The 199264-nt window shown below is 55.0% G+C and carries 167 protein-coding genes and 2 pseudogenes; 121 read left to right on the top strand and 48 right to left on the bottom strand.

All coding sequences use genetic code 11. The annotated features are described in order from the left end of the window. The first annotated feature begins 346 nt into the window (after positions 1-346). Both ACW17M_RS17085 and ACW17M_RS17080 read left to right on the top strand, forming a co-directional pair. Entirely contained in the window at positions 347-1354 is a 1008-nt protein-coding gene (locus ACW17M_RS17085; RefSeq protein ID WP_457547838.1) for a GlxA family transcriptional regulator, read from the top strand. Beyond that, a complete protein-coding gene (locus ACW17M_RS17080; RefSeq protein ID WP_457547837.1) occupies positions 1345-2508 on the top strand; it encodes an MFS transporter in 1164 nt (387 codons plus the stop codon). Before ACW17M_RS17085 ends, ACW17M_RS17080 begins: the two co-directional genes overlap by 10 nt. Here the strand turns inward: ACW17M_RS17080 and ACW17M_RS17075 are convergent. Genes ACW17M_RS17075 through ACW17M_RS17055 form a run of 5 tightly spaced genes read right to left on the bottom strand, consistent with a single transcriptional unit; the run spans position 2505 to position 7825 of the window. After that, a complete protein-coding gene (locus ACW17M_RS17075; protein ID WP_400670301.1) occupies positions 2505-2951 on the bottom strand; it encodes a phosphatase domain-containing protein in 447 nt (148 codons plus the stop codon). The two genes, ACW17M_RS17080 and ACW17M_RS17075, sit on opposite strands and share 4 nt — an antisense overlap. Further along, entirely contained in the window at positions 2939-4030 is a 1092-nt protein-coding gene (locus tag ACW17M_RS17070; RefSeq protein WP_457547836.1) for an MBL fold metallo-hydrolase, read from the bottom strand. Before ACW17M_RS17070 ends, ACW17M_RS17075 begins: the two co-directional genes overlap by 13 nt. Continuing rightward, positions 4027-5118, bottom strand: coding sequence for an ABC transporter ATP-binding protein (locus tag ACW17M_RS17065; RefSeq protein ID WP_457547835.1), 1092 nt, complete (start codon positions 5116-5118; stop codon positions 4027-4029). Before ACW17M_RS17065 ends, ACW17M_RS17070 begins: the two co-directional genes overlap by 4 nt. Next, a complete protein-coding gene (locus tag ACW17M_RS17060; protein WP_457547834.1) occupies positions 5106-6818 on the bottom strand; it encodes an ABC transporter permease in 1713 nt (570 codons plus the stop codon). Before ACW17M_RS17060 ends, ACW17M_RS17065 begins: the two co-directional genes overlap by 13 nt. Positions 6819-6820: 2 nt before the next feature. After that, complete coding sequence (locus ACW17M_RS17055; protein ID WP_180089979.1) at positions 6821-7825, bottom strand: ABC transporter substrate-binding protein; 1005 nt, start codon at positions 7823-7825, stop codon at positions 6821-6823. 134 nt (positions 7826-7959) lie between these two features. On the opposite strand from ACW17M_RS17055, the gene ACW17M_RS17050 reads away from it, so the two are divergent. Both ACW17M_RS17050 and ACW17M_RS17045 read left to right on the top strand, forming a co-directional pair. After that, positions 7960-8712, top strand: coding sequence for a DeoR/GlpR family DNA-binding transcription regulator (locus ACW17M_RS17050; protein ID WP_457547833.1), 753 nt, complete (start codon positions 7960-7962; stop codon positions 8710-8712). Positions 8713-8776: 64 nt separating this feature from the next. Next, complete coding sequence (locus ACW17M_RS17045; protein WP_457547832.1) at positions 8777-9043, top strand: DksA/TraR family C4-type zinc finger protein; 267 nt, start codon at positions 8777-8779, stop codon at positions 9041-9043. A 10-nt stretch (positions 9044-9053) separates the two neighbouring features. On the opposite strand, the gene ACW17M_RS17040 is transcribed toward ACW17M_RS17045, so the two are convergent. Beyond that, complete coding sequence (locus tag ACW17M_RS17040) at positions 9054-9338, bottom strand: YrhK family protein (protein WP_457547831.1); 285 nt, start codon at positions 9336-9338, stop codon at positions 9054-9056. Positions 9339-9532: 194 nt separating this feature from the next. Between ACW17M_RS17040 and ACW17M_RS17035 the strand changes: the two genes are divergently transcribed. Continuing rightward, positions 9533-10777, top strand: coding sequence for a diguanylate cyclase domain-containing protein (locus ACW17M_RS17035; RefSeq protein ID WP_457547830.1), 1245 nt, complete (start codon positions 9533-9535; stop codon positions 10775-10777). 55 nt (positions 10778-10832) lie between these two features. Then, entirely contained in the window at positions 10833-12095 is a 1263-nt protein-coding gene (gene mtnK / locus ACW17M_RS17030) for an S-methyl-5-thioribose kinase (RefSeq protein WP_457547829.1), read from the top strand. 155 nt (positions 12096-12250) lie between these two features. Here mtnK and ACW17M_RS17025 read toward each other — a convergent pair whose 3' ends face one another. From ACW17M_RS17025 to mtnB, 3 genes are read right to left on the bottom strand one after another with little or no spacing between them, the layout of a single operon-like run. Then, positions 12251-12799, bottom strand: coding sequence for a 1,2-dihydroxy-3-keto-5-methylthiopentene dioxygenase (locus ACW17M_RS17025; protein ID WP_027956993.1), 549 nt, complete (start codon positions 12797-12799; stop codon positions 12251-12253). 11 nt (positions 12800-12810) lie between these two features. Then, on the bottom strand, positions 12811-13497 hold the full coding sequence (gene mtnC / locus ACW17M_RS17020) for an acireductone synthase (RefSeq protein WP_009287474.1): 687 nt from the start codon (positions 13495-13497) through the stop codon (positions 12811-12813). Then, positions 13498-14085: a methylthioribulose 1-phosphate dehydratase gene (mtnB, locus tag ACW17M_RS17015; protein WP_022521880.1), complete on the bottom strand. Its 588-nt coding sequence runs from the start codon at positions 14083-14085 to the stop codon at positions 13498-13500. 102 nt (positions 14086-14187) lie between these two features. Here mtnB and mtnA point away from each other — a divergent pair, with 102 nt between their 5' ends. Then, positions 14188-15222, top strand: a complete 1035-nt coding sequence (mtnA, locus tag ACW17M_RS17010) for an S-methyl-5-thioribose-1-phosphate isomerase (protein WP_457547828.1) — start codon at positions 14188-14190, stop codon at positions 15220-15222. A gap of 16 nt (positions 15223-15238) precedes the next feature. On the opposite strand, the gene ACW17M_RS17005 is transcribed toward mtnA, so the two are convergent. The 10 genes and pseudogenes from ACW17M_RS17005 to ACW17M_RS16960 form a co-directional block, all read right to left on the bottom strand. Then, the gene (locus tag ACW17M_RS17005; RefSeq protein ID WP_041159320.1) at positions 15239-15919 is read right to left on the bottom strand and encodes an RES family NAD+ phosphorylase; all 681 of its coding nucleotides are present in this window, start codon (positions 15917-15919) and stop codon (positions 15239-15241) included. Next, positions 15916-16317 (bottom strand): MbcA/ParS/Xre antitoxin family protein, encoded by a 402-nt coding sequence (locus ACW17M_RS17000; RefSeq protein ID WP_141440620.1) that lies wholly within the window; start codon positions 16315-16317, stop codon positions 15916-15918. The genes ACW17M_RS17005 and ACW17M_RS17000 overlap by 4 nt, the downstream gene beginning before the upstream one ends. A gap of 95 nt (positions 16318-16412) precedes the next feature. Beyond that, positions 16413-18251, bottom strand: a complete 1839-nt coding sequence (recQ, locus tag ACW17M_RS16995) for a DNA helicase RecQ (RefSeq protein WP_457547827.1) — start codon at positions 18249-18251, stop codon at positions 16413-16415. Between the two features lie 62 nt (positions 18252-18313). Next, positions 18314-18500 (bottom strand): annotated as a pseudogene (locus ACW17M_RS16990) (carbohydrate ABC transporter permease); the annotation flags it as partial. Between the two features lie 52 nt (positions 18501-18552). After that, positions 18553-20445, bottom strand: a complete 1893-nt coding sequence (locus tag ACW17M_RS16985) for a calcium-binding protein (protein ID WP_457547826.1) — start codon at positions 20443-20445, stop codon at positions 18553-18555. A 303-nt stretch (positions 20446-20748) separates the two neighbouring features. Next, a complete protein-coding gene (locus tag ACW17M_RS16980; protein ID WP_457547825.1) occupies positions 20749-21591 on the bottom strand; it encodes a carbohydrate ABC transporter permease in 843 nt (280 codons plus the stop codon). Next, positions 21588-22472, bottom strand: coding sequence for a carbohydrate ABC transporter permease (locus tag ACW17M_RS16975; RefSeq protein ID WP_138799370.1), 885 nt, complete (start codon positions 22470-22472; stop codon positions 21588-21590). Before ACW17M_RS16975 ends, ACW17M_RS16980 begins: the two co-directional genes overlap by 4 nt. Positions 22473-22534: 62 nt before the next feature. Further along, on the bottom strand, positions 22535-23815 hold the full coding sequence (locus ACW17M_RS16970) for an ABC transporter substrate-binding protein (RefSeq protein WP_457547824.1): 1281 nt from the start codon (positions 23813-23815) through the stop codon (positions 22535-22537). Between the two features lie 29 nt (positions 23816-23844). After that, the gene (locus ACW17M_RS16965) at positions 23845-24975 is read right to left on the bottom strand and encodes an ABC transporter ATP-binding protein (RefSeq protein WP_457547823.1); all 1131 of its coding nucleotides are present in this window, start codon (positions 24973-24975) and stop codon (positions 23845-23847) included. Positions 24976-25088: 113 nt separating this feature from the next. Further along, positions 25089-26507, bottom strand: coding sequence for a sigma-54 interaction domain-containing protein (locus ACW17M_RS16960; protein ID WP_027956980.1), 1419 nt, complete (start codon positions 26505-26507; stop codon positions 25089-25091). A 222-nt stretch (positions 26508-26729) separates the two neighbouring features. On the opposite strand from ACW17M_RS16960, the gene speB reads away from it, so the two are divergent. The 4 genes from speB to ACW17M_RS16940 all read left to right on the top strand — a co-directional run bounded on the left by speB (position 26730) and on the right by ACW17M_RS16940 (position 32305). Continuing rightward, positions 26730-27680: an agmatinase gene (speB, locus tag ACW17M_RS16955; RefSeq protein WP_457547822.1), complete on the top strand. Its 951-nt coding sequence runs from the start codon at positions 26730-26732 to the stop codon at positions 27678-27680. A gap of 103 nt (positions 27681-27783) precedes the next feature. Next, positions 27784-29166, top strand: a complete 1383-nt coding sequence (locus tag ACW17M_RS16950) for a YjiH family protein (protein WP_457547821.1) — start codon at positions 27784-27786, stop codon at positions 29164-29166. A gap of 10 nt (positions 29167-29176) precedes the next feature. After that, positions 29177-30835 carry a 5-guanidino-2-oxopentanoate decarboxylase gene (locus tag ACW17M_RS16945; RefSeq protein WP_457547820.1) on the top strand — a complete coding sequence of 553 codons (1659 nt, stop codon included), beginning with the start codon at positions 29177-29179 and terminating at the stop codon, positions 30833-30835. 9 nt (positions 30836-30844) lie between these two features. Then, positions 30845-32305 carry an aldehyde dehydrogenase family protein gene (locus tag ACW17M_RS16940; RefSeq protein ID WP_457547819.1) on the top strand — a complete coding sequence of 487 codons (1461 nt, stop codon included), beginning with the start codon at positions 30845-30847 and terminating at the stop codon, positions 32303-32305. Positions 32306-32308: 3 nt separating this feature from the next. Here ACW17M_RS16940 and ACW17M_RS16935 read toward each other — a convergent pair whose 3' ends face one another. Further along, the gene (locus ACW17M_RS16935) at positions 32309-33250 is read right to left on the bottom strand and encodes a hydroxymethylglutaryl-CoA lyase (protein ID WP_457547842.1); all 942 of its coding nucleotides are present in this window, start codon (positions 33248-33250) and stop codon (positions 32309-32311) included. Between the two features lie 35 nt (positions 33251-33285). Then, entirely contained in the window at positions 33286-34491 is a 1206-nt protein-coding gene (locus tag ACW17M_RS16930; RefSeq protein WP_457547818.1) for a CaiB/BaiF CoA transferase family protein, read from the bottom strand. A 148-nt stretch (positions 34492-34639) separates the two neighbouring features. Between ACW17M_RS16930 and ACW17M_RS16925 the strand changes: the two genes are divergently transcribed. From ACW17M_RS16925 to hpaI, 5 genes are all read left to right on the top strand, one after another. Continuing rightward, positions 34640-35539, top strand: coding sequence for a LysR family transcriptional regulator (locus ACW17M_RS16925; protein WP_457547817.1), 900 nt, complete (start codon positions 34640-34642; stop codon positions 35537-35539). A 309-nt stretch (positions 35540-35848) separates the two neighbouring features. Further along, on the top strand, positions 35849-36829 hold the full coding sequence (locus ACW17M_RS16920) for a TRAP transporter substrate-binding protein (protein WP_457547816.1): 981 nt from the start codon (positions 35849-35851) through the stop codon (positions 36827-36829). 123 nt (positions 36830-36952) lie between these two features. Further along, positions 36953-37495 (top strand): TRAP transporter small permease, encoded by a 543-nt coding sequence (locus tag ACW17M_RS16915; RefSeq protein WP_141440630.1) that lies wholly within the window; start codon positions 36953-36955, stop codon positions 37493-37495. Next, a complete protein-coding gene (locus ACW17M_RS16910; protein WP_009287487.1) occupies positions 37492-38787 on the top strand; it encodes a TRAP transporter large permease in 1296 nt (431 codons plus the stop codon). Before ACW17M_RS16915 ends, ACW17M_RS16910 begins: the two co-directional genes overlap by 4 nt. A gap of 15 nt (positions 38788-38802) precedes the next feature. Further along, entirely contained in the window at positions 38803-39573 is a 771-nt protein-coding gene (gene hpaI / locus ACW17M_RS16905) for a 4-hydroxy-2-oxoheptanedioate aldolase (RefSeq protein WP_027956972.1), read from the top strand. A gap of 14 nt (positions 39574-39587) precedes the next feature. Here hpaI and ACW17M_RS16900 read toward each other — a convergent pair whose 3' ends face one another. From ACW17M_RS16900 to ACW17M_RS16890, 3 genes are read right to left on the bottom strand one after another with little or no spacing between them, the layout of a single operon-like run. After that, positions 39588-41012 (bottom strand): FAD-binding oxidoreductase, encoded by a 1425-nt coding sequence (locus tag ACW17M_RS16900; RefSeq protein ID WP_457547815.1) that lies wholly within the window; start codon positions 41010-41012, stop codon positions 39588-39590. Beyond that, complete coding sequence (locus ACW17M_RS16895) at positions 41012-42313, bottom strand: L-fuconate dehydratase (protein ID WP_457547814.1); 1302 nt, start codon at positions 42311-42313, stop codon at positions 41012-41014. The genes ACW17M_RS16900 and ACW17M_RS16895 overlap by 1 nt, the downstream gene beginning before the upstream one ends. 46 nt (positions 42314-42359) lie before the next feature. Next, positions 42360-43523 carry a fumarylacetoacetate hydrolase family protein gene (locus tag ACW17M_RS16890; protein ID WP_457547813.1) on the bottom strand — a complete coding sequence of 388 codons (1164 nt, stop codon included), beginning with the start codon at positions 43521-43523 and terminating at the stop codon, positions 42360-42362. A 237-nt stretch (positions 43524-43760) separates the two neighbouring features. On the opposite strand from ACW17M_RS16890, the gene ACW17M_RS16885 reads away from it, so the two are divergent. From ACW17M_RS16885 to nanR, 8 genes are all read left to right on the top strand, one after another. Next, complete coding sequence (locus ACW17M_RS16885; protein WP_141440635.1) at positions 43761-44525, top strand: SDR family NAD(P)-dependent oxidoreductase; 765 nt, start codon at positions 43761-43763, stop codon at positions 44523-44525. Next, the gene (gene pdxA, locus ACW17M_RS16880) at positions 44522-45523 is read left to right on the top strand and encodes a 4-hydroxythreonine-4-phosphate dehydrogenase PdxA (RefSeq protein ID WP_457547812.1); all 1002 of its coding nucleotides are present in this window, start codon (positions 44522-44524) and stop codon (positions 45521-45523) included. Before ACW17M_RS16885 ends, pdxA begins: the two co-directional genes overlap by 4 nt. Then, positions 45520-46713: a four-carbon acid sugar kinase family protein gene (locus tag ACW17M_RS16875; protein ID WP_457547811.1), complete on the top strand. Its 1194-nt coding sequence runs from the start codon at positions 45520-45522 to the stop codon at positions 46711-46713. Before pdxA ends, ACW17M_RS16875 begins: the two co-directional genes overlap by 4 nt. 199 nt (positions 46714-46912) lie before the next feature. Continuing rightward, positions 46913-47914, top strand: a complete 1002-nt coding sequence (locus ACW17M_RS16870; RefSeq protein WP_009287493.1) for a sialic acid TRAP transporter substrate-binding protein SiaP — start codon at positions 46913-46915, stop codon at positions 47912-47914. 128 nt (positions 47915-48042) lie between these two features. Then, on the top strand, positions 48043-48576 hold the full coding sequence (locus ACW17M_RS16865) for a TRAP transporter small permease (protein WP_009287494.1): 534 nt from the start codon (positions 48043-48045) through the stop codon (positions 48574-48576). 38 nt (positions 48577-48614) lie between these two features. Then, positions 48615-49994 carry a TRAP transporter large permease gene (locus tag ACW17M_RS16860; RefSeq protein ID WP_027956967.1) on the top strand — a complete coding sequence of 460 codons (1380 nt, stop codon included), beginning with the start codon at positions 48615-48617 and terminating at the stop codon, positions 49992-49994. 62 nt (positions 49995-50056) lie between these two features. Further along, positions 50057-51133: an Ldh family oxidoreductase gene (locus ACW17M_RS16855; RefSeq protein ID WP_457547810.1), complete on the top strand. Its 1077-nt coding sequence runs from the start codon at positions 50057-50059 to the stop codon at positions 51131-51133. A gap of 64 nt (positions 51134-51197) precedes the next feature. Then, a complete protein-coding gene (gene nanR / locus ACW17M_RS16850; RefSeq protein ID WP_022521913.1) occupies positions 51198-51920 on the top strand; it encodes a transcriptional regulator NanR in 723 nt (240 codons plus the stop codon). Between the two features lie 56 nt (positions 51921-51976). Here nanR and ACW17M_RS16845 read toward each other — a convergent pair whose 3' ends face one another. Further along, entirely contained in the window at positions 51977-53053 is a 1077-nt protein-coding gene (locus tag ACW17M_RS16845; RefSeq protein ID WP_022521914.1) for a TRAP transporter substrate-binding protein, read from the bottom strand. 327 nt (positions 53054-53380) lie between these two features. On the opposite strand from ACW17M_RS16845, the gene ACW17M_RS16840 reads away from it, so the two are divergent. From ACW17M_RS16840 to ACW17M_RS16825, 4 genes are read left to right on the top strand one after another with little or no spacing between them, the layout of a single operon-like run. Further along, complete coding sequence (locus ACW17M_RS16840; protein WP_009287496.1) at positions 53381-55183, top strand: IlvD/Edd family dehydratase; 1803 nt, start codon at positions 53381-53383, stop codon at positions 55181-55183. A gap of 17 nt (positions 55184-55200) precedes the next feature. Further along, the gene (locus ACW17M_RS16835) at positions 55201-56145 is read left to right on the top strand and encodes a DMT family transporter (RefSeq protein ID WP_009287497.1); all 945 of its coding nucleotides are present in this window, start codon (positions 55201-55203) and stop codon (positions 56143-56145) included. A 31-nt stretch (positions 56146-56176) separates the two neighbouring features. After that, on the top strand, positions 56177-56947 hold the full coding sequence (locus ACW17M_RS16830) for a FadR/GntR family transcriptional regulator (protein WP_027956964.1): 771 nt from the start codon (positions 56177-56179) through the stop codon (positions 56945-56947). Positions 56948-56982: 35 nt separating this feature from the next. Next, complete coding sequence (locus tag ACW17M_RS16825) at positions 56983-57933, top strand: Gfo/Idh/MocA family protein (RefSeq protein ID WP_457547809.1); 951 nt, start codon at positions 56983-56985, stop codon at positions 57931-57933. 48 nt (positions 57934-57981) lie between these two features. Here ACW17M_RS16825 and ACW17M_RS16820 read toward each other — a convergent pair whose 3' ends face one another. From ACW17M_RS16820 to ACW17M_RS16800, 5 genes are all read right to left on the bottom strand, one after another. After that, complete coding sequence (locus ACW17M_RS16820; protein WP_457547808.1) at positions 57982-58878, bottom strand: NAD(P)-dependent oxidoreductase; 897 nt, start codon at positions 58876-58878, stop codon at positions 57982-57984. Positions 58879-58946: 68 nt separating this feature from the next. Continuing rightward, a complete protein-coding gene (locus ACW17M_RS16815; protein WP_138799386.1) occupies positions 58947-60002 on the bottom strand; it encodes an Ldh family oxidoreductase in 1056 nt (351 codons plus the stop codon). Between the two features lie 38 nt (positions 60003-60040). Next, positions 60041-60919, bottom strand: coding sequence for an NAD(P)-dependent oxidoreductase (locus tag ACW17M_RS16810; protein ID WP_161462848.1), 879 nt, complete (start codon positions 60917-60919; stop codon positions 60041-60043). A 112-nt stretch (positions 60920-61031) separates the two neighbouring features. Beyond that, on the bottom strand, positions 61032-61997 hold the full coding sequence (locus tag ACW17M_RS16805) for a GntR family transcriptional regulator (protein WP_041159281.1): 966 nt from the start codon (positions 61995-61997) through the stop codon (positions 61032-61034). A 28-nt stretch (positions 61998-62025) separates the two neighbouring features. Further along, positions 62026-63555: a UxaA family hydrolase gene (locus ACW17M_RS16800; protein WP_457547807.1), complete on the bottom strand. Its 1530-nt coding sequence runs from the start codon at positions 63553-63555 to the stop codon at positions 62026-62028. 551 nt (positions 63556-64106) lie between these two features. On the opposite strand from ACW17M_RS16800, the gene ACW17M_RS16795 reads away from it, so the two are divergent. From ACW17M_RS16795 to ACW17M_RS16780, 4 genes are all read left to right on the top strand, one after another. Then, positions 64107-65240 carry an iron-containing alcohol dehydrogenase gene (locus tag ACW17M_RS16795; RefSeq protein WP_039859518.1) on the top strand — a complete coding sequence of 378 codons (1134 nt, stop codon included), beginning with the start codon at positions 64107-64109 and terminating at the stop codon, positions 65238-65240. A gap of 189 nt (positions 65241-65429) precedes the next feature. Beyond that, positions 65430-66356 carry a tripartite tricarboxylate transporter substrate binding protein gene (locus tag ACW17M_RS16790; protein WP_457547806.1) on the top strand — a complete coding sequence of 309 codons (927 nt, stop codon included), beginning with the start codon at positions 65430-65432 and terminating at the stop codon, positions 66354-66356. A gap of 9 nt (positions 66357-66365) precedes the next feature. Beyond that, positions 66366-66860, top strand: a complete 495-nt coding sequence (locus ACW17M_RS16785; protein WP_457547805.1) for a tripartite tricarboxylate transporter TctB family protein — start codon at positions 66366-66368, stop codon at positions 66858-66860. Beyond that, positions 66848-68350 carry a tripartite tricarboxylate transporter permease gene (locus ACW17M_RS16780; RefSeq protein WP_009287504.1) on the top strand — a complete coding sequence of 501 codons (1503 nt, stop codon included), beginning with the start codon at positions 66848-66850 and terminating at the stop codon, positions 68348-68350. Before ACW17M_RS16785 ends, ACW17M_RS16780 begins: the two co-directional genes overlap by 13 nt. A gap of 375 nt (positions 68351-68725) precedes the next feature. Here ACW17M_RS16780 and ACW17M_RS16775 read toward each other — a convergent pair whose 3' ends face one another. From ACW17M_RS16775 to ACW17M_RS16755, 5 genes are all read right to left on the bottom strand, one after another. After that, positions 68726-70300, bottom strand: a complete 1575-nt coding sequence (locus ACW17M_RS16775) for an aldehyde dehydrogenase (NADP(+)) (RefSeq protein WP_427770130.1) — start codon at positions 70298-70300, stop codon at positions 68726-68728. A gap of 30 nt (positions 70301-70330) precedes the next feature. Beyond that, positions 70331-71317 carry an AraD1 family protein gene (gene araD1 / locus ACW17M_RS16770; RefSeq protein WP_457547804.1) on the bottom strand — a complete coding sequence of 329 codons (987 nt, stop codon included), beginning with the start codon at positions 71315-71317 and terminating at the stop codon, positions 70331-70333. 42 nt (positions 71318-71359) lie between these two features. Beyond that, a complete protein-coding gene (locus ACW17M_RS16765; RefSeq protein WP_009287507.1) occupies positions 71360-72661 on the bottom strand; it encodes a TRAP transporter large permease in 1302 nt (433 codons plus the stop codon). Further along, positions 72661-73272: a TRAP transporter small permease subunit gene (locus ACW17M_RS16760; RefSeq protein ID WP_009287508.1), complete on the bottom strand. Its 612-nt coding sequence runs from the start codon at positions 73270-73272 to the stop codon at positions 72661-72663. The genes ACW17M_RS16765 and ACW17M_RS16760 overlap by 1 nt, the downstream gene beginning before the upstream one ends. A 97-nt stretch (positions 73273-73369) precedes the next feature. After that, complete coding sequence (locus ACW17M_RS16755) at positions 73370-74389, bottom strand: TRAP transporter substrate-binding protein (protein ID WP_022521929.1); 1020 nt, start codon at positions 74387-74389, stop codon at positions 73370-73372. Between the two features lie 238 nt (positions 74390-74627). Here ACW17M_RS16755 and ACW17M_RS16750 point away from each other — a divergent pair, with 238 nt between their 5' ends. Further along, a complete protein-coding gene (locus tag ACW17M_RS16750) occupies positions 74628-76373 on the top strand; it encodes an IlvD/Edd family dehydratase (protein ID WP_427770126.1) in 1746 nt (581 codons plus the stop codon). Here ACW17M_RS16750 and ACW17M_RS16745 read toward each other — a convergent pair. After that, complete coding sequence (locus ACW17M_RS16745; RefSeq protein ID WP_022521930.1) at positions 76370-77311, bottom strand: LysR substrate-binding domain-containing protein; 942 nt, start codon at positions 77309-77311, stop codon at positions 76370-76372. The genes ACW17M_RS16750 and ACW17M_RS16745 overlap by 4 nt on opposite strands. 194 nt (positions 77312-77505) lie before the next feature. On the opposite strand from ACW17M_RS16745, the gene ACW17M_RS16740 reads away from it, so the two are divergent. From ACW17M_RS16740 to ACW17M_RS16720, 5 genes are all read left to right on the top strand, one after another. Continuing rightward, positions 77506-78735: an aldose epimerase family protein gene (locus ACW17M_RS16740; protein WP_041159275.1), complete on the top strand. Its 1230-nt coding sequence runs from the start codon at positions 77506-77508 to the stop codon at positions 78733-78735. A gap of 90 nt (positions 78736-78825) precedes the next feature. Further along, positions 78826-79821: an arabinose ABC transporter substrate-binding protein gene (locus ACW17M_RS16735; RefSeq protein ID WP_022521932.1), complete on the top strand. Its 996-nt coding sequence runs from the start codon at positions 78826-78828 to the stop codon at positions 79819-79821. 28 nt (positions 79822-79849) lie between these two features. Then, positions 79850-81343 carry an L-arabinose ABC transporter ATP-binding protein AraG gene (gene araG, locus ACW17M_RS16730; protein WP_457547803.1) on the top strand — a complete coding sequence of 498 codons (1494 nt, stop codon included), beginning with the start codon at positions 79850-79852 and terminating at the stop codon, positions 81341-81343. 65 nt (positions 81344-81408) lie between these two features. Then, positions 81409-82419, top strand: a complete 1011-nt coding sequence (araH, locus tag ACW17M_RS16725; protein WP_009287512.1) for an L-arabinose ABC transporter permease AraH — start codon at positions 81409-81411, stop codon at positions 82417-82419. 64 nt (positions 82420-82483) lie between these two features. Next, positions 82484-84229 (top strand): IlvD/Edd family dehydratase, encoded by a 1746-nt coding sequence (locus ACW17M_RS16720; RefSeq protein WP_141440647.1) that lies wholly within the window; start codon positions 82484-82486, stop codon positions 84227-84229. A 43-nt stretch (positions 84230-84272) separates the two neighbouring features. Here the strand turns inward: ACW17M_RS16720 and ACW17M_RS16715 are convergent, their stop codons facing one another. Then, positions 84273-85499 carry an ROK family transcriptional regulator gene (locus ACW17M_RS16715; protein ID WP_233974359.1) on the bottom strand — a complete coding sequence of 409 codons (1227 nt, stop codon included), beginning with the start codon at positions 85497-85499 and terminating at the stop codon, positions 84273-84275. 212 nt (positions 85500-85711) lie between these two features. Here ACW17M_RS16715 and ACW17M_RS16710 point away from each other — a divergent pair, with 212 nt between their 5' ends. The 22 genes from ACW17M_RS16710 to ACW17M_RS16605 all read left to right on the top strand — a co-directional run bounded on the left by ACW17M_RS16710 (position 85712) and on the right by ACW17M_RS16605 (position 107735). Then, entirely contained in the window at positions 85712-87223 is a 1512-nt protein-coding gene (locus tag ACW17M_RS16710; RefSeq protein WP_190374614.1) for a sugar ABC transporter ATP-binding protein, read from the top strand. Further along, positions 87216-88241, top strand: a complete 1026-nt coding sequence (locus tag ACW17M_RS16705; protein WP_223828102.1) for an ABC transporter permease — start codon at positions 87216-87218, stop codon at positions 88239-88241. The genes ACW17M_RS16710 and ACW17M_RS16705 overlap by 8 nt, the downstream gene beginning before the upstream one ends. 114 nt (positions 88242-88355) lie before the next feature. Further along, a complete protein-coding gene (locus ACW17M_RS16700; RefSeq protein ID WP_041159273.1) occupies positions 88356-89321 on the top strand; it encodes an ABC transporter substrate-binding protein in 966 nt (321 codons plus the stop codon). A 100-nt stretch (positions 89322-89421) separates the two neighbouring features. Beyond that, a complete protein-coding gene (locus ACW17M_RS16695) occupies positions 89422-90477 on the top strand; it encodes a sugar phosphate isomerase/epimerase family protein (protein WP_027956952.1) in 1056 nt (351 codons plus the stop codon). Positions 90478-90499: 22 nt separating this feature from the next. Continuing rightward, a complete protein-coding gene (locus ACW17M_RS16690) occupies positions 90500-91663 on the top strand; it encodes a Gfo/Idh/MocA family protein (protein ID WP_457547802.1) in 1164 nt (387 codons plus the stop codon). 43 nt (positions 91664-91706) lie between these two features. Then, on the top strand, positions 91707-92477 hold the full coding sequence (locus tag ACW17M_RS16685) for an SDR family NAD(P)-dependent oxidoreductase (RefSeq protein ID WP_022521945.1): 771 nt from the start codon (positions 91707-91709) through the stop codon (positions 92475-92477). Between the two features lie 45 nt (positions 92478-92522). Beyond that, positions 92523-93812: an ABC transporter substrate-binding protein gene (locus ACW17M_RS16680; protein WP_457547801.1), complete on the top strand. Its 1290-nt coding sequence runs from the start codon at positions 92523-92525 to the stop codon at positions 93810-93812. A gap of 66 nt (positions 93813-93878) precedes the next feature. Beyond that, a complete protein-coding gene (locus ACW17M_RS16675) occupies positions 93879-94811 on the top strand; it encodes a carbohydrate ABC transporter permease (RefSeq protein WP_009287517.1) in 933 nt (310 codons plus the stop codon). Further along, complete coding sequence (locus ACW17M_RS16670) at positions 94808-95635, top strand: carbohydrate ABC transporter permease (protein ID WP_008959441.1); 828 nt, start codon at positions 94808-94810, stop codon at positions 95633-95635. The genes ACW17M_RS16675 and ACW17M_RS16670 overlap by 4 nt, the downstream gene beginning before the upstream one ends. 13 nt (positions 95636-95648) lie before the next feature. Then, positions 95649-97280: a glycoside hydrolase family 43 protein gene (locus ACW17M_RS16665; protein WP_141440656.1), complete on the top strand. Its 1632-nt coding sequence runs from the start codon at positions 95649-95651 to the stop codon at positions 97278-97280. A gap of 4 nt (positions 97281-97284) precedes the next feature. Next, positions 97285-98340, top strand: a complete 1056-nt coding sequence (locus tag ACW17M_RS16660; protein ID WP_457547800.1) for an ABC transporter ATP-binding protein — start codon at positions 97285-97287, stop codon at positions 98338-98340. 67 nt (positions 98341-98407) lie between these two features. Beyond that, a complete protein-coding gene (locus tag ACW17M_RS16655; RefSeq protein WP_141440658.1) occupies positions 98408-99814 on the top strand; it encodes a sugar porter family MFS transporter in 1407 nt (468 codons plus the stop codon). 285 nt (positions 99815-100099) lie between these two features. After that, the gene (locus tag ACW17M_RS16650; RefSeq protein WP_414727629.1) at positions 100100-100399 is read left to right on the top strand and encodes a hypothetical protein; all 300 of its coding nucleotides are present in this window, start codon (positions 100100-100102) and stop codon (positions 100397-100399) included. Between the two features lie 187 nt (positions 100400-100586). Continuing rightward, positions 100587-101711, top strand: a complete 1125-nt coding sequence (locus ACW17M_RS16645; RefSeq protein ID WP_457547799.1) for a heparan-alpha-glucosaminide N-acetyltransferase domain-containing protein — start codon at positions 100587-100589, stop codon at positions 101709-101711. Between the two features lie 29 nt (positions 101712-101740). Beyond that, a complete protein-coding gene (locus tag ACW17M_RS16640; protein ID WP_457547798.1) occupies positions 101741-102886 on the top strand; it encodes a serine hydrolase in 1146 nt (381 codons plus the stop codon). Between the two features lie 48 nt (positions 102887-102934). Further along, positions 102935-103213 carry a peptidylprolyl isomerase gene (locus ACW17M_RS16635; RefSeq protein ID WP_007112840.1) on the top strand — a complete coding sequence of 93 codons (279 nt, stop codon included), beginning with the start codon at positions 102935-102937 and terminating at the stop codon, positions 103211-103213. 85 nt (positions 103214-103298) lie between these two features. Beyond that, the gene (locus ACW17M_RS16630) at positions 103299-104234 is read left to right on the top strand and encodes an ABC transporter ATP-binding protein (protein WP_457547797.1); all 936 of its coding nucleotides are present in this window, start codon (positions 103299-103301) and stop codon (positions 104232-104234) included. Then, entirely contained in the window at positions 104231-104992 is a 762-nt protein-coding gene (locus ACW17M_RS16625) for an ABC transporter permease (protein ID WP_035580544.1), read from the top strand. The genes ACW17M_RS16630 and ACW17M_RS16625 overlap by 4 nt, the downstream gene beginning before the upstream one ends. A 52-nt stretch (positions 104993-105044) precedes the next feature. After that, positions 105045-106058, top strand: coding sequence for a nucleoid-associated protein (locus ACW17M_RS16620; protein WP_027956940.1), 1014 nt, complete (start codon positions 105045-105047; stop codon positions 106056-106058). Positions 106059-106094: 36 nt separating this feature from the next. Beyond that, entirely contained in the window at positions 106095-106559 is a 465-nt protein-coding gene (locus tag ACW17M_RS16615; protein WP_138799404.1) for a tellurite resistance TerB family protein, read from the top strand. Further along, positions 106552-107145, top strand: coding sequence for an exopolysaccharide biosynthesis protein (locus tag ACW17M_RS16610; protein WP_009287523.1), 594 nt, complete (start codon positions 106552-106554; stop codon positions 107143-107145). The genes ACW17M_RS16615 and ACW17M_RS16610 overlap by 8 nt, the downstream gene beginning before the upstream one ends. Before the next feature lie 29 nt (positions 107146-107174). Next, positions 107175-107735, top strand: a complete 561-nt coding sequence (locus ACW17M_RS16605) for a YqhA family protein (protein ID WP_009287524.1) — start codon at positions 107175-107177, stop codon at positions 107733-107735. Between the two features lie 22 nt (positions 107736-107757). Here ACW17M_RS16605 and ACW17M_RS16600 read toward each other — a convergent pair whose 3' ends face one another. Together ACW17M_RS16600 and ACW17M_RS16595 are read right to left on the bottom strand one after the other, a co-directional pair. After that, positions 107758-108780, bottom strand: a complete 1023-nt coding sequence (locus ACW17M_RS16600; protein WP_457547796.1) for a serine hydrolase domain-containing protein — start codon at positions 108778-108780, stop codon at positions 107758-107760. A gap of 419 nt (positions 108781-109199) precedes the next feature. Continuing rightward, on the bottom strand, positions 109200-109571 hold the full coding sequence (locus ACW17M_RS16595; protein ID WP_233974350.1) for a hypothetical protein: 372 nt from the start codon (positions 109569-109571) through the stop codon (positions 109200-109202). Between the two features lie 172 nt (positions 109572-109743). Here ACW17M_RS16595 and ACW17M_RS16590 point away from each other — a divergent pair, with 172 nt between their 5' ends. The 18 genes from ACW17M_RS16590 (at position 109744) to ACW17M_RS16505 (ending at position 132095) form a co-directional block, all read left to right on the top strand. Beyond that, entirely contained in the window at positions 109744-111069 is a 1326-nt protein-coding gene (locus ACW17M_RS16590; RefSeq protein ID WP_457547795.1) for a UDP-glucose dehydrogenase family protein, read from the top strand. A gap of 221 nt (positions 111070-111290) precedes the next feature. Further along, a complete protein-coding gene (gene fliD, locus ACW17M_RS16585; protein ID WP_457547794.1) occupies positions 111291-112646 on the top strand; it encodes a flagellar filament capping protein FliD in 1356 nt (451 codons plus the stop codon). A gap of 175 nt (positions 112647-112821) precedes the next feature. Beyond that, positions 112822-114174, top strand: a complete 1353-nt coding sequence (fliD, locus tag ACW17M_RS16580) for a flagellar filament capping protein FliD (RefSeq protein WP_457547793.1) — start codon at positions 112822-112824, stop codon at positions 114172-114174. 159 nt (positions 114175-114333) lie between these two features. Next, on the top strand, positions 114334-115206 hold the full coding sequence (locus tag ACW17M_RS16575; RefSeq protein WP_457547792.1) for a flagellin N-terminal helical domain-containing protein: 873 nt from the start codon (positions 114334-114336) through the stop codon (positions 115204-115206). Positions 115207-115654: 448 nt separating this feature from the next. Continuing rightward, positions 115655-116527 (top strand): flagellin N-terminal helical domain-containing protein, encoded by an 873-nt coding sequence (locus ACW17M_RS16570; protein ID WP_457547792.1) that lies wholly within the window; start codon positions 115655-115657, stop codon positions 116525-116527. 290 nt (positions 116528-116817) lie between these two features. Then, on the top strand, positions 116818-121260 hold the full coding sequence (locus tag ACW17M_RS16565) for a glycosyltransferase (protein WP_457547791.1): 4443 nt from the start codon (positions 116818-116820) through the stop codon (positions 121258-121260). Further along, positions 121260-122261: a UDP-N-acetylglucosamine 4,6-dehydratase (inverting) gene (pseB, locus tag ACW17M_RS16560; protein WP_457547790.1), complete on the top strand. Its 1002-nt coding sequence runs from the start codon at positions 121260-121262 to the stop codon at positions 122259-122261. Before ACW17M_RS16565 ends, pseB begins: the two co-directional genes overlap by 1 nt. After that, on the top strand, positions 122261-123421 hold the full coding sequence (gene pseC / locus ACW17M_RS16555; protein WP_457547789.1) for a UDP-4-amino-4,6-dideoxy-N-acetyl-beta-L-altrosamine transaminase: 1161 nt from the start codon (positions 122261-122263) through the stop codon (positions 123419-123421). Before pseB ends, pseC begins: the two co-directional genes overlap by 1 nt. Further along, entirely contained in the window at positions 123414-124484 is a 1071-nt protein-coding gene (locus tag ACW17M_RS16550; RefSeq protein WP_457547788.1) for an N-acetylneuraminate synthase family protein, read from the top strand. The genes pseC and ACW17M_RS16550 overlap by 8 nt, the downstream gene beginning before the upstream one ends. Continuing rightward, positions 124481-125152, top strand: coding sequence for an acylneuraminate cytidylyltransferase family protein (locus tag ACW17M_RS16545; protein ID WP_457547787.1), 672 nt, complete (start codon positions 124481-124483; stop codon positions 125150-125152). The genes ACW17M_RS16550 and ACW17M_RS16545 overlap by 4 nt, the downstream gene beginning before the upstream one ends. A 91-nt stretch (positions 125153-125243) precedes the next feature. Beyond that, complete coding sequence (locus ACW17M_RS16540) at positions 125244-125864, top strand: pseudaminic acid biosynthesis-associated methylase (protein WP_457547786.1); 621 nt, start codon at positions 125244-125246, stop codon at positions 125862-125864. Continuing rightward, complete coding sequence (gene pseG, locus ACW17M_RS16535; protein WP_190374632.1) at positions 125840-126976, top strand: UDP-2,4-diacetamido-2,4,6-trideoxy-beta-L-altropyranose hydrolase; 1137 nt, start codon at positions 125840-125842, stop codon at positions 126974-126976. The genes ACW17M_RS16540 and pseG overlap by 25 nt, the downstream gene beginning before the upstream one ends. Next, on the top strand, positions 126973-127482 hold the full coding sequence (gene pseH / locus ACW17M_RS16530; RefSeq protein ID WP_457547785.1) for a UDP-4-amino-4,6-dideoxy-N-acetyl-beta-L-altrosamine N-acetyltransferase: 510 nt from the start codon (positions 126973-126975) through the stop codon (positions 127480-127482). The genes pseG and pseH overlap by 4 nt, the downstream gene beginning before the upstream one ends. A 15-nt stretch (positions 127483-127497) precedes the next feature. Continuing rightward, positions 127498-128547, top strand: coding sequence for a pseudaminic acid synthase (gene pseI / locus ACW17M_RS16525; protein ID WP_190374634.1), 1050 nt, complete (start codon positions 127498-127500; stop codon positions 128545-128547). Between the two features lie 430 nt (positions 128548-128977). Then, positions 128978-129655 carry a hypothetical protein gene (locus ACW17M_RS16520; protein ID WP_159177332.1) on the top strand — a complete coding sequence of 226 codons (678 nt, stop codon included), beginning with the start codon at positions 128978-128980 and terminating at the stop codon, positions 129653-129655. 166 nt (positions 129656-129821) lie between these two features. Then, the gene (locus tag ACW17M_RS16515; RefSeq protein WP_041159255.1) at positions 129822-130592 is read left to right on the top strand and encodes an amino acid ABC transporter substrate-binding protein; all 771 of its coding nucleotides are present in this window, start codon (positions 129822-129824) and stop codon (positions 130590-130592) included. 82 nt (positions 130593-130674) lie between these two features. Continuing rightward, the gene (locus tag ACW17M_RS16510) at positions 130675-131343 is read left to right on the top strand and encodes an amino acid ABC transporter permease (protein WP_035538134.1); all 669 of its coding nucleotides are present in this window, start codon (positions 130675-130677) and stop codon (positions 131341-131343) included. Continuing rightward, complete coding sequence (locus ACW17M_RS16505; protein ID WP_027956927.1) at positions 131340-132095, top strand: amino acid ABC transporter ATP-binding protein; 756 nt, start codon at positions 131340-131342, stop codon at positions 132093-132095. The genes ACW17M_RS16510 and ACW17M_RS16505 overlap by 4 nt, the downstream gene beginning before the upstream one ends. Positions 132096-132112: 17 nt before the next feature. Here the strand turns inward: ACW17M_RS16505 and ACW17M_RS16500 are convergent, their stop codons facing one another. Beyond that, positions 132113-134089, bottom strand: a complete 1977-nt coding sequence (locus ACW17M_RS16500) for a sensor domain-containing diguanylate cyclase (protein WP_457547784.1) — start codon at positions 134087-134089, stop codon at positions 132113-132115. A gap of 295 nt (positions 134090-134384) precedes the next feature. Between ACW17M_RS16500 and rpsT the strand changes: the two genes are divergently transcribed. The 12 genes from rpsT to ACW17M_RS16440 all read left to right on the top strand — a co-directional run bounded on the left by rpsT (position 134385) and on the right by ACW17M_RS16440 (position 146158). Next, positions 134385-134651, top strand: a complete 267-nt coding sequence (gene rpsT, locus ACW17M_RS16495) for a 30S ribosomal protein S20 (RefSeq protein WP_022521977.1) — start codon at positions 134385-134387, stop codon at positions 134649-134651. An 84-nt stretch (positions 134652-134735) separates the two neighbouring features. Then, positions 134736-136319 carry a murein biosynthesis integral membrane protein MurJ gene (gene murJ, locus ACW17M_RS16490; protein ID WP_457547783.1) on the top strand — a complete coding sequence of 528 codons (1584 nt, stop codon included), beginning with the start codon at positions 134736-134738 and terminating at the stop codon, positions 136317-136319. A gap of 66 nt (positions 136320-136385) precedes the next feature. Next, a complete protein-coding gene (gene ribF, locus ACW17M_RS16485) occupies positions 136386-137483 on the top strand; it encodes a bifunctional riboflavin kinase/FAD synthetase (RefSeq protein WP_457547782.1) in 1098 nt (365 codons plus the stop codon). Continuing rightward, positions 137467-140337 carry an isoleucine--tRNA ligase gene (ileS, locus tag ACW17M_RS16480; RefSeq protein ID WP_035538132.1) on the top strand — a complete coding sequence of 957 codons (2871 nt, stop codon included), beginning with the start codon at positions 137467-137469 and terminating at the stop codon, positions 140335-140337. The genes ribF and ileS overlap by 17 nt, the downstream gene beginning before the upstream one ends. Before the next feature lie 10 nt (positions 140338-140347). Then, positions 140348-140893, top strand: coding sequence for a signal peptidase II (gene lspA / locus ACW17M_RS16475; RefSeq protein ID WP_027956922.1), 546 nt, complete (start codon positions 140348-140350; stop codon positions 140891-140893). A gap of 19 nt (positions 140894-140912) precedes the next feature. After that, a complete protein-coding gene (gene fkpB, locus ACW17M_RS16470) occupies positions 140913-141359 on the top strand; it encodes an FKBP-type peptidyl-prolyl cis-trans isomerase (RefSeq protein WP_022521982.1) in 447 nt (148 codons plus the stop codon). Between the two features lie 11 nt (positions 141360-141370). Further along, positions 141371-142375, top strand: coding sequence for a 4-hydroxy-3-methylbut-2-enyl diphosphate reductase (gene ispH, locus ACW17M_RS16465; RefSeq protein WP_009287532.1), 1005 nt, complete (start codon positions 141371-141373; stop codon positions 142373-142375). An 81-nt stretch (positions 142376-142456) separates the two neighbouring features. Then, positions 142457-142852, top strand: coding sequence for a type IV pilin protein (locus ACW17M_RS16460; protein WP_317890281.1), 396 nt, complete (start codon positions 142457-142459; stop codon positions 142850-142852). Between the two features lie 165 nt (positions 142853-143017). Next, positions 143018-143449: a type IV pilus modification protein PilV gene (pilV, locus tag ACW17M_RS16455; protein ID WP_457547781.1), complete on the top strand. Its 432-nt coding sequence runs from the start codon at positions 143018-143020 to the stop codon at positions 143447-143449. Beyond that, the gene (locus ACW17M_RS16450; RefSeq protein ID WP_457547780.1) at positions 143446-144555 is read left to right on the top strand and encodes a PilW family protein; all 1110 of its coding nucleotides are present in this window, start codon (positions 143446-143448) and stop codon (positions 144553-144555) included. Before pilV ends, ACW17M_RS16450 begins: the two co-directional genes overlap by 4 nt. Beyond that, positions 144555-144986 (top strand): hypothetical protein, encoded by a 432-nt coding sequence (locus ACW17M_RS16445; protein WP_138799426.1) that lies wholly within the window; start codon positions 144555-144557, stop codon positions 144984-144986. Before ACW17M_RS16450 ends, ACW17M_RS16445 begins: the two co-directional genes overlap by 1 nt. Positions 144987-145135: 149 nt before the next feature. Beyond that, positions 145136-146158, top strand: coding sequence for a tryptophan--tRNA ligase (locus ACW17M_RS16440; protein ID WP_022521989.1), 1023 nt, complete (start codon positions 145136-145138; stop codon positions 146156-146158). A 153-nt stretch (positions 146159-146311) separates the two neighbouring features. Here ACW17M_RS16440 and ACW17M_RS16435 read toward each other — a convergent pair whose 3' ends face one another. Then, on the bottom strand, positions 146312-146830 hold the full coding sequence (locus tag ACW17M_RS16435; protein WP_009287534.1) for an Hcp family type VI secretion system effector: 519 nt from the start codon (positions 146828-146830) through the stop codon (positions 146312-146314). A 642-nt stretch (positions 146831-147472) separates the two neighbouring features. Between ACW17M_RS16435 and tssB the strand changes: the two genes are divergently transcribed. The 22 genes and pseudogenes from tssB (at position 147473) to ACW17M_RS16325 (ending at position 175896) form a co-directional block, all read left to right on the top strand. Further along, positions 147473-147982 carry a type VI secretion system contractile sheath small subunit gene (tssB, locus tag ACW17M_RS16430; RefSeq protein WP_009287535.1) on the top strand — a complete coding sequence of 170 codons (510 nt, stop codon included), beginning with the start codon at positions 147473-147475 and terminating at the stop codon, positions 147980-147982. Between the two features lie 53 nt (positions 147983-148035). After that, entirely contained in the window at positions 148036-149517 is a 1482-nt protein-coding gene (gene tssC, locus ACW17M_RS16425) for a type VI secretion system contractile sheath large subunit (protein ID WP_009287536.1), read from the top strand. 15 nt (positions 149518-149532) lie between these two features. Next, the gene (gene tssE / locus ACW17M_RS16420; RefSeq protein ID WP_022521991.1) at positions 149533-149964 is read left to right on the top strand and encodes a type VI secretion system baseplate subunit TssE; all 432 of its coding nucleotides are present in this window, start codon (positions 149533-149535) and stop codon (positions 149962-149964) included. An 18-nt stretch (positions 149965-149982) separates the two neighbouring features. Continuing rightward, positions 149983-151746: a type VI secretion system baseplate subunit TssF gene (gene tssF, locus ACW17M_RS16415; protein ID WP_022521992.1), complete on the top strand. Its 1764-nt coding sequence runs from the start codon at positions 149983-149985 to the stop codon at positions 151744-151746. Then, positions 151710-152729, top strand: coding sequence for a type VI secretion system baseplate subunit TssG (gene tssG / locus ACW17M_RS16410; RefSeq protein ID WP_027956916.1), 1020 nt, complete (start codon positions 151710-151712; stop codon positions 152727-152729). Before tssF ends, tssG begins: the two co-directional genes overlap by 37 nt. Before the next feature lie 3 nt (positions 152730-152732). Continuing rightward, positions 152733-154199 carry a type VI secretion system-associated FHA domain protein TagH gene (gene tagH, locus ACW17M_RS16405; protein ID WP_161463693.1) on the top strand — a complete coding sequence of 489 codons (1467 nt, stop codon included), beginning with the start codon at positions 152733-152735 and terminating at the stop codon, positions 154197-154199. Next, positions 154196-154735 carry a type VI secretion system lipoprotein TssJ gene (tssJ, locus tag ACW17M_RS16400; RefSeq protein ID WP_009287538.1) on the top strand — a complete coding sequence of 180 codons (540 nt, stop codon included), beginning with the start codon at positions 154196-154198 and terminating at the stop codon, positions 154733-154735. The genes tagH and tssJ overlap by 4 nt, the downstream gene beginning before the upstream one ends. Further along, a complete protein-coding gene (gene tssK, locus ACW17M_RS16395) occupies positions 154735-156069 on the top strand; it encodes a type VI secretion system baseplate subunit TssK (protein WP_041159246.1) in 1335 nt (444 codons plus the stop codon). Before tssJ ends, tssK begins: the two co-directional genes overlap by 1 nt. Positions 156070-156072: 3 nt before the next feature. Beyond that, a complete protein-coding gene (icmH, locus tag ACW17M_RS16390) occupies positions 156073-156918 on the top strand; it encodes a type IVB secretion system protein IcmH/DotU (RefSeq protein ID WP_009287540.1) in 846 nt (281 codons plus the stop codon). Positions 156919-156926: 8 nt separating this feature from the next. After that, on the top strand, positions 156927-159548 hold the full coding sequence (gene tssH / locus ACW17M_RS16385; RefSeq protein WP_400670110.1) for a type VI secretion system ATPase TssH: 2622 nt from the start codon (positions 156927-156929) through the stop codon (positions 159546-159548). 4 nt (positions 159549-159552) lie between these two features. Continuing rightward, positions 159553-161136 (top strand): sigma-54 interaction domain-containing protein, encoded by a 1584-nt coding sequence (locus ACW17M_RS16380; protein WP_051052062.1) that lies wholly within the window; start codon positions 159553-159555, stop codon positions 161134-161136. A gap of 62 nt (positions 161137-161198) precedes the next feature. Continuing rightward, positions 161199-161792, top strand: a complete 594-nt coding sequence (vasI, locus tag ACW17M_RS16375; protein ID WP_223828105.1) for a type VI secretion system-associated protein VasI — start codon at positions 161199-161201, stop codon at positions 161790-161792. An 18-nt stretch (positions 161793-161810) separates the two neighbouring features. Then, entirely contained in the window at positions 161811-163274 is a 1464-nt protein-coding gene (tssA, locus tag ACW17M_RS16370) for a type VI secretion system protein TssA (RefSeq protein ID WP_051052064.1), read from the top strand. A gap of 57 nt (positions 163275-163331) precedes the next feature. After that, positions 163332-166982: a type VI secretion system membrane subunit TssM gene (gene tssM, locus ACW17M_RS16365; protein WP_457547779.1), complete on the top strand. Its 3651-nt coding sequence runs from the start codon at positions 163332-163334 to the stop codon at positions 166980-166982. Continuing rightward, positions 166966-167604, top strand: coding sequence for a GNAT family N-acetyltransferase (locus tag ACW17M_RS16360; protein ID WP_457547778.1), 639 nt, complete (start codon positions 166966-166968; stop codon positions 167602-167604). Before tssM ends, ACW17M_RS16360 begins: the two co-directional genes overlap by 17 nt. Then, positions 167604-169592 (top strand): annotated as a pseudogene (locus tag ACW17M_RS16355) (type VI secretion system Vgr family protein); the annotation flags it as partial. The gene ACW17M_RS16360 and the pseudogene ACW17M_RS16355, both read left to right, overlap by 1 nt. Beyond that, on the top strand, positions 169593-170615 hold the full coding sequence (locus ACW17M_RS16350) for a DNA/RNA non-specific endonuclease (protein WP_457547841.1): 1023 nt from the start codon (positions 169593-169595) through the stop codon (positions 170613-170615). It begins immediately after the preceding pseudogene. A gap of 16 nt (positions 170616-170631) precedes the next feature. Further along, positions 170632-170967, top strand: coding sequence for an immunity protein YezG family protein (locus ACW17M_RS16345; RefSeq protein ID WP_027956904.1), 336 nt, complete (start codon positions 170632-170634; stop codon positions 170965-170967). A gap of 96 nt (positions 170968-171063) precedes the next feature. Next, entirely contained in the window at positions 171064-171588 is a 525-nt protein-coding gene (locus ACW17M_RS16340; protein ID WP_457547840.1) for a DUF2169 domain-containing protein, read from the top strand. A 102-nt stretch (positions 171589-171690) separates the two neighbouring features. After that, positions 171691-172344, top strand: a complete 654-nt coding sequence (locus tag ACW17M_RS16335; RefSeq protein ID WP_161463708.1) for a GAD-like domain-containing protein — start codon at positions 171691-171693, stop codon at positions 172342-172344. A gap of 469 nt (positions 172345-172813) precedes the next feature. Further along, the gene (locus ACW17M_RS16330; protein WP_457547777.1) at positions 172814-174025 is read left to right on the top strand and encodes a YeeE/YedE family protein; all 1212 of its coding nucleotides are present in this window, start codon (positions 172814-172816) and stop codon (positions 174023-174025) included. Between the two features lie 191 nt (positions 174026-174216). Further along, positions 174217-175896, top strand: a complete 1680-nt coding sequence (locus ACW17M_RS16325; RefSeq protein WP_039859571.1) for an NAD-dependent malic enzyme — start codon at positions 174217-174219, stop codon at positions 175894-175896. 64 nt (positions 175897-175960) lie between these two features. Here ACW17M_RS16325 and acnA read toward each other — a convergent pair whose 3' ends face one another. Further along, on the bottom strand, positions 175961-178693 hold the full coding sequence (gene acnA, locus ACW17M_RS16320; RefSeq protein WP_457547776.1) for an aconitate hydratase AcnA: 2733 nt from the start codon (positions 178691-178693) through the stop codon (positions 175961-175963). Between the two features lie 272 nt (positions 178694-178965). On the opposite strand from acnA, the gene trxB reads away from it, so the two are divergent. Further along, positions 178966-179916 carry a thioredoxin-disulfide reductase gene (gene trxB, locus ACW17M_RS16315; protein WP_009287549.1) on the top strand — a complete coding sequence of 317 codons (951 nt, stop codon included), beginning with the start codon at positions 178966-178968 and terminating at the stop codon, positions 179914-179916. Between the two features lie 43 nt (positions 179917-179959). Here the strand turns inward: trxB and ACW17M_RS16310 are convergent, their stop codons facing one another. Continuing rightward, entirely contained in the window at positions 179960-180496 is a 537-nt protein-coding gene (locus ACW17M_RS16310) for a GspH/FimT family pseudopilin (RefSeq protein ID WP_443604394.1), read from the bottom strand. Positions 180497-180630: 134 nt separating this feature from the next. On the opposite strand from ACW17M_RS16310, the gene thiO reads away from it, so the two are divergent. Next, on the top strand, positions 180631-181746 hold the full coding sequence (gene thiO / locus ACW17M_RS16305) for a glycine oxidase ThiO (RefSeq protein WP_457547775.1): 1116 nt from the start codon (positions 180631-180633) through the stop codon (positions 181744-181746). On the opposite strand, the gene ACW17M_RS16300 is transcribed toward thiO, so the two are convergent. Next, a complete protein-coding gene (locus ACW17M_RS16300) occupies positions 181743-182015 on the bottom strand; it encodes a PP0621 family protein (protein WP_039859573.1) in 273 nt (90 codons plus the stop codon). The genes thiO and ACW17M_RS16300 overlap by 4 nt on opposite strands. 143 nt (positions 182016-182158) lie before the next feature. Between ACW17M_RS16300 and ACW17M_RS16295 the strand changes: the two genes are divergently transcribed. Further along, positions 182159-183793 (top strand): NAD+ synthase, encoded by a 1635-nt coding sequence (locus tag ACW17M_RS16295; RefSeq protein ID WP_180095969.1) that lies wholly within the window; start codon positions 182159-182161, stop codon positions 183791-183793. A gap of 27 nt (positions 183794-183820) precedes the next feature. On the opposite strand, the gene ACW17M_RS16290 is transcribed toward ACW17M_RS16295, so the two are convergent. The 3 genes from ACW17M_RS16290 to ACW17M_RS16280 all read right to left on the bottom strand — a co-directional run bounded on the left by ACW17M_RS16290 (position 183821) and on the right by ACW17M_RS16280 (position 188828). Continuing rightward, positions 183821-185977 (bottom strand): putative bifunctional diguanylate cyclase/phosphodiesterase, encoded by a 2157-nt coding sequence (locus ACW17M_RS16290; RefSeq protein ID WP_457547774.1) that lies wholly within the window; start codon positions 185975-185977, stop codon positions 183821-183823. Positions 185978-186066: 89 nt separating this feature from the next. Next, positions 186067-187776 (bottom strand): methyl-accepting chemotaxis protein, encoded by a 1710-nt coding sequence (locus ACW17M_RS16285; protein WP_457547773.1) that lies wholly within the window; start codon positions 187774-187776, stop codon positions 186067-186069. Positions 187777-188012: 236 nt separating this feature from the next. Further along, a complete protein-coding gene (locus ACW17M_RS16280; protein WP_022522020.1) occupies positions 188013-188828 on the bottom strand; it encodes an outer membrane protein assembly factor BamD in 816 nt (271 codons plus the stop codon). Between the two features lie 199 nt (positions 188829-189027). On the opposite strand from ACW17M_RS16280, the gene rluD reads away from it, so the two are divergent. The 3 genes from rluD to clpB all read left to right on the top strand — a co-directional run bounded on the left by rluD (position 189028) and on the right by clpB (position 193503). Next, positions 189028-189987, top strand: a complete 960-nt coding sequence (gene rluD, locus ACW17M_RS16275; RefSeq protein WP_009287556.1) for a 23S rRNA pseudouridine(1911/1915/1917) synthase RluD — start codon at positions 189028-189030, stop codon at positions 189985-189987. Next, entirely contained in the window at positions 189984-190739 is a 756-nt protein-coding gene (gene pgeF / locus ACW17M_RS16270) for a peptidoglycan editing factor PgeF (protein WP_041159232.1), read from the top strand. Before rluD ends, pgeF begins: the two co-directional genes overlap by 4 nt. Before the next feature lie 166 nt (positions 190740-190905). Continuing rightward, positions 190906-193503, top strand: a complete 2598-nt coding sequence (gene clpB / locus ACW17M_RS16265; protein WP_039859576.1) for an ATP-dependent chaperone ClpB — start codon at positions 190906-190908, stop codon at positions 193501-193503. 87 nt (positions 193504-193590) lie between these two features. Here clpB and ACW17M_RS16260 read toward each other — a convergent pair whose 3' ends face one another. Then, complete coding sequence (locus tag ACW17M_RS16260) at positions 193591-194970, bottom strand: sugar porter family MFS transporter (protein WP_190374654.1); 1380 nt, start codon at positions 194968-194970, stop codon at positions 193591-193593. 719 nt (positions 194971-195689) lie between these two features. Here ACW17M_RS16260 and ACW17M_RS16255 point away from each other — a divergent pair. From ACW17M_RS16255 to pssA, 3 genes are all read left to right on the top strand, one after another. Beyond that, complete coding sequence (locus ACW17M_RS16255; protein ID WP_457547839.1) at positions 195690-197414, top strand: acetolactate synthase 3 large subunit; 1725 nt, start codon at positions 195690-195692, stop codon at positions 197412-197414. Continuing rightward, on the top strand, positions 197414-197905 hold the full coding sequence (gene ilvN / locus ACW17M_RS16250) for an acetolactate synthase small subunit (protein ID WP_009287561.1): 492 nt from the start codon (positions 197414-197416) through the stop codon (positions 197903-197905). The genes ACW17M_RS16255 and ilvN overlap by 1 nt, the downstream gene beginning before the upstream one ends. A gap of 216 nt (positions 197906-198121) precedes the next feature. Then, positions 198122-199027, top strand: a complete 906-nt coding sequence (gene pssA / locus ACW17M_RS16245) for a CDP-diacylglycerol--serine O-phosphatidyltransferase (RefSeq protein ID WP_035538112.1) — start codon at positions 198122-198124, stop codon at positions 199025-199027. The last annotated feature ends 237 nt before the right edge of the window (positions 199028-199264 follow it).

The raw sequence follows: 199264 nt of genomic DNA, 5'->3' as shown, positions 1-199264 counted from the left end.
TGGTGCTGGCGTTTACGGACTCCGACGAACACCAACAACTCAGCCGTCCAGACGTGGATAATTATCTGGATCCAGCCAACCTGATAGGCGTTGAAACGGACCTTGAGTCCTACCTGTTCGGCTAGGGTCATGGACTAACCCCACGGCACCGCCACTAAGTGGCGGTGCCGTGGGTTGATTATGGCTAACGACGAGTAAAACAACTTTTGCTTAGGGAATGCCTTGAGCGAAAGCTTTGTAACTTTTTAGATGTGTCTATATTGGTGGGGTAATCGTCCTTGCCGACATAAGCCGCAGCGCTGACACTCTCTCTAATGCTTCGATTCCCCCTTAGCGGAGAGAGACTGTGACTCGCCATGTTGCTCTATTTGCCTACCCCGACTGCCAACTGCTGGATGTCAGCGGCCCCTGGCAGGTGTTCGCCAGCGCCAATGCGCTAAGCCCCCAGCCGTTGTATCAGTTGACCCTGGTCGCCGATGCCGTCGGCCCGGTTGTCACCAACGGCGGCCTAGCCGTACATGCTACGCACACCTACCATCAACTTACTCATTTACTGCCCCTGGATACGCTGTTGGTGGCGGGCGGCAGTGGCGTGATGCAGCAGCGTGAAATAGCCGCAGTAACGCGGGTGCTTTGTGAGGTCGCCCCAGAGGTGAGGAGGCTCGGCTCTATCTGCTCCGGGGCATTTTTGTTAGCCGCTGCAGGGTTGCTGGATGGCTGCCGCGTTACCACTCACTGGCGCCATGCACCTCAACTGGCGGATGAGTACCCCGCGCTTAGTGTCGAGCCCGATGCGCTCTATATCGAAAGCAACGGTCGCTACACCAGCGCCGGTGTAACGGCGGGGATTGATTTGGCGCTTTCGCTGGTAGAGGCAGATCACGGTGCTGATCTAGCCGGTCGAGTGGCCCGTGAGCTAGTGGTATTTTTGCAGCGCCCTGGTGGGCAGTCGCAGTTCAGCGAGATACTGCGACACCAACAAGAGGCAGGGCCGCTGCGCCGCTTGCTGGATCAGCTCCACGCCGACCCTAGCGTAGATCACGGGCTTGAGAGCATGGCCGACCTGATGGCGGTCTCCCCGCGCCATTTAACCCGGCTATTTAGGCGCTACTTAAATACCACCCCCGGTGCTTATCTGACCCAACTACGCCTTGAGCAAGCGCGCCTGGCGCTGCTCAACGGTCGCGAAAACGTATCCCTCGAGCGCCTGGCACAACGCTGGCGGCTGGGCGGCGCGGAGCAACTGCGCCGCCAGTTTCAGCGCTACTACGGCGTATCGCCCTCGGTATATCGCCAGCGCTTTGCGTCTTCCCATACAGATGATTCTATTCAGGAGAGCGTTTCATGCCTTTAACCGTCACCCTATTGTCGCTCTGCCAGGCGCTACTGGTTACCGGTAATGTTTTGCTGATTGCCGTCTCGCCGCTGATTGGGGCGTCTTTGGCACCAAGTGCGTCATGGTCGACCGCGCCGGTCGCCACCCAGTGGCTGGGGCTGATGTGTGCCACCATTCCCGCCTCGTTAATTATGGCCAGGCTGGGCCGAAAGCGCGGCTTTATACTGGGCAATCTTTTGGGATTGGTGGGTGCACTGGTCGCCGTGCAGGCGTTGATTGGCGAGCGCTTTGGGCTGTTCTTGCTGTCGACCTGGCTAATCGGAATCGGCATTGGCTTTGGCCAGCTCTATCGCTTTGCCGCGGTGGAAGCCGCCCCCGCGCCGATGCGTGACCGGGCGATTGGTTTGGTGATGGGTGGTGGTGTGCTGGCCGCGTTTGCCGGGCCATGGCTAGCCAGGGTGAGCCGTGAGCTGGGTGAAGTGCCGTTTCTGGGCAGCTTTGTAGGCTTGGCAGCGCTCTACGCACTGGCGTTAGTGGTGCTGATGCTGACGCAACTACCGCCTGCTTCCCGCACCCACGGCGAAGGCAATGCACTGCCGCTGGGTAAGATACTCCGCCAGTCTGGATTTATTGTGGCGGTGAGCGCGGCGATGGTCGGATACGGCGTGATGAATCTGGCCATGACCGCCACGCCGCTCGCCATGGCGGGGGCGGGGCACCACTTTAACCACGTTTCAATGACCATTCAGTGGCACGTGGTGGCGATGTTTTTACCCTCGTTCTTTACTGGCCATTTGGCCACCCGCTTCGGCGCCAAGCAAGTCATTGTGGCAGGCTGCCTGCTGCTGGTGGCAAGTGCCTTGGTCGCTCAGTTGGGGATCAGTTTAGCCGGTTTCAACGTGGCGCTGATTTTGCTGGGCTTGGGCTGGAACTTTACCTTTTTGCCCGCCACCGGGCTGCTCACTGAGAGCTACCGCCCGGTGGATAAAGCGCGCACCCAGGCCGCCAACGAGTTTTTAGTCTTTGGCACCGCCGCTATCACTGCGTTGCTCGCTGGGCCCTTGGTCAGTGGATTGGGCTGGGCGACACTTAACCTAGTGTTGATCCCTATCTCGCTGGTGCCCTTGGCGGTGCTGGTGTGGCAGCACCGAACCAAGCTGGCAAACGCTTAAAAATCCCCCGGCGCGCACTGTAGGCAAGTAAGCCCGAGCGCGCGCCACTGGGCGACCACGGCATCACGGTCATCCAGCACCAGCCAAGGCGCAAAGCCGTCGCTGCGCATTTGATTGAGTAGCGCGGCTTTCACCTCTTCATCATCTATATGGTCATCACCCTCAGGGCGCAGGTACATGGCATCAAAAGGGATAGTGTGGCGCTCTAACCAGCGCTGGGTATGCTCACGATGGCTATCCGGGCGGCCGCTGCAAATCACGATCTGCTGGCCTTGGGCCTTCAGTATCTTGACCAGCTTGGCCACCGCTTCGATCACCGGGGCTTCGGCCATATGGGCAAAGAAGGGCTCCCACTGTTTTTGGCTGCCCAGCACCCAGTCACTGACCTGGTGGGGGTGAAACTCGGCTAAGGTGCCGTCGACATCAACAATTACTGCGGACATGCAAAACTCCCTAAACTGGAACGGGTGACTAGACGTGAAGGAGCATATAAACGCTGGGCAGTGCAGAGACGCTCGCCTAGCAGTCCATGCCACGCGCTTAATGCGTTATCGCTAAAAGGGGTAAATAGCGGCACCACTTGAGTGGCGCCCAACTGATCGGCAAGCGCCACCAGATGTGACGCGCGCAGGTGAACATTCCAGCGCTGCCAGCTGATTTGGCCTGCCGCTAGCTCGGCGCGGCGATCAGGGGTCAGATAACCGGTGTGGAGCAGGTGGTGGTCGGGCCACTGTTCCGGCGTATCGCTGCGATCGCACATCAACATAAGGGTTGGCGAGTAAGCGTTTTGCCGCGCTAACAGCGAGCGAATCGAGGGGTCGAGCCCAGGCCGACGCAGTGTGGCAGGCAGTGCCAAGAGCGCGGCCAGGTTGTCGCGAATCACCGGGTCGATGGCGAGCGTTAACTGCCGCCGGTCAGCCTCTTTCGCCAGCCAGAGTGCCATCTCCAGGGCGCGGCCGGTTTCCGGCACCGGAAATGCCAGCGGCTGATCAAGGCGCTCACTAATAGCCTGAACACAGTACGCTTGGGGCTGGTCGTAACTGCCGTAGGAGGCATCCAGTAGTGCAATAGCCGCTTCCGGCGGGGTATCAAAAGGAAACACAGACGACTCAAAGCAGGCGTCGCCGCTATAGAGTACGCCGTTGCCAACGGCTAAATGTAACCATACACCACCTAGCGAGTGCCCCGCCTGGCCGGTGGTAACGGTGATGCCTTCCACCTCTAGCGTGCCGCGTTCGGGCAGTGGGTGCCAGGGGCGGTTGTGAGGCAAGGCCTTGGCTACCAGCGGTGTGCAATAAAGTGGCACGTTCTCCGCTAGCTCGGCCACGCCGCCGATATGGTCGATATGGTCATGGCTGATCAGTACGGCATCCACATCCAGGTTGTTCGCCCAAGTAATGGTGTCATCCGAGTGGAGTGCACCGCCTGCATCTAGCAGTAGGCGTTTTCCCTGGGCTTCTACCACTATCGCGGCAGGCCCTTTGGCGCCTAAACCACTGAGAATCTCGATAGTGACACTCATTGGTCGGGCTCCAGGCACCAGCCCTGCTGAAGGTCGACGGCAACCTGGCTACCCAGGTCAGGCGCGGTGTGGTGGTAGGCCAGCAGTGTTTCCCCACTGGGCAGGCGCAGTGTGAGCTCATAGCGCTCGCCGCGGAAAATCACGTTTTCCACCTGTGCGGCAAGCTGGTTATGAGTGGGAGTTGCGGAGGAAGCGGTTGCTGCGCTGATCTGAATATGTTCCGGGCGCACCAGCACGCTTTGGGTTCGTTCGGACTCGATGGCGTTCAGCCCGCGCATCAGGGCAGCGCCCTCAAGGAGCTTCCCTGGGTGACCGGCGGCGACCTTTAATTGGCTGCCCTGGCCGATAAAGCCCGCTACCCAGGCGGTTCTCGGCTGCCTGTAAAGGGTTTCAGGGGCGCCCCACTGAACCAGCTTGCCCGCTTTCATCACGGCGATTTTGTCCGCCAGCGCCATGGCTTCGGTTTGGTCGTGGGTGACATAGACCAGCGTGGCGCCAGTGCGCTGGTGAAAATCGCGGAAGCTGTGCTCCATGGTGGCGCGCAGGTGCCGATCAAGGTTGGCCAATGGCTCATCCAGCAGTACCACTGAAGGGTCGCTGACCAGGCAGCGCGCGAGAGCGACGCGCTGGCGCTGTCCGCCGCTAAGGGCCTGGGGCATGCGATCGGCGTAGGCATCGAGCTCCACCAGGGCCAGGGCCTGCTGCACCTTTTGGTGATACGCCGCCCCGCGCAGGCCACGCAGTTTGACCGGGTAGCCGACGTTGTCCGCCACGCTCATATGCGGCCAAAGCGCATAGGACTGGAACACCATGGCCATATTGCGCTGCTCGGGAGGCACATGGGTATCGGCGCTGGCCAGGGTGCGATTGGCTAATTGAATCGTGCCGTCGTTGACGGTTTCAAAGCCTGCCAGCATGCGTAGCATGGTGGTTTTGCCACAGCCACTGGGGCCGAGCAGAGCGACAAACTCGCCTGGATTGATCGTCAGCGACAGCGCATCAACGGCCGTCTGTTCGCCAAAGCGCTTGGTAACACGATCGATCGATAGCCCTGCACTAGATGGCACTGCCATGCCTAACTCTGCCATGGAATGACTCCTTTAGGTAAACGCGGCGCCAGTAAACTGAGTGTCAGCATCAGCGAGGCGACCATGATCACCACCAGCACTGACACCGCAGAGGCCAGCACGCTTTCGCCGCCTTCGTCGAGGTTGAAAATCAGCACGCCGAGGGTTTCGTTACCGGCGCTCCAGAGCAGGGCTGACACGGTCAGTTCGTTGACCGCCAGCAGAAACACCAGCAGGCCGCCTGCGAACAGCGCGGGCGCCACCAGGGGTAAAATAATGCTGCCCAGGCGTCGCCAGGGGCCTGCCCCCGCGAGCTGTGCCGCCTCTTCAAGGGAAGGATCCAGCTGCGCCAGGCTGGCGGCGACAGGCTTAACGCAGACCACTAGAAAGCGCGCCAGGTAAGCGATAAAAATCAGCCCCAGGGTGCCGTAGAGCGCCACATTGATAATCGGCAGCGGGCGAACAAAGAGCAGAATGCAGGCAATGGCCAATACCACACCGGGAAGCGCATAGGGAATCTCAATGGCACTGAGTACCACACCCCGCCAACGCTCCGGCAGGCGCTGTAGCCGGTAAGCCAATGGCAGACTGAGCAGCATCAGCACCACCGCCGCGCTGCCCGCTAGCCACAGACTGTTGTTCACCGCTCGCCATGTGGCGCCTTGGCGACCCACCACTTCGGCGTAAGCGTTCAGGGTGGCGGTCTCGGCGTTTAATGGCACGCCCATGGCGGGTACCAGCGAGCTGATGATCAGGGCAAGCAGCGGCGCGACCAGAATAATCAGTAAGATCCCGACGAGCGTGGCGGTCACCAGCGAGCGCCAGCTTCCCAGGGTGAAATCATGGGAGCGCCCACTATGGCCGCCCAGCCCGAAGCGGCTGCGATTCATCAATTGCTGCTGCAACGCCACCCCGGCCAATGCCAGTAAACCAATCAGCAAGGAGAGCGCAGCCATCTCTGCCAACACCCCTGTGCCAAAGTTGGCCATACGCTGGTAGATCAGTGTGGGCAGCACGTAATAGCCTGCGGGAATACCCAGCATGGCGGGGATGCCGAAGTTGCCGAGACTAGAGATAAACGCCATCGCGCCCCCGGCGATCAAGCCGCTACGGGTCACGGGTAGAATAATATGACCCCACACTTGGGTTTGTTTGGCGCCGCTAATGCGAGCGGCTTCAATAAGCTCTCGGGGTAGCGAAAGCAGGCTGGTGCGCAGGGCTAAAAACACCAGCGGTGCGCTCTGGATGCCCAGCAGTAAGGCGATACCTTTAGCGGAGTAGAGTGGTTGCGGGCTGCCCAGTGGTGGCGCCAAGCCAATGCTTTTCAGTAGCGGGCTGGCCGGGCCAAAGAGCTGCAGCCAGCTCAAGGCGGTAACCTGGGGCGGAATCATCATCGGCAGCATAAAGCAGAACACCAGCCACGCTTTGCCACGCACATTGGTGAGCGTGATGGCAAAGGCGAATAGACTGCCCAGCACCAGAGCGATCAGCATGCCGAGCCCCGAGGTATACAGGCTATGCCAGAGTGCTCGCCAAGTGCTGGCACTACTGAGCACCTGCCACAGCGGTGACTGGCGGCCCTGAGCAAGATCGCTCAACGCCTCCATCAGCAGACGCAGGCTGGGTGCCAGGCTCAGCAGTACAATGGCGATCAGCAGGCTTGAAAGCAGCCAGCGGTGCTGGCTGCCGTACTTATTGTCATAGTTGAGAGCGGGCGTCATGATTACCCGCCGAAGAGGTCGCTAAAACGCTGTTTGAGTTCTTCTTCCTGCGCCAATGCCTGCTCGGTATCAACCGGCATCAGGGTAATGCTATTGCGCTCGGGGAAGCCTTCCGGCGGGGTAACGTCGTTGTGAGCAGGCAAGTAGCCCTGCTGGCTGACCAGCTCCTGGCCCTGCTGGGAGAGCACAAAATCAACAAACTTTTGCGCGGCCTCGACATTCTCTGCACCTTGCATAATGGCGACCGGCTCGGTCACCGCGCTCACGCCCTCTTCCGGGAACACGAATTCGACCGGCGAGCCTTTGGCAGCTTCACGAATTGGCAGGAAATCCACCACGATGCCGTAGGGCTTGGTGCCCGCGGCCACGGCGTTAAATACGCCCCCATTGCCGCCCTGGGCTTCGGTGCGGTTTTCATGAAGCGCTTCGTAATACGCCATGCCAAGGTCAGGGTTGGCAGTGATCGCCGCCATATGGATCAGTGCCGCGCCGGAGTAAAGCGGACTAGGCATGGTGACCAACCCTTCGTAGTCAGGCCCCAGCAGGTCTTGCCAGCTCTGCGGCTGATGCTCGGCGCCGGTGTTATAGACAATCCCGGTGGTGATCAGCTTGGTGCCGTAGTAGTAGCCTTCTGGGTCATACAGGTCGGCGTCATAGGCCTGGCGCTCATCGCTTAGGTAAGGCTGTAAATGGCCCTCTTGCTTAAGTGATTCCATGGTCATGCTGTCGGCAATCAGCAGCACGTCAGGGTTGCTCACCCCGGCTGAAAGCTCCGAGCGCAGCCGGGTCATCAAGCGCGTGGTACCGTCGCGTACCCACTCCACTTCAATGTCGGGATAGGCTGCTTCAAAGGCGTCAACGGTTTGCTGTGCATCGCTATTGGGCTGGCTGGTGTAGAGCGTTAGCGTTTCGTTCGCCGCTACCTGAGCCGAAAGGGAAAAGCTGGCTACCGCAACGGCAGCAGTAAGGGCAGATGTCGGAATAGATAACAGGGGGCGCTTCAACATGGGTAAACCTCCAGTGAGTGAACCCCACCTAAGCTACTGTCATCTGCTTACAACAAAGTGACACTATGCTTTCGTTCAACATTTTGTGGCTTTCGTTTGCCGCACTTTTTGCTTTCGTTGTGCCAAGAGGGGCTATGCGCCAGTTCGAACGTCGACAACAGCTGTTACAGCGAATCCACTCACAAGGGCGCCAATCGGTAGACAGCCTGGCAGGCGAGTTTGGGGTTTCTGTGCAAACCCTGCGTGGGGATATTCGCCACCTGGCTGATAAAGGCCTGGTGCTGCGCCGCCAAGGGGAGGTGCTGCCGTTTCCCGAGCAGGAAAATATCGGCTACGACCAGCGTCAGATCGTTAACGTGGCGGGTAAACGGCAGATCGCGGCGCGGGCAGCGAGCTTGGTACAGGATCATCAAGCACTGTTCTTAGGCACGGGCACCACGGTTGAGCAGTTGGCCGATGCGCTGAGTGATAAGCAAGGCCTGCATATCATGACCAATAACCTGCATGCGCTGATTAAGCTGTGCCAGTTGAAGTGTGAGTTAGTGGTGGCGGGCGGACGAGTGCGTCGTCGTGACCAGGATGTGATTGGCGGCGATGCCTGGCGCTTTTTTCAACGCTACCGTGCCGATGTGGGGATTGTGTCGGTGGGGGGAATGGATAGCCATGGCCAGCTTTATGACTACAACGACGACGAAGTGATGGCCCGTGAGGCGCTGTTGGCCCATGCCGGTTATCGCGTGTTAGTGCTGGATAAAACCAAGTTCGACCTGCCACTACGCTGCGCCGCGGGTCAACTGGGTGATTATGATGCCGTAGTGACCGATGTACCGCTGCCAGACAGACTACGCAGCCCTTTGGCTGCCCAAGGCGTTCGGTTTTTGGGCTAACGGTGCACGCTTCTCGTTACTGCTATGCTGATAGATTGCTAATGCCGAAGCGAGGAGTGCGATTATGGCAGGTGGATGGGCAAAAGATGGCGCCGAACAAGAGCAGATGGAGAGCACGTTAGAAGATGCGGTGCAGCGAGCTCGTAGTCAGTTGCCCCGTGGTGAGAGTCTTGACGTTTGTGAAGAGTGTGGCGACCTGATTCCCGAAGCGCGCCGCAAGGCCATTCCGGGGGTGCGGCTCTGTGTGGCCTGTCAAAGTGAACGGGACAAGCAGCAGTCGGGCTTTAGTGGCTATAACCGCCGCGGTAGCAAAGACAGCCAGCTGCGTTGAACGCAGCTTTCTAAGCGTCGTGGTCGGTGTCCGGTAACTGCTTAAAATAGACGTAGCGGTGAAGACGAATCGCTGGGCGAATCAGCAGTTGGATGCTACCTATCACAAACAGCCACACGCCGACAGTTTGAACCGCACCCTGGTAAAAAAAGCAGACACTGCCGATCGTAAACCAAATGCCCAGCATAAAGTCGTTGATCATGCTAAGCACCTCATAGCGTTGGTGCACAACGAGTTCGCGATGCCCAATGATGAAAGTCCAGTCGTTAGTCACCGGATCCTGTTGGCGCTGCATCATTAGTCTCCTGGTTGAATGTTCAATTAATGAAAATTGGGATGAGTTTCGTTTAACATGTGTACCAATATTCATTTTAACTAAACGCTATTGTGGCACACTATCGTCGTACTCAAAGGTAGTATTAGGCTTCTGATGTTCATTGATGATACATGAAAGCCACAAGTAACCGGGTGAGGCATTGAGGGCGAGTAATGATCAATGACACGCTGCTGACAGCGGTGGAAGATGAGTTGCGTAGAGGGCCTTGGCGGTTACGTTTTGCTGATGAAGTGGAAGCAAGGTTTGAAGAAGATACTCAGCGCCAACGTAGCCGTAGCATGGTCATGGCAGGGTTGATATCGGCGATCATCTACTGCTTGTTTTTGATCAACGACCACAGCTTTCGACCGGATACTTTCACCACCGCGCTGGCGTTAAGGGTGGGTGTAATGCTGCCTTTTGGTATGCCAATTCTGTGGTGGGTTTACCGTGGCGTGTCTCCAGCCCAACGTGAAACGTTAATGGCGAGTACGGTGATCGTTGCTACGGTGATTTCATGTTTGATTTTGGTGGAATCCACCGTTCCTTACTCTTACCTGGATGTTTTCTCTTTCGGCCTTATTTTGCTGGTGGGTAATATTGTTTACTCACTGCGGTTTAACTATGCCTGCGTCTCATCTGCCATTTGTATATTTATAATACTGCTTTTTGTTCTATCTTATGACCCCATGCCGCCAGAGGCGAAGCGGCTAGCAATATTTACTATTATCGCTCAGACGCTGTTTACGTTAGTGGCCAACTATCGTTTCGAGCAGAGCGAGCGAACCTCCTACTTGCATGTATTGAAAGAAAAGCTCCGCGCTGGCTATTACTTAAAAGATAACCAGGAACTGTCGCGCATGTCGGTGACTGATCCTTTAACCAATCTTGCCAACCGGCGCCAGTTCGATACGGTTTTTCCTGTGCGCTGGCAGGAGGCTACCGATAAAGGCCTTTGTTTAGGGCTGATGGTGATCGATATCGATCATTTCAAAGCTTACAACGACTACTATGGGCATCCTCAGGGTGACGAGTGCTTGCGCCAAGTCGCTACTGCCATGCAGGCCAATAGCCGTGATGCCGATTTAGTGGTGCGTTTTGGCGGTGAAGAGTTTGTAGTGCTAATAGCCAATGCATCGCCTGAGGCGGCAAAACCGGCGGCCGAGCGCATTCGGTGCAACGTGGAGGCCTTGGAAATTCCTAATCACGGTGTCTCGGCGCAAAGCGTTGTTACCGTTAGCGTTGGCGTTGCAGTACTCTACCCGAAAGTTAGCCTTGCCCCAGCCGAACTATTATCCCAGGCAGATGAAGCGCTTTATGAAGCCAAGCGGCAAGGCCGCAACCGTGTATGGGTGGCTAGTGCGATTGATTCATCATCTGGCGATAATGCTATTGATGGCTTAAGCGCATCAGCCTAATCGCGGAGATTAACGGGCCCTAGCCAAACACGTAAACGTTTGTGAGGAGAGAACTGTGGAGATTGATCAACATTACCGCGCGCTAAGCGTTGACACTCTATCCCAGCGGCTTGGTGATGTTGAGGCGGTGGTTAGACGTGTGGGCGAAGAACCCGCGAGCTGGGACATTCGCGAGGTGGGTGACGGCAACCTCAACCTAGTGTTTATCGTCTCCGGTGACGCGGGCAGTGTAGTGGTTAAGCAGGCGCTTCCCTATGTACGTATGGTCGGCGAGAGTTGGCCGTTGCCGGTCTATCGTGCCCACTTTGAGTACTACGCCTTGGTGCGTCAGGCCAAGCGTGCACCGGGCATTGCCCCTGAAGTCTACTACTTCGACAAGCCCCAGGCGCTGTTTGTGATGGAGTATCTGCACCCCCACACTATCTTGCGCCGTAAGTTGATCAACGGTGAGCGAGTCGCTCGACTTGGCGAAACCATCGGCAAGTTTTGCGCCCGCACGGCGTTTCGTGGCTCAGAGCTTTCGCTGAGTAGCCCAGAGAAAAAGGCGGATGTGGGGCTGTTTTCCGGCAATGTGGCGATTCCTGCCATTACCGAATCACTGGTATTTACCGACCCTTATTACGGCGCTGAAATGAATCACCACACCCCGGAGCTTTCACCGGTGGTGGACGAATTGCGTCGTAACGCGCGTTTAAAGGCCAAAGTACAGCGGCTGTTGATGAAGTTCACTGCGAACACCGAAACCATGCTTCACGGTGATTTGCACTCCGGCTCGATTATGGCCACTGATACCGACGTGCGGGTCATTGATCCCGAGTTTTCCCAGTACGGGCCGATGGCTTTTGACCTGGGTATGGCGGTGGCCAACTTCCTGATGGCCTACTTCAGCCAGCCCGCTCACCGTCAAGAAGGTGAGCTTGATGAGTATCAGGCGTGGATCCTTGATGTGATCGAGGCGTGCTTTAGCCACTTTGATGCCGAGTTCCGCCACCTGTGGCAAACCGAGCGGACTGGCATTCTATTTCCCAAATCGCTGTTTGAAGAGCAGGGCAATAGCGCCGACGATGCTTGTGACGCGCTACTGGAAGAGATTCGCCTGGATGCGCTGGCCTACTGCGGCATCGAAATGCACCGCCGGGTTTTATCGCTGGCCCACAACGCCGATTTCGAAGAGATTGAAGACACCGCGCTGCGCGCCAAGCTTGAAGCGCGCAATGTGCTGATGGGCCAAACGCTGATTATGGAGCCGGAAGCCTATAGTGACCTTACCGCGCTGGTGGATTTAGCCAGGGCGTATAACCAGCAAGAGGTGCTGTAAGCGGTTTACAGGGGAGTTAGAACGAGCAGGCAGGGCCGGAACAAACCGTAGCGGGGGTCTTTCGCCATGGATGGCGAAAGTAGCGCCCAGGGATGGGTTTACAGCGCCCCCGCGTAGGTTTGTTCCGGCCCTGCCTAGGCTTACAGCAGAACTATTTAAAGCTGATCCAGGCGATCGAACTTCCCGGCGATATCGCTTTCGGTCCAGTGGGGTACCCAGCCTTCCACATTATCGAAGAAGCGCAGCGCAGTGAATTCTGGCGCAGGGCCCATATCGAACCAATGGGGCGTGTTGGTGGGTACGCTGATCAGGTCATTGCGGGTGCACAGCACCTGATACACCTTGTCATCGATGTGCAGACAAAATAGCCCTTGTCCTTTGACGAAGAAACGCACTTCATCTTCATGATGGCGGTGCTCGTTTAGGAACTTCTGCCGCATGGCGTCTTTGTCTGGGTGCGTGGGTACCATATGCAACACATCGACGGTTTGATAGCCGCCTATGGCTTTGACGCGGTCGATGTCGTCTTGATAAAGCGCCAAAATATCTTCCTGGGTGGCGTCGTCGGAAATTTCGCCCGGCGCTGCCCACCGCTCAAACAGCACGCCCACCTTGTTTAGCTCAGCGGTAATCTGCTCGCCGTCGGTGGTGTCGATCAGGGCATCGTTAGGGTTCTGATCAGCAAAAACTTTCAGTTGCGACATCGTCGGTTCTCCTAAAGCGCAATTTCATCAAAGCGAGTAACGCAAGCATGGGTGTTGCCCGCCTGTGTGCCTTCGCGCACCAACTGCAGGGTTTGCATGCCTGCCTGTTTGGCGGCGTCCAGTTCTTCGACCACGTCCGACAAGAACAGCACCGCTGCTGGCGGCAGGTCAAGCTCGGTGACAATGCGATGGTAAGCGGCAGCCTCACGTTTATGACCAATATGGGTATCAAAGTAGCCGCTAAAGAGCGGGGTTAGGTCGCCCGCATCGCTATAGCCAAACAGCAGCTTCTGCGCCTGCACCGAGCCGGACGAGTAGACGTACAGCGCCTTGCCCAAGTCTTTCCACTGGCGCAGTGCCGGTGCTACATCGCTATATAGATGGCCTTTAAAGTCGCCGCGCTGGTAGCCATCGGCCCACACCATACCTTGCAGTGCTTTCAGCGGAGTAACTTTTTGGTCAGTCTCGATCCAGTGCAGCAACTGCGCAATAACTGATTCCAGCGTGGCATCAGGGGCGCCCATTTCACTGCGCACGGCATCAATCTGCTCGGCAACTGCAGGTGTGTCTGCATTCGCAAGTAGAAAGTCGGGCAACTTGGCGTGGGCGTAGGGAAAAAGCACCTTATGGACGAAGTTAATGTCCGTGGTGGTGCCTTCAATATCGGTCACAATGGCGCGAACAGTTGAATTACTCATTTAAGACCACCGACTCTCTTCAAGAACACAGGCAAGTAAAAACTCAATCGCTTCCAGGTGGCGGCGGCAACTGGCAATGCTATCGCCCACGGCATAAATGCCATGCCCTGCGACCAAAAAGCCCCAGGGCATCGGCCAGCCGAGGCGCACATGCCTGGCCAGCTCCACCATATCCTGTTCGTTAGGTATGACCGGTAATCGAATAGTAGCTTCGTGGGTCACATTGCCTGTCAGCGCTTTTTGCATTTCAAAGCCGCTCAATTCGATCCCTTCCGGAAAGCGCCGCGACAGTACGGTGCTGGCTACCGTATGCACGTGCAGTACACAAGCAATCTTCGGTTCATAGCGATAAAGAGCTGCATGCAAGTCGCTTTCTGCGCTCGGCTTACCATCACCTGATAGCACCTTGCCATCCAGGTTGCAGAGCAAGAGGTCATCGGCCTGAATGCGGGTTTTATCGCGGCCAGAAGCGGTGACAAGATAGCCCGCCTCGGTACGGGCGGAAAAGTTACCGCCAGTGGCTGGCGTCCAGCCTTGCTGCGCCGCCCATGAAATGGCGGCCAGCAGTTCAGTTTGTAGCGTCATCATAGGATCTGCGTCGCCTCTTCTAGTGGCAGCCATTCTATATGATAAGCTTCGCGGCTGATAAGCCGTGTAGCTGTTCCGATCAAGTGCTCAAGGAGTCCATCGATGCCTCATCTTCAATATCTTCAATCACGCAGTTTGCGGATCTATGCCGACCACCTTGAGTATTTGGATCAAACCCAACTGCCCCAGGCGGAGCAGTGGGTGCGCTGTGACTCGCCAGAAGAGTGGCAGCATGCGGTGAAAAGCCTGGCGATTCGCGGGGCGCCGCTGATTGGTTTGAGCGCCGCCTTTGTACTGGCCCAATACGCCGCTCGCCATCCACAAAGTGATTGGCAGTTGGTAAGTGATCGCTTACGCGCCACGCGCCCCACTGCAGTCAACTTAATGTACTGCCTGGATGCCATGGAAGCCTGCTTTGAGCAAGGCGCCAACGCCCTGGCCGAACGTGCCGCTGGACTGTTTGCAGAAGACCGCGCGCTATGCCAACGCATGGCTGAACGGGGCGCTGACTTGCTGAAAACGGGTGACCGTGTGCTGACCCACTGCAATACTGGCGCGCTGGCGACCGCCGGGGTGGGCACGGCGATTGGTGCGCTGGCAGTGGCCAAGCAGCGCGGTGTAGAGCTGCATGTGTTTGTGGATGAAACCCGCCCGCTGCTGCAAGGTGGCCGCTTAACCGCCTGGGAGATGGCCGACCTGGGCATTCCCTACCAGTTAATTACCGATAGCATGGCTGCCAGCCTGATGTCAGCGGGCAAGGTAGATAAAGTGATGGTGGGCGCCGATCGTATCTGCGCCAACGGCGACTTCGCCAATAAAGTGGGTACTTACATGCTGGCGGTGATCGCTCACTACCACCAGGTGCCGTTCTATGTGGTGGCTCCCTACACCACGGTTGATCCCGCTTGTGCCACTGGTGCGGACATTCCTATTGAACAGCGCGACCCCGCCGAGATCCGCGGCGTCGCTGGCGCCTTTGGTGAGGTTACCTGGGCACCCGATAATGCACCGGTATGGAACCCCGCCTTTGACGTCACTCCCGCCAAGCTCGTGACGGCTTGGGTGTTGGATACCGGCGTATTTGATGCCGCCGCGATAGCACGCGGCGAACACTGCCTGGGGCGCGGCGAAAATTAGGAGCGAAAGTTAATCGCTAGCCCAATAGCGTTAGCTCATAGACATGGCGGATATGCTGACCATCCCAGTCATAGCCAAGATGCCGTCCTTGCCTTGTGGCGGAGAGCACGGGCGGCCGTAGCACAGCGGCACACTCGCCTTCAGGGTCTCGAACGCTAGGGTAAACGATGCCGTCCGTGTGTTCCTCCCAGGCTTTTCTCCCCAAGGTTTGCCCAGCTGCCCAGCTATCCGGTCTGAGAAGCGTTTGGGCCGCATCCTGTCGGCGTAAATCAATTAGTTGGCCCGTTAAATCTGACAGATAAACACGCTGCTGAAGCATCATGGGCGGTTCGTTTGACTCCCCCATAAAGCGCTCTGCGTGGTAAACGGTTTCGGCAATGGCGGTGGCTTCGGTGAGTGCGCAGTAGTAGGCGCCAAAGGTGCCATCGCTAAAACGCGAACCGGTCGCGGGGAAGTGGCAGAAGGCCGCCATGACGGGCGTCCAGCCGGGGCCGTAGCGACGGTCGTCATCACGAACCAAGTGAATAGCTCCCGTTTCCTCACGTAGCCTTGCGGAGGTTTCACCCTCCAGCTCATTGAGTAAGTCCCAGTCATCAGCGTTGCTGTTGACGCCTTCGAATAAATCAATGGGAGGGAAACGCGAGGGAATAACGCGGTAACTGGGCCGCCACGTAACGTTGCTCAACGGGAATGTCACGTATGCCCCCCACCACGCGCGGCATCCAAATGCTGGCGAACAACGTAGAGGTCGGAGACTTGTCCGTTTAACAGGCGCTCCATTGGTGTGTGACCGGCAAAAAGAGGGTTACGGTTGGCTCGCTGCAACCAACTGTTAGCCGCTTCTTTGTTGGGCAACAGTATATGCAGCGCTTTGTAGATGCCGAGGATCAACGACATTCGCTCCAGATGATTGGCATCCAGGCGGGCATTCTCTGGTGCCTGCTTCCAACGCCGATAGGTGGAATCAGGCACCCCGAGCAGAAGAGCAGCTTCACTCTCTTTCAAACCCCATGCGTGTGAAATGTTGGGGTAGGTGCGCATCGCAGCGACCCCCATTTCGCGGCGCTTGTCGGCGGTTTTGTGTTGAATAGCCATCTATCTTCCTCCTCACTTATGTATAGAATACGCCAAGTGAGCGATTTTTGAAAATATTGACCATTTGAGCTTTTTTTAATGCCCGGCGCGCTGGTTCAACTGCTTTGCTCGGCTTCCTGATGCGACAGAATGACATCCAAAAAGCCCTCGCCGTAATCCGCCAGCTTGCGCGCGCCGATGCCGGAGATTGCGCCTAATGCCTCCAGGCTTTGGGGGTTCTGCTCGACCAGTTCGGCCAGGGTGGCGTCGTGGAAGATCACATAGGCTGGCACACCCTGGGCTTCGGCCAGTGCCCGGCGGTGCTGACGCAGGGCTTCCCACAGCGGGCCGTGGCCCTGCGGGGCAGAGGCGCCTTTGCTTCCCCGTCGGGCGGTTTTGGCTTTGCTGGGTTTGTTGCTTGGCTTGCGCAGAGTGAGGCTCTGCTCGCCGCGCAGCACTGGCTTGGCATTGGCAGTGAGCTTAATGCCGCCGTGGCCCTCCATATCCACGCTCAAAAAGCCGCTGGCAATCATCTGGCGAAAGAGCGCCTTCCATTCGTTGGCGGAGAGGTCTTTGCCTATGCCGTAGGTGCTGAGTCTGTCGTGACCAAAGCGGGTGATGCGCTCGTTGCTTTTACCTAGCAGCACATCCACAAGGTAGGTCACGCCGAAGCGCTGCTCAGTGCGGTAGACACAGGAGAGCGCCTTTTGCGCCGCCACGGTGGCCTCCCAGGTCTCGGGTGGGGTCAGGCAGTTGTCGCAGTTGCCGCAGGGGGCGTCCAGATGATCGCCAAAATAGTGCAACAGCGCCTGGCGGCGGCAGCTGATGATTTCACACAGCCCGAGCATGGCGTCGAGCTTCTGTTGTTCGATGCGCTTTTGATGGTCGGCGGCGCTGGAGTTCTGCTGCATCTGGCGCAGCGTGATCACATCCTGAAGTCCATAGGCCATCCAGGCATCGGCGGGCAGGCCGTCACGCCCGGCGCGGCCGGTCTCTTGGTAGTAGGCTTCGATACTCTTGGGCAGGTTGAGGTGGGCCACAAAGCGCACGTCGGGCTTGTCGATGCCCATGCCAAAGGCGATGGTGGCCACTACCACGACACCATCTTCACGCAGAAAGCGGGTCTGATGCTGCTGGCGCTGCTCGGGGGGAAGCCCCGCGTGGTAGGGCAGTGCCGTCAGCCCCTGGCGTTCCAGCCAGGCGGCGGTCTCCTCCACCTTGCGCCGGGAAAGGCAGTAGACGATACCCGCCTCGCCGTCGTGGTGTTCGCGAATAAAGCGCAGCAGCTGTTCCTTGGCGTTGCCCTGATTTTCGGCGATATGGTAGCGAATGTTGGGCCGGTCAAAGCCGCTGTTGTAAAGCGCCGCCGCCTGGAGCTGCAGATGCTCCATGATATCGCCCCGGGTGGGCACATCGGCAGTGGCGGTCAGGGCGATGCGCGGCACCTGGGGGAAACGCTGGTGTAGCTGGGAAAGCTGGCGATACTCAGGACGAAAATCGTGGCCCCACTGGGAGACGCAGTGGGCTTCATCAATGGCGAACAGCGCAATCCGGGTCTGCTCCAGCAGCATCTGCATACGTGGCGTGGCCAGCCGCTCGGGCGCGACGTACAAAAGATCCAGCTCCCCGGCCCGTAGGCGATTCTCTACCTCGACCGCCTCATGGTAATCGAGGCTGGAGTTCAGGTAAGCCGCCCTGACCCCGTTCTGCTTAAGCGCCGCCACCTGATCCTGCATCAGCGCGATCAGCGGCGAGACCACAATCGCGGTGCCTTCGCGCAGCAGTGCAGGGATCTGATAGCACAGCGACTTGCCTCCGCCGGTAGGCATCAGCACCAGCGCATCGCCACCGGCCATTACATGCTCGATGATGGCCTGCTGTGGGCCGCGAAAGCTGTCGTAGCCAAATACCTCCTGCAGCACCTTCAGGGCTGTTGGGTGGGCGTCGCCGTGCATCAATGCTCTCCTTATCTCGTGCTTGAGGAAGAATTGTCGCACGAAAACTCAAGGGATTTTGCCTAGCGAATCCCAGCGCGTAGATAACGACTGCACAAACTGGCGCTGGAAGAGCAAAATCTCTACCGAGTTGGTGACCTATAATGGCCGGATAAGGTTGTTCCAGTGGTGGCTGATCGAGACCAGCCCGTAAGCAAGGTAGGTGGGCTTGGCAAGCGGTACATACACCTTCCACAAAATTTCCAGCCAGTACGAGAGGGAATCGCGCTCGCCAGCAGGCGAGCGCGCGGATAGCCAAGACTCAGGCCAGGAACTGGCTGCTCTCGACCAGTTCGGCGATGCCGATGCTCTCCACCGTGACATAGAGGCCGTCCCGGGCGATGACCACGTCATTGTCCATCTGATTGGCGCTGCCGAGCAGATCTTCCTGATCCGCGAACAACTCACCCATGAACACCAACCAGTCCTGATCCCCCGCATGCTGGTTGAAGTCCTTGATCACGGCACTGCCTTGATACCCCTCGTCGAACATGAACAGGTCGTCGCCCACTCCTCCATAGAGTACATCGTTGCCGCCACGCACAATCAAGGTATCGTCGCCCTCACCACCATAGAGTTGATCATCGCCCAGGCCGCCTACCAGCGTATCATCTCCCTCGCCGCCATGTAGCAAACTACCGCTCTCCAGCGCCGTTAGGGTGTCGTTTCCTACACCGCCGAAGGCCACTTTTCCAGTGAGTTCGTCGTCGCCAGCGCTGCCTTCTACATGCTCGCCATACTCCAGGTCTTGGCTGAATAGGCCGAATGGGTCGAAGCGTTCGTCCTCGAGTCCGCGCTCGCCGACACTGTAGCGCTGCTGGGTCAATGAAATGTCGAGTAGCGACAGGCCCTCGAACTCCACGTAACTGACATTGTCCACTTGCTTCAATCCAAGATCCTGCTTGGAATTGAGGAACAGCGTGCCGTCCGAGAGTTGATAGGCATCCCAATCCGCCCCATCGCCTTTGAGGCGCAGAGTGTTGATCCCTGAGCCGCCATCGACGCGATCGGCACCGCTGGATAGCCGAATCAAGTCATCTCCCCCACCAGTGTAGATGTAGTCGCTATTCTCACCGCTGCGAACCTTGTCAGCATGTTCGGTGCCAATTAGAAACGCGGGTTGGCCGAAATGGTTCGAGCTCGAGGTCGGCTTGTCCTCTACCCAGACTGTCGAGCGTGATAGCGCCGAGAGACTGGAAACAACCACCACGCTGTCACGGTCGGTGTATTCATAGAAGGGCGAATCAGTGATACGCTGGATGGCATCCGTGAATATGCCATCGATATGGGCATACCAGCTCACCGGAACGTTCAGCAGCGAGAAAGCCGGTAAGGGCCACAATGGTGAACCATACATATCGTTGAATAGTACGATATTGTCCCCGCTCGACTCGTAAGAGGTGTTGGGGTGGGACAGCAGTGGCCCTTCTTGTTCCTGCAGCGCCTCAAGGAAGGTATCTGCGTCTCCTGCCACACGATGCACTGCATCATTCTCGTAGCCGAAGTTGTACACCACTTCCGGATCGTCATAGATCAGTGGCGACTCGTGACCGATATAGTTGGCCTCAGTGAAGAAACCGTCGGCCAACTCCTCGCGAAAGCGCGCCATAATGTTCACCATCCCGCCACCCAGGCTGTAGCCGGTGACCAGTACGTCCTCAGCCTCCAGGCCGTTGGCCTGACTGTAGTTCTTGAGCGCAACGAGCAGCGGCTCAAGGTTGGGTGCGATGGTGCCAGCATTGAGTTGCAGGTAGTCGACAATATCCACTGGCGAGTTGGTGCCGGTGAAGGTCAGCGATACCCGGGTCAGTTGTCCCTGTTCATCGAACTCACCCAGCAGCTTGGCTTGGGGGCCAGTCGGCAGGGTGCCGGTAATCGGGCTCTCGATGATGTAGTGGCCGGCCCCATCGAGGGCGCTCGCGGGTAGGCCAAGCTCGGTCGGCGTCAGTTCCCGCCATCCCCCGGGCAGTCCGGTATCTATCTCATTGGGGTAGGCACCATCGGGGAACAGGTCTGTGAATCCCTGTACTATTTCCCGAGTCTGCGGAATGCCAAGGGCGCCCGACAGGCTGGCGTAGGTGGCGAGCTTGTGGGATGTCAGCAGCAATTCGATGGATGCTTCACTGGTATAGTTTTTGTAGTCGAGCATTGCCATTAAGATACCTCCGTATCTCGTGCTATATGGTTGTTATTGTTGATCCATGATGCTGAAGTCACTGCATCTACGGGTGTGCCAAGGGCAACTCGAGGTATGAAATGACTGATTAAAACACTCGTATCATTCGAGTGTTTTAATAGCACAAGATATCCCCGCAGGAGGCAATGCGACATTAGTGGCGAGACCTTAGTCGAGTGAGACAGGCCGCCTTACTGGGTAAGTTGTGGAGGGGTGGTAAAACAGGGAGTGCAAGGCGCCCCCATCCTTCGTTGTTGGCTTGCCGTCTTGAATAAAGCGGGTTTACCTAATCCCCGCCCGTAAGAACGACTGCACAAACTGGCGCTGGAACAGCAGGAAGGCGATCAGCAGCGGGGCGATACTGAGCAGTGTTGCGGCGCTGACGGTGGCCCAGTTAACGCCGGTTTCGGGCGAGGAAAAGACCCCCAGCCCTACGGTTAATGGGCGGCTCTCTACCGAGTTGGTAACCACCAGTGGCCAGATAAAGTTGTTCCAGTGGTGGCTAATCGAGACCAGCCCGTAAGCAAGGTAGGTGGGCTTGGCGAGCGGTACGTACACCTTCCACAAAATGTCCAGCCAGTTGCAGCCTTCGATGCGTGCGGCGTCTTCCAACTCTCGGGGGATAGTTTTAAAGGTTTGGCGGAGCAGAAAAATACCCAAGGCGCTGGCCACGTAAGGTAAGCCAATCCCGGTGATGGTGTTGATCAGCCCCAGCTCACTGGCGATGCGGTAGTTCTCGACAATCAGCACTTCGGGGAACACAAAGAGCTGAATCAGCACCAGCATAAACAGAACGTTTTTGCCTGGAATCGGGAAGCGTGCAAAGGCAAACGCTGCCAAGGTACAGACCACAAACTGACCGATCACCACCCCTGTTACCAGCGCAAAGGTGTTCAAGTAGTAGCGGGCAAAGGGCGCTTGAGACCAGGCGTTAGTGAAGTTCTCCAGCGTCAGCGGGGCGAAGAACTCAAAGTTCACCATAAACTCGCTGGGGTGAAAGGCAGCCCAAAAGGCATACAGCAGCGGAAAAATCCAAATAATCGCCAGTAGCCACGCGGCCACTGTTTCCAGTGCTGGAATTGAGACGAAACGGGAGTGGGGCGCATAGGTAGTGGTCGTATTCATTGATAGTGCGTCCTGCGATCTAAAATCGTGAACTTAAGCGTGGCCACTACCGCGAGCACCAGCAGAATAACCACCGTAATGGTGGCTGCCGTGGTGCGGTCAAAGAACGAGAACGCATTTTCGTAAACGTAGTAGAGCAGCAGGTTGGTGGCGTTGTTGGGCCCGCCCTTGGTCAAGATAAATAGGTGATCCACGACCCGCACCGAGTTAATCAGCGCATTGATGAGCACAAACAGCGTGGTGGGCATGAGTAGCGGAAAGGTGACGCGCCAAAAGAAGCTCCAGCGGCTAGTGCCTTCTAAGTCAGCCGCCTCTTTTAACTCGGGTGGCATGCTCTGTAGCGCCGCCAAGTAGAAGATCATAAAAAAACCGGCTTCTTTCCACACCGACATCACGATCACCGAGCTTAACGCAACGCTTGGATCGCCCAGCCAGTTCACCCCGGAAAAGCCCAACATGCCGAGCAGTTTATTGAATAGGCCAATCTGCGGCGCGTAGAAAAACATCCAGATATTGGCCGCGGCGATCATGGGTAGAATCGTCGGCGTAAAGTAAGCCATGCGCACAAAGCCCCGCCCGCGAAGCTTGCCATTGACGAACAGCGCCATACCCAAGGCCAGCGCGATAGACGTAGGAATCGTACCGACGGCGTAGATTAAGTTGTTACGAGCTACTTTCCAAAACGTCGGGTCATCGAACAACACCTGATAATTTTCAAGGCCTACGAATTCAGTGGGTGCACCGCGAAAGCCGGGTAAAAACAGGCTGTTAATGACCGTTGTTACGGTCGGTAAATAAGCAAAAGTCGTCAGCAGTACCGCAGCGGGCAGCAGCAGAAGCGCGCCGTAGAGCTGCATTTTGCGGTGGTTGGTGAATGACATAGAGACGTACCGCACGTTGGAAAAGCCGGGGCATGCCCCGGCGAAGAGTAAAATTCTAACGATTAGCGGGCGTAGCGGCGCAACACGCTGTCGGCCTCTTGCTGCGCCTGACTAAGCGCTTCTTGCGGCGTCATTTGACCGGTCAGCGCCGCTTGCACGGCGTTATCTAAGGCGCGGCGAATACGGCCACCTTGATAGGTGGAAAGCTCCGCCGTGCCGTGTTCAAGCTGGTCGCGGGCGACCGCGGCGGGTGGGAACTCTTCCACATAGCCTTGCAGCGCGTCGGTCTCATAAGCGGCGGGGCTAACGCCCATATAGCCAGTCTCAATCGACCAGGCAGCGGCGCGCTCAGGAGCGGTCATCCAGCGAATGAAGGTCATCGCCGCGCGCTGTTCTTCTTCCGTCGCATCTTTAAAAATGTAGAAGTTGCCGCCGCCGGTGGGGCTACCACGCTGGGTTTTCATCGGCAGCATGGCGACGCCAAAATCAAAATTGGCTTCGCTGCGTACGGCGGTCAGGTTGCCCGTGGTGTGCCACATCATTGCCGTGGACTCTTCAAGGAAGTTCTGGCGCAGGGTGCCCCACTCGATGGTGCCGTCGGGCATGGCATTGTGCTCGCTGGCCAGTGATACCCAGTACTCCAGCGCTTCAACCGCTGCGGGGTCGTCGAAGTAGACCTCGGGGCCATCTTCGCTCATTAGCCGGTGGCCGTTCTGAAAGGCAAAGGCTTGGAACATCCAGTAGGGGTAGCCAGTCGACGGCACCATCACGCCCCACTGCTCGCCGTTGGAGGCTTCGCGAACGGTCGCGGCCATCTCGGCCATCTCTTCCCAGTTTTCCGGGGGTGTTTCGGGGTCTAGGCCAGCGGCTTCAAAGGCGTCTTTGTTCCAAAACAGTACGATGGTGGAGCGCTGGAAGGGGATGCCGTAGGTTTTGCCATCCAGTTGGCCATTTTCCATCAGCCCTGGATAGAAGCCATCGAGCCATTCGCGCTCTTCATCGGTTTCGACCAGGTCGTCAAAGGCGACGATGGCGTTCTGCTCAATCAGCTCGTACAGGTCGATGGAGAACATGACCGATAGTTGGGGCGTATCATCCGCTTCCATCGCCGACATGGCGCGCACGCGGGTGTCGTCGTAGTTGCCGGCGTAGATCGCTTCCACGTTGATATCGGGGTATTCGCTTTCAAACTCTTCCACCAGATTATCAACGACGTCGGTGAGTGCACCACCCACCGCGACCGGGTAATACATGGTCAGATCGACGCTATCCGCGTTTACCTGGGCGGCGCTTAACAAGCCCGCTGCCAGGGCGGTCATTGCAAAAGGGGTACGCAAACGCATAAGAGACTCCGCAAGTGTCAATACTGCTGTCAGTGTTGGAAAGAGCCCACCGCCGGTGGACGAGGAATGCTTCGAGATGAGCTGGGTAAGGGGGTCGGTGTCAGGTCGTCCCGCCGCAGGCCGTCGGCATCGAAAAGGTGTGTATTCTCTGAGGTCCAGTAGAGGCTGCATGGCTGGCCTGTCAGTGCCTGCTTACCGCTAAGCCGCACGCGTAGGGTGTGCGACCCCACCGCGACATAAGCAATGGTGTCCGCTCCCAGGTACTCTTCACTTAATACGTTAGCGGGCACGCCGGAACCGGGTGCGATTCGCAGCTCGATATCTTCCGGGCGGATGCCCAAGTGGCCACCAATGGCATTCAAGGGGGCTACGGGGGTACTTGGTTCGCCTTCGATAACGGCGCCATTCTCACCGGCCACTAGGGGCAGCAGGTTCATGGCGGGGCTGCCAATAAAGCTAGCGGCAAAAGCGCTAGCGGGGCGGTTGTAAAGCTCGTCCGGGGTGCCGTCCTGCACGATTTTGCCATGCTGCATCAGAATCACACGATCACCCATGCTCATGGCTTCCACCTGATCGTGAGTAACGTAAATCACCGTCATATTCAGGCGGCTTTGCAGCGCTTTGATTTCCCGGCGCATGTCGCTGCGCAACCGAGCGTCCAGGTTGGATAGCGGTTCATCCATCAGGCAGATCGGGTGTTCGGAAATAACCGAGCGCGCCAACGCAACCCGCTGGCGTTGGCCGCCGGAAAGCTGGGCAGGTTTGCGGTTCAGATAATCGGTTAAATCAACCAGTTCGGCCACTTTGGCTAGCCGCTCGCGCTGCTCGGCTTTGGGTACCTTGCGGCTGCGCAGGCCAAACACGATATTGTCAGCCACACTCAAATGCGGAAACAGCGCGTAGGACTGAAACACCATGCTCAGCCCACGGTCGCCGGGCGGCAGGCGTGTGACGTCGCGCTCGCCGATATGAATACGTCCGTTGCTGGCCTCTTCCAGGCCCGCGATCATGCGTAGCGTGGTGGATTTACCGCAGCCTGAAGGGCCGAGCAAAATGACAAATTGCCCAGGCGTGACGTCGAAGGAGATTTCATCGACGGCAGTGGTCGCGTCCCAACGTTTAGTGACGCGTTCCAGGCGAATACGCGATTGGTTTGACATAGCACACACATCACCGGCTGTTGGTTGTTATTGGTTCAGCTTGTGTTGAAGGTGTTGCCGTTTCATGACACTTACATGGATGGTTTATGACAGCCGCTGTGTCAAGCAGAAAATCACTTGGCGACTTTAATGCCATAGCGCTGCAACCGACGCACCACGCTGGATTGACTAATGCCCAGCCGCTTGGCAATGGCATAGGTGCTGGGGAGCGTGTTGCACAGCTCTTCAAGCGTTTCACGCTCCAGCCGCGCTAGGTACTGCTTGAGGGTTTCCTGGGGCTCGAGTGCTACTGCCGACGCTGCTGGCGAGGCGCTCGGCAAACTGGCTGGGTGCTGCTCGGCGTGAGGAAGCGCAGTAGGTACTTCGATTTGATCGGTGGGGCTGGAAAGCCAGGCTCTCTCTAGCCAGTTCTCCAGCTCGCGGACGTTACCCGGCCATTCGCCGCCCATCAGGGTCGACCAAACGCGGGTATCAAGGATTTTTTGCCGCCCATAGCGCTGGTTGAGCCGGTTTAAACACGCTTCAACCAGGTCGGGGATATCCTCCCGGCGGTCACGCAGCGGCGGCAGGGTGACCGGGATCACATTGAGGCGGTAGTAAAGATCCAGACGGAAAAGTCCGGCCTCTACTTGCTTGCCCAAATCCTGGTTGGTCGCCACGACCAAGCGAAAATTGACCTTGCGTGATCGGGTGTCACCCAGCCGGGTCAAGCTGCCGTCCTGAATCACCTTGAGCAGTTTGGTTTGCATCAACAGCGGCAGCTCGCCGATTTCATCCAAAAATAGCGTCCCACCCTCGGCCTGCTCTAACAGCCCGGCTTTGCCCTGGCGAGCGGCACCGCTGAAAGCGCCGGGCTGGTAGCCAAACATCTCGGATTCAAACAGATTCTCTGGAATCGCCGCACAGTTAACGTCAATAAAGGGGCCGTCACAGCGCTGGCTCCAGCGGTGTAGCTGCTTGGCAAAGGCGGTTTTACCCACACCTGATTCACCCAGCATCAGCACATTGGCATCCGAAGGGGCGACCCGCTTAAGCAGTAGCGCAATTTCACGCATCACGCTGCTACGTACCTGCAAATTGTCCAGGGCGTCATCCAACGCCTGCTCTTCCGCGTCTGGCGCTGCCTGACTGCGCTTTAGGTGTTCGCTAAAGCGTTTTTGTAGTAGGGCATATTCGTCCTGCAGTAACTGCAAGTCAGTTAAATCCCGCGAGCGGCTGATAATACGTTCCAGCTTGCCGTCGACGAACACCGGGTAGGCTTCAGCAATCACCCGGCGGCCCGTGCCGGTGACCTGCATAAGCTGTGCGGGCCGGCGGGTGCGCATCACTTCCATGGTGATGGAGGGCTTGAGAACCCCGGCCGCTTGTAGTTGCTGCACACTGCTGGAAAGCAGCTCTTCCCGTGAAACGCCGTAAACCGCTTCGGCTCCCGGGCTAATATCGACTATTTGTCCATCACCACTGACGATAAAGAAGTGGTCGTTTGCGGTCTCCACAATGGTTTGCAGCACGCGTTTATCTATTTCACTCATCGCAGCTGACTCCTCCGACTGATTCATTTATGAATCTTTGATTCAAGAATGAATTGAAAAGGCATTTGTTTGATTCATTTTTGCATCGTTTGGCCACTAATCCCACCACTTTATAGGCATCTTCGACTTGGCATGGTCTGTGCAGTGTCTTTAGAAGATTAGTGAAAAGAGCTAGGCCAATACCTACACCGTGCTCACCGCCAAAAATATAAGGAGATGTGTATGTCGGAGTTTAATCAGCCCCTGAGCGGAAACACCATGCCGCGCTTTGCAGGCCCTGCCACCATGATGCGCCTGCCTACCCAAGAGACAGCCGAGGGATTAGACGCTGCGTTCATTGGCATTCCCATGGATATCGGCACTTCAAACCGCCCCGGCACGCGGCTTGGGCCGCGCCAGATTCGCGACGAGTCGCGCATGCTGCGCCCCTACAATATGGCGACCCGCGCCGCGCCCTTTGAAAGCTTGCAAGTAGCCGATATCGGCGACGTACCCATCAATACGTTCCACCTGCCAAAAAGCGTCGACATCATCACCGCCTTCTATGACGACGTGCTCAAGCACGATTGCATTCCGCTGACCCTGGGTGGGGAGCACACCCTGACGTTGCCAATTCTTCGCGCCATGGCCAAAAAGCACGGCCCGGTGGGGTTGATCCATATCGATGCTCATGCCGATGTAAACGAGCACATGTTCGGTGAGCCAATTGCCCACGGCACGCCGTTTCGTCGCGCCCAGGAGGAGGGCTTATTGGCCCATGGCAAGGTAGTGCAAATCGGACTGCGCGGTACCGGCTATGCCGCTGAAGATTTTGACTGGTGTCGCGACCAGGGCTTTCGTGTCGTGCCCGCCGAAGAGTGCTGGTATCGCTCGCTAGCGCCCTTGATGGCCGAGGTGCGTGAGCAGATGGGTGATATCCCGGTTTACATCAGTTTCGACATTGACGGCTTGGATCCTTCTGTTGCCCCCGGCACCGGCACGGTGGAGATGGGTGGACTGACCTCTAGCCAAGGATTGGAGCTGGTTCGCGGTGCCGCTGGGCTGAATATTGTCGGCGGCGACCTGGTGGAAGTGTCACCACCTTATGACCCCAGCGGCAACACCGCGCTGATGGGCGCCACGCTGCTGTATGAAATGCTCTGCGTACTGCCGGGCGTTAAACACAGCGAGTGACGCCGACCAAATAGCTAACAAAGAAATAGCGACTAAATAAAAAAGTACTGACCTAGCTACGCCGCCAGCCACCTCCAATAATCACTTCCAATGGGTGAACCCTATGTCGTATAGCAACGTTAAATCGGAACAGCCGACCTCGTCGGCACCGATACCCCGCGCGCACTTACTGAAATTTATCATTCCCTCGCTAATTGGGGTGCTGCTGTTTCTCGTCCCTTTTCAAGTGGGCGATACCATTAACATTGGCATGGGCCTAATGGCCGATGGCTTGCAAACTTTGCTAGGTTCGGCGCTGCCGGCCATTGCGACGGTTGTGCTGTGTCTATCGGTAGTGGCGACGCTTTACGCCAAGGTAGCGCATCCTAGCTGGGCCGAGAAAGGCGTGTTGCACGAGATGTTTCATGTCGGATCGGTGTGGTTTGCGATGCGCATTCTCGGCGCGATCTTTGCCTTGATGACCTACTTCCAGTTTGGGCCTGAGTTCGTGACCGCTTCCTTTACCGGTGGCGTGATGCTCAATGACCTGGCGCCGGTACTGCTCACCTTCTTTTTCTTTGCCGCGCTGCTGCTGCCGTTTCTGGTCGAGTTTGGCTTTATGGAGTTCATCGGCAGTATGGTACGTAAGCCGTTTCGGGTGATTTTTAATTTGCCGGGACGCAGCGCGATCGATGCCACCGCCTCATGGATGGGATCGGGCACCGTCGGTGTGCTGATCACCACTCAGCAGTACGAGCAGGGCTTCTATAACCGCCGCGAAGCCTCGGTCATTGCCACCAACTTCTCCGTGGTGTCGATTGCGTTTGCGCTGCTCGTCACCAGCTTTGTCGATATCAACCACCTGTTTGTGCAGTTCTACTTTACGGTAGTGGTTTCCGGGTTGATCGCTGCGGCGATTGTGCCGCGCCTGCCGCCGCTGTCGCGCAAATCCAATGACTACTACGAGCCCGTGGGCTGCCAACTGAATGAGGAGCGCACTGAAAAAGTGGGTCTGTTCCGTTACAGCCTGATTCAGGCCACCAATCGCGCCGCCGGTGCTCCCGGTCCCCGTGAACTGGCACGTTTGGCGCTCCTCAACGTGATGGATATTTTCCTCGGCTTACTTCCTCTGGTGTTTGCTATTGGCACGGTGGCGCTGATTCTGGCGGAATTTACCCCGCTGTTTACCTGGCTTTCCTACCCCATGGTGCCGGTGCTAGAGCTGCTGCGGATTCCCGAGGCAGAAGCGGCGGCGCCCGCCACCCTGGTGGGCTTTGCCGATATGTTCCTGCCCGCGGTGCTGGCGACCAATATCGAAAGCGAGCTTACCCGCTTTGTGATTGCCTGCCTGTCGCTCACCCAACTGATCTACATGTCGGAAATCGGCGCGCTGCTGCTCAAGTCAAAAATTCCCATCAAGCTCTGGGAACTGGTTGCCATCTTCCTGCTGCGTACCGCCATTACGCTGCCAATCATTGCCTTCATGGCCCACACGTTCTTCTTTTAAGGGGCCTGCAATGAACGCTGATGCAACGAATACTGATGCAACGAACAATCAAGCAACCATGACCTGTGCCGAGCTACTGATTCGTCTGCTGCGCGATACTTACGGCGTGCGGGCCTTGTTCGGCATCCCGGGCGTGCATACGGTGGAGCTTTACCGCGGCCTGGAAGGCAGCGATGTGAGGCACGTTACGCCACGCCATGAGCAGGGCGCCGGGTTTATGGCCGACGGCTATGCCCGCGCCAGCGGCCAGCCGGGAGTGTGCCTGATTATCACCGGGCCGGGGATGACCAATATAGCGACCGCCATGGGCCAGGCCCTGGCGGACTCGATCCCTATGCTGGTGATCTCCAGCGTTAACCGTCGCGATACGCTGGGAATGGGCCAAGGGCGGCTGCATGAGCTGCCCAGCCAGCAGCAGATGATCAGCGGCGTGGCGCGATTCAGCCATACGCTGTTGGACGCCAATACGCTACCCGAGGTGCTGGCCCGCGCCTTTGCCGTATTCAACGGTGCGCGGCCGGGCCCGGTGCATATCGAAATCCCCATCGATCTGTTCAATGCTCCGGTGAACGTGCCGGTGAGTTGGCAGGCGCCTAGGCTTTACCGCGCCGCGCCTGATCCAGAAGGGCTTGCCGAAGCCGCTCGCTTGTTACACGCGGCGAAACAGCCCCTGGTGCTATTAGGCGGTGGCTGCGTTTCAGCCCCAGAAGCAGCGCGAGCATTCGTCGACAAGCTAGATGCTCCCACGGTGACCACTATCAACGCCAAAGGCCTGCTGGGCCGTGACCACCCGCTGGATTTAGGTGCCAATGCCGCGTTGCCCGCTGTGCGCGAGCTGGCGGCCAATGCCGATGTGATTCTGGCGGTGGGCACCGAGCTTGGCGAGACCGACTACGATGTGGTGTTTGATGGCGGCTTTCATCTCAACGGCACGCTGATTCGTATTGACCTCGACCCAGAGCAGTTGGTGCGCAATCAGCGCGTAACGCTGGGGCTAGTCGGCGATGCCGGGCGTAGCCTTGAACTTCTTCTTGGCTACTTCCCCGAGCCGCTATACCGCCACGGCAAGGCGCGAACCGCGGCCGTATTGAGCGCGCTGAGCCTTCACAACGACCCGGCCTTTAGCGACTTTGTGCCGCTGTATGCAACGCTTGCCGAGCATCTGCCCGAGGCCATTCTGGTGGGCGATTCCACCGCGCCGGTGTATGCCGGTAACCACCTGGTCAGCCAGCCGGCCCCTAGGCGCTACTTCAATGCCTCTACCGGCTACGGCACCTTGGGCTATGGGCTACCGGCGGCGCTGGGCGCACAGCTTGCGCGAGCGGATCTGCCGGTGGTGGCACTGGTGGGTGATGGCGGGGTGATGTTTACACTCTCGGAAATGGCAACGGCCGTAGAGGAGCGCCTGCCCGTGGTGATTGTGCTCTGGCATAACGCTGGTTACGAAGAGATTCGTCGCTATATGGATGCCAACGGTGTGGCGCGCCTGGGCGTGGATATTCAGGCGCCCAATTTCCTCACCCTGGCCGAGGGCTTTGGTTGTCCCGGCGTACTGGTAGAAAGCCCCGCGGAACTTGCCAAGGCGCTCGCCAACCGGGAAACCAGCGGGCCTCTATTGATCGAAATTGACGCTGCTGCCTGGCAGCGTGCGTGCGCATTTTCTGACTAGGATATTTCCATGCAGTCACTCAGCCAGCAACTTATCAATCAACAATTCATCGACAACCAGTGGGTGCCCTCGGCGGGCACCCGACTGCTCGACGTGATGAATCCTTACCGCGAAGAGCGGATTGCCCAGGTTACGGCAGGTGACGCCGCGGATGTCGACGCCGCCGTCAAAGCCGCAAAGCAGGCGCAGCCCGCCTGGCAGGCGCTGGGCGGCAGCGCGCGGGCAAAATACCTTGAGGGGTTTGCCGATGCACTGGAAGCCCGTCGGGAAGCGCTCATGGCGCTTTCGGCCACCAACAACGGCAAGCCGCTGGCGGAAGCAGGGATCGACCTGGACGACGCGATTGCCTGCTACCGCTACTACGCCGGGCAGACCAGGGCGCTCGATGCCCGCCAGGGCGAATTGGTCAGTGTGGAAATGGAGGGCGTTGAAGCGCGTACCTATCACGACCCTGTGGGTGTCGTGGGGCTGATCGCGCCGTGGAATTTCCCGCTGGTGACCAGTGCCTGGAAGCTGGCGCCCGCCTTGGCGGCCGGTTGTACCGCGGTGCTCAAACCGTCGGAAGTCACGCCGCTCCCCGAGCTGGTGCTGGCAGAAATAGCCCTGGAGATTGGCCTGCCTGCTGGGGTGCTGAACCTACTCAACGGCGACGGTGAGAGCATCGGTGCACCGCTGACCCACCATGCCGATGTGGATAAAATTTCCTTTACCGGCAGTAACCGCGTCGGTGAAGCGGTGATGCAGGCCGCTGCCGCTCGCACCGCCAGCGTCTCTCTGGAATTGGGTGGAAAGTCACCGATTCTGGTAATGGAAGATGCCGACCCCGAACAGGCTGCCGACTGGGTAATGGCGGGCATCTACTTCAATGCCGGCCAGATCTGTTCGGCGACCTCACGTTTATTGGTGCATGAAAATGTGGCCGATGCGCTCTACGCCGCCCTTGCCGAGCGTATGGATGCGCTGACGCTGGGCGACCCGCTTGCCGAAGGTACGGATTTAGGGCCGTTGACCAGCGCCAAGCAGCGCGACGCCGTGCAGCGCTATCTGGATCTGGCCGATCAGGAAGGGCTAACGGTCGTACGCGATGCGCAACACCGCACGTTGCCCGTTCAAGGCTACTTCCTGGCCCCCACGCTTTATCGCGATGTACCGGTGGAAAGCCGCTTGTGGAAGGAAGAGATTTTTGGCCCGGTGCTGTGCGGACACAGCGTGGCAAGCGAAGCCGAAGCGGTTCAGCTTGCCAACGACAGCGCCTTTGGTCTGGCAGCCACGGTGATTAGCGGCGACCCCGAGCGGGCAAAGCGCATTGGGCGGCAGCTTAAAGCCGGTAGCATCTGGTACAACAGCGAGCAACTGGTGCTACCCGAAACCGCTTGGGGCGGGTTCAAGCGCAGCGGCATTGGCCGCGAATTGGGCCCATGGGGGCTAAGTGCCTACCTTGAAGTGAAGCATGTGATTGGGCCAGCCTAACGTCTAGGTCTGAGCTGTAGGCATCGCATAACGCCGGGTCGATTTTCCGGCTTTTACCACCTGCCCCGGCACGTCATGGCCGATAAGGTCGGGAAGGGTGGCGGCGACCTCAAGCAGTGTATCCAGATCGACACCGGTATCGACGCCCATGGCCTCAAACATATGCACCAAATCTTCGGTGCATACATTGCCGCTGGCGCCGGGGGCGAAGGGGCAGCCGCCCAGCCCGCCTAGTGATGAGTCAAAACGGCTAATGCCCGCCTGCCATGCCGCTAGCGCGTTGGCCAGCCCCATGCCGCGGGTGTTGTGAAAGTGCAGCGTGAACGGTGTTTCTGGCCAGCGCTTAAGCACTGCTTCACACAGGCGTTTGACCTGCGAAGGGTTGGCCATGCCGGTGGTATCGCAGAGCGTGACGCCCTGAATGCCAAGGTCGATAAGTTTCTCAACCAGTTCCAGCACCCGCGCTTCGGGGATGTCGCCTTCAAAGGGGCAACCAAAGGCGGTGGAGAGCGACGCGTTGATAAACACACTGCTGTCTTTACTGACTTCTAAAATCGCCTCGAACTGCTCAAGGGACTGTTTCGGCGTCATGCGCAGGTTGGCCAGCCCGTGGCTGTTGCTGGCGGACATCACCAGATTGATTTCATCCACCTGGCAGGCAAGTGCCCGCTCGGTGCCCTTTACATTAGGCACCAGTACGGTGATATCGACCCCTTCCCGACGCTGAATGCTGGTGACTACATCTGCGGCATCGTGCAGGTTGGGAATCGCTTTGGGTGAAGTGAACGAGGTTGCTTCGATGCGTCGTAGGCCGGTGGTGGAGAGCGCATCGATCCAGCGGATTTTCCCTTCGGTGGGCACAAAGCGTGCCTCAATCTGCAGGCCATCACGGGGGGCGACTTCGTTGATTTCGATTTTTGCAGGGCAGGGCGATGGCTGGCTCATTGGCTTATGCATAGTGCTGTCCTTAAGTACTCTTCTTAGATTATGCCCGCTTGGCGCAGTTTGGCTCGGGTTTCATGGTCAATGCCCAGCTCATCCAATACGTCGTCGGTATGCTGGCCAAGCGTGGGGCCGCCGTCGCCGATTCGCCCAGGGGTAGCGCTCAGCTTGGGCAGTACGCCGGGTACTTTTAGCGGTTTACCGTTGGGGCGAGTGAAGGTTTGAATCATCTCCCGCGCCAAATAATGGGGATCAAAGGCGATATCTTCAGCCGTGTAGGGGTAACCTGCGGGCACACGGGCTTCATCCAGTGCCTGTAAAATGGCCTCCCGTGGGCGCTCTTCTGTCCAGGCCTGGATGGCGGCATCAATCATCTCCGCTTGCTGGCTGCGCCCATCGTTGTGGGCCAGTGCCGGGTCGTGGGCGAGATCATCACGACCAATCACGCCCATTAAGCGTTTGAAGATGCTGTCGCCGTTACCAGCAATCAGCACGTAATCGCCCTCCTGGCAGCGGTAGGCGTTTGAGGGGGTAATGCCGGGCAGGGCGCTGCCGCTGGGTTCGCGAACCTGTCCGCTGGCATCGAACTCCGGCAGCAGGCTCTCCATCATGGCAAACACCGACTCATACAGCGCGACGTCGATCTCTTGGCCCAGACCGCTGTGGTTGCGCTCCTGAAGCGCCAGTAGTGTGCCAATCACCGCGTAGAGCGCGGAAAGCGAGTCGCCGATGCTCACCCCCACGCGTACCGAGGGTTCTCCCGGCTGGCCGGTGAGGTAACGCAGCCCGCCCATGGCTTCGCCAATCACCCCAAAGCCGGGCTTATCGCGGTAAGGCCCCGTTTGCCCGTAGCCGGAAATATGCACCATGATTAAGCGTGGGTTGAGTTGGGAGAGCGCTTCCCAGCCTAGCCCCCAGTTGTCTAAGGTGCCGGGGCGGAAGTTTTCCACCACTACATCGGCCTCGGCTGCGAGCTGGCGCACCAGGCCTTGCCCCTCTTCGCTGCGTAAATCTAACGCGACCGAGCGCTTGTTGCGGGTTTGGACGTGCCACCACAGCGAGGTGCCGTCTTCAATCATTCGCCATTTGCGAAGTGGGTCGCCGGTGCCGGGGGGCTCGATTTTAATCACGTCGGCACCGAATTCGCCCAGCAGTTTGGTGGCGAAAGGCCCTGCAATCAGTTGGCCAAGCTCAAGTACTTTTAAGCCCTGTAGCGGAAGCTGGCGCGCTTCGGAAGCATTCATTAAGGCTCTCTCTTATCATTGAGTGTTCACTATTAGCCAGCATGCGTGAGCTAATCAGGGGCGACAATTAGGCAATGGGTAACAAAGGGTTCGTGGCTGGCGAAGGTGTGGGCTACCATAGGGAGCTTGCTTTCAAGGAGTTCGTAGGATGCGCCGCTTTGATTTTGTCACCCTTAAACTGTTTATCTCCGTGGCGGATGAGGGTCGACTGACGGCGGCGGCGGAGCGTGAACACTTAGCTCTCGCCGCGGTGAGCAAACGCATAAGTGACCTGGAAGCGTTGGTCGGCACCACGCTGCTCTATCGTCGCCCCAGAGGTGTAGAACTGACTCCCGCAGGTCAGGCGTTTTTGCATCATGCCCGACGTATTATGGATAACATTGAACGCCTGCAGGCCGAGCTCAGCGAGTATGGCGAAGGCGTCCGCGGCCATGTGCGTATCCACTCCAATACTTCGGCGATCATTGCCTTTCTTCCCCAGGATCTCAGCGCCTTCTCACGCCTCTACCCGGAAATCAAAATTGATCTTCAGGAGCGGGTCAGCAGCGAAATTATCGCTGCCGTTCGCGACGGACTGACCGATATCGGTATCTTTGCTGGCCATGTAGCGGCGCCTGACCTTCAACAGCTCTCCTATCGACAAGATCGACTCGTGTTAATGACCCCTATCGATCATCCTTTGGCTGGGCGTGAAAGCATCGCCTTTAATGAAGCGCTAGCTTTCGATTTTATCGGCTTGCAGCAGGATGCCTCGCTGCAGTCGCTGTTGAACGAGCAGGCTAACCTAGCGGGTAAAGCACTGCGAATGCGTATTCAGGTACGCAGCTTCGATGCCATTTGCCGCATGATCCACCATGGTATGGGTGTTGGCGTACTGCCTGAGCAAACCATCTATCGTGATCTGGGAGACTTACAGCTTAAAAGTATCCCGCTTAGCGATCCATGGGCTCAGCGCGAACTGGTGATTGGCATGCGTCGCTATGCCTCGTTGCATGTGACTGCCCGGCATTTGGTGGATCACCTTACCCAGAAAGAGGATGAGCAATAGCTCAAGAAATTCTCCTTATGGCTTCGTGGTTTGAGAAAGCAAAGCTCCAATAGCTACCCTTTCAATGGCCTAAAGCAAGCTAAACAGTGGTTGATTAAAGGAGCTCGGTATTCATCTTTGGTCGTACGGCCGTGATGGAATGGATTTAAAAGCCCGTTATAGCAGCGTTTCTAGCCATCGTGTTTTACGAAGTCAGCCTTCTTGAACGTCGATTTGAGCCCTTGGGATGCATGTTTCAAGATCACGTAAGCGTTACCTGAAAGTTACAAGAACCACACCCAATAACGACAACCGTAGAGAGTCTATCCCATGCGGAAACAACTGCTTGCCACGCTGGCTACCCTAGGCATGCTAACGACGGCGCCGTTCGTCTTGGCGAATCCTATCGAAATCCAAGTTCACAACACCATGAGTGAGGGCGGTTCGGAAAGCGCAGCGGTGGAGCGCTTTGCTGAGTACTTAGAAGAACAGGCACCGGGTCGTTTCGATGTTCGTCCCTTCCTGGCGGGTTCATTGGGCGGCGAAAATGCCGTTTTGGAACTACTGAACCTTGGTCAAACCCAGCTCTCTATCACTGGCGGTAACTGGCGCCAGCAGTACGCGCCTGAATACGATGCCATTACTGTGCCCTTTGTGTTCTCAACCTGGGACGAAGTCGATGCCTATATGGAGAGCCCCTCCGGCCAGGCGTTGATTGAAAAGGCGGAGAGTCAGGGCGGCCTTAAATACTTCGGCACCCAGCACCGCGGCCCGCGCCACATGACCGCCAATAAAGCCATCGAAACCCCGGAAGATCTTGATGGTTTCCGCATGCGCCTTCCTGCGCTGCCAGTATGGATGGAAGTGTGGGAAGAGATCGGCGCCCAGGTCGTCAATGTGCCCGCTCCCGAAATTTACCTTGCCATGCAAACGGGGCAGGTTGATGGTCACGAGAACTCGCTCTCATCGCCCTATACCCGCCGTCTATGGGAAGTACAGGATCACATCATTATGACCAGCCATGTTCAGTTTCCGTGGAATTGGGTGGCAAGTGCGCGCTGGTGGGAAGGGCTTGAGTCAGACGACCAGGCATTGATCGAAGAGGCCATTCATGTCGCCCGTGAGCATGGCACAGAGCGTGAACGCGAACTCGATGAGTACTACCTGGAAGCGCTGCAGGATGAAGGCATGACGGTTATTGAGCCTGATATTGCCGCTTTCCGCGAAGCCGCGTTACCGGCGATTGATCGTGTCATGGCCGAAATGGCCGACGGTGTTCGTGAAGATGCCCTGGGTAACCAGAGCGAGTAACACACCTTTGGCAAAAACAGCGGCGGCCCATTGGGCCGTCGCTGTTTTACAAGACAAGCCAGTTTTTCATGACAAATAAGTTTTCATAACCAAAAAAAAGACGTCAGGGTAAGGAGTTCTGCTGTGGAAGACGCTGTAGCGCCCAGCCAAGGGCCGGATCGAATCGCTTTCTATACGCTGCGCGGCGTCACCCGCCTGTGCGATGGGGTAGGCGTGGCGTTAATGGCGGCCATCCTGCTATTGATCGTGGCGGCGGTCATTGCCCGCGACTTGTTGGGGCTGGGTATGCCCTGGACCGAAGAAGTAGCGTCTATGTTGGCCATCTACGCGATTGGCTTTGGCTCGCTATCGGCGTGGGTGCGCAGTGAACACCTGGTGGTCGATCTGTTTAGCCACAAGCTTTCCGGGCTGGGTAAGAATATTCAGTATCGGTTTACTGCACTGGTTTCCTGCGGTTTTTTTGCGCTTGCTGCTTGGGGTGCATGGATCATGTCGGACATGAGCGCCAACAATAAAACCGTCTCGTTAAGTATCAGCTTCAGCTATCTCTATTACGGCATCTTTTTCAGCTTTGTGGGCATGGCGCTGATTGCCCTTTGGCAAACGTTGCGAGGCCCGGTGGCGTGGTTGGAAACGTCCCATGAAGAGGAGGCTTCTCAACCATGACCGAACTACTGATTTTCGTCGGTGGCCTGTTAGTACTGATGGCCATTGGTTTGCCTGTGGTGGTCGCCATTGGCGTGACCTCCTTTATCGCCCTGGTGGCTACCGGCACCGGCGGGCTGCCCGTTGAGTTACTGCCGCTGCGCATGGTGCAAACGCTCAATAACTTTACCCTGCTGGCGATACCGTTGTTTATTCTGGCCGCCAATATTATGAATATCGGCTCCACCACCACGCGCATTTTTGACTTTGCCACTGCCTTGGTGGGCTTTACCAAGGGCGGCCTGGGTCACGCGAATGTGGTGGCCAGCTCCATTTTTGCCACTATGTCGGGCACTGCCGTTGCCGATGCCGCAGGGCTTGGCAGCATTGAAATCAAAGCTATGAAAGAGCGTGGCTATGCGCTGGATTACTCCACCGGTGTTACCGCTGCTTCCAGCGTTATTGGGCCGATTCTGCCGCCCAGTATTGCCTTGGTTGTGTACGGCTGGTTAGCCAATGTGAGCATTGGCGGGCTGTTTATGGCGGGGCTACTGCCGGGTATTTTGATGGCGCTGCTGCTGATGGGGATGACCGTGCTACTGGCTGCCAGTGGCAAGGTAGTGATGCCCAAGCCCACACCCTTTGATGCCTGCGAAGTCGCCCGCACCGGTAGGCGTGCCATCTTGCCATTAATGATGCCGGCGATTATCGTCGGTGGTATTTGGGGTGGTTTCTTCACACCCACCGAGGCGGGTGCTATTGCCTCGCTCTACGCGGTAATTCTAGGCGGGCTGATCTACCGTGACTTGAACTGGCGAGACCTCTATAACGCTTTCCGCCGTACCCTGATGTTCAGTGCAGTGATCCTGCTGATTATTGCGGTCTCCAGCTTTTATGGCTGGATCCTGGTGCGTATGGGAATTCCTCAGGCGTTGGCGGGGCAGGTGGCCAGCATCGATATGCCAACGATCCTGCTGTTGCTCTGCTTTGCGCTGTTCTTCCTGCTTATCGGCTGCTTTATGTCGGTGATTGAAAGCATCCTGATTTTTACCCCGATTGTGGTTCCCGCGGCGCTAAGTGCCGGATTAGACCCCGTGCATTTCGGTATTGTGATGGTGATCACGCTTTCAGTAGGGGTTATTACCCCGCCCTTTGGCACCGTGTTGTTCCTGATGGTGGGCATCACACGGTTGCGCTACGGCCAGGTCGTCACAGCGATCATGCCGTTCTTACTGCCGATTATCGCTACCATTCTACTGCTCATCGCTGTGCCGGGGCTGGCTACTTGGCTGCCAGACGTTATGGGGTATTGATGAAAAGGAAAGCGAATGAAAATGCCGCACAACGCGTTTAAGCAGCAGCTGCTGGCGGGACAGCCCCAAACGGGGATTTGGCTCGGCTTGGCGAGCGCCTACACCGCGGAGATTGCCGCCACGGCAGGCTTTGACTGGCTGCTGCTTGATGCCGAGCATGCTCCCAACGATGTATCGAGCCTGCTTGCCCAACTACAGGTACTGGCCCCCTATGGTAGCCACCCGGTGGTGCGCCCGCCCACCGGGGATACGGTGCTGATCAAGCGCTACCTGGATATTGGCGTTCAGAACCTGTTAATCCCCATGGTGGAAACGGCTGAGCAGGCTGCCCAACTGGTGGCGGCCACACGCTATCCACCCCGCGGTAGTCGCGGCGTTGGTCATGTGCTGGCACGCGCCTCGCGCTGGGGGCAGGCAGAAGACTACCTCTCCCGCGCCGATGACGAAATCTGCCTAATGCTGCAGGTAGAGAGCCCCCAGGCACTTGCCAATCTGGAGGCAATCGCCGCAGTAGAAGGTGTCGATGGGGTGTTCATTGGCCCGGCGGATTTATCGGCCTCAATGGGGCACCTGGGCAACGCCAGTCATCCTGACGTCACCGCGGCGATTAACGATGCCATCACCACAATACGTGCGGCAGGAAAGGCCGCAGGTATCGTGACGGTGGATGAGCAGGCAGCCCGCGGCTATCTTGCTGCGGGCTGCACCTTTGTTGGGGTGGGTATCGATGCCCTGCTCTATGCCAATGCCCTGCGCGGTCTGGCGGAGCGGTTCAGGCACGAATGAACAAAGCGTCGGGGTTACTCTACGGTAGGCAAGATCCTGCCTGGATTCATCAACCCCTTGGGGTCGAACAGCGCCTTAACGCCGCTGACCAGTTCCCGCTCAACAGGCGATAGCCGTGCCAGGTAGGGTGCCTGCTTGGTGCGGCCAATGCCGTGCTCGGCGCTGATGCTGCCGTTGAAACCGTCAAGTACCTCAAACAGCCGCTCCTCCAGGTCGTGCAGGTGGGCTTTCTTATCGCTATCCGTCATTGCCGTGGGCGGTAGAATGTTGAAGTGCAGATTGCCGTCGCCCACATGCCCGTAGGCAATAATTTCGCACTCGGGTGATGCTACCATCACCACCTCGCTTGCCCGGGTAACGAAGTCGGGTATCGCCGAGATGGGCACCGAGATATCGGTACGCAGGTGCTCACCGCGCCGCCGCTGGCCTTCCAGCATGCTTTCACGGAACTGCCATAGCTGGGCGGATTGGGTGTCGCTGGAAGCCAGCGCGCCATCCAGCACCAGCTCGCGCTCCATGCCGGTTTCCAGCAGCGCTTCCAACATCGAACCCAGATCCACTGGCCCCGTGGCCGCGACCTCCATCAGCACGTACCAGGGGTACGCGTCTTCAAGCGGGTCACGCAGCTCTGGCGTCGCTTCAATCGCCAGTTCGATACAGCGGCGAGGAATCAGCTCAAAAGCCGTCAGCAGGTCGCAGCACTCCCGGCGCGCCAGACCATACAGGTCGATGACCGCCTGGACGGAGGGTAGGCCCAGTAGAGCAGTCCGGTTCTGGGTAGTGCGTGGTGAAAGCTTTAACACTGCGCCCGTAACAATACCCAGCGTACCTTCACTACCCAGAAACAATTGCTGAAGGTCGTAACCGCGGTTGTCCTTGTGCAGCGCATTCAGGCTTTCCCAGACGCGCCCATCGGGCAGCACCACTTCAAGCCCCAGCACCAGCTCGCGCATCATGCCGTAGCGGAGTACGTTAAGTCCGCCCGCATTGGTGGCAATATTGCCACCAATCTGACAACTGCCTTGGGCGCCCAGCGAGAGCGGAAAGTCACAGTCATGATCAAAAGCCGCCAGCTTGACGTTCTCAAGGATGCAGCCAGCGTCTACGGTAATGGTGAAGTTAATCGGATCAATGGCACGCACGCTATTTAAGCGCTCAAGACTGATCACCAACTCCTGACCGTTGGCGGCGGGCAAGGCGCCCGCCACCAGACCGCTATGGCCGCCCTGGGGCGTCATCGCGATTCCTTGGGCGTAGCAGCGCTTTACCACCTCGGCGACTTCTTCCGTGTTAGCCGGACGGGCCACCGCCAGCGGTGTGCCCAGCGTATCCCCCGCCCAGTCGCTAACGTAGCGCGCTATGGCGTCTGGTTCGCGCAGCAGGCCTCGCTCGCCGAGCAGGCTGGTTAGCTCATTTAGAAAGGAGGTGGTGTCTGTCATTACTTCTCTTCCTTCCAGGCCGCGCCCTCGGGGAAGCGGTGCTGTGCTTGGGATTCTGCGTGCATGGCGATACTGTAACCTGGCGCTTCAGGCACTTGGTAGCGGCCACGGTTGATGACTACCGGGTCGATAAAGTGTTCGTGCAAGTGATCCACATACTCAAGCACGCGACCTTCAAGGCTGCCGGATACCGCGATATAGTCGAATAGGGAGATATGCTGGGTGTATTCGCAAAGACCAACGCCACCGCCGTGGGGGCAAATCGGCACGCCGAACTTAGCGGCCATCAGCGTTACTAAAATCACTTCGTTAAGCCCACCCAAACGTGCCGCATCCAACTGGCAGTAGTCGATGGCATCCGCCTGGAAGAACTGCTTGAACATCACTTTGTTTTGACAGTGCTCGCCAGTGGCGACGCCGATAGGCGCAACCCGGTGGCGGATTTCGGCGTGGCCGAGAATGTCGTCAGGGCTGGTGGGCTCTTCTATCCATAGCGGGTCAAATTCGGCCAGCCGACGCATCTTGGTGATCGTCTCGTCGACTTCCCACACCTGGTTGGCGTCCATCATCAGCACGTTGTCCCAACCGATCTCTTCGCGTAGCAGCGCCGCTCGGCGGGCATCCTCTTCAATGTCGCCGCCAATCTTCTGTTTGAAGTGAGTCCAGCCTTCGGCCAGCGCTTCACGCGCCAGACTGCGCACTTTCTCGTCGCTGTAACCCAGCCAGCCCGCTGAAGTAGTGTAGGCGGGGTAGCCATCGTGGCGCATTTCGGCTTCGCGGGCTTCTTTGCCGGAGGCCTGACGGCGCAGCAGACAGATCGCTTCTTCCGGCGTTAGCGCGTCGGTGACGAAACGGAAATCAAGGCAGCGCACCAGCTGTTCCGGGGTCATATCCACCAGCAGCTTCCACACCGGCTTACCTTCGTTTTTCGCCCACATATCCCACACGGCGTTGACGATGGCGGCGGTGGCTAGGTGAATTGCGCCTTTATCGGGGCCAATCCAACGCAACTGGCTGTCGCCGGTAATTTCCCGCCAGAAGGTGCCCATGTCGTCGGTCATCGACTCAAGCGTTCGTCCCTCGATCAGCGGCGCTAGGGAGTGCAAAGCGGTAACCACAATCTCATTGCCGCGGCCAATGGTAAAAGTTAAGCCGTGCCCCTCGGGGCTGGCGTCATCGGTGTGCAGGATGACGTAGGCGGCGGAGTAGTCCGGCGCGGCATTCATGGCATCCGAGCCATCCAGAGAACGCGAGGTGGGAAAACGAATATCCTGGATCTCGACGCGAGTGATGGTTGTCATTGTGCGCTCCTAGGCTGTGATATGAGTGGCGTATGGATTGTTAGAATCAGCGGCGCGCTAAGTGGCGCATCAGTTCGCGAATACCGTAGGTCCAGGGCGGCAATTGATCGCTTCTGCCTACCCGGTTGACCAGGGCGCCCAGGGCCGGGGTGGTGATGGTGACGCGATCACCCAGGTGATGGGTAAAGCCCTGGCCTTCCCCGTCGCGATCCTGAATGGGCGAAAACATGGTACCGAGGAACAGCATAAAACCATCCGGATATTGGTGGTGGTCGCCGATGGTTTGGCTTACCAAGTCCAGCGGGTCGCGGCTGATTTCGCGCATATCGCTCTCGCCCTGGAGCAAGAAGTCGTCATCCTCACCCTCGATACGTAGCGATACCTGGCAGTTGCGCACGCTGTCGATATCGAAATGGTCATCAAATAGGCGAATGAAGGGGCCAATGGAGCAGGAGGCGTTGTTGTCTTTTGCCTTACCTAACAGCAAAGCGCTGCGCCCTTCCACATCGCGCAGATTAACGTCGTTACCCAGAGTCGCGCCGCGCACTTGGCCGTGGCTATCTACTGCCAGGACAATTTCCGGCTCGGGATTATTCCACTGCGAGGACGGGTGCAAGCCCACCGGGGTGCCAAAACCAACTGATGAGAGTGGCTGGGCTTTGGTAAATACCTCCGCATCGGGGCCGATGCCGACTTCCATATATTGTGACCACCCACCGCGCGCTTGAAGCGCTTTTTTAAGCGACATCGCCTCTTCAGAACCCGGCGCAATCTTGGAAAGGTCGGTGCCGATCAGTGCCTGCAGGTCGTTGCGCAGCTCCACCGCTCGTGCCGGGTCGCCGCCCGCTTGCTCTTCGATCACTCGCTCTAACAAACTCACAGCGAAGGTGACGCCGCAGGCTTTAACGGCCTGAACATCGCAGGGGGCTAGCAGGTAGGGCGCTTGTGGTTGGGGTAACTGAGAGTTTTCCAGCAGTGCCTCGACACTACCTAGGTTGGGGCCTTCCGCTCGCTGCACTACCGCTTGTAGGTCGTCGCGTTCCAGCAGGTCAGCCATGGTGGGCCCATAGGCGGTAATGTCGATCACCTGACCGTTGTTGACGGTCACTAGCGCGGGGCCAGGATGGCTGCCCTCCAGCCAAACGCGGCCAACCAGCAGCGCGTTACCCCGGTCGGCGGGAAGTGTGTCCGTCGATGAAAGTGGATTCATGTACTTCTCCATTCGCTCTTAGAATTAGTTTTAATCGTTAGCAGTGGTAGGCGACTGGCGCTAAACACGCCATCGCCTATCATGTTATAGATGTCGCTTTGTATGACAGGTATGCCAGTTCATTGCTTACTTTAGCGCACCGCTCCATTTCGGGTCGATAGTTAAATCTATCTAGAGGACGACGGTTTCGCTAAGTGTGGCTCTCACAATAAAAGCAAAAGTGTTAAGGAGAATTTCATGTTAGACGAGTGGAACGGTAAGCGAGTACTTATCACCGGTGCTAGCCGTGGCATTGGCGCGGCGGTTGCGAAACAGCTGGGGGCGTTGGGAGCGCACGTAGCGGTGCACTATCACAACAGTGAAGCGCCCGCTGAAGCGGTGGCTAAGGCGATTCGCGATGCGGGTGGGGACGCCTTTACCGTTAAAGCAGACGTCAGCCACACCAGCGAGACCCAAAAACTCGTCGACGATGCCGCCGAGCGTCTGGGCGGTTTAGACCTGTTGATCAATAACGCGGGGGACATGATGGGCCGGGTTGGCTTAGATGAGATGGACGATGACCAATATGACCGGGTCATGGATCTCAATGTCCGTTCAGTGATTATGGCTAGTCGGGCGGCGCTACCGCATTTTCGCCACGCAGGCGGTGGCAATATTATTCACACTACCTCGATTGCCGCACGTAATGGCGGCGGGGGAGGCGCTGGACTATACGCCTCAGCAAAAGGTTTTGTGAGCACGATAACGCGAAATATGGCCAAGGAGCTTGCCGGGGATAATATCCGCGTGAATGCTGTGGCCCCCGGTACGATTGCGACCGATTTTCATGAACGCCACTCAAGCGATGCTCATCTAAACGCAGCTCGGGCATCGATTCCCATGGGGCGTTTGGGCACGGCGGAAGAGTGCGTGGGTGCGTACGTTTTTCTGGCGACAGATACGCTCAGTGGCTATGTCACTGGTCAAATCATTGAGGTCAACGGCGGGCAGTTAATGCCATGAATCGCTCCCCACGCTGTTATGAAATTGCTATCACCATGGGCGACCCTGCTGGCATCGGCCCTGAGATTATTTGCCGCGCGCTGAGTGCTATGTCAGCCACCGAACGTGCCACGGCGATGGTCATCGGTGACCCGGCTATTTATCGCCGTGCAGCGGCGAGTGTTGGTGCTGTACTTGAGTTCGTGCCATTGGAGCAGGCAGAGAGTGATAAGGATTGTGTGGCGGTCGCTGTGGTCGAGGTGCCGGAAGGCGTTGAGATTGCTGATGGTCAAATTAGCGCCGGTGCGGGTGATATGGCGTTTCGCTGCGTTCATAAAGCCGTGGAATTGGTGCAGGCGAGGCGGGCGCAGGTGATTGTCACCGCCCCGCTGAACAAGGCGGCGTTGCATGAAGCCGGGCACCATTACGATGGCCACACCGGAATGTTGGCATCGCTGACCGGTGCGCCCTCGTCGTTTATGCTGCTGGCATCTGAGACGCTCTCGACGCTACATGTATCCACTCACGTGTCGCTACGTGATGCGATCGACCGAGTGACCCCTGAACGCATCATTGCCACCGTTGAAGCAGGACACGCGCACTTGCTCGCGTTGGGCATGAAGGCTCCGCGCATTGCCGTGGCAGGCCTTAATCCGCACTGCGGTGAAGGAGGGATTTTTGGCGACGAAGATAGTCGCTGTATCGCCCCAGCGGTGGAACGCTTGCGGGAACGGGGTTTTGATGTGAGCGGGCCGATCTCTGCGGATACGGTGTTTTACCGCGCTTCGAAAGGCGAGTTCGATTTGGTTATTGCCCAGTATCACGACCAGGGCCATATCCCCGTCAAACTGATTGCTTTTGATACCACGGTCAATGTCAGCCTTGGCTTGCCGCTTCAGCGCACCTCGGTGGATCACGGCACTGCCTTTGATATTGCCTGGCAGGGCAAAGCCGATGCCGCCAACATGGGATCAGCGATTGCCTATGCGCGACGGTTAGCCAGTGGCGCCAAGGTATGAGCGGCTGCCGATTGGCGATTATTGCCGATGATCTTTCGGGCGCGCTGGACACTTCAGCACCCTTTGCCGCGCGAGGCGCAGATGTCCGCGTGGTGATTAGCCTGGAGGCATTAGCGACAACGCTAGAGGCATGGCAAGGTCAGTGGCCAGAGGTCATCGCCGTGAATACCCAGTCCCGCCATCTGCAATCTGAGGAGGCGGCGCTTCGGGTAAGCGAAGCAGTGCGTTTGCTCACGCGAGTCGCGCCGCAGGAGTGGTTCAAGAAAGTCGATTCAACCCTGCGTGGCCAAGTAGTCGCAGAGTGCACGGCACTGCGGGAAGCGCTTGGCTTTCCCCTGCTGCTGGCTCCCGCGGTACCGGCCCAGGGGCGAACAGTGCGTAATGCCGAAGTGTGGGTGGACGGCATTCCACTGGCTGATACCACCTACCAACAGGATGCCCTCTCAACGCCTCTGATCGGCCCCATTGATCAGGCATTTGCCGTCAGCGGACAACCGCTGCAGCGCTATCGCTCTGGTCAGGGCGTTCAACTCCCTAATGGGGACTGTATCGCCGATGCCCAAAGCGACGAGGAGCTTGCTGCGCTCTATCAGCTCGTGTCGAGTGCTGGCTGCCGCCGAGCAATGGCGGGGGCTGCGGGGCTGGCAACGGCTATCGCCCAGCGTTTTTTCGGGCGGCCTGATGCACCATTTCGAGCGTTGAATAGCGTAAATACAGTGCTTTATGCCATCGGTTCTAGAAGCCCTCGTGCTGCCGAACAGCTCCAACAGTTGCGACAATACGTGCCCGGTTTGGCCGTGATTAAAGCGTGTACCGAGCCCTCTGCTACACCTTGTAATAGTAGCCCGGCCTTAGGGACCTATGTGGTCGTGCCCGGAGAGAGTGAGGAATGCACGGCAAACCAAGTCGCCGAGTCGATGGCTTCCAAAGTGGCCGACCTTACGTCTGCCTGGCGGGACGATGATCCGTGTTTGCTATTTTTAACCGGCGGGGATATCGCCATGGCCGTATTGACCCAACTGGGGGTGAGTTATATCTCTGTCGAGACGGAGTGGTCACCCGGGGTGGCACTAGGGAGTATGGATGGCGATAGGCGAAAGCGAGTGATGACTAAAGCAGGTGGCTTTGGCGATCCTCAACTGCTGGTGCGCTTATACCATCAGTTCGCTCCACGGCTTGAATCATCATAGGCACTACTAAAATCGTTACCTGGATAGTTGCGCGATTGCGGGCAGCCAACTAAGTTTGAAGCTGGTGGTATGACACGTATATAGCACTATGATCGGTTACGTTGGTTGCCGCCGCTTAAAAAATAACCAAATACATCACAATAAATAGCAGCAAATCACACTATCCAACAACAAATCCAATGGTTGTGAGGAGTACACGATGAGTCACAAACGCCAACACTCGCTTAAGATGGCCCGCCTGCTGACCGCTACGCTTATCGCCGGTGGTCTCTCAGTGACCGGTGCTGTGCATGCGCAAGAAGAACTCACCTTTGCTCACGTCTATGAGACATCCGAGCCCTACCACGAGTGGGCACTGTGGGCGGCAGATGAAATCGAGGAGCGTACTGATGGCCGTTATTCGATCAGTGTCCACCCGGCGTCGTCACTGGGTAAGGAGTCGGACATCAACGAAGGCCTACAGCTTGGCACGGTTGATCTGATCTACACCGGCAACCAATTTGCCGGTCGTTTCTATGGCCCGGTGGGTATCGCTGGCGCGCCCTATATGTTCCGCGATTTTGACCATTGGCAGGCCTATGCCGATAGCGACCTGTTCAAAGAAATCGCTCAGGGCTACCAGGATGAAACCGGTAACGTACCGCTGGCCATGAACTACTACGGGCGTCGCCATGTAACCTCCAACAAACCGATCAATACGCCGGAGGACATGCAAGACCTGAAAATTCGTACGCCCAATGCGCCAATGTACATGATGTTCCCCGAAGCGGTGGGCGCCAACCCCACTCCGATCGCATTCTCCGAGGTTTATCTGGCGCTGCAGCAAGGTGTGGTGGATGCTCAAGAAAACCCACTGCCGACCATTCGCGCCAAAGCGTTTCATGAGGTGCAGGACTATATCAATCTGACCGGGCATATCACCGATTCGCTAATCACCATCGCCGGTGGCCCATTGTGGAATCGCCTCTCCGAGGAGGATCGTGAGGTTTTCCGTGAGGTCTACACCGAAGCCGGCGAGCGCATCACTCAAGATATCTTGAAATCCGAGGAAGAGCTGGTGGCTTGGTTCGAAGAGCAGGGTGTGACCGTCAACGAAGTCGATATAGAACCCTTCCGCGAAGCCACGATTCCTGCCCATAACGGTGAAGCGGCGACTTGGGATCAGGAAACCTATGATCGTCTACAGGCTATCGGCCAGTAATCAGACTATCGGACGGTAATGCCGTGAGGCCTGAGTTTTCCAGAATCCGTACGTTTCCGGGATCGTTTTTTTCGTAGACCAAGACTCGCCCCGCCCAAGCCTCGGGTGGGGCGAAGCGGGAGCCTTCCATGAGCCAAACTGACTCTACTGACGAGACCAGCCTTGCAGGTCTCGACGATGATTCCTTCAACATTCACGACTATGCCCTGGAGGATTTCCTGACGCTTGGGATCTTCTGGCTACTGGCACTGGATGTCTTTATGCAGTTTTTCAGCCGCTATGTGCTGGGTAATTCCATCGCCTGGACGGAGGAGATGGCGCGCTATCTATTGGTTATGGTGGGCTTTATGGGCAGCACCATGGCCGTGCGAAAGGGATCGCATATCGCAGTGGAATTTTTCTATCGCTACATGCCGGGGTGGCTGGGGCGCGTGATGTCGACGCTGGTAGACCTGATCAATATTGCCTTCTTCGCCAGCATGGCCTGGATCACCTTCAAACTGGCTGATCGTACCAGTGCCATGATGACCTCGGTGGATATCCCTAAAAGCTGGCTTTACTACTTGGTGATGGTGGGCTTTATCATCATGCTGGTGAGAGGGGTGGAGGTGGCTATTCGTCACTGGCGCTCGGGCACCAGTGAACTGCTCAATACCCAATAACAACACGCCAACACGCTACTCTCTCGGAGATCACCCCAATGCCCAACATTCTGGCTGTGAGGCGCGGCGGTGCGATAGTACCGCCATTGGTCGCGGCTGTCGCGATACTCGGCTGTATCGCATTGGCCGCCACCCAGCACTATTTACTGTTCCTGTTTGCGGCGCTCTTTACCCTGCTGGTGATGGGGGTGCCGATCGCCATTAGTCTTGCCGGCTCGTGCCTGCTGTATGTGCTGCTGACCGGCAGAGTACCCGATGTTGTCGTGATGCATCGCATGATCAACGGCGTCGACAGCTTTCCCCTGTTGGCGATTCCGTTTTTTATACTCGCCGGTAACCTAATGAACAATGGTGGTATTACCGTGCGGATATTTGACTTTGCCAAGGCATTGATGGGCTGGATGCGTGGCGGTCTGGGGCACGTCAATGTAGGCGCCAGCATTGTTTTTTCCGGCATGTCAGGAGCCGCAGTCGCCGATGCAGGGGGGCTAGGTACCATTGAAATCAAGGCCATGAAAGATGCCGGTTACGACGAGGAGTTCTCGGTGGGTATCACCGCGGCATCTTCGACCATTGGCCCGATTATTCCGCCGAGTCTGCCGATGGTTATCTACGGTGTAATGGCCTCGGTGTCGGTCGGCCAGTTGTTCGTCGCCGGCCTGGTACCGGGCCTGTTAATGGGGCTGGTACTCATGGTCATGATCACGATCATTTCACGGCGGCGCGGCTATACCCGCGATGCGGTGTTCTCGTTTCCGGTGCTTGGTCATACGTTCAAGCGCGCCTTCCTGTCACTCTTAACACCGGTCATCATCGTCGGCGGCATAATGTCGGGGGCCTTCACTCCTACCGAAGCGGCGATTGCTGCGGTGGTCTACGCCTTGGTGCTGGGGGGAGTGGTTTATCGTAGCCTGACCTGGCGCCGCCTGCTCAAGGTGAGCATGGAAACTATTGAAACCACTGCCGTGATCCTGCTGATCGTCGCTGGTGCCTCGATATTTGCCTGGATCCTGACCAGCAACCAAGTCACGCAGCATGTCGTGACCCTGCTCGGGCCATTTGCCGATAACCCCATAGCCACGCTGATCATCATCAACCTGGTGCTGATTCTGGTGGGCTGTTTTATGGAGACCATCGCGGCGATCACCATCCTGGTGCCGGTATTGTTGCCGGTGGCCATTACTGCGGGTGTCGATCCGGTGCACTTTGGCGTGATCATGGTGCTAAACCTGATGATCGGCTTGTTAACGCCGCCGGTAGGCATGGTGCTGTATGTACTGTCGCGAGTGTCCGGAATTTCCTTCGAGAAATGCATGCGTGGCACGCTGCCGTTCCTGGTGCCGCTGGTCATCGCATTGCTATTGGTTACCTTCATTCCAGCTATCTCGCTGTGGCTGCCAACACTGATTTATCGTTAAGCATTACCGGGGCTGGCCAATGGTCAGCCAGTAGCCCGACTGAAACCAGGAGCTATCGATTAATGAGAGATACGTCGTCAAATTTTCGCGTCGCTCGCGAAGACCTTGCCCGCTTCATGCAAGCCGTTCTGAAGGCGGCAGGTGCTGATCAGGCATCAGCAAACGCGGTCACTCGCGCGCTGATTACCGCCTCACGTATGGGCACCGACAGCCATGGCCTGCGTCTGCTGCCCCACTATCTGCAGGCGCTCAAGGGCGGGCGGATCAACGGCGCGCCCGACATGCAGTTCCACCAGCGCCTTGCGGCGACCGGTTTTCTGGATGCTGACGACGGGTTGGGGCACCTCGCGGGTTATACCGCCATGGAGCACGCCATGGCGATGGCCGAAACGGTGGGGATGGGCGCCGTTGCGGTGGGCAACTCGTCGCACTTCGGTGCGGCGGGGTGCTATGCGTTGGCAGCGGCTGAGCGCGGTTATCTCGGCATGGCGTTCTGCAATTCGGATCCTTTCGTGCTGTTGCATGAGGGCGCCAAGCCCTTTCACGGTACCAACCCCATCGCCTTTGCGGCGCCGGTGGCGGGCGAGTCGCCTTACCTGCTGGATATGGCGACCAGCTCGGTGCCCTGGAATCGCGTGCAGCAGTACGGGGCGATTGGGCGTGAACTGCCTGACCAGGTCGCGGCGGATGCTGCCGGGCAGGTAAGCCGCGTTCCTGGTGAAGTGGCCGCACTGTTACCGCTGGGTGGTAGCGGCTTCGGCTTCAAGGGCGCGGGATTGGGTGGCATGGTTGAGGTTCTGAGTTCGATGCTGTCGGGCATGCAGCATGGCTTTAAGCTGCTGCCCATGGGCGGGCCAGACATGGCGACGCCTCGCGGGGTAGGGCACTTCTTCCTGGTCATGCAACCGGATGCGTTTGCGGATGCAGGCACTTTTGCGCAAGGAATGGCCGAGTATCTAGCCGACCTGCGCGCCCAGCCTGCTGCACCCAATGCCCAGGTAATGGCACCAGGTGATCGCGAATGGCGCTGCCAGGCTCAGCGCGACGCCGAAGGCATTCCGCTTGATTCTGCCAATCAACTAGCCTATGCCGAGCTCGCCGAGCAGTACCAAATAGCGCCGCTATCTCGGCTGGTTTGAAGGATAATGATGAGAAATGCAGTAAAATGGCGGAAAATTCCAGGTTAACCAGGGGTGACTGCCTATGAGCAGATACCGGATCGAGCGTAAAACGCTATCGGAACAGGTCGCTGAGCAGCTTGAGGCGGAGATTCTCGAGGGGCGGCTGAGTGAAAACGATCAACTGCCTTCAGAGAGGGAGTTGATGGAGCAGTTTGGTGTTGGCAGACCCGCGGTGCGTGAAGCACTGTTCCACCTGCAACAGCTAGGACTTATCGCCATCAACAGCGGTACCCGCGCCAGGGTAATTCGTCCCACCGCTGAGGCGGTGATGGCCAGGCTTTCTGGGGTAACCCGACAGCTGCTTTCTAAGCCCGATGGTCAACAGTATTTCCAGGAAGCGCGAGCCATGTTCGAGATATCTTTGGCTCGCTACGCGGCGCGCAATGCCAGCGAGGAGGATCTAGCGAGGTTGCGCGATGCATTAGCGGATAATCGCGATGCAATAGGTGATGAAGCACGCTTTAAACGCTCTGACAATGACTTCCATGGCGTGTTGGCCAGCATTGGCCGTAACCCCATTTTCGATGCTATCCATGTGGCGCTCTCTGAGTGGTTGGACGATCGCCGCGCGCTGGTGCTGCAACAGAAGGACGAAGACAAAGCGGCTACCGCTGCGCATACCGAAATCATCGCAGCGATAGAGTCTCGTGACCCAGATGCGGCCGAAGCAGCCATGCGGCGCCACCTCGACCGCCACTACGGCACCTATATGCAGCTTAAAAAGCGCCTCTCGGACGCTTCTTAATTCTCATGCTACCCAATTAATCCTGCCGCCTTTTTTATTCGGCGGCAGGGATGGGATCACTCGGTCATTGTCGATTCAGCAATCTCTTGGAATTCAGTCACGAGATCTTCGCCGATGCGTGGTGCCCACTCTTCGTAAACCGGCTGCACGGCTTCCTGGAAAGCGGCAATCTGCTCGTCATTAAGACGGGTAATTTGCATGCCTCGCTCTTCAAGCTGATCCCGTGCCCAGTCGTCGTACTCGCTGGAAAGCTGGATTTCGTAATCCGCTGCTTGCAGCGCGGCTTCCTGAACAAGTTCCTGATACTCTGGATCGAGGCGATCCCAGGTACGCTGAGAGATCATCTTGATGAAGGGCGTATAAACGTGACGGGTTTCGGAGCCGTAATCCTGCACCTCATAGAAGTTGGAGGTCAGGATGGTGCTCCAAGGGTTTTCCTGGCCATCGACAACGCCTTGTTCCATGGCGGAGAAGAGTTCACCAAATGCCATCGGGGTCGGGTTGGCGCCCAGCGCTTCCCAAATAGCCAGGTGCACTGGGTTCTCCATGGTGCGAATAGACAAGCCACGAACGTCCAGGCCCGCCACATCTTCTGGTGAAGCGACTTCACGAGCACTATTGGAGAGCTGGCGGAAGCCGTTTTCAGAGAATGCCAGGGCTTTTAGACCAGTGCCATCGAAGGCATCAAGCATCTCCTGGGCAGCATCGCTACGCATGGCCTTTATAGCCGCTTCCCGAGTAGGCAGTAGGAAAGGAAGGTCAAAGACTGCCAGCTCCTCGACATAACCTGTAGCGGGTGAAGAGGAAGGGTAGGTCATATCCAGAGTACCGGTTTGCAGCATTTCCATCATCTGCACGTCATCGCCAAGCTGGCTGTTGGGAAAGATATTAACGCTGATACGCCCTTCGCTGCGCTGGTCGAGAATATCCGCAAAGTATTGGCTAGAGATATATTGAGGCGAGCTTTCCGCCAAGCCCAATCCCATGCGCAGAGTGACGCTGCCGTGGTCACCCACGGTACCGCCCTCTATCTCTGGCGGATCGGAAAGGTCAGGCGTTTGCGCGTAGGCAATGCCTGAGCTGAGCAGTGTAGCGCCGGTCATTAATAGGGTGCGTTTCCAAAGATGGTGCATAGTCGTCACTCTCCTGGCGTGCTGCAGGTCGCTACGCTAAGGGGATATTCCTAGCAAGCTGCAGCGTGGTTGATTGTTGTTGTGTGTAAGCGGCACTCGCTTATAGAGGTGTAAGTGCTGCTCCCTTAGGTGAATGTCTAACGTTTTTGATATATGTTCAACATATACTTTTGTATGTGTCGACGCCGCGGGTAAGAACGCGTACCGTCATGGCAACTCTTCCCTACATTTTAGGAAGCTTTCTTCATTGTTAGTGTTGGTGGGCAGTTTGAGTGCCTAAAGCGCGCCTGCCGACTTGTATATTTACTTTAGGCGTGGAGCGGAACCATGGCCAATTTTCAGCGAATAACTCCTGAGCAGTTGCGTTCACGCTACTGGTTCGATAACCCTGATCACCCCGGAACCACGGCGCTATGTATTGAGCGCTACCTCAATTACGGTATTACTCTGGATGAGCTGACCAGCGGTAAGCCGATCATTGGTATTTGCCAGTCGGGCTCTGATTTAACCCCGTGCAACCGCCACCACATTGACTTGGTCAAGCGGGTTAAAGACGGTATTCGCGCCGCAGGTGGCGTGCCGTTTGAATTTCCCATGCATCCTATTCATGAGAACGTGCGCCGACCCACTGCTGCGCTGGATCGGAACCTCGCTTACTTGGGCATCGTGGAAGTGCTCCATGGCTACCCGCTAGATGGCGTGGTATTGACCACCGGCTGTGATAAAACCACCCCGGCTGCGCTGATGGCCGCGGCAACGGTGAATATTCCGGCCATTGTGCTCTCCGGTGGTCCGATGCTTAACGGCTGGCGTGGCGCCGAGCGGGTGGGCTCAGGCACGATTATCTGGGAGCTTCGCAAGCGGCTGGCAGCTGGGGATATCGACTACGCAGAGTTCCTTTCCCGCGCCAGCGATTCAGCGCCTTCGATAGGCCACTGCAACACCATGGGCACCGCCTCTACCATGAATTCCATGGCGGAAGTCCTGGGCATGAGCCTGCCGGGGTCGGCGGTGATTCCTGCGCCCTATAAAGAGCGCGCAATGGTGGCCTACGACACGGGTACGCGGATTGTCGATATGGTGTGGGAAGACCTGCGCCCGCTGGATATTCTGACCCGGGAAGCGTTTGAGAACGCCATCGTGGCATGCTCGGCACTGGGCGGTTCATCCAATGCGCCGGTACATATCAATGCGATTGCCCGCCATGCAGGCATCGAGCTGGATAACGATGACTGGCAGCGCCTGGGCCATGAAATTCCACTGCTGGCCAACGTAATGCCTGCCGGTGCTTTCCTGTGCGAAGAGTTCTACCGCGCCGGTGGTGTGCCCGCGATCCTCCATGAGCTACACACTGCCGGTAAGCTGCACGGCGAGGCGCTAACGGTCAATGGCCGCTCCATCGGCGATAATTTGCAGGGCCGTGAAACTCAAGACACTGATGTGATTTGTCGCTATAGCGACCCGTTGGTGGATCATGCGGGCTTCCTCAATCTCAAGGGCAATCTATTCGACTCGGCGCTGATGAAAACCAGCGTGATCTCGCGGGATTTCCGCGAACGCTTCCTGAATGACCCCAATGACCCGGAAGCCTTTGAGGGCAAGGTGGTGGTATTCGATGGCTCCGAGGATTACCACGCCCGCATTGATGATCCAGCGCTCAACATCGACGCTCGTACCATTCTGGTAATGCGCGGTGCTGGCCCGGTAGGCCACCCTGGCGGTGCCGAAGTGGTTAACATGCAGCCGCCGGAGGCGCTGATCAAACAGGGCATCGAATCGCTGCCGTGCTTGGGCGATGGTCGCCAGTCGGGTACTTCCGGTTCACCGTCGATTCTCAATGCCTCCCCGGAAGCCGCTACCGGGGGTGGCTTGGCGCTGCTTGAGAGTGGCGACCGTCTGCGGGTCGATCTCAAGCGCGGTGAGGTGCAGCTGCTGATCGAACCCAGTGAACTGGAAGCCCGCCGGGAGCGTTTAGCCCAGCAGGGAGGTTACCGCTACCCTGGCCACCAGACGCCTTGGCAGGAGATCCAGCGCAGCATGGTCGAACCGCTGGACCGCGGTATGACATTGGAACCCGCCACCAAGTACCGCGATGTGGCTCGCCAGCATCCGCCCAGGGATAATCACTGAAGAGGCGAATACTAAAGATGAGTCGTTGGAGTACCTTATCGCATCGCCAGCAGGGACTACTATTGACCGCTGGCGGGGCGCTGATCATGGCCCCGGATGCCCTGCTGATTAAAGTGGCCGATCTGCCCGATGCCGAGATATTGATGTGGCGTGGCTTTCTTTCGGGCTTAGGTTTTCTACTGATCGCCCTGATGCGCTATGGCCGCGGCACTCTGGCAGCCTACCGTCGCTGCGGCTGGACGGGTATCGCCGTGGCGCTGCTGTTCAGCCTGACCACCTGCGGTTTCGTGCTGGGCAACCAGTACACCAAGGCGGGCAACGTACTGATGATACTGGCCAGTTCGCCGTTAATCGCTGCCGTGCTCTCCTGGATCATCCTCAAGGAGCGTCTGCCAAGGCGTACCTGGTTAGCGATATTGCTGTGCATGGTGGGTGTCGCCATGATCGCCCTCGATGACGCGGGCGCAGGTTCTTGGGTCGGAAACGCTTTCGCTTTGATGGCGGCAACGACCCTGGCGATTAACTTTACCCTCTGCCGTACGCGGCCGGGGGTGGATATGAGCCCGATGCTGGTGTTCAACGGCCTTATTGTGGGTAGCACCGCAGGGCTGTTTTGGCTGGCGGGCAGCGAACCAACCCTGCCTGCAGCCAACCAGCTTGCTGTCGTTATCCTGCTCTGCCTGATTATTGTGCCTTGCGGCGTTACGCTACTGCAGCGTGGGCCGCTCTATCTGCCCTCCGCCGAAGTGGGCCTGCTAATACTGCTGGAAGTGGTGATAGGCACGCTGTTGGCCTGGTGGATTCTGGCCGAACAGCCCGCGCCAATGGCCATGGTTGGCGGCGTTCTGGTGCTGGGCACACTGGGTGCTAAAGGCCTCTATGAACGGCGGCTGGAACTGAAACAGCGGGCGGGGCTCGATGCTACGCCGTCGATAACAGTCGACCGGTCAAGTACGGTATGATTGACAGGAATCGAAATAGGGCCTTATCGCAGTGACGTCATCTCCTAGTAAGCCAGTAGCTCGCCCCAGTATTGCCGAACATCTCGCCGAGGAGATCTTTGGTGGGCGCTATCACCCCGGTGACTTAGTACCCCGAGAAATGGATCTATGCGAACGCTTTGCGATCAATCGCTCAGCGGTGCGTAGCGATCTTCGCCAACTGGTCGATGCCGGGATTATTGAGCGGATTTCTGGTCATGGTTCCAAGGTGCGCGAATACTCAGAGTGGCATATTCTTGATGCCCAGGTGACTGACTGGCTGACCCGCTACGCTGCCCCCAACCCGGATATTCAGCGCGAGATTCTTGCCTTCCGTCTGGACGTTGAGCCCTATGTGGCGATGACCGCCGCCAAGCGGGCCAAGGCGCGTGATTTAGTCGCCATCGAAGAAGCCTTTGAAGGGCTAGGGCAGAATCTACGCAATGCCACCTGCGAAGAGGAGCGGCGGCTGCACAGTGAGTGTGATGTCGCTTTTCACGAGGCGATCTTCAAGGCGACCCACAATATTGTCTGGGCGCAGCTATCACATATCCTGCGACCCTCCATCTACATGCTGATTTCCATGTCCAACGAGAACGCCCCAGATCCTGAAGAGAGCCTGGAGCGTCACCGTCAACTGATGGAGAGCATCCGGCTGCGCCGCCCCCGGGAGGCGTTTTTAGCGTCCCAAGCGGTGTTGGCAGGTACCGCCGCAGCGCTAGGGCTTGAGCACAGCGTTAGCTCATTAGGGCGCAGCGTTGAGCTGCCCCACACCACCCCCTGAACCCATTTTCAATGGTTAAAAACAAAGGCAAGCGTATGTCTGACTTCAACTCTGGCTTTAGCTCCGGCTTTAAGTTCGGCCTAGTGGGCGTGGGTAAAATTGTCCGAGACCAGCACCTTCCTGCCATAGCCGCCACCCCAAACTGCCATCTTGTCGCCACGGCGGATCCTAATGCCTCGCTGCCGGAACTACCCGCCTATCAAGACCTGGAAGCGATGCTAGACGCCCACCCTGAAATTACCGCTGTCTCAATCTGCACGCCGACCCATCTGCGCTACTCCCAGGCGCGGGCCGCACTGATGCGTGGCAAGCACGTGCTGCTTGAGAAGCCACCGGGGGCAACGTTAAGCGAAGTGGAGGACTTGATTGCCTGTGCCAAAGAACAGGGCGTTAGCCTGTTTGCCGCCTGGCACTCGCGGTTTGCCCCTGGCGTTGCCCAGGCCCAGCAGTGGTTAGCCGAACGGCAGGTGCAGCGGGTAGAGATCGAGTGGAAAGAGGACGTGCGGGTATGGCACCCAGGCCAAGCGTGGCTCTGGCAGCCGGGTGGCATGGGCGTGTTTGATCCCGGTATTAATGCTCTGTCGATTGCGACCGCCATCTTGCCCCAGCCGTTTTTTCTACAACAGGCGCGACTGCTGGTGCCGAGCAATGCGCAAACTCCGATTGCAGCGGATCTCACCTTTACCGACCCACAAGGCGCGTCCATTGAGGCGACGTTTGATTTTCGCCAGAGCGGCCCGCCCACCTGGAATATGCATATCCACAGCGATGGCAGCCGCTTGAGTCTCACCCAAGGCGGCTGTCGATTGGTCATCGACGATGAACTGATCATTGAAGAGGAGGAGCGCGAGTATCAAGGTTTATATGCGCGCTTTGCCGAGCTGATCGCAAACAAGCGCAGCGAGGTGGATGTTGCCCCGCTGCGCCAGGTCGCCGATGCGTTTCTATACGGCCATCGTGAGTCTACCGAAGCGTTTATCGAGTGAAGGCTTTATATGGAAATATGAGGTAGCCAAGAAGCTATCTTAGTGGCCTTAATCGGATACGATCTTATTGCGTTTTATACAGCTGTCATACGCTTGGGGAACGAAACTATCTTCCCCCACGTCGTCTCGAGCTAACGTAAGAAACTCGCAAAGCGGTGGCAGCATATGGGGGGCTAGCTGATAGGCGTTTAACGTTTCAGTCAGGTAGCGCATATCTTTTTCAGCATTACCAAGACTGAACTGTAACTTTGTGCACTCCTTCTGCAGTACCCACTCCATAACGGGAGCGAGCATCGCGCTGTTGGCTCCCCCTTGTGAGCAAATTTCCAGGAGTTTGTCTTGTGAAACGTCCATGCCAGCCGCCATAGTGGCCGCCTCACTGACTAGGGCAGCAGCCCCTAACGAGAGAAAATTATTAATCAGTTTCAGTTTATGCGCTGAACCAACCTTACCCACATGAAAGATGTTTTCTGCGAAACTTTCCATGACCGGCGTAATACGCGCCACTGTGGAGGCATCGCCACCCACCATGACATTTAGTCGTCCATCTCTGGCTTCACGAGGCGTGCGTGCTAAAGGCGCGTCAACGAGTACCCCCCCTTGATGTTCTACGTTTTTCGCAAGGCGCTCAGTTGATTCGGGATGAGCTGTAGAGCAGTCGACGATAATAAGCCCTTCGTGGCTTCCGGCCATTAAACCGTCAGCCCCGCTGACGATTTCGTTGACCTGTTCGGATGTCTTTACGCAGATAAAAACAATATCACTATTTCTTGCCATCTCTGCGGGAGTGCTAACTTCCGTCGCGCCTTCCTTGCATAGCGCTTCAAGGGGGGATCGATTCCTATGGGCCATAACCGTTAGCGGATAATCGTTTCGTACGATATGTCTGGCCATTTCCTTGCCCATTAAGCCGAGCCCAATGAATCCGATGCGTTCTTGTTTCATAGTCGCCTCTGATGAGTTGGTTCACCACACCTGAAATATCGCCCACTAGACCTATGCATGAGCGGCTGTTATTGCAGCGCCCGAGGGAAAGTAACCCCCAGACGTTCCGACCAATCGGCTAGAGCTTCGGGAACACCGTCTGGCAGAGGCACGCCCTCCTGCGCATAACGCTTATGGAGGGCAAGCCCGCGCTCGCCAGGAATTCGTACTGGAGGGCTACCTTCCGCAACAGGATTGTTACGGCAAGCATCCACCAAAGCGCCGGTTTCGCGTTTGAAGGCGTCAAGCCCACCAAAGGCTTCGGGATCCATGATCTGCACCATGACCGAGGCACCCCATTGTGCAGGCGCCTGCACACGGCCAAATCCAGCGAGCCCAGACGTTAAGGCTTCCACCATTAGCCCCAGCGCATATCCCTTGTGGCCGTGGTCAAGCCCACCAATTGGCATGATGCTCCCCTTAGGCTCATCGAACAGCACGCTAGGTTGATCGGTCGCGTTGCCCTGGTGATCCTTAAGCCACGGATACGGCAGTTGGCTGTTTTGTTTGTGAAGTCGGCCGACCATGCCATTAGTGGTAATGGATGTGCTGACATCTAACAGAACCGGGCCTGAAGCCGTCGGATAGCCCACAGCGATAGGGTTAGGGGTGTGGGTCGCTTGCAAACCGCCATACGGGGCAACCGACTTAGTCGCCGGATCGGATGATTCGATCACCACCACGAGGTCTTGATCAGTGGCACGTTTCAGATAGGCCGCCAAGCAGGCGATATGATTTGAGCATCGAATCACGACTGTCCCTGTGCCGCAGGAGCGAGCCATCAATTCGGCGGTTTCCATTGCTTTAATGATCAACCAGGGGCCGGGAAGATAACGACCATCCCATGTCTGCACGGCAGCGCGTTTGGAGATTACCTCATACTCACCTGACACAGGCATCCGGCCAGACTGAATCTCGCCAAGGTAAGGGGATAGTAGCTGAAGCCCGTGAGTCGTGTGTCCCATCAAATCGCCTTCGACGAGTATCTCGGCAACTGCTTGAGCCTTTTCTTCATCGAGCCCGGCTGCCACAAGTAAAGCGGTGCTGAATTGAGTCATTTCCTGAACGTCGTAATGGTGGCTCATTGTATTTATTCTCCTAAATTTGTTGTTGTCAGGCTCTCTTAATCATTACGCCGTCTGAGTTGATTGATTAAGGCGCTATGGTCTAACTCGCCATCCCCTTGATCGACGAGCTCTGCAAAAAGTGTGTTGACCAATGACGAAACCGGTAGCTTAAGATGTAGCGTGTCGGCAAAAGCCATCGCGGTCTGGGTATCTTTCAATTGCCATTTCGCTGGCCCACCCGGGGTAAAGTTTTCCTGAATCATACGCTGCCCGTGTATACGCAAAATGGTCGAGTCAGCAAACCCACCTTCAAGCGCACTGAGCATTCGCTCGGGGTTTGCCCCGCCCTGTTCTGCCAATAGTATGGCTTCTGCCACGGTAGCAATGGTGTTGGCCACAATCATTTGATTGGCGAGCTTAGCAAGTTCCCCGCTACCTGCAGGGCCAACATGGACGGGCCTGCCGAGAGATAAGAGAATGGGTTCTACTGCTTTAAAACTTACGGTATCGCCACCCACCATAATGGCCAGCGTGCCGTCGATCGCTCCCTGCTCACCGCCGGAAACCGGCGCATCAAGGTAATTAATCTGGCTCTTGGCGGCTTCTTCTGCTTGACGGCGAGCGGTTTCGACAGGTATTGAACTCATGACAATAAGTGTGGCGTCACGCTGCATGGCATTGAGTAGGCCGCTAGGGCCCAACAGGATTTCATCACACACAGGCCCAGAGCTAAGCATAACGATAACGACATCGCTTTCGGCAGCGGCTTCTTCGGGCTTTTCTACGATGGTGGCACCCACCGACTCTAAACGGTTGGCTTTGCTTTTTGTTCGATTCCAGACAAGCACTTGGTGTCCTGCATGTGCCAAGCGTGCTGCCATCGGTGCACCCATAATGCCCGTGCCAATAAATCCGATAGTACGTGACGTTGTCATTATTCGTTCCTCTATCTAGATGAGCCCGTCAAGGCTTCCCGTAATCCTTGTTTAGCAGATCGATACATTGCTTCAATTGAGAGATGGGGCATCCACGTTCGTTATTTGGTTGTTAGCGCAGGTAAAGCGGTATATCGATATCACCTGATTCTCGGAAGTTAATCAGCCGGTCGAGCACCTTGGATTCTGAACGCTCTAAATGGGTTGCCAAGGCTTTGCCTGCTTGTGCAGGTTGTTGCTGGCGCATTTTTTCAAATATCCATAAATGTTCATCGAAGAAAGGATCTTGATCGGGAAGCTTTAATACTCGTCCAAGCAGGTGTTTACTGACTAATAAGATAGGATGCGTGCGCCGGAGCATATTCATGACCTCCTGGTTATCACCTAAACTAACGGCGGTATGATGGAGATCATTTTCTAACTCATCCAGTAGCTCCCCCTTTATATCAGGATAGCTCTCAGCAGCGTGTTTGAGTTTGGTAATATAGCCTTTAATGGCACTTTCTGGCATATGTTGTGTGGATCGCGCAATCATATAAGGCTCTAATTGGCGACGTGCTTCATAAAGATTATGTAACCGCTGATCATTCAGAGGCACCACGCTCCAGCTGTTATATTTAATCTTCTCGACTAAACCGATAGACTGTAAATAGAGCAATATTTGGTGAGTGACCGTACGGCTGACATTAAGCGTTTTGGAAAGCTGCAGCTCATTGAGTTCAAACGCACCCTTAATCGAACATAAAACGATGTCATGTTCAACGCTGTCGATATGCGCCCGCCAAGACACGATACGGTCTACTTTTGGGGCATGGCCAAGTTGTTTGAAATCATGCTCACTGAGCGCACGTCGCACTACCTCACCTGGCGATGCGCCTACTAAATAGCCGCGCCCCTCGAAACGGCAGATATACTGCTCTTCGTGCAATCGGCTTAATGTTTGCCGAACGGGCGAGCGGCTAATACCAAACAGCTCCGCTATATTTCCCTCAAGCAGTACTAAACCGGGTTCAAGACGTTTCCCAACAATACTCTGCTTAAGAGCCGTGTAGAGTTGGTCGCGCAGCGTTTGTGTCATAGTCAGTTAATTGCTCTTTAATGGGAGTTTAGGTGACGGCACCTACCAACCAGGGAACGAATTCATTATTACCGTAACCCAGTGATTCGCTGGCGCTCATATCGCCTGAAGCGATGGCAATAATGCGCTCAAAAATCTGCTCTCCAACACTTTCTACGCTGTCAGTGCCATCAACAATAACGCCACAGTTTATATCCATGTCTTCATGCATTTTCTCATACATGGAGGTATTCGTTGCGAGCTTAAGGCAGGGGGCGGGTTTGAAGCCTGAGACTGAACCTCGTCCAGTGGTAAAGCAGACTACGTTAGAACCGGAGGCGATTTGACCCGTGACCGAAATCGGGTCATAGCCAGGGCTATCCATAAAGTTAAAACCGCGCGTGGTCATCTTCTCAGCATACAGCAGCACGTCGTTAAGGCTCGACGTTCCGCCTTTAGCTACTGCGCCCAATGATTTCTCAAGGATAGTTGATAGCCCACCCGCTTTATTGCCTGGGGAAGGGTTGTTGTTTAGCTCAGCGCCATTTATCTCAGTGTAATGTTTCCACCAGGTGATCCGGTCGAGTAGTTTCTGTGCGACGTTCTCATTAATGGAGCGGTCTATCAGGAGGTTTTCAGCGCCATAGATTTCGGGGGTTTCGGCGAGTATAACGCTGCCACCATGTTGCACGATAAGGTCGGCGGCATGGCCCAAAGCTGGGTTCGCGGTAATACCTGAGTAGCCGTCTGACCCGCCACACTGCAATGCAACCACTAAGTGCTCAAGGGGCGCAGGTGCACGCTGCTGTTGGCCGTGTTGGGTGGCCATTTGCATGATGTGATCACAGGCCGTTTTGATGCTAGTGCGTGTCCCTCCCGCGTCTTGAATATTAAAGTAAGCCAGCCGCGAGGCATCTTCCAACCCCTTTTTTTTGACTAATGTTTTGACCTGGTTGGTCTCACAACCCAGGCCAATGATGAGTACAAAAGCAAAGTTGGGGTGCTGGGCATACCCTGCGATAACACGCTCAAGAAAGGCAAAACCTTCTGAGTCAGTATTCATGGCGCAACCAGAACCATGGGTAATGGCCACTACACCATCGAACCCCATTTGGCTTAATTCCCCAGACTGATTGAGCGCGTCCGCAGCGGCTTTAGCCACCGTGGCAGAACAGTTCACGGTAGAGAGAATACCAATATAGTTACGCGTTCCCACGCTACCATCAGCCCGTTGGTAGCCTTGAAACGTCCGTGAATGGCTAACGGTGACGGTTTTTTGATGGGGCTGAAAATCTTCCAATGAAGAACTAAGTTCAATCATGGTGAGGTTGTGGGTGTGCACATGCTCACCAGGATTAATATCCCGTGCAGCCAGCCCAATCAGTTGGCCATATTTAAAAACGGCCTCACCATTTTTGATAGGCGTGAGCGCAACTTTATGTCCCGCATCAATATTTTCTTGAGCAAGCGTGCCCTTTTTATCAATGGGAAGATCTTTTGGAACTGCTTTTGAGGCAACGCCTACGTTATCCCGCGGATTGAGATGAATAATAACTGACGGGGAATTAATGAGATTCATCGTTTACCTCAAGCTGATTATTGGGCTTTTGTTGCAAGGGCCAGACGCAAGCTTAAAAGCGATCATTGTGGATGCACTCTAGCAAGTCGGCCGCGTACGTCGATTAGACTATTGTTCTATATAATGTTCATTGAGCGCAATGGTCATCTAGTCTAGATTGCTTTCATACACGCGGCGCACAAAGCTAATTGCCGATTGCGGATCAGTTGGAAGGCCAGCTCACGATTACGCCGCAGATGGATGATGGTGCTTTGGATACCGCGCGGCCATCCATCGCTTCTTACGGCCTGTGTGTTACCAAGGTCTCCCCATGGTCTTGCTGCCGGAGGCGCTGAAGGAGAGCAATCCCCTGAAGGTAATCCGCTTGGTGGATGGGCAGTGTGAACATGCCCATATTTGAGCCGCCGTTCACAGTTTTGCTAGGCGTTTTTTGTAAAGGCCTTGGCAGTTGCAAAATACATTACTAGACTGTTGTCACGCAGTCATACTGTATGACACCTTGAGTGAAGAGATTGCTGGGTTCACGAGCAAAACAATAATGAGAAATGACAATGCCCCACATAATCAATTATTTAACAAAAATTCAGTTCGGTGAAAGCGCTATTGCGGAATTAGCCAATGAGCTGCAATTGCTGAAGATAAAACGACCGTTGTTTGTGACTGATAAGGGGCTCAGTGCTACCCCTCTTATCACACACGTTATTGAGTCTGCTCAGCTTGATGATGGCGCATGTGTTTTCGATGATACGCCGTCCAACCCTACGGAAGTAGCGGTAGAGCAAGCGCTTACTTACCTGCGTGAAAGCAAATGTGATGGCATTATTGCCATTGGCGGTGGTTCCAGCATTGATTTAGCTAAAGCGGTCGCCTTACTTTTTAATCATCCTGGGCCGTTACGCCAATACGCTGCGATTGAAGGCGGCGTGACAAAAATTAAAGCCGATGTGCTGCCATTAATAGCAATACCGACAACGGCGGGAACCGGTAGTGAGGTGGGAAGAGCCTCATTGATTACCATGAAAGACAATCGCAAACTTGGCTTTCTTTCTCCTTATCTGATTCCTTCGGTCGCTATTTGTGATCCTCGTTTGACGCTAGGTCTACCACCTTTTTTGACTGCCGCCACGGGTATGGATGCGATTGCTCACTGCGTTGAAACCTTTTTAAGCCCCAAAGTGAATCCTCCGGCTGAAGCGATTGCTTTAGATGGGCTGACGCGCGCTAGCAAATATCTAGTAGAGGCAGTTGAAAACGGAGAAAACTTAACGGCTAGAAATGAAATGATGATGGCGGCCCTTGAAGGCGCCATGGCTTTTCAGAAGGGGCTGGGAGCGGTGCACTCCTTATCCCATGCATTAGGCGGCCTGCACGAGTTAAAACTTCATCACGGTACGCTCAATGCTGTGTTGATGCCGACTGTGCTTAGATTTAACCAGCCCGGCTGTGAGGAAAAGTTTGCTCGTCTCAAAGAGGCGATGGGCCTCAACCCTAGTGACGATTTAGCTGAAGCATTTGAAAAGCTCAATGTGAAATTGGGGATGCCTGCTGGCTTGAGCGAAATGGGCGTCATGGAAGAGCACTTGGATCAACTGGCTCAGTGGGCATTGGAAGATCATTCCACGGCGACCAATCCGCGCGCGCCCTCTAAGGCAGACTTTTATGACATGCTCAAAGAAGCTTTCTGATAAATAGAGTTCTGTCCACTTAATAGTCCGTAAAGGAGGTCTTTGACAAGAAAAACGTAAAGTAATAAAGCATGCAGTTCCAAAAATGATAATTAATTGTAAGCAATACATTACTAAAGGAAAATGAATATGATAATTACAAACCATTCCCTTAAAACTATTTTTGCTTCAAGTATAGCCGCAGCTGTTATGACAGCGTCTGGCTCTGCCCTTGCGGATTACCCCGAACGCCCCCTTACGTTGATTGTGCCTTGGGCTGCTGGTGGTGGCACTGATGCGACGGCGCGAACTATCGCCCGTGCTCTGGAAGAAGAGCTGGGGCAGAACGTCAATGTTGTCAACCGAACAGGGGGCAGTGGCGTTGTTGGTCATACCGCCATGATTAATGCTGAGCCGGATGGTTATACGATTGGCTTGGCTACTGGCGAAGTTAACATGATGCATTGGTTGGGTTTAACTAACCTTACGTATGAAGATTTTACGCCTATTGCTCAAATCAACTACGACTTTCCAGGCATACAGGTAGTAGCCGACTCTCCTTATGAAACCCTTGAAGAGCTCCTTGAAGCGATACGCTCTGAACCTAAAGGCACGTTTACCGCTTCGGGTACTGGCCAAGGCGGTGTGTGGCATCTAGCCTTTGCTGGCTTTTTGATGGATCAAGGTATTCCCGCCGACCAAGTGATTTGGATTCCTAGTGAAGGGGCAGCACCAGCGATGACTGAGCTGGTGTCTGGGGGGATTGATATCGTACCAAGCTCGGTGCCTGAAGCCCGCTCAATGATCGAGGCCGGCCGCGTTAAGAGCTTTGCGGTAATGTCTCCAGAGCGTATACCCAGCTTCCCTGATGTTCCCACCACTAATGAATTAATCGGTAGTAGCTATCAAGTGGGCGAGTGGCGTGGAATTGCAGGGCCTAAAGGCATGGATCCAGAGGTAGTAGCAACACTTGAATCAGCACTAGAGGCTGCTTACAACAGCGATACCTATCAAGGGTTTATGAGTCAGCAAGGTTTTGGTACCGAGTGGCGTAACGCGGAAGAGTTCGGCCAACTCATGGAAGAAATGGATAGCGTATTCGGTGAAATTGTTGAACAAGTTGGCTTAGCTAACTGAGGAATGACAATGCGGGATTTTTTCGCCGGAATAGGGTTTGTTATTGCTGGGATTGTTACGATCATTACTGCCCAGCAGTTTCCTACCCTACCAAGCCTGCAGTATGGACCTTCGCTTTTCCCCTCCCTCATAGGAGGGGGATTTTGCCTCGGCGGGGCTGTACTTGCCTTGAATGCATTATGGCTTAGAAAAAAAGCTGTCGCGCAAGAAGCACACGGTAATCCATCCCTAGCTGGCTCACTGCCTGAGAAAAAGAATTGGGCAATGTTGTTACCACCAATATCGATTGTCTTTTATATCCTGGCAAGCGACTACCTTGGTGCAATGTTGACGATAATGATCATTATGTTTTTGCTGATGTTATTAAGAAAAACACCACCCTACATAGCATTGGCAACGTCTCTAGCAGTGTCGTCAGCTATTTATTTTATCTTCTCGCGCTACTTGCTCGTTCCATTGCCGCAAGGGCTTCTATTAGGGGGTAGCCTGCCATGGATATCTTAATGAATGGGGTTGGGCTGGTTTTAAACTTTGAAACCTTGCTGGTTATTTTAGCGGCGTCACTGTTTGGTATATTTGTAGGTGCAGTCCCCGGCCTTACTGCGACAATGGCAGTAGCGCTATTAGTACCGTTGACTTTCTACATGGATACCATCCCGGCTATTGCTGCCATTGTAACGACATCGGCGATGGCGATCTTTGCGGGTGATATTCCGGGTACCTATCTAAATATACCGGGCACGCCTGCATCGGCTGCTTATGTAGGGGAGTCCTACGCATTAGCGAAAAAAGGCAGGGCAAGAGAGGCCTTAGGTATTAATTTAGTATGTTCCGTTTTTGGCGGTATTTTTGGCACCATCGTTTTAATTGTTGTGGCTCAATCCCTTGCTGAGGTAGCGCTGCAGTTCAGTGCGTTTGAGTACTTTTGGCTTGCGGTGCTTGGGTTAAGCTGTTCAATTTTTATTTCAGTTGGTTCTAGAACAAAAGCATTCCTCTCACTTCTTTTTGGCATTCTGCTTTCAACCGTAGGACTTGATATGATGAGTGGTGCTCCACGTTTTACATTTGGAGTGCCCGACCTTATGGCCGGTATTAACTTTATACCCGTTATGATTGGTATGTTTGCTCTAAATGAACTGATGAGCTATTACGCTTCAAAATCTGAGAAGAAAACAATCAGTATCGTCGATAACGATAGTGTCTTCCACAATGTGCCTGGGCATATTAAACGTTACTGGCGTAACATGATACGTGGTAGCTCAATCGGCACGTTGATTGGTGCACTGCCGGGCGCGGGTGCAGATATTGCGGCCTGGATCTCGTATGGTGTGGGAAAGGGTAGGTCAAAAGAGAGTGCCAAATATGGCACCGGTAATATAGAGGGCATAATGGATGCAAGCTCCGCTAATAATTCCGGTATCAGTGGTGCATGGGTGCCCGCTTTAGTCTTTGGGATTCCAGGTGACTCTATTACTGCCATCGTCATTGGCGTTTTATACATGAAAGGGATGAATCCTGGGCCCACTATTTTTATGGATGGGAGTGGATTGATCTATGCGCTGTTTATGGTGTTTATTTTAGCTAATTTGATGATGCTACCTATTGGCTATATGGCTATCCGACTTTCAAAGTTTTTCATCCTAACACCCAGCCGGGTACTAATGCCCATAATATTATGCTTTTGCATTGTGGGGGCTTTCGCTATCAATAATAGCGTTGTGGATATTTGGTTAATGCTTATTGTAGGGCTAGTGGCTTATGTATTGGCTGTGAATGACTTTCCAATGGCGCCAGCCATTCTTGGTCTAGTGTTGGGTTCCGTTGTTGAAAATAATTTCATGAGCGCAATGTTGCGTACCGGTGGTGACTTAACGAGCTTCTTTGCGAGACCAATCAGTGCGGGGCTTGGCATTGCGGTGATTCTACTATGGTGCTCACCGCTTTTGATTAAAGCTTATCGCTATCAGCAGCATAAATCAGGAAGTGTATATTAGGGCCTGTTGACGTTTCATCGCGAACCGCGTTGCCCCACAAAGCGCGTCAGACAAGGCGCAAAACGCTGGGAAGGGTGGTTCCCTTTTCAAGTTTTGCAACGCCGTATGGCGCGCTTTGTGGGGCAACCCGAAGGGCTGGGCCCGTTTTTATCCGCGGCGGCGTTAGTCGTCGTTCATTTGGAACCACCAAACGTCTCTCCTCCTGCCTTGCCGCGAATAAAAACGGGCTCCAGCGCGGCCGCGAGTGAAACGTCAACAGGCCCTAGTCTGTCAGTTACTATGAAATAAGCGCAGCGAGGCAAATATGGCCTCGCTGCGCTAGTTCGTAAGTCTGTTTTATAAGACTATCGTGACGCCATCGCTGGCTTTATTACGTTATTCACGCTTGCCATCGACCAGGCGCGATACTCCTGCAGGATTGCCATCACGAATAGCGTCGGGCAGTAGCCCTTCCGGCAGTGCCTGATAGCACACTGGGCGCAGGAAGCGGAAAATCGCCGCGCTACCTACTGAGGTCGTGCGTGAATCCGAGGTGGCAGGATAAGGGCCGCCATGCACCATGGCGTGGCACACTTCTACACCCGTCGGCCAGCCGTTGGCCAGGATACGTCCGGCCTTGCGCTCCAGCGTCGGCAGCAGTTGCTTGGCAGTCGCCAAGTCACCGTCATCCATCTGCAGCGTAATGGTGAGCTGGCCTTCCAACTGAGCCGCAACGCGGGCCACTTCCTGGGTGTCAGCACAGGCGATCACCAATGAAGTCGAACCGAACACCTCTTCCTGTAACGCTGGGTCACTCAGAAACGCCTCGGCTTGGGTAACGAACAGTCCGGCCTGGCAGGGGTGAGCTGTCTCACCTGCCTGGCCGCGTGCCACCTCGATTACCTTGCCGTGGCTGGCGAGTCGGCCTACGCCCTGTTGGTAGGCATCATGGATACCCGGCGTCAGCATGGTCTGGGCAGCACTGCCCTTAACCGCTTCCCCGGCCGCCGCAACAAAGGCGTCCAGTTCAGGGCCCTGAACCGCAATGACTAGCCCCGGGTTGGTGCAGAACTGCCCGGCCCCCATGTTGAGTGAGCCGACAAACCCCTCCGCAATCGCTTTACCGCGTGCCTTGAGGGCTTCCGGAAGTAGAAACACCGGGTTAATGGAGCTCATCTCGGCGTAGACCGGGATCGGCTGCGGCCGCGCCTGGGCGGTAGCCATGAGCGCCGTGCCGCCGTTACGTGAACCGGTAAAGCCCACTGCCTGGATTCGAGGGTCGGCAACCAGCGCCTGACCGATTTCGCGGCCCGAGCCAAACAGCAGCGAGAAAACACCCTCAGGGAGTTCGCACTTGGCAACTGCGCGTTGAATGGCGCGGCCTACCAGCTCGGAGGTGCCGGGGTGGGCAGAGTGGCCCTTGACCACTACCGGGCAGCCGGCGGCCAGTGCGGAGGCGGTATCGCCACCGGCAACGCTAAAGGCGAGCGGGAAGTTGCTGGCGCCAAACACCGCCACCGGGCCCAGGCCGATATGGCGCTGACGCAGGTCGGCGCGGGGCAGCGGCTCACGATCGGGCATGGCCGGATCGATACGTACATCCAGCCATTCACCTGCGCGCACTACCGAGGCGAACAGCCGGAGCTGGCCGCAGGTACGCCCACGTTCGCCCTCTAAACGTGGGCGGGGCAGGCCGGTTTCGGCCATGGCACGCTCGATCAGCTCATCGCCGATCCCTTCGATCTCGGCGGCAATGGCTTCAAGAAAGCTGGCCCGCGCCTCTAAGGAGGTCTCGCGATAGCTATCGAAAGCCGCCTCGGCTAATGCGCAGGCCTGTTCGACCTCGGTCTTGCCGCCGCCGGGGTAGGCGGGTGCCAGTGTTTCGCCGGTGGCGGGATTTACCGCATGAATGTCAGCCTGTTGGCCGCTGATGGCCTGCTGACCGATCAGTAGTTTACCTTCCAGAGTCATACTTCCTCCTGCTGGGGTGGTTAGAGTACGTTAAAGCGACTTTACGCTGATGGGCGGTGCGTCTGCTTCCACCCGTAGAGGGTTGCGCAGGGCGCGACCAAACTCATTGATTTTGATCTCGAAGCGATCGCCCTCGCGCACCTTGATGCCGTCGGCGAAGCTCAGTGTCGCGGTACCGAAAAAGTGCACATGCACATCGCCGGGGCGGCGGAAGCCCGGGTATTTAAAGTGGTGATATTCCAGGTTGGACAGGCTATGGGCCATGTTGGCCTCGCCAGTGAGAAAGGGCTTCTCCCACACTGTTTCACCACTGCGATGAATAGCGCTGGTGCCTTCCAGATGAGCAGGCAGTTCGCCGATCAACAGTTCGGGACCAAAGCTGCAGGCGCGTAGCTTGGAGTGAGCTAACCACAAGTAGTTGAAGCGCTCGGTCACGTGATCAGAAAATTCGTTGCCGAGGGCGTAGCCGACCCGCCAGGGCTGGCCGTCATCACCAATCACATAGAGGCCCGCCAACTCAGGCTCCTCGCCTGCATCTTCGGCGAAGGCGGGGGATGGAATCTCTGCTTCTGGCGCCACCACACACTGGCCATCGCCCTTGTAGAACCACTCCGGCTGTGCACCTAACTGGCCTGCATCGGGTTTGCCGCCCTCCACACCCAGCTTGAACATGCGCATGGAGTCGGTCATATCTTCTTCAGCAGCTTGGGCTTTAGCGTGCATCGCCGAGCGGGTGTCGGCACTGCCCAGGTGGGTAAGGCCGGTGCCGGTGACCAGGCAGTGGGCCGGGTCGGTATGGGTCAGCGGGGGTAGCAACTGTTTAGTGTCGACCAGCGCTTGATAATCCAAGCGTGTGTCGGTCACTGCTTCCGTCAGCATGTCGCTAAGTGGCTTGCCGGCGGCAATGGCCCGATTGGCCAGGGTGTAGGTGTCGCAGTCGAGCAGTCTGACCTGCTCTTCGCTTTCGACCAGGGCGGCGCGAACCTGGCCCTGGTGGTCACACTGAATCAGTCGCATGGCGGTCTCCTTATGCAGAGTCAGTCAAGAGTGTAGCGGTCATCATAGTGGCCAAATGGCCAGTTGCGGCCACATCAATAGCGCCGCGAGTACGCACAGCTGAATGGCCATAAAGGGTAGTACGGACAGGTAAATATCCTTGAGGCTGATATCCGGCGGTGCCACGCTTTTAAGGTAGAAGGCGGCGGGCCCAAAGGGTGGCGACAGGAACGATACCTGCATATTCACGGCGAATAGAATGCCGAACCAGATCGGATCGAAACCGAGCTGAATAACGATGGGTAGAAAGATCGGCAGAGCCAGCATGGCGATCCCGATCCAGTCTAGGAATAGCCCCAGCACGAGCATAATCGCCATCATCACCAGAATGATCACAATGGGCGCTACATCGAGTCCCAGGATCAAGCTCGAAACAAAACGGTTGCCTCCCATTAAATTATAGACGCCCACCAGGGCGGCGGCGCCGATGCCGATCCAGATGATCATGCCGCAGGTATTCATGGTCTGCCCAAGGCTATGGTGCAGCATACCCGGGGTGAATTCGCCGCGAACAATAGTGGCGAGCAGTACACCGAAAACACCCATGGCCGCGGCTTCGGTGACCGAGGCGATACCACCGTAGATAGTGCCCAGCACTAAAAAAGCGATCAGCCCTGGTAACAGAATGGCCTTGACCGCGTCCAGCTTAGTGGCGAAAGGGTTATCCTGGGTATCTCTATCTAACGGCGGGCCCAGTGCGGGATTTCTCAGGCAGCGCACCAGCACATAGGCAATGTAGCAACCCATCAAAATCACCGCTGGCGTCACGGCTGCGGCGAACAGGTCAGCAATCGATACGCTGGCGATCAGACCGTAGATAATCAGCACGATTGAGGGCGGCATCATGGTGCCCAGGGCGCCCCCGGCACACACCACCCCAATAGAGAGGTGTTTGTCGTAGCCCAGGCGGAGCATTTGGGGCAGCGCCAGAATCCCAAGCAGCACGATCTCACCACCGATAATGCCCGAAAGAGCGGCCAGGAAGAACGCTACCACGATGGTCTGCACCGCCACGCCACCTGGCAGGCGACCGGCGAAGACGCGCATGGCGTTGAACAGGTCTTTGGCGATTCCGGAGCGATCCAGCAGTGATGCCATCAACACGAACATGGGCACCGCCACCAGCGAATACTCGGTGATAAACCCATAAACGCGGCTGGTGACCAGGGGCAGCGCCGCCTCGCCGAACCAGCCGAAGGTGAACGCCATCGCTACCAAGCCGGTGATAAACGCCAGCGGCAGACCGGTGACCAGTAGCGCGAAAATGGCCCCGACCATGAGGATCGTTGCGGTTGAAATATCCATCAGCGCGCCTCCTCGATGTTGGCAGCGGGTTTCGCTTTAATCGATTCCCACAGATGCAGGCAGGCCTGTAGCGTCATCAACACCAGAGCAAACAGAATCATGCCCTTGACCATAGCGGGAAAGGGCGGATTCCAAGAGGTGCCGGAGCGCTCCAGCGACCACTCACCGAGCGGGTTATGCGAAGCTCCCCAGAACATATGAAAGGCGGCATAGCTCATCGTCAGGCAGAAAATCAGAGTGAGCAGGTCGTTGAAACGATCCATCCAGCATTTCAACCTGGGCCCGGCGCTGTCGTAAAGCACCTTGACGCGGATATGGCTATTGCGCGCCATGGCCGCTGGGCCGCCCAGTACAAAGATAACGGCGATCAGAAACACGACGGTTTCGTGTACCCAGGAGGTGGGGTTGTTGAAACCGTAGCGCATAAAGACTTCGACGACGCTGATGCCCATCGCGACCAGCACGAGCCAGGAAACGGCACGGCCGCCCCGTGCAATTAAGCGGTCTAAAGCATTACGTTCGGGAGACACCTCCTCCACCGTTTCGAGGATCTCGGGGAGATCCTGGGTATTCGGCGAAGGGGTTTGATTGTCAGGTGTTTTTTGGGACATGGCGCGACTCTACGCGCAGCGCTCGGGGTGTTTGCCCGAGCGCTGCGTTGGTTAGATTAATGAGGCCGGTTGTGAGCAGAGAGTTGAGAGCACAGAGTTAGAGCAGATTGCGCGAGCGCAAAAAGGCGGTCGCCGAGTCATAAATCTTCTGAGTCATCTCATTTTCACCCGCCCACTCTTGCCACTCCTGCTCAGCCGCGGTGCGGAATTTCTGACGCTCTTCTTCGGGCAAGTTGAAGGGGTGAACGTCAGGGTCATCCTGAAGCCGCTGCAGGGTCTCAATATCCTGCTCCTTGAGGCGGGCAATCAGGTCGTAGGCCATCCCATCAAAGGCGGTATTGAGGGTCGTCTGTAGCTCCTCGGGCAAGCCATCCCAGATGTCTTTATTGATCGACACAGCGATCATGGGCATGGAGTGAAAGCCAGGGTAGAGCGGGTAGGGGGCGAAAGCGTGCAGACCCATGGCGTCGTTATTCGAGAGCACCGTGGAGTCCGCGGCGTCGATCACGCCTTTTTCCAGGCCGGTATACACCTCAGAGCCCGGCAGGTTGACGGGCGTGGCGCCAATGCGCTCGAAGATGTTGTACACCATGCCTTGAGGGGCACGGATTTTTAACCCTTCAAAGTCGGCGATGGATTCGATGGGCACCGTGGAGGGTACCGACTCCAACGGAAAGGTCGCTGCGCTGATCAAATGGGCGCCATAGGGTTCGACCAGTTCGTTGTAAAGCTCTTCACCGCCGCCGTATTTCATGTACTCCAGGAAATCGTAGGGGTTCTGCCAGGCACCGACAAGATTGCCGAGCATACCAAAAGCCGGATCCTGGCCAGAGAAGTAGCTTGGGTCGGTCATATGACCCTGCAGAATCCCTGAGCTAACGGCGGTCAATGTCTCAGTAGGGCCAACCACGGAATTAATCGGCATTACCTCGATTTCAACACGGCCATCGGTCATTGCCGTAATTCGCTCGGCCCACTCTTGTTTGATCTTAAAGCTGGGTTCGCCCGAGGTTTCTGACGCCTGAAATTTCCATTCGTACTCGGCTGCCTGGGCCGCAGAGAGGCCCAGCAGTAGCACGGAACCAGTGAGTAGCGAGCTGTATTTCGATTTGAGCATAGCACTATTCCTCAAGTTTTTTGTTGTGGAGAGCGTGGTGGTTAACGCTGTAATGCAACGGGCCAATGACCCACGTGGGAGGGTAATGTTGAACATTAAGAGCAATTGTTCAACATATACTTTTGTATGGTCGACTAGATTGACGGGGTAGTTTAGTGTCTTGCGCATTCGGCACCCACTCTCGACGCCAACTCTCAGGTCGTCAGCCGTCACCGAACTAAAACAAGGAGTTAACCTCATGGGCCAACGTCAACGTCCGCTGCGCAGTGCTGAATGGTTTGGCACGGCTGATAAGAACGGTTTTATGTACCGCAGTTGGATGAAAAACCAGGGCATTCCTGACCATGAGTTTCAGGGCAAACCGATCATCGGTATCTGCAACACCTGGTCGGAGCTCACACCTTGCAATGCGCACTTTCGTAAGTTGGCGGAGCACGTGAAGCAGGGCGTGCTGGAGGCGGGGGGCTACCCGGTGGAGTTCCCGGTGTTCTCCAACGGCGAATCCAACCTGCGCCCCACCGCGATGTTTACCCGCAACCTGGCCAGCATGGACGTGGAGGAAGCGATTCGCGGCAACCCCATCGATGCGGTGGTGCTGCTGGTGGGCTGCGACAAAACTACCCCGGCGCTACTGATGGGTGCGGCGAGCTGCGATATTCCCACCATCGTGGTCACCGGCGGACCAATGCTCAACGGCAAGCACAAGGGCAAGGACATTGGTTCCGGCACCGTGGTCTGGAAGCTCTCCGAGCAGGTCAAAGCCGGTGAGATTTCGCTGCACGACTTTATGGCCGCGGAAGCCGGCATGTCCCGCTCCGCCGGTACCTGCAACACCATGGGCACCGCCTCCACCATGGCCTGCATGGCCGAGTCGCTGGGCACCTCGCTGCCGCACAATGCAGCGATTCCGGCGGTGGACTCCCGCCGCTACGTGCTGGCGCACCTTTCGGGTAACCGGATTGTCGAGATGGTCAACGAAGACCTGCGGCTCTCCAAAATCCTCACCAAGGAAGCCTTCGATAACGCCATCCGTACCAACGCCGCCATCGGCGGCTCCACCAACGCAGTGATTCATCTCAAGGCCATTGCTGGGCGGATTGGTGTGGATTTGACCCTGGACGACTGGAGCCGTGTAGGCCGCGGCACGCCCACGGTGGTCGATCTACAACCCTCAGGGCGTTTTCTGATGGAAGAGTTCTACTACGCCGGTGGCCTGCCCGCGGTGCTCAGGCGTCTGGGTGAGGCCGACCGGCTGCCCTTCAAGGACGCCTTGACCGTCAACGGCAAAACCCTGTGGGAAAACGTCCAAGACGCGCCACTGTATAACGACGAAGTGATTCGCCCGCTGGATAATCCGCTCACTGCGGACGGCGGCATCTGCGTGGTGCGCGGCAACCTCGCCCCTAATGGCGCGGTGTTAAAGCCCTCGGCAGCCACGGCCGAACTCATGCAGCACCGAGGTCGTGCGGTGGTGTTCGAGGACTTCGACGACTACAAGGCGCGCATCAACGACCCGGACTTGGACGTGGAAGCCAACGACATACTGGTCATGAAGCACTGCGGCCCACGTGGTTATCACGGCATGGCCGAGGTGGGCAATATGGGCCTGCCGCCCAAGATCCTCGCCCAGGGCATTACCGACATGGTGCGCATCTCCGACGCCCGCATGAGCGGTACCGCCTACGGCACTGTGGTACTACACGTCGCCCCCGAAGCCGCTGCCGGTGGCCCGCTAGCCGCCGTGCGTAACGGTGACTGGATCGAGCTCGACTGCGAAAGTGGCCGGCTGCATCTGGAACTCAGCGACGAAGAACTGGCCTCGCGCCTGGCCGAAAGTGACCCCACTGCCGCCTCAACGCTGATTGCCAGCCAGGGCGGGTACCGCCAGCTGTATATTGAGCGGGTGCTTCAAGCCGACGAAGGTTGCGACTTTGACTTCCTGGTGGGTTGCCGCGGTTCTGACGTGCCGCGGCACTCGCATTAATTGGACTGAGCAATCACTTCCCGCAGAGTGCTCATTAATGCGGCGGCACCGGGGGAGAGTCGCTGGTGGCGTAAGCTCACCAGCCCATAGGGCTGAACGCTTAGCGCCTCGCTAAATGGCAGTAGATGAAAACGCTGCGGTGGGCAGAGCAGGTCAGCGGCTTCCCGTGTAGTCACCGTGATGGTATCGGATTTGTCGACGAGGGCCAGCGACAGCAGCAGGTCAGCGGTATCGACGATCTGGCGGGGCGGCGCGACCTGATGGTGCAGAAATAGGCTATCCACCCGCTGGCGCATCAACGCGCCAGCGGGCTGCAGCGACCAAGGGAAGCACGCCATATCAGCAAGGCTCAGCGTTTGTTTATCGGCTAATGGATGCCCTTGGCGGCACACAAAGCAGAGTTCCTCCTCGCCAATCTCCTCGAAGACAAAGCGCTCGGCATCGACGCCTGCGGGTATGCGAGTAATCGCGAAATCCAGTTCGCCTTCCAGTAGGCGTGGTACCAGCACTTTGCTGACATCCACATCTACGCTGATTTTTAGCCCTGGCCGGTCGCGGTGCACCCGTTCGATGGCGCTGGTGAGCAGCGTAACCGCTGGCGCCATTACCGTGCCGACGGCTACCGTGCCGGCACTGCCCTCGCCGAGAGCGTTTAGCTCCTCACCGGTGTGGCGTAGCGCTGAGAGCATGCTGTGGGCGTGGCGAATCATAATTTCGCCATACCAGTTAGGCGTTAGCCCACGGGGGTGGCGATCGAACAGCCGAATACCCAGGTTGGCTTCCAGGTCGCTGAGCAGTTTTGAGGCGGCGGGCTGGCTCATATTGAGCTGAGCCGCCGCGCGGTGCAGGTTGCGCTGCTCGTCCAGGGCTAAAAATAGCTGAAAATGACGCAACTTTAGTCGCACGTCTAAAAACCAGTTTTCGCCGAGAATGCCCATGGCATAAGCCTCGTGTTGTTATTGATACTTAGAAGTATATCGATAGTGAGGCATTTGTATATTGGTTGGTTATGCCAGACATGGCTACTGTAGTGTCTGTATCGGTCATGATGAACTGTGGTAACTCACTGAGTTTTCAGACCAAGCCTAACAACAATAATTTAGCAACAAAGTATGCCTCCAGGAGGAAGCTCATGCCTCTCATGTACAGCCAACGATTAAGAAATGGTTCACCTCTTCTGCTCGGTGCAATTGCCGCGGTACTGTTGGCAAACACTGCACAAGCCCAGAGCAGTTCTGAAGCCAACGCGAGCAGCAGCGTCGGCAGTGGTATCCAAACGTCGGTGTTTGGTCATCTACCCGATGGTCGCCAGGTGGATGTCTATCAACTTACCAACGCCAATGGTATCGAGCTGCGGGTGACCAATTACGGTGGCATCATTCTGTCGCTGAAAACCCCTGATATGGACGGTAAGTTTGACGATATAGCGCTGGGCTTTGACTCTTTGGAAGCCTACCTCTCCGATGAGTACCGTCAGGCCAATCCTTACTTCGGTGCCATTATTGGTCGTTACGGCAACCGTATTGCGGGTGGGCAATTCTCCCTCGATGGAGAAACCTATTCATTGGCTACCAACGATGGCAGCAACCACCTGCATGGCGGCGACCAGGGATTCGATAAAGTGCTATGGCAGGCCGAACCATTCGAGAGTGACGCAGGCAATGGATTGGTACTGCGCTATACCAGTGAGGATGGCGAAGAGGGCTACCCCGGTAAGTTGGAGAGCGAAGTTACCTATACGCTGACCGATAATGACGAGCTGATGGTGGATTATCGGGCGGTAACCGATAAAGCCACCCCGATTAACCTAACCCAGCACAGCTACTTCAACCTAAAGGGTGAGGGTAGCGACACCATTCTCGATCATCAGCTGATGATCAATGCCCCTGAGTTTACCCCGGTCAATGACACCTTGATTCCAACCGGTGAGATCCGCTCGGTGGAGGGCACGCCGTTTGACTTCACCCAGGCGACGCCCATTGGCGAACGGATCGAGCAGGAGAACGAGCAGCTTGCCTTTGGTGGCGGTTATGACCACAACTTTGTGCTTGCCCGCGATAACGCTGCATCAGATGAGCTGGTCTTGGCTGCCAAAGTATGGGAGCCCCAAAGCGGACGCCTGGTGGAAATCACCACCACCGAACCCGCGATCCAATTCTATTCCGGCAACTTCCTTAACGGCGACCTGACCGGCAAGCAGGGCCAGGCCTACGGGCACCGCTCCGGCTTTGCGCTGGAAACTCAGCACTACCCTGACTCTCCCAATCAAGAGGCGTTTCCCAGCACGATCCTAGAGCCGGGCGAGACTTATCGCTCACGCACGGTCTATCGCTTTTCCGCGCAGCAAGACCTGGGCTCGTAATCTCGATTCATCATTACTATTACCAACCGTCAGTGGTTAGTAATCAAAAATATCAATAAAAACAACTCTCAAAATAGCAGGAGTACAACAATGAAATTGACGACAACATTTACCCGTTTAGCACTTGGTAGCGCGATTATGCTGGCCTCACTAGGGTCAGTACAGGCCCAGGAAGACGAGGTGAAGATTGGCTTTATCGTTAAAAAGCCGGAGCAGGCGTGGTTCATTAACGAACAGGAGGCGGCTACTGAAGTAGGCGAAGAGCTCGGCTTCGAAGTGGTACGCCTTGGCGGCGAAGATGGCCAAGAGGTGCTTAGCGCTATTGATAACCTCTACTCCCAAGGCGCTGAAGGGTTCGTAATCTGCCCGCCAGACGTACGCTTGGGGCCAGCGATTATGAACCGTGCTAACCAGTACGGCATGAAAGTAGTCACTGTGGATGACCAGTTTGTTAACTCAAGCGGTGAGCCCATGGAGGGCGTGCCGCACCTGGGTATGTCGGGCACCAAAATTGGGCGTCAGGTGGGCGAAGCCATTAACGCCGAAATGGAAGCGCGCGGCTGGAACCCCGAAGAGGTAGCCGCGCTGCGGATCACCAACAACGAACTGCCGACCGCCGTTGAGCGTACCGACGGCGCCACCGAGGCGCTGATAGCCGCGGGATTCCCAGAAGATAATATTTTCGACGCGCCTCAGCAGAGCACCGATACCAGTGGGGCTTTCTCTGCTGCCTCGCCGGTGCTTTCCCAGCGTGGCGATTATGAGCACTGGGTGATCTATGCCCTTAACGAAGAGAGCGTGCTCGGCGGTGTTAGGGCGACCGAGCAATATGGCTTAGCGCCGGAAGATGTGATCGGCGTGGGTATCAATGGCTCCGGCGCCGCCTTTGCCGAGTTTTCCCGGGATAACCCCACTGGCTTTCACGGTACGGTAGCGGTGAGCTCCACCATGCACGGCCGTCAGACTGCTGAAGATCTCTACCGCTGGATTAGCGAGGATCAAGAGCCACCGGCCAATACCGAAACCTCCGGCACGCTAATGACGCGGGAAAACTGGCAGGAAGTGCGCGCCGCACTTGGTCTGTAACGGTAAGTCTCTGCGGGAGTATTGAAGCATGTCTGATGCTTATCTACGGTTCGACGCGATTAGTGTCGTTTTCCCCGGCGTGCGCGCGCTGGATGGGGTGAGTTTCTCCGCCCACGCCGGTCAAGTGCATGCCTTAATGGGCGAGAACGGCGCAGGTAAATCCACCTTGCTCAAGGTGCTAAGCGGCGTTAACCGGGTGGCCGAAGGGGCACTATGGATCGATGGTCAGCGCCACGTATTCAGCAACGCCCGGGAGGCGCTGCGGGAAGGCATCGCGATTATCTACCAGGAGTTGACGCTCTCGCCCAATATGTCGGTGGCCGAGAATCTGCTGCTGGGCCAACTGCCCACACGGCAGGGGTTTGTTAACCGCCGCGAGTTAAAACAAAAAGCCCTGGCGATTCTGGCTGATCTTGGCGAGGGGGAGATTCACCCCTCGGCCAAGGTGCGCGAGCTCTCCATCGGCCAGCAGCAGATGATCGAGATTGGCCGTGCGCTGCTGCGAGACGCCAAGGTTATCGCGTTCGATGAGCCCACCAGTAGTCTCTCTATTCAGGAGATTCGCCAGCTAAAACGTATCGTCCAACGACTGCGTGATGAAGGGCGGGTGGTGCTCTACGTGACGCATCGCATGGAGGAGGTGTTTGAGATGTGCGATGCGGTCACCATCTTCCGCGATGGCCAGCATATCCGCACCCATGAGGATATGTCGGCACTCAATCACGACCTGTTAGTGAGTGAAATGGTCGGCCGGGATATCGACGATGTTTACGGCTACCGCCCGCGCACACAGGGCGATGTGGTCTTGAACGTGGAAGGAATCCACGGGCGCGGCCTCAAGGCGCCGGTGAGTTTCTCCGTCAAACGCGGGGAAGTCTTCGGGCTGTTTGGTCTGGTGGGCGCGGGGCGCAGCGAACTGCTGAGGCTGATCTGCGGGGTCGAATCGCCCAAGGCCGGCAGCGTACAGTTCAACGGTGAATCGCGACGTTTTAAAAGCCCTGGCGAGGCGATACGCGCCGGTATTGCCATGTGTCCAGAGGATCGTAAATCCCAGGGTATTTTCCCGGTGGCCAGCGTGGCTGACAACCTCAATATCAGCTGCCGGCGCTTTTTCAAACGCTGGGGCATGTTTCGCCACCCCGGCCGTGAGCGGCGCAATGCCGAGTCGTATATCCAGCAACTCAGTGTCAAGACACCGGGGCCACGTACGCCGATCGGCAAACTTTCCGGCGGCAACCAGCAGAAGGTGATTCTAGCCCGCTGGCTTGCCGAGGAGATTGATCTGTTTGTGATGGACGAGCCGACCCGAGGCATCGACGTCGGCGCACGGCGGGATATTTACTCGCTACTTTACGATTTGGCCGAACAGGGCAAAAGCGTGGTGGTGATTTCCAGTGACCTGGCAGAAGTCAGCTCCATCTGTGACCGCATCGCGGTGATGCGCGACGGTGAACTGGTGGACATAGTGCCGCGGGAATCGGCTACGCCGGAACGCCTGCTGGGCTTGGCGCTACCTGCCTAAGTGTCAGCTTTTTTTAAGGTTTTCAAGATATTCGTTCTTAAGAGAACAAGTTCAGGACAACAACCATGACAACTAATAATGCAACCCAAGGCGAGACTGCGCCTGCCCGCCCGGCGGGCCGGCAGGGGCTGATCAAGCCACTGCGCACGCTGCTGGATACCTCAGGGCTGATTGCAATTTTCTTGCTGCTGTTTGTGGCCCTGGCGGTACTCATCCCGGACTTTCTGACCGGCCGCAACATGGTTGGGCTACTGCTCTCGATCACCCTGATCGGCAGTTTGGCCACCACCATGATGCTGGTGCTGGCACTGGGTGAGGTGGATCTCTCGGTGGCCTCTACGGTGGCCTTTGCGGGGGTGGTCGCAGCGGTGGTGACTTCCAGTACCGGTAGCGTGTTTATCGGCGTGATCGGTGGCATTGTCGCTGGGGGCGCGGTGGGCGCTTTTAACGGCCTGGTAATTGCCAAGTTCGGTATTAACTCGCTGATTGCCACCCTGGCAGCAATGGAGTTTGTACGCGGGCTGGCCTATATCACCTCCGGCGGCGACGCGGTAATGATCACCGTGCCGGGTTTCTTTGACCTGGGCAGTGCCTCGTTCCTCGGCCTAACCCTGCCGGTCTGGACCATGCTGGCCTGTTTCGTGATCTTTGGTGTGGTGCTCAACATGACCGCTTTCGGGCGCAATGTGCTGGCCACCGGGGGAAACTCGGAAGCCGCCGCGCTTGCCGGGGTTAATGTTCGCCGCCTCAAGATTATTGTTTTCGGCCTCCAGGGCGTAGTGGCGGGTGTCGTCGGTGTACTGCTAGCTTCACGCATGGGGCTGGGCGACCCCAATACCTCCATGGGCCTGGAACTGGCGGTGATTTCCGCCTGTGTGCTGGGCGGTGTGGCGCTATCCGGCGGCGTTGCCACCATTACCGGTGTGGTGGTCGGTGTACTGATCATGGGTTGTGTCCAGAACGCCATGGGGCTGCTCAACGTCCCCACCTTTTACCAGTACCTGGTGCGTGGCGCGATTCTGCTGCTGGCGGTGATGTTTGACCGCTGGAAACAGACCCGTCGTCAGCGGGCCTGACGCTTAAGCCGTTACCCCTTTATTAGTTGGTCACTTTTTTTCCGGTTTGTACGGAGGCTTTGTTATGTCTGATCGTCAGCGCCCATTACGCTCTGCCCAGTGGTTCGGCACCGCCGATAAAAACGGCTTTATGTACCGCAGTTGGATGAAGAATCAGGGCATTCCTGACCATGAGTTTCAGGGCAAACCGATCATCGGTATCTGCAACACCTGGTCGGAGCTCACTCCTTGCAATGCGCACTTTCGTAAGTTGGCGGAGCACGTGAAGCAGGGCGTGCTGGAGGCGGGGGGCTACCCGGTGGAGTTCCCGGTGTTCTCCAACGGCGAATCCAACCTGCGCCCCACCGCGATGTTTACCCGCAACCTGGCCAGCATGGACGTGGAGGAAGCGATTCGCGGTAATCCCATCGATGCGGTGGTGCTGCTGGTGGGCTGCGACAAAACCACCCCGGCGCTACTGATGGGTGCGGCAAGCTGCGACATTCCCACCATCGTGGTCACCGGCGGGCCAATGCTCAACGGCAAGCACAAAGGTAAGGATATTGGCTCCGGCACCGTGGTCTGGAAGCTCTCCGAGCAGGTCAAGGCGGGTGAGATTTCACTCCACGACTTTATGGCCGCCGAAGCGGGCATGTCCCGTTCTGCGGGCACCTGCAACACCATGGGCACCGCCTCCACCATGGCCTGCATGGCGGAATCCCTGGGCACCTCGCTACCCCACAATGCGGCGATCCCTGCGGTAGACTCTCGCCGCTACGTGCTGGCACACCTTTCGGGTAACCGGATTGTCGAGATGGTCAACGAAGACCTGCGGCTCTCCAAGATCCTTACCAAGGAAGCTTTCGACAACGCCATCCGTACCAACGCCGCCATTGGCGGCTCCACCAATGCGGTGATTCACCTCAAGGCGATTGCCGGACGGATTGGTGTGGATCTGACCCTGGACGACTGGAGCCGAGTGGGGCGCGGCACGCCCACGGTGGTCGATCTACAGCCCTCGGGGCGGTTCTTGATGGAGGAGTTCTACTACGCCGGTGGCCTGCCCGCGGTGCTTAGACGCCTGGGCGAGGCCAACCGGCTGCCCTTCAAGGACGCCTTGACCGTCAACGGCAAAACCCTGTGGGAGAACGTCCAGGATGCCCCGCTGTACAACGACGAAGTGATTCGCCCGCTGGATAATCCGCTCACTGCGGACGGCGGCATCTGCGTGGTGCGCGGCAACCTGGCCCCCAACGGTGCGGTGCTCAAGCCCTCAGCAGCCACGGCCGAGCTGATGCAGCACCGAGGTCGTGCGGTGGTGTTCGAGGACTTCGACGACTACAAGGCGCGCATCAACGACCCGGACTTGGACGTGGAAGCCAATGACATACTAGTCATGAAGCACTGCGGCCCGCGGGGTTATCACGGCATGGCGGAGGTGGGCAATATGGGCCTGCCGCCCAAGATCCTCGCCCAGGGCATTACCGACATGGTGCGCATCTCCGACGCCCGCATGAGCGGCACCGCCTACGGCACCGTGGTACTGCACGTAGCGCCCGAAGCCGCTGCCGGTGGCCCGCTGGCAGCAGTACGCAACGGTGACTGGATCGAGCTCGACTGCGCAAGCGGCCGGCTGCATCTGGAACTCAGCGATGAAGAACTGGCCTCGCGCCTGGCCGAAAGTGACCCCACTGCCGCCTCAACGCTGATTGCCAGCCAGGGCGGCTACCGCCAGCTGTATATCGAGCGGGTGCTCCAGGCGGACGAAGGCTGCGACTTCGACTTCCTGGTCGGCTGTCGGGGTTCTGATGTGCCGCGGCACTCGCATTGATCGCTTTCCCGGCGCTAGCGGATCGCAATCCACCCCAATCTGGCTAAGCTTCGCGGGCGGTTTGGCTATCTAACAGCGTCTGGGCATCGGTAGCGTTTAGCGCCATGGTGATGCCTCCCATGCAGGTCATGTCGCGATCCCAGGCGCAGTGTTCGATGCGGGTGGTGCCCATCAGTTCGGCCACCAGGGCATCGTCAATGGCGGTGTGCATGGCGGCTTGCATGGCGTCAAAGCCGCGCACGCCGGAGCCGGTAATCAGCACTAGATCGGGGTTAAAGAGCGCCATCACATTGGCAATGCCGAACCCCAACGCCCGCCCAGCCTCGGCGTAAATACGCTGGGCTGTCGGGTCGCCTTTTAATGCCAACTGTGTCAGCGCCTGCATCTGCTGCTCTGAGGGGTGTGCGCTGTCGCCGGAGGGAAGCGCTAAATGATCGGCGGCGGCGCGATAGAGCGCATAATCGCTAGTGTAAGCTTCAATGCAGCCCCGTCGCCCGCAGGCGCACAGGGCGCCATCGGGTTGGTATTTGCTGTGCCCAAACTCCGCCGCTGAGCCATTGGCACCTAGAAAGGGCACGCCGTTAATCAATACCGACATACCGATACCGTAGCCCAGCATAATGACCACCAAGTTTGGGCAGTCTGCATAGGCGGGCTGTGCCGCTAGAACGCTGGCGATGCAGTTGGCATCGTTTTCCAGCAGTACGCTGCAGTGAAAACGCTCCGCTAATCGCGTCGATATCGGTGCGTTACGAAAGCTTAAAGCAGGGGACCAGATAATCGTACCGCTTTGCGACGAGACTACCCCCTGCACTGCCAAACAGATCCCCGCCAAGCGTTGAAATCCCTTTAGCTGTTGCGTGCAAACAGTGCTGATCTTCTCTTCCAGCAGCGCTTCCAGGTCGTCGGCGCTCAGCGTCAGGGTGGGCACCGCGTGGTGCTCGCTATGGCGTACCTGGCCCGAAAAATCCCCCACTACCAACTGGATCTCATTGATCGATAGCTTGATGCACACCACGCAGGCGGCATTAGGGTCGAGTTCAATCAAGGTTTTTGGTCGGCCACGCCCGGTGGGGCGGGGTGTTTCGGGTGGCCGTTCCGTGATCAACCCCTGCTGGAGTAGTTCGGCGCTGATCGAGGTGACGGTGGCAGAGCTAATGCCATTGAGTGCGCCTAGGTCGATGCGTGCCACCGATCCTTGGTCACGCAGAGTGCGTATCACCGCCAGGGTGTTGTCGAGGCGGCTAGTATCAGTCGACGGAAGGGCCATAGGGTCGCCGTTATAGTTCGTGTTGAAAAAAAGCAGTGCTGCACATTGCTGAGCGCTCTCATCGTGGGGTGTGAGCGCAATTGTCAAAATACGACCTAAGTTGCATATGCAAATATTTATTTTAGCACCTAAAGTAAATCAAGCATCAACCTAAATCAATCGATGTTGATAAGCCCCCAACACAATAACAACAGACTTCATCAGGTGGCCTCATGCTGTTATCAGCGCGCAAACTCTGCCGCTCGTTTGGCGAAAACCAAGTGTTATTCGACGTTGATCTCGACCTGCAGGCGGGCGAAGTGCACGCCTTGCTGGGTGAGAACGGCGCCGGTAAATCGACCTTGGTAAAAATCCTGGCCGGTTACCTTCGCCCCACCTCCGGTGAGGTCCTGGTGGACGGCAGCCAACGGCACTATCGCTCCAGCGGTGAGGCAGAGGCCGACGGCGTGGTGATGATTCACCAGGAGTTGGCACTGGCGGAACAGCTCAGCGTAGAGGAGAACATCTTCTTGGGCCGCGAACTGCGCCGTGGAGTGTTTCTGGATCGACGAGCCATGCGGGAACGCAGCCGGACGGCACTGTTGGAACTCGAAACCGACGTTGATCCACGCGCTCGAGTAAAAGACCTCAGCACCTCTGATCAGCAGATGGTGGAAATTGCCAAGGCGATCACCCGGGATGTGCGCGTGCTGATTATGGACGAGCCCACCGCCACACTGACGGAAAACGAAGTATCGGTGCTGTTCGCACTCATCGACCGTTTGCGCCAGCGTGGTGTGGCGATTCTGTATATCTCCCACAAGCTGCGTGAAATTGAGCAGATTGCCGACCGCGTGACGGTATTGCGCGACGGACATTTGGTCGATAGCGGCTCCATGACTGGACGCAGCAAGGAGGAGTTGGCACGGCTGATGGTGGGGCGTGAGATCACTGAAATGTACCCACCGCGTACGCATCTCCCCTCCGATGCGCCGGTGGTGCTGGAAGCGCGGGATATGGTGGTGCCCGGGGCCGTTAAACAGGCCAGCTTTACCCTGCGCCAGGGGGAAGTGTTGGGGTTTGGTGGCATCGTGGGCGCCGGACGCACTGCGCTGATCGAAGCGGTGCTGGGCCTACGCGGCAAAAGTGCAGGCCAAGTGCTGCGCAACGGCCAGCCGGTGGTGTTGCGCCACCTGCGTGATGCGGTGCATCAGCGGATTGCCTATTTGACTGAGGATCGAAAAGGCAAAGGCCTGGTGCTCAATATGGATTTGCGTTCCAACGTTACGCTGCTCAATTTGCGCGCTCACTGTCACCCCTTGATCGACCGCCGCCGCGAGGAGCAAGCCTTCCAGCAGGCCATCCAGCGCTTTGATATCCGCCTGCGCACGGCGGCGCGTACCGCTGCCGAACTCTCCGGCGGTAACCAGCAGAAGCTGCTGCTCGCCAAGGTGATGTCCATTGCCCCTGAAGTCGTGATTATCAACGAACCGACCCGGGGCATCGATGTAGGAACCAAGCACCAGATCTATCACTTTATCCATGAATTAACCGAGGCGGGCTGCTCGGTGATATTGATCTCTTCAGAAATGGGCGAGCTGATCGGCCTTTCCCACCGGGTGGCGGTAATGTGCGCCGGGGTACTTACCGGGGTGCTTGAAGGCGAGCAAATAAACGAACACGAAATCATGCAGTACGCATCCGGCATTAAGGGAGCAGAGGTCGATGAGCAGCGTCATGGCTAATAACAAAACGACTAATAAAGCAGCTAACCAAATGATCAAGCAAAAAGGCTTCGCCATAGACCTGAAAACCTGGGGGCCCTTTGTAGCACTGGTGGTTCTGGCGCTACTGGGTGTGCTGATTAATCCGGCTTTTTTGGGGCTGGATAATCTCTCGAACATGCTCACCCGCAGTGCCTTTATCGGCATTATTGCCATCGGCGCCACCTTCGTGATTACCGCCGGCGGGTTGGATCTTTCGGTAGGGGCGATGGCGGCCTTTATTGCCGGGGTGATGATTATTTTGATGAACAGCCTCGTCGAGCAGTTTGGCGCCGGGCTGACCACCGTGCTGTTCGGCGTGGGTGCCTCGCTGCTGCTGGGGCTGTGCGCTGGCTTTATCAACGGCATGGTGACTACCAAAGGCAAAATTGAGGCGTTTATTGTCACCCTCGGCACCATGGGGATTTACCGCTCACTGGTCACGTACCTCGCCGATGGCGGCACCCTCACCCTGGACTGGGCAGTGCGTGATATCTATCGGCCGATGTATTACGGCAGCTTCCTGGGCATCACCATTCCGGTCTGGGTGTTTCTATTTGTCGCCATTGTTGGCTACATCCTGCTCAACTACACCCGCTTCGGGCGCTACTGCTTTGCCATCGGCTCCAATGAAAAAGTGGCCGAATACAGCGCTATTCACGTCGATCGCATCAAAACCATGACCTACATGCTGCAGGGTGTGTGCGTGGCCTTGGCGACAATTATCTATGTGCCCCGGCTGGGCTCTGCATCGGGTGCCACCGGGGTACTCTGGGAGCTGGAGGCGATTGCCGCGGTGATCATCGGCGGCACCATGCTCAAGGGCGGGCATGGGCGTATCTGGGGCACGGTGGTGGGCGCCATCATGCTCACCATGATTGGCAATATTCTCAACTTGACCGATGCCATTTCTAACTATCTCAACGGGACGGTGCAGGGGATCATCATCATTGTGGCGGTCTACCTGCAGCGTGCCTCGTGGAGAAAAGCAGCGCCTTAAGGCACTGAAACGAATGTAAAAACCAGGAAAACGTTCGCAACATCAACCCTTAGCAGCTCGCAACACAGCAAGTAAAAACAGCAAAACAATTACAAACACGAAAGGAGCATCACTATGCGAACCATCAAGACAGCAGTGAAGGCCTGCGTCACTACTGCAGCACTCACTTCAGCAATAGGGCTCTCCGGCGCCGCGGTTGCCCAGGAGTACACCATCGGTGTCTCCATTCCCGCCGCCACCCATGGTTGGACGGGGGGCGTTAACTACCATGCCGAAGAGGCCAAAAAACGCCTTGAGGCGCTCTATCCTGACATTGAGATCACCATCTCCACAGCAGGCACGGCCGGCGAGCAGGCCAATGATCTAGAAGACTTGGTGTCGCTGCGCAACATCGACGCGCTGGTGGTGCTGCCGTTTGAGTCTGGGCCACTGACCGATCCGGTGCGCCGGGTTAAAGAGTCCGGGGTGTTCGTCACCGTGGTAGATCGAGGCCTGACGGAAGAGGGGATCCAGGATCTCTATGTAGCGGGGAATAACCATGAACTAGGCCGCGTTTCCGGTGAGTACATCCGCGAACGCCTTGATGATCAGGGCGACATTGTGGTGCTGCGCGGTATTCCCACGGTGATCGACGATGAGCGGGTGCAGGGCTTCCAGGAAGCGATCGAAGGCTCCGAGGTCAACATCCTCGATATGCAGCATGCCAACTGGAACCGTGATGATGGCTTTGAAGTGATGCAGGACTACCTATCGCGCTTCGACAATATCGACGCCGTCTGGGCCCAGGATGACGATATCGCGCTAGGGGTAATTGAAGCAGTGCGCCAAGCGGATCGTGAAAACGAGCTGTTTATCGTCGGCGGGGCGGGCATGAAGGACATTATTAAACGGGTGATGGATGGTGATGAGCTGGTGCCAGTGGACGTGTTGTATCCACCTGCCATGATCGCCACCGCCATGGACCTGACCGTACAGCACTTTGTCTCCAATGGCCCGGTGTTGGGTGAGTACATTCTAGGCTCGCCGCTGATTACCCAGGAGAATGCCGAGCAGTACTACTTCCCCGATTCGCCGTTCTGACCGCGTATTGATTGCGTAGTGATTAATAGGCGCGGGTAAAAGCACCACTCCTTCCCGCGCCTACCCAAGCACTTAATCCAAACGATATTGAGAGAGTCCTATGAAAACAATCAAAGGGCCAGCGCTCTTTCTCGCCCAGTTCGCCGGTGATGAAGCCCCCTTTAATAGCCTCGACAGCATTGCTGCTTGGGCGGCGGGGCTTGGGTATCAGGGCGTGCAGATTCCCAGCTGGGATGCACGCATGATCGATCTCAAACGTGCTGCCGAGAGCCGCACCTACTGCGATGAGATCAAAGGCACACTGGCCGAACACGGCTTGGCGCTCACCGAACTCTCCACCCATCTTCAGGGCCAGTTGGTCGCCGTGCATCCCGTTTATGACGAGATGTTCGACGGCTTCGCGGTGCCCGAAGTGCGCGGAAATCCCAAGGCGCGCCAGGCCTGGGCGGTTGATCAACTAAAGCTGGCCGCCAAGGCATCGCAAAATCTCGGCCTCACCGACCACGGCACCTTTTCCGGGTCGCTGGCGTGGCCGTTCATCTATCCCTGGCCCCAGCGTCCGGCGGGTTTGGTCGAGACGGCGTTCGACGAGTTGGCGAATCGCTGGCGGCCGATTCTGGATGCATTTGATGAAGCGGGCGTGAACCTCTGCTACGAGATTCATCCCGGCGAAGACCTGCACGACGGTATCACCTTTGAGATGTTCCTTGAGCGGGTCGGTAACCACCCCCGCTGCCACATCCTTTACGATCCCAGCCACCTGATCCTGCAGCAGCTCGACTACCGCGGCTTTCTGGACGTGTATCGCGACCATATTCAGATGTTTCACGTTAAGGACGCCGAGTTTAACCCCAGCCCCAAGCAGGGCGTTTATTCCGGCTATCAGTCATGGACAGAGCGCGCGGGGCGCTTTCGCTCCCTGGGCGATGGCCAAATCGACTTCAAGTCGATCTTTTCCTGGATGGCGGCCAACGACTATCACGGCTGGGCGGTGCTGGAGTGGGAGTGCTGCTTGAAGCATCCGGAAGTCGGCGCCCGTGAAGGCGCAGCCTTTATTCGCGACCACATTATTGAGGTCACCGAGCGGGCGTTTGATGACTTCGCTGACGGCGGCTCCGACGAGGCCGCCAATCGCCGCATTTTGGGTCTTAATTAACCAAAGGGGAGGGCAATACGACATGAGCAATCAACACGACACGCCGCGTCGGCTGCGCCTGGGCATGGTCGGCGGTGGCCAAGGAGCGTTTATCGGCGGGGTGCACCGCATCGCCGCGCGGTTGGATGACCATTTCGAACTGGTTGCCGGGGCCTTTGCCTCTGACCCTGATCGCAGCCGGGCCGCCGCCGCGGAGCTGCACGTTGACGCCGAACGCGCTTACCCCGACTACCAGACCATGGCCGAAGCGGAGCAGCAGCGGCCGGATGGCATCGATGTGGTCGCCATTGTGACCCCCAACCATGTTCACTTCGACGTAGCGCGCACCTTTTTAGAAGCGGGTTTTCACGTCATCTGCGACAAGCCGATGACGATCACCCTGGACGAGGCGCAAACCCTCGCCGAGCTGGTGGAACGGACGGGGCTGTTCTTCGGTTTAACCCATAACTACTCCGGCTACTCGCTGGTACGCCAGGCGCGTGAAATGGTCGCCAAGGGTGAGCTGGGTGACCTTCGCGTCGTCCAGGTGGAGTACCCGCAAGATTGGCTCTCCACCCGCCTGGAAGAGAGCGGCGTCAAGCAAGCTGAGTGGCGCACCGATCCCAAACGCAGCGGCCCGGCAGGTTGTTTGGGTGATATCGGCACTCACGCCTACCACCTAGCGCGCTATGTGACCGGCCTGCAACTGGAGTCACTCGCCACCGATATGCACACCTTTGTCGAAGGGCGAGCGTTGGATGACAACGTACATATGCTGCTGCGCTTCAAGGGCGGCGCGCGGGGCATGCTGTGGTCTAGCCAAGTCGCGCCGGGCAACGAAAACGGTCTGCAGCTCCGCGTTTATGGCAGCAAGGGTGGCCTTGCCTGGCGCCAGGAAACGCCCAATCAGCTAGTGCATTCGCCACTGGGAGAGCCGCCACGGATATTGACCCGCAACGGCCCTGGCCTGGGCGAAGCTGCCATGGCGGCTGCACGCATTCCACCGGGGCATCCGGAAGGCTATCTCGAAGCCTTTGCCCAGCTCTATCGCGATTTCGCTGTGCAAATTCACGCCCATCAACGGGGTGAGCGCGCTGAGGCGCTGGCGTTGCAAACCCCGGGAGTCGCCGACGGTGTCGATGGTCTTACGTTTATTACCCGCGCGCTGGCCTCGTCCGCTGCCGGTGGGCAGTGGGTGGATATTTAAAACGCGGTTAAAGCACGCCTAAAAGAGAAAGGTGGGAAACAATATGAATCAGCACTCAGCGCGCTATACAAGCCTTGAACAGCGTGTGGTCTTTATTACCGGCGGCGGCAGCGGCATTGGCGCCTCGCTTACCCGAGCCTTTCACCTTCAGGGCGCGCGGGTGGTGTTCGTCGATATTAACGATGAGGCCAGCGAAGCGCTGGTCGAAGAGCTCCGCGCCGAGACCGGCGAGGCACCGCACTACCACCACTGCGACATTCGCGATGTGGCCAGCCTACAGCAGGTTATCGCCGAGACCGGCCAGCACCTCGGGCCAATCCATACCCTGGTCAACAATGCTGCCAGCGATGATCGTCACGCCTGGCAGGATGTGGATGTTGCTTATTGGGATGAACGTATGTCGCTCAACCTGCGGCCGATGTTCTTTGCTGCCCAGGCAGCGGCAAAACAGATGATGCAAACGGGCGGTGGCTCGATCATTAATTTTGGCTCGGTCAGCGTGCAGATGGCGTTAGGCGGTTTGCCCGCTTATGTGACTGCCAAAGCGGCCGTGCACGGTTTGACCCGCAGCCTGGCCCGGGAACTGGGCGAGCACAATATTCGCGTTAATACACTGGTGCCCGGCTCGGTGATGACCGAGCGGCAGCTCGAAAAGTGGATTAGCCCCGGCGACGAAGTCGCCATTCAACAACGCCAGTGCCTAAAAATGCGCCTTGAACCCCAGCATATCGCCCCCGCGGTGCTGTTTTTAGCCAGTGCCGAAAGCCAGGCCATCACCGCTCAGGAGTTGGCGGTAGACGCGGGCTGGGCTTGATGGATGATTCAACAGCAAGCTTTAAAATAACATTAGGAGAATTTCATGCACGTATCTAACAAATACAACGTGCCCTGTTCACGCCCTCGTCACTTAGCGCTGGTTGTTGCCGCTGTTGCTGCTTTGGGGTCAGTAACCGCAGCCGCCGATACCACGGTGACGGTGCTAAGGATTGAAAGCAGTAGCGCTGAAAAACGCTACTACGAGGAAGTGGTTGCCGCCTATGAGGCGGAGCACCCCGACGTTAATGTCGAGTTCGAATACCTTGCCAACGAGGCGTACAAAACGCGCCTGCCCACTATGCTGCAGTCCAGCCAGCGCCCGGATATCTATTACACCTGGGGCGGTGAGGGGTTGCGCGATCAGGTGGATGCGGGGTTTGTCCGCGACCTGAGCGAGCCGATGCGCGATGGCTGGCAGGATATCTACCCAGAATCTGCAGTACGCGCCTTCACCCTGGATGATCGTGTCTATGGCGCGCCGCTCTACGCCACGGTGGTGGGTATCTGGGCGAACACTGCCCTGACAGAAAAGGCGGGAGTTGATGCGCAAGCGATCAAGACCTGGGAGGATTTTGAAAACGCCGTGATGGCGCTGCGGGAAGAGGGCATAACGCCGCTGGTGGTCGGTGGCCAGGATGGCTGGCCGCTGCATTTCTATTGGGGCTCTTTAGTCACCCGCCTGGCCGGTGGCGAGGGCATCGAAGCGGCGAAAAATGGTGAAAACGGCGGCTTTGAAGGCGAGCCCTTTGTACGCGCTGGCGAGATGCTGCAGTCGCTGGTTGAGCTTGACCCTTTTCAGCCCGGCTTTATGGCCACTTCCTACGAGCGCGCCAGCGGCATGTTTGGCGATGGCGAGGCCGCCTTCCACGTGATGGGCGACTGGGATTATCTTCCTTCCAAACAGCGCTCAGTGAGTGGAGAGGGTGTCCCGGATGATGACTTGCTGTTTGTCCCTTTTCCAGAGGTCGAAGGTGGTGAGGGCAACGCACAGAGTTTTGGCGGGATGAACGGTTTTGCTGTCACCCGTGATGCGCCCGATGAAGCGGTCGATTTCCTGCGTTTTTTGCTCAATGCCGACAACCAGCGTAAAGCCGCCGCGACAGGCATCTTTGTGCCGGTTGCCGAGGGCTCAGCTGAAGCCCTTGAAACGCCCTATGCCCGCCGCGTTGCAGAAATTCTTGATGAGTCTGAGTTTCATCAGGTGTTTCTGGATCAAGCGCTGGGTACGTCTGTCGGTGCGACGATTAATGATATCAGCGGAGATTTGGCGCAAGGCGTTGTGACGCCCGCAGAGGCCGCAGCCCGGGTCGAAGAGGCCTGGCAATTTAGATGATCCATCTCTTGTGAGGGCACAAGCGATGCTGCTTGTGCTTATTCTTGCTCTGGCTCGGAGTTTGCCATGACCACGCTTGACCGAACCGCCGTGCCGCGGAGAGGGAATGCTGACCGGGTGAAGAAAGGTTTGGTGAGCGGTAAATTCACCGCGCTATTAATCCTGCTTCCACCGGCGTTAATCCTTTTTTCGCTGTTCGTCATTCTGCCACTAGCGGATGCCGTCTATTACAGCGGTTTCTCCTGGAATGGCTACGGTGCGCCCAGTGACTTTGTCGGCTCACAAAATTATCAGCGCCTGCTCGATCACTCGGTGTTTCATACCGCGCTGTGGAATACCGCCAAACTGATACTGGTATCACTACTGATTCAGATGCCCCTGGCACTGGGGTTAGCACTGTTGGTGTACCGTAAAACACCCACCAATACTCTGTTTAGGCTGGTGTTTTTCCTGCCCTACATCTTGGCGGAAGTGGCCGCGGGGCTCATCTGGAGCTTTGTTTTTGACGGCGACTACGGCATTACCAGTTCGCTGTTGCATGCCATGGGCCAGGAGTCGGTATATGTACTGGCCGACCACCAGTGGGCGTTTCCGGCGATTATGACCGTGATCGTTTGGAAGTACTTTGGTTTCCATATGATGATCTACATTGCCGCCCTGCAGGGCGTGCCCAAGGATCTGGTTGAAGCCGCCAAGCTTGAAGGGGCTAAACCCCGCCAAGTGGCGCTTTTTGTACAAATCCCGCTGATTAAGCATGCCATCGTGGTGAGTGGTTTCTTTGCCATTATCGGTTCGCTACAGATTTTCGACATTATTATCCCGATGACCAACGGCGGCCCCTCTAACTCGACTCATACCATCGTTACCTACCTGTACAGCTTCGGTCTCTCACGGCTCAATATTGGCTTTGGTAGCGCCGCTGCGGTTGTGCTGTTTGTGCTCGCTATCGGAATTGCTTTCTTCTACCAACGCACCACCGGCAAGGGGAGTAAGGCATGAAAAGTATCACTACCCGTAACACCCTGCGCGTGATCATTCTGATCGTGGTAGCGAGCGTGGTGATCGGCCCCCTGTTAGCGGCGTTCTTCGGTGGCTTCAAGGGGAATTCAGAGCTGCGTACCAATCCGCTGTGGCTGCCTGATAGTTGGGATGCCGGCAATTACATCGGCATCCTGCTGGACGGCAATTTCTGGCGCTATTTGGGTAATTCTTTTTTCATCTCGTTAATGACGGTGTTTTTAACCCTGGTGGTGGGGGCCGCAGCGGCTTATGTGTTTTCGCAGATCCGCTTCTTCGGCGCCAAGATGATCCTCTCCTATCTGCTGCTCGGCCTGATGTTTCCCTTTGCGGCGGCCATTCTGCCGCTGTTTATCAAGGTGCGGGATTTGGGCCTGCTGGATACCTACTGGGCGGTGATCCTGCCCCAGACGGCTTTTGGTTTGTCGTTAGCCATCCTGCTCTTTAAGGCTTTCTTCGACCAACTGCCCAAAGAGCTTTTTGAAGCGGCCTACGTCGATGGTTGTAGCTATTTACGCTTCTTCTGGTCGTTCACGCTGCCCCTCTCGACCCCCATTCTGGCCACGGTGGGCGTGTTTGTCTTTGTGCAGAGCTGGAACAACTTTCTACTGCCGTTAGTGGTGCTCAACGACCGCTCTATCTACACCTGGCCGCTGGGCATGATGCAGTTCCAAGGGGAGTACCTGACCCAGTGGAACATGATTTTAGCCTTCGTGACCTTGACCATCATACCGGCGGTTATTTTCTTTCTCGCCGCCCAGAAGTACATCGTGGCTGGCCTGACCGGCGGCTCGGTTAAGGGATAAAGGAGAATCCATAATGAACGATGTTATTCATAACCCGATTCTGGCCGGGTTTAATCCTGACCCCTCTATTTGTCGGGTAGGCGACGACTATTACTTGGCCACATCGACCTTTGAGTGGTACCCAGGCGTTCAGATTCATCACTCCCGCGATTTGGCTAACTGGGCACTGGTGACGAGGCCCTTGAACCGTGCCAGCCAACTAGATATGCGCGGTAATCCAGACTCATGCGGCATCTGGGCGCCCTGCTTAAGCTACGCCGACGGGCTGTTCTGGCTGGTCTATACCGACATGAAGCGTTATGAGGGGAACTTCAAGGATGGACATAATTACGTGGTGACAGCGCCGCGTATCGAGGGGCCCTGGAGCGATCCGGTCTACCTGAATTCAAGTGGCTTTGACCCTTCTCTGTTTCACGATACCGATGGTCGAAAGTGGTTGATCAACCTGCAGTGGGATTATCGCCAGCACGAAGGGCGGGATCGTTTCGGCGGAATAGTGCTGCAACAGTACGATCCTGAGCAACGCCGCTTGGTGGGCGATATCACCAATATTTTCGCCGGTACCGAAATGAAGCTTACAGAAGGTTCGCATCTCTACTGGCGCGATGGTTGGTACCACCTCTTGGTGGCCGAGGGCGGCACGGGTTACCAGCATGCGGTGACCATGGCGCGTTCCAAAACGCTGACAGGCCCTTACGAGGTACATCCCAACAATCCACTTCTGACGAGCCGACATGATCCTGAAAACCCGCTACAGCGTGCGGGCCATGCGGATTTGGTCGATAGCCCTGAAGGCCATAGCTCTGAAGGTAATAGCTACCTGGTGCATTTATGTGGCCGCCCCTTACCGGGTACCCGGCTTTCACCGCTGGGGCGCGAGACCGCTATTCAGCAGGTGGAGTGGGGGGCTGATGGTTGGCTACGGCTCGCCAATGGAGGCAATACCCCGGCGTTAAAGGTCGCCGTGAGTGGCGTTACACAAAAGCCCCCTGCGCAGGAGGAGCACTACGATTTTGAAACAGACACGCTGCCCGCTGCGTTTCAGTGGCTGCGCACCCCCTACCCTGAACGGCTCTTTTCACTTACCGAGCGGCCCGGCTACTTGCGCCTGTTTGGCCGTGAGTCGGTCGGTTCCTGGTTTGAGCAGGCGTTAGTGGCCCGGCGCCAGGACAGCATTTACTGCAGTGCCGAAACGACACTCACCTTTGAACCCGAGGATATTCAGCAGTTTGCCGGGCTGATCGCCTACTACAACCGCTTCAAGTTCCATTATTTAGCGGTGACCTTGAACGATGCAGGCGACAAGGTGCTCAGCATTATCAGTTGCCTGGATGATTGGCCGAACGGCAACTTGAGTATCGCCGAACAAGGCATCCGCATTGAACCTGATGCCACGATTCGGCTTGGGCTGGATATCCACGCCCGGGAGTTGCGCTTTCGCTATGCCCAAGGTGGCGAGGAGTGGCAGCCGATTGGGCCCGCATTAGACGCTGGCCTGCTCTCCGACGAAGGCAGCGGTCGTGCCCACGGCTATTTCACCGGCAATTTTCTAGGAATGGCCGCCCACGACATTAGTGGACGCGGCACCCCCGCCGATTTCCAGGCGTTTTGCTATCGCCGCGCCCCTCTTTCAGAGACGAGATAAGCTCATGGCTGAAGTAACACTACGCGACATCGAAAAGACGTTTCATGGAAAAACCACGGTAATCCCTGATTTAAATCTGCATATCGAAGATGGCTCTTTCACTGTGCTGGTTGGGCCTTCTGGCTGCGGAAAATCCACCTTGCTGCGCATGATTGCGGGCCTGGAGACTGTGACTCAGGGCACGATCACTATCGGCGGGGAAGACGTTACCACTGCCGAGCCGAGTGACCGGGACATTGCCATGGTTTTCCAGTCCTACGCGCTTTACCCGCACATGACGGTCGCTCGCAATATCGACTTCGGCATGCGGCTGGCAAAAGTGCCCAGCAAAGAACGGGAAGCCAAAGTGGCTGAGGCCGCGCGCTTGCTCAATCTTGAGGATCTGCTCGAGCGTAAACCCGCCGAATTATCCGGTGGGCAGCGCCAGCGGGTGGCCATTGGCCGTGCCATTGTGCGCAGCCCCGGCGTATTTCTGTTCGACGAGCCGCTCTCTAATCTGGACGCTTCGTTACGCAACCGCATGCGGGTCGAGTTGGCCGAACTGCATCAACGGCTCGATACCACCATGGTGTATGTCACCCACGATCAGGTCGAGGCGATGACCCTGGCCGACTGCATTGTGGTGATGAACGCCGGGAAGATTGAGCAAATGGGCAAGCCCATGGCGCTTTATCAACGCCCCGAAACGCTGTTTGTGGCGGGTTTTATTGGCTCGCCGAAAATGAACTTAATCGAAGGGCCGCTAGCGGCGGCCTATGGCGCCACCACCCTAGGCATCCGGCCCGAGCATCTAGAGGTAAGCCGTGATCGGGGTGAGTGGAAAGGGCGTGTGCGGTTCATCGAGAAGCTCGGCGCTGACGCCTTTGCCTATGTGGACAGCGAGCAGGCCGGCCCGCTCACCGTGCGTCTCTCCGGCGATGTCGAACTGAGTAATGGCGACACGCTGTTCATTACTCCGCAACAGACCCAGCTTCACGCGTTCGATGCCGGCGGACAGCGGCTGCCTGACGACGCGGTTCACCAACGCTCAACCAGTCGCGAGAGCACGCTACACCATTAGCTACTACCAATTTTCCAGCCATCAATAGGCACAAAAACGCTCAATAACAAAGCCAAGGAGCTAGACAATGACAACACAAAGAACGCTAAGCCGCTCATCGTATATCTTGGTGATCTGTTGTATTGCCGCCATCGGCGGTTTCCTGTTTGGTTTCGACAGTGGCGTGATCAACGGCACGGTGGATGGCCTACAGGCCTCTTTTAACTCCGATAGCGCAGGCACTGGTTTCAATGTGGCGTCGATGCTGCTGGGCTGCGCGATCGGTGCTTTTTTTGCTGGTCGTCTGGCGGATCGCTTTGGCCGTCGCACGCTACTGATCGTGGCGGCGGTGTTCTTCCTGATTAGTGCCTGGGGCTCAGGCGTTGCCGGTAGTTCTATGGAGTTTGTGTTGTATCGCATCCTCGGTGGGCTTGCCGTAGGCGCCGCCAGCGTGATGACCCCGGCTTATATCAGTGAAGTAGCGCCGTCTGCTTACCGTGGGCGACTAGCTACCATTCAGCAGGTGGCGATTATCTCTGGCCTGTTTATGGCCTTTCTGAGTAATTACGTATTGGCCTATGTGGCGGGCTCGGCCATGTCAGAGCTATGGTTTGGCTTCGCAACCTGGCGCTGGATGTTCTGGATTGAATTGATACCGGCTTCTGTTTTCCTGGTGGCATTGCTGTTTATTCCTGAAAGCCCGCGCTATCTGATCAGCACCGGTAAGCAGGGTGAAGCCCGCCGTGTGCTTGGGTTAGTAATGCCTGAGCGTGATGTCAGCAGCAAAATTGATGAAATTAATACCACCCTGGATCAAGATCACAAGCCACGGTTGAAAGATGTAATCAACCGTTCCACGGGCAAGATACATGGCATCGTCTGGGTGGGTATTGGCTTGGCGGTTTTCCAGCAGTTGGTGGGCATTAACGTCGTTTTCTACTATGGCGCAGTGCTATGGCAGTCAGTGGGTTTCTCCGAAGGCGATGCGCTACTCATCAATGTGATCTCTGGCGCCGTGAGTATTGGTGCCTGCCTGCTCGCCATTGCGCTGATCGACAAAATCGGTCGCAGGCCGCTGCTTTGGGGTGGTTCGGTTGGCATGGCGGGGACACTGGCGTGCCTCTCCTATGCGTTCTCTACGGCGACCATGGTGGATGGCAGCCTACAGTTAACGAGTGACATGGGCGTATTTGCGCTGCTGTGCGCCAACCTTTATGTGCTGTTTTTTAACGCCTCGTGGGGGCCGGTGATGTGGGTCATGCTGGGTGAAATGTTTCCCAATCAAATGCGTGGCTCGGGGCTGGCGATTGCAGGCCTTTTCCAGTGGCTAGCCAACTTCGGTATCACCATGACCTTCCCTATCATGCTGGCATCTATTGGCTTGTTTGGGGCCTACGGGTTTTATGCGATCAGTGCCGTTGCCTCTGTCTTCTTTGTTATCTACTTCGTCAAAGAGACGCGCGGTAAAGAGCTTGAAGAAATGGCTTACGAGTAAGTCACTATGTTGCCCCGATGGCCTGATTCATCGGGGATCATGTGCCTATTTTAAACAGTGTAAGGCTAGTTTTTATTAATAAAATCAAAGGGTTGGTGTGTGTTTAAAACATATAGGCAATTGTTTAACAATGATTTTTATTAACTATTGGCACAGGCTGGCACGGGGGCTGCAATGAAGTAAGTAAGAGTGGAGCAGGAAGGACGACCTGACGCTCTTACCCATTAAACCCAGTGCGATGCTCGCACCGATGTTTAAGTAGCAACGTTTGATAGGAGCAGTATCATGATGAAGACGGAATCTCTCAAGAAACTTGGCATCCTAGGTGTATCATTTGGCCTGATGGCCAGCCCACTTGCGTTTGCTCAAGTGGACAGCAGTGACGAGTACGAAGAACCGACCCCGCAAGAAGAAACGACGCAGGATGATCAAGGTACCTACAACAGCTACGACACTGAGCAAGATAAAGGTTCGGATGTAGGCACTGAGTATGAAGAGGAAGAGCAAGAATTCACTTACGAAGAAGAGGAAGAGGAGCAAGAAGTACCTGCCACCGATGAAGAGGAGGATGATTCCGGCTGGTAATTGCAATCTTTAAGGAATAACTTTTCTCGGGCTCAAGGATGAGTCGACAGATGCCCCGCCAACTGCGGGGCATCTTTGTGTGTGGCCGTTAACAGTATCAACCAAAGCGCACGATATAATTTCGCGCTAAGGTGTTAAGCATCGGCGCGCTTAACAATTTGAGAACGCTACCCACAAGGATGTCTCGATGCCCCTGAACTGGTCGCCCCTAAAATGGACAGACAAGCCCCAACTGCCCAAGGCCGAGGGCCGCATAGCGGCGATTGACCTAGCCCGTGGTATAGCCATCGGCTTGATGATTCTTAGCCATTCAGTCAGTGGGTTAGTCGGCATTCGAAATGTACCCGATTGGGGGATGGTGCCGGTTCATTTTCTGACTAAATTCTCCTCTTCGCTGTTTATTGTGGTGTTTGGCATTGCCCTGGCGGTGGCGTTTCTTTCCCACACTCAAAGCGATGACTGGCCTAAGCGCCGGTTAAAGCTATGGCTGCGCGCTGTAGAAGTGTGGTTCTGGTACAAAGCGCTCCTTGTCATTGAGATGCTGCCGTTCTACTCGCCCAGCGAGATCGTCGATGCGTTGCTCTATGGCCGATTTGCCATTTGGGTCGAAATCTTAGGCTTCTACGCCATAGCGCTGCTTTGGGTGCCGTTGATTCTGCCGCTCTGGGCGCGGGCGCCGCTCTGGAGTCGGCTTGCCACCATTGGCGCATTAACAGCACTGACTATTTGGCTGCAAAGCCTTACGTTTGGCGGCAACGATATTCTGAAGGCGCTGCTGGTAGATCATGAAGACCATTACACCTGGGGGCAGATCAGTCGCGCGCCGTTGATTTTGGTGGGCCTACTCATCGGCGAAGCGTTGCTGCGCTGCTACTTCGACTCCGCCAAACGGCGCCGCTTAGTACTCACTCTGTTGAGCCTGGGTGCGATGATGGTGGCGGGGTTTTATGCGTTGGCGTTTATCAGTGGCGATGTACATGCGGCGATGCTGGCGGTGGCCAACAATGTCGGCAAACACCCGCCAGGGCTTGAGTTTATGCTGTTTAGCTTGGGTGGTGCACTAGTGCTGTTAGCCCTCGCTTTAGCCGGTGGCGCCAAAGCCGCGAAGGCACTTTTGCCGCTGACGATGGTCGGTTCAGATGCCCTTAAAGCGTTTATTTTCCATATTGTGATGATCTTTTTAGTGCTGCGCTTTTTGTGGGAAGGCGAGGGAATGTACACCTATCCACAGGCGCTTGGCGTGGGCGGCCTGTTGATACTTGGCGCTGCGGGGTGGATTTGGTTGACCCGTTGGATGGCTAACCACCGCTAAAAGCGATTAATAACTGCTGGAGTTATGATTTGCGACACTGGATACAACGTGGGCTGGTGGCAGTAGCGCTGATTATAGCGCTCCCTGCTCATGCAGATGAGTACGATACAAATTGGTACGATGCTCATTGGTACTATGAAATCGATAAAAAGAGCGCCTGGCAGGGCGATTTAACCGCGCGCTTGAAGGCTATCGAAGACATCTTTGAGGGACGGCTGGGTGTTTATGTACAAAACCTCGCCAGTGGTGAAGCGTTTTCATGGCGCGCCGATGACTCTTGGTATTTAGCCTCGCTGATTAAAATACCGGTGGCAGCGCAGGTGCTTGCAGAGCGCCAGATGGGTACGCTGACGTTGGATGATCGGTTAACGCTTGCGCGTAGTGACTTTGTCGATGGCGCGGGCCCCACTAATTGGCACGACCCCGGCACGCCTATCTCTATCCGTTACTTGATGGAGCAGATGATTACCGTCAGCGATAACACTGCCACCGATATGCTGATTGACCGCGTGGGGCTGGCGGCAGTTAACGCACGCGCCCGTGCGATGATCGCCGCAAGCGGCGGCAACCCCGATGAGCTCGGCCCTATCTCGAAGTTGGTCGGCGTTCGCCAAGGCGTTTACGGTGAACTCCACCCTGATGCGCGAGAGCTTGGCGGAATGGACTTTATCGCCCTGCGTCAGCACTCGGTGAGCCAGCGTGGTCAGGCGTTAGCCCACGTTCTAGACGTTAGTACGGCGTCCTTCACCCAGCCTGATTACGACCATGCGTTTGATGCTTACGAAGCCAGTGGTGAAAACGTGGGCACCCTAAGCGCCTTTGGCGACCTGCTCGCCAGCCTGCACTCTGTTCAACAAGGAAGTGCCATGGATGATTTAAATGACGAGCAGCGGCAAACGTTGTTGGCGCTTATGCAGCGAACCAGTTCCGGCAAACAGCGTCTTAAGGCAGGTATGGGGAGCGGCATAAGCTTCGCCCATAAAACCGGCACTCAGCAGCGGCGTAGCTGCGATGCCGGTATAGCCCAGCGCACTAACGCGGATACGGCAACACAAGGGCTCTGGGTGATTGCCACCTGTACTCGCGGGCCAGAGGCGGTAAGCGCTCACGAACGCACCTTGGCCCGTGTGGGCGAGGCTTTGCGTTATAGCGGAGCCTTGGGTAAGCCGTGGTAAACTATCGCCCCGAATGACCCTCAGAACTTCATTAACTAGGAGCAACCTATGACACGCGCCAGCGCCCGCCACATTTTGGTCAGCAGCGAAGAGCAGTGCCTAGCACTCAAAGAAGAAATTCAAAATGGCCGCGACTTTGCTGAAGTCGCTAAAGAGCACTCCAGCTGCCCCTCCAGCCGTCAAGGCGGCGACCTTGGCAGCTTTGGCCCCGGCCAGATGGTGCCCGAGTTCGATAAAGTCGTCTTTAACGACGAAGTAGGCCAGGTACACGGCCCGGTGAAAACCCAGTTTGGCTACCACCTGCTGGAAATTACCGAACGCACTTAACTTTTCCTAACCAAACGCTCTGCTAATTGCGCCTATAAGGCCGTCAAGCGTTGCGGTCATTTGACCGCAACGTGAGGAGTACGCCTTGAACGACCCGATTATTACTATTAACGGCCTGAACAAAACCTACGAGGGTGGCTTTCAGGCGTTAACCCATATCGATTTAACCATCCAGCGCGGCGAGATATTTGCCCTGCTTGGCCCCAATGGGGCAGGTAAAACCACGTTGATTAGCGTGGTCTGCGGCTTGGTCAACCCCACCGCTGGTCATGTGTTGGTAGACGGGTTCGATAATATTACCCACTACCGCCAAGCCCGCGAGCGCATTGGGCTAGTGCCCCAAGAGCTGACCAACGAAGCGTTTGAAACCGTCTGGAACACCGTCAGTTTCAGCCGTGGTCTGTTTGGCAACGCTCCCAATCCTGCGCATATCGAAAAAGTGCTTAAGTCGCTGGCGCTTTGGGATAAGCGCAACAACCGCTTGATGACACTTTCGGGTGGTATGAAGCGCCGTGTGCTAATCGCCAAAGCGCTCTCCCACGAGCCGCGCATACTGTTTTTGGATGAGCCCACCGCCGGGGTCGACGTTGAACTGCGCCGGGATATGTGGGAAGTCGTGCGCCAACTACGCGATAACGGCGTGACGATTATTTTGACGACCCACTACATCGAAGAAGCCGAAGAGATGGCCGACCGCATCGGCGTTATCAATCGCGGTGAGCTGGTGCTGGTGGAAGAAAAAGCGGCGTTAATGAGCAAACTGGGTAGCAAACAGCTAACCCTGAACCTGCACAGCCCGCTGACAGAGATACCTGCAAACCTGCAGCGCTTTGAGCTAAGCCTAGCCGCTGAAGGATATGAGCTGATCTATACCTACGACGGTAGCCAGGAAGAGGATGGTCACGCGATTTCGGAGCTGTTGACCGCGCTTGAGCGAGAGGGCGTCACCTTTAAAGACCTGAACACTCGGCAAAGCTCGCTTGAAGATATTTTTGTTGATTTAGTTAAGGAGCGAGCATGAACCTGCATCCCGTTCGCGCTATTTATATGGCGGAAATGGCCCGCACGCGCCGCACGCTACTACAAAGTATTGTTTCGCCGGTCATTTCAACGTCGCTTTACTTCGTAGTTTTTGGTGCCGCAATTGGCTCACGTATCAGTGAGGTCAACGGGGTTAGCTACGGCGCCTTTATTGTGCCGGGGCTGATTATGCTAATGCTGCTCACCCAGAGCGTCTCAAACGCCTCTTTCGGCATCTTTTTTCCCAAGTTTTCCGGGAGTATTTACGAGCTGCTTTCGGCGCCTATCTCGCATTTAGAGATTGTCATTGGCTACGTAGGTGCGGCGGCCTCGAAATCGATTCTGCTGGGGGTAATTATTTTGGCGACCTCGGGCTTGTTTGTACCGTTGGAAATCGCCCACCCGTTTTGGATGTTGTTCTTTCTGGTGCTGACGGCTGTCACCTTTAGCCTGCTGGGTTTTATCATCGGCATTTGGGCCGATGGCTTTGACCGCCTGCAGCTGGTGCCGCTGTTAGTGATCACCCCGCTGACCTTTTTGGGTGGCAGCTTCTACTCCATTGATATGCTGCCGCCGTTTTGGCAAACCATTACCCTGGCAAACCCCGTGGTGTATCTGGTGAGCGGCTTTCGCTGGAGCTTTTACGGCATCAGCGACGTTAGCCTGGCCGCAAGCGTGGGCATGATTGCGCTATTTCTCGTAGCTTGCCTGGGTACTATCGGCTGGATTTTCCGTACCGGATATCGTCTTAAACCCTGATTGCCATCCAGCTTGCTATTCACTCTTCACCATGGAGCGCTAGTAGACCCTTATGCCGTTACTGCAAAGTATTGTGCACCGCCTTGACCCGACGCTTGACGGTGAGCGTTTGACCCTCACCGCCGCCCCCCAGTCAGAACAGGCTAATACCAGCGACGACTCGGTAATGGCGAGCTTGGTGGGTGCGCTCAACGACACCTACAATACCAAGCCCAAAGGCTGGGGGCGCTTTGCCGAAGAGGGCGAGCAGGCCGGGCCGTTGGCTGTGTGGCTACGTGACTATCTTGCCGGTGAGCAGAGCTTTGTTGAGCTGTCAGTGGCACTGGCCGAACGGCTCGCCAAACAGCTTCAAGAGCAGCTGTCAGTGAGTGGTTACTTAGTGTTCAGCCACCAGCGCCAAGGTGATACTGAAACGCTGCTGATGGCATTGGTGCACCAGCGCGAAGGGATTGGCATTAATGATGACCACCACGCGGTGCCTGCTGCCCAGCTCAACACCAGCCAGCTTACCCTGGCGGCGCGTATCAATCTTACCCAATGGCAGAGCGAGGCACCGAATGCCCAGTATGTCTCGTTCCTCAAAGATCGCGGCGGTAAAAAACTCGCTGAGGGTTTGGTCGCATTGCTGGGTATGGAAGAGGGCGTCGATGCTCCGGCCGAAACCCGCACGCTGCTAAAAGCGTTTAGCGACTACGTCGAGAAAGAGGATTACGACGACGAGGTGAGCCGAGAAAAAACCGACACGCTGGTGGATTACGCCAATGAACAGCTTCGCCGTGGCGAGCCAATGACCTTGGAAGAGCTTTCTGGGCTGGTGGACGAACAGCAGCCGAAAGCCTTTTACGACCATATTCGCAACGCCGATTACGGGCTCTCGCCGGAAATCCCCCCCGATAAGCGCACCTTGAGCCAGTTCCGCCGCTTTACCGGCCGAGCGGGTGGTGTTTCGATTAGCTTTGATTCGCACCTGCTGGGCTCAAGTATCGAGTACGACGCCACCCAGGATCGCCTGATTATCAAGCAAGTGCCCAAGCAGTTAAGAGAGCAGCTTACCAAGAAGGATTGAGGTAAGGACGACGCTGTAGCTACCTAGGAGCCCCCTATGCTGAACGCCATTAGTGATTTCTTCCAGCGCTCGCTGGCGCAACCCGAGCAGCGCGAAAATCAAACGCTTACCCTGGAACTGGCCACCGCAGCACTGCTGTGTGAAATCGTCCGCGCCGATTATGACACCACTGATGAAGAGCTTGCCGCGCTGCGCCTTATGCTGACCGAGCGCTACCAGCTCAGCGCTAGCGATGTGGAAGAGCTGATGACGTTGGCACAAACAGAAGTGGATGAGGCCGTCGATCATTACCAGTTTGTTAGCTTGATCAAAGAACACTATAACTACGACCAGCGCTGTGAGCTGGTCGCGCAAATGTGGCAGCTGGCCTGGGCCGATGGCAGCGTTGACCCGCTTGAAGAGCACCGTATTCGTCGCTTGGCGGATTTACTGTATGTTAGCCATAGCGATTTTATCCGTACCAAACTGCACGTAGAGGAGCGCAATAAACCCGATGCATAACCGCAACGAAGACTCGAATTTAATGGATCTAATCAGCTCGATTGAGCGTATGGAGCAGGATGCTTCGCGGGTCAGCGTTGACGATGTTGTTCACGCCGTTGGGCGGCGCTCGTTTGGGCCGCTGCTGTTAGTTGCCGGGCTGATCACGCTCACCCCGATCATTGGCGATATACCCGGCATGCCGACCTTAATGGCCGCATTGGTATTGCTGGTTTCCGTGCAGTTGCTAGCGGGAAGTGAGGCGTTTTGGTTGCCCCGTTGGTTGCTAAAACGCTCTCTCTCCCGTCAAAAGTTTGATAAAGGCATTCAGCTGATGAAAAAGCCTGCCCGCTGGATAGATGGACTATTGCGGGTGCGATTACCTTGGCTGACGGGCTACATCGGTATCCGGGTAACTGCCTTGATGTGCTTATTGATTGCCTTGGCCATGCCGCCGATGGAGTTTATTCCCTTTTCGGCCAACGGAGCGGGGCTTGCGCTTACCCTGCTGGGGTTAGGCTTGGTTGCCCGTGATGGTATCGTGCTACTGCTGGGGTTCGTGCTGTTCGTCGCCACCTGTGTATTGATCACGATGAGCCTGATATAACAACTTTTATATAACAACAGGAGTATGCCATGACTGATCCGGTTTCAACGCCGCCGCCTAACCCCCCCGAGAGCCAGAATCGCTGGGAGCGACGCATTGAAACAGCGCTGTGGAATTCGCGCTTTTTGGTCATGCTGGCGGTCGTGCCCAGCTTATTGGGTTCATTGATGCTGTTTATCGTCGGTACCGTGGATATTTTCAAGGTAGTCGCCGACGTGATGGGTTACTACCTATTGGGTGGCACCCAGGACATTCACGACAGCCTGGTGCCCGATATCATCATTGCGGTGGACATCTATCTGATTGCCATCGTATTGCTGATTTTCGGCTTAGGTGTTTACCGACTGTTTGTCTCCCGTATTGACCAAGCCGAAGCGAGTAATCTGCGCCACCCGTTTAACGTCGCTTCATTAGACCAACTGAAAGATAAAATCGCCCGGGTGGTGATTCTAGCGGTGATCATTGAGTTTTTCCGCGCCGTGGTGGATATCCGTTTTGCCACGCCCCTGGAAGCTATCTACTTAGCGCTTTCAGTGCTGGCACTGGCAGCCGCGCTCTACCTGATGAGCCTAGGCCACAAAGGCGAGTAAGCGCACCCGCGACCTGGCTGTGCTACTCATCATTTTCAGCTAACAAACCTTCTACCAGTCTGTTTAACCGCTGCTGGAACTGCCCGCCCGGCGAGGGTGGGTTAGGGTCTGAGGTGATCGCTACGGTCATCTCACGCTCTGGAATAACGTAAAGTGCCTGGCCGCCGTAGCCACGTCCGTAGTACACGTCTTCGCCTGCCAACTGCGTAATAAACCAACCATAGCCGTATCCGTCGCCTGTCCAGCGCGATGTACCGCGCGGTTGCCATGATTCTTCCACCCAACCCTCCGGCAGAACGCGCTGCTCGCCTCCTGCTTCATTCACTACGACGCCATCATTACGATACAGCTCGCCTACCTCAATGAGTGCTCGTGGCGAGAGCTGCATATCGTTGCCGCCAAAGTAGATCCCTTGGGGGTCGCGTAGCCAGGGGCGAATGGTGATATTAAGCGGATCACCCAATAGGCGCTGGGCAAGGGAATGGGTCGTCTCGCCGCTGGCGTGGGTGAGTGCGGCGGAAAGTAGATGGCTGGTGCCGGTGGAGTAGAGCATCTGCCCACCCGGCTCATCCACGAATGGGCGCGTCATCGCATCGTTCACCCAGTTGGCGCTGGCCACCCAGGCGCCATAGTTGCTGCCAGAAGTGCGCTCAAGCCCCGCCTGCTGGGCGAGCAGGTGCGCCACGGTAATGTCACCAACTTGTGGATCAATACCGCTAGGTAGATGTTCGCCAAACAGCTCCATCATGGGTTGATCAGTTGATTCAATGATGCCTGCTTCAATCGCCGCACCCGTAATGGCAGCCAGCACCGTTTTGGACAGCGACTTAATATTGGCAGGCGACGCCACCCCTGGCCCACCTTGGTGAAGCTCGTGGATAATCTCACCGTCGTAGGACACTACCACGCTGTGCACGCGGTTAAGCTGGCGGGTTTGCCGCTCTAGCGTTTGGAGTGTGTTTGCAGAAGGTTCATTAGCGGCTGCATAGGCGGTGGGTAACAACGAAGTAACAGCAAACGAAACAAGCAAAGCAGTAGCGCGCATCGCAACACCTTCGGTATAAGTGGCAAAGGTTCGAGGCTTAGAAGTAGCAGAGGTTCCACAGCATAAGCACAGCCACTTTCTAAGAGGGAAATGCAGCGACATTACGCAAAAGCAGAAAAAGCCTGCTAGGCTGGAGGTGTTGGCTAATGGGTAAGCAAGCCTTTGATTTCCCTAAAACGCAATAAGCAAGGAGTGCCCTATGCGTAATATTATCTACATTATTGGCCTTATCGTGGTTGTGCTGTTCATTCTGTCAATGCTCGGCCTGCGCTAAGCTACATAGAACTAGGTCTTATAGGGTCAGGCTTTAAAAACGAGCCTGAAGAACATAAGACCAAGCAAAAAACGCCCAAAGCTTTCGCTTATGGGCGTTTTTTTTGATCAGCTGTTTAGGGCAGCAATGCTTGGTGGCAGAGGGATTAGGCGCAGTCAGCGGCCCCTTGGCCAAACATATCAAACATCAATTCGCGGCCAAGGCAGGTTAATACAAAACGGCCATACTCATTAAAGGTTGCTGCCTCACTGTCTTCCATCACCTGTTGGCAGGTTGCCCAGGTGGGCGCGGCAGAACTAAGTGCCGACAATTCGCGGCGGGCTAAGCCGCGCTGGGGAAGGGTAATGGTTTCGAGCACATGACCATGATCGTAGAGCAGCTCAGCGGCAATCGATAAGCACTGGCGAAGGCTACGTTGAACGTTTGCGGTGGTCGATGTCCCATAAGACGATGGAGTAGAGCGTTCTTTCGTCAGTTCTGGAGGCGTAGGTTCTGAAGTCATAAGTCTCGGAGTCATAGCATGTTCTCCTGCGGTCAGCACCAAGTCGGGCTTGTTGCAGCGCATTATAAACCAAAGTCGATGTTAGACCAAGGTCTATAGTTTAGAGAGAATCTCCCACTATTGAACTCATCAACGGTAGGTCAATGTGCTACGCTCGCTACCACGTATTTTAGCGAGTTAATAAGTCATGCATATCAGTGTATTCGGAACCGGTTATGTCGGCCTTGTCGCAGGCGCCTGTTTAGCCGATGTTGGTCATCAAGTCACCTGTATGGATGTTAACGCTGATCGGATTGATCAGCTTAATGGCGGAGAGGTGCCGATCTTCGAGCCAGGGCTAAGCACTATCGTTGCCCATAACGTGGCGGCTGGCCGTTTACGCTTTACTACCGACGCTGCCCAGGCGGTAGCCGATGGCGAACTGCTGTTTATCGCCGTGGGAACGCCGCCCGATGAAGATGGCAGTGCCGACCTACGCTATGTATTAGAGGTGGCGCGCACGATCGGCCAGCATATGGATAGCTATAAGCTGGTGATTGATAAATCTACCGTGCCGGTGGGCACTGCGGAAAAAGTCCACGCCGTTATCAGTGATGTGCTCGAACAGCGCGGTGCATCACTCGAATTCGATGTGTGTTCGAACCCTGAGTTTATGAAGGAGGGGGCGGCGATTGAAGACTTTACCCGTGGCGCGCGGATTATCGTTGGTACGGAGAGCGAGCGGGTGAAAGCCCATATGCAAGAGTGCTACGCCCCCTATAACCGCAACCACGAAAAGCTGATGTTTATGAGCGTGCGGGCCGCAGAGCTGACCAAATATGCCGCCAACGCCATGCTCGCCACCAAAATCAGCTTTATGAACGAGATCGCCAATCTTGCCGAACGCCTCGAAGTTGACGTTGAAGACGTACGCCGAGGGATTGGCAGCGACCCACGTATTGGCTACCACTTTATATACCCAGGCTGCGGCTACGGCGGCTCCTGCTTCCCCAAAGATGTCCAGGCGTTAGAGCGTGCCGCGCGTCAATTAGGCTATACGCCGGAACTGCTCAGCGCTGTCGAGTCAGTGAATTTACGCCAAAAGCAGACCCTGTTCACAAAACTGCAAGATAACTTAGGCAATCTAAGCGGTAAGACCATTGCAGTATGGGGCTTGGCCTTTAAACCCAATACGGATGATATGCGTGAAGCCCCAAGCCGTACGTTAATGGAAGCACTCTGGCAAGCGGGCGCTAAGGTGCAGGCGTTTGATCCCGAAGCCATAGCAGAATGCCGACGCATTTACGGGGAGCGGGATGACCTGATGCTAGCAGGCGACCGGATTCAGGCAGTTAAAGGTGCCGATGCTTTGGTTATCTGCACCGAATGGAAAGAGTTTCGCAGTGTCGATTTTGATTGGCTAGCCGACCAATTGGCTGGAAAAGTCGTCATCGACGGGCGTAATTTGTACACGCCAAGTGCCGTTAAAGAAGCAGGGATGCGTTACGTTGGGGTGGGGAGAGAGAGCAGCTAAAAGAGGAATCTATTATTGTGGGTTCTCTCATTAATTGATGATGGCTGTTACGCTTTGTTACTTTAAACAACGTCTTAATACGAAAAAAAAGAAGAAGAATATTTAAGTTATTCTTCACCTAGCCGAGGTTTTAAGGTAGTCGTATTAAAAATAGTGCTGCGTATTGCTTAATGAAGGAACGCGAATCGTAGCTACATGTATTCAAAAAAGGCATTGGTTCTATGGCTTCTATTACATCATTAGGCATCGGTTCTGGCTTGGATCTGAACGGCTTGCTGGAGCAATTAAAAACTGCAGAACAAGCAAAGCTTGAGCCCATTGCGCAGCAGATTAAGTCTGAGCAAACGCAGATATCTGCCTACGGTCAGCTTAAAAGTGCGCTTGAGCAGTTTCAAAGCTCTGCTCAAGCCCTTAATGATGGGTCGTCATTCGATAGCCTGACAACCAATGTAGAAGGCAGTGCAGTTGGTGCTGTTAGCAGTAATGAGGCTCAGCCAGGCCAGTACGAAGTGGAGGTCAATCAGTTAGCTACTGCCAGTAGCTTGGTGACGGAGCGTCTGGAAACAGCAGTAGAAAGTATAGTGACGGGCGAACAGTCTTTAGATTTTACTATCGCTGATGGAAACCTGACCACGATTACTATCCCCGACGGCAGTTCTCTTGAAGATATGCGTGACGCCATTAATGAACAGAGCGATGGCCGCTTAAACGCCTCAATTATCAATGATGGCGAAGGATATCGGCTTTCCGTTAATGCTACCGATACCGGCGCAGACGCGAGTATTGAAAGCACTAATTTTTCTGACATTCTAGCCGCTGGCGTCGCAACCTCCGATGCACAGGTGGTTCAAGCGGGCCAGGATGCAGCGTTTAACGTCAATGGAATCGATATCGTTAGCCCCACCAATCAAGTGGAAGGTGCAATTCAAGGCGTTACCTTGAACCTTGCTGAGGCTGGCGCGACGAGCACTGTAACCGTTGAGCAGGATGACGAAGCTATTCGCGAGCAGGTCACCGCTTTTGTCGATGATTTCAACACGCTTAAAGAGACCATTACGACTTTGACAGCCTTTGATCCAGAGACGGGCCAGGCGGCAGGGCTGAATGCTGATGCAACTACTCGCGCTGTTGAAAGAGAGATTCGCCAAACAATCAGTGCTGTTGTCGGCGGAGATGGCTTTAATGTGTTATCCGATATTGGTATTTCACTTCAAGTGGATGGCAAGCTGGAAATTGATGAAGATAAGTTAAATAGCATTGTTGCTACTCAGCCAGACCAGTTAGCCAGTTTCTTTGCTGGCAATAGTGAGGAAGGTGGTATGGCAGGCCAAATAGCTTCAGCGCTTGAGGGCCTTGTGGGTACAGGTGGTCGGCTTGAAAGCGCCGTTAGCTCATCTGAAAGCCGCGTTAGTTCGTTAGAAGATCGTTTTGCGACCACTGAAAACCGTATCGAACAAACCGTTGAGCGTTATCGCACGCAGTTTCAAGCAATGGATAGTATGGTGGCGCAAATGAACCAGACAAGCGCTTATTTGACCCAGCAGTTTGCTGTGTTGGGGCAGCAAAACCAAGGTTAAGCAGATAAGCTAGCTAAATTAATAGCTTACAAAATGCCCGGCACTATGTGTTGGGCATTTTTCTTTGCAATGCTTTAAAAACAGCTTAAAAAAGGCATTACCTCTAAAGTTTGTTCTTCCGTAGCCGATAGGTTACCTAGACACCTTTCTCTACTTCTTATAAGGAATGAGCCCCATGGCATCGATCACAGCACTCGGTGTAGGTTCTGGGTTGGATCTCTCAGGTTTGGTGGATCAGCTTCAAGCGGCAGAGCGCCAAAAGCTTGTGCCTATTCTAGAGCAGCAAAGTGCTCAGAAAACTAAAATATCTGCTTATGGGCGCCTTCAGTCGGCAATGGATAGAGTGCAAGCCTCCATCGCTGCGTTGAATGATGCTTCTACGTTTAAGCAGCAAAAAAGCACCGTGACGGGCGATGGCGTGTTGGCAACAGCAGGCGAAACCGCTAACGCAGGGCGCTATGAAGTCACCGTTACTCAATTGGCCCGCGCAGGCAGCGCAGCTTCTAATAGCGTGGCGCTAGATCAAGAGCTAACGGCTGCCGATGCGACGCTTACACTTAATTTTGGTGCTGGTGGTACACAAACAAGCTACGACGTTAATATTTCAGCAGGCAGTACGCTGGCGGATGTTCGTGACCAAATCAACGCGGATAAAGAGGCTGGTGTTACTGCTTCTATCGTTAATGATGGCACTGGGTACCGTTTAGCGCTGAGTTCAAAGGAAACAGGCCAAGATGCTTCGCTGGAGGGCTTCTCAGGCTTGGCATCGCTGACCATGGATGCAGCCACCCAGCGTTCAGGTCAGGACGCTGAACTGAATGTTAATGGCATTGCTATCACCAGTAAAACCAACCGCGTTGAAGAGGCAATTCAAGGCGTAACGCTTGACCTCACGGCGGCCTCTGGTAGCTCCGTTACGCTGGTCATTGAGCGCGATGAAGAGTCGTTGAGAGGCGCGATTGACGAGTTCGTTAAAAACTACAACGAAATGAAATCCACCGTTGGCCGAATGACCGCATACAACGGCGAAGGCGAAACGTCTGGCGAACTAATTGGCGACCGCACCGTTCGTACCATTGAAGACCGTCTACGTCGGGATATCACTGACAACCTCGGAACAGGCGATATTTCACGACTTTCTCAGTTGGGTATTGCCATTGATGAGCGTGGACGTCTAAAAGTTGATGAGGATAAGTTAGACGATGCTATCGCTAATAACCCTGAGGGGCTATCCACCTTTTTTGCGGGTGACACGGAAGAAGGCGGCTTTGCAGGGCGCTTAAATGCAACGCTTGAAGCAATTACTGAGGAAGATGGGATTATTCAAAGCTCGGTTGATAGCGCTGAGCTAAGGGTAGACAGCCTGGAAGAGCGGAAACTGCGTATGGAAAGCAGTATTGAGCGGAGCGTCGAACGTTATCGCAAGCAATTTGGGCAATTAGATGGCTTGATCGCCCAAATGAACTCCATGAGCAGCTATCTCTCCCAGCAGTTCAGCATGCTGAGTAATATGCAGAACAGCAACTAAGCGTGCAGTTGAGAAATAACTGAAAAGTTACAGTACTTTACATAAAAAAAGAGCATTTTTTCCTAAAGAATTGAGTTGGGCTGCCGTTAATTATAATAACGGCGACGCAAGCGCCGCTAAGCAGGCCATAAGGCCAGTTAAATTTCGAGGAGCACACACATGTCTGTAATCAACACTAACATTACTGCCCTGATCGGCCAGAATAACCTGTCCAACTCCCAGTCTATGCTGGCCAAAGCGCAAGAGCGTCTGTCTTCTGGCCTGCGCATCAACAGCGCTTCTGACGATGCCGCTGGTCAAGCCATCGCCAACAAAATGACTGCCCAAATCAAAGGCATGGATCAGGCTAGCCGTAACGCTAGTGATGGTATCTCCCTGGTGCAAACCATGGAAGGCGGCCTTGACCAAGTCAACGACAACCTGCAGCGTATTCGTGAGCTAGCGGTACAGGGTGCCAACGACACCAACACTGCAGATGATCGCGCAGCCATTGAAACCGAAATCAATGAACGCCTGGCCGAGATTGATCGTGTAGCTGATAGTAATAACTTCAACGGCACTAACCTGCTGAATTCTGGTGGCGTTAGCTTAAGTATTCAGGTTGGTTCTAATACTGAAGCTGAAGATGTTATTGAAGTGGCAACAGTTGATGCAACAGTTGCAGGCCTAGCACTTGCTTCTGGCAACTCTGCAATTACAGGCTCCACGTTCGACTCTACTGCTGTTAGTGCAGCTAGCGGTGGTGCTGCCCAAGCCTTCCAAAACCTGATCGATTCCGTTGACACAGCTACATCAGCTTTGGACACCAACCGCGCGACGTTGGGTGCTACGCTTAACCGCTTTGACTCGGTAATTGATAACTTAGCGACGACGTCGACCAACCTGACTGAGGCTCGTTCGCGCATAGAAGATGCCGACTATGCGGTGGAAGTATCGAATATGACGCGCGCTAACATCCTTCAGCAGGCAGGTACTTCCATGCTGGCGCAGGCTAACCAGACGCCGCAGTCTGTACTGTCTCTGCTGGGCTAATCTTTTGGCTGGTAATGTTGCAAAAGAAAGTAATGACGGGGCCAATAGGCCCCGTTTTTTGCATTTAAGCTTGTTAATCTCGATGTTGTTGAGTTTCTGATTGCTGTTGAAATAATAAGCATTATGTGCCTTTGTTAAGCCTCTATTTCTTGCCTACTAAATATTTTCGATGGCGCTAACATGACCGTGCAGTCAAAGTGGCTGTAATGGATGGCTAGTGGCTATGCCGTATAGCTACTAAGTACGGCCGTATGCGGCAACTCTAGAAGGGGAGGGCGTCTGTGCATGCTTAGCACTATGAAAAGTAACTAGATAAGTTACAGCACTTTTCATAAAAAAGAGCGTTTTTTTCTAAAGAATTAGGTGGAGCTGCCGTTAATTATAATAACGGCAACGCAAGTGCCGCAAAGCAGGCCATAAGGCCAGTTAAATTTCGAGGAGCACACACATGTCTGTAATCAACACTAACATTACTGCCCTGATCGGCCAGAATAACCTGTCCAACTCCCAGTCTATGCTGGCCAAAGCGCAAGAGCGTCTGTCTTCTGGCCTGCGCATCAACAGCGCTTCTGACGATGCCGCTGGTCAAGCCATCGCCAACAAAATGACTGCCCAAATCAAAGGCATGGATCAGGCTAGCCGTAACGCTAGTGATGGTATCTCCCTGGTGCAAACCATGGAAGGCGGCCTTGACCAAGTCAACGACAACCTGCAGCGTATTCGTGAGCTAGCGGTACAGGGTGCCAACGACACCAACACTGCAGATGATCGCGCAGCCATTGAAACCGAAATCAATGAACGCCTGGCCGAGATTGATCGTGTAGCTGATAGTAATAACTTCAACGGCACTAACCTGCTGAATTCTGGTGGCGTTAGCTTAAGTATTCAGGTTGGTTCTAATACTGAAGCTGAAGATGTTATTGAAGTGGCAACAGTTGATGCAACAGTTGCAGGCCTAGCACTTGCTTCTGGCAACTCTGCAATTACAGGCTCCACGTTCGACTCTACTGCTGTTAGTGCAGCTAGCGGTGGTGCTGCCCAAGCCTTCCAAAACCTGATCGATTCCGTTGACACAGCTACATCAGCTTTGGACACCAACCGCGCGACGTTGGGTGCTACGCTTAACCGCTTTGACTCGGTAATTGATAACTTAGCGACGACGTCGACCAACCTGACTGAGGCTCGTTCGCGCATAGAAGATGCCGACTATGCGGTGGAAGTATCGAATATGACGCGCGCTAACATCCTTCAGCAGGCAGGTACTTCCATGCTGGCGCAGGCTAACCAGACGCCGCAGTCTGTACTGTCTCTGCTGGGCTAATCCTTTAGCTGGTAATGTTATAAAAGAAAGTAATGACGGGGCTCCAGTAGAGCCCTGTTTTTTTTGCATGCAAGCCTGATAATCGCGATGCGGTTGTGCTTCTGACGATTTATCTAGAGATAGTAATCGCGAGCAGCTTATATTTAAAATCTCAATTTGTTGCTTGTTCCAACCTCGGAGCAGTACTGATCGAGAGAACACCTACTTAAATACGGGGGCATTCGCGCCTTTGCCCACTGTTCTAACGCGGTAAACTAGATAAATTGCCATTTTTCCCTGTGAGCCGCTTTATGGTTAAGAACACCCCAGCATCCGCTACTCAAAAACGCAAACCCCGCTTGCTTTGGGCCAATCCTTACTGTTTGCTGGATACTTCCAGCGGTGCCAGCATGACCGTGCGGCAAATGTTGCTACAGCTGGTGGCGCGAGGCTATGAAGTTCAAGTGTTGGGGGCAACCATTTTTGATAACCCCAAGGGAATGGGGAGACTCAAGGAGCAATACCCAGACCTGAACGCTCACTTGCATCAATTGATTGAAGCCGAGGATAGCCCGCTAATTCACCAATTGGTGGTCAGCTACAGCCATAATCGTAATCATTTTACAGCGCATGAAGAAGGGCTATGGTATAGCCAGTATCTTTATATGCTGGATTCATTTAAGCCTGATGTTGTGTGGTTCTACGGTGGCCAAACCCTGGACTTGCTAATTGCCGATGAAGCCCGTGACCGCGGTATTCCTGTCGCCTTCTATCTGGCCAACGGCAATTATAAGGCATCACGCTGGTGTCGTGATGTTGATTTAATCCTTACCGACAGCCAAGCCACGGCGGATATGTACCGCAAATCGGTGGGCTATGTCGCCAAGCCGGTGGGTAAGTTCATCGCTCCGGAAAACTTCATTGCCGAACACCATGAGCGCAGTCGACTGCTGTTTGTTAACCCTAGCTGGCAAAAAGGTGTCAGCGTATTTGTGCAACTGGCAGAAAAGCTGGAGCGAGAAAGACCCGATATTAAGCTTGAAGTGGTAGAAGCCCGGGCCGACTGGCCAGCTGTGCTGCGGGAGACCACAAGCAGAATGGGAGAGCAGCGTAGCTCTTTAAGTAATGTCATGGTGACGCCTAACACCAGTGATATGCGTGGCCCTTATAGCCGTGCCCGTGTGGTAGTGGCGCCTAGCTTATGGTGGGAAAGCTCTGGGCGTATGTTAGCAGAAGCTATGCTTAATGGCATTCCAGCGCTAATTACCAACCGCGGTGGTATGCCCGAAATGATTGGTGACGCTGGTATTGCTTTTGACTTCCCTGATGAGTGCTATAAAGAACCCTACCAGCATCTGCTCAGTGACGACGAGCTTCAACCTCTAGTCGACGCAGTCATCAGCTTTTTCGATGACGAAGCACTTTATCAGAATTATGTGGAGCGAGCCTGGCAAGTAGGTAAAAAGAAGCATCACCTTGATCGCGCCACTGAGCGGCTAATTAACGCTTTAACGCCCCTGGTAGGGGGGCGCGCTGGCAACAAAGACTTTGCCATTAGCCAGAAAAAACGTCATCGCCAGCGCCTAGCCAGCCGTGCAAGCAAGCCTGAATTCAAGGTCGATAACTCTCTGCAACAGTTGGTTGGCACTCAACCAGGAACCAAACAGGACAAAGAAGCGCAAGGGAGCCGTTTATGGCTTAACGATGATTTTACCTGGCAAATCAAAGGTAAAATCATGGTGCTCGACAACCGTGCCAGTTTGATCAAAAGCGGCCTTGCCGACCAGATGGCGTCAACGAAAGCCTTTGGCATAGTCGCCTTTGACCCTGCCAGCGAAGTAAAGGATGCCAAGCAATACGAAGGCAGCGATTATATTCAGTTATTCCAGCATGCCTTGTTAGGTGATGGAGAACCTACAACGCTGCATGCTTGCGTCGCCCCCGAAATGACCAGCACGCTTACACCGCTACCGACCGAAAAGCTTCCCAAACGCCACCATCTGGCTGCAAAGCCTTTGGCTGAGCTAGCAATTAATACAGTGGCGCTGGATAGTATTGACGGACTGGGAAGCCTGGATTGGCTTATTCTTGATGAGCTAAGCGATGCCATGGCCGTACTGGAAAATGGTAAAAAGTCACTTGCAGACACGCTGCTGATTCAGGCGCGTGTTCCCTTCCAGCTCACCCATGAAAAGCAACCCAGCCTGGCTGAACTACAGCACTGGGCCAGCCGAAATGGCTTTCGCTTTTATCGCTTCCATAATATTTGCCATTACAGCCATTTGCCAAAAGAACTGAACGCCCGCACACCTTGTGCCACTGAGCAAGAAAGTGCCGATGTACTATTTCTCCCCAGCCATGAGCGAATGGGAGTTCTAAACGACGAAAATAAGACCAAGCTTGCTTTTATACTGAGTGCAGGCTTTGCGGCGCATGATGTTGCTTTTGAACTGATAGCCGATGTTAGTCAGGAGAAGGCACTGGAATTTCTTGAAGCACAAGATTTACTCCCGCGTATCTCAAAGCAACAGCAAGATAGCGACGGTTCAGACCAGTTATTATCTCAGCACCCGGACAATAATGATGATAACAAAATCAATGTTAAAGAAGTGAACGATGCGAGTTTGTATGTGCGAAATATGCAAACTATTATTGATAATAAAAGTTACACAAAAGTGGTTCAAGTCGGTGCAAATGATGGGTGTATTAACGACCCAATCTATGAAGTTGTTATGCGTAACAAAGAGAAGACCAAGATTCTTCTCATTGAGCCACAAAGTAATATCCTAGAGCACTTAGAGAAAAACTATGCTCTTCACCCCGAAGCTCACATCGCTAATTATGCCGTCGGTCCTGATTCACTGCTGAGCCTTTATCGTATTAAGCCAACTTACTACAGCTTATTCACAAAAAGGTATTTACACGATTCGCCTAGTTACCGAGTGCCTAGTGGTTTTTCTTCATTTGATAAAAAACATGTTATAAAACATGCACAAGGAAATTTTCCTAAAAATACTAAGATAGATGATGTTATAGAAAAGATTGAAGTGCCTTCACATGATCTTTTGACTATTCTAAACACCTCTTCTTGGGAAGAGCAACAAATCGATATTTTGCAGATTGATGCCGAAGGTATGGATGATAAAGTCATTTATTCCTGTAATATCGAATTGACTCAGCCGAAACTGATAAACTTTGAAAGAGCCCATCTGTCGCAACGAGCATATAGAGATTTGTGTGTTTATCTTTTAGGTATGGATTACGAATTATATAACTACAGTAATCTTGATACTTTAGCAGTAAAAAAGACTTCTTTGTCTAAAGATAAAGAGGGTGTTGTAGTTAGTGATGTGTCGCGTCCGAAGGGGCTGGGTAGCCCGAGGGAGAAATCAACTTATAAAATTACTCAGAAGCTAGGTGAACTTTATGAGTTTTCTCGTAAGGTGTTAACGGAAGAGTTAAATGCTATTCATGGTTTAGATAAGAGTGAGAGGTTCTGGGAGATATTGTTGCATTATTTCTTGGGGCAGCGCTTTGTCTCAAGGTATATTGCCCGTTGGAATAATGGGCTGTTAAATGCAGTTCCAGATGCAGAGGCTATACTAACGAATTTTCCTTATAGAACGTTTAGAGAATACATGAATAAAACGGAGACGCTTGTAGGGTCGATGTCTCCTTATGTAGTGAGTAATGTTATTCCCTGGGATGCGCAAAACGGGAAATTAAAGGGTGCAGAAAGCTTTGAATTGATGAGAAATAAAGAAGTTAAAGTTCGTGAGTTGCTCGATAGCTATGAATTGAAAAATAATTCTATAGCTTATAATCTAGGTGTGCATAATCCTAAATATTGGAAGGCTAAGTATAAGTCTACCGGTGTTGATTTTGTAGATGTGCCCACTTTTGATACTTTCTTAGCAGATAAGGTTGATTGGAGTGCCCGCTATAAGCTTGCTAGGCTAGATGAAGTTAACTCAGCTGAAGGTTATGAGGGGTTTTGGGCTAGCTTAGCGCTATGTTTGCCTACAGAGTTGCTAGAAGATTTTATGCCTCTTTACCAAATGATTGAAAAAAATTTAGAAAACCGGAAACCTGAATTTGTTTTTTCAGCGATGCTACCCACCATTACTTCTAGACTAATAGCAGCTATTTTAACTGAAAAAGATGTGCCATTGTATCTTCATCAACATGGCCCAGGGTATGAAAAAAACCCTTTGCATTTTATGATAGGGATTGAAAAGAGGATAGCTAGCGCATTTTATACTTGGGGTTGGGAGGATGATAGTGGAAAAACTGTGTCAGAAAAGCCTCATCGACTAATTGATCTTAAAAGGCGATATAAAATGCTTTTTAAATCAAACGAGGAAATATTGTTAATAATGCCTCATAAAACTATTGTGCCAAATTTTTATGATGGCACAGATTTAGATTTTTACAGCGAGGATGCAATAAGAATCTTTTTTGATTCGCTGAATAATGGAGATAAGAAGCGTGTTGTGGTTAGGTTTCGACGGCAGCACGGGTATAGTAAAGAGATAGAAAAAAGGTTGTTGGGGTTGATGCCAGGAGTGAAGATAGATGCTCAGCAACGCCCAATTGAACGGGCGTATGCTAATGCAAGGGAAGTAGTCATAGTAATGCCATTTAGCACCTCAGCAGCTGAGTGCGAGTATCTTGGCATCCCATACCGTGAATTGATCCAGCCAAGTGGCGAGTTAATGCAAATTCCCTCCTTCATCTCTGAGGCGTATGAGTAATGTTTAATCAATCAAAAATTCTTATCACTGGTGGAACAGGTTCTTTTGGACACACCTTTATTCCGATGCTTTTGGCTCACTATGATCCACAAAAAGTTATTATCTTCTCTCGTGATGAGATGAAGCAGTGGGAGATGGCAAAGAAGTTTGAAGGCGACCATCGCGTCCGTTTTTTTATTGGTGATGTACGTGACCGTGATCGTCTTTACCGTGCTTTAGATGGAGTTGATTACGTTATTCATGCGGCGGCGACTAAGATCGTTCCCACTGCCGAGTACAATCCTTTTGAGTGTATCAAGACTAATGTGATAGGTGCCATGAACCTTGTTGATGCTTGTATTGATAAAGGTGTAAAAAAATTAGTGGCGCTTTCAACCGATAAAGCCAGCAGCCCGATCAATCTTTATGGTGCAACTAAGCTGACTTCAGATAAACTCTTTGTTGCAGGTAATTATTCTTACGCAGGTGGACATAACACGCGATTTTCTGTAGTGCGTTATGGTAATGTTATGGGGTCGCGCGGCTCAGTAATTCCGTTCTTTATGTCGGTTAAGGAAAAAGGTGTTTTGCCTATTACAGATGAGCGAATGACGCGCTTTATGATTTCGCTGGAAGAAGGTGTGGAACTTGTTTGGCACGCTTTTGAGGACATGGAAGGTGGCGAAATCTATGTAAAGAAAATCCCATCGATGAAGGTAACTGACTTGGCGCGCGCGATCGCTCCAGAAGCTAAACAGGAAATTGTGGGTATTCGACCCGGTGAAAAGCTTCATGAACAAATGATCAGCGCTGAGGATGCCCTCTATACCTATGAATATCCCGAACATTTCAAGATACTACCGCAAATAAATGGCTGGGATAAGGACGCCAACCGCATTAAAGACGGCAAGCGTGTGCCAGATGGCTTCGTCTACTCCAGCAATAACAATACCGAATGGATGACGGATGGTGAGCTTAACGCATGGATTAATCAGAACCGCGATAAAATCGGAGCTATTTAATGATCCCTTACGGCTGCCAAGAGATTACTCAAGCTGATATAGATGCAGTGATCTCTGTGCTGGAGTCTGACTTCCTCACTCAGGGGCCGCAAGTACCTCGCTTCGAGCAGGCAGTAGCCGCACATGTAGGGGCAAAACACGCCTTGGCAGTCAATAGTGCTACCTCTGCACTACATGTTGCCTGCTTGGCGCTAGGACTTGGTGAAGGAGATTGGCTGTGGACTTCACCAATCACCTTTGTTGCTTCAGCTAACTGTGGGCTGTACTGCGGTGCTAAGGTAGATTTTGTTGATATCGATCTTAGCACCTACAATCTCTGCCCGAAAGCGCTATCGGCTAAGCTAAAAAAAGCGGAAAAAGAAGGGCGCTTGCCAAAGGTCGTCGTTGTAGTGCATTTATGCGGCCAATCGTGTGATATGCAGGCGATTAGCGCGCTAAGCCAGCATTACGGCTTTCGCCTAATTGAAGACGCCTCCCACGCAATTGGTGGAAAATACCAAGATGAGTTCATTGGCAATGGCCGTTACAGCGATATTACGGTGTTTAGTTTTCACCCGGTGAAGATCATCACTACAGCTGAAGGCGGTATGGTGGTAACTAACAGTGATGAGTTAGCCAACAAAATGACTTTGCTCCGCAGCCATGGCATAACTCGCGACCCTGTACAGATGACACACGAAACCGATGGCTCTTGGTACTATCAGCAGATAGATCTAGGCTTTAATTACCGAATGACTGAACTGCAAGCAGCGTTAGGTATAAGTCAGATGAGTCGCCTGGATGCTTATGTTGCTCACCGTCACGCTCTTGCTAAGCGTTACGATGTTCTATTAGCAGAACTGCCTGTTCACACACCATGGCGTCACCCTAGCAGCTATTCTGGTTTTCACTTATATGTGATCCGTCTGAAACTTGATAAGATAAATAAAACACGCCGTGAAGTGTTTGAAGAATTGCGTAGAAAGGGGGTTGGCGTTCATGTGCATTATATCCCCATTTATAAACAACCATATTATAAGGCTATGGAAGTTAGATATGAAGAATTTCCAATAGCAGATGAATATTACAAAACAGCAATTAGTTTGCCTCTCCATCAAAAAATAGACTACAAAGCTCAAGATGAAGTTTGTCAAAAGTTATGCGAGGTGTTAAGTGAATAGAGTTGTGAGGATTGATAAAAAAAATGTTGGTGATGGATTCCCTACATTTGTCACGTTTGAAGCAGGGCCTACTCATAATGGTTTTGAAAGTGCAAAAAGGCTAGTTAAATATGCAGCTGAAGCAGGGGGGGATGCAGTAAAGTTTCAAATATTTGACCCAGATGAATTAGTGGCAGATAAGTCTTTAATGTATAGCTATGAAGTGTTGGTGGATAAAAAAACGGGTGTTACAGAGACTGTTAGTGAATCTCTTTATGAGATTTTTAAGAGAAGATCTTTGAGTGATGACGAATGGGAAAAGTTGAAAGCTTATTCTGATTCTCTCGGCCTAACCTTTTTTGCAACTATAGGAGATGAGGCGGGGCTTAGACTTGTTGAGAAAATAGGTTGTCACTCAATAAAGGTCGCATCTGCTGATGTGAACTATTTACCATGGCTGAGAAAGATTGCAAGGCTTGGTGTTTCAATTCAACTCGATACAGGAAGCGCTACTTTTGGTGAAATAGAGCAAGCAGTTGATGTTATTCGTGCAGCAGGAAACGACAATTTTATTATTCACAATTGTCCATCGGGTTATCCTGCTCGCCTTGATAGTATAAATCTTAATATGATTCCAGGTTTGAAAAGGATTTTTAATTGTCCTGTTGCATATTCTGATCATTCTCCAGGAGAAGTTATGGATATAGCAGCTGTGGCTTTAGGTGCTAATTTAGTAGAAAAAACGATTACAGAGGATAAAGGTACACGAAGTGTTGAGCACATTATGTCCATAGAGCCTGATGAAATGAAGTCTTTTGTAGAAACTATTAGGAATGTCGAGAGGGCAATGGGGCAGTCGAGGCGAATTATGACTGGGGTTGAAAAGGAAAGACGTTTAAGTGTAAGAAGAAGTGCAGTTTTAGATCAAGATGTGAAAGCAGGTCAAGCTCTATCGACTGTCAAAGTCACGTTCAAGCGTCCAGGTTATGGCATAGCACCAGATTATTATGAATCAATGACTGGTATGATCCTAAATAAGGATTTACCAAAAGGACATGTTCTTTCAGTTCAGGATTTATCATGAACAATATAGCTATCATACCTGCAAGAGGTGGGTCAAAACGACTTCCACGTAAGAATATTTTACCTTTGGGTGATACTACATTACTTTCTCATGTTGTTGATTGTTGTTTAAAAAGCCAACTATTTTGCAAAGTTATTGTCTCAACTGAAGATGAGGAAATTAGTAAAATTGCTACTAATTCAGGTGCATTTATACATGAGAGGGAAGAGTCACTAGCTCAAGATAAATCTACAGTTGTAGAGGTTTGTGAAGATGTGTTGAAAAATGAAGTTTGCGATAATTTTTGTTGCGTTTATGCGACATCCGGTCTTCTGACCTCTAAAACATTAAAATCTTCCTATGCTTTTTTTCAGAGTAATAGAGAGTCAAATGTATTGATGGGGGTTTCAGTTTATAATTACTCTCCGTTTCAGGCATTAAGGGTCAATCAATTCGGTTATGCAGAACTAATGCTTCCAGAGTATATGGATAACCAGTCCCAGGTTTTTCCTAAAGTCAGAGTGAGTAACGGTAGTTTTTATTGGGGTAGAAGAAGTTCTTTTATGAAGGAAAAAACCTTTTATAGTCAAAAGTTAATGGTGTTTGATGTGCCTGAGGACGAAGTTTGTGATGTGGACACTCAAAGTGATTATGAGAAGCTTTTAAGAAAGTACAACGATATTGTTTAATTTTAGAGAAATATTATTCATATTATTTTTCTGTGAGCTGCATGTTTTAGTAGTGTTATTTTAGATTTTAATTAAATTTTAAGGAGGGGGTATGAATTTCAAAACTGAACAGGAGAAGTTTTGGGCTGGAACCTTTGGTGATCAATACATTCAGCGTAATCAAAGTGAGCAGCTGCTTGCGAGTAATATAAATTTTTTCTCAAGGGCTATAGCGCAGACCTCTGGGGTGAAAAGTGTCATTGAGTTTGGTGCAAATATTGGGATGAATATCAAAGCTCTCAGTCTACTGCTGCCGGAAAGTGATATATTTGCAGTTGAAATAAATAGTAGTGCTGCTGAACAGCTGAAAAACATTATGCCTGAAAAAAACATATCAAATACTAGTATTTTGAATTTTTCACCTCAAAAACAATGTGACCTTTCATTAATTAAAGGAGTGTTGATACACATTAATCCTACAGAGCTTGGTTTGGTATATGAAAAGCTTGTCAGTTCGACAAGAAACTATCTGCTTGTGGCTGAATATTATAACCCAACGCCGGTAGTTATAGATTACCGTGGACATAAAGAAAAGTTATTCAAGCGTGATTTTGTAGGTGAAATTATGAACCAGTATCCTGAAATGAAATTGATTGACTATGGATTTGTCTATCATAAAGATCCAAACTTTCCTCAAGATGACATCACATGGTTTCTTTTGCAAAAAAGCTAATGAGTTGCATTGTATTCAGAGTTGATGCTTCCTTAGAGATAGGCACTGGGCATGTGATGCGGTGTCTTACGCTTGCTCAAGCACTTCGACACATTGGTGCGGAATGCCACTTTGTCTGTCGAGAGCATCGTGGGAATCTGATTGATTTTATAAAGACACAAGATTTTATTGTCCACCGTTTGCCAATGCCTGATGATGGAAGTAAATCCTTATCGTCTGAGGAAATAAATGAGCCGTCTCACGCTCATTGGTTAGGTGTTTCTTGGCAAACAGACGCTGAGGCATGCAGAGCGTATATTGAAGCCCTTTCACCTGACTGGTTGGTGGTTGATCACTACGCGATAGATTCTCGTTGGGAAGCTTTTGTTTGCCCCCATAATACTCGACTGCTTGTTATTGATGATCTAGCTGACCGGAAGCATCTTTCAGATATGTTGCTAGATCAGAATCTTGGACGAGAGGCGGAGGACTATATGGCTTTGGTGCCCATGTGCTGCCGCTCTTTTATCGGCTCTGAATTTGCTTTGTTACGGCCAGAGTTTGCCCAATGGCGCGATGTAAGTCTTGCTCGTCGTTGTCAGTCAATGGAGCTACGAAAGTTGCTGATTAGTCTGGGCGGTGTCGATAAAGACAACGTAACGGGGCAGGTATTGGAAGCTCTCAAGCATTGTGACCTGCCTGACGGTTGCAAGATCAGCGTAATTATGGGCGCAACGGCTCCCTGGTTGAATGAGGTCAAAGTACAGGCAAGCACATTGCCTTGGCCGACTGAGGTGGTGGTTAACGTCAGTGATATGGCGCGACGTATGTCGGAGGCGGATCTAGCTATCGGTGCAGCGGGTAGCACCTCCTGGGAGCGCTGCTGTCTGGGGTTGCCTACCCTAATGCTGGTATTAGCGGATAACCAGAGAGCGATTGCTGAGGCTCTTAATAGAGCTGGGGCGGCGGTTTTTCTTGATAGTGTAAATACAAGAGACATTTCGAGGAACGTGAATGCCCTATTAGAGAGGGGGGGAGTGTGGAAAATGAGCAAGGCTGCTGCCAGTCTCACTACAGGTCAAGGGGTTGATTTGCTTTGCCATGTCCTGTTACAACAAAGTGAAAATGCATGACTTACTCAGTGAGCTTACGTCCCCTGACAGAAGCGGATCTTGCCATGTTGTTGCAGTGGCGCAACGCACCTGAAGTGCGCTGCAATATGTATACGCAACACAAAATCAGTGAGAGTGAGCACCGTCAGTGGTTTCAGCGTGCACAACAAAACCCTCAACGCCACTTACTGATGGCTGAGCAAGATGGTCAACCGTTTGGCTTCGTCAATATCCAACTTATAGACCCAATGGCGAAGAGAGGAGAGTGGGGCTTTTACCTTTCCCCAAAGATACCAAAAGGCAGAGGCCATTCATTAGGTATCGCCGCCTTAAAATACGCCTTCATTGAGCTGAAGTTGCATAAGCTATGTGGCGAAGCGCTCGCAAATAACACGCGCTCAAGAAAATTTCATGAACGTTTAGGTTTTAAACAAGAGTCTTATCTACGCGATCATCACTTTGATGGTCAGGCCTATCATGATGTCATTGGCTATGCACTTCTCTACAGCGAATGGCAAGCATTTTAAGGAGTTCACTTTTAGATGACGATAAAGATTGCTGGACGTGTAATTGGCCCCTCTTGTTTTCCTTATATTATCGCCGAGTTGTCAGCCAACCATAACGGTAGCATTGAGAATGCCAAGAGAATAATTGAAGAGGCAATGAAGGCGGGTGCTGATGCGGTTAAAATACAGACTTATCGACCTGACACCATCACGCTGGATTGTGATAACGAAGAGTTCAAGATCAAAGGTGGCCTTTGGGACGGCCGTACACTTTATGAACTCTACCAGGAGGCGCACATGCCCTGGGAATGGCATGCTACTCTCTTTGAGCATGCTCGCAAGCTAGGGATAACTATCTTCAGCTCCCCTTTCGACAATACAGCGGTCGATCTTCTAGAGAGTCTCAACGCACCAGCCTACAAAATTGCTTCGTTCGAAGCAGTGGATTTGCCTCTAATCAAATACGTGGCCAGCACCGGCAAGCCGATGATTATTTCTACTGGCATGGCCAATGTAGATGAGATTGCTGAGGCCATCGAAGCTGCCCGAGATGGTGGCTGTAAAGAGTTGGCGGTATTGCACTGCGTCAGTGGCTACCCAGCTCCCGCCTCGGACTACAATCTGCGTACCATCCCCGATATGATCTCGCACCACGGTTTAGTAACGGGGTTGTCTGACCATACCCTCGACAATACTACTGCGATCACTAGTGTGGCGCTTGGTGCTTCAATCGTCGAAAAGCATTTCACCCTTAATCGAAGTGGTGGAGGGCCTGATGATAGCTTCTCACTTGAACCCCGTGAACTAGCAGCATTATGTCGTGATACCAAAACTGCTTGGCAGGCGCTAGGCAGAGTAGACTATGGTAGAAAATCCAGCGAGCAGAGTAATGTGCAGTTTCGCCGTTCTCTATACTTCGTCAAGGACTTAAAAGCGGGCGACATCATTATGGAAGATGTCGTCAGGAGTGTTAGGCCAGGGTATGGACTGCCGCCCAAGATGCTGAAAGATATTTTGGGTAGAAAGGTTGTGGTAGATGTGAAAGCCAACACGCCAGTGAGTAGCAGTGTATTGGGGTCTTGGTGATGAGCTGCTTTGTTGTATGTTTTGTCAGCTAGAGTTTTTGATAGCATTTCCTGTTTCAACCGTTGCGCTAGCGATTTGAGCATCTGTAAATAGATTCGTTTCAATCAGCCTCGTGCAACGTCTTCGCGGGCGATATCGGCAAGGGTCCGCTCCTCTATCGATAAGTGAAGCTGGCGTTCAATACGTCTTTTAAAGCGACAGCGCACCAAAAATAGTGTATTGCCGGTTGCTCAATAGTCGCTATATTTTTCTTGAGTGTATCTAAGTGCCTCACCGACCAGCTTGCTTCTTCTAAAACCTCTGCCACTAATTACTTAGCCTTCAAAATTGATCTTCCTGGCGTTTGCTCGATAATGAGTAGTTATCTTCGGCACTCGTCACCTTGTGGGTGCTCAAATTGTACGTTCCTAACCGGGCAGGAAAACACCCCATGGATCCGCAAAAACTGGCGGTAACCTTAGCGATTGCTGCAGGTTGGTTAAGTTTTAACAGCCTTATCATTTGCATGTATTTCCTATTGAGTGGCAGAGGCGTGCTGGAAGGGGGAATGTGGCGAGGCGGAGAGTGGCTAAGGCTCGGACAGTCAGTGCCAACTGATGAGAGCAATGAACTGGCCGCTCAGCCCCCTGCTGTTGCTAAACAGGTGAATACCTCCTCTACGTTACCCGAGAATGAAGATAGCGTAGAGGAGGTGGCACCTGTAGAGGCAGAAGAGAGCACTCATGTACTGTTTGTGATGTTTGATCAACCGGATATCGCACTCAACAAAAAGCTGTTCTCGAGCCTGCAAAAGTGGGAGGCCCACTACGATGAGGCCTTTCAGGTTTATAGCGTGCCAGGCGTTACCCCGCAAAACCCATTGCGGGTTACCAATGCCTACCCGCCTGGATTGATGCCACCTCCAGAAGCCTTTCAGCAAGAAGAGCATTTGATCAGTGGTGTAAGTGTCATCCTCAAAAAGCCAAAGCGCAGGCGCGGGTTTGATAAGGTACAGTTGGAAAAACTGGTTACGTTTACTCAGGAGTTGGCAGCGCTGGGTGGAGGTGTGCTAGATGCCGATCGCCAAGCCGCTACCTTTAAAACGTTTCAGGCCATTCGCCACAAATAGCCATACATCACGGTGTGACTGCATATTCAATAAAAGAATAAAAATTATCTTTAATATTCTTTTGTATGCTTTTGTCGTAGAGGTAAACTAGCAGCCATCAATGCCTCATGATTATTTGTGTGGCTATTCGGATCGTCGGGATATCGACTAACGAGGAAACAGACTCATGCCACTACCAGCTAAGTTAACTACTACCCTTGCGGCGCTTTCGTTGAGTGTTGCCAGTGGGTTTTTCGCCGCTTCTGCCCAAGCCGATACGCTCCGGGTGGGCATGTCCGGCGGTTATTTCCCCTTTACCTTCGTTGAGCAAGATGAACTCAAAGGCTTTGAAGTTGATGTCATGAATGCCGTGGGTGAGATCACCGGTGATGATATCGAGTTCGTCACGGCGAGCTTCTCGGGCTTGGCGGGGATGCTTGAATCTGGCCGTATCGACACCATTGCCAATCAGATCACCATTACCCCAGAGCGTGAAGCGAAGTATGTGTTCACTTCGCCTTACGTGTATGACGGCGCGCAGGTTGTGGTGCGGGCAGGCAATGACACCATTGAAGGTGTTGAAGATTTGTCCGGTAAAAGCGTGGCCGTCAACCTGGGCTCGAACTACGAGCAGTTATTGCGTGAGCAGCCCAATGCCGATGAAATCGACATTCGCACCTATGAGTCCAATATCGAACAGGATGTGGCGCTGGGCCGGGTAGAGGCCTTTGTGATGGACCGCGTGAGTGCTACACAGGTCATTAAAGAGAAAGGCTTACCGTTAGAGCTGGCGGGGCAGCCGTTCTCGACCATTGAGAACGCATTGCCGTTCCGTGATGATGAAGCGGGCCGTGAGCAGCGCGACCGTGTCGATGCAGCGCTGAGTGAGTTGCGTGAGAATGGCGAGCTGCGTGAGATATCGGAAAAGTGGTTCAATACTGATATCACCCAGCCCTAAACGCTGAACTGATCCGTTCAACGCGGCCGTGGCATTGCCACGGCCGTTTGCTTATAAGCGATTTAGCCTATGTTTAATTATCATGCTTAACCTCGAATACATGTGGGGGCTGCTGCCGGTTCTGTTGCGCTACTTGCCGCTCACCCTTCAAATGGCAACGATTGCCATGTTCTTTGCGCTGATTCTGGCGTGCCTGCTGGCGGTAGTTCGCGTATCGAAAGTGCCGTTCTTAAATGGCTTCTCACTGCTGTTTATCTCGTTTTTCCGGGGTACGCCGCTGCTGGTTCAGCTGTTCCTGTTCTATTATGGCCTACCACAACTGATTAGCGCCTTGATCTCGATTACCGGCGTTACCGCCGCTGTGCTAGGCCTGACGCTGCACTTCTCTGCCTATATGGCCGAATCCATTCGTGCGGCGATTGTCGGGATTGATCGCAGCCAAACTGAAGCCGCGCTTTCCATCGGGATGACCCAGTCGCAACTGATGCGCCGCATCATTCTGCCCCAGGCAACCCGCGTGGCAACGCCGACGCTGATGAACTATTTCATCGATATGATTAAAGCGACTTCGTTGGCCTTTACGCTGGGGGTGACCGAGTTGATGGGCGCTACCCAAAAAGAGGCCGCGGGCAGCTTCCTCTATTTAGAAGCATTCCTGCTGGTGGCGCTGATTTATTGGGCGATTGTGGAAGTGCTCTCTTGGGGGCAGCGCCGGTTAGAAATTTATCTGAATAAGGCCTACCAACGATGATTTCGCTGCAAGGCATTACCAAGCGTTTTAGTGGCCATACGGTGTTTAAAGATATCGACTTGAGTCTTGCCCAGGGCGAGATCATTGTGATCATTGGGCCTTCCGGTACAGGTAAATCGACGTTGCTGCGCTGTATCAACTTTCTTGAACGCCCTGATGCAGGCCGTTTGCAGGTGGGTGATTTGAGCGTTGATACCCAGCGTGCCAGCCGGGCAGATATCCTGGCATTGCGCCGGCGTACCGCCTTTGTATTTCAGAACTACGGCCTGTTCGCCAACAAAACCGCGCTGGAGAATATCAGCGAGGGGATGATCGTGGTGGATAAGTTGCCGAAAGCGAAGGCCCATGCACGGGCAAGAGAGATCCTTGAGCGCATCGGTCTGGCAGACAAAGCAGATGCTTATCCCGCTTCTCTCTCCGGCGGTCAGCAGCAGCGGGTGGGTATTGGCCGTGCCATGGCCGCCAACGCTGATGTAATCCTGTTTGACGAACCCACGTCGTCCCTTGACCCTCAGTGGGTTGAAGAAGTGTTGAGCCTGATGAAGCAGTTGGCGGTAGAGCGCCAGACGATGATCGTGGTCACCCACGAGATGCAGTTCGCCCGGGAAGTAGCGGATCGGGTTGTCTTCATGGACGAGGGCGGCATCGTCGAGGAAGCTCCTCCTGAAGAGTTGTTCACTGCACCCAAAGATGAGCGAACGCGCCATTTCTTGCGCAAAATTTTAGCGCCTACCGGGCAGGCCGTGCCTTAAAGGCCGCAGTAGGTCAGCTACATCGCGTTAACAACCACTTGGTTTCGGCCATTATCTTTAGCCTGGTATAGCCCTATATCGGCGCGTTTTAGGGCAGGCTTAAGTGCTTTTTCGTTGTCTAGAATAGTCGTTACCCCTAGTGAAGCAGTCAGCCAAAGTGCCTGTTCGGCGTGCTCAGCTGTGACGTTAATGGGGGTAACTGCCGTTGTTCTGCGTATTCGTTCGGCCACCTGTTCCGCTTGAGAAAGTGAGGTGCTGGGAAGCAAAATAGCAAACTCTTCGCCGCCCACTCGGCATAGCAAGTCTTCCTGTCGAAGCAGTTTGGTTACTATTTTGGTGAAGTTTTTCAGTACGTCATCGCCTGCGTCATGTCCGTACGTATCGTTAATGTGCTTAAAGTGGTCAATATCAATGGCGATGAGCGCGATTGGGAGATTTTGCCTTCGCGCCCGGGATATTTCAGTCGTTGCTTGGGCCTGTAAATAGCGCCGATTGAAGACCCCCGTTAAGGGGTCAGTCATGGCTTGGGCGCGTAGTTTCTCTTCTAGCTCTTTGCGCTCGGTAAGGTCAAAGACGGTAGCGCGCGAATGCACAAACTGACCATTGCGGCAGAAGGCTGAGGCTTGAATCATGACGTGACGCTGCTCGCCGTTTCGGGTTAGCAGGCTGCATTCAGCGCTACTGGGTTGATTTTGTTTTACGTTTGCGAAAGCTTTATCAAACTGATCGCGGGTTTCTGGCGTGATCAATTCTCGATAAGTGATGTGACCAATAACTTCTTCGTCGGTGTAGCCTAGCCAAGCGAGCTCGGTGCGGTTCATTTTGATCACTCGCCCTGTGGCATCGAGCGAGTGGTAGCCGCAGGGGGCGTTTTCATAAAGATCGCTGACTTCATGAGCGTGGCGCTGAGCCGCCCTACGTAGCTGGCGCTGACGCTGGCTGCTGAGAGCCCAGAATATTCCAAAGGCGACGGCGACACCGTAGGTCAACAGTAGAAACCAGAGCACGGTGGTCTCTTCTTCTATTAAGGATCGCCAAGTAGGTAGTGGTAATGTCACGCCCAGCTTCCAAGGGTAGTAAGCGTTTTCGCTGAAAACAGTACCCGCTAGGCTACGGTAGCGCTGAGTGCGTATATCTTCAGTCTGAAAGCGTAATAGCTGGCCATCGACCTTGGTATGACCTGTATTGCGCTGCTGCATGGCTTGCCAATAGAGAGGTGAAAGGGCGGCAAAATCGCTGCCAAAGCTCGTCGTATTTAATGGCGGGATGCCTTCATCGAGCAGCCATCGTCCTTGGGCGTCGATTAAAATCGCATTGGCATCTTGGTCAAGCAACATGGCCTGACGTAGGGCGCTGGTAAGGTAATCCCAATTGAGGCTCAAAAGCACCACGCCACGGCGTTCCCCCATGGCATCAAAAACGGGTGTCGACACATTGACCACAGGAATCACGTCGCTACCCATTAGCTCAAATTGGAGGTTACGGCCCGGCGGCGAGATATAAAGATCGCGTGGCTGCAGTGAAGAGGCTTCTTTGAAGTAGTCGGTATAGGCATGATGATTGCCATTCACGCGGTGCCCCGTTTGAATACTTTTAGGTGCGCGGAGTACTTCGCTGCCATGATTATCAATGAGTACCAGCTTGGTATAGCGAGGGTTGTGGCTGATCAACGTGTTTAGAAAGGTTGAAAGTTGCGATAAGTCGCTAAGCGAATAAGGCTGGGCTGATATCGACGAGTTGTCCTGTGCTGCCAGGTACCGCCTTAACGCAGGCATTTCGGCAATCGCCAGCGCGTAATTTAGGCTTTCATTAATATCGCGGGTTAGTGCCTCCTGGCCAACTTTCAATAAGGCATCTGCTTCGGTATGCAGGCTATCTAGCCGGGACTCCATATGGACATGGAGCACAGGCAGCAGTGTTGTCGATACGAGGATCAACGGTATGCAAATGGCTAGTAGTAAGCGAGTGTGTAAACGCCGCAATGACACTGACATGTTTCCTTTGAGTAGGTCTGCGCCGGGCAGCCTGCTTTTAAAGTTATACGTTGTACTTGTAAAGGCGTAGCTAGCAAGCTCGCCAAGCGCGTGATAGACTACGCCATCCTCTCAGACAAGTCCCGTGAGCGGGCAGCTTATTTCGACTGCCTGCTACACACTTTGGTAGGGTGATACGCCTGCCAAATCAATTGGTTGTTGCGGAAACGTCGTGCTGTGGCAGCACAGCAGACGAACACATATTTAATTTCGTTGCCGTTTTATCGGCAACCTTTATTCTCCAAGGAGATACCCTGTGGCGAACAGCAAGCAAGCTCGCAAGCGCGCCCGCCAGGCCGAGAACCGTCGCGTCCTGAAATCCAGCCAGCGCAGCATGGTCCGCACCTACATCAAGCGTGTAGTGAAAGCGATCGGCACCGGCGACCACGCTAAGGCAATGGAAGAGTTCAAGGCAATGCAACCGGTCGTTGACCGTATTGCAGACAAAGACGTGCTGTCTAAGAAGAAAGCAGCTCGCCTGAAGAGCCGTTTGAACAAGCGTATTAAGGCACTGGCGGCGTAAGCCGGCAGGCGCCATAAAAAAACCGGCTGCGGCCGGTTTTTTTGTGTCTGGATGATTTTTCTAGATGATTTTTCTGGATAGCTTATGACAGCGAAGAAAGCACCCAACACATCCTCAGGCACCACAGTCGTGCGTCGCGGGCTAATGCGCTCGGGGCTTGTAGTCAGTGCCATGACCATGCTGTCGAGGGTGATGGGGCTGGCGCGTGATGTGGTTATCGCTACCTTCTTAGGGGCAGGGGATGGCGCTGATGCGTTTTTCGTGGCGTTTAAGATCCCTAACTTTCTGCGCCGTCTATTTGCCGAAGGGGCTTTCAACCAGGCTTTCGTACCCGTGCTCTCAGAGTACTCCACCCAGCGTAGTCGGGAGGAGATACGCGCGCTGCTGAATGCCACTGCTGGTAGCTTAACGGCGGTGCTGGCGCTAATTACCGCCGTGGCGATGCTCTGTGCGCCGTGGCTGATTTGGGTATTTGCCCCTGGGTTTGGCAGTGAGCCGGACAAGCTGGCGCTGACCGCGGATATGCTGCGCTTAACCTTTCCCTATTTACTGCTGATTTCGCTCACCGCGTTTTCCGGTAGCGTACTGAATACCTGGAATCGCTTTGCGGTTCCCGCGTTTACCCCGGTGCTGCTTAACCTTTCGCTGATTGGTGCGGCGCTGTTTTTAATGCCGCTAATGGAAGAGCCCGCCATGGCGCTCGCCTGGGGCGTGTTGATCGCCGGAGCGGCCCAGTTGGTTTTTCAGGTGCCGTTTTTACTGCGCTTGGGATTGATGCCTACTCCCTGGCCTAATTTTGCTCATGAGGGCGTGCGCCGCATACTGAAACTCATGGGGCCTGCGCTGTTTGGGGTATCGGTATCGCAAATTAACCTGCTGTTGGATACCGTTTTGGCGTCATTGCTGGCGGCGGGCAGCGTGTCGTGGCTTTACTACTCGGATCGTTTAGTGGAACTGCCGCTGGGCGTGTTTGGGGTGGCCATTGGGACGGTGATTTTACCAGCACTCTCTAAACGCCATGCTGACCAGTCCAAGGAGCACTTTGCTGCGATGCTTGATTGGGCGATCCGCATTGTATTGCTGTTAGGCTTGCCCGCGGCACTGGCGCTGGCGGTGCTTGCCGAGCCGCTGTTAATCACGCTGTTTCATTACGGAGCGATGACCGACAACGACATCCAGATGGCGGCCATGAGTCTGCGTGCTTATGCCTTTGGTTTGGTAGCCTTTATGCTGATCAAAGTATTGGCACCGGGATTTTTTGCTCGCCAAGACACCAAAACCCCGGTGAAGGTAGGCATTATCGCCATGGTCGCTAATATGGTGTTTAACCTACTGCTGATTTGGCCGCTGGCCCATGCCGGATTGGCGTTAGCCACCGCGCTTTCTGCGTTCTTGAACGCGGGCCTGCTGGGTTACTTACTGCATAAGCAGGGAGTGTTGGTCTTTCAGCCGGGCTGGAAGCGCTATTCGGTGCAGTTACTAGGTGGCAGCGGGCTAATGTGCGCGGCCCTCTATTTTATTGCGCCCGACTGGCAGGCTTGGCTCGCGTTTGGCCTTTGGCAACGGATAAGCTGGGTCACCGGGCTAGTGATACTGGGCGGCTCGCTGTACTTTGCGTGGCTGGCGGCACTGGGTTTGCGCGTTCGTCATTTAAAAATGCACTCATAACACTGCATCCTGGGGTGTGGGTTCGTTATAATCAGAGGCTTTATGTCCTCCAACGGCTGAGGTGCCATGCGCGTCATTCGAGGTCTGCACAACTTGAGAGCGGCTCATCGTGGCTGCGTTGCCACCATCGGTAATTTCGATGGGGTGCATCGCGGTCATCAAGCCATCCTGCAGCAGTGCCGAGAGCATGCGGCGCGCTGGAGTGTGCCGTTAACAGTGGTGGTGTTCGAGCCCCAGCCGCGTGAATTTTTTGCTGGTGATCAAGCTCCACCGCGTTTAACCCGGTTGCGCGAGAAAGTACGGCTGCTCCGCGATTTTGGCACTGAACAGGTTCTCTGCTTGCCGTTTAACGATGCGCTGCGCAGCCTTACCGGGCGTGAGTTTATCGATCAGGTGTTGATTGATGGGCTAGGCGTTAAGCACTTGGTCGTGGGCGATGATTTTCGCTTCGGCTGCGACCGCCGCGGTGATTTTGCCCTGCTGGCGGAGGTCGGGAGCGAACAGGGGTTTGGCGTAGAGCACACGCGTACTTTTACCGTGGATGACGAGCGGGTTTCCAGTTCTCGGGTGCGTACGCTGCTTGCCAGCGGCAATTTTTCTGCTGCTGCGCGTTTGCTGGGCCGCGCCTATTCGTTACATGGCCGAGTGGTGCGCGACCAGCAGTTGGGGCGCACCATTGGTGTACCGACTGCCAATTTGCCGCTGATGCCCCAGCCATTAACGCTGCGTGGGGTTTATGCGGTGGTGGCTGAGCTTGAAAATGGCGAGCGCTACCCAGCAGTGGCGAATGTGGGCTTCCGCCCTACGGTGGGTTCGGAACGGCCAACGCTGGAGGTGCACCTGCTGGATTTTAAAGGTGATCTCTACGGCCAACGCATGACGGTGTTTCCCTGCGCGCGCCTGCGGGGCGAGGTGAAGTTTGACAACCTTGAGGCACTTAAAGCGCAAATTGAACGTGACCAGGCCCGCGCTCGCCACTATTTAATGGCAGCGATGGGTGAGCAAGACAGTGCTCAGCACCATGATGCTGAGCAAGACGATGGTGAGCAAGACTATTCTCTTCCGCTGGCCTCGGCCCCGCTTGGGCGTGAGTCCATGTCTTCAAATACGATTTCTTCTGATTCTTCTTCGGCGGATGATGCCGCCGATGCTAACAACGGCTGACCAGACCATGGATTATAAGCACACGCTGAATTTGCCTGAAACTGATTTCCCCATGCGCGGCATGCTGCCAAAGCAGGAACCAGGGCGGGTTTCCCAGTGGCAGGATATGAACATTTACCAGCGCCTGCGGGAAGCGCGCGCGGGCGCGCCGCTGTTTGTGCTGCACGATGGCCCTCCCTACGCCAACGGCAGTATTCATATTGGTCACGCCGTTAATAAGATCCTTAAAGATATTATCGTTAAATCGAAGAATTTAGCCGGCTTTGATGCGCCTTATGTGCCCGGCTGGGACTGCCACGGCTTGCCCATTGAGCACAAAGTAGAAACCACTCACGGCAAGAACCTGGCGCCGGAACATGCCCGTGAGCTTTGCCGTGAATACGCTGGCGCCCAAGTTGAAACACAACTGGCCGACTTTGTTCGTTTGGGCATTATTGGCGATTGGGATCACCCATACCGCACTATGGATTTCGCCAACGAAGCGAGCGAGATTCGTGCTTTGGCCGAGATGGTCGACGCGGGTTACGTGTTTAAAGGTTTGAAGCCGGTCAACTGGTGCTTTGACTGTGGTTCGGCGCTGGCGGAAGCCGAAGTCGAGTACGCTGATAAGAAATCCGACGCCATCGACGTCGCTTTCCCGGTAGAAGATGCCGACAAGCTCGCCGCCGCCTTTGGCTTAAGCGAACTGGCCAAGCCTGCGGCAGTGGTGATCTGGACTACCACGCCGTGGACCATTCCGGCCAACCAGGCGCTCAACGTTCACCCTGAGTTCACCTATGCACTGGTCGATACTGGCGAGCGTTTGCTGCTGCTGGCGGAAGAGTTGGTGGAGAGCTGCCTGGAGCGCTTTGGCCTGCAAGGCAAGGTAATTGCTACGACCCAGGGCAAAAACCTCGACCTGATCAATTTCCGTCACCCATTCTACGATCGGCTCTCGCCAGTCTACCTGGCAGAGTACGTCGAGTCTGAGGTGGGTAGCACCGGTATCGTTCACTCCGCGCCCTCTTACGGTATGGATGACTTTATCACCTGCCGCGAGCATGGCATGGAGTTTGATGACATGCTCAACCCGGTGCAGGGAAATGGCGTTTACGTTGACGACCTGCCGTTCTTCGGCGGCCAGATGATTTGGAAGGCCAACCCGCATATCGTCGAAAAACTGCGCGAAGTGGGTGCGCTGATGGCGCATATCCCGATCAAGCATAGCTACATGCATTGCTGGCGCCACAAAACGCCGGTGATCTACCGTGCCACGGCGCAGTGGTTTGTGGGAATGGACATCAAAGGCAAAGATGGCAAAACCCTGCGTGAACGTGCCCTTGAAGGTATCGAAGCCACGGCGTTTACGCCTGCCTGGGGCCAGGCGCGCCTGCACAGCATGATCGCCAACCGCCCGGATTGGTGTATCTCGCGCCAGCGTAACTGGGGCGTGCCGATCCCGTTCTTCCTACACAAGCAAACCGGTGAGCTGCATCCGCGCACCGTTGGGTTGATGGAAGAGGCGGCCAAGCGCGTTGAGCTGGAAGGCATCGATGCCTGGTTCAAACTCGACCCGGCAGAGCTGCTGGGTGCCGAAGCGGCGGATTACGATAAAGTCACCGATACCCTGGATGTCTGGTTCGACTCTGGCACCACCCACCGCCACGTACTTCGCGGTTCGCACCCCCATGGCCACGAAAGCGGCCCGCGGGCGGACCTCTACCTGGAAGGCTCCGACCAGCACCGTGGTTGGTTCCACTCATCGCTGCTCACCGGTTCAGCGATTGATGGCCATCCGCCGTATCGTCAGCTGCTGACCCACGGCTTTACCGTCGATTCCCAGGGCCGCAAGCAGTCCAAGTCGCTGGGCAATGTGGTCGCGCCCCAGGAAGTGATGGACAAGCTGGGCGGCGATATTCTGCGCCTGTGGGTCGCCTCCACCGACTACTCTGGCGAAATGGCCGTTTCTGACGAAATTTTGAAACGCACCTCTGATGTGTATCGGCGGATTCGTAACACCGCTCGCTTCCTGCTGTCGAACCTTAACGGGTTTGATCCAGAGAAAAACCAGGTAGCGTTTGACGATATGCTGGCACTGGATCAGTGGGTGGTGGATCGTGCCCACCAATTGCAGGCGCGGATCGAAAAAGCCTACGAAGAGTACCGCTTCCTGGATGTTTACCAACAGGTGCATGGTTTCTGCGCCCGGGAACTGGGTGGCTTCTATCTGGATGTGATTAAAGACCGCCAGTACACCACGCAAACCGATTCGTTGGCGCGGCGCAGTGCACAAACCGCGCTCTATCACGTGGTGGAAGCGCTGAGTCGTTGGATTGCGCCGATTCTCTCCTTTACCGCTGAGGAGATTCACGAAAACATCCCCGGTAAGCGCGGCGACAGCGTGCTGCTGGAGACTTACTACACTAACCTTGGCAGCCTGGAAGAAAATGCTGAACTGGGTCGTGCTTTCTGGGAGCAAGTGCTGGAAGTCAAGCACTCGGTCAACAAGTGTCTTGAAGATGCCCGTAATGCCAAAGTCATTAAAGGCAGCTTGGCAGCTGAAGTCACGCTGTATGTCAGCGATGACCTGCAGGCGACTCTGGCTAAACTGGGTGATGAACTTCGCTTTGTGATGCTAACTAGCGAAGTCACGCTGAAGCCCTTGTCTTCTGCAAGTGAGACTGATGCAGGCGATGCAGAAGCGACGGAACTTGATAGCCTGAAAGTCTCAGTCAAAGCCAGCGACAACACCAAGTGCGAGCGCTGCTGGCACCATCGCCCGGATGTCGGCACTCACGCTGATCATCCGGATCTATGTGGTCGCTGTATCAGCAACCTCCCCGAAGGCAGTGGTGAGATTCGCCACTATGCGTAAAGATAAAAGCATGCCTAATGAACAGCAGGCACCTAAGGATACAAACGCACGGCCGACGATGCAGCGGCCACTGCGCTGGCTGTGGCTGGCTGTGGCAGTAGTTGCCTTGGATTTGATCACCAAATACGTGGCCAGCAGTCAGTTAGGCTACGCCCAACCGGTCGAAGTACTGCCGTTCTTTAACCTGACGCTACTGCACAACACTGGTGCGGCGTTCAGCTTTTTAGCCACACATCCTGGCTGGCAGCGCTGGTTCTTTGCGTTGATTGCCGTAGGTGCCAGCGTAGCGTTGACGGTGTGGCTTTCACGCATCAAACACGATGAAAAGTTATTGGCGATAGCGCTGCCGCTGATTATTGGCGGGGCGCTGGGGAATCTCTACGACCGCCTGGTGCATGGCTATGTGGTCGACTTTTTATCGTTTCACGTCGCTGGGTGGTACTACCCGGCGTTTAACGTGGCGGATATAGCGATTACCCTGGGGGCGGTCGCTTTAATCTGGGAATCCATTATGGGCGAGCGGCGGCGCAAAAAAGCGGCCAAGACTTCCCATTAATCGAACGTTGAGAACTGCAATGAGCGACTATCTGATCGATGAAGGCATGGAGGTGACGCTACACTTCACCTTAAAGCTGGAAGATGGCACTTTGGTGGACTCCACCAAAGACAAAGCACCGGCTACCTTCGAGTTTGGCGACGGAAATTTGCCGCCCGGTTTTGAGCATCCGATTAAAGGCTTGGCTGCGGGGCAGGAGGGTACCTTTCAGATAACCCCTGAGCATGCATTCGGCCAGCACAACCCGCAAAATATTCAAACCCTGAAGCGGGCAGATTTTGGCGATGAAGCCCCGGAAATTGGTATGGTAATGTCGTTTGCCGATAAAGCGGGAACGGAATTGCCAGGTGTGGTCAAAACCATTGACGGTGATCGTATCGAGGTGGATTTCAATCACCCGTTAGCAGGCCGCACTCTCACCTTTGAGGTCGAAGTGCTCGACGTCAAACCGGTGACAACGCATTAATTCACTAAGCGATGCCGCTTACGCATCAAGGCGCTACTATGCAAACGACGCAAGCACAGCCCATACAGATCAAGTTAGCCAATCCGCGTGGTTTTTGTGCCGGTGTGGATCGCGCGATTGATATCGTTAATCGCGCGTTGGATGTGTTTGGCCCGCCGATTTACGTGCGCCATGAGGTTGTGCATAACCGCTTTGTGGTCGAAACGCTGCGCGCTCGTGGGGCAGTGTTTGTTGAAGAACTGGATGAAGTGCCGGACGATGTCATCGTCATTTTCTCCGCCCATGGCGTTTCCCGTGCGGTGCAAGCCGATGCTGAGCGGCGGGGCTTGAAGGTATTCGACGCCACCTGCCCGCTGGTCACCAAAGTGCACTTGGAAGTATTGCGCTACGCCAAGCGTGGTCAAGAGTGCATTCTCATTGGTCATGAAGGCCATCCGGAAGTTGAGGGAACTATGGGGCGTTATGACACCTCCCACGGTGGGCGTATCTACTTGGTAGAGGATGAAGAAGACGTCGCTAAGCTGGAGGTGAATGATCCCTCAAAGCTGGCCTTCGTGACCCAAACTACGCTGTCGATGGATGATACCGCTAAGGTGATCGACGCGCTGCGCGATAAGTTTGCCGAGATTCAGGGGCCACGCAATGACGATATTTGCTACGCCACGCAGAACCGTCAGGATGCAGTACGTGAGCTAGCGGCCCAGAGCGATCTATTGCTGGTGGTGGGCAGCCCCAATAGCTCCAACTCTAACCGCTTGCGAGAACTTTCTGAGCGCATGGGCACGCCCGCCTACTTGATCGATAACGCTGACCAGATCGACCCCAAGTGGCTTGAGAACGTAGCGCGTGTAGGCGTCACCGCAGGCGCCAGTGCCCCTGAAGTATTGGTGAAAGGTGTGATTGCCAAGTTGCAGACCATGGGGGCTGCATTACCTGAAGAGCTACAGGGCCGCGAGGAGACCATTACTTTCTCTATGCCAAAGGAGTTGCGTGAAAAGGTGATCGCCAGCAGCTAACCATAGGCCTCGCAATGCAATGCGTATTGGTTTGCGACATACTAAAACGGTATGAGCCCACTAATACAGGAGCGAAGCCGCGTGTCTTATACCTCTCATCTTTCGACTGGCCGTTCTTTACTGAATGGCCAGCGCGGCTTCACCCTCATTGAATTGATGATTGTGCTGGTGATCATCGGCATCGTCGCCTCCATTGCCTACCCCAGCTATACCCGCTACGTGCAAAAATCAGTGCGAACCGACGCCCACGCAGGCCTTATGCAAGCCGCTTCAGAGCTTGAGCGCTGTTACACGCGCTCTTACAGCTATAGCGATTGCACCATCAGCGAGTTATCCCCCGAAAAAAATTATGAGATTGCTGAGAGTATTAACGGTGACGGCTACCTACTGACTGCGAGCACCGTTCAAGATGATGGCTGTGAAGAGGATATAACCTTAAGTTCGAGTGGCGAAAGGTTACCCAATGCCTGTTGGTGAGTTAAGGCGACAACGCTTTCAAAGTGTGGGCAACGCTGCCACTTCCAACTGTCCTGACTCTCCCTGCGAAATGACGTTAAACCCCACCCATCAAAGTGCTTCAGCTCCTTCTGTAACGCTGGTGATTAGCACATCGGACAGCCTTCGCAGGAAGGAGAGTGAATCATGAATTCTCAGCGCGGCTTTAGCTTATTGGAAGCGCTAATCGCACTGGTGGTTCTCTCGATTGGCCTGGTCGGCGTTGCCGCCATGCAGCTTAAAGCACTGCAAAGTGCCAATGCAGGCTATCAGCGTTCGGTGGCAAGTGTTGCGGCTGTGGATGCTCAGGAGCGGCTTTGGGCTCAGCTAGCCACGCTCGAAACAGGCCAGACCTGCGAGGATGTCGACATCTCCGGCGTGCAGAGTGCATGGAAGGAACATTGGTTTCAAAATAGTGATGCGACACCGCTACGGGGAGCCTCTTCTTCCCACAGCTATATTGCAAAAGATGACAGTGGAAGTGATTGTCGCATTGACGTGACTGTGGCCTTGGGCGAGAACAATGACGATCAATTTAGCTACTTCTTTCTTCTTCCCAAGGTCGAGAGCTCACCATGAGGCAGCGTCAGCAGGGCTTTACACTGGTGGAGTTGATGGTGGCGTTGGCGATCGGCACGGTCATTATCCTTGGGGCTGGCCAACTGTTTCTAACGACCTTTCAGACCTTTCAAAATGTTGACAAGGTAAGCCGTAAGCAAGAGAACCTGATTTTTATTGCCCAGAGGCTTACCAGTGAAATTCGTCAAAGCGGGCCGGGTCGCTATACGTTACGGTGTGAACAGAGTCAGGATGCCTGTAGCTGTACGGTGGCGGATCAGGAAGAGAATGGGCAGCCGCTGGTAAGTTTTCTGAAAGATGTACCGAATCATGATTCGCCAAGCCAGTGTAATGAGGACGAGCACGTGTTAGGCGAACTTGTGCCGGGTGATGCGCCGCTTTACCGGGTGGAACTGCCCTTAGAGAACAATGGTGAGGCGATTGTATTTCATGTCATGGAGCGACAGGGCATATATACCAGCTTCTTTGATACTCCTACCAGTCAGAAGGGGAAAGGCGATGCAGTGATTGCGGGAGGTGACGTGAGCGGAGCAGAAAATATCCTGGTAAGTGAATCAGCGGTCAACTCGAATTTAGACCTATCGATTATCCCTTCTCCGCAATCAAGCGACTCGCATGATTACTACACGGGTTATATCAATAACATTAAAAATTTGGACGGCGTGATCGCTACTTGTGCCGAGAATGACATCATGTCTTTATCGGGAAAGGCCTTTTATTGCGATGGCAATATAAATAAGTTAAACGTGACTGAACTTAGTGGAAAGGTGGTCGTAGTAGAGCAAGACATTTCAATACAGCAGAATGATAACTCCTCAGTCACTGATGTCGCCATTGTCGCTGGTGGCGAAATTAATTTTAATGGCAATAATACCAATGCACTGTTTCGAGGACTTATCTGGGGAGCGGGTAGTGTCAATTTAAGCATGTCTGGCGTTGAGTTTGTTGGTAGTGTTATCTCCAATGGCTCTGTTGTATTCAATAATGTCAATAGTATTAATGCTGACCTGAGTGTTTGGGAGTTACTGTCAGTATATGGTTATGAGTTCTCTATGCGTCAAGCATTAGAGGGTTTGTCAGAAAATATCGATTTTGGTGACGACTGATGACTCTGCAAAATCGTCAGAAAGGCGCTGCATTGGTCATCGTCATGGCGCTACTAGCCGGGGCACTGCTATTGGGGACTGCCGGCATGCAGTCAGCAATCATAAATGAGCATTTGGCAGGTAACTACCGGATAGTGGCGCAAGCCAATATGAATGCAGAGTCGGCTTACGCAAAAGCGGTTGAGGAGAATCTCGAAACAATAAACTGGGGTAGTGAGTCTTATGACCAAAATTATATTGAAAAGATGAATTGGGAGAGTATCAAAGGGCTTGGGAAGGTCGTAGATCAGTGTGAGGGGGAGGCCTTCCTGTGTTTTTATTTTCCTTTGCTTGTTGATGGAGAAAAGTGCTTCGTCGCGTTTGGAGCTGTATATGATGATCAGGAAGAGCCGCTTGCCTTTAGTGACCCCTATTTTCTTTTCATCGATTGAGCATTTCTTTCAGAATGATAACGGCATAATGCTCTTGTAAATCCTCACCACTCTCTGCGGATATTGTAAAACCAAATTCTGCCTGTCGCATCCCCAGGTTCATACAAGTATCATACGACAATGTACGTTCAATGATGAGCCTAAAAACCATGAGCCAGACCGCAAAAACCCGCGTCCTCACCGGTATCAACACCACCGGCACGCCCCATTTGGGCAACTATGTTGGAGCGATCAAGCCCGCCATTGAGGCAAGCCAGGATCCCAACGTGCAGTCGTTCTATTTTCTGGCTGACTATCACTCCCTCATCAAGTGCCAAGACCCTAAGCGGGTGCAGCAGTCTCGCCTGGAGATTGCCGCGACTTGGCTTGCGCTAGGGCTGGATACCGATAACGCCATTTTCTATCGCCAGTCTGATATTGGCGAAATTCCCGAGCTGATGTGGATGCTCTCCTGCGTATGTGCCAAAGGTTTGATGAATCGCGCCCATGCTTACAAAGCAGCGGTGGCTGAAAACGAAGAGGCAGAAAACCAGGATCCTGATAAAGGCATTACGATGGGCCTTTTTGGTTACCCTGTGCTGATGGCGGCGGATATTTTAATGTTTAACGCCAACAAGGTGCCGGTAGGACGCGATCAGATTCAGCATATTGAAATGGCGCGCGATATCGCCGGGCGCTTTAACCATCTTTATAAAGGGCAGCACTTTACCCTCCCTGAGGCCGTGGTAGACGACAAAGTACAGCTGTTGAATGGCTTGGATGGGCGCAAGATGTCCAAAAGCTACGATAATACGATCCCGCTCTTTTCCGCTGAGAAAAAACTGCAGAAGCTGGTACGTAAGATTAAGACCAACTCGCTGGAGCCCGGTGAGCCGAAAGATCCAGACACCTGCACGCTGTTTCAAATCTACTCCGCTTTTGCGACACCTGAAGAGACCGCTAGTCTACGTGAGCAGTACGTGAACGGTATTGGCTGGGGCGCGGCTAAGGATCAAGTGTTTGAGTACTTGAATGCACACTTGAGCGCGCCGCGTGAACGCTATAATGCGCTGATGGAAGACCCGGCCCACATTGAGGCTGTGTTGCAAAAAGGCGCCGAACGGGCGCGGGAAGAAGCTGTTGTAACGATGGATCGTCTCCGTTCAACGGTAGGTTTGGGGCGGTTTGTTTAATCCCAGAGCCTTGGCGCAATACCAATAGCGAAACACCTGCAGCAATAGAGCAGAAACGACGAAGCCCCTTCCAAGTGGAAGGGGCTTCGCTTGTTTCAGGCCTTGTTTTTCAGGCCTTGTTTTTCAGGCCAGGGCTAGGCTATTAGCAACAGCTTAACCTTCGATCGGGGCGCGCCAGTCGTCGGAACCAGAGGTGCCAGCAACAGTGTGTTCCCAATCAATTTTACGGTAAGCCAGTGACACGTCCATCAACTGGGTGAATTCAGACTTGGTGATGTCTTGGGCGTGTGGCATACGCAGGTTGATGTCAACGATAGTGGCATCGGTCAGCGTGGTCGTGAAGAAGTGCTCCTGCTTACCTTCAACAGAGGTGCGGTACCACTTCAGCTCAACGTTGGGCAGCATTTCACCAGACGCTAGTGCGTTGTACATCAGCGGTACTGATTTGTTCAGGGCAACGGTAAAGATAAAAGGCTTGTGTGCACGCTGACCGGATGGCTGACCAGACTGCGGATCAGTGGGTACGGTAACGACATGCTTAAATTCTTGTACCAGCATTTGGTCTTCATGGCCCTCAACGTAGATGTTGCCTACGGAGTCAGGGGTAAAAGCGCCTGCTGTGATGTTGCCCTGAGTTTGGCCTTCGATGCTGATATAACATGGTGTTGGCATGGTCTGCTCCTTGACTGAAAAATTAAAGAAATGTCACGTGGACGAAGACAATAGAGCAACTTCAGGGCCAAGTTTTTAAATTTTTTATATATCAATATGTTATGTGTTTGTTGTGTAGGGCGCTTCTTTCTGCGGGGCAAAAAGTTGCCTGTGCTGGGCAAGATATTGCCTGGCAGGGCAAGAACTTGCTTGCTTGCTCGTTACATCTACAAGCGCTTAGTAACGCTGGGTTGCATCTACCGTTACCTTGCTTTATGACTAAAGCCTTTCTTGGAATTTTAAGCAGAAATAGGGCCATGGGAGCAATATTTTTGCCGCTAAAAATGACGGCGCTGCCCATTTAAGCACCTCTCTTGTATGAATTTTGCTCTCCGTTTTGTAAGAAATCACTGACAGTTTTTGTAAGAGATCTCTTACAAATGCGGTTTTTAAGAATTAGTTTTAATTAGCTTCTTTTATTGTGCTGCTAAAATTCGCGAAAAAGGTCGTAAAACACGTCTTCTTGAAAGTCTTCTTCTCTCAGATTGTCGCAATACCTGCTTAGAGCCATTTGGTACTTTCGGTGTAAATCCGGTACTTTCCCGCAATTAATAAGCATTCTTCTTTGAATCGAAAATGTTCTAATTTTTACGGGCGAAAACCATGGCTAAGCAAGGAACGGTCGCGCCGAAAGAGCGCATCAATATCAAGTATGTACCCGCTACAGGTGATCAGCAGGCCGAGACTGAACTGCCGTTGAAATTATTGGTGGTCGGTGACTTCAAGGGAGGCGAGGAAGATACCTCCATTGAGGAGCGTGAGGCTGTTTCTGTTGATAAGAATAACTTCCAGTCTGTTATGCGCGAAGCGAACCTTGGCTTGCAGGCTGCGGTTCCCAATCGGTTGCAAGAAGAGGGTGAAGCAAGCGATTTGGCCGTCAATTTGGAATTTAAATCACTCCATGATTTTGCGCCCGACAGTATCGCTCGGCAGGTACCGGAGCTGCGTAAGCTAGTCGAATTAAGGGAGGCGTTGGTGGCATTGAAGGGGCCGCTGGGCAACGTACCTGCTTTTCGTGATCGTTTGCAGAAGCTACTCGAAAGTGACGAAACGCGTCAGCAGCTGTTGGCGGAGCTAGAGCTGCTTGATTCTGACCCTAATCGTAACGATTAAGCATTCTTATTTTCGTGCTAGTCCAGTAACCGGATTGTATTCGAGGCATCTCTATGAGTGATACGGCGCAAAAGAAAAGCCAAACGGTGGAAGCCCAGGAAGAGGTTTCTTTACTTGACCAAGTGATGGCGCAGACGCGTATGGCGCCAGCGGATGAGGGCTACGACGTTGCCAAGCAAGGCGTTGCCGCTTTTATTTCCGAACTGTTAAGCGGCGAGAATGCTGCCCCGCAGGTTAATAAAGCCGTTGTGGATAGCATGATCGTTGAACTTGACCGGAAAATTAGTCGGCAAGTTGATGAGATTCTTCACGACAATAGCTTTCAGCAGCTGGAGTCTGCGTGGCGTGGCTTGAAGCTGTTGGTCGACCGCACCGATTTCCGCGAAAACATTAAGCTTGATGTGCTTCACGCCACCAAAGAAGAACTGCTGGATGACTTTGAGTTTGCCCCGGAAATTACCCAAAGCGGGCTCTACCAACACGTTTATGCTGGCGGGTATGGTCAGTTTGGCGGTGAGCCGGTAGCAGGGATTATCGGGCATTATGATTTCACCCCCTCGACCCCTGATATGAAACTACTGCAGCACACGGCTGCTGTAGGGGCGATGGCCCATGCGCCGTTCCTGTCAGCGGTGGCGCCTTCCTTCTTCGGCATCGATAGCTTTGAAGAGCTGCCCAATATCAAAGATTTTAAAGCCATCTTTGAAGGGCCCAAGTACGCGCGCTGGCGTAGTCTGCGCGAGTCAGAAGACGCGCGCTATTTAGGTCTGACGGCGCCTCGTTTCTTGCTGCGGATGCCCTACGACCCGGTCGAAAACCCCATCAAGACATTTAACTATCGTGAAACCGTCAGCGAAGATCACGACCATTATCTTTGGGGTAATACGGCGTACCTGCTGGCCGAGCGCTTGACTGACAGCTTTGCAAAATACCGCTGGTGCCCGAACATTATTGGCCCTCAAAGCGGCGGTGCGGTTGAAAACCTGCCTGTCCATACCTACGAAGCGCTAGGCCAGTTGCAGGCTAAAATCCCCACAGAGGTGCTGGTAACGGATCGCCGCGAGTTCGAGATGGCCGAAGAAGGCTTTATTTCGTTAACGATGCGTAAGGGCAGCGATAACGCTGCTTTCTTCTCGGCTAACTCCGTACAAAAGCCCAAGGTATTTCCGAACACGCCCGAAGGCAAAGACGCTGAGACCAACTACAAGCTGGGTACTCAACTGCCGTATATGTTCATCATCAACCGCCTGGCTCACTACATTAAAGTGCTCCAGCGTGAACAGATCGGTTCATGGAAAGAGCGTCAAGACCTTGAGCGTGAGCTGAATACCTGGATCCGCCAATACGTGGCCGACCAAGAGAACCCGCCCTCCGATGTACGCAGCCGCCGCCCGCTGCGTGCCGCCTCTATTCAGGTGTCGGATGTCGAAGGCGATCCGGGTTGGTACCAGGTGTCTATGTCGGTGCGCCCGCACTTTAAGTACATGGGTGCCAACTTTGAGCTGTCGTTAGTCGGGCGTCTCGACAAGGAATAAGGGAACCTCTCCATCATGGCTATTAACCATGGCAGCCTGCTAGGTAGCCGTCTGTTTGAGCGTCTTGCGATGCCTGAACAGCCGTTAGCGCATGGGGAGGATGAGAGGCTGGCGGAAACTGTTGAGTCGATCAAACGACACTTAGTGGAGTTGCTCAACAGTCATCCGGGCAATAGCGCCTGTGAGCCTGAGTTGGGGTTGCTGGACTTCAATGATGCAACGATCGGCGTGCTGGATTTAGAGCTGAATATCCAGCGCGCCATTCGGCAATGCATCGAACGCTTTGAGCCGCGGGTTCAGCACGTTGAAGTTGAGTCATTACCCAATAATGGCGATCCCTTACAACTGCATTTTCAAGTACATGCCACCGTAGCGTTAGGGCGAGATAACGCCCACGCCACGATCGACTTATTGCTCAATAATAAGCGCTATCAGTGTCTTAACTGATAGGCTTGCGAGGCCCGAATGCTAAATCGCTATTACCGGGACGAGCTCAATTTTCTGAAGCGCCAAGGGCGAGAATTTGCGGAGGGCAACCCCGGCCTGAGTCGCTTCTTGTCAGAGCGCAGTACCGATCCTGATGTTGAACGTCTATTAGAAGGCTTTGCCTTTCTAACTGGCCGTATGCGCGAAAAAGTGGAGGATGAGTTCCCCGAACTTACCCATTCGCTGATCAGCATGCTATGGCCGAACTACTTGCGCCCGGTGCCTAGCATGACCGTGGTGCAATTTACCCCTACGTGGCATGCGCTGAGTACCCATCAGCTCCTGGAGCGGGGTACGGAATTGGCCAGTAAGCCAGTGGATGGCACTACCTGCATGTTCCGCACTTGTCATGACGTGACGCTCTATCCGCTCGAACATGCGGGGGTTGAGGCACGCCATACACGCGATGCCTCCATTGTTGAGTTGGCGCTTGATGTACATAGTGATCAGCCCCTCAGCGCGATGGGGATTGATACATTGCGTCTGCACCTGGGTGGAGACGCTTATACAGCGCGCACGCTTTACCTGTGGATGAGCCACTACCTAGCGCGCGTAGAGCTGGAAATTGATGGCAAACGGCTGCCTCTGCCCAAGCAGTTGCTGCAGCCGGTTGGTTTTGATCGCCATCATGCACTACTGCCCTACCCGAGGAATGTGTATCAAGGGTATCGGATACTGCAGGAATACTTGTGTTTTCCAGAGGCTTTCCATTTCTTTGATGTAACAGCCCTGAGCCAACACTTGCCGGCCATTCCCGCAGACAAAATTATTTTGCGCCTAGAGTTTGAGCGTACGTTACCGACCGACGCACGGGTGAGAGACGAGCATTTCGCTCTGTATTGCTCGCCGGCGATCAACCTGTTCTCTCACGATGCAGAGCCTGTTGATGTCAGCGGGGAGCGCAGTGAATACCGCATTCACCCCAATAGTCGATCTCCCGGCCACTATGAAATTTTTAGCGTCGATAAGGTGGAAGGCTGGTTAGAGAACGAGACCGGTAAAGGGCGCGGTACGCCGCGTGAGTACGTGCCTTTTGAAAGCTTTCAACACCAAGTCAAGAGAGACCGTGGCAACGATGCCTCCTACTACCGTCTTCGCGTGCGCGACAGCTTGCGCGGGGATGGATTTGATCACGACATCTCCTTTGTGCGTGGCGATGAGCGCAGCTACATCGGCATGTCCGAAACCGTCTCGCTCGGATTGACGTGTAGTAACCGAGAGCTGCCTGAGCGTTTGACGGTAGGCGATATTTGCTACTCAACGGAAGAGAGCCCCTCTTATGCCATGTTTCAAAATATCACCCGCCCCACGCCAGTGTTGCGCCCCACGCTGGACGGCAGCTTGCTATGGACACTGATTTCTAACCTATCGCTTAACTACTTATCGCTACTGGAGCGTGATGCGCTGTGTTCTGTGCTGCGTGCTTACGATTTCCGTGCCTTGGTCGATAGGCAGGCCGAGCGAGTGGCTCAAAAACGGCTGGCAGGCATTGTTAGCATTGAAACCCAGCCCATTGATCGGCTGAAAAGAGGGCTGCCCATTCGTGGTCTGCGTTCGGTCATGACGCTAGATCAAGATGCCTTTGGCGACGAAGGGAGTCTGTATTTATTTGGCAGTGTGCTGGCGCGGTTCTTCTCCTTGTACGCCAGCATCAACTCGTTTCATGAGCTGCATGTTATTAACCGTCAAAATCACGAGCGCTACAAATGGACCTTACAGTCGGGGCAACAGCCTCTGATGTAGCGCTTGCCCCTTTGATGGCAAAGGCGCGGCGTTACGATTTTTATCAGCTAGTAGAGCTTCTGCACCGTCATCATGGCGATGACCTAGAGTGCGCTCAGCGAGGCGCGCCCGCTTTTGAGCGCGTGCGCTATAGCGCTTCAGCGTCACTAGGCTTTCCCAGCAGTGATGTGCTCTCACTGGCTTTTCAGCCTGAGGGCCATTATGAGCTGGAAGTTAGCTTCTTGGGTCTGCAGGGGTCTCAGTCGCCGCTGCCCAGCTATTACCTTGAAACATTAGCGCATGAGGCCGCCCACCACGACGGTGTTGCAGGCGATTTCCTGGACTTTTTCAATAACCGCTTACTGGCGTTAGTGCACCGCAGTTGGCGTAAATATCGCCACTACATCCGCTATCAGGATGGTGCTAGCGATGGATTTTCGGCGGCCATTTTTGCTTTGGTGGGGTTGGCGGACAGTGACCTGCGCGTTGAGACGCCTATTAACTGGAGCAAGATGCTGGCTTATGCCGGTTTGCTGGCAGGCCGTTCGCGTTCACCCGAGGTCGTCTGCAGCATCGTAGGGCACTGCTTTGACCTTGATGATGTGCAGATTGAAGAGTGGGTACATCGCTGGGTTCAGATTCCGATGGATCAACGCAGCCGAAGCGGTATGGCAGCAATGACGTTAGGCAGCGATGTAGTGGCCGGTGAGCGCGTTGCTGATGTTAACGGCAAATTTGTGCTGGGTTTATTTGGTCTTACTTTGGAGCGTTTTCGCGACTTCCTACCCGATGGCAGGGAGCATGCTCCATTGCGCACCTTGGTTGAGTTTGTGCTGCGCGAGCCGTTGGCCTACGACCTAGAGCTAGAGCTGTTACCCAGCGCCGTAAAGCCGATGCGGTTAGGCGATGCTGGCACCTGCCAGCTCGGCTGGACCACCTTTGTTAATCCCGAGTCCGGCAGCGCCTCAAAACGCCGCCGAGTGCGTATTCAGATGACAGGTTAAACAATGAACGCCAACCCAATTTCCGCTGTAACGCTGGTCATTGCCAATAGTGAGCGCCTAGAAGGCCGTTCGACAAGTAGTCATGTCTTTCATGAAGTCGGCGGCACCCTAGGCTGCTCAACCGATGATGACTGGTTATTGCACGATCACGCCGGCCGAATTCGCCCGCAGCATGCCCAAGTGAGCAAAATTGACGGCAAGTTCTGCCTGATTGATAGCAGCGGGCACACCTTTATCAATCGCGCCACCCTGCCGATTGGGCGAAACCGTAAGGTCGCTTTGAGCGAGGGCGATGAAGTGCTAGTCGGCGAGTACCGTCTTAAAGTGCATTTGGGTGATCGGCAGAGTACTCAACCCGGTGCTCAACCTCTGGCCTCGTTAGTCAATGAAGAGCAGGAGGCGGTAGATGCGTATGGCCGCCCGTTGGTTCAAGAAGACCAGCCGCTACGTGCGGAAGCCGCAAAAAAAGAAGATCCCATGGAGGCTCTTGGCGGGGTAGCGCGTGGAGTGGGGCACGAAGACCCAATGGCCGCTCTCGACCCTCGTGCTGCCAATGCTCAGCTTTCCGAATCCATTGAAGAGATGCCTGAGTTGCTTGGCTCCGAGCGGCGCGTTGAAGGAAGTGTGGGGCGTGACCAGCAAGAGCGGCGCGAAGGCGCTGTTCGCATGCCCGCGATCAAACGCAAGCTAGGCAGCCATTCACCGGACAGCTATTCACCAAGCGGTTATTCACCAAGTAGTCATTCGCCAAACGGCTATACAGCAGGCAACCAGACAGAGAGGAGCAGTAGCATGGATGAGCGGGCAATAGATGACCTCGAACGTTCCGTTGGCGAGCAGTTAGAGGATCGCTGGCAAAAGCCTAGTGGCCGTTCCCTTGGCCATGTGGGGGCCGACCCGCTATTAAGGGGGTTGGATATCGACATTCCCTTCCGTGATAGCGAAGAGCAGCAGGCGTTTCTTGAAGAAGCGGGCCATACGTTACGGGCTGCTATTAATGGCTTACGTGCTCTGCAGCAAACCCAAAACGATAGCAAATACCCCCTCCGGGATCGTCGTTTACAGCCTATCGAAGATAATCCCCTGCGCCTTGGCCAGGCGTACGAGGCCACTGTCGAGACGATGTTTTCGGCCCAGCGCAGCCCGGTTCACCTTTCGGCGCCCGAAGCAGTGGGGGAGTGCCTGCGTCATCAAGGCCATCACCAAGCGGCAGTTGAGGAAGCCATTGAGTACGCCCTAACCGCTATTTTGGATGCCTTTTCACCTGAAGCGCTGCTCAAACGTTTCCATGCTTATCGGGGGGCAGGCACCCGCATTGAAGATGAAAACAGCTGGGCCTGGGAAATGTACCGCCACTATTACCACGAGCTTAACTCAGGCCGCCAGCTAGGTTTCCAAAAACTGTTCTGGGAGGTTTTCGAGCAGGCGTATGACCAGTCTGTTCGTCGCCAGCAGCGGGAGGGCGCATGAGCAAGGCCAAGAGCCTCGGGCTTGTTGGGGTGCTTTTAGTGCTGCTGTCAATCACGGGCTGTGCCTCGACCCGTGAAGCAGCCGGTAAAGCCTGGGAAGTCATGCTAGACCCCTCGATACCGGTTGGCTATCCAGAAGATCAGCCCACGCTGGTCGATTTAAGCATGGTCGCAGAGCCCGATGTGAACCCAAACATCGATGGCGAGGGGACGCCGCTGCGCTTTCAAATTTTGCAGCTTAAAGATGACTCCATGCTAATGGCGGCTGACATGGATCAGTTAAGTGAGGATATGGAGGCGGCATTGGGCACGAACTATCTGACCCATGACGACTTCACCTTGCTACCTGGCCAGTGGAAATTCTACGAACCCTTCGCCATTGAAGAGGACACGCGCTATATCGGTTTGATTGCGTTCTACGCTGAGCCAAACGAGGCGGAGTGGAAGAAAGTCGTCAAAGTGAAGGCCAGTTCAGAGAATTATCACTTGCTGGTTCATCTGCGCAACAGTGAAGTAGAACTAAGGAAGGAAGAGTGATGGCCAGTCGCAATCGCGTGGTATGGAGTGAAGGGCTATTTATCAAGCCGCAGCACTTTCAACAGCAGCAGCGCAGCCTTGAAGGGTTGATTGATACGCGGCTTAAAGGGGTTAGTCACTATCTGTACGGATTTTTGACCCTGGAGTTGAACAACGAGTTTTTAAGCTTTGGCCGGATTGCGATTAGCCGGGCGAGTGGCGTCATGCCCGATGGCGTTGCTTTCCAATTGCCTGAGGATGATTTAGAGCCTTCTGCACTGGAAGTTGTTGATGCGGGCATTACTAACCAGGTGGTCTATTTAGGCTTGCCGCTAGCCACGGATAGCGTCGGGGAAGTGCGCTGGCCCGATGACGAACTGCCCGCACGTTATCGCCTTTCGCCGCGCAGCGTGCGCGACCTGCACTCCCGCGACGGTGATATGGCCGACCTGGATGTGGCGCGCGTTTCACCGCGCTTGTTGTTAGAGCAAGAAGACCGCAGTGGTTATGCCTGCTTGGCCGTTACGCGCATTCTAGAGCGTCGCCCCGACGGCAGCTTGGTACTGGATGAGCAATTTATCCCCACCTTAATGAACGTGCAAGCAGCGCCAAGCCTGCAGCGGTTTGTGGGTGAGATGGCGGGTTTGATGCGAGAACGGGCGCGTAATATTGCTCAGCGGCTGTCGACGCCCAATCAGGCAGGGGTGGCCGACGTAACGGATTTCATGCTGCTGCAGCTACTGAACCGTGCTCAGCCGCGTTTTCAGCATCTGGCGCGTTTAGGGCAAGTTCACCCAGAACGGCTTTACGACACCATGCACGAAATAGCTTGTGAGTTGGTGACGTTTACCGATGAGTCGCGTTTGCCGCCTGAGTGCCCTGCTTATGACCATGAGCATCCCGAGCGCGGATTCCGGCCCTTGATGCAGATGATGCGCCAAGCGCTCTCCACCGTGCTTGAACCCCGCGCGATCGCCATTCAGATACAGACACGGAAATTCGGCCTACTGGTGGCGCCGCTTTCGGATACCAGCCTGTTCGAAACAGCCGAGTTCATTTTGGCAGTGCGCGCCGATATGCCTAGCGAGCGCCTGCGTAAGCAGTTTCTACAGCAAACCAAAGTGGCCAGCGTCGAGCGTATTCGCGACCTTATTAGTCTGCAATTACCGGGTGTGCCCTTGGAGCCGTTACCGGTGGCCCCTCGTGAGTTGCCTTATCACGCGGGCTATACCTATTTCCAACTCAGCCGACAAAGCGAAGCCTGGGGAATGCTGGATGGTGCAAGCGGTTTTGCCTTCCACGTGGCGGGCGAATTTCCCGGGTTGGAGATGCAGTTTTGGGCGATCAGGAGTTAAGCCATGCAAGATATTGCCACGCATCAAGATGACGCCAAAAACGACTACCCGATGGGTGAGCCGGTTCGCCATGAAGATCAAATAAAAGACAGCGGCGTTGAGCAGTTGGTGCATAGCCATGCCCAGCACCTGAATGCTGACGAGGACTACTGGTTTCGGCTGCGCGGGCACAACTTAAACCCGCTGGTCGATGCATCGAGCAGCCTGCTGGGCATGGCGGTGCGCGTCCGACAGGTGGACGGCGCTGATGATCTCGAGCGCTTATATCGTCAGGTAGTGGACGAAATTGCCTCTATCGAAATTGAGCTAACCGAACAGGGGTATGACCGCCCGACACTGCTCGCCTACCGCTATGTGCTTTGCTCGTTTATCGATGAAACCGTGATGGGCATGCCCTGGGGGAGGCAGAGCGTGTGGGCTGAGCACTCGCTGCTAGCGAGGTTTCATAACGAGACCTGGGGTGGCGAAAAAGTTTTCTCTATCCTCGCGCGGCTGCAGCAAGAGCCTCATCGCTATCGCGACATGCTGGCCTTTATCTATTTGTGCCTGTGCCTTGGGTTTGAGGGGCGTTACCGGGTGAAAACCCATGGTCGTGAAGAGTACGACCAGATTGTACGCGCGCTGGGCGATCAACTGGCGTCCCTTGATGAGCCGCCAGATGAGATGCTGACCCAGCCACTTAGGCATGTGGTGAAAGGGCGTGGCAAAGGGATGCACGAGGGGTTACCGCTGTGGGCCATCTTTGCCCTGTTCGGCGTTACGTTGGTGGGTATTTATTTGGGGCTTTCTTGGTCGCTGGATCAGCAGGCTGAGCAAGTCAGAGCTTTACTCGATCAGATTTATCGTTAGGAGATAGCATGCTTAGGGTAGAGCTACCGGCGCTTATTAGTCGACTGAATGGAATTTCTCGTCATGGCCTCGAGCAGGCCGCCGTGCTGTGCGCAGAGCAGCAAGCACCGGAGGTGACCACCGGGCACCTGCTGCTGGCGCTGGTCGACCAGCCGCTATGTGATGTGCGCTTACTGCTGGAAACGCTTGATATTGATGTCGAGGAGCTGCGCGCACGAATGGCTGAGGAGAGCCGTCCGCCTCGTGATCTTGATGTGTCGACACCCAGCTTTTCGCCGTTATTGGTAGAGCTGCTGCAGGACGCGTGGTTACTGGCAGCCACCGAGTATGGACATCAAGCGCTTCGCAGCGGCGTGCTTTTCACGGCGCTACTGCACAACGCCCCGCGCTATTTAGGTCCGAAGAGCACGGCGCTACTGGAAGATATCAATCGCGAAAATCTACGCCGCCACTTGGAGCGTCTTACGGCCGATTCAGCCGAAGCACCTCGGGAGGGTGCCGACGCTAAACAACGCCAGGCTGCTCATCCTGCTGGCGATGACAGCGCACTCGCCCGTTTTGCTACCTCGCTGACCGAACAGGCGCGCAAGGGTGAGCTTGACCCTGTGCTGGGGCGTGACCCGGAAATCGACCAAATGCTCGATATCCTGGGGCGTCGGCGCAAAAACAACCCCATTGTGATTGGCGATGCCGGGGTGGGTAAAAGTGCTGTGGTAGAAGGTTTAGCAGCACGCATTGTGGCGGGACAAGTACCCGCTGCGCTGGCAGGTGTTGAGTTGCTGACCCTTGATCTAGGTGCGCTACAAGCCGGTGCCGCGGTGAAAGGCGAGTTTGAAAAGCGCCTTAAAGCGGTGATTGACGAAGTCAAAAACGCCCCTCGTCCCACGCTGCTATTTATAGATGAAGCGCACACGCTGATCGGTGCTGGTAACCAGGAAGGCGGCGGTGACGCGGCCAACTTGCTCAAGCCCGCCCTGGCCCGGGGCGAGTTGCGTACTATCGCCGCCACTACCTGGCGTGAGTACAAAAAGTACTTTGAAAAAGATCCGGCGCTGTCGCGGCGCTTCCAGCCCATTGCGCTTTCCGAGCCAAGCGTAGAACAGGCACTGGTCATCCTGCGCGGTTTGCGGGATGTGTATGAGCGCGCCCACGGCGTGCTGATCGGCGATAGCGGCCTGCGTGCTGCCGCTGCGCTTTCTGCCCGTTACCTGGCCGGACGGCAACTGCCTGACAAAGCCATTGATGTGCTGGATACCGCCTGTACCCGATTGGCGCAGGCTCTGGATACCCCGCCCCGCAAGCTAAGCCACTTACAGAGTGAACATATCGCCGCGCTGCGTGAGCGCGATCAGGTCGAGCGTGAACGTCTGCTGGGGCGCGAACCGGATAGTGAACGCCACCACGACTTAACCGAACGCTTAGCCAAGCTGGAAGAGGAGTTGGCAAGCCTGGAAGCCGCCTGGCAAGCGCAGCGCGAATGCGTCGATGCCATTGTGGCGCTACACCGCCAACTGCTAGAGGCAACGGATAATGATGCCGTTGATCAACTTCCCGAGGGCGTGCATCAAGAACTCGCCGAACGGGAGCAGCAGCTGGCCCAACTGCAAGAGACGTTTGCGCTGGTTAATCCCAGCGTTGAAGAGGCGCAAATTGCCCAGGTGATTGGCGACTGGACCGGCGTACCGGTCGAGCGTATGACCAGCGACGAGCTAACCCGCCTCACCGAACTGCCGACCCATCTGGATGCGCTAATCCAGGGGCAGGGCAGTGCGATTGAGCGTATCCATCGCCACTTGCTAACCGCGCGTGCGGATCTCCGTCGCCCGGGGCGGCCATTGGGCGCATTTCTGCTGGTAGGCCCCAGCGGCGTGGGTAAAACCGAAACCGTGGTGCAAATTGCCGACCAGCTGTATGGCGGTCGTCAGTTTCTTACCACGATCAATATGTCGGAATACCAAGAGAAGCACACGGTTTCACGTCTGATTGGTTCGCCGCCGGGGTATGTCGGGTTTGGCGAGGGCGGGCTACTCACCGAAGCGATCCGTCAGCGCCCTTATTCGGTGGTGCTGCTGGACGAAGTCGAAAAAGCCCATCCCGATGTGCTTAACCTCTTCTACCAGGCGTTTGATAAAGGCGAACTGGCCGACGGGGAAGGGCGCGTTATCGATTGCAAAAACGTGCTGTTCTTCCTGACCTCTAACCTGGGCTACGAAGCCATCGTTAGCTATGGCGATGACCCAGCAGCGCTGGATGCCGCGCTCTACCCGGTGCTGGCTGAGTTCTTTAAACCGGCGCTATTAGCGCGTATGGAAGTGGTGCCTTACTTGCCGCTGGACGGCGATACCCTGCGTGACATCGTCAAGGCCAAGCTGGATACCTTGGCAACACGCATCCGTGAGCGCCATCGCCATGCCGAGGTGGTGCTGGATGACAGCCTGGCCGAGGCAATTTGTAAACGTGCGACGCGGAGTGAAAACGGCGCACGCATGCTGGAGTCGGTGATCGACGGTGAACTGCTGCCGCCGCTTTCCCGTGCCCTGCTTGAGCGTATGGCACGGCGCGAGAACGTTAGCCGGGTAGTGTTGGGCACGGATGCCGACAGCGGTGTCTTTACTGCGGAGGTGGCATAGCGCCATGCAGGTAAAGGCTCTTGACCAGCGCAATGCTAGCGAAGCGCAGCCTTTAGCTGGGCTGGCGGCTATGCCCATGGCGCTTGCGTTGGTTGAAAGTACCACACCACGGGAGCTGCGCTTACGCAGTCGGCAACTGCTGGGTAATAGCCTGGGCTTGGCGTGGGTGGAGTGCCTCTATCTAGACAGCAGCGGCCGCTGGGTGGGCCGTGATAATAGTGAGGCGCGCTTCAACTGTGATGAGTTTAGTCACCCCTACGCCCATGCCATCCGCAGCGGTAAACCGGTGACACTGGGCGTGGGGGAAGCGCGTACCCGGCTTGATCATCCCGGTTTTCAAGCCCAAATAGCCTCCCTCAGTGGCGACTTGCGGCTACACGTGAGGCCGTTACGACTCCAGGACAGTTCGCGGGAGTGGCTAGGCGTGCTGGCCTTCGTCACGGAAGCGGCAACCTTGACGAACCTCATGGAGTGTAGCGATTTTGTCGCTTTTGAGGCCCTGCTGTGTCGGTTGTGGTCGCGCCTGGCAAGCAGTCAGGGAGAGCGTCAGAAATCAGCGGTATTGCGTGACTCGTTAGCCAAGCTCAACGACAACACCCGGCGCCAGGGGTTAGCGGCCAAGCTTGCGAGTGATTTGCTGGGTAACTCCATCGCCATGCAAGAGCTTCGGCAGCAGGTGATTCGTGCGGCCGAAACCAATTTAGCGGTGTTGCTCCAGGGCGAAACCGGTACCGGCAAAGACCTCGTGGCGAGAGCGATTCACCGTTTCTCGGCACGCGCCAAGGCGCCGTTCATGGCGATTAACTGTGCCGCGATCCCCGAGTCGCTGCTCGAGTCGGAGCTGTTCGGCCACTCCAAAGGGGCGTTTTCAGGCGCTGATCAAGCCAGGGAAGGGCTCATCGCCCAAGCCGACGGCGGTACGCTGTTTCTGGATGAAATCGGCGATATGCCGCTAGCGCTGCAAGCCAAACTGCTCAGGGTGCTGGAGAGCGGCCGCTATCGCCCCTTAGGGTCGAATGAAGAACGCTGTGCAGACCTGCGTCTTATTGCGGCTACCCATCAGCCGCTACGCGAGCAGATCAAACAGCAGCGGTTTCGCGCTGACCTCTATTATCGCTTAGGCCAGTTCCCGCTTTCGCTGCCTTCGCTGTCGGCACGGCGTGAAGACATCGCCTTTCTGGCCGAGCACTTTGTTGCTGATTTCTGTGCACGGGAAGAACGCAGTGAGATGGGCATCACACCCGCCGCGTTGCGGCAGCTAAAAGAGCGTGATTACCCCGGCAACGTGCGTGAGCTCAAAAACTTGATCGATTATGCCTGCGCCATGACCCCCGCCGGTGGCGATATTGAAGCCTTGCTCCTGCCCAGCGATACCGCCAGTGGCGCTGATTCAGCGACATCAGAAGCCAGCGGCACGCTGAATAAGATCCATGATCTGCGCCAAGCGGTTCGCGATTATGAAGCGCAATTGATTAGCCAGCGATTGCTTTACTACGGCGGGAATCGTGCCCTTGCAGCAGAGAGCCTGGGAATACCCAAGCGAACGCTCTCCCACAAATGCCAATTGCTAGAACTGGATGCTAAATGAAAGTGACATTCGTAAGTTGCCGATGGCAGCACAGGCTATTGATTTGCCTCTGGCTACTAAGCATGAGCAGCGCACTACAAGCAGAGGATAGCGCGGCGGTATTGGAACAGGCGCATCAGTGTGGCCAAGAAAGCTCCCGTTTGGATCGCCTGGGGTGCTACGACAGTCTGTTCCTGGACGAGCAGAGCACGCCAAGTGATAGCGCTGAATTGCCGCCACTTTGGCACGCAGTTGTCAGCCAAGAGGAGAAACGCAATCCCGATGACTTTGGCCTGATAGTCAGCGCCGAGGGAAGCCAAGTATTAATGACGGTGCCCGCGCGGGGCACAACGCCTCCGCGGCCCGTATTAGTACTGGCCTGCGAGAAGTTAATTACCCGCTTCCAGGTGCACCTGCCCAATGCCTTGGATACCCCCCGCGTGTCGTTGCGGGTCGTCGCGGATGGACGTGATGTCTCTCAACAATGGCGAGTGCGCGATGACGGCCACGTGGTAAGCGGTGGGCGCGGCCTGCCCGCCATTGAAACGCTGCGGCAATTATTGAGCGCCAACGAGCTTGTGTTGAGTAGCGACGCAGCGGCTCTGGACGGGCTGCGTTTTGATGTATCAGGACTGCGTCAGCAAATTCAACCGCTTCGCAGCGCCTGTCGCTGGTAGTGGGTATAGGAGTTCGTGATGCGTATAACGGCGGATAGTCACCTTGAACCCCTGCTAGCGCCTCTGCCTGCCAATGAGCAGGGCGAGGAGATCGGCGTTGTGCTGGAGGACAGCGCCGACTACCTGCGCCTTGAGGCTGAAATGATGAAGGTCGGCTCATTGCAGCACCAAGACGTTGATTGGGATACGGCAGAAGCATTAGCCATCACTATGCTCAGCCATAAGGGCAAAGACCTAAAGGTGTTGGGACACTTGCTGCACTGCCTGCAGCATGAAGGCAATGGCGTGCGTTTCGCGCTTTCCCTAAGGCTGCTGGCCGGTTGTCTTGAAGCCTGGTGGGCGTTGGCATACCCCTTCAATGGCGCACGTGGGGCTAAGTTGCGGCCCAGGCTGTTCCAGCAATTTACCCAACGCACGCTGAAGCTTGCCGCGGGCCTCGACTTTCATAATGCCGAGGATGAGTTTCTGGCCTGCCGCCACTCGTTGGAAAACCTGCAAACGTTAGCCGCGGACAAGCAGTTGCCCGCTGACTCACTTGACGAGCTGATGCGCCTGCTGGATGAAAAACAGCCTAATCAAAACCGTGCTGCATCGGACTCTCAAGGCGGCAACGCGTCCGGTGGCGATGCACGGACGGCCGCGTCTTCTTCCTCCAGCGGGGCTGAAAAGGTTGAGCAGCCCGGTGGGGCAAAAGTCCCCGAACTGCGTCTGGAGGCGGGCAATGAGCGCGCCAACCGCCAGTCTCTGCTCAAAATGGCCGATTTTCTAAACGAGCAAAACCCGGGCGAGCCGCTGGCATACCGCTTGCGTCGCTATGCCATCTGGAGCGCCATCCAGGCGTTACCTGCTGCAAGGGAAGGGGGGCGTACCGAGTTAGCCCCTGTGGCTGCTGACCGTGTGGCGGATTATCGAGAGGCGCTTTCCCGGGGCGGTGACGAAGCGCTTTGGCAGCGCATAGAGAAAAGCGTTGCGGTCAGCCCCTACTGGCTAGAAGGACACCGCTTGAGTGCCGAGCTGGCCAAGCGCCTAGGGCGGCCGCGGTGCGCTGAGGCTATTCGCGATGAGTCGGTGCGGTTTGTGGAAAGGCTCCCCGGTATTGAGTCGTTAACGTTTAACGATGGCTCGCCTTTTTTAGATAAGGAAACACAGCAGTGGCTGTATAGCGGTGCTGGCAACGGCGTAAATGACGGCGCCGGTGGCGGTGAAGCATGGCACGCGGGGTTAGAGGAAGCGCGTAGCTATATGGGGAGTGAAGGGTTAGGGCCTGCCTTGCAGGTGCTTGACCAGGGGTTAGCGTCGGCACGCTCCTTGCGCGAGAGCACGTACTGGCGCTTGGCCAGCGCTGATTTGCTGCAGGAGGCGGGGCTAGAAACGCTCGCCCAGCAGCACTACAGCACGCTGCACCAAACTGTTAATGAACTTGATTTAGAGCAGTGGGAACCAGCGCTGGTTTCGCGGCTTCAGGCATCGCTTAGGACATGACCTCAGGGTATGGCAACGATGATCGACTTTATCACTAGGGACGAGGATTAAAGGCTCATGTGGGGAACATTGAAATCAAGGCTGAGCCGCTGGGTGCCCGGCTTTTCACGTGCACAGAGCACTCACAATCGCGCCAAAGCGCAAGCTAACAGAGTCAAGGGGCTAGGGCGGCTTTCCATGGCCATGTGGGGCGTATTAATCGTGCTCCTATTAGTGGCTATCTGGTGGTTAGGGCCTAGTTGGGAAGTGCGAGACAGCTACCCATTAGGCCCCTGGGTCAATCGGTTACTGGCTACCTTGGCGCTGGCAACGTTAGTGGCGGTGATTTGGGGCGTTCGGCTTTCCCGTCGACTGCGCAAAGCCGATGAGCTCGCGCAGGATATGGAGTCGCAGCAGTCAGACCCCATACAGGAGAGTATCGACCAGCAGGAAACCTCGCTGAACAACGTATTATCCGAAATCATTGATAGCGTTGGCAGTGGGGACAGCAGCCGCTATCGCCTTCCCTGGTATTTGGTCATGGGGGTCGAAAACGCGGGCAAAACCAGCTTGGTCAACCGCTCTGGGCAAAACTTTGCGCTGTCCAATGTCATGAAAGCCTCTGGCATCAGCAGCAAGAAAAACCGCTTTGGTTTTGACTGGTGGATTGGCGATAAAGCGATACTCATCGACCCTGATGGCGAGTTATTGACCCAAGGCGCACTGGAAACTGGCGAGCCTGACGAACTGAATAGCCGCCTATGGGATCACTTCACCGAATGGCTAGAGCGTAACCGCCCACGCCGCCCGCTGGACGGCGTTGTGCTGGTGTTGGATCTAGCCCGTCTTAGCCACGCCCAGGTAGCCGTTCGTAAAGCGTACGCGACGCTGTTACGTAGCCGCCTGCGCGAGTTGATGGAGCGCCACGGCAGCCGACTACCGGTTTACGTCACCTTCAGCAAAATGGATTTGCTGCACGGTTTTGACGATTTTTTCCGCCATTACTCCCGTGCTGCACGGCGGGCGCCGTTAGGCTTTACCTTCTCGGCTAAATCCATTGATACACCGGGACAGTGGGAAGAAGAGTTCGCCGCCGCTTACGACAACATGCTGGAACGCCTTAACCGCGCAATGCCCACCATGCTGGCAGAGTGCCGCGACCGGGAAGAACGGGAATCGGTATTTCGCTTTGTGCGCCAGCTAGCAGGGCTGCGCGATGTGCTGCTCGGTTTCCTCAACGAGGCGCTTTCCAGCGACCGCTTTTCCACCGCGGCGATTGTACGCGGCACTTATTTCACCTCGGTTTATCAGCAGGGGGTGCCTGAAGATCCTTTCGTTGATGCCGCGGCCCGCCGTTATGGCATGCCCGAAAGTGTTCAGCCAGCGCACCGTGCCACGCGCAGCGCCCTGTATTTCACCGAAGAGCTGTTTGAAAAAGTCATTTATCCAGAAGCTGGCCTGGCCGGTGACAACGCCAAAGTAGCCCGCCGCCGCCAGCGCACTCGCCAGGCGTGCATCGTCGGTTGCATGTTAGTGAGTGCGGTAATGATCGGTGGGTGGAGTCATTTCTACCAGAAAAACGCGACCTCGCTTTCCACCGTCGAGCATCGGGCGGAAACTTTCCTGGCCACCCATCCCGAAGAGTTTCAGAGCGACGACCCAACGGGCTACGAAATGCTGGCGCCGTTGGATCGCCTACGCGATGCGATGCAAACCTTCGAGGGCTACCGTACACACACACCTTTCCTTGCCGATATGGGGCTTTATCAAGGCCACATTATTGGTGGCCAGTTAGAGAATGCTTACCTCGCCATGTTGGAGTACCAATTCCTGCCGGCGTTGATGGTGGGCATCATGGATGACATGAACCGCGAAGAAGAGGGCAGTAACGCCAAGCTGGCGCTGCTGCGCATTTTGCGCATGATGTCTGACGCCAGTGGCCGCCAGCCCGAACGCGTACACGACTTTATGGCGCAGCGTTGGCAGTCGGATTTCCCCCAGCGTGGTGAAATCCAAGACCGCTTACTGGCTCATTTAGATTACGCCCTGCAGCACAGCGATTTGGAAAGCCGGGTTGCCGCTGGTAATCGGCGCGCTGAATATGCCATGGCGCCACTACGCGGCAGCTTAGTCGCCGCGATTGACGACCTATCACGCCTGCCGATGGATGAGCGGGTCTACGCCACCATGAAAGCTGACAGTAGCCGTCGCGGAGACCCTCTCGACCTGCACCGTCAGGTGGGGTCGATGTTCAACACGGTGTTTATGGCGCGTAACGATGAGCCCTCGTATGTGCAACTGCCGTATCTGGTTACCCGGGGTGGCTTCGAAAATCACTTCCTGCAACAGCTTGATAGGGCAACCGAGCTAGCGCTTATCGACTTGTGGGTATTGGATCAGCGCGAAGACATCAACTTCAGTAACGCTGACCGTCAGCAACTGCAAAATGCCCTGCGTGACTATTATGTCAGTGACTATCGCGTGAGTTGGCGTGATGCCCTGCGCAACACCCAGCTTGTGCCCCTGCCGGACATTCATCAGGCAGCGGTGGTCGCCGATGCGCTGGTCAGCGCAGAGCGCCCGTTAGACCGTCTGTTAGCAGCGGTCGAGCAGAATACCCGTCTCTATCCGGAACTGCCTGAAGATGACGAGGAAGCCCGTGAAGCGCTACAGCGCTCACCGCGCTATCAGCTTGCTCACGATATCGAGCAGCAGTTTACCGCGATTAACAAGCTCTCCAATCCTCAAGAGGGGGATCCCTCCTCCCTGGAAGAGATCAAATCGGCGGTAACGGAGCTGCGCGATTACCTGCTTGATATAGAAGAAGCCAGCGACCCAGGGCGCGCCGCTTTCATCGGCGCGCGTGACCGCTTATCGCTGCGCGGTGATGACCCAATTTATCGCCTGCAGCGTATTGCTGACAGCTCGCCCGAGCCTGTCGCAAGCATGTTGAAAAGCCTGGCGGATCAAAGCTGGCAGCTCATCATGGCAAGCGCTATCAGTCACCTGGAAAATATCTGGATAGATGAGGTAGTGGCACCCTATCAAGAGCGTTTAGCCGGGCGCTATCCGCTGGTGCCCAGTGCAAGCCGGGATGCTTCGCTAAGCGACTTTGAAGCCTTCTTTGCTCCTGAAGGTATCCTCGACAACTTCTATCAGGATAACTTGCAGCCCTTTATCGAAGGTGCGCCTGAGCAACTGGTGGATACCCAGGGTAATTCGCTACTGCGTGAAAGCGTGTTTGCCGCCGTGTCACAGGCGGAACAAATTCGCCGTGCCTATTTTGGCCCTGATGGTGCGCTAGACGTCGAGTTCGCTCTTGAGCCGATCAGCTTAAGCCCCGACAAGCGGCGCAGTGTGATCAGTGCCGATGGCCAGCTCATTGATTACACTCACAGCGCCAGTAGTCGGGTCTCCATGATTTGGCCAAATACGTTGCGTGGCGGCACGGATAGCCGCATCACCATGGTGCCCAGCCAGGTAAATCACTCGCCGCGGAGTATAACCCGCGATGGCGCCTGGGCTTGGTTCCGGCTGTTGGAAGAGGCAAACATCACCAGCGTTAATGAGCGTGAGTTAGAGCTACGTTTCAACGTGGACGGGGGCGCTATGCGTTATCGCCTATTTACCGATAGCGCCCCCAACCCCTTTACCCGTTCGCCCGCCGCAGGCTTCCAGTTACCGTCGGCACTCTATGCAGAACGAGGGCCCTATGCTGACGAAACTTAAGCAGTGGCTCTCCCCCTCAGCTAGCACGACCCATGACCACCCAGGTGGTCATGTGGATAGCGGCCCTGATGTTAATGGCCAAGCATCTTCCCGCGCGCTTGAAAGCGCCCGCGAAGGGGATATCGATAGTTTTATCGAAGCCGTCCAGCGTGCCGATGCAAAAGGGCATTCGCCCTGGGTACTGCGTGACAAGGCCTACCTGGATACGCTGCGCCGTGCTCTGGAATTTACCTTGCATCGCCAGGTGTGGTTGCAGCGTGAGCAAGAGCACGTTGAGCACTGGCAGGGGCGTTTACTCGCCCTGCGCCATGGGGATGGCCCGCCCCTGGGGATGGTGTTGGCGTGCCGACCCGATGACGAAGCCGCCTGGCAACTGCGCTTCTTCTTTATCAGCCAAGAGTGGAAAGGCAGCGGCCATGGCGCACGCCTGCTGACCGCTGCCCGGCTGAGTCTAAGCGGCGTACCGCTACAAACACGGCTACCACTGGGCTGCCACACGGCGATTCAAAGCCTGGAAGCGGCGGGATTTCAGCGCATGTACGTCGATGCTTTTGAGGTAGCGAGCTACGAAGCGCCCGCTCAATGGGATGTAAGACAGCAGCATCGAAGAGGATTTTCATAGTGGCTGATAGTACCGGTCTACAATTCACTCTGACCCTACCCGGCGCTGATGACACCGCCGTGGTGCGCTTTACTCACCGCGAGGCGCTGTCTGAGCCGTTTGCGCTCTCGGTCGAATTCGCCAGCCGTACCCACGACCTTTCGCCCAGCGACTGTTTGGATCAAAATGCCACCCTTACTATTTGGCAAGACGGTGAGCCGCTACGCCGGGTGCATGGAATTATAAGCGAACTGCATCGCGGCGATCGCGGGCACCGACGCAGCTTTTACCGAGTGGAGATTCGCCCCGCCCTGTGGCGGCTATCGCTGCGCCACAACTCGCGGATTTTTCAGGATACGTCGCCCTATGATGCGATCACCACCCTGGCCAACGAGCGCGGCCTCACCGATATCGGTTTTGCCACCACCCGAATGCCCCTTGATCGGGAGTATTTGGTGCAGTACCGTGAGACCGATTTGGCCTTTATCGAGCGCCTGGCCGCTGAAGAAGGCTGCTTCTATTTTCATGAGTTTGAGAACGCTGAGGGCGGCAAACACCAGCTTGTGTTTGCTGATGCCACAGTGGTGCTGCCCGGCGTAGGCGAGCGCACTTACCACGCCCGCGCCGGGGGAACCCCGCCCCGACGTCACGTGCGCAAATTGCGACAGGTCAACCGCGTGCGCCCAGCCTCGACGATGCTCAAGGACTACACGTTTAAGAACCCGCGCTATGCACAGTTACACGAACACCAAGGTCGAGATATAGAAGCTAGTGGTCAGCGAACCTATTACGAACACTTCGACTATCCCGGGCGTTATAAGAAAGACGCCTCTGGCAAGCCCTTCACCCGCCACCGATTAGAGTCCCTGCGCGCCGACGCGAGCACCGCCGAGGCGGAAAGCGATCTCCCTGAACTTGCCCCTGGTATCTGTTTTACCCTCACGGATCACGATATCGATAGCCTTAACTGCCGCTGGCAGGTGGTTTCGGTGGTGCACCACGGCGAGCAGCCTCAGGCGTTGGAAGAGGACGGTATGGCCCGGGGTAATAACGGTAGCAGCGTCCAATCGGGCGAGCAGATGACCCGCTACTATAACGAGCTGTTGATCATGCCTAAGGATCAGACCTTCCGCCCGGTGCCCAATCCCAAGCCGCGAGTGGATGGCCCCCAGGTAGCTTTTGTGGTCGGCCCCGAAGGCGAAGAGATCTACTGCGACGAATATGGCCGGGTCAAAGTGCAGTTTCCCTGGGATCGCTACGCCGAGCCCAATGAAACCGCCAGTTGCTGGGTACGTGTTGCCCAGGGCTGGGCGGGTGGCGGTTACGGCAGCATGGTGATCCCCAGGATCGGCCACGAAGTTATAATATCACATTTGGAGGGCGATCCCGATCAGCCGCTGATCACCGGGCGAACCTACCACGCGTCCAATACCCCGCCTTATCCGCTCCCTGCCAACAAGACACGCACGGTGATACGCACACAGAGCCATAAAAGCAAAGGCTTTAACGAACTGCGCTTTGAGGACGCCACCGACAAGGAACAGATCTGGCTCCACGCCCAGAAAGACCTAGAGTTATTGACGCTTAACGACCGCACTGAAGAGATCAAGCGCGACAGCCATCTAAAGATCCACCGTCACCGCCAAACAGAGATCGATAACGATGACCATCACACGGTGCACCGCCACCGCTTTGAGCATATAGAAGGTACCCAGCATTTAAACGTTGAGGGCACCATGCACATGCGTGCTGGGCAAGCCTGGCTAAGTGAAAGTGGCCAGGAATTGCATATCAAATCGGGCCAACAGGCGGTGCTCGAAGCCGATGGTGAAATCACCCTCAAAGTGGGCGGCAGCTTTATCAAGCTCGATGCTGGCGGCATCACAATCGTCGGCCCCCAGGTCAAGATCAACGCAGGCGGCAGCCCCGGAAGCGGCACCGGGCAGGCAGCAGAAAACCCACGCCTACCGGGCGAGGCAGCGCCAGAGGTCAGTGAAGATGTCACCCTGATGGCGCATCAGCAGGCAGAGCTTGAAAGTGAAGAAGCGGGCTTCTTCCAAAATGCCTGGCGCCATACCAAAGGGTTTGGGCGAGGCGCTGCAGGGGTGGTAGAGGAAGCCGTTGAAGGCACCATCGATATGGCGGTCTACTCCGCTAAGGTTAGTCCAGGCTCTTGGGCGCTTGAGCAACTGCATCCAACCTATCAAGGTCACTCCGATGCGATTAATGCGGCCCGCGAAACGACAGCAATGCTGATTGATAACCCTGGATTAGTGGCGGATGCGGTCACCGAACCGTATCGAGATGCGATGGCACGAGGAGAGGTAGGAGAAGCCATTGGCCGTGGAGGAGCAGAGTTTGCTAGCTTGATTTTTGCGCCTGCGCGAATAGGACAAACGGGGCGCGCTGCTTCACGTGTGGGACAGTTGGGCAGGGGCAACCGCAGTGGGGTGCCAGTAGGCAACGAAGGGGTGCAGATTAGCGCGAAGCAAGGAGGGAAGATTGTTCACCGGTTTGATAATGTTACGGATTTCAATCGGGCGGCTAACAATCCTCTGCCAAATGCGCGTTATGAATATGATCCGTATGCTTGGGAAACTGATAATCTAGGCCGAGTTACGGAAGCTTCCGGCACAGTCCGGTTGGATGCGCTGGATGGCCGAGCAGGCACGGACGGCATTAGCACTAGTGTTATTGGAAAGGAAGGGCAGCCAGGAGATGTAGGCTTTCACCTTATTGGTGATCAGTTCGGTGGGCCTACAAATAGATTGAATGTGGTGCCGGGTAATGGGGCGCGAGTGAATCCCAATGGCCCGCCGAATTTGAACCAGGGCCAATATGGGAAATTTGAGCGCTCTATGAAGCGAGCTGCCCAAGATCCAGTGAATGTTGGGAAGAATGTGGAAGTCAGGATTTCGCCTCAGTATAACCCCAATAATAGTACAAATAGGCCTGATGAGTTTGAAGCTTCATACCGTGTTGATGGAGAGCGCCGGAAAACGTTTGTATTTGAAAATAAACAAGGTGGATAAAGAAAGGAGTAAGGAAATGTCTATAGAATTTCAGAAAAATGTTGTTCAAGAGGTGGCAGGCTTAGTTGGGCCAGGATGGGAGAAGATAACTGTAAATATTGAAATTGATGATGTTGAAGGAGAAATAGTGGTAAGCCCAGAGGCTGATGTTTGGTATGACGGAAGTGCCGATGAACTTCGATTAGATATAGTGGCTCGAAATTCTTTTAAAAAGCTTCGTGAGGTTATGGCCCAGAACGATAAGGAAAATCGTGCCTGGACGATTTGCGATCTTGAAATTCAGAATGATGGACAATTCAAATTTAAGTTCTCATATGATGAACCGCCTAGATTGGCTACTTTGAAGGAGTGACAAAGAGAGCGCTTAATATTCTGTGCCAGCGGTAGTGTTCAGAATTCTGTGTCAGCTAGCTCACAGGTAGATATGATCGTCTAGTTCCGCTGGCAACTGCTCGGCGGCTGGCGAGTGACACAAGCCGAACCGGTGAGCGAAGTCCCGCTGGACTACCGCTACGCCTTCGGCGGGCACTACAGCCTGCCGGAAGGGGACGCCACCACCAATACGCTCTACTACCCCGACAACCCCGCCGGGCGCGGCTGGTTGCCCTCCCGTGCAGACTACAAGCGGGTGTCCAGCGAGGTCGCCCGGTACCTCAAGCCCGACCTCAACGCCGTCACGCAGTTGCCCGCCCCCCAACTGGAAGACCCGGACTGGCTGGTCACCTCACCCTTTGACCGTCCGGCCCCGGCAGGCTTTGGGCCCATAGCCCCCTGGTGGGAGCCCCGGGTCAGTTATCAAGGCACCTTCAACGACCACTGGAAAACCCAGCGTTTGCCCTACTGGCCAGAAGACTTCGACTATCGCTTTCACCACAGCGCCCCGGCGGATCTGGTCGCCCCCGACTACCTGCGCGGCGACGAAATGATGATCCTCACCAACTGCCTGGGTAATCCCCCCAAAAAAACAGAGTGACCGATTGAGCACGATGGAGGGGGCTGCCGATACGGCCATTGCCAATGATCAGGGAGTTGCGAAAATGAACGTGCGACTGGATATGGCTCGAGGATATTGACTATGCGTGATGAAGTGTTGGAAATGTTTGTAGAGGAATTTGGTGAACCCACCAGCCCCAGGCGGGCCAAAACGGACGAGGCCGAGCGTTACCGGGGAGTCTTGCCGGACAAACTACTGGAGTATTGGCAGGATCTTGGCTGGAGCGGCTTTGCCGACGGCCTGTTCTGGCTGGTGAACCCGGCGGACTATGATCACTTGGTGTCCATGTGGCTGGAGGGAATGCCCTTCGAGGCCCTGGACACCTACAGGGTCATTGCCCGGACAGCATTCGGGGAGTTATACCTGTGGGGCGAAAACACCAACCGTTCTTTTGTGATCAGTTGTCCGACTCATGCCATTATAGCCATGGAAAATAAAGTCAAAACGGTTGCCCCAGACACTGATAGTGCCGTCGAAACATTTTTTGTTATGTCTCGCAGAAAGAGGTACGACCTTACCGACATGAGCGAAAAGCCGCTGTTCGCCCAGGCCCTGAAGAAGCTGGGCCCGCTGGGGCCGGACGAAGTCTATGGCTTTGAGCCTGCCCTAGTTGCAGGCGGTGAATGGTCCGTTAACAACCTGGCCAAACTGAACCTAGATATCCATCTGACCATCCTGCGCCAGATGGCCCCGCCGGAGATCCCGTTCTCCGGGGTGAAGGTCGATATAGATTAAACAAGGGAGATTTCTACAAATTGTTAAGCACTTTATTCTAAGAGGGAAAACTTCGAGTAGTTCTTTTTTCGTTCGATACGCCCCTGGATGAGGGTTGCCTAAGCGGCGACTATGGCAGCATGGCGACCCACAGGATTGGTCATGAGGTTATAATATCACATTTGGAGGCTGGCCCGGGCCAGCCACTGATCACCGGGCGCACCTACCATGCGTCCAATACACCGTCTTACCCGCTTGCGCCAAAAAAACTCACACTGGCATCCGATTTACCAGTTTAAGAGGTGGAGTAGGACATAGTGCCAAGCTGCTGTGTGGCTCCAGCAGCCATATATTCCATAAAGACATAAGCACCTCTCAACAAAGAATTTCCCGCACTCTACAGCTATCGTTAGGCTTATAACTATTGTCCATGTCTACCAAAAGCGCCTGTTTGTTAACAGGCGCTTTTGGTGCTGCTAAAGGTGAATGTATGTCTACAACGACGGTTACTGTGCCGCAGAGCTATCGCGTGCCGCTGATAGCCACAGCGGCGATTGTGCTGGGTGCGTTGCTTATTGGGGTTGTCTTTGACGCCAACATTGGCCTGTTGATGATTGTCGGCGGGCTATTTGGCATGGTGCTGTATCACGCTGCCTTTGGTTTTACCTCAGCGTGGCGGGTATTTATTACTGAGCGGCGCGGGCGTGGCCTGCGTGCCCAGATGGTGATGCTGGCGATTGCTGTGGTGCTGTTTTTCCCTGCCTTGGGGGCGGGTTCCCTGTTTGGCAACGAGGTGTCGGGCTTTGTGGCGCCCATTGGTATTTCTGTGTTGGTAGGGGCGTTCCTGTTCGGTGTGGGCATGCAGTCAGGCGGCGGCTGTGCCTCTGGCACGCTGTTTACCGCAGGCGGTGGTAACGCGCGCATGCTGATCACTCTGGTGTTCTTTATTGTCGGCTCGGTGATTGGCTCGGCGCATTTTGCCTGGTGGCAGAGCTTACCGGCCTTTCAACCGGTATCGCTGGTTAACGTCGCCGGGGTCAGTGGGGGGATCGCTATTAGCCTGGTGCTGTTTGCTGCTATTACGGCGTTTACCTGGGTGATGGAGAAGCGTCGTCACGGTCAGTTAGAGCAGGCGTCCATGGTCGATAAGCATGGGTATGCGCGTTGGTTAACTGGGCCTTGGCCGTTAGTGGCGGGCGCGGTGGCGTTGGCGTTGCTCAACTTTGCCACCTTGGCACTGGCAGGCCGCCCTTGGGGAATTACCTCTGCGTTTGCGCTGTGGGGTGCTAAAGGCTTTGAACTGGTGGGCGGCGATGTCAGCCAGTGGGGCTATTGGCAGTCCCCTGGTAACGCAGCGGCCCTTGAAGCCAGCGTATGGAGCGACATCACTACGGTAATGAATGTCGGCATTATGCTGGGCGCGCTGGCTGCTGCCAGCTTGGCGGGTCGCTTTGCACCTAACTTCAGAATCCCGCTGAAATCTATCTTGGCCGCGGTCATCGGCGGCATCTTGCTAGGTTATGGCGCGCGTTTGGCGTTTGGTTGCAATATTGGTGCTTACTTCAGCGGCATTGCCTCTGGCAGCCTTCACGGTTGGGTATGGCTGGTAGCGGCGTTTGCGGGCAACATGTTTGGCGTTAAGCTGCGGCCGTTCTTCTTCGCTGGCGTGGAGGGGCGCAAACCCACCGCTAAAACTTGCTAGGGCATCGTTAGATCACTAGTTAATCGCGCCATCACGCCTCGGTTTAGGCTTCCTAAACCGAGGCGTTTTTTTATCAACATGGTCGCTCTCTTCCACCTTTGTCGCAGGAGCATGTTACATTACGCTCAAACGCCGCAAACGCCCGATGTTGCTGCATTGCAGCAGTGATTGACATAAAAAAGAGAGTGCTTATGACTACCGAGAGTAGACGCCCCCTATACCTTCCTTACGCCGGTCCTTCTTTGCTCGAAATGCCGCTATTGAACAAAGGCAGCGCGTTTACTCAGCAGGAGCGCTTGGCGTTTAACCTGATTGGTTTGCTGCCGCAGAAGGTAGAAACTATTGAGGATCAGCTAGAGCGGGTCTACCGCCAGTACCAACAATGCCATAGCGACCTCGAAAAGCACATCCACCTGCGCGCCATTCAAGACGACAACGAAACACTCTATTTCCGTATGGTTTCCCAGCATCTTGAAGAGATGCTGCCGATTATTTACACCCCCACGGTAGGGCAGGCGTGTCAGGAATTTTCCAACATTTACCGTAACCACCGCGGCCTGTTTATTAGCTATCCTGACCGCGAACATATGGATGATATCCTGCGCAGCGCCACCAAAGATAATGTCAAAGTGATCGTAGTGACGGATGGTGAGCGCATTCTAGGCCTCGGCGACCAGGGCATCGGGGGCATGGGTATCCCGATTGGTAAACTGGCGTTGTATACCGCCTGTGGCGGTATTAGCCCCGCCTACACGCTGCCGATCATGATTGATGTGGGCACTAACAACAAAGCACTGCTGGATGATCCCATGTACATGGGCTGGCGCCACGAGCGGGTAGGGCAGGAAGAGTACGATGCGTTCATGGCAGAATTTATCGCTGCTGTGAAGCGCCGCTGGCCTAACGTACTGCTGCAGTTTGAAGACTTTGCCCAGGCCAATGCGGTGCCGCTGCTAGAGCGCTACCGCAACGAGCTTTGCTGCTTCAATGACGATGTGCAGGGTACTGCTTCTGTGGTAGTGGGTACGCTAATGGCGGCTTGTCAGGCCCGGGAAGAGACCATTGCCCAGCAGCGTGTGGTGTTTGTGGGTGGCGGCTCGGCGGGGTGTGGAATCGCCGAGCAAGTGGTCGTAGCGATGGAAGCGGAGGGCTTGACCGAAAGCGAGGCCCGGTCGCGCATTTATATTGTCGATCGCGACGGCTTGATGACCAGCGATCAAGAGTGGCAGCGTGACTTCCAGCGCCGTTTAGCCCACGACCCTTCGCTAGTCGCCGAGTGGAATGGTCAAGGTCTGGAAGAGACGATTGCTCAGATCAAACCAACAGTGCTGATCGGTGTCTGCGGCCAGCGCGGTATCTTCACCGAGCAGGTGGTGCGCACCATGCACGCGGGTTGTGAGCACCCGGTCATCATGCCGCTCTCTAACCCTACTTCCCAGGCAGAGGCCGTGCCAGAGGATGTTATTCGCTGGACCGACGGCCAAGCCTTGGTAGCCACCGGTAGCCCCTTTGCGCCGGTGGTTTACAACGGCCGTACTTATCCGATTGCCCAGTGCAACAATGCCTATATCTTCCCAGGCATTGGGTTGGGCGTGATTGCTGCCAGTGCCAATCGCGTCACCGACGAGATGCTGATGAGCGCCTCGCGGGCGCTGGCCCGTGAAGCGCCGCTGGTGAAAGAGGGCAAAGGTGCATTGCTGCCGCCGCTGTCGCGTATTCGCGATATCAGCAAGTCGATTGCTTTTGAAGTGGCGGCGCAGGCGCAGCAGAACGGTGTGGCGTTAAAAACCAGTGGTACGACATTGCGCGAGCTGATCGAAAAAGCGTCCTGGTCGCCGGATTACCGTACCTACCGTCGTCGCGCTTTTTAAGCACTCGGCTAAAAAAAAGCCCCCACCGAAGTGGGGGCATGCAAGCATTGGTAGGTTTTACCCTTTAGGCTGCGCCGATCATCTTGCGCAGCACGTAGTGAAGGATACCACCGTGACGGTAGTAAGCCAGCTCGTTTACCGTATCAATTCGGCACTTGGCATCAACGCTACGTTCCCCATCGGCATTTTTGATCACGATTTTGACCGTGCCACCCGGCGTCAGGTCGCTTAATCCGGCAATCGAAATCTCTTCATCCCCAGTTAATCCCAGCGTTTGACGGCTTTCGCCTTCGGCAAACTGCAGCGGCACAACGCCCATGCCGATCAGGTTAGAGCGGTGAATGCGCTCAAAGGATTCGGCAATCACGGCACGAACGCCCAGCAAGCGGGTACCTTTGGCCGCCCAATCACGCGAGGAGCCGGTGCCGTACTCTTTACCGGCGATCACGACCAGCGGTTTGCCTTCCTCTTTGTACTTCATAGCCGCATCGTAAATGGCCATCTGCTCACCGCTGGGTACGTGGCGTGTTTCACCACCCACTACACCATCGAGCATTTCGTTTTTGATCCGCACGTTGGCGAAGGTGCCGCGCATCATGACTTCATGGTTACCCCGGCGCGAGCCGTAGGAGTTGAAGTCGACCGGCTTAACGCCGTGCTCTTGCAGATAGCGCCCGGCGGGGCTGTCAGGCTTGATGGCACCGGCAGGGGAGATATGGTCGGTGGTCACCGAATCACCCAGCATGGCAAGCACGCGGGCACTGTGCACATCTTCGATGGCATCCGGCTCGCGGCCCATGCCTTCAAAGAAGGGCGGGTGCTGAATGTAGGTGGATTCAGGCCACTGATAGACCTTGCTTTCTGACACGTCGATGGCTTTCCAGACATCGTCACCCTCAAACACCGCGCCGTATTCTTTACGGAACATGGCGGTGTTGACCTGCTCGACGGCGCTGGCAATCTCGGCCTGACTGGGCCAGATATCTTTGAGGTAGACCGGGTCGCCGTTGCTATCTTTGCCCAACGGCGCCTGGGTAAGGTCAAGTTGGACATTACCCGCCAGGGCGTAAGCCACCACCAGGGGCGGCGAGGCCAGCCAGTTGGTTTTGACCAACGGGTGTACACGGCCCTCAAAGTTACGGTTACCGGAGAGCACCGAGGCCACGGCAAGATCGCCGCTGTTGATCGCTTTTTCGATCTCATCAGGCAGCGGGCCGGAGTTGCCGATACAGGTGGTGCAGCCGTAGCCGACGAGGTTGAAGCCCAGTGCATCCAAGTCATCGTTTAATTCAGCGGCTTCCAGATAATCGGTGACCACTTTGGAACCTGGTGCTAAGGAGGTTTTCACCCAGGGCTTCGTGGTTAACCCCTTTTCACGCGCTTTACGTGCCAGCAGCCCAGCGGCCATCATCACGCTGGGGTTGGAGGTGTTGGTGCACGAGGTAATCGCCGCAATCACCACCGCCCCGGGGTCAAGGCTGAAATCATGGTCATCAAGCGTAACGGCCTGGCTGGTGTCATGCTCGAAGCTGCGCCTCACCCCCACGGCGGTTTGGCCGCCTTCAGAAGAGAGTTCCCCCTTTGCGTTGGCATCCGCGTTGACGTCTTCCTGCATGAACTTGTCAAAGGCCGCCGCCATGTCTTTCAGCGCCACGCGATCCTGCGGACGTTTGGGGCCGGCCAGGCTGGCCTCTACCTCGGTCATGTCCAGTGCTAGGGCGTCGGTGAAGATCGGCTCGTCATTAGGTTCACGCCACAGCCCTTGGGCCTTGCTATAGGCTTCCACCAGGGCGACTTGCTCATCTTCACGCCCCGTCAGGCGCATATAGTTCAGGGTTTCTTCATCCACTGGGAAGAAACCACAGGTAGCACCATACTCGGGGGCCATATTGGCGATCGTGGCACGATCCGCCAGCGGCAGGTCTTTCAAACCATCGCCGTAGAACTCGACAAATTTACCCACCACGCCTTTTTTACGCAGCATCTCGGTAACGGTGAGTACCAGGTCAGTGGCGGTAATACCTTCGCGTAGCTTGCCGGTTAATTTAAAGCCAATCACTTCGGGGATCAGCATCGACACCGGCTGACCGAGCATGGCCGCTTCGGCTTCAATACCGCCCACGCCCCAGCCAAGCACGCCCAGGCCGTTGATCATGGTGGTGTGAGAGTCAGTGCCCACGAGGGTGTCGGGGTAGGCAAAGGTCTTGCCGTCTTCGTCCTTCGTCCATACCGTTCTGCCTAGGTACTCCAGGTTGACCTGGTGACAAATACCGGTACCGGGGGGAACGACGCTAAAGTTATCAAACGCCTGCTGGCCCCAGCGCAGAAACTCATAGCGCTCGCGGTTGCGCTGCATTTCGATATCGACGTTCTCTTGAAATGCAGCCGGGTTGCCGAACTTATCGACCATTACCGAGTGGTCGATAACGAGATCGACGGGGGAAAGCGGGTTGATCTTCGCCGGGTCTTCGCCCAGCTTTTCTACTGCGGCGCGCATGGAGGCTAAATCCACCACACCGGGCACGCCGGTAAAGTCCTGCATGAGTACCCGCGCCGGGCGGTAGCCGATTTCGCGGCTGGATTTGCCCTCGGCCTGCCAGTCGACCAGGGCCTGCATATCTTCCTGATCTACGCTTTCGTCGTCGGCGAAGCGCAGCTGGTTTTCGAGTAGAATCTTGAGCGTCTTGGGTAGCCGGTCAATGCTGCCCAGGGTCTCGGCCGCGTGGGGCAGGCTGTAGTAGTGATAGGTTTTACTACCAACCTCTAGGGTGTTTAGCGTATCGGGTATCTTGCTCATATCTCTCTCCTCTGGTTGCTGAGCGCAGCGCTCAGCATGACGGTCACGATCTTTCTTTAGTATAGATTTCCCCCCAGTATGGCGTTGATTTAGTAATAACACATGGGTCTTTGCACAGAGGCTTTCAAGGTTTCTTCGCCTAATAGCGTAGATGAAACCTTGCAATAGCTTGTACTTGGCACCATTTCAGGCAGACTCTGTGGCTAATTTTTTCAAAGCTATTAACACAGCTAGCGACAAAGCTATCAGTCAGATATTTACAAGGTGGTGTCATGGAAACTCGTCATGAGCGTTTGATTATTCTTGGATCCGGTCCCGCAGGCTATACGGCTGCCGTCTATGCTGCTCGGGCCAACCTGAAGCCGCTGCTAATTACCGGTATTCAGGCGGGTGGCCAACTGACCACCACAACCGATGTGGATAACTGGCCCGGCGACGCTCAAGGCGTACAGGGGCCGGAGTTGATGGAGCGCATGAAGCAGCACGCCGAACGTTTCAATACAGAGGTGCTGTTTGATCACATCAATGAGGTTAGCTTAAGCGAAAAACCGTTTACCTTAAAAGGCGATAGCGGTATTTATACTTGCGATGCGTTGATCGTGGCCACCGGCGCCAGTGCCCGTTACCTGGGTCTGCCCACTGAGCAGCAGTTTATGGGTCAAGGGGTGTCGGCCTGCGCTACCTGCGACGGTTTTTTCTACCGCAATCAGGAAGTCATTGTGGTGGGCGGCGGCAATACCGCCGTGGAAGAGGCGCTCTATCTCTCTAACATTGCTTCCAAAGTGACCCTGGTACACCGCCGTGACACGTTGCGGGCGGAAAAAATCCTCCAAGATAAGCTTTTCGAGAAAGCTGAGGCGGGCAAAATCGTTCTTGAGTGGTTCCAGGAAGTCGAAGAAGTGCTCGGCGATAACTCCGGTGTTACAGGCGTTCGGGTGAAATCCACTAAAGATGGTTCAAGCAAAGAGATCCATGCGCCTGGGCTGTTTATTGCCATTGGCCATAGTCCCAACACGGGGATCTTTGCGGGTCAGTTGGACATGAACGGCGGCTATATCAAAGTGCATTCAGGCCTTGAAGGGAATGCAACCGCGACTAGCGTACCGGGCGTATTTGCCTGCGGCGACGTGATGGATCACATTTATCGTCAAGCAATCACTTCAGCTGGCAGCGGCTGCATGGCAGCGCTGGATGCCGAGCGCTATTTAGACGGTATTGCTTAAAACCATTGTCACAACGCCGTGAATGAGTTGAAGCTCCTAATGATTAACAGTCGATAGGCGCTTCATCAATCCTTAGCCGCCCTAATTGGCTAAGTACCAGCTTTTTACCCTTAGAGCCCACGGCGCCGCTGGTTGAGCAAATAGCAAAACTGCCGTTATAACCGCTGGTATAGCCCAGCGGGCTGTAACGGATGCGCGACCAGCCCCGGTTGTAGGTCACTTGTGTGCCTTGTTGCGCGGGCACAATGCGCAAAATGTCTTCTTCAGTGATGCTATCGGTTTTATTGCCCCGCACAATCATAAGCTCTCCACCCCAGTCATTAGCGCAAGCCTCACGGTTCTGCGAGGCTGGGCAAAGAGTCAGCTGGCGGCGTTGGCTAATCGCTGTATTACGCGCGAACGAAAACGCACTCTGGAATCGATTGACCTCGCTAGTCTGTGCGGTACGCTCCCCCAATGCTTGAAAATTGGGTAGCCCCCAGGCGGCGATGATTCCAACCAACAGCAGGGTGATCAATAGCTCGAGCAGTGTAAACCCGCTTTCAGGTGTGGTGTGCGTCTTGACGTAAAAACTGCTCATCGCCTCTCCTCACTTGACCTTGTTATCGCCCGCGCTATGCTCACTCTCCTTTACCAGTAGCGAACATATCGTCGTTAATAGGTCATCCTAGGCGGCGCTACGCTTTTTTTATGTAAGCCAAAACGGACAATTTTGTGAGCGATTTCTTAATTATTGGCGGCGGCGTGATCGGTATGATGACAGCGCTGCAGTTAGCCGATGCCGGTCACCAGGTCACACTGGTTGATCGTGGTGAGTGCGGTAAAGAGGCATCCTGGGCGGGCGGTGGTATCGTTTCGCCGCTCTATCCCTGGCGATACGATACTGCGGTATCGCAACTTTCCCGCTGGTCTGAGGGGGTTTACCCCTCTTTGGCTCTGCGCTTATTGGAAGAAACCGGTATTGACCCCGAATATCGCCAAAAAGGGCTGCTCTACCTAAATGTGGACGATGACGATAAAGCGCTGCAATGGGCGCGCCAGCTGGGTAAACCACTAGAGCGGGTAGGGGCAGACTTTGTTCACGCAAAAGAGCCTGGTGTGGCAATGGCTAACGACAGCGCACTGTGGATGCCGACACTAGGTAGCGTGCGCAATCCACGGTTAGCCAAGGCTTTGAAGGCGCGGTTAGCGGCGATGCCCCAGGTAACGCTGAAAGAGCAGTGCGAGGTCAGTGGTTTTATTCAACAGGGTGGCAAAGTAGAGGGCATCGTTGAAGGCGTGGTGACGTCTCAGGGGCTGATAACGGCTGAACGCATTATTGTTTGCGGCGGCGCTTGGGCTGCGCAGCTCTTGTCGCAGTTGAATGTGCAGTTGCCGGTAAGACCCGTTAAAGGTCAGATGATCGCTTACCAAGCACCCAAAGGGTTGGTGCAGCGCGTGGTGTTAAAAGATGGACGCTATATTATTCCGCGTGCAGATGGCTTGCTATTGGTCGGTTCTACGCTGGAAGAGGTGGGTTTTGACAAGCGCACCGATGAGGCGGCATTGGCGTCGCTAAAACAGAGTGCTGAAGCTATTCTGCCCGCTTTGGCAACGTGCCCGGTAGCGCACCAGTGGGCCGGCCTGCGGCCTGGATCCCCAGCGGGCATTCCCTTTATCGGCGCGCTGCCTGAATGGAGTAACGTCTTCGTCAATGCCGGGCACTATCGCAACGGCTTGGTGCTGGCGCCTGCCTCGACCCATTTACTGGTGGATCAACTGCTGGGGCGCGAGCCACTAATTGACCCCGCGCCTTACCAACTTACGCCAGAGCGGCTAATACAGGCTTAAGGTGTGCCGTCTTTATCCTGCTGCTCCTGCAGGAAGCGGTCGCGATGGGCGCTGGAGCAGAACCACTGTTCCTGGTCACGCAGTGCTTCGTCTTCAGGAACGTGGACCTCACACCAGCGGCAGCGCACCATTTTGCCACCCTCGTGGCGGTTGACTTTTTTATGCTGCGCTTCATGCTCAAGCTTACGTTGCCGGTATATGCCGTATAGCTTTAAACCGGCATAGAATATAACGGCGAAGATAATCAGCCGAATGATCAAGAGGTTCATCCTTTTGTGTCTCCCAAAGTGGGAATCTAGGCACAAGGCGTTAGGATAGACCCGCAGCCTTTGCCAGTTGGCGGCCCTTGCGGGACAATACGACTATGTTGGTGTAACCCTATTTTAAAGATTCTCAAGAGATTTTGACGCCCATGCAAGACTTAACGCTGGTAATGGCCCAACTCGATCCTCTGGTCGGGGATATTCCCGGCAATGCCGCACGCGCGATTGAAGCAGTGCGCGAAGCGCGGATTGAGCATGGGGCGGATATTGTTGTCTTTCCAGAGCTTTTTTTGTCAGGCTACCCACCGGAAGACCTGCTGCTGCGCCCCTCAATGGAAACCCGCCTGCGTGAAGCTCGCGCGCTAATGGCATCGAAGGTCGCCAGTGATGTGTTGGTGATCATTGGCTATCCCGGCGTGCGGGAAGGTCGCTGTTACAACTTGGCGGGCCTACTTTACAACGGCCAGTGGGAAGCTGAGTACGCCAAGCAGGCGCTGCCTAACTACCAAGTGTTCGATGAGCAGCGCTATTTCACGCCCGGCACTGAAACGCTGGTGTATGAGCATAAAGGCGCCAAACTGGGCATCGTGATCTGCGAAGACCTATGGGATGGCGTGCCGGTTAAGGCCGCCGCGCAAGCGGGCGCTGAGGTGCTGGTTTCCTTGCACGCCTCTCCTTATCACCAGGACAAGCCCGCGGAACGGCTGCGCCTGTTGGAGAAACACGCTCAGGATACGCAGCTTCCAATTGTGTATGTGAACACCATCGGTGGCCAAGATGAACTGGTCTTTGATGGCGGCTCTTGCTGCGTTAACGCCAGCGGTGAGCTGCAGGTGCTGGCACCGTATTGGCAGGCGGGCCTGATGCCGGTTCAGTTTTTGCAAACCAGCGCGACGGTCTGGGAACCCCAAGCCGGAGAGATTGACCCCGAGGTAGAACCGGAAGAGAGCCTTTACTGTGCGTTAGTTACCGGGCTGCGCGATTACGTCAACAAGAGTGGTTTTGAGGGCGTTGTGTTGGGGCTTTCCGGCGGTATCGACTCAGCGCTTTCGCTGGCGATTGCGGTTGACGCACTGGGCCCTCAACGGGTGCAGGCGGTGATGATGCCGTACCACTACACCGCGGATATCTCCAAGCAGGATGCTGCAGAACAGGCCAAAATGCTCGGCGTCCACTATGAGATCATGCCGATCGAGCCCATGGTAGAAGCCTTTATGGGCACGCTGGCAGAGAGCTTCGCGGGAACTGAGCGAGATACCACCGAAGAGAACCTACAGTCCCGCTGTCGCGGCGTACTGCTGATGGCGATCTCCAATAAAAAAGGCTTGATGGTACTGACGACTGGTAACAAGAGCGAAATGGCGGTGGGCTACGCCACGCTGTATGGCGATATGGTGGGCGGTTTTAATGCCATCAAAGACGTGTATAAAACCTGGGTGTATCGCTTGGCTCGCTGGCGCAATACGCAATCACCTGCGATCCCCGAGCGGGTCATTGAGCGCCCACCCAGTGCGGAGCTGGCGCCGGATCAGCAGGATAGCGACTCTTTACCCGATTACGACGTGCTCGACGCTATCCTATTAAGCTATATCGAAGGCGACATGAGCGCTGAAGCGATCATCGCTGGTGGCTTTGACGCTGAAGACGTCTATAAAGTGGTGAAGCTGGTTGACCGCTGCGAGTATAAGCGCCGCCAGGCGCCCATTGGTGTCCGGGTGACGCCTCGGGGCTTTGGTCGCGACCGCCGCTATCCGATCGTCAATGGTTGGCAGCCCGGTGAGTAAGCCTTTATGACGGGGACTACCTCCGTATTAGGCGAGCATTGGTGGTGCAGCCAAACTGCGCTGTATCATCTCTGCAGCGGATACCGGCTTGCAAAAATAATATCCTTGGAAGGCATGACACTGGTGTTCGTTTAGGTGGCGCCAGTGTTCTTGGTTTTCGACACCTTCGGCGATAACCTGCAACCCGAGCGAACGCCCCATGGCAATAATGGTTTGTACGATGGCCTTATCGTCCGTGTCTTTATGCAGGTTGCGCACAAACGATTGATCGATTTTGATTTGATCTAAAGGGAGCCGTTTGAGGTACTGCAGCGACGAGTAGCCAGTGCCGAAATCGTCCAAGGAAAAGCTAACTCCCAGCGCTTTGAGCTGGTGCATGCGGGCAATGATGTCATCTATTTCGCCAATCATAGTACTTTCTGTCAGCTCCAGCTTTAGCCGGTGTGCCGGAGCATCGCATTTGGTTAGCACGCCGCAAACGGTGTCCACGAAGTCGGGCTGTTGAAACTGTTTGGCGCTGACGTTGACTGCTAATGTTAGATGCTGCGTGTTTTCGTCATTTGCCCAGATGACTAACTGTTCACAGGCTGTTTCGAGTACCCAGTTGCCAATCGGCATGATTAGACCCGTTTCCTCAGCTAGGGGGATAAAAGTACCCGGCGAGACAAACCCATGACGCGGGTGTTGCCAGCGGATCAATGCTTCTGCGCCAATCGCCCGCCCAAGGCTGTCTACCTGCATTTGATAGACGAGTATAAATTCATCTCGCTCAATAGCCAGCCGCATATCATGCTCTAACTCAATGCGGGCTTCTAAATCGGCTTGTACCTTTGGGTCGTAAAAACGAATGTTATTGGGGCCTGATTTTTGGGCTAAGTGAACGGCAGCGTTGGTATATTGAAACAAGTTGTCGACCGTGTGCTGTGGCCCGTTAAACAATGCAATACCCATGCTCAAACTAAGAAAATGTTCTTGCCCTTCTAGCTGGAAAGGCTGATTGAGTTTGTGCTGTATCTGTTCGGCCAATGCCTCGGCTTTTTCGGCCGCTTTTAGGTGTTCTCCAGCCAGGCCGTCTAATATGACCATGAACTCATCGCCGCCAAGGCGGCCAATGGTGGCGCCTTCGACTTGTAGGTCGGTAAGGCGCTGGGCAATAAGCTTGAGGAGGTTATCGCCCACGCGATGGCCGCTGCTATCGTTGATGCGCTTGAAGTTATCCATCCCCAGATACACTAGCGCGCCAAATGTGCTGGCCTGTTGGTTGGTATCCAACGAATGCTGTAGATGCTCTTTCATCAAGCGCCAGTTAGGTAGTTTAGTTAGCGTATCGTAATAGGCGAGCCGGTGAATCTTTTGCTCGGCTTCACGGCGCTGCTGCTCGGAATCCTTGAGCGCGATCAATGCGGTGGCAATCCGCTTCAAGGGGCCGCTATGCTGCTGTCTCATCTGCTCAATAGCGTGGAAGTCCGGCAACGGCTGTCGGCGCTTAGAAAGCGATAAAATAGCGTCTCCCACTACCATCAACCGTTTATTGATGCGCCAGGAAGCAAAAAATGCTGCGCTGATAAGCACACCCATCATGGCAATGCCCAGCCAGATGGTGGTGCTATGAGAGCGTGTAAGTGCATCAAATGAAAGGTCATGACGCTCCTTGGCACGCAGGGTTAAGGCTTCGAATATTTGCTGGGAGAATAGCGTAAAGGTGTTGAAGTGGTTTTGCGCTTCTTTGAGGAAGAGGGCGGGGTCGCCCAGTTCTCGTGCTGCTGACTCATTGGCCATACTGACAAAACGCTGATATTGCCGGAACGCACTTTGAAGGGCGGCGGTACTGTCCTGGCTTAAGTCGATAAGCAGGGGGGAGGTCGCCAGGGTGTCCACGCTTTGGCCGATCTGGTTAAGCTCTTGCGCAATCTGACTGTAGGCCGTATAGCGTTGCGAAGTACTTAGCTTTGTTACTTCAGTGTCGATCAATAAAGCAGTGATACGTTGGTGTAAGTCGCTAAGCTGGCGATCAAAGGTCGCCATTTGAACCAAAGTGTCTAAATCATTGGTCTGTAAAAGGTTGCTTTGCTGCGACTGTTCTTCCAGCACCTTCATGGCGATTGTCAGCATCAGCAGGGCAGGTAGTACCACCATTAAAATAGGTAACAAAAAAACCATTAAAAGGCTTTGGGTGGATTTCATTACAACCTCGGGCAAGGCAATAAAGAACGGCTCCTAACCCTTAGGAGCCATTTCTCTCTACACTATAAACGGCCAAAATCGTTATTAGTTTAGAAGTTTTCCCACTTAGGTTCGCTTGGCTGAGGTTTCGCAGCCGCGAGTGTAGGTTTGTTAGTGCCTGGAATGCGTGCAGGTGCAGGTGCCAATGCAGTGTGCTGCGGCTGTGCATTTTGAAGGGTCTTCGGCAGCTTGAAGACTTCCATGGCATGCAGTAGAGAGTGGGCATTCTGACGTAGGTTATTGGCGGAGGTGGCGCTCTCTTGTACGAGTGCGGCGTTCTGCTGAGTGACTTGATCCATCTCGGTCACCGCCCGGCCCACTTCTTGTACACCGGTACTCTGCTCAGCACTGGCGTAACTAATCTCCTTCATGATACTGGTTACCCGCTCGATAGCCGCGACAATCTCTTCAGTCGATTTACTGGCTTCTTCAGCGCGCTCATTGCCGTGGTTTACCCGCTCAAGGTTGCTGGAAATCAGAGCGTTAATTTCGCGTGCCGCATCGGCACTGCGCTGGGCGAGCCTGCGTACCTCTTCCGCGACTACTGCGAACCCCCGGCCGTGCTCGCCTGCACGGGCGGCTTCGACCGAGGCGTTAAGCGCCAGAATGTTGGTTTGGAAAGCAATTGCATCGATAGTGGAGATGATACCGGCAATTTCCTGTGAGCTTTTGTTGAGATCATTCATGGTAGCAACGACCTGACTAACCGCTTCACCACCTTGCTTGGCTGTACTGGACGCGCTGGTAGCCTGTTGGCTGGCCTGCTCGGAATTATCAGCATTCAGTTTTACCGTGCTGTTGAGTTGCTCCATTGCCGAGGCCGTTTCCGCTAGTGCACTTGCCTGCTGCTCGGTGCGTGAAGAGAGGTCGTTATTGCCTTCAGCAATTTGCTCGCTGTTGCTGGCCACCGCCTCCGCTGAAGCGCGCACCTGGGTCACAATGGTTTGTAGCTGATGCGCCATCGCGACCTGTGACGCCATGATGCTGCGGGTGTCGCCCTTCTTAAGCTGCCCATGACTGGTTAGCTCGCCGCGGCCAATCGCTTCCGCAAACGCTTTGACTTCGTGGGGCTCGGCGCCCAGTTCACGCAGTAGCTGGCGGGATAAAAACACTGCAATCAAGCCGCCAACCAGTAAAGCGAACAGTGTTAGCCCCAGCATCTGCATCTGGAAGCCGGAGGCGGTATCGCGGGCTGTTGCCGTGGTGGTGTCGTTCAGTGCTTGCTGAAGCTCGATAAACTGATTAATCCGATTAAGCCACTCGGCGTAAGCAGGCCCCGCTTCTTCGAGTAACAGTGTCTGTGCATCGGCAAATTGATCCTTTTGGCGAAACTCCATGACTTGCTGGGTGAGTGACAGGGTTGTGGCGGCTTGGGCGTCAATGCTGTCTAGAATGTTTCGCTCTTCTTGACCGCTGGGGTACTCGCTAGACACTTGATGTTCGCCTTCGGATGCCGTCACGTAGTCACTGCTTAGGCGCTCCATTTCACTGCGTAAAGCATCTAACCGAGTATCGTCTTGGGTGAGTACCACATCGCGCAGGGCAATGGCTCTATCATGCACGCTGCCGCGCATATCTACTGCAAACCCAAGCTTGGTACCGTTAACATCATTAATGGTCGTTAAGTCGCGATCAATTTGATTGACTTGGTAAATACCTACGGCTGTTAGCAAAACCAACAGCCCGAGTAAGGCAGAAAAACCGATCGTTAAACGCGTGCTTATTTTGGTGTTGCTGGAACCGGCGTTAAGAAGTGGCATTGATTGCTCCCTTAGGCGCCGTTAAGACGCTTTATCATGTAAGACGAGCTAATTATACCCTGTTGTACAATGTTTGTATAGAAAATAGTGTTATCTGTATAATATTACCATTCTGTTTGTATTTTCCCCTTTAAAGTTATTCGCTTACTGTTCTTTTTGAATAAAAAAACCACGCCGAGGCGTGGTTTGGTAGGTAAGTGCTGTACAGCTTTTAGCGATTGAAAGCTCGCAATGGTTTAATCATTTTGACCTAAATGCTTGGGAACAAAGCGGCTGCCCTGCAATTGCTCATGATCAGGCGCGTTCTCGCGCAGTACTGCGAGGACTTCATTGGCGCGGTCATCCATGTCTAGGCCTTGATAGCCTTCCACCATGGTGGCTAGGGCATCCCGGGTAGCGTTCGACTCTGGGTAGTTTTCGATTACCCAGCGGCCGCGTTCAACCGCTGCTAGATAAGCGCCGCGGCGCAGGTAGTAATCGGCAACGTGCAGTTCATGGCGGGCCATCAACTCACGTAAGTAGACGATACGTTGCTGGGCATCAGCAGCGTATTCACTCTGCGGATAACGCTGAATCAGCTCGCGGAAGTCATTGTAGGCATCACGGGAAGCGCCCAAATCACGCTTGGAAATATCAATCAGGCGTAGGCGCTCCAGGCTGAAGCGGCCTGCTTGCCAGGCGGAAAGACCACGCAGGTAGTACGCGTAATCCACCTGGGGATGGTCAGGATGAAGGCGAATAAAGCGGCTAGCCGCTGCCCGGGCTTCTTCCCAATCGCTGTTTTCATAGTAGGCATAGATCAGCTCGAGCTGTGCTTGCTCAGCATGGACACCAAACGGGTAGCGGGTATCGAGTGCTTCTAAACGCTCTATCGCAATCGGGTAGCGGTTGCTGTCGAGGGCTGTGCGGGCCAGCTCATAGAGCTCACGCTCCTGAACCCCAGCAAATTCATCGTCCTCTTCTTCACTTGTATCGTTACTCGCACAGCCCGCTAGAAGGGCAAGGCTTAGGGCTAGAGCACCAAAGCGGTTGGCAGCTGAAATAACGCGCATCATCATCCTCGTTGCAAACAAGCCTCGATCACCAAAAAGCGACGATGGCCATAAGTAGAAATGGTAGAATAGGTCGCAGTCCGCCCACTATAAAACACCTCGGCTCAAAACGCAGGCTTAGCGACGTTTCGTCGGGTGTCGTCACAGCTTATTTTTCCATGTCGGGGCTGGGGGTTTTTGCGTCTAAAAGAGGTTTTTCATGTCTCGAACAGTTGAAGACACGCAGCGCGTGCCCGCTACGTTGGCCGGTGCGCGATTAGACCAAGCGGCGGCTGAGTTGTTCAGCGATTACTCCCGCGAACGCTTAAAAGCGTGGATTAACGCTGGTGAGTTGACGGTGGACGGCGCGCAAGCCAAGCCGAAAGCCAAGCTGCATGGCCATGAAGTGTTGGCGCTTCAGGCCACCATCGAAGACGATACGCGCTTTGAAGCCCAGGACATTGCGCTGGATATCGTTTACGAAGACGACACGGTGATGGTCATCAACAAAGCTGCCGGTATGGTGGTGCATCCTGCCGCAGGCAACCCGGATGGCACACTATTGAATGCACTACTGCATCACCAGCCGTCGCTTGCCGAAGTGCCCCGGGCTGGCATTGTTCACCGTTTGGATAAAGATACGACCGGTTTGATGATGGTAGCGAAAACGCTGCCCGCCCAAACGGCTCTGGTTGAACAGTTGCAGGCGCGCAGTGTGTCGCGTCAGTACGATGCTGTGGTGATTGGTAAGCCGGTGTCGGGTAGTACCATTGACGCACCTATTGGTCGTCACCCTAAAGACCGTAAACGCCAGGCCGTGACGGCTTCGGGTAAACCTGCCATTACCCATTTTCGCGTGGTTGAGCGCTTCCGTGCTCACACTCATGTGCGCTGTAAGTTGGAAACGGGACGTACCCACCAAATTCGCGTGCACATGGCCCATGCTCGCTATCCGTTAATTGGTGACCCCATGTATGGTGGTCGTGCCAAATTACCACCGGGGGCTGCTGAGCCGCTGAAAGAGATCCTGCGTGAGTTCCCTCGTCAGGCCCTTCACGCGCGTAAGTTGATTTTCAAACATCCGGTAAGCGGCGAAACATTAACGTTTCAGGCAGACCTCCCTGATGATTTGTTAATGTTGTTGGATTACCTGCGCGAAGATAATGAGACTATGCGATGAGCGATGCCATTAATTTACGGCCAACGCTTTTAGTGCCCGACTGGCCAGCGCCGACCAATGTGCGTGCCTTTGTGACGACCCGTGAATCGGGGCCTAGCCAGGGTGATTTCGCTGCCTTTAACCCCGCCTCCCATGTCGGCGATAATGCTGATCATGTGGCGTTGTGTCGTCGTTTGCTGCAAAAGGAAATTGGCGATGAGCGGCCTCTGTTGTGGCTGAACCAGACCCACGGCGCCCGTGTGCAGCAGTGTTATCAGCCCGAGGCTGCCGACGCGGATGCAGCCCTTGCGACCTCCAATGAGTACGCCTGCGTCGTACTGACGGCAGACTGCCTGCCGGTGATGTTCTGCAATCGAGCGGGTACCCAGGTGGCGGTTGCTCATGCCGGTTGGCGCGGTTTGGCGGGCGGTGTGCTGGAAGCAACCATTGCCGCGATGAACACTGACCCAGACGATATTCTGGTGTGGTTAGGGCCTGCTATCTCCAACGCTCAATTTGAGGTTGGCCCTGAGGTTTACGGCGCCTTTGTTGCCGTTCACCCGGATACCGCTGACGCCTTTGACCATAGCCCTTACCGGTTGGGGCATTATATGGCCGACTTATACCGGCTGGCGCGCTTTCGGTTAGAGGCACTGGGCGTCAATCACATAAGCGGCGGCCACTTCTGTACTGCCTGCGAGTCGCGCTTCTACTCCTTCCGTCGTGATGGTGGCAAAACCGGGCGAATGGCAAGCGTGATCTGGATCAATTAATGTGAATTAAAGCTTCCATAAGTCAGCGGTTTACACTGCCACCTCTTGAAAAGCATGGAACTGACGCCATTTAACTTGTCAAGCTAATAGTGATTTAGCACGTCTAATGACACGTTATCGGGTCACGCGGTGCGTCCAAACGCACGGCTACCCCAGGAGGAATTCCATGCGTTTTGATAAATTTACCGCCAAGCTTCAAAGTGCGATTGCCGAAGCGCAGTCGCTGGCCGTTGGCCGCGGTCATAATCAGCTAGACCCAGCGCACTTGCTGCTGGCCCTGCTTGACACCAAAGACACCGGTATTAAAGCCCTGATTGAAAAAGCCGAGGGCAATCCTTCGCGTCTGCGCGATGGGTTGGTGCAGCAGTTGGATAACCTACCCAAGGTGGGGCAGTTCGACGGCGAAGTGCAGCCATCGCGGGACTTCATCAAGCTTTTTAACTTAACCGATCGCGAAGCGCAGAAGCGCGGTGATCAGTTTATCGCCAGTGAACTCGTTCTATTGGCAGCGCTGGAAATGAATTCAGCGATTACCAAGCTGCTTAAAGACGCGGGGATTAACCGTAAATCTCTTGAAGCCGCCATTAATAGCCTGCGTGGCGGTGCTACCGTCGACGATGCCAACGCCGAAGATCAGCGCGAAGCGCTCAATAAATACACCATGGATCTTACCCAGCGCGCGCTGGACGGCAAGCTCGACCCGGTGATCGGCCGCGACGACGAAATTCGCCGTACCATTCAAGTGCTGCAGCGGCGTACCAAGAACAACCCGGTGTTAATCGGTGAGCCGGGGGTGGGTAAAACCGCCATTGTCGAGGGGTTGGCCCAGCGCATCGTTAACGGCGAAGTGCCGGAAGGCTTAAAAGAGAAGCGCGTGCTCTCGCTGGATATGGGCTCGCTATTGGCGGGTGCCAAATTCCGTGGCGAGTTTGAAGAGCGCTTGAAAGCGGTACTTAAGGAGCTTTCCCAGGAAGAAGGCCGGGTGATCCTGTTTATTGACGAGCTGCACACCATGGTCGGCGCAGGCAAAGCCGAAGGTGCGATGGACGCGGGCAATATGCTCAAGCCCGCCTTGGCCCGCGGCGAGCTGCACTGCGTGGGTGCGACCACCCTTGATGAGTACCGCAAGTACATTGAGAAAGACGCCGCCTTGGAGCGCCGCTTCCAGAAAGTGCTGGTTGATGAGCCTTCTGAAGAGGACACCGTGGCGATCCTGCGCGGCTTGAAAGAGCGCTACGAAGTGCACCACGGCGTGGATATTACCGACTCGGCGATTATTGCCGCAGCCAAGCTCTCGACCCGCTATATCACTGATCGTCAGTTGCCCGATAAGGCCATTGACCTGATCGACGAAGCCGCCTCGCGGATTCGTATGGAGCTGGACTCCAAGCCAGAGGCGATGGATCGCCTTGATCGCCGTCTGATCCAGCTCAAAATGGAGCGTGAGGCGCTTAAGAAAGAGACCGACGAGGCCACCAAAAAACGCCTGGAGGCACTCAATACCCAGATTCACGAGCTAGAGCGCGAATACGCGGATCTTGATGAAATCTGGAAAGCTGAGAAAGCCAGTATTCAAGGGGCTGCTCAGTTTAAAGCTGAGCTTGAGCAGGCACGCATTGACCTTGAACAGGCCCGTCGTCAGGGCGACTTAGGTCGGATGTCGGAAATTCAGTACGGTAAGATTCCAGAACTGGAGAAGAAGATTGCCGAAAGCGGGGAAGGTGAAGCGGACACCTCAAGCCATCAGTTGCTGCGTTCTAACGTCACTGAAGAAGAGATCGCCGAGGTGGTTTCCCGCTGGACGGGCATTCCGGTCTCCAAAATGCTGGAAGGCGAGCGCGATAAGCTCCTGCGTATGGAAGAGGCGTTGCACCAGCGGGTGATTGGCCAGGATGAGGCCGTTGAGGCGGTGGCCAATGCAGTACGCCGCTCCAGGGCCGGGCTTTCTGACCCTAACCGCCCCAACGGTTCGTTTCTGTTCCTCGGCCCCACCGGGGTGGGTAAAACCGAACTGTGTAAGTCGCTGGCGAACTTCCTGTTCGATACCGAAGAGGCGATGGTACGTATCGATATGTCGGAGTTTATGGAGAAGCACTCCGTGGCCCGCTTGATCGGTGCGCCTCCTGGCTACGTCGGCTACGAAGAGGGTGGTTACCTGACCGAAGCCGTGCGCCGCAAGCCTTATTCGGTGCTGCTGCTGGATGAGGTGGAGAAAGCCCACCCGGATGTCTTCAACATCCTGCTGCAGGTATTGGAAGATGGCCGCTTAACTGACGGCCAGGGCCGCACGGTGGATTTCCGCAACACCGTGATCGTGATGACCTCGAACATGGGCTCTGACATTATCCAGCGCATGGGTGGTGACGTCAGTGCTGATAAAGACAGCGACTATGAGTCGATGAAAAACATGGTCATGGAGGTGGTGGGTAACCACTTCCGGCCTGAGCTCATCAACCGCATCGATGAAGTGGTGGTGTTCCACGCCCTGGGCCAAGAGCAGATTCAAGCCATTGCCGGTATTCAGTTGGAGCGTTTGAAAGTGCGCCTTGCCGAGCACGACCTGAAGCTTGAGGTCAGCCCAGAGGCCATGGCGCAACTGGCGGTGGTGGGCTTCGACCCTGTGTACGGGGCGCGGCCACTCAAGCGGGCGATTCAGAGCCGTATCGAGAACCCGCTTGCGCAAGACCTGCTGGGTGGCAAATTTGCCCCTGGCGATACTATCCATATCAACGCAGAAGAGGGTAAGTTGGTGTTTAGCTCATAATTGAGCTGCCACTTCGGCTAATTGAGTAGGTAAAAAGCCTCGCTAGCTTTGCTGGCGAGGCTTTTTTATTGGCTTCTTGTGGGTGGGTCAGACTTTAACTCTGGCACCTGATAGATGAACCCTACGTAGTTTGACGTCGTTACCTACCAAGTGTTTTTGCAGTTCTTCAAGAGAAACATTGCGTGTTTCCGGCATCAGGATCAGCACGAATACTAATTGCAGCAACATCATGATGGCGAAGAAGGCGAACACCGGGCCACCACTAAAAGTGCCCAGTACCCAAGGCATGACCAGGGTAATCAAAGCTGCGAAGACCCAGTGGATTGAGCTGCCAAAGGATTGACCGCGAGCACGCACATGGTTGGGGAACACCTCTGCAATGAAGACCCAGATCACCGCCCCCTGACTGATAGCATGGGCAGCAATAAACAGGGCCAGTAGCAGCGGCACCTCGATACCGCCCAGGGAATCGGTAAAGAAGGCACGTGAGATCAGAACTAATGACAACAGGTACCCTGCGGAACCGATGAACAGGAGTGTGCGCCGTCCGAACCGGTCGATCAGCGACATCCCGATCATGGTGAAGACCAGATTGACTAAACCAATGCCCGCGGTGGACAGCAGTGCCGCTTGGCTGCCGAGCTGAGCGGCCTCAAGCACGCGTGGCGCGTAGTAGATGATGAAGTTGATACCCGACAACTGATTGAAGAAGGCGATCAGAAAGGCAAGTAGGATCGGCAGCCGATAGCGGCGAGAGAAGAAGCGTGCATTAGCGGAGCGCTCCTCGTTCTCGGCGGCTCGCATGGTGGCAATTTCCGCATCAACATCCACGTCTGGGTCGATCATCCGCAGCACGCGACTTGCTTCTTTGACGTCATTGCGCTTGAGGATGAGCCAGCGTGGGCTACGCGGAACACGGGTAATCATCAGAGTATAAATCAGAGCCGGAATGGCCTCGATGCCGAGCATCCAGCGCCAGGCGATATCCCCCTCTATCATACTGCCGATGACATAGTTGGAAACGAACGCCATGAGGATACCGAAGACGATATTGAACTGGTACATGGCCACCAGCACACCCCGATGTCGAGGTGGGGCAATCTCGGAAATATAAATCGGGGCGGCGACTGAAGAGACGCCCACACCAATGCCACCGATGAGGCGGAAGAGGGCGAAGACCCAGGGGTCGGTGGCCACAGCGGATCCTATCGCCGATACCAAGTACAGAACACCAATCAACAGCAGAGTCATGCGTCGACCAAGGTGGTCGGTAGGCCAGTTACCGAAGATGGCGCCAAGTACAGTGCCCCATAAAGCCATCGACATGATCAACAGACCATGCTGCAGATCACTGAGGCCCCAGAGTGCTTGAATGGGCTTGTCGGCCCCAGAAATTACTGCCGTATCAAAGCCGAACAGGAAGCCGGCTAGTGCCACGGTAACGGACCATTGCACAATGCGTGACATGAGCTTTTCCTCGCGCTACTTGTTGCTGTAGTAGGTCAGTTGGCTGACCCTTCGTTGTTTGATGAATCGATTCACCTAATAAGTGCTAACTGTCTCCAAATAGGCTGAATTTAGAAAGCCTATGAGAAGCAAGGAAATGCTGGCGATGTTTCCTCGGAGTTGCACTTCCAGGTAATGCTGTGAGTATCAGAAATAAACTTTAGATGAATCGTGTCACCTAAAATATTACACAGCCGCACAGACGATATGCGAATTTCTCGGCTTAGACATTGGTCTCGTGCGTCGAGAATCGTATTTGGATTACCGCAACTCTGAGCCGAAAAGGGGCTCATGGGCGCATTCAGCGAGTAATGGCGGTTGACAGGGTGGGGCTGCTAATGGAATCTTGTCAGTTCCTGATTTGCGGGCGCGGATCCAACGGGCAACCCCTAATTCCCGCGCGAAGGGTAGGCGAGAGCCTCTACCCGCCGAAGGACTTCCGGGCTTGGGCTAACCGCCCAACCTGGCCAACGCCCCGACACGGCGAACTGCCGTGTAAGGGAGCGGGTGATTTATGTCGACATAAGGCACCCTCTCCCGACAAGAGTGCAGGCCCTAACCGGGCCATCTGCCAGGGTTTGGCATCAGGTGCCGGCAAAGGCCGGCAGCGGCATACCGCCGCACTCGACACCGCAGGATGTCCTGCGGATCGCACTCGAGACCTCCAGGGGAGAAATACAGTGGAACTGCTTTCCGGCGCAGATATGATCGCCCGCTTCTTGCAAGATGAGGGCATCGAATACATTTATGGTTACCCCGGCGGTGCAGCGCTGCATATTTACGATGCACTCTTCCGCCAGGACAAAGTGAAGCACATTCTGGTGCGTCACGAACAAGCGGCTACCCACGCCGCCGATGGCTATGCCCGTGCATCAGGCAAGCCCGGCTGCGTACTGGTTACCTCAGGCCCCGGTGCCACCAACGCCGTCACCGGCATCGCCACTGCTTACATGGACTCCATTCCCATGGTAGTGCTGTGTGGTCAGGTGGCAAGTCATCTGATCGGTGAAGACGCCTTCCAGGAAACCGATATCGTCGGCGTGACGCGGCCCATCGTGAAGCACAGCTTCTCGATTCGTCATCCGTCTGAAATCCCGGAAGTGCTCAAAAAGGCGTTTTATTTAGCCGCTACAGGGCGTCCGGGCCCGGTGGTGGTCGATATCCCAAAAGATATGACGGCTCCCACTGAGCGTTATGAGTACATCTATCCGAAAAAGGTCAAGATGCGCTCGTATAACCCCGTCACGCGTGGCCACACAGGGCAGATCAAAAAAGCCGTTGAGATGATACTCAAAGCTAAGCGCCCGGTGTTCTATACCGGTGGCGGCGTGGTCACGGGCAAAGCCAGCGAAGGCTTGACTGATCTGGTCAAGCAGCTGGGCTACCCGATTACCACCACGCTGATGGGCATTGGTGCGTATCCACAAAGTGACCGGCAGTGCTTGGGCTGGCTGGGCATGCACGGCTCTTATGAGTCAAACATGGCCATGCACCACGCCGACCTGATTATTGCCATTGGGGCGCGCTTTGATGACCGGGTGACCAACAGCACTTCGAAGTTCTGCCCGACAGCTAAAATCATCCACGTTGATGTTGACCCAAGTTCGATCTCTAAAACGGTGCGTGCCGATGTGCCGATCGTGGGCCCGGCATCCAGCGTTATCAACGAGATGATCAGTTTGGTGCAGGGGCATAAAATTGCCCATCCTGAAGCACTGACTGAGTGGTGGGAGAAGATAGATGGCTGGCGTGCCGACCGTGAAGGCAAGCTTTATGAGCCTTCCAAGGTGGGGGAAGCGCTTAAGCCACAGGAGGTTATTGAAGCGCTTTGTCGGGTAACTCGAGGCGAAGCCTACGTGACTACCGATGTGGGTCAGCACCAGATGTTCGCGGCGCAGTACTACAAGTTTGATAAACCCAACCGACTGATCACCTCAGGTGGTTTGGGCACCATGGGCTTTGGCTTCCCCGCCGCCATGGGTATCAAGCAGAATTACCCGGATGATGATGTGGTGTGCGTCACCGGTGAAGGCAGCTTCCAGATGATGATGCAGGAGCTCTCTACCTGTAAGCAGTACGGGGTGGGCGTTAAAATCGTCAATCTTAACAATGCGTCGCTGGGTATGGTGCGTCAGTGGCAGGATTTGAACTATAAATCGCGTCACGCGCACTCTTATATGGAGTCGCTGCCGGACTTTCATATGCTGATTGAGGCGTATGGATTTACCGCGATTACCGTCAATACCATTGATGAACTGGAGCCTGCGCTAGAGCGTGCCTTTGCGGATAAGCACGAGCTGGTGTTCCTTGACGTGAAGGTCGACCCTTTTGAGCACGTCTATCCGATGCAGGTGCCCTTAGGCGCCATGCGTGACATGCTGCTGTCTAAAACGGAGCGTACCTGATGCGTCATATCATCTCGATTCTGTTAGAAAATGAACCGGGTGCGCTGTCACGTGTAGTCGGGTTGTTCTCCCAGCGTAACTTCAACATCGAAACGCTTAACGTGGCGCCTACTGAAGACCCGTCGCTGTCGCGCTTAACGGTCACCACCATAGGCGACGACCGGGTGATTGAACAGATCACCAAGCACCTCAATAAGCTGATTGATGTGGTTAAACTGGTGGATCTCACCGAAGGTAACCATATCGAGCGCGAGCTGATGTTGGTTAAAGTGAAAGCGCTAGGTGCGGCGCGTGATGAAGTGAAGCGCACGGTGGATATCTTCCGCGCGCAGATCGTCGACGTAACGCCCAGCCTGTACACCGTGCAGATCACCGGCGATGCGGGCAAGCTCGATGCTTTCCTTCAGGCCATGGCGCCGGTAGGCATTCTTGAGGTCGCCCGTACTGGGGTCTCGGGTATTGCCCGGGGCGATAAGGTGTTGTCGCTTTAAGCACGAAAGTACTTAGCCTTTACAGTCAGCACTTAAATGTAAACATAAGCGTCGCTTCTTTCCCGGAGCGGCGCTTTTTAGTTATTAACCTGTTAGCGCTCGCTGATGCAGACCGCGCAGGGCATCAATGCAGCAATTGGCTGGCTGAGTGGCACTCACCGTGTAGAATGAAAGCGACTACGGTTCCCGTGACTTCTCTTTTAATGGATGAAAACTATGACACAGGACGCTCGCGACCAAGAGCACTCAAACTCTGATCAGTCAAACCCAGGCCAGCCAGACTCGGCTCCGTCTGATAAAGCTGAGCAGCCAGACAGTGCTCATCAGTCAGAAGTGGGCGACAATGAAGATTTGGCGGCTGCCTTCTTGCGTGAAACCGAAGTGGTCGAAGAGGCCGTAGAGGACGGTAAAAAGATTCGCCGTCGAGGCATCTATTTGCTGCCCAACCTATTTACCACTTCGGCGCTTTTTGCCGGTTTTTTTGCAGTAGTGGCAGGCATTAATGGTGAGTTTACCTCGGCTGCCGTTGCGATCTTTATTGCCATGGTACTGGATGGCCTGGATGGCCGCGTCGCCCGTATGACCAATACGCAAAGTGAATTCGGCGCTGAGTACGACAGCTTGGCTGACATGGTCTCCTTTGGTATGGCGCCCGCTTTAGTTGCCTTTACCTGGATTCTTCAGGACATCGGTAAGACGGGGTGGGTAGTGGCCTTTCTCTATGTTGCCTGCGCGGCGCTTCGCCTTGCGCGCTTTAACGTACAAATTGGTAGTGTTGATAAAAAGTGGTTTATCGGTTTGCCGAGCCCTTCTGCAGCCGCGCTAGTGGCGGCCAGTGTATGGACGTTCCATAGCTTTGATGCTGATGCCTTTGGTTTCAAACTATTGATGTTAGTAGTAGTAGCTGCGGCGGGTGTGTTGATGGTGAGTAATATCCGTTACTACAGCTTCAAGGATCTCGATTTTAAAAAGCCGGTACCTTTTGTTGTGCTGCTAGCCATAGTGCTGGCGTTTGTGTTGATCTCGGTCGAGCCCTCAGTGATGCTGTTATTGCTGTTTGGTACCTACGTGGCTTCAGGCCCTGTATTAGCCGTTATGCGTAAGGCTAAAACGAGTAGATAGTACTTTTCTCCACTTTTTTGACAGTTATTTCAAAACAGCCCTTGCCAACCCGTCAGCGAATCCGTAAAGTACGCATCCGCTGCCGGGGACGCCAAGCGTTACCAGCGGTAAATGAAGTGTAAAAGCTTCGGTTTGTCAATGAGTTAGCGGTTTTGGATGTGGTCAGTGTTACATCGAAAACAACGCCCTTGACAACCACCAGGAAATGCGTAGAATACGCCTTCCTCGCTGAGGCAA

This window comes from Vreelandella sp. 2A-K22 (assembly GCF_054065485.1).
Note: the sequence above shows the minus strand (reverse complement) of the source record. Positions and strands in the feature narration are given on the sequence as shown.

What these genes read in the sequence shown, in the direction of transcription:
- ACW17M_RS16930 (WP_457547818.1), bottom strand. Translation starts at nt 34,491, where the DNA reads ATGAATGCTTCCGAAGCGCGCCAGCTTCCGCTACAGGGCTTAAAAGTA.
- nanR (WP_022521913.1), top strand. Translation starts at nt 51,198, where the DNA reads ATGAGCAGATACCGGATCGAGCGTAAAACGCTATCGGAACAGGTCGCT.
- clpB (WP_039859576.1), top strand. Translation starts at nt 190,906, where the DNA reads ATGCGTTTTGATAAATTTACCGCCAAGCTTCAAAGTGCGATTGCCGAA.
- ACW17M_RS16645 (WP_457547799.1), top strand. Translation starts at nt 100,587, where the DNA reads ATGCCCCTGAACTGGTCGCCCCTAAAATGGACAGACAAGCCCCAACTG.
- ACW17M_RS16735 (WP_022521932.1), top strand. Translation starts at nt 78,826, where the DNA reads ATGAAATTGACGACAACATTTACCCGTTTAGCACTTGGTAGCGCGATT.
- ACW17M_RS16750 (WP_427770126.1), top strand. Translation starts at nt 74,628, where the DNA reads ATGGGCCAACGTCAACGTCCGCTGCGCAGTGCTGAATGGTTTGGCACG.
- ACW17M_RS16720 (WP_141440647.1), top strand. Translation starts at nt 82,484, where the DNA reads ATGTCTGATCGTCAGCGCCCATTACGCTCTGCCCAGTGGTTCGGCACC.
- tssJ (WP_009287538.1), top strand. Translation starts at nt 154,196, where the DNA reads ATGAGCAAGGCCAAGAGCCTCGGGCTTGTTGGGGTGCTTTTAGTGCTG.
- ACW17M_RS16605 (WP_009287524.1), top strand. Translation starts at nt 107,175, where the DNA reads ATGACTGATCCGGTTTCAACGCCGCCGCCTAACCCCCCCGAGAGCCAG.
- ACW17M_RS16690 (WP_457547802.1), top strand. Translation starts at nt 90,500, where the DNA reads ATGAGCAATCAACACGACACGCCGCGTCGGCTGCGCCTGGGCATGGTC.
- ACW17M_RS16970 (WP_457547824.1), bottom strand. Translation starts at nt 23,815, where the DNA reads ATGCGTTTGCGTACCCCTTTTGCAATGACCGCCCTGGCAGCGGGCTTG.
- ACW17M_RS16345 (WP_027956904.1), top strand. Translation starts at nt 170,632, where the DNA reads ATGTCTATAGAATTTCAGAAAAATGTTGTTCAAGAGGTGGCAGGCTTA.
- ACW17M_RS16435 (WP_009287534.1), bottom strand. Translation starts at nt 146,830, where the DNA reads ATGCCAACACCATGTTATATCAGCATCGAAGGCCAAACTCAGGGCAAC.
- tssG (WP_027956916.1), top strand. Translation starts at nt 151,710, where the DNA reads ATGGACCTTACAGTCGGGGCAACAGCCTCTGATGTAGCGCTTGCCCCT.
- ACW17M_RS16895 (WP_457547814.1), bottom strand. Translation starts at nt 42,313, where the DNA reads ATGACAACCATCACTCGCGTCGAGATCCAGGATATTCGTTTTCCCACC.
- ACW17M_RS16805 (WP_041159281.1), bottom strand. Translation starts at nt 61,997, where the DNA reads ATGACACAAACGCTGCGCGACCAACTCTACACGGCTCTTAAGCAGAGT.
- ACW17M_RS16515 (WP_041159255.1), top strand. Translation starts at nt 129,822, where the DNA reads ATGCCACTACCAGCTAAGTTAACTACTACCCTTGCGGCGCTTTCGTTG.
- ACW17M_RS16870 (WP_009287493.1), top strand. Translation starts at nt 46,913, where the DNA reads ATGAGTCACAAACGCCAACACTCGCTTAAGATGGCCCGCCTGCTGACC.
- ACW17M_RS16300 (WP_039859573.1), bottom strand. Translation starts at nt 182,015, where the DNA reads ATGAACCTCTTGATCATTCGGCTGATTATCTTCGCCGTTATATTCTAT.
- ACW17M_RS16755 (WP_022521929.1), bottom strand. Translation starts at nt 74,389, where the DNA reads ATGCTCAAATCGAAATACAGCTCGCTACTCACTGGTTCCGTGCTACTG.
- araD1 (WP_457547804.1), bottom strand. Translation starts at nt 71,317, where the DNA reads ATGCGACTGATTCAGTGTGACCACCAGGGCCAGGTTCGCGCCGCCCTG.
- speB (WP_457547822.1), top strand. Translation starts at nt 26,730, where the DNA reads ATGTCGGAGTTTAATCAGCCCCTGAGCGGAAACACCATGCCGCGCTTT.
- ACW17M_RS16810 (WP_161462848.1), bottom strand. Translation starts at nt 60,919, where the DNA reads ATGACAACGTCACGTACTATCGGATTTATTGGCACGGGCATTATGGGT.
- ACW17M_RS16565 (WP_457547791.1), top strand. Translation starts at nt 116,818, where the DNA reads ATGGTTAAGAACACCCCAGCATCCGCTACTCAAAAACGCAAACCCCGC.
- ACW17M_RS16360 (WP_457547778.1), top strand. Translation starts at nt 166,966, where the DNA reads ATGCTGACGAAACTTAAGCAGTGGCTCTCCCCCTCAGCTAGCACGACC.
- ACW17M_RS16540 (WP_457547786.1), top strand. Translation starts at nt 125,244, where the DNA reads ATGAATTTCAAAACTGAACAGGAGAAGTTTTGGGCTGGAACCTTTGGT.
- ACW17M_RS16785 (WP_457547805.1), top strand. Translation starts at nt 66,366, where the DNA reads ATGCGGGATTTTTTCGCCGGAATAGGGTTTGTTATTGCTGGGATTGTT.
- tssF (WP_022521992.1), top strand. Translation starts at nt 149,983, where the DNA reads ATGCTAAATCGCTATTACCGGGACGAGCTCAATTTTCTGAAGCGCCAA.
- ACW17M_RS16985 (WP_457547826.1), bottom strand. Translation starts at nt 20,445, where the DNA reads ATGGCAATGCTCGACTACAAAAACTATACCAGTGAAGCATCCATCGAA.
- ACW17M_RS17000 (WP_141440620.1), bottom strand. Translation starts at nt 16,317, where the DNA reads ATGGCTATTCAACACAAAACCGCCGACAAGCGCCGCGAAATGGGGGTC.
- ACW17M_RS16900 (WP_457547815.1), bottom strand. Translation starts at nt 41,012, where the DNA reads ATGACAGACACCACCTCCTTTCTAAATGAGCTAACCAGCCTGCTCGGC.
- ACW17M_RS16600 (WP_457547796.1), bottom strand. Translation starts at nt 108,780, where the DNA reads ATGCGCGCTACTGCTTTGCTTGTTTCGTTTGCTGTTACTTCGTTGTTA.
- ACW17M_RS17075 (WP_400670301.1), bottom strand. Translation starts at nt 2,951, where the DNA reads ATGTCCGCAGTAATTGTTGATGTCGACGGCACCTTAGCCGAGTTTCAC.
- ACW17M_RS16350 (WP_457547841.1), top strand. Translation starts at nt 169,593, where the DNA reads ATGGCGCATCAGCAGGCAGAGCTTGAAAGTGAAGAAGCGGGCTTCTTC.
- acnA (WP_457547776.1), bottom strand. Translation starts at nt 178,693, where the DNA reads ATGAGCAAGATACCCGATACGCTAAACACCCTAGAGGTTGGTAGTAAA.
- ACW17M_RS17025 (WP_027956993.1), bottom strand. Translation starts at nt 12,799, where the DNA reads ATGTCGCAACTGAAAGTTTTTGCTGATCAGAACCCTAACGATGCCCTG.
- ACW17M_RS16790 (WP_457547806.1), top strand. Translation starts at nt 65,430, where the DNA reads ATGACAGCGTCTGGCTCTGCCCTTGCGGATTACCCCGAACGCCCCCTT.
- lspA (WP_027956922.1), top strand. Translation starts at nt 140,348, where the DNA reads ATGCCTAATGAACAGCAGGCACCTAAGGATACAAACGCACGGCCGACG.
- recQ (WP_457547827.1), bottom strand. Translation starts at nt 18,251, where the DNA reads ATGCACGGCGACGCCCACCCAACAGCCCTGAAGGTGCTGCAGGAGGTA.
- ACW17M_RS16285 (WP_457547773.1), bottom strand. Translation starts at nt 187,776, where the DNA reads ATGCCACTTCTTAACGCCGGTTCCAGCAACACCAAAATAAGCACGCGT.
- ACW17M_RS16820 (WP_457547808.1), bottom strand. Translation starts at nt 58,878, where the DNA reads ATGAAACAAGAACGCATCGGATTCATTGGGCTCGGCTTAATGGGCAAG.
- hpaI (WP_027956972.1), top strand. Translation starts at nt 38,803, where the DNA reads ATGAAAATGCCGCACAACGCGTTTAAGCAGCAGCTGCTGGCGGGACAG.
- ACW17M_RS17080 (WP_457547837.1), top strand. Translation starts at nt 1,345, where the DNA reads ATGCCTTTAACCGTCACCCTATTGTCGCTCTGCCAGGCGCTACTGGTT.
- ACW17M_RS16625 (WP_035580544.1), top strand. Translation starts at nt 104,231, where the DNA reads ATGAACCTGCATCCCGTTCGCGCTATTTATATGGCGGAAATGGCCCGC.
- ACW17M_RS16695 (WP_027956952.1), top strand. Translation starts at nt 89,422, where the DNA reads ATGAAAACAATCAAAGGGCCAGCGCTCTTTCTCGCCCAGTTCGCCGGT.
- ACW17M_RS16885 (WP_141440635.1), top strand. Translation starts at nt 43,761, where the DNA reads ATGTTAGACGAGTGGAACGGTAAGCGAGTACTTATCACCGGTGCTAGC.
- ACW17M_RS16260 (WP_190374654.1), bottom strand. Translation starts at nt 194,970, where the DNA reads ATGTCACGCATTGTGCAATGGTCCGTTACCGTGGCACTAGCCGGCTTC.
- ACW17M_RS16845 (WP_022521914.1), bottom strand. Translation starts at nt 53,053, where the DNA reads ATGCACCATCTTTGGAAACGCACCCTATTAATGACCGGCGCTACACTG.
- pseG (WP_190374632.1), top strand. Translation starts at nt 125,840, where the DNA reads ATGGTTTCTTTTGCAAAAAAGCTAATGAGTTGCATTGTATTCAGAGTT.
- ACW17M_RS16815 (WP_138799386.1), bottom strand. Translation starts at nt 60,002, where the DNA reads ATGAGCCACCATTACGACGTTCAGGAAATGACTCAATTCAGCACCGCT.
- ACW17M_RS16290 (WP_457547774.1), bottom strand. Translation starts at nt 185,977, where the DNA reads ATGAAATCCACCCAAAGCCTTTTAATGGTTTTTTTGTTACCTATTTTA.
- ACW17M_RS17060 (WP_457547834.1), bottom strand. Translation starts at nt 6,818, where the DNA reads ATGACGCCCGCTCTCAACTATGACAATAAGTACGGCAGCCAGCACCGC.
- ACW17M_RS16710 (WP_190374614.1), top strand. Translation starts at nt 85,712, where the DNA reads ATGCTGTTATCAGCGCGCAAACTCTGCCGCTCGTTTGGCGAAAACCAA.
- ACW17M_RS16685 (WP_022521945.1), top strand. Translation starts at nt 91,707, where the DNA reads ATGAATCAGCACTCAGCGCGCTATACAAGCCTTGAACAGCGTGTGGTC.
- ACW17M_RS16445 (WP_138799426.1), top strand. Translation starts at nt 144,555, where the DNA reads ATGACTCTGCAAAATCGTCAGAAAGGCGCTGCATTGGTCATCGTCATG.
- trxB (WP_009287549.1), top strand. Translation starts at nt 178,966, where the DNA reads ATGGAAACTCGTCATGAGCGTTTGATTATTCTTGGATCCGGTCCCGCA.
- tagH (WP_161463693.1), top strand. Translation starts at nt 152,733, where the DNA reads ATGAACGCCAACCCAATTTCCGCTGTAACGCTGGTCATTGCCAATAGT.
- ACW17M_RS16440 (WP_022521989.1), top strand. Translation starts at nt 145,136, where the DNA reads ATGAGCCAGACCGCAAAAACCCGCGTCCTCACCGGTATCAACACCACC.
- ACW17M_RS16775 (WP_427770130.1), bottom strand. Translation starts at nt 70,300, where the DNA reads ATGACTCTGGAAGGTAAACTACTGATCGGTCAGCAGGCCATCAGCGGC.
- ACW17M_RS16380 (WP_051052062.1), top strand. Translation starts at nt 159,553, where the DNA reads ATGCAGGTAAAGGCTCTTGACCAGCGCAATGCTAGCGAAGCGCAGCCT.
- ACW17M_RS17045 (WP_457547832.1), top strand. Translation starts at nt 8,777, where the DNA reads ATGGCAGGTGGATGGGCAAAAGATGGCGCCGAACAAGAGCAGATGGAG.
- ACW17M_RS16650 (WP_414727629.1), top strand. Translation starts at nt 100,100, where the DNA reads ATGATGAAGACGGAATCTCTCAAGAAACTTGGCATCCTAGGTGTATCA.
- ACW17M_RS16795 (WP_039859518.1), top strand. Translation starts at nt 64,107, where the DNA reads ATGCCCCACATAATCAATTATTTAACAAAAATTCAGTTCGGTGAAAGC.
- ACW17M_RS17055 (WP_180089979.1), bottom strand. Translation starts at nt 7,825, where the DNA reads ATGTTGAAGCGCCCCCTGTTATCTATTCCGACATCTGCCCTTACTGCT.
- ACW17M_RS16800 (WP_457547807.1), bottom strand. Translation starts at nt 63,555, where the DNA reads ATGAATCTCATTAATTCCCCGTCAGTTATTATTCATCTCAATCCGCGG.
- tssB (WP_009287535.1), top strand. Translation starts at nt 147,473, where the DNA reads ATGGCTAAGCAAGGAACGGTCGCGCCGAAAGAGCGCATCAATATCAAG.
- ACW17M_RS17050 (WP_457547833.1), top strand. Translation starts at nt 7,960, where the DNA reads ATGCGCCAGTTCGAACGTCGACAACAGCTGTTACAGCGAATCCACTCA.
- ACW17M_RS16655 (WP_141440658.1), top strand. Translation starts at nt 98,408, where the DNA reads ATGACAACACAAAGAACGCTAAGCCGCTCATCGTATATCTTGGTGATC.
- ribF (WP_457547782.1), top strand. Translation starts at nt 136,386, where the DNA reads ATGCGCGTCATTCGAGGTCTGCACAACTTGAGAGCGGCTCATCGTGGC.
- ACW17M_RS16500 (WP_457547784.1), bottom strand. Translation starts at nt 134,089, where the DNA reads ATGTCAGTGTCATTGCGGCGTTTACACACTCGCTTACTACTAGCCATT.
- mtnC (WP_009287474.1), bottom strand. Translation starts at nt 13,497, where the DNA reads ATGAGTAATTCAACTGTTCGCGCCATTGTGACCGATATTGAAGGCACC.
- ACW17M_RS16510 (WP_035538134.1), top strand. Translation starts at nt 130,675, where the DNA reads ATGCTTAACCTCGAATACATGTGGGGGCTGCTGCCGGTTCTGTTGCGC.
- ACW17M_RS16760 (WP_009287508.1), bottom strand. Translation starts at nt 73,272, where the DNA reads ATGTCCCAAAAAACACCTGACAATCAAACCCCTTCGCCGAATACCCAG.
- ACW17M_RS16665 (WP_141440656.1), top strand. Translation starts at nt 95,649, where the DNA reads ATGAACGATGTTATTCATAACCCGATTCTGGCCGGGTTTAATCCTGAC.
- ACW17M_RS16745 (WP_022521930.1), bottom strand. Translation starts at nt 77,311, where the DNA reads ATGGGCATTCTCGGCGAAAACTGGTTTTTAGACGTGCGACTAAAGTTG.
- ACW17M_RS16940 (WP_457547819.1), top strand. Translation starts at nt 30,845, where the DNA reads ATGCAGTCACTCAGCCAGCAACTTATCAATCAACAATTCATCGACAAC.
- ACW17M_RS16965 (WP_457547823.1), bottom strand. Translation starts at nt 24,975, where the DNA reads ATGTCAAACCAATCGCGTATTCGCCTGGAACGCGTCACTAAACGTTGG.
- ACW17M_RS16975 (WP_138799370.1), bottom strand. Translation starts at nt 22,472, where the DNA reads ATGTCATTCACCAACCACCGCAAAATGCAGCTCTACGGCGCGCTTCTG.
- ACW17M_RS16925 (WP_457547817.1), top strand. Translation starts at nt 34,640, where the DNA reads ATGCGCCGCTTTGATTTTGTCACCCTTAAACTGTTTATCTCCGTGGCG.
- ACW17M_RS16935 (WP_457547842.1), bottom strand. Translation starts at nt 33,250, where the DNA reads ATGAGCCAGCCATCGCCCTGCCCTGCAAAAATCGAAATCAACGAAGTC.
- ACW17M_RS16520 (WP_159177332.1), top strand. Translation starts at nt 128,978, where the DNA reads ATGGATCCGCAAAAACTGGCGGTAACCTTAGCGATTGCTGCAGGTTGG.
- ACW17M_RS16675 (WP_009287517.1), top strand. Translation starts at nt 93,879, where the DNA reads ATGACCACGCTTGACCGAACCGCCGTGCCGCGGAGAGGGAATGCTGAC.
- ACW17M_RS16780 (WP_009287504.1), top strand. Translation starts at nt 66,848, where the DNA reads ATGGATATCTTAATGAATGGGGTTGGGCTGGTTTTAAACTTTGAAACC.
- ACW17M_RS17070 (WP_457547836.1), bottom strand. Translation starts at nt 4,030, where the DNA reads ATGAGTGTCACTATCGAGATTCTCAGTGGTTTAGGCGCCAAAGGGCCT.
- ACW17M_RS16835 (WP_009287497.1), top strand. Translation starts at nt 55,201, where the DNA reads ATGAGTCGTTGGAGTACCTTATCGCATCGCCAGCAGGGACTACTATTG.
- ACW17M_RS16575 (WP_457547792.1), top strand. Translation starts at nt 114,334, where the DNA reads ATGTCTGTAATCAACACTAACATTACTGCCCTGATCGGCCAGAATAAC.
- ACW17M_RS16280 (WP_022522020.1), bottom strand. Translation starts at nt 188,828, where the DNA reads ATGCGCGTTATTTCAGCTGCCAACCGCTTTGGTGCTCTAGCCCTAAGC.
- ACW17M_RS16570 (WP_457547792.1), top strand. Translation starts at nt 115,655, where the DNA reads ATGTCTGTAATCAACACTAACATTACTGCCCTGATCGGCCAGAATAAC.
- araG (WP_457547803.1), top strand. Translation starts at nt 79,850, where the DNA reads ATGTCTGATGCTTATCTACGGTTCGACGCGATTAGTGTCGTTTTCCCC.
- pdxA (WP_457547812.1), top strand. Translation starts at nt 44,522, where the DNA reads ATGAATCGCTCCCCACGCTGTTATGAAATTGCTATCACCATGGGCGAC.
- ACW17M_RS17035 (WP_457547830.1), top strand. Translation starts at nt 9,533, where the DNA reads ATGATCAATGACACGCTGCTGACAGCGGTGGAAGATGAGTTGCGTAGA.
- ACW17M_RS16450 (WP_457547780.1), top strand. Translation starts at nt 143,446, where the DNA reads ATGAGGCAGCGTCAGCAGGGCTTTACACTGGTGGAGTTGATGGTGGCG.
- rluD (WP_009287556.1), top strand. Translation starts at nt 189,028, where the DNA reads ATGTCTCGAACAGTTGAAGACACGCAGCGCGTGCCCGCTACGTTGGCC.
- pssA (WP_035538112.1), top strand. Translation starts at nt 198,122, where the DNA reads ATGACACAGGACGCTCGCGACCAAGAGCACTCAAACTCTGATCAGTCA.
- mtnA (WP_457547828.1), top strand. Translation starts at nt 14,188, where the DNA reads ATGCCTCATCTTCAATATCTTCAATCACGCAGTTTGCGGATCTATGCC.
- ACW17M_RS16890 (WP_457547813.1), bottom strand. Translation starts at nt 43,523, where the DNA reads ATGAATCCACTTTCATCGACGGACACACTTCCCGCCGACCGGGGTAAC.
- ACW17M_RS16855 (WP_457547810.1), top strand. Translation starts at nt 50,057, where the DNA reads ATGAGAGATACGTCGTCAAATTTTCGCGTCGCTCGCGAAGACCTTGCC.
- ACW17M_RS16980 (WP_457547825.1), bottom strand. Translation starts at nt 21,591, where the DNA reads ATGAATACGACCACTACCTATGCGCCCCACTCCCGTTTCGTCTCAATT.
- ACW17M_RS16765 (WP_009287507.1), bottom strand. Translation starts at nt 72,661, where the DNA reads ATGGATATTTCAACCGCAACGATCCTCATGGTCGGGGCCATTTTCGCG.
- ACW17M_RS16620 (WP_027956940.1), top strand. Translation starts at nt 105,045, where the DNA reads ATGCCGTTACTGCAAAGTATTGTGCACCGCCTTGACCCGACGCTTGAC.
- ACW17M_RS16680 (WP_457547801.1), top strand. Translation starts at nt 92,523, where the DNA reads ATGCACGTATCTAACAAATACAACGTGCCCTGTTCACGCCCTCGTCAC.
- ACW17M_RS16670 (WP_008959441.1), top strand. Translation starts at nt 94,808, where the DNA reads ATGAAAAGTATCACTACCCGTAACACCCTGCGCGTGATCATTCTGATC.
- ACW17M_RS16310 (WP_443604394.1), bottom strand. Translation starts at nt 180,496, where the DNA reads ATGAGCAGTTTTTACGTCAAGACGCACACCACACCTGAAAGCGGGTTT.
- icmH (WP_009287540.1), top strand. Translation starts at nt 156,073, where the DNA reads ATGCAAGATATTGCCACGCATCAAGATGACGCCAAAAACGACTACCCG.
- ACW17M_RS16825 (WP_457547809.1), top strand. Translation starts at nt 56,983, where the DNA reads ATGTCTGACTTCAACTCTGGCTTTAGCTCCGGCTTTAAGTTCGGCCTA.
- ACW17M_RS16910 (WP_009287487.1), top strand. Translation starts at nt 37,492, where the DNA reads ATGACCGAACTACTGATTTTCGTCGGTGGCCTGTTAGTACTGATGGCC.
- ACW17M_RS16920 (WP_457547816.1), top strand. Translation starts at nt 35,849, where the DNA reads ATGCGGAAACAACTGCTTGCCACGCTGGCTACCCTAGGCATGCTAACG.
- ACW17M_RS16615 (WP_138799404.1), top strand. Translation starts at nt 106,095, where the DNA reads ATGCTGAACGCCATTAGTGATTTCTTCCAGCGCTCGCTGGCGCAACCC.
- ACW17M_RS16295 (WP_180095969.1), top strand. Translation starts at nt 182,159, where the DNA reads ATGCAAGACTTAACGCTGGTAATGGCCCAACTCGATCCTCTGGTCGGG.
- ACW17M_RS16740 (WP_041159275.1), top strand. Translation starts at nt 77,506, where the DNA reads ATGCCTCTCATGTACAGCCAACGATTAAGAAATGGTTCACCTCTTCTG.
- ACW17M_RS16330 (WP_457547777.1), top strand. Translation starts at nt 172,814, where the DNA reads ATGTCTACAACGACGGTTACTGTGCCGCAGAGCTATCGCGTGCCGCTG.
- tssM (WP_457547779.1), top strand. Translation starts at nt 163,332, where the DNA reads ATGTGGGGAACATTGAAATCAAGGCTGAGCCGCTGGGTGCCCGGCTTT.
- ACW17M_RS16960 (WP_027956980.1), bottom strand. Translation starts at nt 26,507, where the DNA reads ATGAGTGAAATAGATAAACGCGTGCTGCAAACCATTGTGGAGACCGCA.
- ACW17M_RS16700 (WP_041159273.1), top strand. Translation starts at nt 88,356, where the DNA reads ATGCGAACCATCAAGACAGCAGTGAAGGCCTGCGTCACTACTGCAGCA.
- ACW17M_RS17065 (WP_457547835.1), bottom strand. Translation starts at nt 5,118, where the DNA reads ATGGCAGAGTTAGGCATGGCAGTGCCATCTAGTGCAGGGCTATCGATC.
- pseI (WP_190374634.1), top strand. Translation starts at nt 127,498, where the DNA reads ATGACGATAAAGATTGCTGGACGTGTAATTGGCCCCTCTTGTTTTCCT.
- ACW17M_RS16950 (WP_457547821.1), top strand. Translation starts at nt 27,784, where the DNA reads ATGTCGTATAGCAACGTTAAATCGGAACAGCCGACCTCGTCGGCACCG.
- fliD (WP_457547794.1), top strand. Translation starts at nt 111,291, where the DNA reads ATGGCTTCTATTACATCATTAGGCATCGGTTCTGGCTTGGATCTGAAC.
- ACW17M_RS16595 (WP_233974350.1), bottom strand. Translation starts at nt 109,571, where the DNA reads ATGACTCCGAGACTTATGACTTCAGAACCTACGCCTCCAGAACTGACG.
- ACW17M_RS16715 (WP_233974359.1), bottom strand. Translation starts at nt 85,499, where the DNA reads ATGGCCCTTCCGTCGACTGATACTAGCCGCCTCGACAACACCCTGGCG.
- pseH (WP_457547785.1), top strand. Translation starts at nt 126,973, where the DNA reads ATGACTTACTCAGTGAGCTTACGTCCCCTGACAGAAGCGGATCTTGCC.
- ACW17M_RS16875 (WP_457547811.1), top strand. Translation starts at nt 45,520, where the DNA reads ATGAGCGGCTGCCGATTGGCGATTATTGCCGATGATCTTTCGGGCGCG.
- pgeF (WP_041159232.1), top strand. Translation starts at nt 189,984, where the DNA reads ATGAGCGATGCCATTAATTTACGGCCAACGCTTTTAGTGCCCGACTGG.
- fkpB (WP_022521982.1), top strand. Translation starts at nt 140,913, where the DNA reads ATGAGCGACTATCTGATCGATGAAGGCATGGAGGTGACGCTACACTTC.
- ACW17M_RS16635 (WP_007112840.1), top strand. Translation starts at nt 102,935, where the DNA reads ATGACACGCGCCAGCGCCCGCCACATTTTGGTCAGCAGCGAAGAGCAG.
- ACW17M_RS16610 (WP_009287523.1), top strand. Translation starts at nt 106,552, where the DNA reads ATGCATAACCGCAACGAAGACTCGAATTTAATGGATCTAATCAGCTCG.
- ACW17M_RS17040 (WP_457547831.1), bottom strand. Translation starts at nt 9,338, where the DNA reads ATGCAGCGCCAACAGGATCCGGTGACTAACGACTGGACTTTCATCATT.
- ACW17M_RS16945 (WP_457547820.1), top strand. Translation starts at nt 29,177, where the DNA reads ATGAACGCTGATGCAACGAATACTGATGCAACGAACAATCAAGCAACC.
- pseC (WP_457547789.1), top strand. Translation starts at nt 122,261, where the DNA reads ATGATCCCTTACGGCTGCCAAGAGATTACTCAAGCTGATATAGATGCA.
- murJ (WP_457547783.1), top strand. Translation starts at nt 134,736, where the DNA reads ATGACAGCGAAGAAAGCACCCAACACATCCTCAGGCACCACAGTCGTG.
- tssH (WP_400670110.1), top strand. Translation starts at nt 156,927, where the DNA reads ATGCTTAGGGTAGAGCTACCGGCGCTTATTAGTCGACTGAATGGAATT.
- ACW17M_RS16335 (WP_161463708.1), top strand. Translation starts at nt 171,691, where the DNA reads ATGCGTGATGAAGTGTTGGAAATGTTTGTAGAGGAATTTGGTGAACCC.
- ilvN (WP_009287561.1), top strand. Translation starts at nt 197,414, where the DNA reads ATGCGTCATATCATCTCGATTCTGTTAGAAAATGAACCGGGTGCGCTG.
- mtnB (WP_022521880.1), bottom strand. Translation starts at nt 14,085, where the DNA reads ATGATGACGCTACAAACTGAACTGCTGGCCGCCATTTCATGGGCGGCG.
- ACW17M_RS16545 (WP_457547787.1), top strand. Translation starts at nt 124,481, where the DNA reads ATGAACAATATAGCTATCATACCTGCAAGAGGTGGGTCAAAACGACTT.
- ACW17M_RS16590 (WP_457547795.1), top strand. Translation starts at nt 109,744, where the DNA reads ATGCATATCAGTGTATTCGGAACCGGTTATGTCGGCCTTGTCGCAGGC.
- ACW17M_RS16860 (WP_027956967.1), top strand. Translation starts at nt 48,615, where the DNA reads ATGCCCAACATTCTGGCTGTGAGGCGCGGCGGTGCGATAGTACCGCCA.
- tssK (WP_041159246.1), top strand. Translation starts at nt 154,735, where the DNA reads ATGGCCAGTCGCAATCGCGTGGTATGGAGTGAAGGGCTATTTATCAAG.
- tssE (WP_022521991.1), top strand. Translation starts at nt 149,533, where the DNA reads ATGGCTATTAACCATGGCAGCCTGCTAGGTAGCCGTCTGTTTGAGCGT.
- ACW17M_RS16505 (WP_027956927.1), top strand. Translation starts at nt 131,340, where the DNA reads ATGATTTCGCTGCAAGGCATTACCAAGCGTTTTAGTGGCCATACGGTG.
- pseB (WP_457547790.1), top strand. Translation starts at nt 121,260, where the DNA reads ATGTTTAATCAATCAAAAATTCTTATCACTGGTGGAACAGGTTCTTTT.
- ACW17M_RS16325 (WP_039859571.1), top strand. Translation starts at nt 174,217, where the DNA reads ATGACTACCGAGAGTAGACGCCCCCTATACCTTCCTTACGCCGGTCCT.
- fliD (WP_457547793.1), top strand. Translation starts at nt 112,822, where the DNA reads ATGGCATCGATCACAGCACTCGGTGTAGGTTCTGGGTTGGATCTCTCA.
- tssA (WP_051052064.1), top strand. Translation starts at nt 161,811, where the DNA reads ATGCGTATAACGGCGGATAGTCACCTTGAACCCCTGCTAGCGCCTCTG.
- ACW17M_RS16705 (WP_223828102.1), top strand. Translation starts at nt 87,216, where the DNA reads ATGGCTAATAACAAAACGACTAATAAAGCAGCTAACCAAATGATCAAG.
- ACW17M_RS16840 (WP_009287496.1), top strand. Translation starts at nt 53,381, where the DNA reads ATGGCCAATTTTCAGCGAATAACTCCTGAGCAGTTGCGTTCACGCTAC.
- pilV (WP_457547781.1), top strand. Translation starts at nt 143,018, where the DNA reads ATGAATTCTCAGCGCGGCTTTAGCTTATTGGAAGCGCTAATCGCACTG.
- vasI (WP_223828105.1), top strand. Translation starts at nt 161,199, where the DNA reads ATGAGCAGCGCACTACAAGCAGAGGATAGCGCGGCGGTATTGGAACAG.
- araH (WP_009287512.1), top strand. Translation starts at nt 81,409, where the DNA reads ATGACAACTAATAATGCAACCCAAGGCGAGACTGCGCCTGCCCGCCCG.
- ACW17M_RS16660 (WP_457547800.1), top strand. Translation starts at nt 97,285, where the DNA reads ATGGCTGAAGTAACACTACGCGACATCGAAAAGACGTTTCATGGAAAA.
- ispH (WP_009287532.1), top strand. Translation starts at nt 141,371, where the DNA reads ATGCCGCTTACGCATCAAGGCGCTACTATGCAAACGACGCAAGCACAG.
- ACW17M_RS16865 (WP_009287494.1), top strand. Translation starts at nt 48,043, where the DNA reads ATGAGCCAAACTGACTCTACTGACGAGACCAGCCTTGCAGGTCTCGAC.
- tssC (WP_009287536.1), top strand. Translation starts at nt 148,036, where the DNA reads ATGAGTGATACGGCGCAAAAGAAAAGCCAAACGGTGGAAGCCCAGGAA.
- ileS (WP_035538132.1), top strand. Translation starts at nt 137,467, where the DNA reads ATGCTAACAACGGCTGACCAGACCATGGATTATAAGCACACGCTGAAT.